Genomic DNA, 230,686 nt, shown 5'->3' on the forward strand with positions numbered 1-230,686 from the left:
GACCAGCGATTTCTTTTGCGATCCGGTACGCCATCGCGTCATATAACAACGCCGCTTTTTCGTCGCCTTCCTCAATCCGGTGCTCGATCTCGATCGCGTCAAACGTTCCCAAGTGCGCGACAAGTCCGCCTGACCCAACGACCAGACGCTTCATCTCTTCAAGTTTATACTTGGTACTATAACATAGTTCTACTAGTTGACCAACAGGTAGCGATCCGCTTCGTTCCGGCGAAAACGGTCCTTCTCCATCGAGTCCGTTGTTGACATCGATGACACGCCCCTCTTGGTGCGCACCGACCGTAATGCCGCCGCCCATGTGTGCGATGATCAGACGTAGTTCCTCATAGGGACGTCCGATTTCCTTCGCGTACCGCTTCGCGACAGCTTTTTGATTCAAGGCATGGAAAATACTCTTTCGTTCAAGTTCAGGTAAGCCTGTAATTCGCGCAATCGGCTCAAGTTCGTCAACGACGACTGGATCAACGATGAACGATGGGATATCGAGTGTCCGAGCAATCTCATCCGCGAGGAGTCCACCGAGGTTCGAGGCATGGACGCCAAAAATACCGCTGAGTAAGTCTTCTCGCATTTCCCGGTTAACGGCGTACGTACCGCTGACGAGCGGTCGGAGTAACCCACCGCGTCCTACGATTGCAGTAAGCGCTTTCAAATCAATCTGTTCTTCAGCTAACACTTCGAGTAACACATGACGACGCATCTCCAGCTGCGCTGGAAGCGGTCCTCCGACCGCCTCCGCTGGATGGCGTAACGTCTTCGTGAACACCTGATTCGTCCCTTCGAAGATACCAATCTTCGTCGACGTCGAACCGGGATTGATCGTTAAAATACGTTCGCTCATGGATATCCTCCTCTGATCAGCCGCGTGATCCTAGAATGTTTTTATCACGACGCAGGAACTGGCTGCGGGCACTACGCATCGTAGCAATGCGCTCTTCTGCCATTTTCTCAGCCGCACGGTATGTCGGTAAATGATCGCGTTTTGCGATTTCGAACACTTTCGTGACCGCATCATAGACAAGTTCAACTTTTTTCATAGCACGATCACGGTTGTATCCGTCGAGTTCATCGGCAACGTTGATGACACCACCGGCATTGATGACGAAGTCTGGTACGTATAAAATATCGCGTTCTTCAAGCATGTCACCGTGACGATCTTCTTTGAGTTGGTTATTTGCCGCACCAGCGATGATCTTGACTTTCAATTGGGGAATCGTCTCGTCGTTTAATGTCGCACCGAGGGCACATGGCGCAAAGATATCCGCTTCGACACTGTAGATGTCTTCTGGTGCGACGATCAAGGCACCGAATGCTTCTTCTGCACGTTGAAGTGCTTCTTGGTTGATGTCCGTGACGATCAGTTTCGCCCCTTCTTCATGTAAATGACGGCATAGATTGAAGGCAACGTTACCGACACCTTGGATCGCAATCGTTTTTCCACCAAGTGAATCTGTTCCGTACACTTCTTTTGCCGCTGCTTTCATCCCACGATAGACACCGTATGCCGTAACCGGTGATGGGTTACCACTTGATCCGAATGCTGGGCTGACACCAGTAACGAAATCTGTCTCCATGTGGATGTAATCCATGTCTGCAACTGTCGTATTGACATCTTCTGCTGTGATGTAACGACCGTTCAGTGACTGGACGTAACGTCCGAATGCCCGGAAGAGTGCTTCTGACTTTTGTGTCTTCGCATCGCCGATGATGACCGCTTTACCACCACCAAGGTTTAATCCAGCGGCTGCGTTCTTATATGTCATCCCTTTTGATAAACGAAGCGCATCAATCAATGCCTCTTCGTCTGATGCATAGTTCCACATGCGAAGTCCACCGAGTGCCGGTCCGAGTGTCGTGTCATGAATCGCGATGATTGCTTTTAGTCCTGATACTTTATCGTGGCAAAAAACGACTTGTTCGTAATCTTCCATCTCCATTGTTTCAAAGATGCTGAAGCGTGATTCTACGTTTGTTTCGACCATTTTAAGTTCCTCCTCAAATTGTTTGTTTTACTTTTTTCGTCTGTTGGGCATTTAATAGCGCAAAGGCTAGTGAGTACATTTTTGCTTCTGCTGTATCGGCACGGCTAGTCAAAACGACTGGCGCCCGCGCTCCGACGAGAATCGCCGCAACCGAGGCATGTGCGAAATACATGAGTGATTTGTAGATGACGTTTCCGACTTCGATTTGCGGAACGACGAGTAAATCCGCCTGACCTGCTACATCTCCCGTCAATCCTTTTTGCTGGGCAGCGACGAGATTTACGGCATTGTCGAGTGCGAGTGGTCCGTCTACAAGGCAATCCTTGATTTGACCACGTCGGTTCATCTGTGTCAAAAGTGCGGCATCAATCGTCGCCTGCATCGTCGGATTGACGACTTCGACAGCTGCTAAGACTGCGACTTTCGGTAAGCCGTATCCAAGCGCTCGTAAGGCGGAGACACCGTTTTCGATGATCTTCACTTTGTCTTCGAGTGTCGGTTGGATGTGAATCGCTGCATCGGTTAATCCGATCGCTGATTCACGCCCCGGTACTTCGAACAAGGCGACATGCGACAAGACATTCCCTGAACGCAAACCCGTTTCTTTGTTCAAGACAGCTTTCATGAACGTAGCTGTCGGAACAAGACCTTTCATCAAGACGCTCGCATCCCCCTTGCGAACGGCATGAGCAGCACGTTCTGCCGCTTCTTGCGATGTAGAAGTATGAGTGATCACGAACTGTGACTCTCGTAATGCTCGCTTTTGAATCATCTGCTGAATCCGTGTCGCATCCCCGAACAAATGAAAACGCGCTAAATCGTTCTCAATTGCTAATGCGACAGCATCCATCACTTCTTCGTCATCCGCAGCTGCAATCGCAACGACGGAATCTTCGAGTCGAGCTGCCTGCTCGACCATTTCACTGAATCTCACCGTATTCCCCCCTCACCTGTCATACATAAATAGTAATAGCAATTTTCGTGCCAATTCAAAAGAGACGGTAGGTTAAGCAAGAACGTCTTTAATTTTGCACGCTTTTGCATTTTTTGCAATATATTGCACGCAAAAATTTGCGCTTCACGAATAGATGTTAAATCGTTCCACTTTGTAATAAAGTGCCCGAAGAGAAATTCCGAGTTGTTTCGCCGCTTCTGTTTTGTTGCCATTAAAGGCAGTAAGCGCTTCCCGAATCAACCGTTCTTCGACGTGTGACATCTCGTCCGATAGATGCTTGATTTCCTTTTTCTGTCTCGTCGTGACTTTCGTTGTTTGTGGCACGACAAGCTGAAGATGACCTTTTCGCAAGACGGTTTCTGTTTTATCCGTAAAAATCAACGCGCGACCGATGACATTTTCAAGCTCGCGGACATTTCCTTTCCACGGTTGCTTCTTCATTGCTTCGAGTACATCATCTGAGATCCGTCCGACCGATCGTCCATAACTTTGATTCAATTTACGGAGTAAGTGTAAGGTCAATGGTGCGATATCATCCGGTCGCTCACGTAGTGCCGGTATGTGAATCGGTAAACGATTGATCCGGTAGTAGAGATCTTCTCGGAACTCATTCATGATGATCTTTTGCTCTAGATTCGCATTCGTCGCCGCGATAATCCGGACATCGACTGGAATCGCCTTCGTCCCACCGACGCGAACGACTTCATTTTCCTGTAACACCCGTAATAGTTTGGCCTGGACGTCGAGTGGTAGTTCGCCAATCTCATCTAAGAATAGCGAACCTCCATGTGCTTCTTCGAAATATCCCCGCTTCCCACCACGTCGCGCTCCTGAGAACGCGCCTTCCTCGTAGCCGAATAGTTCACTTTCGAGTAACGTCGGTGCGATTGCCGCACAGTTGACGCGGACGAATTGTTCATATTTACGTTCGCTCGCTGCATGGATCGCATGTGCAAACAGTTCCTTGCCGGTTCCGGATTCACCGCGAATCAAGACGTTGACGGGCATCGTTGCCGCAAGCTTTGCTTGATCGACGACGAAGCGCATCGCTTCACTCTCAGCGATGATATCGTCAAAAGTATATTTGGCTTCGAGCGTCCGGATTTTTTGTCGCGCTGCCTTCAATTCTTTGGCGAGTGCCTTCATTTCTGAAATATCCCGAATGACCCCAACGGAACCACGGACTTGTCCATCGACGATGACGGGTGCCGCATTGACGATGATATCACGTTGATCTTGCCCGATCTTCATGCGAACATCCCGCACGTTCTCGCCCGTATTCAAGACTTTCAAATGAACGGATTCCTGCATTCCGATATCGGCACTTGCCGGTTTTCCGACAACGTCTCGCTCCGTGAAACCGGTCATACGCGTATATGCTGGATTGATCAGCATCGTCTGTCCGTCTTGATCGGCGACGGAAATCGCCTCGCTCGTACAATGAATGATTGCTTCGAGCATTTTCTCTTTTTCAGTCAATCGCTCAAGCAACACTCTGACGAATTCACCCGGTAAGACCGCTGCTCCCGGAAAATCATGAATCAATTGCTCAAGTACGCCAGTTTCTCCTGTAGCGTCAATGATGAAATCGACATCAGCTCCTTCAAAAGCTGACCAATTCGTTTCGATCCGAATGTCCGCACGCCGTGCAAGCGCCACCCCAGGCGCCTCCATGTTTGGATCGACGAGACCGATGACCGTTAATAATGGTGAACGTTGAAACGCATGTAGGACTTCTGTTCCCCCTTGACCAGCCCCGACGACGAGTAGATGATGCATATGAATTCCCCCTTTGAAACTGCTTACATTTCTATCGTACTCGGAATAAAATAGGGAAGCAAACCCGATTCGCAGAACGATCGATTTTTTGATACAATACGCTTGGAAAGGAGTGGCGTCCTATGCGTATCATTGGTTTGCTCTCATTATTAATCCCCGGCATCATCGGCGCGATTGGTATTAAGCTCATGCGTGATAGTGTTTTTCTAATTGCGCAAGTGCCATTTAAATACTTAGGCGATGCGGCTTACGTATATGTACTGCAAGGTCTCGTTGGTTTGGTTCTTGCGATGGGTGGCATTGGATTTGTCGCAGGATATGTCTTTTATCGCGATCGAAAACGTGGAAAAGTCTCCGACCGCTATCAAAAAAAATGAACACAGAAAAAGGTCCCCATCTCTTGAACTCATTTCAAGCGCGGGACCTTTTACTCGTATAAAATTGGTTTCACTTACGGATGAACTCCTCTCATAGTTAGAACTATTCGTGTACTCCAAAACCTTAGGTGTTCCTCTTAATGAAGAGGTAGAAAGAAATCAGATCTGGCTATCGGGCTAACGATAGAATGGTGTTTCAGTTCCATCATCTGACTGTACTCGGGACCTAGGTGGAGCGTAATGTCATCCGCTTGAAGCAGTCAAACATTCGGTTGCTAACAATCACTGCTAGACAACACTCCTTTTCACGAACTGTACTTTTCATTTTAGACGATCCGTTACCTTCCACTTTTCCCTAGCTTCGAAATCATGGAAGCTCCCATTCATTCGAGATTTCCCATCTAGAATGAACAAGATACCTTGGTACGACTTCTACCAAGAGAATGTCGTCCGGCATTCTTGAGCCATTTACAGTTGGCGTTCTGAGATGATGTTCATCAACAGGATTTCCGGAGTCCTTGTCGACTCGACGTTCATCTGACGTCTTGCCAAATCATTTGGTACCTTTATTATAACAAACATTTCAGTTTATGCAATATTTATTTGCAAGCGCTTTTATATATTTTTAGCTTTACGGTATGCTATAAGCAGATCGTAATCGAAAGGAGACCTTTCATGCGAAAAATCATCGTATTCGAACATCTATCGTTAGACGGTGTCATTCAAGCACCGAGCGGAAAGAATGAGGATGTGAGCAACGACTTCGAACAAGGGGGATGGACTGCTCCATTTCAACATCCTGAGATTGGTCAGGTCATCCGTGAATGGATGCAAGAGGATTGCTCCCTGTTACTCGGTCGCAAAACATACGAGCAATGGTCGAGTTACTGGCCACTCCACCCAGATATCTGGCCAGTTGCTGATCATGCCATGAAGTATGTTGCTACGCGTCATACACCACCTATTCTTTGGCAGCCGACGATTTATTTGAATCAACCAACTTCTGAACTAACACGCTTGAAACAACAGGACGGACCACCACTTCACGTCTGGGGGAGTAGTCAACTCGTTCATACGCTTTATCAAGCCGATCTGATCGATGAACTTCGATTGATCCTCTATCCCGTCATCATCGGTTCTGGTAAACGTCTATTTCCCGACAACGGAATGACGCCCATCACTTGGAATGTCACGAAACGACACACGTTTGATAACGGCGTATTGATCGCTTGCTATGAACGGGATAGGAACTAAAAACACACCGTCTATCATTCAGACGGTGTGTTTCCTTTAACCAGATTGTTCTTGATTCATATGACTCGAAACATACGAGATGAATTCCGAGTTCTTCGGACTTTTCTCTTGTTCGATTCGGCCATTGAAGAGCTCGTGCTGTTGCATCCCTTCGTTCCAGGCGGACTTGATGGCGTGACGCATCGCTCGTTCGACACGAGAAGCCGTCGTTTGGTGTTTCTTCGCGATCGTCGGATAGAGTTCCTTTGTGATCAATCCGAGTAAATCTTCCCGTTCAAGCACCATTAAGACAGCGTCCTTCAAATACGTGAAGCCTTTAATATGCGGAGCAATCCCCACTTCTCGAAGTGTCGTACCGACTTTTAAATCAATCGTTTCGACGATCGGTGCTTGTCCTTGATTCGTCACGAGACGAATTTTTTGAACGAGCTGATCCATGCTGAACGGTTTAAGTAAGAAGTACGATGCTCCGAGGGTGACCGCCTGTTGCGAGACCTCGTCTTTACCGAAGGCACTCAACATGATGACAGCAGGGTTCTTCTTTTTCTTCATCAATTCTTCGAGAACACCAAGCCCATCTAAATGAGGCATGATGATGTCGAGGAGCAATACATCCACTTCGTGTTCTTTCATACGTTCGAGACAACTCTCGCCATTGTAGGCGACGCAAACGACTTCCATGTCTTCTTGCGCAGAGATATGCTGGCGAATCAGTTCGACCATTTCGCGATTATCATCTGCTATCCCGACTTTAATCAATCCTTACACCCCATTTTTAAGCGATTCTTTCATCGTCTTCGCCTGATCCATCAATTCCTCGGCATGGCGTAACGTCAAATCCGTCATATGTGCACCGGAAATCATCCGTCCTAGTTCGTTTCCTCGATCTGACTGAGACAAGACGTTGACCTGTGTCGTCGTACGATCCGTCTCCTCGATTTTCCGAATATAGAGATGTTGATCGGCCATCGAAGCGACTTGCGGTAAGTGCGTAATACAAAGCACTTGTCCGTCTACCGATAAACGATAGATTTTTTCAGCCATCGCTTGTGCGACACGACCCGATACTCCTGTATCGACTTCATCGAAAATGATTGAAGCAACTCCGACCGAGCGCGAGAAGATTGACTTCAATCCGAGCATGATACGAGATAACTCCCCGCCCGATGCAACTTTTCCGAGCGACTTGAATGGCTCTCCCGCATTCGTCATGATGAAGAACTCCACTTGGTCGATTCCGTTCTTGCGTAGCATCGGTGTCTTCCCGTCTTGAAGAAAACGAATTTCAAACCGTGCTTTTTCCATGTAGAGCTCACGCAACTCCAGATGAATCGCTTCGCTTAATTGAACGGCCGCTTTTCGACGCTGTTGCGAGAGACGCCCACCTATCTCAAACAATTCGCCTTCGAGCTGTTCGACTTCGGCTTTTAAGCGTTCAATCCGTTCATCTCGATTCGTCATCGTATCGAGTTCAACTCGAATCTTCTCCCCATACGCGATGACTTCCTCGATCGTCGCCCCGTATTTTCGTTTCAGTTGTTGAAAGACGGATAAACGTTGTTCAATCTCATCGAGTCGATTGGAATCAAACTCAAGTGTTTCGAGTTGATCTCGAATCGCATACCCGACTTCTTCGAGTCCATAAAAAGCGCTTGCGATCGCGTCACTCTGCTGCGAAAACTGTTCGTCGATGCTTGATGCTTGTTGTAATTCACGCATCGCGTCTCCGACAGAGTCGATGCCGCGCATCTCATCATGCAAAGCATCGTACGCTGTCTTTAACGACGCATATAGCTTCTCGAAATTCGCGAGACGATTTCGTTCGACGAGCAACTCGTCTTCCTCATGTGCTCGAAGTTTTGCGCCTTCAATCTCTTCCGTCTGGAACGATAGTAGATCAATCCGTTGAGCGAGTTCTTGCTCACTTTGCGCGAGCGATTGCAGCGCCATCCGTTTTTCTTCATACGCTTGATAACCGGATTGATAGGCTTGAAGGAGCGGTGCAATCGTCTCTTGCGCGAAGTCATCGAGAATCGCTTGATGATACGTACTGTCCATTAAATGCTGATGTTCATGTTGCCCGTGCATGTCGACGAGGACACGCCCGAACTCCCGTAAGATCGTCAGTGTGACCAGCTTATTGTTGACGCGACAGACACTTTTCCCGGTCGCGAACAGATCACGTCGTAAGATGATCAATCCATCTTCGATATCGATACCATACTCTTCTGCGAGATCATAGACGAGATGGTCGTCTTCAATCAGAAACAATCCTTCTAGCTCCGCTCGATCTTCCCCGTATCGAACGAATTCTGCGGATCCACGTCCACCAATCAATAATCCGATCGCGTCGAGAACGATCGATTTACCGGCACCTGTTTCCCCAGTCAAGACGGTCATTCCTTTTTTAAAGTCGATCTGTAGCTCGTCAATGATCGCAAATTGTTTGATCGATAATTCAGCTAGCATCCTGTCAACTCCTTACAGCATTTCTAAAATTCGTTCCGTCACTTCTTTTGCTTGTTCCTCACTTCGTGCGATCAATAGGATCGTATCGTCCCCACACACCGTGCCAAGCAGTTCGTTCCAGCTCAAATGGTCCAGTAAGACAGCGACTGCATTCGCATTTCCCGGCAGGACATGCATGACAATCAGATTTTGAGCAGAATCAATCGAGATGAAGCTGTCCCCGAGCAGACGCCGCAATTTCCCGAGTGGGTTGAAGCGTTGGTCGGCGGGTAAGCTGTATTTATAACGTCCATCATTCAACGGAACCTTAACGAGATGAAGTTCCTTGATATCTCGTGATACCGTTGCCTGTGTCACCTTATATCCTGCATTCCGTAATTCCTCTACCAATTCATCTTGGGTTTCTACTTCCGACTGGGTGATGATCTCCCGAATCTTAATCAACCGTTGCCCCTTTGTCATTCCTGCACCTCACAGTATTCTTCGATGTTACTATTGTAATCCAATAAATCATTAAAAGTCCACGTTTGCCATTTTATTATACGGTTTTCGTCGCTCCGAACAACAATGAGGACGGACCCATGAACCGGATCCGCCCTCGTTTTCATCTGTTCGTTTAAAGACTAGCATGTGCTTGCTTGACTGTCTCCGTCGCATGGACAGATGGATCAAGTCCTGGTTGACCAAGGCGCGCATGCAATAAGAACTCGATGTTCCCCTCTCCACCGGTAATCGGCGAATAGTCGAGCTGTTTCACATAGAATCCTTGTTGAATGAAGAATTCGACCATCTCCTCGAGGACACGGACATGAATCCGTTCATCACGCACGATGCCTTTTTTACCGATATCATCACGCCCCGCTTCGAATTGCGGCTTGACGAGCGCCATGACATCTCCTCCTTCGACGAGGATCGTCTTCAGCGGCGGAAGCATCAACCGTAACGAGATGAATGACACATCGATCGTCGCAAACTGCGGCGCAACAGGGAACATGTCTGGTGTCGCATGCCGAAAGTTCGTTTTCTCCATCACCGTCACACGGTCATCCGAGCGAAGCTTCCAGTCCAGCTGATTGGAACCGACATCCAGCGCATACATATGTGCTGCTCCATTTTGTAAGGAGCAGTCGGTAAAGCCACCCGTTGACGATCCAATATCGAGACCTGTTTTACCCGTGACATCGAAATCGAATACTTGAAGTGCCTTTTCCATCTTGAAGCCTCCACGACCGACATAAGGCATCAACTGACCTTTGACGTGCAGATCGATGTCCGACTTGACCTTCTCACCGGCCTTCTCTAATCGTTCCGTACCACTAAAGACCAGTCCAGCCATGATCGATCGCTTTGCTTTTTCACGCGTTTCAAACAAACCGCGCTCGACGAGAAGAACGTCGAGGCGGATTTTTTTTACATTTTCCATGAATCGTCACACACTCTGTTTCTTTCCTTGATTGACGAAAGCGCGTACTTCTTCTGCGATTTGTCCAGGTAATAATCCGATTTCTTCCAGTAATTCGTTCACACCGCCATGCTCGATATACCAATCCGGAATACCAAAGCGTTTGACGCGCGGGAATGCTTCCTGCTCGTTCGCATGCTCAAGGACAGCTGATCCGAATCCACCTTTTAAGACGGCTTCTTCGAGCGTCACGAGTGGAATGCCTTCTGCGTAAAGGGCATTCAGCATCTTCTCATCAAGCGGTTTGATCGTCCGAGCATTGATGACACGAACCGACAGTTCGTCTGCTAGGAGATCCGCGATTTTGAGCGCATCTTGTACTTGTGGTCCAAACGCAAGGATCGCGACGTCCATTCCTTCACGTTCGACTTCCCATGTATCAAGCGAAATTTCATGCAGTGTCTCGTCCATTGGTACACCGATACCTTCTCCACGTGGGAAACGAACGGCGATTGGCCCTTCATATTTGACGGCCGAATAGAGCAAGTGTTGCAGTTCGTTCTCATCCTTCGCCATGACGATCCGGATGTTCGGTACGTGACGCATGAAGGCAATATCGAAGACGCCTTGGTGTGTTTCACCATCTGCGCCAACGAGACCTGATCGGTCAATCGTAAACGTCACATCTAGATTTTGACGCGCCACGTCGTGAACAAGCTGATCGTATGCACGTTGGAAGAAGGTCGAGTAGATCGATACGACAGGTTTCATGCCTTGCGTCGCCTGACCAGCTGCAAATGTCACAGCATGTTGTTCTGCAATCCCGACGTCAAACATCCGCTCTGGGAATTCTTTTTCAAAACAATCGAGTTTTGAACCGACGCTCATTGCTGGCGTGATCAACGTCAGCTTTTCATCATCGCGTGCCATCTTCGTCAAAGTATCCGCTACCGTAAAGGAGTAACTAGGTGCTTTTGATTTCCCTTTGATGACTTCGCCAGACTCCATCTTGTACGGTCCAAGACCATGCCACGTGCCAACGCCATCGAACTCTGCCGGACGATAGCCTTTCCCTTTTTTCGTGATGACATGAAGCAGGACAGGACCTTCTTCTTTTTTCACGTAATTGAGCTGTTCGATTAAATCATCAAGATCGTGCCCATCGACTGGACCATAATAGTTGAAGCCGAGCTCTTCAAAGAACATGCCAGGAACAAGTGCGCCTTTAACGGCTTCCTTCAACTTCTCGCTTCCTTTTTCAAGGCGTCCGCCAATGACCGGAATCTTTTTGATCAACGTTTCAAGCTCGTCTTGGGCAAAACGCACTTTACGTGATGAACGAATTCGTCCAAGCATTTGATGCATCGCCCCAACGTTTGGTGCAATCGACATCTCGTTATCGTTTAAGATGACGATGACGTTTTGTTGTTCTGCTCCAATATGATTCAATGCTTCGAGTGCCATACCACCTGTCAAAGCACCGTCACCAATGATCGCGACTGCACGATCACTCTTACCGCTCAGTTCGTTCGAAACAGCAATCCCCATTGCTGCTGACAAGGACGTCGAGCTGTGTCCTGTCTCCCAGACGTCATGCACACTCTCATTGCGTTTCGGGAACCCACAGAGTCCTTTGTGCTGACGGAGCGTATCAAACTGGCTCGCTCGTCCTGTCAAAATCTTATGCACGTATGCTTGGTGCCCGACATCCCAGACGAACTTGTCATTCGGACTGTCGAATTCACGATGCAACGCAAGCGTCAACTCGACGACACCGAGGTTCGGTGCCAAGTGTCCACCTGTCGTCGCTAATTCTTCAATCAAAAAGCGTCGAATATCGCCTGCGAGTACTTCGAGTTCGGAGACCGACATACGCTTTAAAAATGACGGATCCTGTATTTCTGTCAATTTCATACCTTACCGCCTCTTTTCCTTACAATCTTATAGGGTTTGTACCCTACATTGTACTAGAACAATCTATCGAGCGCCATTGTCAGCATAGAAAAAGACGACGCAGATGCGTCGTCCTGCTTAATGGTCGCGCTTGACCACGAAGTCGAGCAGTTCCTTAAGTGTCGTCGCTTCGACTGATAATGCATCAATCGCTTGTTCCGCTGCTTCCACCTGAGCTGTCAGTGCGCGTTTCGCTCCTTCAAGACCCAGTAATTTTGGATACGTTGCTTTTTCGTTCCCTTCGTCGCTACCAACCGGTTTGCCGATTTTTTCAGCATCTCCCGTCACGTCCAAGATGTCATCTTGGATTTGGAATGCGATTCCGAGATGGCGACCGTATTGCTTCAAGTGCTCAAGATCCGTCGAGCTGACCGAGGCAAGCAAACCACCCGCTTCGACTGCAAAGACGAGGAGTGCTCCTGTTTTCCGACGGTGAATCGACTCAAGCTCCGCTACGTCATTGATGCCGCCACGCTCACCGAGCATATCGTCGAGCTGACCACCGACCATACCCGTAGCACCAGCCGCTGCTGCTAACCGTTCGACAAGTGCAAGCTTCACTTCTGACGAAGCTGGTGTCTCAAGAAGACAGCTGAAGGCGTTCGTGAGCAAGGCATCTCCTGCTAAAATCGCTGTCGCTTCATCAAAAGCGATATGATTCGTCGGACGCCCTCGACGCAAATCATCATCGTCCATTGCGGGAAGATCATCGTGAATCAGTGAGTATGTATGAATCATCTCAAGTGCCGCAGCAGTCGCGTCACCTTTTGAACGATCGATGGAAAAAGCATCGAGTACCGCATAAATCAAGGCTGGGCGAATTCGTTTCCCACCCGCATCGAGTGAATACCGCATCGAATCGCGTAAACGATCCGGTGCGTCGAGTCGCTCCATGAACTCTTCCATTTTGTTTTCGACTTGTGTCTTCCACTCATTCAAAGCAATCATTGCGCTCCTCCTTTTTCCCGAAGCGTACCATCTTGCTCCAGGATTTGATCGAGTTTTTTCTCAGCAACGGATAACTTTCCTTGGCAAAGAGCCGTCAGTTTGACGCCTTCTTCATATAGAGCCATCGCTTGTTCAAGAGGAGCTTCGCCCTCTTCGAGTAACGTGACGATTTCTTCTAATCGTTCCAGTGCTTCTTCAAAAGATTGTTCCGTCTCCATTCTTACTCCCCATCCTCTCGTTTAGCACGAATCGTTCCATCATGGAATCGGATATCGAACGAAGACGCTGTCAATGCCTTCGCGGAACGGACGATTTGTCCATCCTGTTCGACATACGTATAGCCGCGCATCAGAACATGCGTCGGACTGACGGAGTCGAGTCGCGCGAGCACATGACGCACCTGTTGTTGCTTCGATTGTAAAAGTCGACGAACGATTTCGAGTCGACGTCGTGATTGTTCAATCGTCGCCCGTTGTTGCACGAAGCGGTCCCGCATCGGCACACGCATTAAGCGTGTGTCAAGACGCTCCACCTGTTGCTGGTGTTGCGCTACTACTTGCTTGATCTCCTTTTGGAGTGCCATCTCTGCTCGGTCCAATTGTTCCTGCTTCAGTCCGAGTAGGACGCGTGGTGATTTCAGACCGTAGCTCGCGGCAAGCCGTGTCACTTGCTCTTGTTTACTTTTGAGGAGTTGTGCATACGTTCGTTCTAAACGACGCTTCACATCCTGCACCCGTCGAGATAGTGCCTCTGCTTCCGGAGTGACGAGTTCTGCCGCTGCCGTTGGTGTAGCCGCACGAACGTCGGCGACGAAATCACTGATCGTAAAATCCGTTTCGTGCCCGACGGCAGAGACGATCGGAATGCGTGATTCAAACACGGCTGTCACGACAGACATCTCATTGAATGCCCACAGCTCCTCGATCGAACCACCACCACGACCAATGATCAACACATCACAGGCATCATGCTCATTCATCAGCTGAATGGCACGACTGATTTGTGGTGCCGCGTCCGCTCCCTGTACAAGGACCGGAGCGAAGACGATGGCCGCTTGCGGATAACGGCGCCGGAGTGTCGTTGCGATATCATGAAGCGCTGCTCCTTTTGGCGACGTGATGATTCCGATGCGCTCTGGAAAAGCTGGCAACGATTGTTTGATTGCTGGATCAAACCAACCACGCTCTTCAAGATCCACCTTCAAGCGTGAGAACGCCTCATATAACGCTCCTACACCGTCTTCCGTCATCCGTTCGACATAGAGTTGCATCTCCCCAGAAGAGACGTAAACGGATAAGCGCGCGGTGACGACGACTCGCATCCCATCGCGAACGTCTGCTTTGACTCGACTCGCATCCCGGGCAAACATGACGGCTTTCATCCGTGACTGCTCGTCCTTCAACGTAAAATAAAGGTGACCGGAAGAGTGTCGTTTAAAGTTCGACACTTCTCCCACCACCTGGACTTGTTGCAGAAGGGCGTCGCCTTCTAGTTCACGTTTGACATAGTGGACTAAATCGGAAACGTGAAGAGGTTCGCTCATCGCGCAGCCTCGATCGTGTTATGCAGTAGCATCGTGATCGTCATCGGACCAACGCCACCCGGAACAGGTGTAATCATCGATGCAACGTCTTGTACCGTATCAAACTCGACATCACCGACGAGTTTGCCATCGACACGGTTGACACCAACGTCAATGACGACAGCATCCGGTTTCACCATATCCGCCGTAATCAGCTTCGGTACGCCGACTGCGACGATCAAGATATCCGCTTGACGCGTCATCGCACCGAGATCTTTTGTCTTGGAATGACAATAGGAAACGGTAGCCGATTCATTCAAGAACAACATACCGACGGGTTTACCGACGATTTGGCTACGACCGACGACAACGACGTGTTGACCAGCAATCGGTACGTTCATCTCTTTGACGAGATGAAGAATGCCGTTTGGTGTACACGGTAAAAATGTCGGTTCACCAATCATCATTTTCCCGACAGAGACAGGATGAAAACCATCGACGTCCTTTTCAGGAGAAATCGCAAAAATGACCTTACTCTCATCAATGTGGTCAGGCAACGGCAATTGGACGAGAATCCCATGGACACTCGCATCAACGTTCAGACGGTCGATCAAGTGAAGAAGCTCTGATTCCGTTGTTTCTGCCGGAAGTCGGATCAACTCCGAATCCATGCCGATTTCCTTCGCCGCCTTTTCTTTACCACGTACATAGGACTGACTAGCAGGATCTTCGCCAATCAGGATGACAGTCAATTGCGGTTGAATCCGCTGTTCTTTCAGACGTGCGACTTCTTCTTTCAGCTTCATACGATATGAATGGGCTACCTGTTTTCCATCGATTACTACTGCCATGATTTGTCCACTCCCCCAAAAAGTTCGATTCACTCTTCTGTCTGTTTGTCTCTATTCGGTTTTACAAGTTTATGAATTTTCTTTGACGACGCCTTGTGCGACCTTACCGAGAACACCGTTCACGATTTTTGTCGCTTCTTCGTCAGCAAACGCCTTCGTCAATTCAATCGCTTCGTTGATCGTCACTCGAACTGGAATGTTCGTTTCGAATAACAATTCGTAGACGGCTAAGCGAAGAATCGTCCGCTCGATGTTTCCGAGTCGTTCGAATGACCAGTTGACCAGTGCTTCTCGGATGTGTTGGTCAATCGTTGCTTTGTTCGTTTCGACACCGTTCACCAATTGCTCGACGAATGTGTCATATTCCTTACCTTCTACCGCGAATTCAATGGCCTCTTGTGCAGTCAGATCCGAAAGCTCCATTTGGAACAAAGATTGGACTGCGAGTTCGCGTGCCATGTGTCGTTTCATCATGATTTTGCGTGCTCCTTTTTTTGTCGTTCTCAATCAGTTAGTTTAGCACATTCCTCTTTTAAAAAACATAGAGAACGCCAAAAAAAGACGGGAGTTCGTCGCACAAACTCCCGTCCTGATTCAGTTAACGATCGTACCTTTTAGCTCACGCTCTGCGAATTTCGTCGTGAACGTGCCACGCCGGAATACCGGGTGACTGAGAACACGTTCGTGGAACGGGATCGTCGTCTTGACACCTTCGATCCAAAATTCAGCTAGTGCACGTTCCATCTTCGCACATGCTTCTTCCCGTGTTTCCGCATGGACGATCAACTTCGCAACCATCGAGTCATAATATGGTGGAATCATATATCCTGGATAGACCGCGCTATCGATGCGCACACCCATTCCGCCTGGTGTCACGTATTGTGTGACGCGTCCAGCAGACGGACGGAAATCATGGTCTGGATCCTCGGCATTGATTCGGCATTCGATCGAATGACCGTGGAACTTGATATCCTTTTGTTTGACGGCAAGCGGATGATCGAGCGCCACTTGCAATTGTGCTTGAACGAGGTCGAATCCAGTGATCATCTCCGTTACCGGGTGTTCGACTTGAATGCGCGTGTTCATCTCCATGAAGAAGAACTCTTCCGTCTCTTCGACGAAGATGAATTCGATCGTTCCAGCTCCCGTGTATTGAATCGCTTTTGCGGCTTTTACGGCAGCCTCGCCCATTTTTAATCGTGTCGCTTCACTGACCGCAGGTGATGGCGCTTCCTCGATCAGTTTCTGCATCCGACGCTGGACGGTACAATCCCGTTCACCGAGGTGAATGACATTCCCGTGACGGTCAGCGAGGACCTGTACCTCGACATGGCGGAATTCTTCGATGAAACGTTCTAAATAGACATCCCCGTTTCCGAAAGCTTGTTTTGCTTCACGGCGTGTCTCACTTAGCCCGTTGATCAGCTCTTCTTCCGAACGAGCGACCCGAATCCCTTTACCTCCACCACCTGCTGTTGCTTTGATGATGACCGGATAACCAATTTCTTGCGCCAGTGCGACCGCTTCTTCGTCCGTGACCGTTCCATCTGAACCAGGTACGACAGGCACACCACACTCGATCATCGTTTTCTTCGCAACGTCCTTGATTCCCATCTGACGGATCGCATCCGACGTCGGACCAACGAACTTGATCCCGCACGCTTCACACATCTCAGCAAAATCGACGTTCTCGGCTAAGAAACCATAACCCGGATGGATCATCGTCACTTGACGGTTCGTTGCGATCGCAAGGATATTCGTAACGTTTAAGTAGGATGAAGCAGAACTCGCCTCACCGATGCAGTACGCCTCATCGGCTAAACGAACGTGTAGGGCTTCTTTATCCGCTGTCGAGTAGACAGCAACGGTTTGTATTCCAAGTTCCTTTGCCGCTCGAATGATGCGGACGGCGATTTCTCCACGGTTGGCAATCAATAATTTTTCCATGCTGTTCACCCCCGTTTACGGACGGATCCGGAAGAGTGGTTGACCAAATTCAACGAGATCTCCATCGGCGACAAGAATCTCGACGACCGTTCCAGATACTTCCGAGTTTAAGTTATTGAAGAGTTTCATTGCTTCAAGGACACAAACGATCTGACCCACTTCAATCTGATCACCGACTTTGACGTATGCCGGTTTATCTGGATTCGGACGCGAATAAAACGTTCCGACCATCAAGGCATTGATCGTGACCGTATCATCCGCAGTCGCCTCTTCCTCGACTGGTGCTGCCGCTTGCTTCACAGGAGCAGGCGCCGCCACTGGAGCAGCAGGTGCTTGATGCGAGACCGTCACTGTTTCTCCTTGTTTCTTCAACTTTAATTTATACGTATCCGTCTCGAGTGAGAGTTCATTTACACTCGACTGATCGAGCATTTCGAGTACTTGTTTCAACTGATCGATTTTCATCTGTCATTCTTCCCCCATCTATGCTGTATTCACAATTATTATACCAGGTGCTAATGCCTACTCAAATACTTATATTAACTGGTCATACCATTGGATGCAAGTCAAGCTGAATGAAAAAAGACGTCTCTCGACCTGATAGAAGGTGAGAGACGTCTTGTCGTTTCAATATTATCCGTTGTAACGACCTGTGAAATCACCTGTACGTGTATCAACCGTTACTTTTTCGCCTGCTTCGATGAAGAGTGGGACTTGAATGATATGACCTGTCTCCACTGTCGCATTTTTCTTGACGTTCGAAGCTGTATCACCCTTAACGCCAGGCTCTGCTTCAACGATCGTCATGACGACTGTGTTCGGTAATTCAAGACCGAGGATTTCGCCGTTGTAAACCGCGATTTGAACTTCCATGTTTTCAAGCAAGTATGGAAGAGCTGCTTCGACTTGCGCCGTCGTCAATTCCAATTGCTCATACGATTCTGTGTCCATGAAGACGTAAGTCTCGCCCATTGGGTAAAGGTATTGCATCTTGTTACGCTCGATGTGTGCACGCTCGACACGCTCACCACCACGGAATGTCATCTCTTGGATGTTTCCGTTACGGATGTTACGCATTTTCGTCCGAACGAAAGCTGCCCCTTTACCTGGTTTAACATGTTGGAATTCAAGTACTTGCCAAATCATACCGTCTGAAGTCTTAATCGTTAATCCTGTTTTTAAATCGTTTACTGATACCATGAATGGTTCCTCCTAAAATGTCCCGTCACTCTGAATTAGAGAGTGATCAGTTCTTTTGGTGAAGACGAAAGAATTTCTCGACCTGTTTCCGTGATCAAGACGTCATCTTCAATCCGGCATCCGCCAACTTGCGGCACGTAGATACCTGGTTCGACCGTAACGATCATGCCTGGTTCAAGTTTCGTCTCAGAGCGGAACGACAAGCCAGGTCCTTCATGTACTTCTAGACCAATACCGTGTCCCGTCGAGTGACCGAAGTACTCACCGTAACCTGCTTCTTTGATGATATCACGTGTCAACGCGTCCGCTTCGATCCCAGTGATGCCTGGTTTTAAGCCGTCGACACCCGCTAGTTGCGCTTGTAAGACCGTATCGTAGATTTTCTGCAACTCGGCATTGATCGGACCGACTGCGACAGTCCGTGTGATATCTGAAACATAACCGTTCAAGAGCGCTCCGAAATCAAGCGTGACGAGTTCACCTGTCGCAATGACCTTCGAGCTGGCAACACCGTGCGGCAAGGCAGAACGATAGCCCGATGCCACGATCGTATCGAAAGAAGAAGACGTCGCTCCATGCTTACGCATGAAGAATTCTAGTTCATTTGATACTTCAAGTTCCGTTCGTCCTGGTTGAATGTACGTCAAGATGTGTTGGAAGGTCGCGTCTGCGAGCTCCACCGCTTCCTTAATCATCTTAATCTCTGACGAATCCTTAATCAAGCGTAGGTTTTCAATGATTCCTGTCGTCGGAACAAGCTCGATTGCCGAAGCTTGATCGTATGCTTCAAAAGCACCGAGTGTCATCGCATCCTTTTCGACACCAACCGCGCGAACACGCGCTCCTGCCATCAATTCGCCCATTGTCTCTGGAATCGAACGTTCGATTTGAACGATCTCCATTCCTTTGACTTGGTCTGCCGCTTGCTCCGTGTAACGGAAATCCGTCACGAAGTACGCTTGCTCTTCTGTTACGAGACATGCACCGCTTGAGCCCGTGAAGCCGGAAATGTATCGAATGTTCTCTGCCTTCGTGACGAGTAATCCTGGAAGGTCCCGTTCCTTTAAAGCTGCTTGTAACGCCTCGATCCGTTGTTTCATGATTGATTTCCCCCTTGTTCCGATTGTTGTAAAGCTTGGAGTGCCTCCGTTGCCAGACGATATCCCGTCATGCCAAGTCCAGCGATGACTCCTTGGCAGACAGGTGCAATCATCGAGTGATGCCGGAAGGATTCACGTGCATGGACATTCGATAGATGGACCTCGATGACGGGCGCTTCGATTGCAGCAATCGCGTCACGTAACGCGATGCTCGTATGCGTGTAGGCAGCCGCATTGAAGACGATGCCGTCCGCTCCCCGTTCCTCGTGAAGAACATCAATCAGTCGTCCTTCATGGTTCGATTGTTCAAACCGAAACTGAATGTTCGGAAAATAAGTGCGAAGGTCGTGTTCTAAGTCGGCTAATGTCGCCGTTCCATATGTATCCGGTTCGCGTGTTCCGAGTAAATTCAAGTTTGGTCCGTTTAATATCAAGACACGCAAAAAAACACCTCCTCGAATTCCTTTTCATTGTATCATAACCCGATTTCCGACTCCTAAAGATTACCTCGTTTTGACGAGTCGAACATAGTTTTTTTGTCGTAAATCAAGTACACTGACGATACACCTAATTTTAATGAAGACGGGATGCGTTCTATTATGAAAACGACTAATCCGCCGGTCGGTGGTCAAGCCATCGTCGAAGGCGTCATGTTCCAAAATGCGACCCACGCGGTCTCTGCGATTCGTCGAAATGATGAGTCGATCGAGACGTTCGCCCAACAAAAGCCGGTTCGACCACGAATCGCTAAAGGTAAAAAAATCCCACTTCTGCGTGGCTTGTTTGCTTTAATGGAGTCCTCAGCGAATGGCGCCAGTCATATGAACTTCGCAAGTGACCGATACGGTGTCAAACCTGGTGAAGAAGAGCCGGAAGAAACGACTGCCAGCCCTTTGACGAAATGGCTCGGCGTAGCTGTCGTCGGGATCCTATCATTCTTCTTCGGTAAATTACTCTTTACGTTACTACCTGCTTTCCTTGCGTCACTATTCGATGTGTTCCCTGCTTTATCGGGACATGTCATTCAAAATGTCATCGAAGCAACAATCAAATTAACGCTTTTGTTCAGTTACCTCTACGTGATTTCATTGACTCCGCTCGTCAAACGACTCTTTCAATATCACGGTGCAGAGCATAAGGTCATCAACTGCGTCGAATCAGGACGCCCACTCACGGTCGAAAACGTTCGCGTCAGCAGTCGTCTTCATTACCGTTGCGGCTCGAGTTTCTTGATCTTCACCGTCATCGTCGGATTTTTCGTCTATCTGATCGTGCCAACGGATCCGCTTTGGTTGCGTCTCGTCTGCCGGATCGCCTTATTACCGGTCGTCATCGGTCTTTCATTTGAAGTGTTACAGCTGACGAATAAAGCGCAGCACATCAAAGGACTTCGCGTCATCGCCTTGCCTGGCCTATGGTTACAATACTTGACGACGAAAGAACCGGACGATGCACAGATCGAGGTTGCGATTTATGCGTTTGAAGCATTGGAAAAACAGGAACATAACCTACATGAGAATGCACTGGGTTAATCGATAACAGGGGTGATATTATGATCAGACAACGCATTGGTTCTACATTTGCACTCGTCGTGTTACTGTTCGCTTTTGTCGGCTTCGGATATAAACTCGTCAATAATCCAAGTAGTCTGTTTTCACAATTGCTGTTCTTCGGGATTACCGCTGGGATCATCTTCTTGCTCTTTAAGTTCCTGACTCGTAATCGAAGCGTCGGAACGGGCGCAAATGCTCAGTACCGAAAATCCGTCGCTCAATCAAAAAAAATGCATGGCTCTTCGAATTCTGTTCGCCGGACAGACTTTAAGAAAAAACCGGTCAAGTCCTCAAAAGCGCCGGCATCGAATAAAGTCAGACCGTTGCGCGATCGTTCAAAAGCGCCTCATCTGACAGTGATCGAAGGAAAAAAAGGCAAAAAGAAAAAACGTGCTTTTTAATTTCAGAAGTACATTAAAAAGGAGATTCGTCATGCGACGAACCTCCTTTTTTCGTGTTCAATCCGTTTCGACCCAACCGATATACGGTAGATTGCGATATTCCTCCGCACAATCGATTCCGTACCCAACAACGAAGTAATCCGGAATCTCGAAACCGACATAGTCTGCGTCGAGTTTTACTTCACGACGTGCCGGTTTATCAAGCAATGTACATACTTTGAGAACTCCGGGTTGATGCAATTTCATGTGATCACATAAGAAATGGAGCGTCCGCCCTGTGTCGATGATATCTTCGATGACGACGACATATTTCCCTTGCACATCGAGATCGAGATCTTTCTTCAACTGAACACGCCCGGAAGAGACGGTCTTTGTTCCGTAAGAAGAGCACGCGACTGTATCAATTTGAACGCTTCCTTTGATTTCGCGCATCAAATCCGCAGCAAAGACCATCGACCCTTTTAACACGACGACGAGAACGATTTGACGCCCAGCCGCATCCACTTCGATCTGTTGTGCTAATTCACGAACCTTTTCTTTCAGTTGTGACTCCGACACTAATTTTTCTTTAATCGTGATTTCCATGACAAGGTGCGAACACCCGCCACCCCCTTCGTCCATTTTCAGGCTCAGTATAGCATATCTAACTTAAAATGCGCACTTTATCATAAAAATGTAATGGATCGTTCGTGTTTGAGAACTTTTTTTAGCAAGGAACTATAAAAAAACAAGCCTCAATCCTCTGGATGGGCTTGTTGATAGCGATGCAGTTCCTCTTTCAAACCAGGACGTTCCGCAAAGAACTGAATCATTCCGTTAATCTTATCCAACGCTTCGATACTAATATGATGCTCGATTCCTTCGACATCCTTATAAATCAGTTCTTCATCCACACCAACGAGACGAAGAAAATCTTCAAGTAAGGCGTGTCGTTCCACGAGACGCTTTCCGATTTTGCGTCCTTTAGGTGTCAGCATGAGACCCCGATACTTTTCGTAAACAAGGTACGTCTCCCGGTCGAGCTTTTGAACCATCTTCGTTACCGAGGACGGGTGAACTCCTAACGACTCCGCTATATCCGATACGCGAGCGTATCCTTTATCTTCAATCAGTTTATAAATTTGTTCCAAATAATCTTCCATACTCGGAGTTGGCACGACATCACCTTCCCATTTCATTCATTAGCGTTTCCAGTTCCACTCATCACTACGGTATTTCTCGGCAAGACGCTCAATCTCCTGCCACTGCTCACTCGTGAATGTCAACGGAACGAACGACAAATCAAGCGCCTCTTCGAAGCCTTTCGTGAACGCTTCTCGTACCTCGTCAAATGCGACAGCGCGACCTGCTAGCTCATTCAAAGCGACAGCTTTTCCTGAAAAACGCGCTTTCATCCGCTCGCGCGTCGACTCATCATCATACAAGAAACAATCAAACAATTCACCTTCATCGACAGAGAGTGGGACCGAACCGTGCTGTAAGACAACGCCTTGATGGCGGACTTGTGCACTTCCTGCGACTTTCCGTTTTCCTACAGCGAGTTCATAATACGATGCTGCATCAAAACAGACGGCTGATTTCGGCTTCCGTAATTCTTCTTTTTCCTCTTCCGTCAACGGAACGGAAAATTCGACCGGAATGCCGAGGTGATGGTATCCTTTGCGAATCCCTTCCGTCAACATCCGATAACTTTCGATGACCGTGCGTGGTAAACCTTCTGTATCTTCCGGGATGACGACACTGTATGTCAACTCGTCTGCATGCAAGACAGCGCGCCCTCCTGTCATCCGACGCACGATCGGAATCCCGAGCTCTGCAATCCGCTCTCGATCGATATCACGGGTCGCCCGTTGAAAATGACCAACACTTAATCCACGTGGTTCCCATGAGTAAAAACGAAGCGTCGGTGCGATCTCCCCCCGCCCGACGAACTGAATCAATGCTTCATCGATTGCCATGTTCATTGCCGGCTCCATCGCCGGCGTCGTCAACACTTGCCACTCTCTGTTCACTTGAGCACCCCCAAAACGTTTCCGTCTTAGTGTATCAAACCCATTCTCGGTCGCGCAATCACGAGTCGATTGCCGAAATCGATTTCGTTGACTATAATGAAACAGAGGTTAAACGAACGAAGGGGTTGGAAGTCGAATATGGAAACTGGAACTATCATTACGATCGTATTATGGGTCGCGCTGATCGCCTACATCGCTTGGCGTTTCATGCCGGTCAAAGGCATCACGAAATTGTCGCAAGAAGAATTCCGTGCGAACTATCGTAAAGCACAAATCGTCGATGTTCGCGAAACACAGGAATTCAAAGGTGGACACATCGTAGGTGCCCGTAACATCCCGGTCAGCCAAATGAAGATGCGCTCGAAGGAATTACGAAAAGACATGCCGATTTACTTGTATTGTCAAGGGAGCATGCGTTCTTCACAGGCTGCAAAAGTCTTGAAAAAAGCAGGCTATACGAATCTGTATCAGTTAAAAGGCGGATTCAAGCAGTGGTCAGGAAAAATCAAACGGAGCTAATGCTTCGTTCATCGCAAAAAGAGGATCTCTCCTTCGTCGGAGAGGTCCTCTTTTTTATGAAACAGCTTATGCGTGTACTTCTTGTTTTGGTTCGTAGCGTAAGACTGGTTTTCGAGCAGCAAGTGTCTCGTCCATCCGTTTGACGACCGTCGTGTGTGGTGCGTTCAAGACGACATCCGGTGTCTCTTCGACCTCTTTTGCAATCTGGAGCATCGCATCACAGAAGGCATCGAGTGTTTCTTTCGACTCTGTTTCCGTCGGTTCGATCATGATACACTCCTCGACGTTCAACGGGAAGTAGATCGTTGGTGGATGGTATCCAAAGTCAAGCAGACGTTTAGCGATGTCAAGCGTCCGGACACCTAGTGCTTTTTGACGTTTACCCGACAAGACGAATTCGTGCTTGCAATAGACGTCGTATGGCGCGTCATACGCACCTTTGAGACGAACCAACATATAGTTCGCATTCAAGACCGCTTCTTTCGAGACGCGAGCAAGACCTGCTCCACCCATCGTCCGAATATAGCTATAGGCACGAACGTTGATGCCGAAGTTACCGTAGAATGGTTTGACACGACCGATTGCTTCCGGACGATCGTAGTCGAGGACATAACGCTCTTCCTCTTTGCGGACGATTGGTTTCGGTAAATACGGAATCAAATCTTGTTTGACCCCTACTGGACCCGATCCTGGTCCGCCGCCACCGTGCGGTCCTGTGAACGTCTTATGCAAGTTCAAGTGAACGACATCAAAGCCCATGTCCCCTGGTCGAGCGATGCCCATGATCGCATTCGAGTTCGCACCATCGTAGTACAGTTTTCCGCCTGCCTCATGAACCGCTTTGGCGATTTCGACGATATCCGACTCAAATAAACCGAGCGTGTTTGGATTCGTCAACATGAGTGCCGCTGTATCGTCACCGACTTTTTTCTTTAAGTCCGCTAAATCAACGAGACCACGTTCATCCGATAAGACCGTCACGGTATCAAATCCAGCGACAGATGCCGATGCGGGGTTCGTTCCGTGTGCCGAGTCCGGTACGAGGACTTTCGTCCGTTTAAAGTCACCACGTGCATGATGGTAGGCCTTAATCAGCATCAAGCCTGTCCATTCACCGTGTGCTCCCGCCGCCGGCTGAAGCGTCACTTCATCCATTCCTGTGATGACTGCGAGTTTTTCTTGCAGATCATACATCAAACCGAGTGCCCCTTGGACACTTTCGACTGGTTGAAGCGGGTGAATGTGTGCAAACCCAGGGAGGCGTGCCATATCTTCATTGATTTTCGGATTGTATTTCATTGTACATGACCCGAGTGGATAGAATCCAGAATCCACACCATGGTTACGGTTCGAGAGTGCCGTGTAGTGACGGACGAGATCCAGTTCAGATACTTCCGGTAGCGCCACGTCTTCCTTCCGTAACATCGAGGTCGGTAACAATTCTTCTACTGCCACCTCATCGACAGTCGGTAACGGTAAGCTATAGGCGATACGACCCGGTTTAGAAATTTCAAAGATCAATGTTTGCTCATTCATGTGTGAGTCCCCCTAACGCTGTCACGAATTGATCCAACTCTTCATTCGTCCGTAATTCCGTTGCACAAACAAGCATTTCATTTTGACGCGCTGCGTCATACGATCCTAACGGTAAACCGCCGATGATTCCGTGATCGAGCAATTGTTGACTCGCACGTGTCGCGTCGATTGGTAGCGTAACGACGAATTCATTGAAGCTCGGTCCATCGTCAACGATCGTAAAGCCAGCCTGTTTCAGCTTTTGTTTTAATGCATGTGCCGTTTGCAAGTTACGTGTCGCGAGTTCCCGGATCCCCCGTTTTCCGAGTGCACTCATCGCGATCGAAGCAGCGAGTGCATTCAACGCTTGGTTCGAACAGATGTTAGATGTCGCCTTGTCACGGCGAATGTGTTGTTCACGTGCTTGTAACGTCAGAACGAAACCGCGTTTCCCATTCTCATCGACGGTCTGTCCAACGAGACGTCCCGGAATCTTACGCATCAACGCTTTTGTCGTCGTGAAATAACCACATGTCGGTCCACCAAAGCTTTGTGGAATTCCGAACGGTTGGCAATCTCCGATCGTAATGTCAGCGCCAAGTTTACCTGGCGCTTCTAAGATACCGAGTGCCAGTGGATTCGCAGAGACGATGAACAGCGCACCACGAGCATGAGTCGCATCGGCCAATGCTTGTAGTTCTTCGACACGACCGTAGAAGTTCGGATACTGCACGATGACACAGGCGACGTCTTCGATGGCATCGAGTTGATCGATCCGTGTGACACCTTGCTCAAGCGCCAACGTCTCGACGTTTAGTCCTGGACCGTTCGCATACGTCCGAACGACATCGTGCGCTTCCGGGTGAACGCCGTCTGAAAGAACGATCGTCTTTTTCTTCGTATGGGCACAAGCAAGCATGGCCGCTTCCGCTAACGCCGTGATACCGTCATACATCGACGAGTTCGCGACATCCATCCCTGTCAATTCACAAATCATCGATTGGAATTCAAAAATCGCTTGTAGCTCACCTTGCGAAATCTCTGGCTGATATGGTGTATAGGCAGTGTAAAACTCTGAGCGCAGTAACATATGATTGACGACAGCAGGTGCATAGTGATCATAGATGCCTGCGCCAAGGAACGATGGATATTGTTTCGTATTCATGTTTTGGTCGGCAAGCTTCGATAGCGTCCGAATCAAGTCCGTTTCCGGAAGTGGCACACCGACTTCTTCCAATGTACCGTTATCACGGACGGATGCCGGGATATCAGCGAGTAAATCTTCGATCGATGCTGCACCGATCGTCTGTAACATCGCCTGCTCATCTTCTGCTGTCATTGGTAAATAACGAAAATCCATAGAAATATCCCCCTTATTTCGTGCGACGATAAAACGGTGTCGCTGTTCGTTTCGCTGCTAAACGTTTTCCGCGTACTTCCACTTCAAATTGCTCTTGTTCCGCTACTTCTGCAGGAACGAGTGCCCAAGCAATCGCTTTTCCGACTGTCGGCGGCAACGTACCTGTCGTCACCACACCAACGACTTCCCCGTCATGCCAAACCGGTGCATCTTGACGCGCAATCCCTTTATCGAGTAATTCAAGACCGATCAAGCGTCGCGGTGCTCCTTGTTCTTTCTGTTGCAACAAGACCTCTGCACCGACGAACGGTTTGACTTGTGGTTTGACCGCAAAGCCCATTCCCGCTTCGATTGGTGAAATCGTTGCTGATAATTCATGTCCGTAAAGTGGCAGACATGCCTCAAAACGTAATGTGTCACGTGCCCCGAGCCCGCATGGTACGACACCTTGCTCAAGCAGTGCTTGCCAGACAGCAGGTGCGTCACCAGCTGCCATGTAGAGTTCGAATCCATCTTCCCCTGTGTACCCACTGCGTGAGACGATCATTTCCACTCCTGCAACCGTCCCCCGTTGGAACTTGAAAAATCCGATCTCTGATAAGACAAGTGGTGTCATGCCGGAAAGGATGGCTTCCGCACGTGGTCCTTGGACCGCAATTTGACCATATTGTTCCGATTGATTCTCAAGCGTGACGTCCCCTGTTAGATAGTGACGTAAATGTTGTTCGTCTTTTTCAATGTTCGAAGCATTGACGACGAGAAGATAGTCCGTTTCTGCCAAACGATAGACGAGTAAATCATCCACTGTCCCACCGTCTTCTTGGCATAAGACGTTATATTGCGCTTGCCCCACCGCAATCTTCGAAATATCGTTCGATAATGTAGCTTGTAAAAACGTCAGAGCATCCGGTCCGCTGACGAACAGTTCTCCCATGTGCGAGACATCGAACATGCCGACGTTCTCCCTTACTGCAACGTGTTCTTCTTTAATCGAGGAAAACAAAACTGGCATTTCAAATCCCGCAAAATCCACCATCTTACCGGTTTGCGAAACCGTCTCGAATAACGGTGTTCTTTTCAATGTCGTTTGACTCATACAAATCCCCCTATTTACGAACGTTTTCGCTCTCTCTTCTCTTTAATGTTCCATTTTCAAATCCATCTTACCAATTAAAATCATAATTATCTAGTATTATTCGGAAAAAGGAACATACGAAAAAGAGAGAAAGGACCCTGTCCCTTCTCTCCTATTGTTTCATATTCTTCCCATGAAAGCCATTTCAAAATTGTTTGATTCCGGCAGTTCGTTTGATTTCCTCCTGGAGTCGACGACCTTCCGTCACCAATTGGCTCGCTCCTTGCTTCACACGATTTCCTTCTTCAGTGATTCGATTGATATTCCCTTTGATTTGATCGATTCGCTGCGTCGTATGATCAATGTTCGTCTGCAAGGTTTGCTGACGAATCGTAAAGCGCTCCATCAGTTGTTTTAACTGCCGAATATCCTGAGACAGCTTCTTTTTGTAAAGACTGAATCCGAACAACACGAGTCCTATGATAGCCAATAAAATAATACCTAACGTAATCCAAATCATGACTTCTCCTCCAATACAGTTTCAATCGCACGCGTTAATTCTTCGATTGATGCCGTTCCTTCGAGTCGGACAGTAGCTACTCCAGCATATAAGGAATAGCGACGTTCAAACAATCGTCTCACTTGTTCCCGTTCTGTCACGAGTGGACGATTCGGATCAGCGGCGATACGTTCCCAAATCAAATCAAAGGGTGTATCGATCCAGACGACTGTTCCGGACTCCTGCATGTACAGTCGGTTCTCTTCTCGTTCGACGATCCCGCCACCTGTGACGATTACTTCCGCATTGCTACTCTTCAACAATTCGCTTTCATGTGTACGAAACCCTGCTTCGCCATGCTCAGCGAAAAAAGCGGTAATCGTTTGTCCATGTTCCTGTTCGAACCGTTCATCCAGTTCGTCGATCTCGTATTGTGAACCCAATCGATGTCCGACGGCTGTTTTACCAGTTCCCATAAACCCAATCAAATAAACCTTACTCATGTGTGACGACCGCCTCGATTCTTTGACCATTCTCTAATCTCGCTTCCATTTTAAAGCCTTTATCGGTCGCTGTACAGCTGACTTGTCCGATTGGGTAGTGGAGGGTCTCGTCCTTCGTACAATCTGCTTTCGCCGCTCGGATGAGAGACTCGAGTTGAAGGGCTTCTTGCTCTAACTGATGATGCCGCATCTCTTCGTCAATTTGCTGACAAGAAATCAAGAGCACGACTCCCATTCCTAGAAGTAACAGTAACGTTTGAATCAAGATGAATCCTTCCTGACGCATCGGAAGGAACGTCTGCTGTCGTTCAACTGAATCGAGAGAATCTCGGCATCCCCTGTCACGGTATAGTGTTTGACGTCGCGGGCGTATGTCAGTTCACCTCCCTGTTCTTTCTTGAGACGTAGTTGATCTTGCACACGGACGAGACGCCACTTTTCAGCCGTCTCTCCCGGATTGACGTCCATTCCACGAATCTCGTCTCCGACGCGCTCACACATCGTACTACGCCACATCAGTCGTTCCACGGTATGAAAGAACAATTCTTCATTCATTCGGTTGACTTCCGGCGGACGAACGAGTGGGGTCAATGTCAAGATTGCCAGCAGAAGAAGTGGGCTCAGCCATAGGACGAATGAGAGTTCGAGAAGGGTCATTCCGGATTCCGCTCGCAAGACACATCGTTTCATTGCACCACGCTCCTTGTTTCAGGACATAGGACGCTGTTCGGTTTTCAACTTGATCCGTAGCCATCTGCTCAAGCTGTTCCGTCTCTTGTTCCCATTTCATTTGTTTCGTCCGTAAATCGAGATAAGGATCAATCGCTAACATCATGAAGATACCGATTGCAACGATTGAGAGCATCACTTCAAGCAAAGAGAAGCCCGCTTGGCGTTCGTTCTGCATACTTCTCACCTCACTTTACGGATTGCCATTTGATAGTTCCCAAGTAAGAATTTGATTTCATATTCGGCTGTTGCCGAACGGCAAGACCAGGTCGCTGCATAGATCGAGTGATAGCTTTTAAAATAGATGATGCGATTCGAGGGCGGAACGGTACACGTATGACCATTTTGGAATGTTCGTTGCCATAACAACCGGTCATCCGCAAGGACAAGATATCCCGTACCATCCCCTCGAAATCGAAACTGCATCAATGCTTGATCTTGCTTTGAGTACTGCATCAGTCGAAGTGTCTGAATATCTTGTTCCATCAGACGAACCTCTTGTTCAAGCGGAATCCAGTCCGGTCGTTTTTCAAACAGTGCCGGCAACAAAAAAACAAGTAAACAAGCAATGATTGTCAGCACCGCCGTCATCTCAAATAATGTAAATCCTTGTTCACTTCGTAAGTTCGCCAGTCTTCGGATCATACGTATACGTCTCCTGATCACAGACGAGAGCATTCGGTTTATCAGCTGTTCCGCGATTGATCGTCTGAAGCGATTCTGGGTACTTCTTCTCTTTGGCATAGTAAAGGTTTACTTCTGACCGAATGACTCGAATGTTCGCCTCACAACTCACACCTTTCGCCTGGTCTTTTCCACTTGTCATCGTTGGAATCAAAACGAGCAGTAATAACGAAATAATCAATAAGACGGCTGCCATCTCAAGTAAGGTGAATCCATCCTGTCTCTTTAAGAATTGTTTCATCGTATCGTCTCCTCTGTTTAGAATGGAAGCTGCTGTATCGCTAGCTGTATCGGATAATACAAGATGAGAAACAACGTTCCCGTCATGATCGTCAATCCACCGTACAAAATCGGCTCGATCCATAACAACTTTTTCTCTAGTTCCTCTTCCATCGACTCATGTAAGAGTGTCGCTTGTTCAAGCAACAACGGTCCAAGATCGCCACTTTCCCGCGCCAAATGGACGATTCCAATCGTCTCGGCTTCGATGATCTCATCTTCGCCAAGCGCTTCTGCAAGTGGTTCCCCTGCCTGTTGTTTAGCATGTAGACGAGCATAGAGATGTCCTTTTTTATTCGCTTGTCCTTGCTCTAGATGGCGAAAGGTCTCTTCGAGCGAGAAGCCAGCATCGATGAACGATCCTACTTCGATCGTGAATAAATAGCTGTAGTAGAGGCGAATCAAACGCTGTAGCGGTTTCAGTCGTAAAATACGGTTTAACGGAAAGAAGCGAAAAAAGAGGTACCCGGAGGTCAACAAAATAACGGGAATACTTGCGAGCAGATATTTCGCAGAGGGGTGAAGAAGGAGATGCAGAAATGAGGGGAGAGTCTTCGGGTCCGACATCTCGAGGAGAGACGGAAATACGTAGAGGGCGTAAAAGAAGAACAGAAGGAATAGACTGGTCGCTAGAACAAGCGGATACCGAATCATCTTCCAAAACTTCGATCGCATTTCTGTTTCGAGGTCGAGCAGTTTCACGATTTGGCGAAGAACGAGCAATGGTCGCTCTGTCCTCTCTCCAACGAAAAGAAGTCGTTTTAAGGTATTCGTTAACGCAAGCGGTTCAAGCGATGCTGCAAAGGAGTCTCCTTTCTCAAGACGTTGTTCCATTTCTCCGACTACTTCCGCGAACGGCTGACGCTCGAATCGTTTTAAAATGAGTAACGTCTCTTTCGCGGAAATGCCTTTTGATAACAAACGGTGATATCGTTTTAAGAACCGACTTTGATCGCGGCTTGTAAGTTTCTGACGGTACAGCGGACATCCTCTCCTTTTCGCTCGAGATGAATGATACGTTGACAGACAGCTAGTTCTGACTCTTCGATCCCTAAACTACGCAATCGCAATCGCGCCTCATCAATACTTCCAGCGTGTAACGTAAATAACACGACGTGACCACTAAGTGCGGCATTCATCGTCAAACGTGCTGCCTCTCTCGTCCGCACCTCACCAAAAGCAATCCAATCCGGATCCGCTCGCAATATTTCCTCAAAACATCGCGTAGCAGTGAAGCCTGCCTTTTCATTTAGTTCCAGTTGCAAGACGTTTGGTACCGTACATTCCACCGGATCTTCAATCGAGATGATTCGCTTTTCTTCCATTGCACTCATCAAGGAATATAACATCGTCGTCTTTCCTGCACCTGTCGATCCAGAAATGACGATACACCCGTGTCGTTGTTCAGCTAACCAAGCGAAGTCCAATTGATTGTGTAACGTTCGTAAAGCTGTTTCTTGAGAGACCGTTGATCGATAAAATCGCCACGACATCGCATCCCCTTGTCGACTCGGCAACAACGAGACACGCATGCCCTTTTTCCCGTGCGGATACAAACCACTTTGCGGAATCCGCTCATTCTGTTCCTTTAAGTTCGCCTCATAGCGGACATGACTGACAAGTGTCCGGTAACGCGTCAGTTCCACCTCTTCTTGTTCACACAAACCGTCACCCGTTCGACAAACGATTCGGACGCAAGCTTCATTCGGTACGAAATGAACATCTGTTGCACCAAGTGATTCGAATCGTTCCATGAGTTGTGTCGTCCATTCCTTCATTTCTCTTCACCTCCCTACCGCAAACAATACACAAAAAAAAGAAGCCGACCAAACCGGCTTCTTTACGATACGTGTGCGATTGTCCGATGTTTACGCTTCGCCAATGTCTCAAGACCTGGTTTATCGTATCCGATAACAAGTTGTTTTCCATCAGTGATGATTGGGCGGCGTAATAATTTCGGATTGTCACTCATGAGGCGTAATAACTCACTGAGTTTCATGTCTTCAATATCAATGCCGAGATCCTTGAAGGCTTGACTGCGTGTTGCGAGCAAACTTTCAATCCCATCCGTCGATAATTTCAACAGTTCCATGAGTTCATCAACTGTTGGAGCATTTCTGAACAGATGACGTTCCTCTACATCAACATGTTCCTCTTTTAACCATGATTTCGTTTTACGACATGATGTACAGCTTGGGTATGTGAAAAAGACTAACTCATTCGTCATTTTTGCTCCTCCTCTCAAAGTGTGGGGTTTCATTACAGTTACTATAGCACGTCAATTTTACTTTGTACACCTTTTGTACAACTATTGTACAACTTTTTTTGAAACTTCATCTTTTGTTCACAGTTATTCCTTAACAATCACTAGAACAGGATAGACGAATGATTGTTTGCTTGGTAAAATAAGTACGTATATTGACTATCTGTCGGATTTAGGGGGTTATAGGAATGGGGAGAATGTACCGCGTACTCGGTTTCTGGACTGGTATCATCGCAGTCATGGCATTTATCGGCGCATTGGGTGGCGATGCAAGCTCAAGTGAGCATACGGATTCATTTTTAGTCATGGGCTTCGTCTTCTTAGCACAAACTGTCTTTTTTGCAGCGCTTGGTTACTTGCGTTTAACTGAAAAAACGTATGTCTATATCTTTGGAGCTTACTTAACTGTATTTTTCATCGTCTTTACGTACTGGTCGAACTTCCAGATGTAATGAAAAAAACTCGTCATCCTTTTGGATGGCGAGTTTTTTTTAGTCATAGGAATGGATTCGATTTCATCTCTTGACGAATCGTCGTACTCGGACCGTGCCCTGGATAAACCGTCGTATCTGCCGGTAGTTCCGCGATGAGTCGATCCAGTGAACGCATCAATACGTCTTGATCCCCACCATGAAGATCCGTCCGTCCGACGCCTTGCTGGAACAGGAGATCTCCACCGAACGCGATCCGCTCTCCTTTAAAGTAGAACGTCACACTTCCTGGTGAGTGTCCTGGCGTCTCAAGTACATGCATCGAAAAGCTACCGACCGTCAATCGTCCTGGTTGCAACAAATGATCCGCTGGTTTCATTCGCATCGGTGGCATTCCGAATTTCGCTGAACCATTCCATTCTGGATTACCGAGCCATCCTGCTTCTTCCGTATGCACGTAGACAGGAGCTTCCGTGAAGCGTCGTAACATATCCACACCACCAATGTGGTCAAAATGCGCATGCGTTAATAAAATCGCTTTTAATGTTGCTCCCCGACTTTCAATTTCATCGAAAAACCGCATATCTTCTGTACCTGGATCAATGACGAGACATTCCTTGTCTTTAAATAACAAATAACCATTCTCAGATGCCATACCGGAAGTGATCATTACGATTTCCATTCTATAAAACCCCTTTACAATAGACTCTTCTCCTACTATACACGAAATTGTCGAAAGTTCCTGCAACGCCCTCTCGACTTTATCCCGCGAGTCGGATAAACTAAAAAGTGAGATTTAAGTGAAATCTTCGTGAAATTCATAACGTGATTGTTTAAGGGGGAGTACGTCATGCATTTGGATCAACCAATCGGTTGGCTTTTCTTCTTCGTCGCACTCGTCGGCGTTTGGGCCGTCGTTCGTTCACTTAAGAAACGCCAAATGTTTCCACTCGTATTCGCAGGTCTGACTGTCGTCTTATTCGGCTGGTTCGGGATTGCGACATTGATTTACGGCGGTATTCCATCGTAATCAAGATACGCTAAAAAGAGGCTGACTCAAAAGTCAGTATCTACAAAGATAAGGGAGGCAGATTGATGATCTGCCTCCCTTATCTCGTAATAAAAAGAATGACGCGTCACACGCCACTCCTACAGGAAAAAGCGCATTTATGCGCTGTCAGAGACGAACAAGACCCGCTTTCCTGCTTAAATGAAGCAGGAAAACTAGCTTGTGTCTCGCCTGAGAAAAGGGCGTGAAAAGATGCGTCATTTTTTTGGTGTCAGCCCTTTTGTCTAAAATCTGAAGAGAGATGCCTCGCGCATCTCTCTTTTTATTTGCCTTTCTACAAAAAAAAACGAATCCACTCGAAAGTAGATTCGTTTTCCTCATCTTATTTTGAAGTTTGAAGGAAACGGAGCAAGTCACCGTAGATGACTTTATCCGAAAGTCCTAACTCCTTCTCGGATTGTTTCGTAGATTGTTTACACATCTCCGCTAACTCTCCATCTTTTACTTCTTCACCTGTCTGACGATCATAACATGTTTCCTGCGTATAAACCGTTTTGTCTGTTATGACGGAACCATCGCGGAACAGCGCATAATCCTTGTGCTGCTTCGAGAAGAGATCGGTACCGAACAATACTTCATTCTTGAAGTCTTGTCCTAACAGATGTAGCAATGTCGGTTTAATGTCGATTTGGCTCGCGACGTCTTCATGTTTCACACCTTTCGTTTGACCCGGTAAATGGATCACGAATGGTACACGTTGCAATTGCGCGACATCATACGGTGTCAACTCATCTTTGTTCATGAGTTCTGCCATCGCAGCATTGTGGTTCGTCGAGATACCATAGTGGTCGCCATAGACCATGAAGATCGTGTCATCCCACGTACCATCTTTTTTCAGACCCTCGATGAATTTACCGAGTGCCATATCTTGATACGCTAGTGCCTGAACATAATGGTTCAACGTCGTAGAACTTGTCTCAAGCGGTGGTACGAGTTCATCTTCTGGTTTTGGCATCTCAAATGGATAGTGGTTCGTCAATGTGATGAACTTCGAATAGAACGGACGTGGTAAATCTTTCAACATCGGCAATGACTGTTCAAAGAATTTATCATCGAGCAAGCCCCACTCCGTCAAATCTGCTGGATCACCTAGGTCATAATCCGTCTCTGAGAAGAAACGATCGACGCCAAAGCTATTGTAGACGATGTCTCGGTTCCAGAACGATTTGTTGTTTGCATGGAAAACAGCTGAATAATAGCCGTCTTCTTTCAACATTTCAGGAGTTGCCCGGAATTCGTTTTCTCCGTTCGTAAAGAATGCTGCACCGCGTCCAAGTGGATAGATCGAGTTTTCGAGAATGAACTCAGCATCTGCCGTTTTCCCTTGTCCTGTGTTGTGATAGAAGTTATCCCATGAATGCGATTCCTTGATCAACTTATTCAGGTTCGGTGTAATCTCTTGTCCGTTTGGTGCTTTTAATCCAACTGCAAAGGATTGTGCCGACTCAAAGGAAACGACGATGACGTTCTTTCCTTTGTACTTTCCGAACATAGCTGGGTTCGGTTCGGCATGTTTTGAATCAATGAAGCTTTGAACTTCCGACAGTTCAGAACTGTCTGCGAGTGCTTTTTGCGCAGATGTCTTCGACTGAATGAGTGCGTCATACATATGGAAGTTAAATGTTCCGATGTTTTTAACGAGCAGTTCTCGGTCAAAGGCACGTGTGAGCAATTCTGGACGTTCTGTCTCAGCGAGCGTCAAGTTTCCAAGGAAAACGACAACTGCTGCAACGAATGCGAGAATCGCGCGTCCACGTGACGCAACGTTTTTTGACATGTCCATTTTCCGTAAGAAGAACGGTAAGATGATCAAGTCACCGACGATCAATAAATCGGACCAATTCAAGAGTGACCCGAGCGATGCAGAAACGGTCTCTGCATTCGATGTTTGGAACAATACCGGCAACGTCAGATAGTCATTAAAGAAGCGGAAGAAAATGATGTCCGCATATAAAATGAGTGTCGCGACGAACAATGTACCGTAGATGAACCATTTTTGAACATTTCCCCGGAAGAAGAAGCTGAACCCGAACATGAAGAGCGCTGAACTAATTGGGTTAATTAGTAGAATGAATGCTTGCGCAGAGTTTGTTACGGGAACGTTGAAGAAAAGTGTATACGCTAAATACGTTTTTAACCAAATCAATAAGGTCGCAATCCAAAAGAGCTTGTGCTCTTTATAGGTGCTGCGAACGCCTTGACCCATCTTTAGGCGCATTCGCGACCAGATGTTTGCGTCTTGCTGCATAAAAACCTGCCTCCTAATTTACATGTGCTTTCTGCTTTCAGTTCACACAACTTACATCATAATTTACATATACCCATATCACGTGAAAATTTTACGCTTAGTTTTACAAAAATGCAACTGGAATCCGGAAGATACTTAACAATCACATAATTACTGTACGTTTGTAAACAAAAAAAAGATTCGCCGAAGCGAACCTTTTACTGAAATTGAATATTATTATTTTTTGAGAAACATCTGCTTCGCAAGCCATGCACAGCCGATGACTCCGGCATCGTTTCCAAGCTCGGCAATCTTGAACGTCGTCGATCCGAAAACCCGTGGTAAAGCGAAGCGTTCGAACTGTTGACGGAGTGGTGCAAGCAATGTCTCGCCCGCTTTTGAGACACCACCACCGATGACGATGATTTCCGGGTTGATACTGTTTGCTAAGTTGGAGATGGCAAGACCGAGATGGAACGTCACTTCTTCTACGACTTCCGTTGCAATCCGATCGCCTTTCTCATACGCTTCGAATACGTCTTTCGCCGTCACTGCCTTGATATCGTTGAGTAATGTTTCCTTCCCTTTTCGCTTCTCAAGACCAAGACGGGCAATCCCTGTTGCTGACGCGATCGTCTCAAGACATCCTTTGCGACCACATCCACATAGGACGCCACCTTCAGGCAACATCGTAATATGACCGATTTCTCCAGCCATTCCGACTGTACCATGCACGATTTGTCCGTTTGTGATCAGACCACCACCGACACCCGTACCGAGTGTGACCGCAAGGAGTTCGGTTGCTCCACTACCGGCACCTTTCCACATCTCACCGATTGCCGCTGCGTTCGCATCATTTTCAATAACAGCCGGTAAACCCGTCAAACGCTCGAATTCACCGATGAGTTCAAAGTTATTCCAACCGATATTGACCGCTTTCTCAACGACACCTGTATTGAAATCAATGAATCCCGGCGCACCGATGCCTGCTCCGACGAAATCTTCTGGTCGTTTATTGCTCTCTTGACACTTCTCAAAGAAGGATTTTGCGATATCTCCAGGAATTTGTACGCCATCATTCAAAACGACCGTCTCGATTTCCCACTTTTCTACAATGATCCCTTGCAAATCCAAAATTGCCATCTTGACTGTCGTTCCGCCGATATCAATGCCGAGTAACCATTTCATTGCTTCGTCTCCCCTATACTCATATAATGTCTGCTTCCTCATTTTACCGGACATAACCCGTTTGCGCAAAGGGTTGCACGATCTTAAATGTTATCGGATTGTGAACGCTTTAATTCATGTCGCAAGATTAGTTTTGCTGAATCGTACTGTCGTTGTTCCAAAACGCCTGCTTCTTGTAATTCATCGAGTTCAAGCATCATCATCGCGATATCGGACGCCCGATCCCCAAGATAGATGAATGTCCCGTATGTCTTGAGTAATTGCTGTACATCATACAGTGTCTTCATCGACCATCGGCTCCTTTACATAGGCATGCAGCAAATCATATGTCGCTTGTAACGACGTCTCATGTGTACGTTCGTACGAATGACTCGATTCGATTCCCGGACCGAACAATCCGTGCCGGACGTCGTGGCCCGCACTTACTGCTGCTGAGGCATCCGAGCTATAGAACGGATAGATATCAACCTTATATGGAATACTATTACGTTGTGCTAAGCGCGTTAACTGGTGGCGTAAAGCCAAGTCATACGGACCTGAACCATCTTTCGCACAGATCGAGACCGTGAATTCATCCGAATGCTGACCGTCTCCTAGTGCCCCCATGTCGACCGCGATGTATTCTGCGACCTCGTCCGTGAATCCAGCATTCCCACCGAATCCAACTTCTTCGTAATTTGAAATCAGAATCTGGACCGTGTGTGGTAGTTCGATTGTTTTCCATTCCTTGATCAATTCAAGTAACAAAGCAACGGATGCTTTATCATCGAGATGGCGCGACTTCACGAATCCTGTTTCCGTATAGAGGAATCGCGGATCAAACGTTACGATGTCTCCTACTTCAATCCCCGCAACGCGCGTCTCTTCTGCCGTCGTCGAACGGATATCGAGTCGTACTTCGATATTATCAGCGGAGCGTTCCGTTTTGTTCGTCTCGCGCGACGTATGAACACTCGAATGATGAAACACGATCGTACCTGAAACCGTTTGACCGTCCATCTTATGAATGAGACAGTTCTCACCTTCGATCGCTGTCCAAGCATATCCCCCTAGTTGTGATAAACGAAGTCGTCCTGTTGGTAGAATCTCTTTCACCATCGCTCCTAGTGTGTCGACGTGTGCCGTCAGTAACCGCGTACGCGTTGAAGCACCAGGTAGTGTCGCTAAAATCGCTCCTTTTTCAAGCTTTCGATACGTGATCCCTTCTGCGATCAATCGCTTTTCTACATATGTAATCGCTTCTTTTGTCGAACCTGTTGGACTCGGAATCGAGACAAGCTCTTCAATCGTACGTATGACTTCTTTCATATTCATTCGCTCCCTTTCAATCGGACTACGACGTGACATCCGCTTTGTTCTCATGATAACAAATATTCATTCTTTGCCGATACTGATATCCTACGGATACCATGCAAAAAAGCCGTAGCACTTTTTTTGCTACAGCTTCTAATCTACATCCTCTGAAGAACTTAGACGTACTTCTTCATCCAAATATCATCACGATATGTGCCGTCTTCTAATTTTACGGAATCTGGATCTTCGGCATATACTTCAAAACCGAGCGACTCATAAAGATTTTGTGCGGCTTCGTTCCCTGATAAAACGGCAAGAATGACTTGCTCGACGTCCGGTAACTTTTTCGCTTCCTCGATTAAGGCTTCCATTAAAGCGCGACCAGTACCCCCGCGATATTCAGGTGATACGTATACTCCAGAAATCATCGCTTTATGCGATTCACGTGACAATTCATATGGTTTGACCTGACCAAACCCAAACAATGTATCACCGTCGAACATACCAAGCCAAACCTCATCGGAGTCGGGTTCTCCCTCAAGTCCTTCTTGTACTTCGCGGAGCGGGGTTTGCTGTTCATCATCAAACGAATGACCGAATGCATCTGGATGATTTTTTAATCCCTCAAGGCGTAGATTCCAGTATTGTTCTGCATCCTCTTTAGTTAGTTTTCGAAAAGTATACATGACTGTCGGTTCTCTCCTTTTTGGGTATCATGACGTACAAAAAAAATGACGTAAAAATGCTTCTATCTCTTACTTAACCCTTTTCTAGTAAAATAAAACCTAGATTTTTTTCTTTTTACTACCGGACGAATAGATGTGATTTTTTATGTATTCGTTCTCTACATCAAAAAAACTCAAGTGTGGACAATATGAAGCAAGTCCGACACTTGAGTTTTTTGCTACTTTATTTCGTAATACCTTCATCATGATGCGTACGCTTATCCTTGCAAGACGGGTTCAAGCGTCTGACGTAATACATCAGCAGAATGATGGAATTTCTTCAACTCTTCTTCCGTCAATGAGACTTCAATGATTTCACGCACACCTTGACGATTGATGATGGCGGGAACTCCAATATGGATACCGGAAATTCCGTACTGCCCATCGACATGCGCACCGACCGTCAATAGACAGTTCTCATTTCCGAGGATGGCACGAACGATCCGAACGAGTCCAAGCCCAATCGCATAGTAGGTTGCCCCTTTGCGCTCGATGATATGATAAGCAGCATCTCGGACGTTGATGTAGATTTGATCAAGATCTGCTTGAGAATAACGATCGTCTTCAGCAAGTAGTTCATCAATCGTTTTTCCATAAATGCGGCTGTTACTCCAGGCTGCGAATTCCGTGTCACCATGTTCGCCAAGAATATAGGCATGGGCATTTCGGGAATCAATGTGAAAGTATTCTCCGAGCATTTGACGCAGACGCGCTGTATCCAGCACCGTCCCTGATCCAAATACGCGGGATTTCGGAAGACCAGAATATTTCCAGGCAAGATGTGCCATGATATCAACCGGATTGGAAGCCACGACGATGATCCCATCAAAACCGGAATCCATGATTTGACGAATCATTTCTTTCATGATCAACGCATTCTTTGCGACAAGATCGAGTCTTGTCTCACCTGGTTTTTGTGGAGCGCCTGCCGTGATGACGACGACTTCCGCTTCGCGGCAGTCTGCGTAGTCGCCAGCCCATATTCGCATCGGTGAAGAGCTAAATGGTGTTCCATGGTTTAAGTCCATTGCCTCGCCCTCTGCTTTGGCTTTGTTGACATCAATGATGACAAGTTCTTCACAAAGTCCAGCTGTTGACATCTGATAGGCAAAGCTTGAACCGACTGCACCAGCTCCAATGAGGGCTACTCGTGTCACTTTCGCATGTAATTCCATATCGTTATGTCCACCCTTCCATTCGTCCTAAGAGTTTGTTAACTATCTCACAAGTAAATTGTAACATCTTTCACATTCTTTGTATCATGTGAAATTAATCACATTTGTCCATTTTGTGTCATTGATATCCTAACATAAGGAATTACATACTCACATAATTTCCAGTTACCAAAATCGAACGATGATAAACCCGATTCCGCTTGCCAAACCACTCGTTAAGACATTGACAGCATCATTCCCTAAAAATCGAATGCCTGAAACGTAAGCTGTCGGTTGACCATGGTGCTCTCGCTTTTCCGTGTATTCCCCACAAACCGTACATCGGTAAACGCGTTGCCCTACCGCTCCAAATAGTGTATCCAGTAGGCTCCCGAGTACACCGATGCTTGTTACGAGTAAGACGTGTCTTAAAGAAAGAGAAAATATCCAATGCGCTGCTACAGCGATGAACGCAGCTCCTGCGATCGTACCGATCGTTCCAATCAGCGACATCGCTCCACTCGTTCCTGCTGGTACCCGTCGTAACGTTTTGAGAGACCACGGATCACGTCTTGAGAGCGGTCCGATTTCAGATGCCCACGTATCAGCATTCGATGCTGCGATGACGAATAGAAATAACAAGAGATACGCAAAATCCATCGTCATGGCATACGCTAAGGCAGCAACGAACGCTACCCCTCCATTCGCAAGGACTTGCCATCCGTCACGCGCGCCGTCTTTCTCAACGATGGAGTCGACCGATTGTTTTCTAGATCGTCCGACCTTCGATAACAGACTCGAGCTACCAAAGAAGAGTAAGAGTACTACTAATCCTTGCCAACCGAATCCGAATGAGACACCACTACCGACGAGCAGGGTCATGATAGCACCACTTGTCGTCAATAAACGAAAAGATCGTCCGGTCCAAGCAAGCAATAGACAAAACAAAATGGTCGCGCTCAACATCGGATGACCTCTAATTCAGTGACGATCAAGTCAACGGGGATATCAAAGGCTTCCACTTCGAAATCTGGAAGAAGTTGTTCAGAAAAGGCAATCGATACTTTACATCCTGTATATGGCACGAGTGCACGATCGTAATAGCCTCCTCCCCATCCTAAACGATAGCCGTCCCGACGATAGGCGCGACCTGGAACGAGGCAAAGCTCTGCTTGATCAAGTGAGGCGCGACGCGCTGAAGCGATCGGTTCAGCAATCCCCATCTGATTTGCTTGCAGTTGATCTTCTGGTCCATGTTCATAAAAGACCATCTCGTCTCCGACTACTTTTGGTATCAAGACCGTCTTGCCCTCTTGCCACGCTTGTTCAATCAGCATTCTTGTATCACATTCATTTCGAAAAGCTAACGTGATCGCGACACAGGTCGCTTGTTGCCATTCGGGTAGTAACAAGACATGTTCGTGAATCAATCGTTCCTTTTCCGCACGGTTCTCCATCACATCTAGTCGTTCTTTGATCAGACGGCGTACTTCTTGTTTGTTCATAGTTGTCTTCCTTTCCACAAAAAAAGCCATCACACGAAGTGACGGCTTCCATCTCAATTATTTCACTTCACGGTGAAGTGTGTGCTTACGGAGACGTGGGTTGTATTTCTTCAACTCAAGACGCTCTGGGTTGTTACGCTTGTTCTTTTTAGTGATATAAGTACGGTCACCAGTTTCAGTGCAAGCTAATGTGATTTTAACGCGCATGGGATTCCCTCCTATCTAGCTCTCGATGTATCAAGTGATTTTGCTTTACATAAGGTTAAGCATACTCAAGTATCGTACCAAGAAAGGAAAGGAATTGCAACTGTTCATCCGTTCTTTTTCGGATTCGTCACGTGTTGATATGGTTTTTCAAGGTTCTCTTCAAAACGCAGCGGCTTCTTTTCGACGTGATACTCTTGTTCCACCCCATGACGTGACTCTTCTCGTTCTAGATAAACGACCGCTGATTGGCGCAACGCATCTCCTTCAAGTCGTTTTAAGGCAACGACCAGACCGCCTGAACGATCAGGTGAACGCTCACTTTCGACATCGTAGACGTTACTGACGAGTGGCAATTCTTTGATCTTAGCGATGGCTTGGGCAGCTGATGCAGTCTCCATGTTGAAGTTGTGGATGACTGCGAAATCAACGATCTTACTCAAGGCTTGCGCTTGACGTAAGAAGGCTAAGTTTAGTGCCGCCAATTGGTTATAGGTCTGAACGAGCGGTAGACCCGTCACTTGCACTCCGTAAACGTGAACACCTTCTTCAAATCGATACGCTTCCGGATGTTCCGTAACGACATAGACATTCTCACCAGCAGCAGCGAGCCGTCGAGCGAGCTCCGAAGCTGGCCGGTCTGACGCATCATATTGTCGGACGAACAATAAGATGGCGTCTGTATTCCAAGATTTCTCACGCTTCACTGCCACATAGTAATCATGTGCTGTCAAAAAGACATCTGGTTCAATATCTGAATCTTGAAGAAAAGGATATTCGCGATATCGATCATCCAACCATTCCACCGTCAGCTCCTCAGCATCCAGTCGACGCTCGGTTTCTTCAAAACGTAAGATGTGCTCACGGAAACGATTCGCAGCATATTGCGCTGTCGTCTGTCCATCGAGGATGAACGGCCAGTCGCTCGAGACAGCGAGGAGATATTCTCGAATGAGTTGACGCTTCGCTTTGACAGTCAACGTATCTTGATGACGATTTCGAGCTACGACACCTGCTAGTCTCTTCTCAAGCTGATGGAGATGACGAATCATCCAGTCATTGCGTTCGTTGATCCAGACTTCCGCGTAGCCTTTTCGTCCCCATGTTCCCATCGCGACGTGTGCCGTGTCGATGTCTTGGAAGTGACGCTCGAGGAAGATTGCCGGTGAAATCGACTCAATTCCTTGATCTTCTAAACGTTCCATCGCTTTACCGAGGAAGTCGGGACCTTCAAACCACCAGTGACCGAACAATTCGGCATCAAATGGTGCAGTGACAAGGAACGGTGGGAAGTCTTGTCCTTGATGCGCATCTAAATGTTCACCGAGTGCTTGTGCGAAGTCTGCTGCGTGCTCACTTGTCCGTTGCCATGCCCAATCACGGACGTAATAGTCTTTTTGATCCGTTTCTCCTGTTACGCGATGCAATTTCAATCCTGTATCATAACGTAAGCCCTCTGGGTGCATGAACTCAGCGATTTGATCCCACTCTCGATCGTACGCAAGGTCACGATAAAACTCGCGGTAATCCGGATGACCCGGGTATCCGATGACAGAGCTCCAAATCTTCCCGGAAATGATTTGATCACGCGGGAACAGTGCCACACCGTGCGGCGAATAGACAGGTGCTCCGATTCCGTGTTTCGGTGACGGATCCGCGTTTAAGATTGAATGTTCGTCAACGAATGTATAACGAATGCCCTCTTCATACAAAATACGATCAAGTCCGGGCGTATACGCACACTCTGGCATCCAAAGACCAGATGGACGGAATCCATAATGACGTTCGAAACAGTTCAATCCCGTCTGAATTTCAGAACGTGCCGCTTGTTCGGACAACATGTGCGGACTGAATCCGTGCGTCGCCGTACACGTAATCAAATCGAGATAACCTTGCTCCTTATAATGACGGAATGCGCGGTTCAAATCTTTTTCCCAGTGAAGGAACGTATTCAATAAATCTTGATAGCGGTCTTGATAGAATAGAAGTGCATCTCGTTCCTTTTGAGCAAGCTCTCGCTCTAGTTCCTGGCGAATCAAACGTAACGTATCCTCGATATGCTCGATATACCGTTCTTGAATCAATGGGTCGGCAAGCATCTCGATGACGGGTGGTGAAATGCTGACCGTCCAGCCGAGCGGACGTGATAAGCGATCGACCTCCCACAATAATGGGATGTAGGTTTCTGAAATCGCTTCATACATCCACCGTTCTTCTAGACGATGTGCCTCTTCATGACGGATATATGGTAAATGTGCATGTAAGACGAGTGAAAAATATCCTTTTCGCATAGCTTCTCTTCCTTTCCCTCTCTCTAATTCCATTACCGGACGCGATCGAAATAGGAATAAGGACGTAATACCTCGACCCATTCCGGTTGTTCGACCTCTCCGTATTGCCAATGATGCACGACTTCCGCGAACCGTCCATCCGTGACTGGTTCGTCACGTGGCGTTTCGACTGGTTTTGAACGTAGTACTGGAACAAAGTCCCCGTCGATCGTTTGAATGCCCCATTCGATGATGTATGTAGTATTCGGGGCGACTGGTCGAACGAACCAAGCATTCGTCATTTCTGGTAGCTCGAATTGATACGTCCGATTTGCCTGTCCTTGTTCATATTCAACAAGCGTGACATCAATAATGCGTAATTCTTTACGGAACGAATCAAACGTCGTGTGATAGTGCGTCTCTAGCAACTGTTTCGACAGTTCAGATAATTCCCAGTAGACGTACAACGCTGTCGGTGACTGAACGATGGCGTGGAGGATGTCATCCTCGTAATGTGTCGCCATTCCAAACGCGTCACGTTCTAGCGAAGGTACCACTTGCACAGACGGTACGACGTCTAATACCGGTGCAGTCGACTTTTTCGTCTGCTTGACCGTTTTTGATTTTACTTTCGGCGCTGCTACAGAAGGTTGTTCTGTTAACGATTTACGATATTTAGTCCAAGCATATTTGATTTTTCCTTCAGTCGTATCCAATTGAGCTGCGATTTGTTTTGTTGTCAGCCCTTGTTCCTTCATTTTAATGATTTGCTCAAGCATTCCCAATCACCTCTCTGTCATTATTCACTTCTTTCCTATTCTACAAACGTGTTTCGAATCCCTTTACAAAAAAAGTAGGCAGAGGAAATTCCTCCTGCCTACTTGATTCATCCGTTTAAATCATAATGTTTTCCTTTTTCGAGATAGATCAGATGCTCCCCGACGTTCGTCAAGTGATCACCCATCCGCTCGATGTAGCGGCAAATGTTCGTGAATTGCATGACTTCATCGACGACGATCGGCTGAAGTGACATATGACGCATGTACTGGCGAAGTGCCTTATATGTCGTCTCATCAATGACGTTATCGAGATCAGACAAGGCTTTTGCTTTCTCGACATCTCCGTCACGATAGGCGACGATCGCAGTTTCCGTCATATCCAGTAATGTCTCGAATGCTTCCTTCAACAAAGAGATATCGATGACATACGGGAATGTTTCGACACGAAGAACCGCTTTTGAGATATTCCCCGCGTAATCTGCAATCCGTTCGAGATCCGAAGAAATTTTCATCGCGGTGATGATTCGTCGTAAATCTGTCGCAACGGGTTGTTGCTTCGCGATTAATAAAATCGCATCATCGTTGATTTCAAGTTCAAGATCATCGAGTTCATTATCGTTTTCGATGACGCCACGCGCGATGTCTTGATCATATTTTTCGAGTGCTTCTGCCGTTGTTGCGATCTGTTGCATCGTCTTACGAGCCAGTAAAAAGACCTTTTGATCGAGTATTGCAAGATTTTCTCCAAAAATCGTACGGTTCGCTGCCATTCGTCTCGTCTCCCCTTCTTATCCGAATCGTCCTGAAATGTAATCTTCCGTCCGTTTGTCACTCGGATTTCCAAAGATCCGGTCTGTTTGATCGAACTCGACGACTTCACCATTCAAGAAGAACGCTGTTTTGTCCGAAACACGTGCAGCCTGTTGCATGTTGTGTGTCACGATGATGATCGAGTAGTCTGATTTCAACTCTTGGACAAGTTCTTCTACTTTTAATGTAGAAATCGGGTCAAGTGCCGATGTCGGCTCATCCATCAAGATGACATCTGGCTCGATTGCAAGACAACGCGCGATACAAAGACGTTGTTGCTGCCCACCAGAAAGACCATAGGCATTTTCGTTCAAACGATCTTTGACTTCATCCCAGATCGCCGCGCGGCGTAAACTGCGTTCGACGATCTCGTCGAGGATTTTTTTGTTTTTGACACCGTGGACACGGGGACCATAAGCGATGTTGTCATAAATTGATTTTGGGAATGGGTTCGGTTGCTGGAAGACCATTCCGACCGATGTCCGTAATTCTTCGACACCGTATTCTTTATCGAAGATATTACGTCCGTGATACTCGATAGCACCATTCGTCCGTACGATCGGAACGAGCTCGACCATTCGATTCAATGTTTTGATGAATGTCGATTTCCCGCAGCCAGACGGTCCAATGATTGCCGTGACTTCATTTTTCTTAATGTCGAGATTGACATCTTTCAACGCATGATCGTCACCGTACCATAAGTTTAAGTCTTTGACGTTATAGACGCTCTCGCGTGCTGCTACTGGTTGGTTCATACGCTCTGTCCCTTCTGTAACGACTGATTTCGTATTCAGCTTCGTATCCATCATCTGTCTTCCTCCTTAAAAGAAATCCCTTCTATCTATCTCGTTCGATTAGTAGCGTTTTGAGAATCGGTTCCGAATCCAGATTGCAAGTGAATTCATCGTCAAGAGGATGACCATTAAGACGATGATTCCTGCCGCTGCAAGTCCTTGGAAGTCCGCTTGTGGACGACTTGTCCAGTTGTAGATTTGAATCGGTAATGCTGTGAACTCTGAGAAAATACTTTCTGGCGCACGAGCAATGAAAATCGCAGCTCCGACCATGATGAGTGGTGCTGTCTCACCAATCGCTCGAGATACAGCCAAGATGATCCCAGTGATGACACCCGGTAGTGACGCCGGAAGAACGACTTTGAACGTCGTTTGCCATTTCGAAGCACCGAGTGCAAGTGATGCATGACGCATCGCTTGTGGAACGGCACGGATTGCCTCTTGAGACGAGACGATGACGACCGGAAGACTCATCAACGCGAGTGTCAATGCTCCTGCAATCAATGTTGAACCGAAGCCCATGTTACGTACGAAGAACGTCAAACCAAGTAAACCGAAGACGATTGACGGAACACCAGCAAGGTTTGAGATGTTGACTTCGATGAATGAAGTCATCCGACTCTTCTTCGCGTACTCTTCTAGATAAATCGCTGCCCCGACACCAATGATGAAAATCATCGGGATGATGAGGAGCATCAAGAAGATGGAGCCCATTAACGCCGGATAAATCCCGGCACGTTCCGAACGGCGTGATGGTGCATTTTGTAGAAACTCAAGTGATAACCATGATGCACCGTCACGGATGACGCCGAACAAGAGAATACCTAAGACGACGAGACCGAAGAACAGTCCAGCAAGGAAAATGACTTTTGTGACGTTGTTGACGACGAGTCGCTGGCTAATGGATTTCTTCACCGCGACCGGATCAATGAATTTCTCTGAGACAGGTTGCTTTTCTGGTAAGGCCATCTTAGTACTCCTCTCTGAAGCGGCGTGTGATCCAGTTCGCAAGTAAGTTCATCACTAATGTGAAGACGAACAAGAGTGTACCAACCGCATAGATACTGTAATATTCGACAGTTCCAAATCCAGCATCACCTAAGGCGACCTGAACGATATACGCTGTCATCGTTTGGACTGGCTCGAGTGGATCGATCGCAGCTGTCGGATTCGAACCACCAGCGATCGTTACGATCATCGTCTCACCGATTGCCCGTGACATACCGAGTACGATCGATGCAATGATCCCTGATAAGGCAGCTGGAACGACGACTTTCAATGCAACTTCAAGACGTGTCGAACCGAGTGCAAGCGCACCATCGCGAATTTTTTTCGGAACGGAGCTCATCGCATCCTCAGAAATCGAAGCGATCATCGGAATGATCATGATCCCGACGACGATCCCCGGACTGAGCGCATTGTAAATTTGAATACCTGGAATCAATTTTACGAGTAATGGTGTAACGAACGTCAACGCGAAGAATCCGAAGACGATTGTTGGAACACCTGCTAACACTTCAAGAATTGGTTTTAAGATACGGCGTGCGCGGTCTGACGCGTACTCACTTAAATAAATCGCTGATGTGAGACCGATCGGCACGGCAACTAGCATCGCAATCACGGTAATCTCAAGCGTACCGACGACAAGTGGCCAAATTCCATACTCTGGTTGTGAGTTGAGTGGATACCAGCTCGTACTGCCGAAGAATTCCTTGAACGGAACGACTTCGAAGAAGTGTTCTGTTTCAATGACTAACGTGAGAATGATGCCGATGGTCGTAACGACCGAGACGAACGCACAAAGGAATAAAACGATCGGCATGACGCGTTCCATGACGTTTTTCATACTATATTTTTGCTGTCGGTTCTGTTGAATCAGCTCGCGAACCGATTTATTTTGTGTTGAACTCATCCTTCTTCACTCCCTACTCCTTCTTGACATGAGAACGGGACCCAACCGGTACAGACTTCCCCGGTTGGGCCATCCTCATGACTCGATGATTTATTTCATTGCGTCTTCAATTGCTTTTGCGTTTTCATCGTAACGATCTTGCGGCATTTTGATGTATCCGACTTCTTCAGCAAGATCACCAGCGTTTTCGTTCGTGAACTGAACGAAATCAGCGACTTGTTTTTTGTCTTTCATTGATTTGTTATTGATGTACGTGTAGATTTCACGTGACAGTGGATAAGAAAGATCTTTGATCGTTTCTGGTGTTGGATCGACTGCATCTTTTCCTTCCGCAGCAAGTGGTACTTCCTTCAACTTATCTTTGTTCTCTGCGTAGTACGCATATCCGAAGTATCCGATTGCGCCTTTCGTTCCTTCAACACCTTTGACGAGAACGTTATCGTCTTCTGATAATTGAACATCTTTACGCATATCTTTTTTCTCAAGTACTTCCTCAGAGAAGAAGTCGAATGTTCCTGAGTCTTTACCTGGGCTGAAGAATTTCAATGGTTCAGCCGGATAAGAAGAATCGACATCTTTCCAAGTCTTGATGTTCGGATCGAGCCAGATTTTCTCGAGTTGCTCCATTGAGAGTTCTTTTACCCATGTATTTTCTTTGCTGACTGCGACAGTCAAACCGTCATATGCGAGTGCCATTTTTGTGAATTCAATGTTGTTCTTTTTCGCTTCAGCTGCTTCTTCTTCTTTAATTTCACGCGACGCGTTCGAAAGATCTGTTTCACCAACGACGAAGCGTTTGAATCCGCCACCTGTACCAGAGACACCGACTGTGACATCTACGTCAGGTTGTTCCATCGAATATTCTTCACCGACAGCTTCCATGATCGGGAAGACAGTAGAAGAACCGTCGATTGCGATTTTTCCTTTTAAATCAGATGAACTAGCAGAACCGCCTTTATCGTTACCACATGCTGCCCCCACTACTGCGATTGATGCTACCGTTGTGATGAGTGCTGTTTTTTTCATCCAAGACATGATTAATTTTCCTCCTCGAAAGTATGTCGCTGACGATGCTACGACTTTTTATCCGTTTTCCTTACAAGACTTATACTACGGATGAACTATTAAAACGAAATGAATCCAACGTAAAAGAATTGTAAAGGCGTGTTTTTTAGTGTTTACAATTCGAAATCCATTAGAAAAAAAGGTCAATGCAAACAAAAAAACGAGAGTGATTGCTCACTCTCGCTTAGTTTCTAGTTAATTTGGCTTAGTTTGCCACGGGATATCTTTGACATTAAAGTACGCTTTGACAAGATCGTGACCGATTTTCGAGTTGACGGTTTCTTGTTCCATATAAGGAAGGAACACGGCCCATGCCATCTCTGGATTATCGTACGGCGCCCAACCAACGAGGTTCGAGTTCAATGAACGAACCGGTTGACCACTTCCGTCACGCAAGGCGATTCCATCGTCACCATAGACACTGACCTGCGCTGTACCTGTTTTCGCAGCTGCATCAATACCGGTTTGCGCGATGACTTTCGCTGTACCACGCTCTCCCTTGACGACACGATGCAATCCTTCTCGGACATGATCAATGTTATCTTGACTGACTTCAATCCGATTCAGGTAATTCGTCTTGAAGCTATAATCAACTTGTTTCGTTCCTTTTTCAATCGAATTCGACGCGAGAACTTCTTTTAAGAAATGCGGCTGAACACGATAGCCACCGTTGGCAAGTGTTGAAATATACTGTGCGACTTGTAGCGGTGTAAACGCATCATACTGTCCGATGACTCGGTCCATGAGTAACGTGACACGGTCAGGTGTCCCTTGAACCCCTTTTGCTTCATAAGGCAAATCGATTCCTGTCGTCACACCTAGTCCGAATTGACTGTAATAGTTTTGCATGATTGCCGCTGCGGCATCAACGCTCGCACCCGCAATCCCGTTGCTCGGATACTTCGCCATCCGCATCGCAATGTTGAACATATACACGTTTGATGAACGCTCAAGTGCTGTCAAATCCGTGATTGCTCCCATGTTGACGTACGATGCTTTTTTCGTACCCCCGATTGTGATCGGCGCATCATTGATGACTTCGTTTTGACGAATGACACCTTCCTCGAGTCCCATCGCAACCGTTGCGCCTTTGATCGTCGAACCGATTTGAAGCGACGTCAACACGTTATTGATTGCGACATCCGAGAACTTACCGGTTGCTGGATCCAACTTTTGACCAGACATCGCAAGAATCTCACCAGTCTGTGGGTTCATGACGACGGCGTAACCTTCTTTTAGATAACGACTCCCCATGCCACGACCCATTTTAATGGCTTGTTGCATGATTTGGTCGACTTGTTTATTGTATTCCGCATCCACGGTCAGAACGAGATCTTTACCGGACTCACCTTCCTCACGTTTTGGATCACCGACCGGCTCCCCATTGAACGTCTCATACACATCGTACGCGGGTTTCCCGCGCAGAAGATCTTCATACTGTTGTTCAAGGAATGATGTTCCGACACGGTCATTCAAGCTGTAACCTTTTGCTTTGAACTCCGCTTGTTGTTCTGCTGGAATCTTCGAATACTTCCCGAAGATGTTCCGAAGTGTTCCTTCATATGGATAAGAACGCTCGTAGAACGGTTCCACCGATACACCTTTTAAATCTTCTAGATTTTCATCGATGATCGCCATCTCTTTTGCGGAAGCACCGAGTTTGACGAGTTGTGGATCAAGTGCGTATCCGACTTCCATGTTGTGTTTGATCGCAATGACTTCCATCGTTTGGTCGTCATAATCGATATCGTCTTTCGTAATCGCATCTAATCGGATTTGATCCTGTTCTGCGATTGATAGTTTACTTTGTGCTTCTGCTGAAGGATATTTCTGTTTGACGGCTTCTTGATAACGACGATCGGACTCTTCCGTGTTCGTCGCAATCCAGAAGTCCTTAATATCACGTTCTGTGACTTTCCAATCTTTTTTAGGTAGATCAATGATTGCCGCAAGACGCTGTGCAATCTCAATGCGTTCATCGACTTTCGTCGTTTGTGCGCGACGGTAGACGATGGAGTATTTAGAAATCGTATCAACCAAAAGACGACCATCCCGGTCATAAATCTTTCCGCGTGGCACTTCATATTTTGATGCGATCATTTCTGTTTTTTGAACTTCCCGCGAAATTTTCTCACCATTGACGATTTGCACAACTCCTAAACGGAAAATCAAAATCGCAAACAATAAAAAAACGACGAAGAACATTAAATTCAGACGAAGCGGCAGATGATTACGCCGTCTTCCTCGTACGGTGATTCGTTTAGCCATGGCGTACTCCCCTATCGTTCAAAAGTCATCTTGTTTCATTATATAGAAGGAAACTTTCCATAACAACCTATCCCATCATTTTCCGCATTAAAAAAAGCGTATCGTTCACAATTGAACGATACGCTCGTTTTCATATTACTTCGCGTCAGCGTAAAGCTTCGCTACGTGATCCCAATCAACGACGTTGAAGAACGCATTGATGTAATCAGGACGACGGTTTTGATAGTTGAGATAGTATGCATGTTCCCAAACATCAAGACCGAGGATTGGTGTTTTGCCTTCCATGACTGGTGTATCTTGGTTTGGTGTCGAAACGACTGCCAATTTTCCACCGTCAACGATTAACCAAGCCCAACCTGAACCAAAACGAGTTGTTGCTGCTTTCGCGAATGCATCTTTGAATGCATCGAATGATCCGAATGCTTCGTCGATTGCTGTCGCGAGTTCCCCTGTTGGAGCAGCACCGTCGTTCTTCTTCAACAGTTTCCAGAAGAATGAGTGGTTCCAGTGACCGCCACCGTTGTTACGGACTGCAGTTTGAATGTTTGCTGGGAGAGCATCCAAGTTTTGAAGAAGTTCTTCAAGTGACTTTCCTTCATGTTCTGTACCCTCAAGCGCCGCATTCACGTTCGTGACATACGTGTTGTGGTGTTTCGTGTGGTGAATCTCCATCGTACGAGCATCGATATGTGGCTCAAGCGCATCATAAGCGTAGCCGAGTTCTGGTAATTCAAATTTTGACATGTTCATGTCCCCCTTTGTGCTATTTTCGAAAACTTCAATACCCTTTAAGACTAGCAAAAGAACCTGTGTTGACGCAAGTCAAGACCCTCGGATTTACTCGACTTCTCGCGGAGCAAAAACTGAGACACCACCACCTGGAACCGGGAAGACACCAAATCCTTCATCGTCGATCACGACAGGGTGATCTTGATGGTTCGTATAGTCGAACCATTCTTGTCCCGCACGCTCAACACCTACGAACATCCGTTTTTCACACATATCGGCATTCGACAATAAGACCGCGCAGCCGGAGTTCTCGATTTCTTCAACACCTCGACGAACCCAACCGACACAATGAGGATCATCGAGATAATCTTCTTGCTCACCATACGCTTTGTGATACCGTGCATAGAGTAAAGCATCAATCATTTCTTTTTTTCCTTCTACCGGATGTGGTCCTTGCACTCCATAATAGTCACCGTAGAAGACACACGGGTAACCGTCTTTACGAAGTAAAATCGCCGCGTAAGCGTGTTGTTTGAACCAGTCATCCACCCACGACTCAAGTGATTCCCCCGGTTGAGAATCGTGATTGTCGACGAACGTGACGGCATTCGTCGGGTGTGATTCGACAAGGGTATCCGCAAACAACGTCGTCATATCAAAGTCCTGTCCCTGCTTCGAAGCTTCATGGAACTTGTAATGAAGCGGAACATCGAACAAATCGATCGTATAGTCGACGCTATCAAGGAAATGACGACAATCATCGAGATCTGATTTCCAGAACTCACCGACCATATAGAAGTCACCTTCACTTTTTTCAATCATCGATTTTGCGAATTCATGAACGAATTCATAATTGATATGTTTGATGGCGTCGAGTCGGAAACCTTGGCAATCAATTGTTTCTTGGAACCAATGTCCCCAGCGGATCATTTCTTCGCGGACTTCCGGATGATTATAATCGATGTTCGCGAACATCAAATAGTCATAGTTGCCGAATTCATCATCGACTTGATCATTCCAATCTTTATTTTTACCGGAAATTTTAAAGACACCCGTCTTTTCTTCACGGGCATCAAAATCCGTTCCATTGAAAAATTCATGTGTCCAGATGAAATCTGAATATTTTCCGTTACGTCCTGGGAATGTAAACTTCGTCCAGGCTTCGATTTCAAACTCTTCTGAAATTTCTTTCGAACGATCTTCCGGATGGACTTCGACGACATTGATCGTCTCAAGTTCATCAGCTGCTGCTTTATGGTTCATGACGACATCAGCGTAAACAGCGATATCGTTCTCACGAGCAACCTGGATTGCTTCGACGAGTTCATCTTTCGTACCGTATTTCGTACGGACCGTTCCTTTTTGATCAAATTCGCCTAAATCATAGACGTCATAGATGCCATATCCTGTATCCTCATCTGATTGACCTTTTGACGCCGGTGGAATCCACACGGACGTGATGCCGGCAGCACGTAATTCAGGCGCCCGCTCTTTCAAGCGTTGCCAGTGCTTCCCATCATTCTCTACATGCCACTCAAAAAACTGCATCATCGTATGGTTACGTTCCATCTCTCTTCGCTCTCCCTTAGTTACTATAGTATGAATATTATTACAATATCTTTACTATTCCCCGGGGGAACAAAAATAAACGCTTCCCGTTTTTCAACGAGAAGCGTTCTACTGAATGGACCCTGCAGGGCTCGAACCTGCGACCGGACGGTTATGAGCCGTCAGCTCTAACCAGCTGAGCTAAGGGTCCTTAAGTAATAGTAGCGGCGGAGGGAGTCGAACCCACGACCTCACGGGTATGAACCGTACGCTCTAGCCAGCTGAGCTACACCGCCATGATGTATGTTTCTTACTCTTACTAGATTACGAGATGTGGCGAAACTTGTCAATATGCTATTTCAAAAAAATAAACAGCTGATTTCATATTTTTGAAATCAGCTGTTATAAGAAAATCGTATTTCACTTAGTTCGTTAAAGCCGTCCGCTGTTCAAGGACGAGATCCGTGATGTTGACAGCGTGATCGCCAATTCGTTCGAGGTTCGACAAGAGATCGACGAAAATCATTCCTGCTTGTCCCGTACATTCGCCAGCGTTAACACGAAGGACATGATGCTTCCGGAATGAACGTTCGAGTGCATCAAGTTTGCCTTCGAGTTCCAGAACCTTACGAGCTCGTGTGACATCATCCTCTTCGACAGCGCGAACAGCACAATCGACGATTTCTTGCGTTAAGGCGTACATGTCATCAAGCTCTTGCTTCGCAGCTGATGTGAACTGAATTCGGTTGACGATTTGGAAATCGACCAATTCAACGATGTTTTCGACGTGGTCACCGATTCGTTCAAAATCATTGACGGCATGCATCAATAACGAATGATCATTTGATTCTCGTTCTGATAAATCATGTGCCGCTACTTTGACAAGGTAATTCGTGACTTCTGTGTTCAAGTGGTTGATTGCATATTCAATCTGCTCTGATTCTGAAACATCTTTCTTATCATGCGATTGCGTGTAACGGTGCGCTTTTGCAAGGGCGTCTTTCGAGAATTCTCCCATTCGCAATACTTCGAGTTTTGCATGATTTAATGCAAGTGCCGAAGATTGGTTCAAGATGTTCTGATCGAGATGACGCGGTTTCGAATCAATCGTCGTATCCGTACCCGGTACGATTTTTTGTACAAGCCATGCGATTTGTGCGATGAACCAACATTGAATCAACGTATTGACGACGTTGAATGTTCCGTGTGCAAAGGCAATTTGCATTTTCGGACCTAAATCAAGCGTTCCTGTGATCCACGTAATGAAGCTTGAGAAAATTGGTAATGCAATCAGGAACAATACTGTTCCGATGATGTTGAAAATGACGTGTGCTGCTGCTGTACGTCTTGCTGCAATCGACGCACCAAGTGCTGCAAGTACTGCTGTGATCGTCGTTCCGATGTTATCGCCGAACAAGACCGGAAGTGCCGCTTTGATATCGATCATGCCGCCAGCGTACAACTCTTGTAAGATGCCGATCGTTGCTGACGACGACTGGACAAGAACAGTAAAGATCGTTCCGACGAATACACCAAGCAATGGGTTATCCGACATCGATACCGTCAACTCACGGAACCAGACACTTGACTCGAGTGGAGCCATTCCGTCGCCCATCAATGTCAAACCATAGAACAATGCACCGAAGCCGAAGAAAATCTGTCCGATGTATTGAATCCGTTCTTTTTTAAAGAAGAAAATCAAGAAGGCTCCGAGCGCAATTGCCGGAAGCGCAGCTTCCTTGACGTTAAAGCCAATGATGAAGGCGGTAATCGTTGTTCCGATGTTTGCCCCCATGACGACTCCGATCGCTTGTCGTAAATTCATCAGACCCGCACTAACGAGTCCGACGACGATGACGGTCGTTCCTGACGAAGACTGAATCAGGACGGTTACGACGATACCCGCTAGGATACCTAGTAGTGGATTTGTCGTATATTTATCGAGGATATAACGTAATCGGTCTCCGGCTGTTTTTTGGAGCCCATCTCCCATATACTTAATACCGAATAGGAAAATCCCGAGTCCACCGATGAAGGTGAAAATCATTTCCTGCAAATCATAGTTCATCTTGCCAGCTCCTTTATTTCATGTGGATTGATGTGTTTGTAAAGTTTATTTTCTCAACTCCCCCATTATGTAAAGGTCTGTTGAACTTGTAAATAGTTTTTGAGACATCCGTTTGTTAAGGTTTTATTAATCTGTACCATCACACATAAACCCTTTATCACCAATCAAAATTAAACAATTAAAATCTGTTATAAAACAGTAGAAAGAGTGATTCACTTGTCATTTTTACGTCAACTAATTAATTACTTACAAACTTCCTTAATTCCAAATTATCCGTTTTTGCGCCTTCGTTTGGCAGATGTTTCCCTTTATTTTTGTGGATTAGCTTGGATTTCATTTTGGACGACGGTCATTGATTCCTTCTTTTTACAAAAAAACATCCCGATCGTCGTCTGGTTCATCCTTCATTTCATCTTTATCGCAATCGCTGTATTACTTTACGTATTGTTTATGGCGTATCTAACGAAGGGGTTTGTCCGATTGTTACTTCCCCGTCCGTGGGCGTATCGCCACACGTTTCCTTACACGGTCGCAACAAATCTCTGGTCTTTCCCACTCGGTATGCTTCTATACCAACTCGATTACCCTCGCTTCGGAATCGGGATACTCGTAATCGGACACTTCGTCTACACATTAGTACCATTATGGATTGCCCGTTCCTCAAAGCCACGCGCTTCACGTAAACCTCAATGAGTATAAAAATCAGGCGTCCGACGGATTGACGGACGCCCTTCTTTCATTAAACAATTGTAAATGTTCAATTTTCGTTCTTGTTTCTCGATTTTTAGGGAATAGTTCGATATGATAGAAAAGGTAAACATAAACAATATGGCGGTATGCCACAAAAGGAGATTTTCGATATGCCGAAAATGGTCCATCGCTCTAAGACTCGTCCCGTTCGTGTAGGGGACCTTGTCATTGGTGGAAATAATGAAGTCATCATCCAAAGTATGACGACAACTAAAACACACGACGTCGAAGCGACAGTCGCTGAAATCCTACGCCTTGAAGAAGCTGGTTGCCAAATCGTCCGCGTCGCTTGTCCAGAAGAACGTGATGCGCTCGCACTTGCAGAAATCAAAAGCCGAATTAACATTCCGCTTGTCGTAGACATCCACTTCAACTATAAACTTGCGCTTATGGCAATCGAAGCTGGCGTCGATAAAATCCGGATCAACCCGGGTAACATCGGTCGTCGCGAAAAGGTCGAAGCCGTCGTTACAGCAGCAAAAGCGAAAAACATCCCAATCCGGATCGGGGTAAACGCCGGTTCACTTGAAAAGCATATTCTTGAAAAATATGGCTACCCAACTGCTCGTGGTATGGTCGAGAGTGCTTTGCACCACATTAAGATTCTCGAAGATCTCGACTTCCATGATATCATCGTCTCGCTTAAGGCATCAGACGTACAGTTGGCGCTTGAAGCGTATCAGCTCGCTTCTGAATCATTCGACTATCCACTTCACGTCGGGATTACGGAATCTGGTCCACTTCGCTCTGGTTCATTAAAATCAGCAGCGGGACTTGGCGCGATCTTGTCACGCGGAATCGGAAATACAGTTCGTGTATCTCTTTCAGCGGACCCTGTCGAAGAAGTAAAAGTCGCAAAAGAAGTCTTGAAATCATTTGGTCTCGCAGCGAACGCAGCGACATTGATCTCATGTCCAACATGTGGTCGGATCGAAATCGATTTAATGTCAATCGCTGCAGAAATCGAAGACTATATCGAAAACATCCAAGCGAACATCAAAGTTGCGGTTCTCGGATGTGCGGTCAACGGTCCTGGTGAAGCACGTGAAGCTGATATCGGTATCGCTGGTGCACGAAACGAAGGATTGTTATTCCGTCACGGAGAAATCATCCGTAAAGTACCGGAAGCAACGATGGTCGAAGAATTGAAGAAAGAGATCGATGCGATCGTTCTCGAAAAACAGGCTGAAAAAGAAGCCGAAAAAGCGAACCATGCATAAGTTGAAGACTCCTCCCTCGCGAGGAGTCTTTTTTCGTATCTCGATTTCGACTATGTTATACTAAGTGAAGAAAAATTTTTAGAACGTGGGTGACTGTAAATGAAAATTGGAATTGACATTGATGGAACGATCACACATCCATCCTCTTGCTTCACTTACATGAATAAATATCTCGGAACGTCGATTGACTTCAATCAGGCGTCCGAGTATGAATTGCATACGTACACCGATATGAATCAAATCGAATTTTGGGACTACATGGTGAACTCCGGTCACGAGACCGGCATTTATCGTGAATCTATCCCTCAAGAACATGTTCGCCACCACTTATGGAATTTGCGGAAGCAATATGACCTCCATTACGTAACAGCACGATCGGAGCTCGTTCGTCCTGTAACAGAAGAGTGGATCAAACAACACGAACTTCCTCTTGATTCCTTGATCATGACGGGATCACACGACAAAGTACAAGTCGTTCGTGATTTATCACTCGATTTATTCATGGAAGATCGATTAGAGAATGCTGTGCAGATCGCAGAAGACACATCGATTCCTGTAATCTTGTTCGACGCACCTTATAACCGTAAAGCCGTACCGAATAATGTCATTCGTGTCGCTTCATGGAATGAGGCCGTTCAAGAGATTCAAAAATTTGCACCGATTCGTTAAAACAGCCGATTAGGCTGTTTTTTCCATTTTTATGTCATTGTATGACTTGATATCGTACAATGACGATAGATTGAAACTTTGATATAGGAAGGGCTTCGTGATGCTTGCGACAGTGAATATCTTTTTTATTAATATCTGTATTATTTTTCTCGTTTCTACGTTCACCTTTTACCTACTTCGTGATCGTTTGCCAATTCAACCTGACTCAAAAATGTCTACTCGTCTCTATTTCGGACTTTCCAATGGTATGACTGGCATTCTACTTATGCATAATGCAATCGACTTAAATGGAGCGTTGATTGATTTACGGTTATTACCTCTCGCTTTGTCCGCTTTGTTCGGTGGTAATATCAGTATTGCCGTGACAGGGCTGATGCTCTTGATTTATCGATTCGTGATTGATAGTGGCGATTCACTAGACGCTCTGTTTAGTTCTGTCATCACACTACTTGGATTTCTAGTACTTTCTTTTATTTGTCGTCGATTCATCAAACGGCAAGGGTATTTCTTTTCTGCTATCGTCACGGTCGGTTCCCTACTCGTACTCTCGCGATTGATTATGAGCAACTCCCCAGCGGATGCCTGGGGAACGATTTATATTCCATATTTCATTTTAACGATTGGTGGAGCCTTTTTGTTTTATCGTTTGTCTTAACTTCTTCAGCAGCATTTTGTTCTTTATTCTTATCAATCCTATCTTGCTTCGACCGATCAATTGACGCGGCTCGCGAACCGCCATGTCATTTTAGAAAAAGTCACGACGCTCGAAAAGAGTAAAGATTCTTGGGGAGTCATCTTGTTTGATTTGGATCACTTCAAGAATATAAACGATACACATGGCCACGCTATAGGAGACGCTGTCTTGCGCCACTTTTCAATCTTATTGAACGAGCATTGTCCGGCACCCGTTACGGTCGGTCGATATGGTGGTGAAGAATTCATCGTCATCGTTCCAGACATTGAACCGCATCCTCCTGTCGTCTTAGCTGAAACAATCGTAACAGCTGTTCAGCAAACACCGTTCGTCATGCAAGATCATGCCGTATCCATTACGGTATCCGCAGGAATTGCTTACGCTCATCAACAACCAGCTGAAACAGTATTTAAGCAAGCGGATAGCGCTTTGTACGAAGCAAAAGCACAAGGACGAAATCAGTCTCGCCTGTATCAATCGAAATGAATACTAAAAAGCCACTTCTCCTCCGAGCGATTCGGACTGAAGTGGCTTTTGTTGGTCAACGGACCGTTCCTTCATTCGTCTTTTGCAGTAGACAGATGATTTCTTCAAGTGGTACCGGTTTAGCGAAGAAATAACCTTGGAATAGATGAATACCGATTTCCTTGGCAATGCGTACTTCTTCTCCTGTCTCAACTCCTTCGACGATACATTCGACATGCATCGACTGGCTCAGTTGAAAAATCGACTCGAGGATGGATTGTCGTTTCTCCGATTCACCGATTTGTTCGATGAATTGCTTCGGAATCTTTAATTGACGTAACGGTAACAAACGCTCGAGAACATGATAGGATGCGTGACCAGTTCCGAAATCATCGAGTGACAACGGGAAATCGAGCGTTTTGATTCGTTTGAGCGCTCGATGAATCGATTGACTCTCGAAATCAAGTGACTGACTCTCTGTGATTTCAATTTTAATCTGTTGCGGTTTTAAGGCATACTTCAGTAGCGTTCGTTCGATGAACGGCATGAACGATTCACTCGTCAACTGGCGTGGTGATACGTTGACAGATAACGTAAACTCGTCTGGAACCAGATCGATCAATGCTTTGCGTGTCTTACAGCTTTCCTCAAAAATCCATTCTCCTAGACGAATGATTAAATCACTTTTTTCAGCAATCGGAATGAATACGGATGGTCGATCTGCTCCTTGTAACGAGGTCTTCCATCGAACTAAGGCCTCAAGACCGATGAATCGCTCTGATCGGACATCGTATTGTAATTGATAGACCAGATGAAAATCCGTTTCGATGTTAGCTTGGGCTAGGGATTGTGCTGCTTTGACTCGTAATTCTTGATCCTTACGCCATTCTTGGTCAATACACATCACACGTTCGTTTTGTTGCGCTGCTTCTTGTAAGGCAGTCAATAATTGCTGCACCCGACGCTTTCGATTGTTGGTCGCCCCTTCGCCATTATCAATGACGATGGATATGTTGACATAGACATGATGCCCCTCGATTTCGTATGGTACAGAGATTTCTTGGCTCAATTCTTCCATCGCTTCCTTACACGCCACCTCGTCCGGCTTTTCCATGACGATCAATAACGTCCCTGCTTCAATCCGAGCAAAAGCTTGATAAGGAGGTAGTTGTCTCTTGAGTCGCTCGATACAGGCGCGTAGTACTTGTAACTGAATATCTTCTCCAAAATAACGTGCCAGCTCATAGTAGTTTTCTAAATGAATCCCGACAAAAATGAGCTGTTGTTCGGGTCTTGGAAAATCAATTTCGTTTAATCCTTGGCGATTCAAGACACCTGTTTCTTCATCACGTCGCGCCGTATCGTGTAATTGTATCGCAAGGTCATTTAACCGATTTAAATTGCGAATATGCAAGTGATTGATGACAAGCGCAATCGATACGCCAATCACAATCATGCCAATCCGTCCATAATGGTCCGTCGGATCAATTTCTACCGTCACGGTATCGGCATTCCACATGACATACAAACTAGTTGCGATGGCAATCACGATGGCGTACCACATCATGATTCGTTGATACGAGATTAAAGCGATCATCAAAAACAAAAAGCTACTTGCCCAAACGGTAACTGCCGCATAAGGTAAAAAGCTAATCGATGTAATCGGAACGACGAGCAACATCAAAGACAATAAGTGCGTTTGCAAAACGGTTTCCATTTTGCGACGACTAATATAAAAAATAAATAGACCCATGACGATTAAAAATGAAATGATGACAGAACGACTCAAATACGCATTCTTAATTGTCTCTTCTGTCGTCGTATAAATGATCAAAGCACCAACGAACATCATGAATAAGGCAAAATTTCCAATCCACCATTGTTGTTTCCGAACGATATCCTCCATGCTTTCCCCCTCCTTTCCGTCTGATTTTCCGTATAAAGGTTTCGACATCGCTTGATGATACTCCTGTCAAATGGAATGTGTCAATTCTTTCCTAAAAAGAAAAGTCTTCCCTCATACGTATCGTGGAAGACTTTTCTTTCAAATTGATGTTTTTATAGCTCGACTCTTCCTAACTCCTCGATGACATCCGTTGCTAGCAAGCTGCTCGGATGCATGTGTCGTTCGACTTGTCGAGAAGCACGTGCATACCACTCCGCTCCTTGCGCTAGTGTTCTTTCAATATCTCCTGTTGGATGTTGTGCAAGAAGGCTGGTCAATATGCCAAACAGCGTATCCCCACTTCCTCCTTTGGCGAGACCACTTGATGCACCAGAGACGACGAATCCGCCTCCATCTGGTTTCGCGATTAAGATGACATGGGACTTCAAAACGACAGTTACTTGATGCAAGATGGCATAGTCGGTTGCCTGACCAAAAAGATCATCTTGAATACTTTCGACACTCTGATTCGTCATCCGGGCGAATTCACCGATATGCGGTGTGACGATGATTGGCGCGGTTCGTTCGGGATAACTTTCTTTTACTAAAGCTGCAGCATCTAGTACAACCGGCAAATCACTCTCAAGCAGATAGTCCACCCATGTTTCGACTGCCTCTTGCGATAATCCGGGACCGATTCCAACTGCTGAGACGGAGGGGAGCATCTCCTGAATTGCTGGTAACGTCTGATCAATGACCATCGCTTCCGGCGCTTGGACGATGATTCCATGTTTCGCAAGTGCCGTCGTTGCCACTTGTAGTTTACCGACTCCTGTTCGTAAGGCTGCCCGTGTCGCGAGTTGGATGGAACCCGGCATCGTCTCACTTCCACCAATCAATAGCGCCGTCCCGTACGTTCCTTTATGACCGTATGGTTCCCGCTTGAACAACGCGGTCACACCATTAGGTGATACGCGCCATTCACCAAATGTCGGTAATCCGATATCAATCGTTTCTGATTCGCCATAAAACGGTGCTGTCCGTATTAAAAAGGCAGATCGTTTCATTGCATGCAGTTGAAATGTCACGTCTGCGCGAACCGCTGTCTCCTTAAATTCCGTTGCGTGATCCGTCGGTACTCCGCTCGGCACATCCACTGCATAGATACGCGCCCCTTGTCGCTTTTGTTCCGATACGAATTCACATTGCGCTTCGAACACTTGATTCACCCGCTTTGGATCAAATCCCGTTCCATATAAGGCATCTAGAATGACATCATATTGACCACACGGTTGTTCGGTCACGAGTCCAAACGCTTCTGCATAATGGACATGAACGATGGATGTATCCGAACGATTCTCTCCAAATGGTGCATGTAGTGTGACATCAAATCCGTCGCGTATCAATTCGCGTCCAATAACATACCCATCCCCACCGTTATTGCCTGTCCCACATAAAATCAAGATTCGCTCCGTCTTCCTATGACGCTCTTTGATACGTGTTGCGATGTGACTTCCAGCTCGTTCCATCAGCACTTCAAGTGGCAGTCCGGATGTCCGTGCCCACTCATCGATTTGTCGCGCTTCTTGTGTATCATAAATCATCTTCTCATCACCTCTGTTCGACTATTCCCGTTTTGAACAGGACTAGTCTTTTAAAACGCAAAAAGAGGACGCCCGGCCGGGCATCCTCTTTCATTTAAGATGTCATGCGTTGACAATTCGCACAGCGTCCATAAATTTCGAACTTATGATCCTCGACTTCAAAGCCAGTCTCTTGGACCGGAGAAACCCATTCCATCGGACAGACATTCAATGTTTCCGTCTTGCCGCAGATTCGGCATATCAAATGATGATGATGGTGTCCTGAAGCACAAGCTGCTCGGTATTTCATCTCACCGTCTAATTCCGTCACTTCTAATAAGTCGATTTCCGAAAAGTCATTCAAGTTTCGATAGATTGTATCATAACTTAACGAAGGATGAGACGTTCGAAGAGCTTCTGCTACTTCCCGCGCACTGACATAACGATTCACTTCAAACAGATACGATAGCAAATCGAGACGCTTCGGTGTCATTTTAAACCCGGAAGCCTTCATGCGTTCACGCGCTTGTTCGATGTTCGTCTTCATGTGTTTTCCCTCCTATCCAAAAACGTTCCAACAGCATCACGATGATCAGCTCAAGTACCGCAAGCAAGACGATCATTCCGCCGGGTGCCAAATCGAACTGATAGGCCAGGATGAGCCCAAGTACTGTCGCAACCTCACCAAATATGATAGCTAAAAAGATCGTCGCCTTAAAACTTTTCGCAATTCGAAGTGCTGCCGCAACCGGTAACGTGATTAAGCTTGAGACAAGCAAAATCCCAACGATTCGCATACTGATCGCAATGACAAGCGCAACGACGATCATAAAGAGTATATGCACTAAGCGAAGGCGAATCCCGGAAACGCGCGCCTGCTCCTCGTCAAAGGAGAGGAACAACAATTCCTTATAAAAAGCAAAAACGAAGATGACGACGACGACCGTCACGATAAGAATCGTGTACACATCCGTCAAGGCGACAGCCGAGACCGTTCCAAACAAGAAGGAGACGAGATCCATTGAAAAGCCGTTCGCGAGACTGATGAATGTTGCTCCAAGCCCCATCCCCGTCGCCATGATGATCGGGATTGCGAGTTCTTGGAAATGCTTGTACTTCGCACGCAACCAATCGATCGTCAGTGCCGCGATGACCGACGTCACGATTCCTAAATACAGTGGATTCAAGTCCGCTAATTGTGCGACCATTCCAGAAATCAATAGACTGAGCGCAATTCCGGCAAGGGTGACGTGTGATAGTGCATCTGCGATCAAGCTCATCCGCCGGACGACGACGAACGAACCGATCAATGGTGCCGTGAATCCGATCAGAATGGCAGCCACTAAAGCGTACTGTAAAAACTTTAACGTCATGAACGCTTCAATCATTGAACACTCTTCCCTTCATGAACGAGAACACGTCCCGGAACCGGATAGAGGGAGCGGATCGTCTGTTCATCTAGTTCCCAGTATTCCTTGATGCCACAGTTACACCCTAAACGTCCATCGACCAGATGAATCACATCCGTGACAAGTTTACTGACGAAGTGAATATCATGCGTGACAAGAACGAATGTCCGGCGCTTATCTCGACGAAGTTCTTCTAAGATCTCATAAAATTCTTTCACGTATCGCTGATCGACACCAACGGTTGGTTCATCCAAGATCATTAAATCAGGATCGTTGACGAGCGCACGTGCGATGAAAACACGTTGTTGTTGACCACCGGATAGGTCGCCGACTTTTGAATCGCGTCGCTCCCACATTCCGACCGTTTCGAGGGCCGTTCGTACTTTGTCTCGATCGTCGCGAGATAAGCGACGAAAGAGTCCTTTTTTGGCGTACAGTCCCATCTCAACGACTTCTGCGACAGTCACCGGAAAACCGGAGTTGAACGCTGCCGCTTTTTGCGAAACATAGCTAATCCGCCACCATTCATTGAATTGTGATTGGGATTGTCCAAATAAACGAATCGTTCCTTTCGGTTGCAATAACCCTAATATACATTTGATCAGCGTCGATTTTCCGGATCCATTTTCCCCGACAATGGCTAAAAATTGTCCTTGCTCGACCTGAAACGAGACTTGATTCAACACCCGACGATCTGGGTAATCATAGCTGACTTGATCAATCTCGATGATTGGTGTTTCCATTTATTTTCACTCCTTCCGTTTTCGTAAAACGGAATAATTACGCCTTAATCAACTGTCTTATTATAGCGCCCGCCAATTATTGGCGCAACTCTAGCAACTTCCTATCCTCCTTAGAAAACATTCAAGGTACAATAAAGAAAGAAGCTAGCTGTTTCCGGCTTGTTCAGAGAGGGAATTCTTTTAGTGCACGCATCGCAGAGAGGAGTCGGAGTCATTTGAAACAAGAACTTGCAGTCATCGATATCGGTTCCAACTCGATTCGTTATGTTATCTTCCATCCGATCGCTTCTGGTCGCTATATCGAGAAGATTAATATTAAAGTCGTCGCCCGGTTATCTGCTCACATCAACGAGGATGGAGCACTCGATGATGAAGGCATCGCCTTACTCGAAGAAACTTTACATCGTTTTTATGAAGTTGGTGTCACCCATGAAGTCGAAGAAACGATCTGTGTCGCGACAGCAGCCATCCGTAATGCAACGAACCGAGATGCCATCGTTGAATCCGTTACAGAAAACACGCCTTTTTCCATTCAGGTTCTGACAGATGAACAAGAAGCATACTATGGCTATTTTGCCATCATCAATTCGACCTTCCTTGAAGACGGATTTTCCGTTGATATCGGTGGTGGTTCCATGGAGGTCACCTTGATTGAGAATCGTGAAATGGTCGCGTATCACAGCTTTCCATTTGGTGCCGTCACCTTGACACGGCAATTCGTTTCGGACGAGACACTAAGTGCCAGCGACAAGAAGAAATTGGTGAAATTCCTACGGGAACAATTCGAATCGATTCCATGGCTGAGTGACAAAAAGCTTCCTTTAATCGGTGTCGGTGGTTCTGCCCGAAATTTCGTTCGGATCCATCAGTCGAATCAGGACTATCCCCTTCGAAGTGTTCATCAATATCAAATCAAAGCGAAAGAACTTGCGAAGATGGTCGACGATCTCGAAGGAAAGTCGGCGAAACAACTATCGAAAATCGAAGGACTATCAAAAGATCGAATTGATATCTTCCTGCCGGCATTGATTGCGATTCAAGAGTTAGCCCATCACATCGAAGCAGAAGAATTCGTCATGAGTAATCTCGGTCTTCGCGAAGGTCTTGTTTACGAGTTCGATGTGCAATACGAAGCATACCGTCGGATTGAAAACGTACGTGAGCAAAGTCTCTATCAGCTCGAGAGCGACTATAAGGTCAATCGAGATCGTGCGTCATATATTGGAACACTCGCCAAATCGATGTACCGGCAGCTCGTCACGCTCGACTTGATTTCAGAACGCGCGTCTGATCTACGACTGCTCGATTCAGCAAGTCGCTTATTTTATTGTGGACAATACATTAATCCAGATACACGATCGGACCAGACGTTCTACTTGTTGACGAATACCGAACTGAACGGCATGACGCACAAGGATCGCGTTGCTCTCTCGCTCGTCAGTTCCTATTCTTCAGCTAAACGGATGAACCAACTTGCAAAACCTTTTAAGGACTGGTTTACGGAAAAATCGCTGGATCGCTTTGACCTACTTGGATCTCTCCTCAAATTAAGTCATGCGCTCGACGTGACGGAGCGAAAAGCTGTCGATCATTTGGAGCTATTCCTTCAAAAGGATCAACTCCAATTCGTCCTCGATACAGGGGATCATGATTATGGATTCGAAGTCGAAAAAGCGGAAAAACAAAAGAAACACCTGGAACGAATCATTGATTGTACGATTACCTTCGAAACGAAAGGAGATCTTCCTTCATGAAGCTCGACATACCGGAACATTTCAATAATCGTGAGCTTAGCTGGCTCCAATTCAACAAACGTGTACTGGATGAAGCGTTTGACACACGCAATCCGTTAATGGAACGTTTTAAGTTTCTCGGTATCTTTAGTTCCAATCTAGACGAGTTCTATATGGTACGGGTCGGTGGTTTAAAGGATGAAGTACTCGCCGGATTCAATAAACCGGAAAATAAACAACAGATGACACCCAAACAACAGTTACGTGCGATCGCAGCGAAAACAAAAGAGTTAGTCGATCGGCAATACGAAGCATTTCAAGCAATCAATCAGACGTTATCCGATGAAGGCATTACATTCTTGAAATATGACGCCCTGACTTCGGAACAAACGACCTATGTAAAATCCTTTTTCCGTGAACAAGTCTTTCCGGTACTCACGCCCGTTGCCGTCGATGCCTATCGTCCGTTCCCGATGCTCTCGTCAAAATCACTTAACATCGCAACGGTACTCGAGGCAGAAGACGGGACGAAACGAAATTTGGCGCTCGTACAAGTACCTGCTGTTTTACCGAGATTCGTCGATTTACCAGTAGAAGATGACGAGACGACGGCTGTCATCTTACTCGAAGACGTCATCATCGCCTTCATCGATAGTCTATTCAAAGGCTATCGTGTGTTGTCTGCCATGCCGTTTCGGATTACGCGTAATGCCGACCTTCCGTTTCATGAGGAAGGTACGCATGACTTATTAAAGCTGATTGAGAAAGAATTAAAAAAACGGCGTTGGGGAGTCGCAATTCGACTCGAAGTCCAAAAAGCTGCCATCAATACCGAACTGCTCAACATGTTACGCGATGTGCTTGATTTGCAGGAACGCGACATCTTTGCCGTGGACGGTCCGATTGATTTAACGTTCTCCTTTGCCTTCTACAGTCAAATCGGTATTGAATATGATCATTTGATCTATCAGACGATCATGCCGGTCGACCCACCGGCACTCGATAGTTCAAAAAATCTGTTTAATCAATTACTGGAACGCGATTACCTCTTGCATCATCCGTATCATACGTTTGATCCTATCGTCCGGTTCATCGTCCAAGCGGCGAATGATCCGAACGTCCTTGCCATCAAACAAACGCTTTATCGTGTATCTGGTGACTCACCGATCATCAAGGCCTTAAAAACGGCAGCGGAGAACGGGAAACAGGTCACCGTCCTCGTTGAACTGAAGGCTCGATTCGACGAGGCGAAGAACATCGAGTGGGCAAAGCAACTGGAGAAAGCCGGCGCTCATGTCATTTACGGATATAGTGATTTAAAGACCCACTCAAAGATCACGCTCGTCGTTCGACTCCACGAAGGCAAGATTCAGCGTTTCGTCCATCTTGGTACCGGCAACTATAATGATTCGACGGCGAAACTATACACGGACGTCGGATTATTAACCGCTCGGGAAGAGATCGCCGAAGATGCGACGAACTTCTTCAATTGGTTATCCGGATACGGGGAACAGCCGGAATGGAACGTCATCCAAACTTCACCGAACGCGATGCTTGAGAAGTTCCTGTCATTGATTGATGAAGAGATTCATCATCATAAAAAACACGGAAACGGTCGAATCGTCGCCAAGATGAATAGTCTAACGGAAAAAGACATCATTTTACGGCTTTACAAGGCATCGCGCGCTGGTGTCCAAGTCGAACTCATCGTTCGGGGCGTCTGTTGTCTGCGTCCTGGTATTCCAGATGTTTCGGAGAACATTCGCGTCATCTCGATCGTCGATCGTTACTTGGAGCATTCACGCATCTTCTACTTCCATCACAACGGTCAGGATTTGATGTATGGATCAAGCGCAGACTGGATGACACGCAACATGCGAAAACGAATTGAAATCTTGTTCCCAATCATGGACGAAGAACATAAGGAGTATTTAAAGGATTGCCTCGCCCTCGCCCTGGCTGATAATGTAAAGTCGCGTGAGCAGGCAGCCGATGGATCCTATCATTACGTGAAGGAAGGAAAACAGAGCTGTGAATCCCAGTTGCTGATTCAAGACTATACGAGCGGCAAACTCAAACAAAAACCTAGTTTTACAACACCATTAACACAAAAGTGGATCACGATCGAAAAGAAGGAGGACAAAGTCATTCTTGATCAAAATGCTACATGATTCTGGTAATGTTTTACCACGTACTCTACTTCACATGCTGATTTACAGCAGAAAGGACGAAATGTATGCTTCAGCAAATCTTATTATCCCTTCTCGCCGGCGTCATCTGCGGCGTCGTGTTTACCGCACTGAAACTGCCGATTCCTGCCCCACCCGTTTTTCCAGCCGTCGTCGGAATCTTCGGTGTCTTCCTTGGGATGAAAATCTATCTATTTTTAGTAGAACGCTTTTTCTAATCCAAACAAAAACAGTTCTCTTTGTTGCCAGCGCAGAAAAGAGAACTGTTTTTGATTCTTTTTAAGGTTTTAATGATTAAATGTCAGTCGCGGGAGCTTTGCTTGAATAGGAAAAGATTTTACTCACTCTCTTCCGTTGCCGCTGCCGTATCCACCGCATGAAGCATCTGTTGATGTAACCACCGGTGACAGGTCGGGCAAACCGTCTGATATCCTTCTGGTGTCAAATGCCATTCCAGTAACGACTGCCTAGACTCCTCACAATGCATACATTGACGCGCGACTTGTTCCAGATGATTTCGCTCCTTGAAGCGCTCGATTCGACGTTGTTTAGATTGTTCGAGTGTCAGTACATCCGTTTCGAAATACCCATACTGCCATGAATCAAGCAGACGCGTGCGAAACACGCCTTCGACCGGTCCAGTTTTAAGACCAAGTTGATCGAGTGGTCGTCCAAGTAAGGGATGACGTAAATCCACACTGATGAGATCAAGGCACACATATGACCCTTCCGAGTCGTCAGCATTCGTCAACCAAAATGGATCTTCTGGACGTGTCGTATACTCGGTGAACAAGGCTTCAGCATACGCCATGATACCGTCAGTCGTCGCAAGAAACACCTCTTCTCCCTCTACCAGTTCTGCCGGCAAATAAAACGGTTCCTTTGTTTCATAGTAGTGGACAACAGCTTTTCGTATCGCAAAACTAGTATCATCAACGACGAGTATATGACACATCACAGACACCCCTTTATGAGTTATTCGACCGGTGCTCCTAGAATCGGTAGACGCCAGTCTGCATCAAACGCACCCGAACGTAACATATCGATTTCTTGTTTATACGGTGCCACTTTTTTCTTTGGATCGAGACCGATGTATGGCGTCTCTAAGATTTTCGGTAAATGTGCCAGAGCAGGATGATGCACGACGCGATGTAAGGCATCAAATCCAATCTCACCAAAACCAATATTTTCATGACGGTCCTTTCGCGCACCACGTATATTCTTTGAGTCATTCACATGGATGACACCAAGACGATCCAGTCCAACGATCCGGTCGAATTGCTCAAGAACACCATCTAAGTCGTGCACGATATCGTATCCTGCATCATGCACGTGACATGTATCGAGACAGACGGACAGACGATCATGATGTGTGACGCCTTCGATGATTTGAGCAAGTTCCTCGAAGGTTTTTCCGATTTCCGATCCTTTTCCAGCCATCGTCTCAAGCGCGATCTTGACCTGTTCGTCACCTGTCAGTACTTCATTGAGTCCTTCGACAATCCGTTTGATTCCGATTTCTTCCCCAGCACCGACATGCGCACCAGGATGTAATACGATGTGTTGCGCCTTTTCAAGCGCTTCTGCTCGTTTAATTTCTGCTGCTAAAAACGAAACGGCGAGTTCGAATGTCTCGGGTTTCGTCGTATTCCCTAAGTTAATGATATACGGCGCATGCACGACGATTTCCTCTATTCCATTAGCACTCATATGTTGCAATGCTTCTTGAATCCGTAACTCTTCCATCGGCTTACGGCGTGTATTTTGAGGTGCTCCTGTATAGACCATCATCGTCGTTGCACCGTAAGATGCCGCTTCCTCACTTGCACCTAACAGCATTTTTTTCCCCGAAACGGAGACGTGTGAACCTATTTTCATGTTCTTTTCCACCTTTCTCTTTTTACAGTGTACCAAATCTTAAAAACAACAAGACACCCGAAAAATGTTTTTTCATTTCACGGGTGTCATCAATGGAATTATTTTGATTTGCGTGCGTTTTCTTTACGTTGCGCGCGACCGACACCACGTTGTTCTTTGATGCGTTCACGTTTTGCTGTTTCTTTCAGCTTATATTGATGCTTCTTCTTATAACCTGGTTTAACGCGTTTTTTCGCTTTTGCTGCTTCACCCGACAGACGGCTATGCGCTGTCTTCGAGACAGCAGTTTTCATATGCGGCTTCGCACGACGACGTTCTTTGACCTCGACGATTTGACTGCCTTTGACATCAACGTTCGTGAATTGAATGCCACGGTCCTCTAAGCGATTGATCATGCCGTTCTCGTGATCTTCAAACAATGTGTACGCCAATCCATCTTGATCGACTCGACCTGTCCGGCCGACACGGTGGACGTAGAAGTCTAAATCTTTTGGAATACCATGGTTGATGACGTGTGAGACACCTGAAATATCAATTCCGCGTGCTGCAAGATCCGTCACGATGACGTATTGATACTTCGCATCGTTGATTTCTTTGATGGCTTGTTTACGACGACGTGCCGGAAGATCTCCGTGAAGGGAACCAACGTTCAGTCCTGCTTCTAGGAACAAAGCTTCGACTTCGATTGCTTCTGCTTTTGTATTCGTAAAGATTAGACAAATATACGGATTCAGCGCTTTCGCGACTTTCAACGTCAATTGTGAGCGCTCACGATGCTTGACCGGAATCGTATGGTGAACGATTTTCTTCGCTGTCTGTTGTTTTGGATCCACATGCGCATAACGCGGGTTGTTCATGTATTTTTTCAAGAACGGTTGCAATTTCTCAGGAATCGTTGCTGAGAAGACCATCATCTGAAGCTGTTCTGGAAGAGCTTGCGCAATCCGGTCAACTTCTGGCAAGAAGCCCATGTCGAGCATTTGATCCGCTTCATCGATAACGTAGTGCTTCACGAAATGCGGTTTTAAAGCCTGTTCTTTGAATAGGTCTAAAATACGTCCCGGTGTTCCGATAACGATTTGAGGTGAGACTTTCACACGACCGATTTGACGTTCGCGATCCATTCCACCTGTAATAAGACTCGTCTTGATGAAGTCTGGTTCCTTCACGAGTAACGATTTCAGTTCTTCATGAATTTGCCAAGCAAGTTCGCGCGTTGGAGCAACGATGATTGCTTGTAATTCTTGAAGCTTTGGATCGACGTTTTGAACGATTGGAAGAAGGAACGATAACGTTTTTCCTGTTCCTGTTTGTGATTGACCGATGATATCGCGTCCCTTTACTGCAGCTGGGATGATCCGCGACTGAATGTCGGTCGGTTTTGTGATGCGGGCGTCATCGAGTGCTTCGATGACGAACGGGTGTAATTGATAATGGCTGAATCCATTCATGAATTGACACCGTCCTTTCCTTATTTGCTGAGGCTTCTGCCTCTCGATTAGTTCAACATGGTTATGGGTCTACTACCGTCATACAGATAGGAGTACGTATAAAAACGAGTTGGAATCTTTTTGTTTTTCGTATGAAGCTTCAATGCACTGAAGGCGACTTTCATCATCTCATCAGCACTCTGGACGACCGTCGCATCCATCGATTTCATGTCAACAGCTTCTAATATAGCACGATTCCCGTCTATGCCGACAATTATTTTTCCTTTGATCCCTGCTTTTTTCAATGCTTCGAGGACACCTAGCGCAATATCGTCATTGTGACAATAGACGGCATCAAACGGAATTCCTGACTCAATGACCTGTGTCATGACCTTTTCTGAAGTGACTGGGTCGTAATCCCCATTCACGGATTCGACGATTTCAAGTTCCGGCTCACGCTCAAGACCAGTCAAAAATCCCCTGTGTCGTTCATTCGTCGTATTGACGTTTGCCGTACCTGCGACTTCAATGATGTCGGCCGTAGCTCGTCCCGTCTGCTTGATGCGTTCGTGTTTGATGAATGAGGCAAGCTGTTCCCCGATCAATTGGTTATTCGAGGTAATCGAACTGACGACTGCATCGGAGCGAATCAATCGATCGATCGCGAAGACCGGAATCCCAGCACGAGCTGCCTCTTCTAACGTACTAGCAATATAGACATCATCAAGCGTCGTCACGAAGATTGCATCTACCTTCATTCGAATGAACTCTTGAATTTGCTCGCGTTCATTGATGCGTGAATTATGAGACGTCGCGACGACTGCTTCGTATTTATTCAGTTTGGCTTGTGTCTTAAACGCATCGACGAGCCGTTGCGCAAATTCATGTTTATCATTGACGATCGTGAAGCCGACGAGATGACGGCGTGGACTCGGATCCGGATTGACGAATAAATTGGAAATGAACAAAACGGATGAAATCCAAACAATCAGGACGAATAACCAGGCCTTATTGAATTTCATTCCGTTTGCTCCTTTCGAGGTAAGTGGACTTGAATCGTCGTACCGACACCCGGCTTACTATCAAAGATCATCTTGCCTTTATGATCACGAACGATTTGCTTCGACATGAAGAGTCCAAGTCCATTGCCATCGACTTTTGATGTCTTGAACGCTTGACCGACATGATCAATCTGATTTCCATCCATCCCTACCCCATTATCCTGAACAATGAAGACGACTTCTTCTGGATAAACGTGGACATGCAGATGACAGATTCCATCCGGTCCTTTAAACGCGACAGCTTGAAGGGCATTTCGAACACAGTTTGCTAAAATCTGCAAAATCCCCTCTTCTGATGCATAAATCTTTGGCATGAAGGAAGGTGTATAAATCTTGCAGTCCGCTTCGTAATGATGAGCTTCCGCTTCTAAGATATATGTCAGCTTCTTCATTAAATCATTCATATCAATCGTCGTTTTTTGAAGTGCGTTGTTTTCGCCTTTCGATAAATCAAGCATCGTTTGAATCATGCCATTTGCTCGATCCAGTTCCGATAAGGCGAGAATCAACATTTCTGGATCACGATCCTTTTCTGCTGCTAACAACTGTAACGTCATCTTGACTGGTGTTAGTGGATTGCGGATTTCGTGGGCAATTCCTGCTGCTAGTTGACCGAGTGATGCTAATTTTTCTTGATGTAACATCGTTTGTTGTTGACTCAACTGCTCAAGGCGCGCATTTTCCATCCGTTGAGCGTACTCGTTATAGGCAGCAACGAGTGTCTTGACTTCGTTTGATCCGGCACGCTCGAGAACAATCGGTTTGGGTGAGCTGCTTTTCTCGATCTTCTTCACAAGTTCAAGCATCGGTGCTGTCAATTGTTTTGACATCAAATAGCCGACGATCAGACTGAGGACGAGCGTCAAGGCAGCGATGATCAAATACTGTTGCCGTGTCGTGTAAACTGGTTCATAAAAGACGCTTCGTGGCGTTCGAACGAGAATCTTCCAATCCGTCACCTTCAAATCTTTCGCGAAGTAATACATGTCTTGGTTCGTACTAAAAATCTCAGAAGGTTCTACCGACTGAAACGCACGTTCAATGACACTTTTCGATAATAAGCGTTCTTCATCCGGTACTAGATTACTAGATGTGGCTAACAATTCTTTTTTACTATTGAATAGGTAGGCGATCGTCTGATCGTCAAATGATTCGAGCGAATTCCGAAAGACGATCGAGTTCATGACACTTAATCCACCACCAAAGACACCGACGCGTTTATTACCGTCTCGAACCGGAACGAACATATAGGTGACAGCATCTGACTCCATCGTATACAGCTTACTCATATGAAAGTCCGTACTCGTCAACGTTTGCAAGAATTCATCATCTTTCAGGATCGTACTGTTTTCTATACGTCGATCCTCACTTGAGAACCAAGTGACTTGCTTCGTCTGTCGATCAAAGTAGAAGAAACTCTTAAATCCTGTATCAATGTCTAATAGATTCGATTCTTCAATTTTTTGTTTCAGCTTTTCGGGGTTTTTGACATTCAACTGCAAGCTCATGATCTCTTCATGCAGATTCCCAATATTGTCGCGAATCGCATTTCCTGAGACCTCGACACTCTTCTCGCTTTGTTTCTCTGTTTGTTGCTCGACCCGGGAAATCGTGACCCGGTCCGCAGTGAAGGCAAGCGCTGAAATGACAAGACAAATCAGGATGAATAAGACAGCGGTGATTTGAAAAAAATACGACCGCATCATTTTCTTAGACTCCATCCCTTCGCCTCCCTTTTGAATAATTGACAACTTCATTAGTATAGCATGTTCTGTAGATGAAACAGACTCCTCTATTTTCATTCAGCTTCAATCAATGGTACACTCTAACTAATCATTCTTTTTCACAAAGGGAGAATCCATAACTATGCTAGTAAAAAAAATCAGCCCCCGCGGCTATTGTTACGGTGTCGTCGATGCAATGAAACTTGCACAACAAGCGGCATTGAATAAAGACTTGCCACGTCCGATCCATATTTTAGGAATGATCGTCCACAATGCTCACGTGACACGTGAGTTCGAAAATATGGGGGTCATCACTGTCGATGGTCCCGATCGCCTTGAAGCGTTAGAGACGATTCAAGAGGGCACTGTCATCTTTACTGCACACGGCATTTCACCTGCAGTTTATGCGCGTGCTGCTGAGAAGAACTTACACGTCGTCGATGCAACATGTCCTGACGTGACGCGTACGCACGATTTGATTCGACAAGTCGTCGCGGACGATTATGAAGTCATCTACGTCGGCAAACACGGACATCCGGAACCTGAAGGTGCAGTCGGTGTAGCACCAGAGCATGTGCACCTCATCGAAAAAGTCGAAGATATTGATGAACTTCCGCCTCAGCTTGCCCACAAAAAAATCATCGTCACGAATCAGACGACGATGAGCCAATGGGATGTCCAAGCTTTGATGGAACACGTTCGTAAAAAGTATCCGCATGTAGAAGTACACAATGAAATCTGTAACGCAACACAAGTCCGGCAAGAAGCGGTGGCTGATCAAGCAGGAGACTGCGATCTCGTCATCGTCGTCGGGGACCCGCGTTCGAACAACTCGAACCGTTTGGCACAAGTATCCTTCGATATCGCTGGCACTCCAGCGCATCGGATTGGTGATCTGACAGAACTTGATTTGACTTGGCTCGAAGGTGTCACGCAAGTTGGTGTCACATCAGGTGCATCAACGCCAACACCGATCACGAAAAAGGTCATCGATTTCCTACAACAATATGATCCTGCTGATATCAGTACGCATGACAAGACACCGTTCCTTGAATTACGACGCATCTTGCCTAAAGTCAAAGTACTTTAATCATTACAATCGATACAGCAAAACCGAGTCGCGATCGTCATTCGCGACTCGGTTTTTTTATTACTAAATACGACGGTAGCATCGACGTATTCCATTCGATTCATCATAAAAACTGAAACGGATTCGTATTCGCTGTTGAAATCAGCAGTTCGACGTCGATTTTTTTCTGTTCGAATCGACGCTTCAATTCGTTGACGACGCCTTCCTTCATGACCGACTCTACATGATGTCCCGGATCGACGACTGCTAGTCCAAGTGCCATCGCATCATGCGCCACATGGAAATAGAGATCGCCTGTCACAAGGACATCCGCTCCCGCAAATGCTGCAGTCGAGACGTACTTATTGCCGTCACCACCAAGGACCGCAACTTTTTGGATGTGGCGTGATTCGTCTCCTACGAAGCGTAAGTTTTGTACACCAAACGCATTGCGAACATGCTCTGCAAATTCCCGCAACGTCATTGCTTCCGGTAACCGACCAATCCGTCCAAGACCAAGTGATGTTGCCGGGCGTTCTTGACGAATGAGATCATAGGCGACTTCCTCATATGGATGAGCCTGTTTCATCGCTCGAATGACTTGTTTCTGATTCAGTTCCGTGACGATCGTCTCGATTCGGACTTCTGAAACGCGTTCGAGTCGCCCTGCTTTACCGATATACGGGGTAGCTTCCGTCAACGGTCGGAATTGACCCGTTCCATTGACGTGGAATTGACAATCACTGTAGTCCCCTTCTTTTCCTGCTCCCGCTTGTGCAAGGGCTGTTGAAACGCGCTCTACAGCCTCGTTCGGTACGAAGACACTTAGTTTATATTGTGTGTTTTCAAACGTCGGTGCTAGTACTTCACAAGACTCAAGACCAAGCGCATCTGCCATCCAGTCATTGACCCCGCCTGGTGTCACGTCAAGGTTCGTATGCGCAGCATACACCGCAATATCGTGTTTGATACATTTTGTGACGATCCGTCCTGTTGCAGAACGATCCGTCACATTTGCTAACTTACTAAAAATCGGTGGATGATGCGCAATGATGAGATCGACCTTCTTTTCAATCGCTTCATCGACGACAGACTCCAAGACATCAAGTGTCACGAGCACACGTTTGACGTCCTTGTTCAATGTTCCGATTTGTAGACCAATCGGATCACCTTCGAGTGCGAATTTTTTCGGAGCAAATGCTTCAAACTGCTCAATGACATGGTTCCCATTCGCCATTAGTTCGTCACCTCTTCCATCTTTTGAATCAATTGTTCGATGGCTTCGATTTTTTCAGATAAAACCTCCGTTGCTTGTCCTTGTTTCATCTGAGCTAGGATATACTCTCGCTTTTGTTTTTCGATCTGCCATTTTTCGATAAATTCTGGTGCACGTTCCCGCATTAACTGTGGTCCAAAGAACAATTCCCACTGACGTGTTGTTTCGTCCTCTGAGTAAAGTGTTTCATCTCCACGTTCTGCAACGAGAATTTCATAGATCTTCCCGTTCTCCTCGACGATCGCTTCAGACAATAACGCATAAGAATTCGTCAGCAACCACTTCCGAACATCGACTGCATCGACATTCGGTTGAAGAATCAAGCGTTCCTCACCTGACAACCGATCTTTTCCTTCTTCAAGGATAGAGGCAATCAGCGTTCCGCCCATTCCCGCAATCGTAATCGCTGTTGCTTCGCCCGGCTTCAAAACCGATAAGCCACTTCCTAAACGGACATCAATCTGTGATTCAAGACCGACAAGCGCCACTTGTCCTTTTGCCGCTTCCATCGGTCCTTCATTCACCTCTCCTGCAATCGCACGCTCGATTTTCTTTTGTTGTACACAAAAACAAGGTACGAATGCATGATCTGATCCAATATCTGCGAGGATCGCTCCTTGTGGAATATACGACACGACTTTTTGGAGTCGTTGATCCAATACGACGTTCATTTGCATCATCTTCATCCTTCCTATTTTCCGAAAAACTCTCTTTTAAAAATAGCGGATTTACGCTAAAAAAGATACCATACACCACAAAAAAACATCCATCTCGTAACGAGATAGATGCCCTTGTTCTTATTTCTTAGCAGCTAACCATTTGGCTAGAACAGCTGCTTCTTCGTCATTCGCAAGACCGCCAGGCATTTGCCCTTTACCGTTCATTGCGATGTTCTTAATTTCGTCTTCTTTCAGCTTCGCGCCGATCTTTGTTAAGTTCGGACCTGCTCCGCCTTCTAAGTTTCCACCGTGACATCCTGTACATCCTTTAGATGCAAACAAGTCTTCCGGCTTCATTTCTGCAGTTGACGGCCCTTTACGAGCTTCCTTCACCTGATCGACCCCAAAGTAAGACAATGAAATCATAGCGATGATGGCGATGACTGCGATCGCCGCGAACGGTACTAATGGATTACGCATTTGGATTCCCCCCATATTCTATACCCAACCAAGTTGGTGACTGAATGGTATTCCCCGTTACTATTCTACTGTAAAAAAAACAGGGAAGGAAGAAAAAAACGAAACTTTTTTCTTCCTTCCCACTAAAATTTCATATATTCTTCACACTTTGAATTAATCGAGGAAATCTTTCAGACGTTTTGAACGACTCGGGTGACGTAACTTCCGAAGTGCTTTTGCTTCGATTTGACGAATCCGCTCACGTGTAACGCCAAATACTTTCCCGACTTCTTCAAGTGTCCGTGTCCGACCATCGTCAAGACCAAAACGAAGACGAAGGACGTTTTCTTCACGATCCGTCAGTGTATCTAATACATCTTCAAGTTGCTCTTTCAAGAGTTCATATGCCGCAGCATCTTGTGGTGCCGTCGCATCTTGGTCCTCGATGAAATCTCCGAGATGTGAATCGTCCTCTTCCCCGATTGGTGTTTCAAGAGAAACCGGCTCTTGCGCAATTTTCAGGATTTCTCGGACTTTTTCCGGCGTGATTTCCATCTCTTTCGAAATCTCTTCCGGTGATGGTTCACGTCCAAGATCTTGCAAGAGTTGACGCTGGACACGAATCAATTTGTTGATCGTCTCAACCATGTGAACCGGAATTCGGATCGTCCGCGCTTGGTCAGCGATCGCGCGTGTGATTGCCTGACGAATCCACCATGTTGCATACGTCGAGAATTTATATCCCTTCGTATAGTCGAATTTCTCGACCGCCTTGATCAGACCCATGTTTCCTTCTTGGATCAAATCAAGGAACAACATACCGCGTCCGACATAACGCTTCGCAATCGAAACGACGAGACGTAAGTTTGCTTCCGCTAATCGTTTTTTTGCTTCTTCATCGTTTTGTTCGATTCGTTTAGCGAGTTCGACTTCGTCTTCTGCATTCAACAGATCAACGCGGCCGATTTCTTTTAGATACATCCGGACAGGGTCATTGATCTTGACACCAGGAGGAACAGACAAATCGTTTAGATCCGCCTCTTCTTTTTCGTCCCCTGTGCCGTCATTGTTGACCTTGATACCTTCTGTTTCAAGCAATTGAAGGAATTCCTCGAACTGCTGAGCATCCATTGATTCGAACGAACTTAGTTTGTCTTCGATCTTTTGGTGTGACAATTCACCATTTTTATGTCCGAGCGCGATGAGTTCCTCTTTCGCGAGACGGAGTAATTCAGCTTCTGATCTTGCTTTTTCTGCCATCGAACCATACACTCCTTCCACATCATGCAGCAGGTCATCGATCTTTTAAACGACGCTTCCGTTCTATGATCGCCTGCATCAGCTCCGCTTGAGCACGGATATCTGTTTGTTGATTCAATCGTGACTTTTCTTCTTCTAACAACCGACGTTGCTGTTCATTTTGGACGGCACGAATGTAGTGACTGAGTAAATCAGGATCATACTCAGGCATCAGCATGAACTCTAAATCCGCTACGATTCGTTGCAAAGAAGCGTCGTGCAACATCGTCAAAAAACGATCAGGACTTCCTTGCGTACCTGCTCCGTAAAATTCATATAGCTTGCCGGCAATCAATTGGTGTGCCGGATCATTGAATTGGACACCTAGTTGCTCTCGCACTTCAAGACATACTTCTTCTGAACGGATCATGTAGGCAAGCAAGAAGCGTTCTGCCTTTTTCCAGTTCGCGAACGTTCGGTCAGGAGGTGCTGTCGGTGGAGCAGTTGGGCGATCGGAAACGATTTGTTCTCTCTTCGGTTGTTGGACGGTTGGACGCACTTGTGCGATCAAGGAGTCTTTCGAGAGTTTAAATTCCTCAGAAAGTTTTCCTAAATAAATGTCCCGTAACAACGGATTGGATGTTCGACCAATCTCTTCAAGCATAGTTTCAATATATCGAACGCGTTCTCCTTCTAATCGCAAGTTTTTTCCTTGTCGAAAATAAAAAGATTTGAATTCAAGACTTGAAACCCGTTCTTGTTCGATCCAGTGTAAAAACGTCTCTTCGCCCTGATTCCCAATGAAGGAATCCGGGTCTTCGCCATCCGGTAAACGGATGACGGAACAGTCGACGGCAACGGCTTCAAGCAATTGTAGGGCTTTTAACGTCGCAGCGCGTCCTGCCTTGTCTCCGTCATAACAAATAATGACTTCATCGACGATACGTGCTAGGTTTTGGGCATGAACCGGTGTTAAGGCTGTTCCTAAAGAGGCTACCGTATAAGGTATACCCGCTTGAGCGACACGCACAACATCAAGATTCCCCTCAACGAGGACGACTTGTTTGATTTTGCGCATCGCCCCTCGTGCTTGAGCGAATCCGAATAACAGTTCACTTTTATTGAACAAAGGTGTTTCCGCTGTATTGACATACTTCGGATCACGACCATCAATCGAACGTCCACTAAATCCGACGATCGTGCCATCACGATCGGAGATAGGAAATACGACTCGACCGTTGAATCGATCTCGATAATCGCCATCGCGTCCGATTGAAATCAATCCCGCTTCGACCATCTCATCTAAATCAAACCCACGCCGTGCCAAGGAATCCACTGTAAAACGATCTTGATCCGGCGCATACCCGAGTCGGAACTCACGCATCGCACCCTCACGGATACCACGATTCTCTAAATAGATTCGTCCCGCGTCGCCTGCTTCCGTTTGAATCAACACCTCATGATACAACTCGGTGACGATCCGATGTGCCTCGCGCATCCGGAACTTCTTTTCCTGTTCAGGTGTCGATTCCGATTGTTCGAATCGATCCGGCTCCAGTTCTGGAAGTGTGACATCGCTGCGATCAGCTAATTTAGAGACGGCTTCCTTGAAACTCATTCCTTCTGTTTCCATGACGAAAGTGATCGCGTTTCCACCTGCACCACATCCAAAACAGTAGTACATCCCTTTATCAGGAGAAACAGAAAAGGAAGGTGATTTCTCAGAATGAAACGGGCAAAGCCCTGAATATCGATTCCCTTGTTTTTTTAATTCTACACGTTCTGAAATCAATTCGACGATGTCCGTTGCTTGGCGGACCTGATCGACGATTTCATCAGGAATTCGCTTCATTCCGTCCTCTCCCCTTTCCTTGAGAACTTATCCTTACATGACCATACCCGCAATGAAACGGAACGATGACTCGTTCCGTTTCATTAGAAAAAGGGCATTATCTCATTTATCAGCTAAACAAGTATACTATGTTCCTGACTGCTTGACTAGTCATGCGCTTTCCCAGAAATTCCGGTCAAAATCAGGTTCGCCGTTTCCTCGACTGCTTTATTCGTCACGTCGATGACTTGGCAACCGATTCGTTCGTATAAATTCCGTGCGTATTCGAGTTCCCGGTTGATTCGGTCCATCTGCGCGTATGCTGCTTCTGGTTTGAGTCCTAATGAACGCAGGCGTTCCATTCGGATGTCGATCAACTTTTCCGGTGAGATGAGTAGTCCAAAACATTTTTCTTTTGGAATATCGAATAGCTCTGTCGGCGGGATCGATTCAGGTACGAGTGGTACGTTCGCTACTTTATATCGCTTCAAGGCCAGATACTGCGAAAGTGGTGTCTTTGATGTACGCGACACCCCGATCAAGACGATATCCGCACGTTTAATTCCTTTTGGATCACGTCCATCGTCATACTTGACAGCAAATTCAACCGCTTCGATTTTTCGGAAATACTCCTCATCCAAGCGATAGATTAATCCTGGCTCTTCCTTCGGTTGCATCTGCAAGCGATCTTCCATCGTGTCAAGCAATGGACCAAGTAGATCAATCGCTTTTACACCGTGGGCGCGAGCTGTGTCTGCAAGCAAACGACGATGGGTCGCATGAACGATCGTAAAAGCAATCGTCGCTTGTTCTTCTTTCGCATGAAGAACCAAGTCATAAATGACTTGATCATCATCGACGAACGGAATGCGGACCGTTTCGATGGCTTGTTCCGGGAATTGGATTGCAGCTGCGCGGACGACGAGTTCACACGTCTCTCCGACAGAGTCACTCACGACATAAATCCGTTGACGCATCAGGAACCCTCCTTAAATTTCTTCATCACGTGCTAAAGCGACCAACACTTTCGTCATGTTCGTCTTCGTCATTCGACCCACGACTTTCAAGACGCCGTTCTCTTCTTCGACGACTGGCATTGAATCAATCTGCTTTTCGATCAGTTTCATGCCGGCACCAATCAACGTCTCCGATTTTTCACAGACCGTCAAATTCGGCATCCGTGTCATGATGATGTTGACCGGTAACGAGTCTAATTCTTGATTACCGATTGCCGCACGTAGAAAATCCTTACGTGACAACACACCGACTAACGCATGGTCCTTACTGACGACGAACAGCGAACCGACATCTTCCAGGAATAAGTGAACGATCGCATCGTATACGGTCATCCCTTCATGAATGACCTTTGCCGACGACATGAATTCGCCGACGGTCAAGGTGTCGAGTTTCTCATGAAGCATGGACGCATTTTTCTTTCCAACGTACATATAGCCGACACGTGGACGCGCTTCTAGCATGCCGGTCATCGTTAAAATCGACAAATCGGGTCGTAACGTCGCCCGTGTCAAGGAGAGTGCAGAAGCAATCTGCTCTCCCGTGATCGGACCGTTCTCTTTGACGATTTGGAGTATCTTTTTTTGCCGTTCATTTAACTTCATCGGCTCATCCGTCCTTTTTCTTTACGCTAAAGTAAGTGCATTGAACCGGGCGACTGATTCGATGGCTTGCGCAAATCGTTTCATTTCGCTAAGACGGTTCGTGCGGACTGTTTCGTCGTCCGTCATGATCATCGTACCGTCAAAGTATGCTGTGATCGACGGAACGGTTGCCTCAAGTGCCTCAAGCGCTCGTTCATAATCAAGTGACGCGATCGCTTGATCGACCTCTGGTAAGGTCTTCTCAATCGCCTCATGTAACGCGCGTTCCGCATCATTTTCAAAGAGCTCTGGATTAACAGTTGTGACGTCTTCTGCTTTTTTCGAGATGTTTAAGACACGACTGAGTTGTTCGACCGTTTTCTTGAACGATTCTTTTTTCGTCGCACTTTCAAGCATCGCAGCACGCTGCTCATTCGCTTCGACTGTCAACGTATGATCAAGAGCGGCTTCGACGACATCATGACGGAAGTTCATTTCCGATAGACGGTATTTCAAGCGTTGTGCAAAGAAGTCTTGTAATGCAGCTTGAACTTCTTCGGCATCCTTCGCGTAAAGACCTGCTGCCACCTGTTCTGAAACGACGAAGGCAATCAATTCAGTCAATGTCAGATTCAACTTGCGATCTGATAAAATCTGAACAATCCCTTGTGCTTGACGACGCAATGCATACGGATCCGCTGATCCACTCGGAATCATACCGACACCAAAGAATCCAGCGACGCTATCCATCTTATCGAGAATCGCATAGAGTGTTCCTGTCGGTGTCTCCGGACTTGCATCACCCGCGAAGCGTGGCATGTAATGTTCACGAATCGCAGCCGCGACTTCCGGATCCTCATTCTTCATGTTCGCATAACGCTCACCCATCAGACCTTGTAATTCTGTGAATTCATAGACCATTTGACTGACGAGGTCGAATTTATAGATCTGTCCTGCACGTTCGACACGTGTTTTGTCTGCACCGACACGATCTGCAAGTGTGAGTGCCATCTGACGGACGCGACGGACTTTTTCGCCTGTCGTTCCTAATTTTTCATGGAAGACGATTTTATCAAGACGTTTCGCCTGTTCATCGATATCTGCTTTTTTATCTTCTTCATAGAAGAACTGCGCATCTGCTAAACGGGCACGGATGACTTTTTCGTTTCCGCGTGCGACGTTTTCAAGATGTGTTGCGTTTCCGTTTCGTACCGTCACGAAATAATGGAGCAACGCCCCGTCACGTTTGACCGGGAAGTAACGTTGGTGTTCCTTCATCGTCGTGATCAAGACTTCTTCTGGTAACTCAAGATACGCTTCATCAAATGCACCGAACAAGGCTGTCGGATACTCGACGAGGTTCGTGACTTCTTCAAGTAAAGACGCATCGATCGGCACTTCGAATTGTTCGCGTGCCGCAAGCGCTGCAATTTGTTCTTCGATCAATTGACGACGTGCTTCGTAACTGACGATGACATTTTCTCCTGCGAGCGCTTCAACATAAGCGTTCGGACGTAGGATCGTGATGTCCTGCCCGAGGAAACGATGTCCACGCGATGTCCGACCTGTTTCGACGGATGCGACTTCAAACGGGATGACTTGATCGTCAAGCAGGGCAATCAACCAACGAATTGGACGCATATAACGTAACGATTGTGTGCTCCAACGCATGTTTTTCGGGAATGTCATCGCTTCGACGACTTGTTTTAGTCCAGGAAGTAGATCAGCTGTCGCTTGTCCGACTTCCTTACGTGTCGCATAAAGGTATTCGACTCCTTTTTCTTCTCCAAGGAAGAGATCGTCCGTCTTTAACCCTTTACCACGCGCGAACCCTTCGGCTGCTTTCGTCCAGTTCCCTGCTTCGTCCATCGCGATACGTTTTGCTGGTCCTTTTAATGTCTCTTCGAGGTCACTTTGACGTGCTGCGAGACCTTTGACGTACACTGCAAGACGGCGTGGTGTCGAGAAGGATTCGACGCTCGCGAACTCAATCCGTGCTTCTTCAAGAAAACGCGTCACGCGCTCCTTGAGTTGTGTTTCGGATTGAAGGACGAATCGAGCCGGCATCTCTTCTAAACCGATTTCAAGTAATAATTCATGCATGTGACTCACCTGCTTTCGACTTGATCAATGGGAAGCCAAGACGTTCCCGTTCTTCGATGAAACTTTGCGCACAACGACGCGACATGTTCCGGACACGATGGATGAATCCTGTGCGTTCCGTGACGGAAATCGCCCCTTTCGCGTCGAGAAGGTTAAAGGTATGTGAACATTTCAAGATGTAATCATACGCTGGGAAAACGAGGTTCTCGTCCAAGGCACGATTCGCTTCTTTTTCATATTGATCGAACAACGTGAAAAGTAATGCGACATCTGACGTTTCAAACGTATACTTCGAATGTTCGAACTCCGGTTGATAGAAGATATCACCGTATTTGAAGCCATCTGTCCAAACGAGATCAAAGACACTCTCGACGTCTTGGATGTACGACGCGAGACGCTCGATTCCGTACGTGATCTCTACTGCGATCGGATTACACTCGATTCCACCGACTTGTTGGAAGTACGTGAATTGTGTGATTTCCATCCCGTTCAGCCATACTTCCCAGCCGAGACCTGCAGCACCGAACGTCGGGTTCTCCCAGTTATCCTCTACGAAACGAATATCATGTTCGAGTGGGTTGATACCAAGCAACTCGAGACTTTGTAAGTACAATTCCTGAATGTTGTCAGGTGATGGTTTCATGATGACTTGGAATTGATGGTGTTGATACAGACGGTTCGGGTTTTCCCCGTAACGACCGTCAGCCGGACGGCGTGATGGTTCTGTATAACAAACGTTCCATGGTTCTGGTCCGAGACTCCGTAAGAACGTCATCGGATTCATCGTACCGGCTCCTTTTTCTACGTCGTATGCTTGCATCGTCAAGCAGCCTTGTTCTGCCCAAAATTTTTGTAATGTCAAGATCATGTCTTGTACTGTCATCTTCACGACTTTCACCTCCGAAATGATTAAGGAACGCAAAAAACGCCCCTATGTACAACAATCGTTGCACATAGGGACGAGACGAGCCCGCGGTTCCACCCTACTTGCATGCATCGCATGCCACTCTTTTTGACAAAGAACACTCCGAAACGCCATTCGCGCCCCTCTCACTCCCAGCTCACACCACCCTGGAATCGCTTGATTGAGAAAAAGACGGTACTCCTTTTCGTCATCGTGTTCATTTAGTTGCTTCTACCGCATTTATTCTACCGAACCCGCTTGTTGCTGTCAATCGTTGCCGAAATCAATCAACTGGTCGAGGACACGTTTTGAACGTAGACGTAACCCGCTGTAGCGTTCCATATAAGCATCCATGATTTGACGCAATAGACGCTTCGTTTCCGGCTTCACCGTCACGGTCCCGATCCGCGAGAAATCATAGACAGAAAACACATAGAGCATCTTCGCGACTGCCTCTGACATAAAGACAGCATGTTCATCCTCATGGCGATGCCGGCGACAGAGTAGACCACCGTGGTGTAACGAAAAAGCAAACGGTGCTTCAGCACTCCCGCAAATCGTACAGCCATTCAAGTGCGGCGCAATCCCTAGATGACGCAACAGGCGCAACTCGATGATGAAAGAGACGACGTCGGGATCCAGTCCTTCATCCATCGCCTCCAGTCCTTCGACGAACAAATCATAGAGTGCCGGTTGCGGCACTCGTTCATCAAGCGCTTTATCTGCCAGCTCCAGTAGATACATCGCATACGCCATCAAGACGACATCTTGCCGGATATGCGCGTGGCTCGTGATGACGTCTGCTGATTTCAACTGACCGAGACCACGTGACCGTGGATAGATATAGACGGCTCGAACGAAAGGCTGGCTTGCCGCGTTGAAACGACTACCCGGCTTCTTCGCTCCTCGCGCCATGACGGCGAGCTTGCCGTATTCACGTGTCAGTAGCGTGACGATCTTATTCGATTCACCGTATACGACCGTTCGTAGTACAAGCCCTTCCGCCTTATCGATCATCGCTTAATACTCGTCATCGCGGAAGCCAAGTTCACGCAATTGACCGGCCTTGTTACGCCAATCCTTTTGGACTTTGACCCACAAGTTCAGGTAAACTTTCGTTCCGAGTAACATCTCGATGTCCGTTCGTGCTTCAGAGCCGATTTCTTTTAGAAGTGCTCCGCGTTTACCGATGATGATTCCTTTTTGGGAATCGCGCTCGATCAAGATCGTCGCATGGACATCGACCATGTTTCCATTCTCACGCGTCTTGATTTGATCAATCGCGACTGCGATCGAGTGTGGTACTTCATCGCGTGTCTTCTGCAAGACTTTCTCACGGATCATCTCTGAGATGATGAAACGCTCCGGGTGGTCAGTGACTTGATCCGCCGGGTAATACATTGGTCCTTCCGGTAAGATCTTCGCGATTTCTTCAAGTAACGGTCCGACGTTGTTACCTTGTAACGCAGAGATCGGAACGACTGCCGCAAACTCAAGCTCATTTTTATATGACTCGATGATTGGCGGAATATCATTCGGGTGAATCAAATCGACCTTATTCATGACCAGAATGATAGGTGTATCGAGTTCCTTCAATTTTTCAATGATGAAATCGTCACCTTTTCCTTTTGGTTCCGTCACGTTGACCATGAACAAAATCGCATCAACTTCACGCAATGCGTTCGTTGCGACCTTCATCATGAAGTCGCCGAGTTTATGTTTTGGTTTGTGAATCCCTGGTGTATCGATGAAAATCGTCTGAACGTCTTCTGTCGTATAGACACCTTGGATCTTGTTTCGCGTCGTTTGTGGCTTATCAGACATGATGGCAATCTTTTGTCCGATGACACGGTTGAGGAATGTCGATTTTCCGACGTTCGGGCGTCCGATGATCGAGACAAAGCCCGATTTGAATCCTTCTTTAAACATGTAAATCCCCTTTCGTGAATGCTCCTGGTAAGAGGGCACCCACTGTTGTTTCTGTGACATCCCCTTTAAGGTTCGTCAAATAGATTGGCATATCCGCGTCACACATCTCTGATAACACTTGGCGGCATTGTCCGCACGGTGCGACCGGTCCTTCCGTGTCCGCAACGACAGCCATCGCTGCATACTCGCGCGCATCCTGTGCCCACGCAGAGAAGATTGCTGTCCGTTCTGCACAGTTACAAAGACCATATGCAGCGTTTTCAATATTGCAGCCGTGGAAGACTTGTCCGTCTTTTGTTAGTAGAGCAGCACCGACTTGGAATTTCGAATATGGAACATACGCTTTTTCGCGTGCACGTTTAGCTTGTTCGAGTAATTGTTCTGTTTTCATGTGAATATCCCCTTCTTAGGAACGGTATTGGCCAAAAAGGCCGGATTCTTATTGTACCAAATATGGGATGAAGATGCATAGTGCAATTGCAATAGATGTAAGCGCCAACACGAGAACAGCTCCACTTGCAATATCCTTGACTGCTTTTGCCAGCGGATGCCATTCCTGCGTCACGAGATCAACGACGCGCTCAAACGCTGTATTGAACATCTCGGCACTGATGACGATCCCGACCGTCAAGAAGAGGATCGCTCGCTCGACAGACGTCAATGGTAATAGAAAAGCGACAAGTAACACGATGGCACCAACTGTCACGTGAACTTTCATATGCCGTTCTTCTCGAATCGATTGGCACAATCCGTTCATGGCATGCCGAAACGGTTGCCACCAGCTTTTCACAATGTGCCCCGATATAACTCGAAGTGATGCAGGATTTCCTCCTGTCGCTTCGTCATGACTTCCTCATCTGCTTTTTCAATGTGATCGTATCCAAGTAAATGGAGAAAACCATGGACAGCGAGAAAACCGAGCTCTCGCTCAAAATGATTGCCATACTCTGCCGCTTGTTCGCGACACCGTTCTACGGAAATGATCAAATCGCCGAGGACGATTGGTTCGTCTTCGAGCAATCCAAAATCGATTTCATCTTCTCCGAGTTCTTCCATCGCAAAGGAAATGACGTCTGTCGCCTGATCCTTTCCACGCCATTCACGATTGATTTCTTGAATCTCATCGTTTGAGACGAAAGTCACGGACAACTCACTATTTGAATCGACTTCTTCTTGTTCCGCCGTGTAAATCAAAATCGATTCGACAAGCTGTCGTTGTTCTTCCGTTAGACGATTATTTTCGTCTGTCATATAAATATTCATGTCGTTGCCTCTTTCTTTAATTCTGGATACTCGATTCGTTCATGGAACAAACCGGATAAGGTATGACACGCACTTTCACCGACGCGATAAATCTCACGTGTCGTAATGTCACATTCCGCAAATTGGTCATCCATCATCTTTTCACGAATGATTTTCGAGACCAAGTCCCGAATTCCTTCTTCTGAAGGAGCTTTCATCGAACGAACTGCCGCTTCAATCGAGTCAACGATCATGATGACCGCCGCTTCACGGGTTTGTGGTTTCGGACCCGTGTAACGGAACGTCTCCTCGTCGACCTCACCTTGTTCTGCTGCCTTGACATAAAAGTATCGTAGCAGAGAGGTTCCATGATGCTGGCGGCAAATATCGATGATCGCTGCAGGCAGTTTTGCGTCTTCGAGTAATTCAACACCATCCTCAGTATGTGCCAAGATGACACGTGCCGACTCTTCCGGTGTCAATCGATCATGGGGATTGCGTCCATGCTGGTTTTCAATGAAATAAAGTGGTCGTCGCGTTTTCCCTAAATCATGATAGTAGGCTCCGACTCGTGCAAGCAATCCATCTGCTCCGATTGCTTCACAGGCTGTTTCTGCTAGGTTCGCGACCATCATACTATGATGGTACGTTCCCGGTGCTTCAACTAATAGTTTTTTGAGTAACGGATGCGTCGGGTTCAACAGTTCGAGTAGGCGGGTCGGTGCTAAAATACCGAATGTCATCTCAAGAAACGGCAATAGTCCAATTGCTAGGACGGCACTCAAGATACCACTCGCAATCGCAAAACCGATTAAAATCAGCGTTTCTCGTAGTTCGAACGTACCACTTCGTAACAGGACGAATGCTAAGAAAATCGCGATGTTTGCTCCGGCAATCGAAATACTGCTCATGAAAATACGACGACGCGACAAACTAGATTGTAGGAAAAACGTTGCAACTAACCCACCGACCAATAAATAGATCGCGATATTGAAGCTGAAGTTTTGATTTGCACTATAGAAGAACGTTCCAGCAAGCGCCGTAAAAAGAGAACTCGATAATGCAATCCGTTCGTTCAATAAATTGCGCAGGACAAGCGCAGCAAAAGCGGTCGGTGTGAGTAAGTAAAGTGCAGGATTGATGTCGTCTGCTAAGAACGCCATACCATACATGACGAGTAATTGTAGACTGACGACGAGATAGACAAGACCGAATAAACGAATCCGCCCCATTTGAGCGTATCGCAATTTCGAACGATGAATGAATCCAAATAAAAAGGCAGTCATCAACGCACTGACAAGCATCGCACCGAGTAACGGTTTCAACGACTGTCGATCAGAAATCAAACCGACCAGTTGTAGCTGACGATAGGCATCTTGTGAAATCACTTCGCCTCGTTTGACGATCACTTCACCTTCTGAAATGATAACCGGTTCGACTTTATCACTCGTCTGCTTACGAAGCTGTTCCGTCTTTTCCGGATCATAGACGTAATTCGTCACGATCAGTTGATCGGTCAGCGCTTTAGCGACTGCTTTTAATGAGAAGGAGAGCGGCGAACGTTCGATATCCGTCCGCGCATTCTCACGTGCTTCTGCTACTTCACCACCATCGGACGAGATACGTTGACGCATCGCTTCTTCAATCGCTGTAATGACGACGTCACGTGTCGTATTCCGAAGTGCTTTCGTCGACGTCACAAGCAAGCGTAACTCATCATCCTTCAACAGTGTCGCCGCCTCCGTTCCACGCAGACGCTGTTTGATTTTACCGATCTCATTTGCTTTTTTAATACCGGACAAACTAGCAAAAAGTTGTTCTACTTTATCAATTTGCTGTGCTGCATACTCTTGTTTGATCGTATACTGACTCTCGATTGCAGCAACCGAATTTTCCTTGATTTGATTTGTTGCGACCCGGTCCTCCATCGTCAAGGGTGACCGGATATCTTCTTCTGCAATTGAGAATGGTTCTGCGGACAAGGCTTCTGGTCGAACGCTGACATACATCATCGTCGATACGATGAGATAGAATATTACTGTCAAAAGACCGACCCAGACCCCAACCTTGCGCATATCATCTCCCCCTTTTTCCTCTATTTCCGTAACGGCTTAGGTCAAATCCTGACTATAAGCATCAACGATTTTTCGGACAAGTGGGTGACGTACGACATCAGCTGAGCCAAAGTGCTCAAAATGAATCCCTTTGACATTGCCGAGCAAATGTAACGCTTCTTGTAGACCAGACGTTTTTCCACGCGGAAGATCGACTTGTGTTAAATCGCCCGTAACAATCATCTTCGAATGGAATCCGAGACGCGTCAGGAACATCTTCATTTGTTCCCGTGTCGTATTTTGCGCTTCATCGAGAATGACAAAAGCATGTTCAAGCGTCCGTCCTCGCATGTAAGCAAGCGGTGCGATTTCGATGACACCACGTTCAAGCAGACGAGCCGTATGCTCGACACCAAGCACGTCATGTAGCGCATCGTACAGAGGACGTAGATAGGGATCGACCTTTTCTTTAAGATCCCCTGGAAGAAATCCTAGATTTTCTCCTGCTTCTACTGCCGGACGCGTCAGGACGAGTCGTTTGACGTGACCTTCTTTTAACGCTTTTGCTGCCATCACGACAGCAAGATACGTTTTTCCGGTTCCCGCTGGTCCAATACCGAATGTCAAATCACAGCGGTCGATTCCCCGAACGTAACGTGCTTGACCGAGTGTCTTTGCACGAAGTGGTTTTCCTTTATGATTCGTATGGATGACCGTATCGTAAAGTTCTAGCAGTTCATCCACACGATCTTGACGTGCAAGTTGAATGGCGCTCGTCGCGTCACGTTCCGTTAAAACAGCTCCGCGATTCACAAGTTGTTTCAAGACGCCTACGACCTGTCCTGCTAAGATCACAGACTGCTCCTGTTCGGATTGTGCCAACAGCTCATCTCCTCGATGGGTCAGCTGAACGTCAAGTTCTGCTTCCATCGTACGTAAGACTGCATCATTCGGACCGACGAATGCTTGAATCTGTTCTGAATTCGAAAATGCAAATGGGATTCTTTCGTTGAATATCACGTTGTGAATGGCCTCCTAGTCATGGATAACAAGTTGTCATCGCTTCATATCTAATCTCTTCCACTTTAGCACTTCCGCCGAAAAGATGGAAAGAAAAACCCGTTCCCACCTTTTAGGAAATAAAAAGAGTCGATCCTACGCGTTTCGTAGGATCGACTCACTAGACAAATATTAGCGTTTGCGCTTGGAAACAGGCGCACCAAGAACTTCACTCCAAACGATGGCACGTCGCATTTCATCTTGTGAAATCGTCGTTGCTGATGCTGAACGACTAGACGATCCAATGGCACCATCTGCTACGCTATCTTTGATTTCGCCAATCGTCGATGAGGACATCCCTTTTTTCGAATGTTGCTTTTGACGTTGGTCCAAACGTTGTTGCAATTCCGTTCGTTCATGAACGGGTCGCGCTTTCGTTTGCGTTACCCCCGGTTGTTTCTTCGTGGGTGCTTTTTTACGAACGACAGGTGGAGGTACCGTCTCTTGTCGCATCGTATCGACCTGTTCGGTCATTTGCTTCACATATTCACCGAACTCCTTTGAAGGAGTTCGGTTCGTCTGCTTCGGTTTTTTATCTGCTGCTTTTGAGATGACGGAGATGACACCGAATGCGATCATCAATCCGACCCATATGATATCCATACCGTCTCACCCTTTATTGTGAGTCATTTGGTGATGATTGCCCACCGATTGCTTGGCGCATTTTCGTATCTGCTGTCACGTTCAAGTAGTTCGCATAATCCATGACGCCAAAGTTACCGTCACGCATCGCTTCAGCGATAGCAAGCGGCACTTCCGCTTCAGCAGCGACAACCTTCGCACGCATCTCTTCAACACGTGATTTCATCTCTTGTTCACTTGCGATCGCCATTGCGCGACGTTCTTCGGCTTTCGCTTGCGCAATGTTCTTATCTGCTTCTGCTTGATCCGTCTGCAGAACCGCACCGATATTCTTACCGATATCAATATCTGCAATATCAATCGAGAGAATCTCGAACGCCGTACCCGAATCGAGTCCTTTTGCAAGAACCGTCCGTGAGATCATCTCTGGATTCTCAAGTACTTCTTTTTGGTCATTACACGAACCAATGGTTGAGATGACACCCTCACCAACACGTGCGATGACCGTTTCTTCCCCAGCACCACCGACGAGACGATCGATGTTCGCACGTACCGTGATCCGGGCTTTCGCTTTCACTTCAATCCCGTTCATCGCCACACCGGCAATGAATGGTGTTTCGATGACTTTCGGGTTAACCGACATTTGAACAGCTTCCAAAACGTTACGACCAGCAAGATCAATCGCCGCTGCGCGTTCGAAGCTCAACTCGATATTCGCACGGTGTGCTGCAATCAAGGCATTGACGACGCGGTCAACGTTACCACCAGCAAGGAAGTGACTTTCCAGTTGGTTCGTATTCAAGTTCAATCCCGCTTTAACCGCCTTGATCAACGGATTGACGATCTTAGACGGTGTTACTCGACGAAGACGCATCCCGACTAATGTAAAGATCGATACGCGTACTCCCGCTGCGAGCGAGCTAATCCAAAGTGGAATCGGAACGAGCGTGAAGAAGATGGCGAGGAAAATTAAAATTCCTCCGGATATGAGTAATACAGTCAATAATTCAGGTGTCATGTGTGGGACTCCTCCTTCGTATGTTGGACTCTAACAATGACGCGTCCATGCGTCACTTCTTTTACGACGATCGTTTCCCCCGCTTGAATGAAGGTCCCTTCCGTAACCGCATCGATTCGATTTCCGTCGATTTCAATTGTTCCTGACGGACGGAGAGGTGTCAGACTAACTCCTTCTCGTCCTAACAATTGCACTTTGTCTTGATGAGAAAGATAGCCTTTTTCAGACGATGTGGAATCTGTCAAAATCAAACCTCTCCATAATAAGGATTGATTCGATTTGATTCTGCGATATGCCCAGTATCCGGCCGCAAGTGATAGAAATACAGCAAGTCCAACCGCTATGCCTACTTGACCAACTGTAGCACCTGCCATGATCAGACTAGCAAGGACAGCGCCGATTCCGAGGACTCCAAAGATTCCGAACCCTGTGACGAATATTTCGACCAGTAACATGAGGACCCCGATCATGAAGACCGCCAAAATCATCCCTAAGCTAAACGTCATGCGTACGTTCACCCCTTTTCATTCGTGTCAGAAGCTGCTTCTTTTGCACTTTGATTCGTTACTATAATTATATACGCTTTCAAAACAAAAAGGTTTCATGACTATTCTGAATTCATCAAGAAACTTTTAATTGTGACAGGAACGACAAAAAAGGTGCCCCGAAGGACACCTTTTCCATGTATTAAGCGAGCCGTTGTTTGACGAGTCGATTAATTAATGCACCATCTGCCTTGCCTTTAAGCTGTGGCATGACGATACCCATTACTTTCCCCATATCTGAAGGAGCAGAGGCACCCGTCTGCGCAATAGCTGCGTCGACGATTTCCTGTACTTCTTCCTCGGAAAGCTGTTTTGGCATATAAGCTTCGAGCACGACAATCTCTGCTTGAATTTTCTCGACGAGATCGTGACGACCAGCGCTTTCGAATTCTCGGAGGGAGTCGTTGCGCTGCTTCATTTCACGTGAAAGAATCGTTAATTCTTCCTCGTCCGTCAATTCTTGCTTACCGAGTTTGATCGTTTCATTTTGCAGCGATGATTTCACCATCCGAATCGTCGTAAGACGATCTTTTTCACGTAGACGCATGGCTTCTTTCATATCCGCTGTCAAACGCTCCTGAAGACTCATGAGGATACACCCTCTCTAACGTTAGAACTTCTTACGCTTACGCGCAGCCTCCGATTTAAGCTTACGTTTTACACTTGGCTTTTCGTAGTGTTTACGTTTACGAACTTCTGCAAGCGTACCATCTTTTGAAACACCACGTTTGAAGCGACGAAGTGCGTCTTCAAGTGATTCATTTTTACGTACACGAGTTTCCACTAGTTTTCCCTCCCTCCGATATTACCGACTAAAGGAAACGTGTCAGACACGTCATACAACATTATAGTAGGAATATACAATTTGGTCAACAGTTGATTCTAGCGACTTTTCTATACCCTACGCTGTTCCTTTTTGTTCTTTTCTATCCTCTCATGGTTGCATCTGTTTGACAACAAAATCTAGTCATTCCTGCATCAAAATCCAGAAACTTTTTTGTAAGCGTTATCATGTATTTTTTAAAATGTTTTGTCAAAATGGGTGATGATGTGTCAAAATATAGACAATTATCAAATAAAGGAGTGTGACATCACTTATGAAAGAAGCAAAGCGCATCATCTGGGGATTGATTCTCGGGGTGATCCTCGGAATCATTCTTGCAACCTTACCGGATAAGTCGATTTATGAGGGATTGAATAAATATGCTTTACAGCCCATCGGGACAATCTTCCTGAACCTGATTAAGATGCTCGTCGTACCGATCGTCTTCTTCTCGATCACTCTCGGTGTCATGGGGCTCGGGAATCCAAAAGAGCTTGGTCGTGTCGGCGGAAAGGCAATCGGCTACTTCATGACGACGACGGCTGTCGCGATTGTCATTGCTCTCGGTTTGTCATTACTGATTAAACCGGGTACTCTCGGAAGTTTCTCTACAAATAACCTTGAATACGATAGTGGAAGTCTTCCCGATACGAGTTTGATCAACACAATCGTCGGTATGTTCCCGACGAACCCGATCACCTCGATGGCAGAAGGCAACATGTTGCAAATCATCGTCTTCAGTGTGTTCGTCGGTTTTGGAATCACATTCCTCGGTAAAAAAGTCTCGACGTTACGGACATTCGTCGAACAAGGAAACGAATTGATGACGTACCTCATCACACTCGTCATGAAGATGGCTCCGCTTGGAGCATTTGCTTTGATCGCATCAGCAGTCGGTTCACAAGGTTGGGAATCGTTAAAAGCAATGTTCTTCTATATGCTCGTCGTTGTTCTAGCGTTAGTCGTTCATTCTTTATTCACATACGGTTCGACTGTTTCGTTACTCGGGAAGATGAACCCGTTCTTCTTCTTTAAGAAGTTCGCACCTGTCATGTTGTTTGCTTTCTCGACGTCTTCGTCGAACGCAACACTTCCTGTCGCGATGCAAACGGCTCAAAAAGAGTTGAAGGTTCCGCGTTCCGTCTCAAGTTTCGTCCAACCTCTTGGTGCGACGATCAATATGGATGGAACAGCAATCATGCAAGGTGTCGCGACTGTCTTCATCGCGCAAGTCTACGCTGTAGATTTGACGCCAGGTCAACTTGCGACTGTCGTCCTGACAGCTGTTCTTGCCTCAGTCGGTACAGCCGGTGTACCGGGTGTCGGTCTCGTCATGTTGACGATGGTTCTTCAATCGGTCAATCTACCGGTCGAAGGGATCGCTTTAATCATCGGTGTCGATCGTCTTCTTGATATGATGCGGACAGCCGTCAACATCACTGGTGACGCAGCATGTGCCGTCATCGTCTCGAAATCGGAAGAAGGTAATCTGAAAGAAGAAGAGAACGAAGAAACGGATGAGCGTTACGCTTGATTGCACGTTTCTCGACTGACGAAAAGGACGTTCCGCCAACTGCGGAACGTCCTTTTTTATCTGTTCACTTATTTTGATAAGACGAATGAGCTAAGTCCTTCGACACGAACCGTACCTGATACTTTACGGATTGCTTTGGTTCCTGCTTGTTTACCGTCTACAAGCAACTTCCATTTCCCTGTCGGTAACTTCATATCGACTGCTGTCCGATTCGCATTATGAATGACGTAGAGATCATCCTTTTGTTGTGGCGCAGCATCATCTAATCGATAAGCGATGACTTGTGCCGGTGCTGTTTCAAACGTCAGGTAACGACGAATGTCTTTTGCTGTTGCTAAATGAAGTACTGGATTCTTTTTACGTAACTCGATCAATCCTGTCATATAATCAACGTCTTGTTGACGGTCCATCTTCCGTTTCCAGTCGAGCTGGTTGACAGAATCCGGTGATTTATACGAGTTATGGTCTCCGCCCTTCGTCCGCATGAAGTCCTGCCCTGCATGGATGAACGTCGTTCCTTGTGACGTCAACAAGATACTTGAAGCCAAACGATGCATCTTTGTCTTCGTTGCGTCATTGTCTTGTGGATTCGTCAGGTTCAACTTATCCCAAAGCGTATGGTTATCATGTGCTTCAACGTAAGTGATGGCTTGATCTGGTTCTTGCGTAAATCCTTGAATCTCTTTGTCATAAGCAATCTCTCCGACGATTCCGCGTTTGATGCGCGTTTCAAGACCGGTTGTTCCGTTAATGAAACCAGCATCTGAATCGATGAAGACGCTACCTTTGAGCGCATCGCGTAGATTGTCATTGAAATGTCCGATTCCTGGCATTTGTTTTGTATTCGTTTGGTTGGCCTTATCTGCATCCGGTAGCGGTGTTCCAAGGCTCCACCCTTCTCCGAATACGAGAATCGACGGATCAATTCGTTTTGTCGCCTGTTTAACAGCATTCATCGTTTTGACGTCGTGAATGCCCATTAAGTCAAAGCGGAATCCGTCCCAGTGGTATTCTTTCGCCCAGTAGGAGACAGAGTCAACGATCAATTTGTGCATCATTTGACGCTCAGACGCTGTATCGTTTCCGACACCCGTTCCGTTCGCTAAATCGCCGCCTTCTGTATAACGGTAGTAATAACCAGGGACGATTTTATCAAGGTTTGATGCCTTTGCGTCAAACATGTGGTTGTAAACGACATCCATGACAGCACGAAGTCCATTGTCATGTAGTCCTTGAATCATCTGCTTCATTTCTGTGATTCGGACTTTTGGATCATAGGCGTTTGTCGCATACGAACCTTCTGGTGCATTATAGTTCTTCGGATCATAACCCCAGTTGTACGATTTAAGCGGGTTCGTCTCATCGACGGATGCTGTGTTGAAATCATAGACTGGAATGAACTGAACGTGCGTGATGCCAAGTTCCTTCAGATGATCAAGTCCCGTCTTCGTCTTCGTTTTCTTACCATCCTTCGTCAAACGTGTACCTGGCTCGATGACGCCAAGGTACTTCCCTTTTTGTTTGATACCTGAATCGTAACCTGAGTTCGTCACATCAAACATCGATAAATCACGGACGTGTGATTCATAGATGATCGCGTCTGTCGCATGGCGAAGTGGCATTTTTCCATTCGTCCAGCGTTTTGGATCCGTCTCGCGTAAGTCGACGACGACACCTTGGTCGCCATTGACGGCGACCGCTGTCGCATACGGATCAACAGCACGCGTCGATTCTTTGGCGTGTTTGACTTCGTATGTGTATCCGACACCGTCAAGATCACCCTTGACCGTCACTTGATACACACCACGATCCGTTCGCTCCATCTTGATTTCACGCGTGATATCTTTTGTCGTAGCAGCTTCTTGTTTTGGTAAGCGATACAATTCGAGCTCGACCGCTTGTGCTGTCGGTGCCCAGACTTTAAACGTCGTCTTCGATTTTTGATAGTCGACACCGAGTTTTCCATCGTAGGCATACTTTTGGTCGAATGCTTTCGAACGGAGCACTTTACCTGCTTCAAGAATTGCTTCTCCAAAAACAGGATGAGATGCTCGGACGACTTTTGCTAAATCGATATCTGAAGTGACTTCGACTTTTACCGTTTTGGCATCGATTGCTGACACGACTGGATTCGTCACACCTTCAAACGTAAATGCCTTTAAGTCTTCTTCCGTCAACGGTGCATTCGTTTTTAATGTCATCGTCCGGAAGTCATCTGCTAAAAAGCTTGTGATTTTCGGTGTGCGATCGATTTCCGGTTTGCTGTAGTATACTGTCTGATCCCCTTCAATCAACCAGATGTCTTTCGCCCCTGCATAAAAGAAACGATCAGCTCCGTCTTTTTCCGACCATCCTTCAAGATGCGGAATGACGCCTGCAAGACGTGCTTTCGTCGGATTATCGAGTGTTACTTTGGCAACGGCACCAAACTCATCTTGCTTGTCGAACTCGAATCGCTTGCCATCTTGCTCTTCCGGCCAAGACCAGACACCATACTTGTCATAATCATTGTCATACCGGTAATAGTGGATGTTCGTATCGATATTTTCGACATCTGCTCCATTGCTTGGATTGACTGTCGAGATGTTCTTACTTCCCGACTCGATCCAGATTTCAGCAACACCATTTTTAATCATATCTTTCGTGATGAAGCGATCATTTTCAGATCCCCCATCCTTGTTCCAGTTATCATCTCGAACGATGAAGCCGATTTTTTCCGGCTGATCCACTGGGAATTCATAAGCTGCGATTTTCCCGTAAGCATCCTCGCTGTTAAAAGCGTGAGCTTTATTCGGAAAATAATCCGGACCATTTGCCCATAACCACAGATTCCAATCCTTTGTGGCATTTGGGTCTTCCTTGTAGTGAATGATGACCAATGTCGACTTCCCTTTTTCCAGTGCTTGACCGGATAAAGAGAGTCCACTAAATATCAGTGCAAACGTTAGCGCAACGATACAAACGAATCTCATGCGTTTCATACGGTAGCCATCTCCTTTTGGTATGTAATCGTTTTCATTTTGCATCCGTTTACAAGTCCTGTCAAAGCCTATTTCATCGGTTTGATCGAAAATAAGACTTTTGAACCAAGCACTTTTTTTCAAAAAGAACGATGTTACTTTAGAGAAAAACAGGAAAAAGCGTCTCCACAATCATGTGCTAGAGACGCTCATCCTGGTTTGTTTGATGGTAATACTATTTATGGCTTACGATCGTGCGAGAAGTGTAGCGATCGTCTGCTTCGTCTGTTCCATTGATTCGTCCGATGCAAAGAAATACCAGACACCATCACTTGCGATATATCCTTCTCCATCAATTTTCAGCGGCTTCAATTGTTCGAACCCACGCTGATTCTCCTGCGCTAGCTGCGCTGCGACATCAAGTCCGATATTCGTCGTAAAGTTGTTTTTCATGACGTCCGTAATCTTTTCGAGTTGCGTCAACAACTGTGGTCCAGCAAGCTTCATTCCGACGGCTTCTAGCACTTGACGCTGACGAATTTGTCGACCCATATCGCCGAGTGGATCTTGCTTTCGCATACGTGCGTAACCACTCGCTTCAAGACCCGTCAGATGAATTTTCCCTTTCTCATACTCCTTTTGAAGACGGCGGTCGTTCCAACTGAAGGCAGATGGATTGTCGACCGTGACACCCCCAACAGCATCGACCAACTCAATCAATCCATCCATGTTGATCTTCGCATAGTAAGGAATATCGGTCTCAAACGTCTGCTCCACCGTTTCGACTGTCTCTTTCACACCCCCATAGGCATAGGTATGATTGATCTTAGTCTTTTCGCCAGAAGGCACGGTTACCTGCATATCTCTTGGAATAGACAGGGAAGTCGCTTGTCTTGTTTTTGGATTGAATGAAAGAAGCATGATGGCATCGGCACGTCCCTTATCATTTTTCCGTTCATCCACACCAAGTAACAAGACATTGACCGGCTTCATCGATTCGAGTGGCTTCGGCTGCTCTCCATCTAACGGTGTTAAGAACGCGTCTGCCGTTTGTTTCACTTTTAAAAAAGCTAAACCAGCTGATGCACTAGCAATCAGAACGAAACCTAGCAGGAGCGCACTCAATACGCGCCAAACAAGACGCGGTTTTCTTTTCGCCATTCGGGATCTCATATCATGAACTCCTTCATAGTGTGTTTTCATACGTCTTCATCAATCCAGCAATGTTCGAGTTATGCAAGAACAACACGGAGTCGACTTGTTTTTGTTTAGCGAACTGCGAGACGTCGAATGATTTTGGCACATAACGAACGTCGACGACTTCCAGATTGGCACTTTTAGCAAGGAACGGTAAGACGGGATTCGCAAATGAATCCTTTAAGACGAGAATCGTTGGTCGATCATTCTTCGACTGCTCCTTCATCGACATGATGCCGTGATTCCCGCGCAAGAATACTTCATACCGATCGACGTAATCTCCCTCCTGCTGAACGAAGGATTCATCAATGATTGGACGATCACATGCCCCGTCGTAACAGACATCGATCCCTTTAAAGAATGCTGGTCCATAATAAGCTAACTGATCACCGGACGTCGCGTACGCAAGCGTCGTCTTTCGCGCTAATGAACCATAATAGGCATGCTCATCCTCTTTACGATCTGCTTTTGATGGTGTGACCGGTTGCAATCCCATCCCCTTCGTAATCGTCTGGTATGCTGACGCTGCTCCGTCGATATTCCAGTGATGGTCCGTCTTGAAGTAGTCCGTTAGTTTTAATTGATCAAGTGACAAATTCGTCATCCCCGCAGCCTTGAAGTCACGAATCATTCCTGCGTAACGTGTCCGTGCATTCGAAGCAACATACGATGGGATCAACTGATCGCGTTCAGCAATGACCGTCTTCGATGGAGCTAGCGCCATATAGACGGGTCGATCGACTTCTTGCACGAATTGCTGAAACGCGTTTGGAATCTGGACTTGAGTCGAGGCACTCGGTTCGATCATATAGCCATTTTTAGCTGTATAGATTCCATTACGAAAAGGCTGTCTGAATACATCCTTCGATAGTAGCGCCTGCATCTCAACGAACGTCCCTCGCAAAAGTAGTTGGTCCGTGAAATACGTCTCCATCTTCAGCATGTCTTTTCCAGTCGCGATTCCTTCGATCGTCGGATCGACCGATTGTGCGAGTGTACGATTTTCTAGCTGAGAACGCACACGGTCTTCTCGGACGATCGTACCAATACCAATCGTTAACAAGATGAGTAAAAAACTGATCGTCGTCACCCACATCATGATCCGTTCAAAAGAAGTCGTCCGTTTTTGTCCCTGCTTATTTTCTGTTTCAAGTGGCTGTGCCATCAGTAGACCTCCTTTTTAGAAGCGGAAATAGATGAATGGATTAAACGTACTTGCAACAAGTGCTGATGTCGCCAAAAATAGTAGCAACATCGCATATCCATACTGCATCGTCGTACCAATTCTTCCGAGTGACACAACTAATCGCTCTCCGATGATTTTCGGAATCGGTGTCGCTGCGATGCACGCGACAAGCAGTAGAACACCATTTTGGACAAGCTGGTAGCTCGCGCGTTCATCCCAGATCACATCTGGTACGAACATCGCTTGAATGTACGTAACGGCTTCTGGGAACGTCTCTGAACGGAAGAATACCCAACCGACCAACACGAGTACGAGTGTCCAAACGGTCGAGAAGACTGGCGTTTTCTCCAACCATTTCCCGAGAAATGCTTTCTCGAGCATGATCCAGATTCCGTAATACGCTCCCCACGCGACGAACGTCCAACTCGCACCATGCCAAAGACCTGTCAGCATCCAGACAATTGCTAAGTTGCGATACTGTAACCACGGTGAGACACGATTTCCACCAAGCGGGATGTAGACATAATCCCGAAACCATGATCCAAGCGAAATATGCCATCGACGCCAAAATTCAGAAACAGACTTTGAAATGTAGGGATAGTTAAAATTCTCAAGAAAATGAAATCCGAACATCAAAGCTAGTCCAATCGCCATATCACTGTATCCCGAAAAATCGAAATAGATTTGTAAGGCGTAGGCGATGATGCCGATCCAAGCAAGCCCCATCGAAAGATCTTTCATATTGAAGATGGCATCCGCGACCTGACCACATCCATTGGCAAGAATCAGTTTTTTAGCTAAGCCGATCGTAAACCGACGAACCCCTCGGGCAAAATCGGAAACCGTCTCTTCTCGTGACTCGATTTGGCTCGCAATCGTGTTATAGCGAACGATCGGACCCGCGACGAGTTGGGGAAAGAACGCGATATAAAGGGCGAGGTCAAGCGGATTCTTTTGCACCGCTTCCTTCCCTTTGTAGATGTCGATGACATAACTCATCGCATGAAACGTATAGAACGAGATTCCGAGTGGCAAGACGACTTCTGGTACGAACCATCCTAATCCGAATGTCTCGTTGACTGAACGAACAAAAAATCCGCTGTACTTGAACCAGCCGAGTAACCCCAGATTGACTGCGATCATACTGAACATGATCCATTTGACGCCGATTCGGTGTCGATACAGATCGACGAACAAGGCGAAGAAGTAGTTGATCGTGACACTCAGTAGCATCAGCAACGCAAAACGTGGTTCTCCGAATGCATAAAAGAATAGACTCGTCACTAATAACCAGCCATTTCGGAAGCTGCGTGGGAGTAGGTAATAGACGATCAATACAGTCGGTAAGAACAGAAATAAGAATATCGTCGAACTAAATAGCATACGTCGCTTCCTCCCCTGCCGTGACATGTTGCACAATCTGAATGTCCCGGAGATGGACCCGGAAGCTCCCCTCTTGCAAGAACTTCCATGCCACCTTGAAATACTTCGCTCCTGGTACTCGTTTCATCTGTACATGAACGACTGTCTCATTCGTCAATGTGACGGTTTCCGTTTCGGATCCCATCCGTTTTTTCTGTCCATACTGCATCTTGAATAACTGAACGACACATGGTGCATCGACTTCGAAATGACAGGTCACCTCGATGATGTCTCCTGTAATCGTGGCGTCTGACCGGTATAACTTTGAAGGCGGATGTTGAAATCCTTGATCAAACAACTGAATGTACAATTTGTCGTCTGCCGTCGCTTCTTGAAAATCAAAATAGACACCATCTGTAGCATCCTCAAGCAAGATCTTCTCCTGCGTTCCGAATGGAAAGAATTGATAAATCGCTGGAGGAATACGTTGACTCATACAGGTACCTCACTCATGATGGCATCGACGATTCGCTCTGCTGCCTGTCCATCGCCATAAGGATTCGCCGCTTGTGCCATCGATTGATAGAACACCTGATCCGTCAACAATTGATGACTCATCGTATAAATCATCTCTGGATTCGTCCCGACGAGCTTCAACGTTCCAGCTTCGACCCCCTCTGGACGTTCTGTCGTCTCCCGTAAGACAAGAACAGGCACGCCGAGCGAAGGTGCTTCCTCTTGAATCCCACCTGAGTCAGTCAGAATGAAGGATGCCCGAGCCGCAAGATTATGGAAGTCAAATACATCAAGTGGTTCGATCAATTGAATCCGCGGATGATGCTCCAAGCGAGCTGCCGCCTCTAGTACGACCGGATTCGGATGAACCGGATAGACGATTTCGATTTCTGGATGTTCGTTCGCTAGTCGCTCGATTGCATCAAAAATCGTTGCCAGTTGTAAATGATTCTCACGGCGATGAACCGTCAAAAGAACGAGTTTTCGTCCCGACTTCTCTAGGCGCGATAGGACAGGATGCGTATATGTCGGTGATACAGTCGTCTTCAACGCATCGATGACCGTATTACCGGTTACGATGATCGGTGTCTGCTTGTTCTCAGCACGTAAGTTCATTGCAGCCTGTTCAGTCGGTGCAAAATGATAATCCGCCAACACACCTGTCAATTGACGATTCATCTCTTCTGGGAACGGCGCATACTTTTCATATGTCCGTAGTCCTGCTTCCACATGACCGACTGGAATCTGTTGATAGAACGCCGCTAAAGAAGCAGCGAACGTCGTCGTCGTATCCCCATGGACAAGGACGAGATCCGGCTGTTCCTTTTCGAGGACGCGACGCATCGCGTTTAAAATACGCGCCGTCATTTCCTCTAACGTCTGACGCGGACGCATCAAATCCAAGTCATGGTCCGGAGTGATCTCGAACAGTTCAAGGACCTGATCGAGCATCTCTCGGTGTTGTGCTGTAACGACGACGATTGGTTCGACGTCCTGACGATTTTCAAGTGCTTTGACGACCGGCGCCATTTTGATCGCCTCTGGTCGTGTTCCGAATACAAGCATGACACGTTTCATTTACTTCATCCCCTATCTCATTTCATGACGATTGTTCAATCGTCTCACCCATCATTTGCTGATCCACGGAACCGATCCGTTCCGTTCGTTTCTTAGCTACGTAATGGGAGGCTTGCTTTTTTGATAACTGTTTGTACCAATATAGATATTTATTGTATTCAGCCAACGTTTCGTTCGTCGGACCAAATAGACGTACTTCCCCGTATTCCAACCAAAGGATTTTTGTACAGAAACTCTTTACCTGGCTGAGCGAATGACTGACGAAAAAAATCGTTTTCCCTTGATCGCGGAATTCACGCATCTTATCGAGGCACTTTTCGGTAAACGTTTGGTCTCCGACTGAGAGTGCTTCGTCGATGATCAAGATATCTGGATTAATATGAATCGAGATCGCAAAACCAATTCGAGCTCGCATGCCGCTCGAATATGTCTTGACCGGCTGATCGATGAACTCCCCAATATCAGCGAACTCTAAAATTTCTGGAGTAATCGTCTCGATTTGTCGTTTCGTCAAGCCCATCATCAGCCCTTTTAATTCAATGTTATCTCGCCCCGTCAGTTGACTATTCAATCCACTAGAGATAGCAATCAAGGCTGACTTTCCACCCAATGTGACCCGACCGTACGTCGGTGGTGTCACGTTAGCAAGCAGATGCGATAGTGTCGATTTCCCACTTCCGTTGATGCCAACGACACCGACGATTTCTCCCTCTTCCACAGAAAAGGAGACGTTCTTCAGAGCATAGAACGATTTTCCATTCACCTTACCGAACAACACTTCTTTTAGCTTGTCGATCGGTCGGGCATAGAGCATGTACCGTTTCGATACATTCTCAAACACGACATGACCCATCGTTCTCCCTCCTATACGTAATCGATGAAATAGCGTCGGAATCGAATGTGAATCGATGCTCCAACAAGTAAGATTGCGAGCGTCATACACCAGAAGTACACGCCGTACCACATATGATCGAGCAGATAACCCGTTCCGATGAGTGCGGACCGATATCCCTCAATCAAATAAACGAGTGGGTTTAACATCAACAACATCTTGAATAACGAGTGATCTGGCGGAATCCACATGATTGGTGTTAAATACATCAGCATGCGAATCGCAGATGTCACCATGTTTTGCACATCTCGAATCATCGTCGCAAGTGCGGATAACAATAAGGAAACCGCATAGAGGAATACGACGCCCGCCGGTACGATATATAGGAGTTCAAACGTATGCCATCCCGGGAAGTAACCGAAGGCACACCCTAAAATGATTGTCAAAGCAATCATCGCGAGATGACGGTAGAATTGTGCCAAAATAACATACGCCGGAATCGTACTTAGTGGAAAATGCATCTTCGAGACGAGGGCGACCCGACCATAAATCGACCGGGAACCACTTGGAATCGTACTGCCGATGAAGAACCAAGCAATCAATCCGCTGACGAGCCAAAAGACGAACGGAATTCCATCGACTGGATGACCACCACGAATCCCGAAGCCGAATACGACCCAGTAGACACCGATTTGGAGAAGTGGCGTCATGATCTCCCAAAACCAACCAAGGTATTGCATGCTATATTGACTCTTTGTTTCATAAAGCGAGAGCCGAAAGATCAGATATAGATGATCCTTCAGCTCTCCCCCAATCGTTCGTAACGCGTTCATATCGCTTTCGCATCCACTTCCGTCACGCGGTGCGTATGCAAATTACCGAAGTTCAGGACTTTGACAGCGTCGAGCTCATTGACGATCCCTTTCGTATCAAAGAGTAACGGTGTCCGCATGTAGTTTGCGAGACGACGTGAATCGAATTGTTTGAATTCATCGTGGTCGACTAAGACAAGCGCTAGGTCGGCGCCTTGAATCGCCTCCAGCTCATCGACGAGTTCGAAACGTGTCGAAATCGAGCGTTCGACGTGCGGATCACAGACAGCGACGTCAAGTCCACGGTCGAGTAATTGTTCAATGACTTCGACAGCTGGACTCTCGCGCATGTCGTCGACGTTTCCTTTATACGTGACACCAAAGACGGCGATTTTTGGTCGGACACGCGAACCGACGAGACGAGCTGCTTGTTCGGCAACGAATTGTGGCATCTGAACGTTCGTTTGTCGTGCCGTATGAATGATGCGAGCAAGCGATGGGGCTTTTGCGACGATGAAGTACGGATCCACTGCGAGACAGTGACCACCCACTCCCGGTCCCGGATGATGCAAGTTCACCCGTGGGTGCATGTTTGCCATCTCAATCACATCTAAGACGTTGATCTCTAGCTGATGACATACTTGCGTCAATTCATTTGCGAGAGCAATGTTGACATCGCGGAACGTATTCTCCATCAACTTCGACATTTCGGCTGTCTTCGCATCTGTCCGGACGATTTCACCTTGAACGAATGTTTCGTAAACGGCAGCACCTGCCTCCGCACACGCTGGCGTCAATCCACCAACGATTCGGTTATTATGGATAAGTTCATGTAAGATTTGTCCTGGCAAGACACGCTCGGGACAATGGACGACATAAATGTCCTCACCGATCGTAAATCCAGCTGCTTCGATTAAGGGACGGACATGATCATCCATCGTTCGTGGCGCAATCGTCGATTCGACGATGACGACGTTCCCTTTTTCAAGGAAGGGTAGCATGTTATTAACCGCTGAAATGACATATTTCAAATCACACGATTTATACGTATCGTTTAAGTTAGGAGTTGGAACGGCGATTAAAAAGACATCTGCTCGTTCTGGCGTAAGTGTCGCTCGGAATTTTCCGTTCGCGACGACTCGTTTGATGACATCCTCGAGTCCTGGTTCTTCAATATGAATCGTTCCCGTGTTCAGAAGATTGACGATTTGTGGATCGATGTCGACACCTACGACTTCCGTGCCATGATCCGCGAACATCGCAGAAGAAGGTAATCCAATATATCCTAGTCCGATTGTGCAAAGTTTCATTTTGTCATTCCTCCATCGAGTTAGTCATACTAGCCAACGAACGGTCTGTGGCTTGGCTGTAACTAGACCATAACGACATTTCCTTTGCTTTCCAATGCTTTTAACCATCTCTTAAACCATTCTTCACAGACCTTACATTTCCAGTGTTTTCTATCGTTTTTGTAAATCTTATGAAGCTTTCGCGAATCCTTCGTGTCTATTCGAATGAAACAAAACGACTCGTCAGGAATCCGCCTTCATTGCACGTGGATTTCCCTTCGAGTCGTTGACTATTTTTCTTATTTTGCGCCAGATTCCATGAAAATCGAGTCATAGACAGCAAGAAGTCGACCTTTTTCTTGCTCCCAGTTGTATTGTCTCCTTGCTACGCTTGCTCGTTCCTGCATCGCCCGTCGCAAGTTCTCATCCTTCACTAGACGATTGACCGCCTCGGCGATACTCTGCGGTGATTCGACATCGACGATTAATCCAACTCCTTCTGTTTCGACGACACGACGGATTTCTGGTAAGTCGGCCGCGATGACAGGAATCAACGCCGCCATGTATTCGAATAGTTTATTCGAAGAAGCGGAATAATGATTGAAGCAAACGTTCTGGAGGACTTGAAAGCCGACCGTCGCCGCTGCCGTGTAACTGGGTAGTTCAGCAAGCGGAACCTTATCAATGAAGCGGATACGAGACTTTTCCGATGATTGCGTGGCCAGTTGCATCAGTTTCCCTTTTAACTTTCCATCTCCAACGAAAATAAGTGTTCCTCGATCGATGAACGGCATCGCTTCAATGAGTCGCTCCAGTCCACGTCCTTCCTGGATCCCGCCTTGATACAACAAAATCGGCTCGTCTGGTGCGAGTGCTAACTCTTCGCGTAACGGTCGCGGTTGCGGAATAATCGGTTCGTAAAACGGATAATTGTGCAAGACGGATGGTCGGGTTCCATATAATTTTTGATGATAATCTGCACGCGTGTCATTTTCAACGATTGTCTGGTCGACGAATCGAAGCAACCAGCGTTCTAATTTCCCTTGCATGCTTCCGTATCCTGTCCGATCGGTCTGGACTTCATGCGAGTCATAGACGATTTGTGCACCACGCGCCGCCCCAATCGCTTGTGGTAACGTATTGACATCGTTCGCATGCATGACGTCATAATCATGCTTCCGGGCAGTACGTGTCATACGAAGAATGCCGAAACTGTTATATAGGGCGTAACGGATGAATCGACTTCGCATGAGTAAAAAGAGCACGAGCATCACGGGAATAAGCCATGGCGCAAGAAGCGCACCCATCAATCCGATAACAAGGGTCCGTTTTTTCCGTTTGCGAAAGAACGGGAGCCACCTCGCAAAAGGTGGCGTCCGGTCGATTCGAATGACGCGAAACCCAGACATCGGGTATTCGACTTCTGGAAGTGTTCCGTCATTTAAGCAGTATAGGTCCACGCGGTGTCCTGCTTCGACAAGTGCCGTACATTCACGTAAGACACGGGCATCATTCGTAAACGGATTCCAAACAAACATTCCAATGCGCTTCATTCTGCGACCGCCTTTCGTGACTGCGTTTGTTCGATGGCTTCAAACAAGCGCTGTTCATTTTGTTCCCAATCGAAATGGCGTTGGACGTAATCCACACCCGCCCGTCCCATCGCTGCACGTTTCTCTGGATTTCGTGATAACTCGAGAATATGATCAACGATCTCCTCTTTTTTCCGCTGGACAGACACATAACCGGCTCCTGCTTCTTCGATGACATGCGCCGCATGACCGGATACCGCACCGACGATGGCACAGCCCATCGCCATGTAGTCGATGATTTTGCCTGGTGTCACTGTATCGAACGCTGTACTCTCGACGAGTGTCGCAAAGGCGATGTCACTCTTCGCGAGTTGTTTCAACGCATCCCAGCGTGGCATCGCGTCAAGAAACTCGATATTCGTCAATCCACGTTCCTTGACGAGTCGTTCGAACGTTTGCTTGTGATAGCCGTAACCGACGACTTGAAAGCAGATATCCTGTTCTTGTTGAAGTTCCTGTGCGACGTCAAGCAACAAGAACACATCTTGTGCGAGTCCGATATTCCCTGTATACACGACGCGCACTTGTTCCGATACTTTTCGGCGTTTGATCAACCACTCATTTTCCTCGATGGAGTTCGGGATGTAATGAATTTTTTCCGGTGCAATGCCCCGCCCCTCAATATATGATCGAAACCCCTCACTGTTGATGACCAATTGATCTGCCTGACGATACATCCACTTTTCAAGCCAGTAGAGCGGAGTCAATAAGAGACGCGATTTCGTGATTCCGACGCCAATCAACGATTCCGGCCATAAATCACGTACATCGAGAATCAAAGGAGCCTTTTTGACATGTTTCGCGACGACCCCGACGAGCCCCATGAAGATGGATGGCGTCGTCGCATAGATGTAGGCATAGGATTTCGGGTCATATCGCACTTCTTTTACCGCGAGCACGAATTGTTCCACGAACAAGCGAAGACGCCGCCATAAATTATTCGTCGCCCGGACGTCACGCGGTTGGATACGGGTTACATGTGCCGTATCGAGGCTCGGTTCATCCCAGAACATCGAGTCCGTATAAAGTTCTGCCGTCGGATAGAGCGGTTCTGACGTCAACACATGGACGTCACTTCCCGCTTGTTCCATCCGCTTGAAGATATTCTTCATTCGGTTTGCCGCACTCCCGATTTCCGGATAGAAATTTTGACAAATCATCAAGACGTTCATCGACGACTCCGGCGCTGCTTGAGTTGACGTCGGAACTTCCAGTAGCGGACGACGATTTTTCCGAGCTTTGATCGCGCGAGTGAGCGGTATTTTGATTTCCATGATGCATTCGCCTCCAGCAATTCCAGATTTGTCACCAATGATCCTTCGAATCGATCAAGCAGTACGGCATATTGTTCTTCGAGCATCTTGTACTGTTCACGCTGTTCCTGTAGTTGCTGTTCATGACGTAGCAATTCGACTTGAGCGTGTTCCAATTGGTCCGTTTGTTCCCCTAACCGCTGAACTTTTCGTTCTAGATTCTGTTGCTTGCGTTTTAAATCAATGATCGTTGCGAGATGCAATCGTTCCACCTCTTCAAAGGCGTCTTCAAGCCATTCGACTTCCGCCGGTAGAATCGATCGACCGGATTGAGGTTCCGGATAGACTTGAATCGTGATCCCAAGCCACTTGTCAATCCGCTCGATCGTCTCGATCTTACCGAAGGGTGTCAACTGTTCAAGCAGTCGGTTTAAATAATACGTCCGTTTGTGATCAGCATAATCGTTCACTCCAAATGGGACTGTGATGACGAGTCGTCCTTCTGGTGCGATGAACGAGACGGCACGGGCGATAAAGCGCTCTGGCTCCCCGATATGTTCCAGTACTTCCGTCATCAAGACTGTATCGAATTGAATGTCAGGTGTGTACGTCATGACATTCGCTTCATGTAATTCCACCTTTTCTTTAACGGATGCCGGTTCTTCAAGTAACGCTTGTTTGGCCTCGATGATCGCTTCTGGTAACACATCGATCCCGATGACATGTTTCCCTTCGCGTCCGAGCAAAATCGGGACGACTCCACCCGAACAACCAATATCTAAAATGTGCTCTCCTTTTGCTTGTCGAACGATCCAGTGAACACGCGCGCGGACTTTTTTACCGAATCCACCGCCTAACTGATCGTAGTAGGCAGCTCGGATTTGATCCTTGGGGCGTGCTGTTTTCATCGATGCCGTCATTTTTGCACCTCCTCGAGTAGTAAGTGTTGAAGTCGATCCGTCTCCTGTCGATCTGCAAGCTCCATGAATCGACGAATCAACGGGTTCGTCAACGTGATTGGTTCATAGAATCCGATGATCGTGCGTAGTAATGCGACACTCGGTGCAAAGTCCTTATCACTGCAGTAGCGTAACTTGACAAGATACCAATGCTCAAAGAAATGCTCGAATCGAGTTTCCTTGTATTCCTCTAGCACTCCATAACGAGCGAATTTCTCAGCTCGTGCCCGCTCTCGGACGACACTTCGTTCAAAGAACTTCACCGTCAATGCATTCACGGTTGATCCTGCAACGGCTGCGTAATAATAATGGATGACTCGATTGACGAGTAAGACACGGTTCGCGCGAAGCATCAATTCTTGGAAGAACAAGGAGTCCTGACCGACCGCACCGACGACTTGTTCCAATTGATGTTCAAGCAGGAAGATACGATGGACGACGAGTGCTTGAATGCTTTGTACCGCAAACCGATGTTTCAATAGAAAAGCTTTCGGATCCTCACAAACCGTTCGTCCTTGTTTACGAATCGTCGGCAAGGCGATGATGCTCGTCTTCTCGGCAAGCTTTTTCATATGCCCTGCTACAAAATCAAGTGATGGATCTTTTTCTAGTTCTTGAAGCAAAAAGGCATATCGATCACTGAGTACCTCGTTATCCGGATCAAGGAACGTCACATAGTCAGCTCGTGCCATCTCGACTCCCTTGTTACGCGGACGTGAAGCACTACCGCTTCCGCCTGTCTCGAAGAAATAAGTTCTGACATTTCCATAGCGTCGCGCGAGACGCTCTACGGCTTGACGTGTCGCTATGTCCGTCGATCCATCATCTACGAGTAAAATCTCCGAATCCATGAATCGATCCATCCGCGTTAGACTGGCGAAACATTTATACGTGAGGTGTTTCCCATTGTTATAGATCGGAACGACGACCGACAGTTGCGGGGTCTGATTCGTCGGAACTACCGTCTGCTCGTTCCACTCAAATTGATCAAGCAACAGTGTTTTTCCGCTCAGCTCATCTGCCTGGAACATGTCATATCCGATAGCTGACCGCCAAACGATCGCACCGTTTCGGCTACCGCTCATCTCTTGTACATGATACGGATGCTCGCTTCCCTTTCGGACGATGCTGGCATCGCTATATTTAAAGCCATTCACGAGGTCCTCTAAATAATATTCGCCGTAGGATTCCTGTCCATCCATCCAAGCAACGAGATCCGCTTGATCATAGGTTTGCTCCGTCAACGTATCCGCTGAGACGATTTCGTCTGGTGTGAGACTTTGGCGATCGATTGCGTTACGAATGGCTTCCCCGTCTTGAGCGACAACGACTAATAAGCGATGTTCCCGTGTCTCAGGTACTCGTCCAATGAACGCTAGAATCTGATCCATCCGTTCGAAGACTGTATGTTCCGTCATGACGGCACGAAGTCCTTCTGCTCGCAATCGTTCGATTTCTTCTTGCGACGTACGTTCTACGATCGCCGTCGCCTCCTGTGCGTCATGCACGGTGAAGATATTCGGAAACTCGTTGTTGACGGCGATACTGTAATTCGACAGGATCAAATTCCCGAGTGCTTGCGATTCATAGACGCGACGAGCACACATCGTTTTACTGTATTTGATGCTATTCAGGTTCAAGACCCAGTCGTAACATTTACTGACTTGTTGTAAAGCATCATAAGGAATCGCTGGTGCGACCCGTGATTGATAGCGCTCCGGAAACTGATAGGCTGGTAAGTCGAGATGATAATTCCGGTCCACGATATCGAGTTCGTGCGAGGATTGCATCACCCCATCAAACAACATCTCCGTATCTTTCACGCGCTCCGGATATTTCGCCATCCAGCTACCGGCAAATAAAACGCCTTTCTTTCGGCTACGTGTCGCTCCGATCGGATTGTGAATCAATGGATTGACACCAAACGGCATCGCCATGATCCGATCATGACCACATAAGACGCGGTATTCAGGAATCATCGCCTCATCTGAAGTCAGGACATAATCGGCAGCTTGCGCCACGTCTTGAAACCGTTCATGATTGCTCGGATCTTCCGTCGATTGAAAGACGACTGGAATTCCTTTGGCTTTGACTTCCTGCATCATCGAAAGCAGTCGTTGGCGTTTCTTTGAATTCGGTGTGGCGACACCTTTCCAATCGTCTCCTCGTAACCCCTTCCATGAGGAAACGACTAAAAAGAGATCAATCTCACGCTCGAAGACTTCTTCGAATGTATGCGCATTGACGTAGTGGAGATGAACGGCATCTTCATAATAGGCATACATGAATTCCGAGCAGACGATTGCCATCTCGATTGGTCGCTTTTCATAGTAACGCGTCGTCGTCCGGACCGGAATCTCCGAGACATCCAATTGATTCAGCAGTGATGCTTGGCTATTTTGTCGATAACGTGTCGTCGTATTATTAGAAGTTCGAACCGTCGGCAGTCGCAAGACGTCTAACTGACGGAGTTTTTCGAGTGCATCTTTACTTGCGGTCGTCGCGCTCGTAAGCCGTTTTTTCTCTTCGCGGACCCAGTTCAGTTGTTGCATGATTTGTCGTTTCCATTTTTGATCACTCACACGTAAACACCCTTCCTCTTTTCAACTCTTTCTTAGTCTACGGAAGCAGTTCAAAGGCTACTTGAAGGACTTGCAAGGTTTTTGTAAAGACTTAGTGAAGCTTTTTTGGATTTTCCTTACATTCCAGTTCAGTCAACCTGTATTTCCTAGGAAATCGACCAGTTTCGCTTTCTTGTCCGTGGAAGTCATTCACATGTTTTCAAAAACGAATCCTATGCACTCTCATTGTTTTGGATTTAAAAAACGGGGAAACATTACTACGTACTGATAAAAGGAGATGACTGGACATGTTAAACGAAAAAAATCATGATTTACCAGATGAAAAGGCAGACTTTGGTCTTCATCCGGATCCTGATCCAGCTGAGACATCAGATCCCGGAATCAAGCCTGCGGAAACACAGCATCCGGATCCTGATCCAGAAGAGCTCGAGCGCGATCGAAAAAATTCGTGAATCTCACGCCATAGAAAAAGAGGTTGCGGAAATGATTCCGCAACCTCTTTTGGCATGTTCACTTAACTTTTACTAGTAGTTTCCCTGTGTTCGAACCCTCGAACAAGCCAAGGAACGCATCTGGTACACGATCGAATCCTTCAAAGATCGTCTCTTCGTATTGCAACTTCCCTTCACTAACCCATTGACCAAGTTGCTCAGCTGCCTCTTTAAAACGTTTTCCATAGTCGCCCACTAAGAAACCTTGCATACGCGCGCGCGCGATGATTAATTTCGATTGAACACGTGGACCAATGTCCTGTTGTGCGTTATATCCAGAAATGGCACCGCAGACTGGTACCCGCGCGAATGGATTGAGTCGATCAAGGACTGCATCACCAATCTCTCCGCCGACGTTTTCAAAATAGACATCGATCCCGTCTGGACATGTCCGGTCCAATGCCTCTCGGATGTCTTCCGTTTTATAGTTGATGACTTCGTCAAAACCAAGATCTGCTTTTAAGTGTTGTAGCTTTTCGTCACTTCCTGCGATTCCGACGACACGTGCTCCTTTGATTTTAGCGATTTGACCAACGATTGATCCAACAGCCCCTGCTGCTGCTGATACGACGACCGTTTCCCCTGGTTGTGGATTCCCGATATCAAGCAATCCGAAATACGCTGTCATCCCTGTCATTCCGAGAACACCGAGTGCTGTTGAAATAGGTGCGATCTGCTCATCGATTTTACGAACGGTTTTCGCATCGACGACTGCTTTTGTTGCCCAATCGAGCATCCCGACGACGACATCACCAGACTTGAGCCCTTCACTTTTAGACTCGATGACACGCGCTACGACACCTCCGTGAATCGGTTCATCAATCTCAAATGGTTGCGAATAAGAACGCGCATCGTTCATACGACCCCGCATATATGGATCGACCGAGATATAGAGTGACTCCAGTGCGACCTGTCCTTCCTTCAGCTCTGTTAACTCAAATGATTCATAGCGGAATGTTTCCCCTGTTGGCTTTCCGTTTGGTCGTGCTGCTAATACGATACGTTGTTCTGACATGATTCATGACCTCCTCATTCAATGTACTTCTTCACTGTAACAATTCCGTTTCTGAAAGACGAATCCTTTGCTCGTTTGGAATTTTCTAACTTTTTCTTGACGTCCTTCTGTTCTTGCCGTAAGATAAAAAACAATTCATAACTTTTATACTGTTATGCACAAAAGCGTTACATAAGGAGAGGACTTGTATGGATTCATCTATTTTGCGCCAGCCGCGTCAATTTGCCGTTCATGTTTTAAACGGACTTAGTATCGGAATTCTCGTTGCCCTTATCCCAGGAGCACTACTCGGTGAACTCGCTAAGGCATTGTTGCCATACGTATCCGGAGCCCAACATGTTTTAGATGCCACCACACTCGCGATGCGCCTTTTGCCGATGGTGATTGGTGTTGCCGTAGCCATGCAATTTAAAGTGACACCGATTGCGACCACGTCGATTGGACTCGCGACGGTCGTTGGCTCAGGTGTTGCGACCCGTGCAGATGCGACCTTCGTCTTCGTCGGTACGGGCGACGTCATCAATGCTGGTCTGACGGCAGCTGTTGCGACAGCAATCGTCTTATTGATCGGTGAGCGTTTCAAGACGTATACGGTACTTGTCATGCCAACGATTTTGATTGTCGGTGCCGGTGGGATCGGTGTGTTAACGTACCCGTTCGTGACACGGATCACGACAGCGATCGGACATGTCATTTCAGACTTTACAGCACTTCAACCTGTCTTAATGGGTATTCTAATTGCGATTACTTTTTCCGTACTTATCGTTTCTCCGCTTTCAACGGTCGGCATTGCGACAGCCATCAGTTTATCCGGTGTTGCCGCCGGAGCTGCGAATCTAGGCGTCTGTGCCGCTGGATTCGGTCTTGCGATTGCCGGGTGGCAAGCGAATTCACGCGGAACGTCGATTGCTCATTTTCTTGGTTCTCCTAAAATCCAGATGGCGAACTTCATACGTAATCCATTGATGATCCTACCTGTCATGTGTAGTGCTGCTATCCTTGGCGCACTAGCAGGAATGCTCGGCGTCCAAGGTACGCCGTTTAGTGCCGGCTTCGGGATGTCTGGTCTAATCGGTCCGATCAATGCGTTACATCTGATGTCAGGGGGCTGGACATTGTTCAACATGACATTCGTTCTCGGATTATTCATCGTCTTGCCCGTCATTCTTTGTCTATTGTTCCATCTGCTCTTCCGGAGATTCCGTCCATGGATGAGTGCAGAGCCATACCGACTGGATTTTGAGTAAGTTCATCGTTAGCGTTCTTTCATCACAAAAAAGCCAAGCCGACCGTCTAAAAAATCGACGGATTGAGCTTGGCTTTTTTGTGCATTTATTTGATCACTGTCAGTAAGTCAAGCGGTGTCTCGATGACATGGTCCGCCGAATCCCACTCGGATTGTGTCCCAAAACCATACTGGCATAAGACGACCGGCATGTTTTCCTTACGGGCCGCTTCGACATCGGAAGACCGATCCCCAATCATCCAGTATATTGCTTCCCCAAACTCCTCACGGTGAGCTCGTAAGATATCCGCTTTTTCTTTCCCGTTGACGGATTCTAAGCATTTCGGACTCGTGAAGAATGAACGAATTCTCTGGCTATCCAGCACAAGGTTTAGATAGTGGTTGCCACAATTACTCGCTGTTGAAATGGTATGTCCAGCGGAAACTAGCGCTTCTAATAAAGATCGAATTCCGTCGAACAAGACGTTCTGTTCTGCCATCGTCGCTTCTAGATGACCATGTCTTTTTTTACGAATCAACCGAATATCCTCTTCTGAAGCTTCCGGAATCGCCTTACGCCAAAAGGCACTTCCCGCCAAACCATAGCTCGCTTGTACACTCGATTGAGAAGGTTTTGGAAGATGCGGCATGTCCTCCATCGCTCGATGGATTGCTTCTGTCATCTGTTCCGTTGAATCAATCAATGTACCGTCAATATCGAATAAGATAATTGCCATGTTCCCACTCCTTTTAGATCTCTTTTTTTGCTTTTCTCTTTTTTTGAATCAAGTAGCCAACCGTAATCAACACGCCTAAACCAATCCAAACTATTGGATGATTGAGGTGGTGCAATTTTCGCCATTCATGTCCGACGGCTTTCCCGCCCCAAATGAAAATCGCTGACCAAAGGAAAAAGGAAATCGTCGTCACGACGGTAAACGTCCAGCGTGAAACACCAGTCAGACCGGCACCAATCGCAAATCCGATGCGCCACATCGGAGACAGAAGAAGGATATAGCGTCCCTTTGTCTCCATTTGTGTCTGAAACTGAAGCATTTTTGTTTCCGAAATCCGAAACCATTTGAATAAACGATTCAATAACCGTTCACTCCCGAACTGACCAATCGTAAAGAAGAGGTTCTGGCTAATGACGAAGCTCACTACAGCGAGGAACAACATGAATAAAAGATTCGCCTGTGCGGTATGCACGAGATATCCGGCATACGCGAGCGGTACTTCGCTCGGTATGAATGGAAACATGAGCGTCATCATAATCCCGATATAACCGTATGATTCCATCCACTGGTGTCCCATCTTCGCCCCCCTCTCTCTTTACCAACTATTTCTAGTGTATCGAACTTTCAAGAAGGCGTACAGGAAACGGCTCTCCGTAGACAAAGAAGAGCGACTTCTCATAGTGAAGTCGCTCGGATCATTATTTGATTAATACGCATCCTCACTTTGTAATGGTTGCGTACGACGCTTTTGTTGTTCATCTTGCCAGTCACTGAAACGTGTCAACTCTTCAAAGACTGTTTTCGTGACGAAAAGGATGACGGCGATATCGTCTGCGAAACCAAATCCGAGTACGAAATCAGGTACGAGATCAATCGGTGACACGAGGTAAATCAACGCTCCGATTACTTTTAAAATCGTCGTACGACGAATGTTGCGATATTCACCTGACTGGTACGCGCGAATCATATCGACGAACAACGTCAACGGCGAGAAGACGACGGACAAACGAGAGTTCCCGTTCACTTTAGCAGTTGCTCGTTGTAACAGCGAGTTCGTCTTTTTCGGACGATCGATATAATCTTTTGCATCTTCGGCATATTGATTTTGTTGTTTTTCTAATTGTTGATTTGAGAATTTCATTCCTGTTTTCCCCCATTCTAAAGTAACTTCAACGCTTTTCTATTTCCCTGTTCCTACGTATGATAATCCTGTCAGGTTTCAGGATATGATGGAACGGTAAAAAAGGGAGAGAAGCGTTACAGAAAGGATGATTTTTATGAATCATGTTAATCAAACCGTCATCATTACGGGAGCGGCGAATGGAATTGGTGCAGAACTCGCCCGCACCTACGCTACGCATGGCGCAAATGTCGTTCTTGCTGACATCGATCAAATGACAGGAGACGAACTAGTTCAACAAATTGAAGAAGATGGTGGGACGGCTTACTTCTATCACCTCGATATCCAACATGAAAAAGACGTTCAACTGTTGATCGAAAAAGCGATTGAACATACGGGTCGCATCGACATCGTCATCAACAACGCCGGTATCATGATCCGAAAACCCTTACTCGAATTGTCGCTTGAGGAATGGGATCGGGTTCATCATACGAACCTGCGTAGCATCTTTCTAACGACTAAGGCCGCTACACCCTATTTGAAACAAAGTAAAAGTGGTGGTCGGATCGTCAACCTCGCTTCGACCCGCGCCTTCATGTCGGAACCGCATACAGAATCTTATGCGTCGACGAAAGGTGGCATTTTTGCCCTGACCCATGCACTTGCTGTCTCACTCGGAGAAGACGGAATTCTCGTCAACGCGATTGCTCCGGGTTGGATCGAAACCGGTGACTACCAAGAATTATCACCCGAAGACCACAGTCAGCATCCAGCCGGTCGCGTCGGAAAACCAAGTGATGTCGCACGTGCTGCTCTTTATCTAACACATCCAGATAACGACTTCTTGACGGGAGAAACACTGGTCCTAGACGGCGGGATGACACGAAAGATGATTTATGAGGAATGATGCGTATAGGGTGCCTTTCGGGGCACTTTTTCATTTTACAAAAACTATATTTATACCTTTTTCAAACATTAATAAACCTTCTATTTATACGATGTTACAAAAATATATCTTCTGACATCATTCGGAAATCAATCAATTGCACAATGATTTTTCCTTTCATATCAACATTTTCTATTTATCCTTCTATTCATGCATTATTATTTTCATAAATTCTTCATACTTTTCGCTAGCTTCTCTTGCATTTTTTTAAAAGAATTGTAAAGTTGATTTTCCGATTTTCTTGTTAGAGTGGGAAAGGTAACACTTCATACAAGGGAAAGGAATGACGCTTAGTTTATGAAACAACCTTTCGGAAAGTCAATTGGGCTATCGCTCATGACACTCACTTTACTCGCAAGTCCGCTCATGACGACAACTCCCGTCGACGCGGCAAGTTCATATAAAGAAAAGCAACAACAAAACCAGCAACAACAATCGAAGCAACGTGAGGCGTTGTCTCAAAAGAATAACCAGTTATCTAAAGCACAACAACAAGTCTACGCACTGGATCAACAGATTAATGGGCTGACATTACAAGTCGTCGAGAATCAAAAGAAAATCGACGAAAACACGAAACAGATTGCTCGATTAGAAGATAAAATCGAGAAGCTACAAAAGAAAATCAAGAAACAAGAAAAAATGCTCGGTGATCGTCTGGCGGTCCGTCAGTCGAAAGCCGATAACGCTCCGCTGCTTGAGGCCGTATTCGGCGCAAAAGATGTCGGTGATATGATTAGCCGCTTCAATGCCTTCAATACAATCGCGGAAAGCGATGCTTCTTTGTTAAAAGATTACGAATCAAACAAAAAAGAACTGGCAGTTGCGAAAGAAGAACTAAAGCAGACACGCCAAGACTTGATTGAAGATCGTAATGTTTTAAAAAAGAAACAACGTGAACTGAAACAAGAAAAACAAAAGCGCACAGAACTTTTGAAGCGTCTGACGTCGCAAAAGAAAAAAATTGAATCCAATATCCTAAGCCTGAAAGAGGCATCGGCCCAACTGAAGGCACAGGAAGCAGCTGAAAAAGCAGCAGCACGAGCAGCAAAGGCAGCTGCCGCAAAAGCTGCGAAACAATCGGCAGCACCAGCATCTGTTAGTAAGGCCAGCACGAAAGTCATCTCAAAAGCAAAAGGTAAATTCATCAAACCTGCTCAAGGCTCTGTTTCGCAAGGAATGGGTGCAGCAAGCGGAAGCAATGGTTATGCGTACCACAATGGAACCGACTTCGCTGGTCCACTCAACTCGCCAATCGTTGCATCTGCAAGCGGGACAGTCATCTTAGCAAGTTCAGGTGGTCCTTACGGCAACCACGTCTATATCTCTCATAATATCGACGGGAAAACGTATACGACCGTTTATGCCCATATGAATGCCTTGAACGTTAAACAGGGACAACAAGTCAAACAAGGACAGCAAATCGGTGTTCTCGGAAGCACCGGTAACTCAACTGGTCCACACTTGCATTTTGAAATCCACGATGGTGGGTACCAGTATGATGCGAATGGACGGACGAATGAGCTCGACCCAGAAAGCTTCTTCTAAGTCGATTCAAGAAAAAGTGCACTTCTTCTCTTCCCGAGAAGGAGTGCACTTTTTGCTGTGTTCATTAAATTTTGAATTGATGTGTCTGACTGTCAAGCGACGTCGTCGTCGACTCGAGTTCTTGCATCAATTGATGAATCTGTTCAAACGAGGCCTGTTGATCACGCATCGAAGCAGCGATCTCTTCATTTCCAGCTGCAAGTTCTTCCATGACACCACTGACTGTACTGACTTGACCAACGACATGGCGGGCTTGTTGCTTCGAATGAACGAGTTGTTTCGTCACGTAATCGAGGGTTTCCGTCACACTCGCTACCTTTTGACGTGTTTCACCGAAAGCTTGTTGAACATGCGTAAAGTTCTCGACCTGATTTGTCTGCTCCCGCTCCGCTTGCACGAGTGCTTCTTGTAAAACAGCACCGTCCTGACGAATCGAACGGACAAGCGAGAAGATCGAGCGCGTCGCTTCGTGTGTCTCATCTGCTAACTTTTTAACTTCACTTGCCACGACGGCAAATCCTCGACCAGCTTCTCCAGCCCGTGCCGCTTCGATTGCCGCATTGAGTGACAATAAGTTCGTCTGCGCGGAGACTCCCGCGACAAGTTGTGCCATCTGTTCAATTTGTTGCGTCTGTTCTAAGAAACCTTCCAGTTTCTGACCGAGTTCGCGATTTTGTTCTGTTGACGCGCGAAGTGACCGTGCTTGCTGTTCCATGACGGAACTACTTTGAACCATCACGTGATCGGCCGCCTGTCCTTCTGCATAAGCCGTTTGTGCACGTTGTTCACTCTCTTCAAAGAGCTGTTGCATATCGGACATCGTACTGACTGTCGTCTGGATATCGTCCGACACTGTTTGTGTCCCACTTGCCATCTCATTGATCGCATGGGTCATGTTTCCCGATACTTCAACGATGTTCGCGTTCTCTGTCGTCGCTTCCGTACTCATCTGACGAATCGTGTTCGACGAACGACTAATCGTTCCGATGACCTCATGCAATGTTCCTTGCATCTGCGCAACCGCTGTCTCGAGTCGACCAATCTCATCTTTTCGACCAGAAACAACTAGTTCTTGCGACAAGTCTCCGTCTGAAATCTGCTCAGCAGTTCGAACGACACGGCTGATTGGTCGCGTGATACTACGTGCAAAGTACCAGTTGTATAGTGCGAGACCAACCAATAAGGCGAATGTCGCAATCAGGACGGTCCGCGTCAAATTTAATGTCTCGTCTTTTGCTTCACGTTGTAAGACATCATAAAATTCTCCGTTTTTCGTATGTAACGTGTAGAGATCACTGAGGACCCCTTCAATCTGTGCAGCGTGCGAGCGAATCTCAATCGGATTCATCGCATCCGTCAGTTCCGTTCGTTTCGCCGCAAGCGTCTTATACTTCATATCTGCCCGGTTCAACTCTTCTTGGAACGCCGGAATCAAATAAGTCTTCTGTAATTCGTTTAATGCTTGTTCGTTCTTTTTACTAAGTGCCTGTACTTGCTCCGCCTGACTCTCAGACGGTTGGCTTGCCAGTCGGTTCCAGGCTGCTTGTTCGTATAAGAGCTTCGTTTCAAGTTCTGAGATCTCAACGAGCTGTTTCCCATAATCTTCGTTGTAGGACTGAATTTGACGGAGCTGGAACAAAGTCCATCCCATCAAGATGACGACACTCAAAATCGTCACTAACGTGGAGAGTAAAAATCGTTTCCGTAACGTCATTGGATTGTCACCTTACCTTCGAGCACATCTTGCTGCAGCTGCTCTAATTTTTTTCGTTCTCCGTCCGTAAAGTTCGTATTTCGGATTGGAGCCAACTGGATCGCTCCTTCTTTGACGCCAAGGACGACTTGTCCGGACTGTAGACCTTTCGCAGCTACATCTTGTCCGATTTTCGTAATCGCAAGATCAACTTGTTTTAGCATTGACGTCATGACGGCGTCAGGTGCAATCGCGGTCTGATCGCTATCGACACCGATGGCTTTTTTCCCCTTCGTTTGTGCTGCCTCAAGGACACCACTTCCCGTCAATCCAGCAGCTGCGTATAATACGTCTGCCTTTTTCTGCATCATTTCGTTTGCGAGCGTCCGTCCCTTTTCGGGCGCTGCAAAGTCTTCAGCATATTCGACGAGTACTTTTGTTTTTGGATTGACGGCTTTTGCGCCAGCTATGTATCCTTTTTCGAATTTTTCGATCAGAGGTGACTTCATCCCACCGACGAAACCAATCGTATTCGTCTTCGTTTGGATCCCTGCCGCAGCACCGGCTAAGTAACTACCCTCATCTTCCTTGAATGTAACCGAGAGCACGTTCGGTAACGTCGAAACAGCATCAATCAAGGCGAATTGTTGTTTCGGATATTTTTTAGCAACCGTTTCAAGATCCGTCTGTCCCATAAAGCCGAGTCCGACGATAACGGTCGGCTTCTTTTTCGCTAACGCTTCGAATGCTGCTTTATAAGTCTTCGTTTCATTCAATTCTCGGTAATCGATCGACCAGCCTTCCTTCTCGCGTAACAACGCCATACCACTCATTGCCGCATCGCTGAACGACTGATCGCCAAGACCCACATCAGACAAGACGACTGCCATTTCCTTTCTTTCCTTGACTGCTCGTTCTGGATCATCAATGACACTACCGCACCCTGCGAGGCTAAGTGTCGATGCCAGGATGATTCCACTCCATCGTTTCATCTATTCCACACCCTTCCAACATTCTACATCTGATTATCGGAAGCGATGTCTGACTTCTTAATACAAAATTTAAAATCAGAATACTTTCATAACAAAAAAACATGCCCCTCTTAAAAAGAGGGACATGTCAGATATTCTTAGTAGTCGCTATCAGACGTACCGCCTGTAACGATTGCAATTCCTGCTGATGCACCAATACGCGATGCACCTGCATCGATCATTGCTTTTGCACCTTCGAAGTCGCGAACACCACCAGATGCTTTAACACCGATGTCAGGACCAACTGTCTCACGCATGAGACGGATGTCTTCAACTGTAGCACCACCAGTTGAGAAACCAGTCGATGTCTTCACGAAGTTAGCACCTGCTTTAACTGAAAGTTCAGCAGCTGTTTTGATTTCTTCTTTTGTAAGAAGGCAGTTTTCGAAAATGACTTTAACGAGTGTACCGTTTGCCGCTTCGACAACCGCACGAATGTCACGTTCAACTAACTCAAGATTGCCATCTTTTAATGCGCCGATGTTGAGAACCATATCGATTTCTGTTGCACCGTTTTGGATCGCATCTTTTGTTTCAAATGCTTTCACTTCTGGTGTGTTTGCTCCAAGTGGGAAGCCGATGACTGTACATACTTTGACGTCGTCATCTGATTTTAAGAGTTCTGCTGCTAACGCGACGTATGTTGGGTTAACACAGACGCTTGCGAATTTGTATTCTAATGCTTCTTTACAGAGTGTTTCGATCTGAGCACGTGATGTTTCTGGCTTCAGTGCCGTATGGTCGATCATTCCTGCTAAATTCATGTTTGTTGTCCTCCTTAAGGGTATCCCTTAGACTCTGTTTTTATTCTATCACGCAAGAGGTCAGACTTCTATCTTTTTACGCGACTTTTCGGAGCTGTTTTTTCCGAATCCAGACACCATTGAGCGTAAAGACGATTGCTGCTGTCCAAATACATGTAAACGCCACCATGTGTGTTTTAGTAAATGGTTCATGATAAAGCAATACACCGAGTCCGAGCGACAAGGTTGGTGCGACGAATTGGAGGAATCCGACCCACGTGAATGGAATCCGTTGTGCCCCAAATCCGAATAACAAAAGTGGAACGGCGGTGACGATCCCGGTCAAGATGAGTCCGGTCGTCGTACCAACGGATTCGGTCATCGAAGACGTCCCTTGCACCTGCCAATACCCGAGAAAAATCAAGGCAAGCGGAAGCGGCGCCATCGTCTCAAGCGTCAGACTAACCGTTGATTCGAGCGGTCGCCGCTTTTTGACGACGCCGTAAAAGCCGAAGCTTAAGGCAAGTGCGATCGAAATCCATGGAAACTCGCCGTAGCCAATCGTTAAAATCAAGACACCGATTGTCGCAAGGACAATCGATACCCACTCGATCCGTGAGAGTTTTTCACGAAAGAATACGACACCGAAGACGATGCTGACGAGCGGGTTGATATAATAGCCAAGCGATGCCTCGACAATAAATTGATGATTGACGGCCCAGATATAGATGAACCAGTTCAGACTGATGATCAGTCCGTTTAAGAAAAAGAGTCGGCGCGTGAACGGATCGCGCAGCGCCGTCTTCCACTTCCCAAGCGCTTTTTGAAATGATAATAGGATGAGCAGAAATAAGAATGACCAGATGATGCGGTGTGCCAGTATCTCTTCACTCGGTACATTGGCGAGCATCTTCCAGTAGAGCGGTAAGAGTCCCCAAATGATATACGCGACAAGTGTCGCAAAGAATCCTGGTAGATTCACGTAATCCCTTCTTTCATTATGATACCTTCTTCATTCGCATCTTTCCTGCCGATAAACCGCTGATCGTAAATAGAGCAACAGCAATCCAAATGAACAGGAAAGCGATGAAGTGAATCGTTGTAAAGACGTCATTAAATAGATAAATTCCAAGGAGCAGCGTCAGCGTCGGGGCAATGTATTGGAGAATCCCGACGTAGACAAACGGGATTTTCGGCATTCCGTATCCGAATAACATCAATTGGACTGCTGTTGCGATTCCGAGCATGATGATCGCAATCAATGCACTCGTCGGCATCGCAAGCGGTTGACTATCTGTCACACCAAGCGTCAAGAGAGCGAACGGAAGCGTGACGAGTGTCTCTAAAAATAATCCGGATAATGGTTCGGCTGCTGCCTTTTTCTTCAGCACACCGTAAAATGCGAACGAGACGGCAAGCGAAAAGGCGATAATCGGAAATTGACCATAACCGAGCGTTAAAATCATCACACCGATGATTGCTGATAAAATTGCAATCACTTGCGGACGCGTCAATCGTTCCTTAAAAAAGATCAAACCGAACAAGACGCTGACGAGCGGATTGATGTAATACCCGAGTGACGACTCAACGATATACCCTTCCCCGATGGCGTACAGATAGAGCGACCAGTTCCCGCCTAATACGAGCCCTGCCGCAAGAACGGTATAGCGCTGGCGTTTGTTTTGCCATAATTGACGAACGAATTGGAATTTCTTCGTCAGGCGTAGTAACAACGTCACGAAGATGAACGCACTCAATATCCGAATTGAAACGACCGTCCATGCTGGAATACCAGCAGCAAATACTTTGTAGATCGGCAACAGTCCACCAATCACGTAGGCGACGAATGTCGCACTCATACCCCGTTTATCCACGGTCATCCCCCTTATGTATGAAGAAAGCCGCCAGTGGCGACTTTCATTGAACCTTATTGCCCGTCAAGCGTCGTAAACAACTCGCGTAATTCCTCTTCTGTCAAATCACGCCAAGAACCGATCGGTAAATCGCCAAGCTCGATGTTCATGATCCGGACGCGTTGGAGACGCTTAACTCGGTAGCCGAACTCTTTACACATACGGCGAATCTGACGATTTAACCCTTGCGTCAAAATGATCCGGAATGTCCGTGTCTCAAGTGGTTCAACGATGCATTCCTTCGTTGTCGTACCGAGAATGTCAACACCACTCGCCATCCCTTGAATGAACGTATCCGTAATTGGTGCATCGACGGTTACGATATATTCTTTATCGTGATTGTTTTCTGCTCGTAAGATCCGGTTGACGACATCACCGTCATTTGTCAAAAGAATCAAGCCGTCTGAATCTTTATCGAGGCGACCGATTGGGAAAATCCGCTTCGGATGATTGACGAAATCGATGATGTTTCCTTCGATATCAAGCTCTGTCGTACACGTGATGCCGACTGGTTTATTTAAGACGATGTAGACAGGTTTTGGTTTTGTCTGGAGCGGCTGACCGTCGATTTCGACGACGTCCGTTTCTTCAGCTTGCGAGCCGAGTTCTGCTGTCAGACCGTTGATCGTCACACGACCTGCATCGATTAGTTTATCGGCAGCACGTCTTGAGCAAAAGCCCGTTTCGCTAATGAATTTGTTGATTCGCATGAATGATATCCTCTTTCCTTAATTGAACTGTATTCAGTGTAGCGCATTCCTGAAATGAAAACAAAAAAAAGTGGCAAAGAAAACCAGAGGTTTCCTTTGCCCTTTCGATTAGACTGCAGCGTCTTTAAGTGTCTGCATGATTCGAACGAATTGACCATCATTCATCGGATAGCCGGCTTTCGTGATTTTGACACGAACGAGTTGTCCGATCATTGACTCATCGCCTTCGATTGCAACACGCAGATAGTTATCCGTGTAACCGACGAGACGACCGCCTGCTTCTTCCGAAAATTCTTCCGGAATGATCTCAAGCAGTTCTCCTTCGTATTTCGAAGCATATTCCTTCGCGAGTTGATCTGATAAAGCAATCAAACGCGCGACGCGTTCTTCTTTGATTGATTCCTCGACTTGATCGTCCATCATCGCAGCTGGTGTACCGGTCCGTTTCGAGTACGGGAAGACATGCAACTCACTGAACTTATGATCGTTGATGAAGTTGAACGTTTCCATGAACTCTTCTTCCGTCTCACCTGGGAAACCAACGATGACATCCGACGTGATTGCACAGTCAGGCAGGACTTCCTTCAGACGCGTGATCCGTTCTCCGAATTCCGCCATCGTATACTTGCGGCGCATCCGGCGAAGGACCGTATCGGATGCAGACTGGATCGGAACGTGCAAGTGACGAACGACGATTGGTGATTCCTTCAGGACATCGAGTACCTCGTCCGTGATTTGACTCGCTTCGATCGACGAAATGCGTAAGCGTTCAAGTCCATTGACGGATTCGAGTGCTTTAAGTAATTTCGCTAAGTTGTAGTCTTTCAAGTCTTCTCCGTATCCACCTGTATGGATTCCCGTCAAGACGATTTCTTTGTAACCCGCATCAACGAGCTGTTGTGCTTGCTTCAAGACATCTTCTGGTTGACGAGACCGCATGAGACCACGCGCCCATGGGATGATACAGAACGTACAGAAGTTGTTACAGCCTTCCTGAATTTTCAGCGAAGCCCGCGTCCGGTCCGTAAAGGCCGGTACATCTAGTTCTTCATAGACTTTTGCTTTCATGATGTTTCCGACCGCATTGATTGGCATGCGTTCTTCACGGAATTGTTCAATGTATCCAATCATTTTATGCCGATCTTGCGTTCCGACGACGACATCGACGCCAGGAATCGCCATGATTTCAGCAGGAGACGTTTGGGCATAACAGCCCGTTACGCAGATGACACTATCCGGATTTTGGCGAATCGCCCGTCGGATGACTTGGCGACTTTTCTTATCTCCGGTATTCGTGACCGTACATGTATTGACGACATACACGTCCGCATGATCAGCAAAATCAACGCGTGCGTAACCAGCGTCCTTGAACAGTTGCCAGACAGCTTCTGTTTCGTAATGGTTGACTTTACAGCCAAGCGTTTGAAAGGCAACAGTTGCCATTTCGTTCACCCTTTCAATTCAAAATGATACGAGACGGCGGAAAGGACATAAAATGGTGCCGTTTCCGTCCGTAAGATGCGACGCCCTAGAGCGGCTTTTTTAAAACCGGCATCCGTCAAACGTGCGATTTCTGCTTCAGCGAACCCACCTTCAGGTCCGATGACGACAAGAAGGGAATCACCCTCTTGCAATCCAGCAAGCGTCGTAGCGAGGACGGAGGCCTCCCCTTGTTTTGCTGATTCTTCATAGGCAACCAGACAAGCCGTGTAGTTCGATGCATCCTGTAAGACTTCATCATACGCCACGAAGTCGACTGTCGGCAAGTGAGCACGGTACGATTGTTCCGCTGCTTCCTTGACGATTTTTTCGAGGCGTTCAATCTTTTTCGGAACCTTCTTCTGATCCCATTTCGAGACGGAACGGTCGGCTTCGAAAATTCGTAGATGATAGATCCCGAGTTCCGTTGCTTTTTGGGCAACGAGTTCGATCTTATCGCCTTTTGGCAATCCATGGGCGATTGTCACACGAATCGGTAATTCCGTCTCGATTGGTAGAGTCTCTTCGATCCGGGCAGAAGCCGCTTGTTTATCGAGTGCTTCCAGACGGCACCGGTAAAGACCTGTCCCGTCGAGTACGAGAATCTCTCCGCCGACTTCCATCCGCATGACGTTTTTCATATGGTGTGCGTCGTCTTTCGGGAGATGAAAGACATCTCCCTGACGCATCGAGGGCTCGACGAAATACCGTTGCATGCGTTTACTCCTCCCGTTTCGCGATGATCGCGACCCAGTCCTCAAGCTTCGTCGTCTCGACGATCGTAAAACCTGCTTCTTGCATCGCTTGTACGACCATATCCTTCTTCTGACTGATGATACCGGAAGCGATGAAATGACCGCCTGGTAACGTCAATGTATAAGCATCCTTGACGAAGAGGAGGATGACTTCCGCTAAGATGTTTGCGACGATCAACTCGACCGGCTCACTCAATTCCTTCATCAAGTCGCCTTGACGGACCGTGATCTGCTCACTGACTTCGTTCAAAGCGACGTTTTCCGTCGCCGATTTGACAGCGACTTCGTCTAAATCCAGTGCAAAGACATCTTTTGCCCCAAGCTTCGCAGCTGCAATCGCTAGGACACCGGATCCCGTTCCGACATCGACGACACGGTCTTGCTCTTGCAAGTAGTTCTCAATCGCTTGAATACAGAGGACCGTCGTCGGGTGTGTTCCCGTTCCGAACGCCATGCCTGGATCGAGCTCGATGATCTTTTCATCCGGTTGTGGTGTATAATCTTCCCACATTGGGACGACCGTCAGATGGCGACTAATTTTGACCGGCTTATAGAATTGTTTCCATGAATGTGCCCAATCTTCTTCATCTACTTGAGTCAGCGTGACAGCACCCGTGCCAATCGACAGACCGAAGTTCGTCAACTGCTGGATATCATGTTCGATGCCTTTGATCGTGTCCGTCAAATCGCTGCTTTCTGCAAGATACGCCTTCACGAGTACACCTTGAGTCGGGTACTCGTCTCGTTTCGTCTCATCCCAAATTTCACCGAAGTTATCTTCGCGGTGGGACATCATCTCGAAATCTTCGACGTCCTCGATGACGACTCCGCTTGCTCCCGCTTCATGTAAGATGTTTGAAACTGCTTCGATGGCTTCTTGTGTCGTATGGACACAGATCTCTGACCATTTCATTTCTTGTCACGCTCCTCTGTAGTGATCACCCTGTAAAGAATGTCTTGATCCGGCTGAAGACACCTTCGTGTTGCTCTTCGACACCTTTTTCATCGCTGATTTCATTGAATTCCCGTAAGAGTTCTTTTTGACGTTCCGTCAGATTCTTCGGTGTAATGACGACGACATTGACGTACTGGTCGCCATGGTGACCGGACCGAACGTTCGGCATCCCTTTTCCGCGGAGACGGAATCGTGATCCTGTCTGTGTTCCGGCTGGAATCTTCAGACTGACCTTACCGTGAACAGTTGGCACTTCGATCTCATCGCCAAGTGTTGCTTGCGCGAATGTCAGTGGCATATCCATGACGATATGATCGTCGACACGTTCGAACAGTTCATGTGCTGCGACACGAACGACGACATACAAGTCACCCGCTGGTCCACCGTTGACACCAGCTTCCCCTTTTCCTGCTAAGCGGATTTGTTGCCCATTGTCAATCCCTGCTGGAATTTTGACACGGACATCTTTGTTTTTACGAACGCGACCGGCTCCACGACATGTTTCACATGGCTCCTTGACGATTTGTCCACGGCCATGACATGTCGAACATGTCGTTTGGTTAACAACACGACCGAACATCGTGTTTTGTTCGACGTTGATGTGACCCGAACCACCGCATCGTTTACATGTTTCCGGATGTGTTCCTGGTTTAGCACCCGAACCATGACATGTCCCGCAATCTTCTTCGACTGGGATCGTGATCGTCTTCTCAACGCCTGTGACCGATTCCATGAAGTCGATTTCCTCGACGTATTGTAAATCCTGTCCTTTACGTGGTGCGTTTGGATCTTGACGACGTCCGCCACCGAAGAACATGTCGAAGATGTCGCCAAATCCTTCAGCTCCACTGAATCCACCGCCACCTTGTGATGGATCTTGGTGACCGAATTGGTCGTAACGTGCTCGTTTATTGTCATCGGATAACACTTCATACGCTTCCGATAATTCCTTGAATTTCGCATCCGCATCTGCTTCCTTGTTGACGTCCGGGTGATACGTCCGGGCAAGCTTACGGTACGCGCGTTTGATTTCCGCTGATGAGGCATCGCGCGCGACGCCTAGTACTTCATAATAATCGCGTTTTTCCACGTGCAGTCTTCCTCTCTCTATTCCGATTCATTTCATACTGTTTGATTTTACCGAACTTCGTGCGACATGGAAAGAGCCAAAGCGCGGATACGCTTTGGCTCTCTCTAGCGCCCGAAAAATCGGTCGGATGAATTACTTGTTGTCTTTCTCGTCGACTTCTTCGAACTCAGCGTCCATGACGTTGTCGTCTTGGCTACCAGCTTGTGCGCCTTCAGCGCCAGCTTGTTGCTGTGCCATGTTCTCGTAGACTTTTTGTGTCAACTCTTGGACGACTGTCGACAATTCGTCTTTTGCAGAACGGATTGCTTCGATGTCTGTTCCTTCGAGAGCTTTTGTTACTTTTTCTTTTGCAGCTTCTGCTTTTTCTTTATCAGCTTCAGCGACTTGCTCACCGAGGTCTTTGATTGCTTTATCTGTTGCGAAGACGAGTTGGTCTGCTTCGTTGCGTAATTCGACTTCTTCTTTACGCTTGTTGTCTGCGTCCGCGTTTGCTTCTGCATCTTTGACCATTTGCTCGATGTCCGCTTCAGTCAAACCGCTTGATGATTGGATCGTGATCGACTGTTCTTTGTTCGTTCCGAGATCTTTCGCAGAAACGTTAACGATACCGTTCGCGTCGATGTCGAATTTAACTTCGATTTGTGGCACACCACGTGGTGCTGGTGGAATGTCCGTCAATTGGAAGCGACCAAGTGTTTTGTTATCTGCTGCCATTGGACGTTCCCCTTGGAGGACGTGGATGTCAACAGCTGGTTGGCTGTCTGCCGCAGTCGAGAAGACTTGTGATTTCGAAGTCGGGATCGTTGTGTTGCGATCGATCAATTTCGTCATCACGCCACCCATTGTCTCGATACCGAGTGAGAGTGGAGTTACGTCGAGAAGAACGACGTCTTTGACGTCTCCTGTCAATACGCCACCTTGAACCGCTGCACCGAGTGCAACAACTTCATCCGGGTTAACCCCTTTGAACGATTCTTTACCAGTGAAGTCTTGGATTGCTTTTTGAACTGCAGGAATACGAGTCGAACCACCAACGAGGATGATTTTGTCGATTTTGTCTGGTGTCAGACCTGCATCGTTCATAGCACGGCGTGTTGGTTCCATCGTACGTTCAACGAGATCTGCTGTGAGATCGTCGAATTTCGCGCGTGAAAGTGTCATTTCCAAGTGAAGTGGACCTGATGCGCCAGCTGTGATGAACGGAAGGCTGATTTGTGTTGAAGAAACACCTGAAAGGTCTTTTTTCGCTTTTTCAGCTGCATCTTTCAAACGTTGAAGCGCCATCTTATCTTGAGCAAGATCGATGCCGTTTTCTTTTTTGAATTCTGCTACAAGATGGTCGATGATTTTTTGGTCGAAATCATCTCCACCAAGACGGCTGTCACCAGCAGTTGAAACAACTTCAAAGACGCCATCACCGAGTTCAAGGATCGACACGTCGAACGTACCGCCACCAAGGTCATAGATGAGGATCGTGTGATCTTCGCCTTTTTCGAGACCGTATGCGAGTGCTGCCGCTGTAGGCTCGTTGATGATCCGTTTTACATCAAGACCAGCAATCGTACCAGCGTCTTTTGTCGCTTGGCGTTCTGCATCGTTGAAGTAAGCAGGTACTGTGATGACAGCTTCTGTGACTTTTTCACCGAGGTAGTCTTCTGCTTGCGCTTTTAGTTTTTGAAGGATGATCGCAGAGACTTCTTGTGGTGTGTAGTCTTTGCCTTCAACTTCTACTTTATAGTCCGTACCCATATGACGCTTGATTGACATGATCGTGTTCGGGTTCGTGATCGCTTGACGTTTTGCGACTTCCCCTACTTGACGCTCGCCGTTTTTGAATGCGACGACAGATGGTGTCGTACGGTTTCCTTCTGCGTTAGCGATGACGACTGGTTCGCCACCTTCCATTACTGCAACACATGAGTTCGTTGTACCTAAGTCAATACCGATGATTTTTGCCATGATCTATTTCCTCGCTTTCAATGATTGGAATAATAAAGTGCAAGCTGATTACTCAGCTACTTTAACCATACTCGGACGAATCACACGATCGTGCAATTTGTACCCTTTTTGGAATTCAGCGATGACGACACCTGATTCGTGTTCTTCGCTCGCTTCTTGAACGACTGCTTGGTGTAAGTTCGGATCGAATGCTTCACCGACAGCTGGAATCTCGACGACGCCTTCATTTTGAAGCGTTTCGACGAGTTGACGTTTCACCATCTCAACACCCGTCAAGACGGATTTCGTCTCTTCGTTTTCCGTCTCGATTTGGAGCGCACGATCCAAGTTATCGACGAGTGGCAATAGCTTTTCGACGATCGCTTGTGAAGAATACTTCGCGCGATTCTCTGCTTCGACACGGTTGCGGCGTTTGAAGTTCTCAAAATCCGCACGGAGGCGTAATTCTGAAGCTTTTGCTTCTGCGAGTTGTGCTTCGAAGTCTGGTTTCTCGTCTTCGACGAGATCCGCTTGAATGACTTCTTCTTCTGTGACTTCGACGGTTTCAGTCGGCTCTGTCACGTTTTCTTCTTGTTGGAGGTTTTGATTCTGTTCTTTTTCTTCCACTCTGAATCGAGCCCCTTTCTATATTCAATCCAAATTGTTCTTATGCAATTCGGTTTGGAATGCTTGAAGTAGATGGATGATCGAGTTGATTCCCCGGTTGTAATCCATCCGTTTCGGTCCGATCAAGGCGAGTGTCCCGATCGAGACACCGTCGACCGAATAATGGGCCCGGATGACGCTACAATCTTTTAATGCATCCACATTGTTCTCACTCCCGATCGTGATCAGGATTTGATTATCGAGATTCGGTCGTAGGAAGTCGAGAACGGCTTCTTGCTGTTCGATCAACTCGAGAACAGGTCGTAGTTTTGCGACGTCCTGAAATTCAGGCTGATCGAACATGTTGGCTTTCCCGCCCAGATAGATGAACGGTCGCTCCTCTTGATCCGTCAAGACGAGATCAAGTGCCTTCGAAAGCAACACCGTCTGTTCAGAATGCTCTGAACGGAAGCGACGGATTTCCTCGAGCAGACGACTGCGCAAGGCTGAGAGCGGCGTACCGCGTAACGTCTGATTCAGACGTTCCATCAGTCGGCTCGCTGCTTCCTGGGACAACGCTTGACTCAATTGCAAGGTCTTGTGTTCGACATGTCCCGTCTCCGTGACGAGAACGATGACGACACGACCTTCGGCAAGAGGAATCAATTCCAGATGATGCAAGCGTTGTCCTTCTTCTTTTGGTCCAAGTACAAGCGTCGTGTAATGGGTTAAATCGCTCAACAGGTCTGCTGTGTGCCGAATCAACCGATCATTCTCATTCACGGAATGGGCAAAGAGTGATTTCAATGCCTGCGCTTCTTTTGGTGTGATGCTTTCCGGACGAATCAGATGGTCGACATAAAAACGATATCCGAGTTCGGAAGGAATCCGTCCTGCGGAAGTGTGTGGCTTTTCAATCAGACCCATCTCTTCGAGGTCCGCCATCTCGTTACGAATGGTCGCGGAACTGAACGTCACGTCGTCTCGCTTGGAGAGCGTCCGTGAGCCGACGGGTTGAGCAGTCTTGATGTAATCATCGACGATTGCACGTAAAATCAACAATTGACGATCCGTCAGCACCTTCTTCACCACCTTATTTTGTTAGCACTCACTTTTAACGAGTGCTAATTACATCTTTTACTATAAGGAATTGTCCGTCCGATGTCAACCGAATTGCGTGACCCTTTGAACAGTTTCCCATTCTGCGATACAGTGAAACAAAGAACGGAAAGGATGAATCGGATGATTGAATTATTGGCAATGGCAGGAGTCTTTGTCTGGCTGTTCATCGCGGTCATCGGAACGACTGCCTATTTTTTAAGGAAATCCAAAAAATGAAAAGAAGCGGTATTCCTTTTTTTTAAGGGAACACCGCTTCTTTTCATTTATTCAAGATTCATTGAACCTGCGCTTCACCGATGAACTCCGCAAAGACTTCGTTCGCTAACGGAATCCCAGCAGGCGTTAAACGGATATGTGTCTCCGTCTGTTCGACGAGACCGTTTGGCAATAAACGTTTCATGACTTCACCAAACACATCTTTAAACGCTACTCCATATTTCGTCTGGAAACGTTCGAGTGATACGCCATCCTTCATTCGAAGTCCAAGGAACATTTCTTCTTCCATCCGCTCTACGTTCGTCAACGGCGTCTCTTTTCGAACCGGTAACCCTTCCGCCTTGATATAGTGCGGAATTGGTGCGATGTTCGCACGACGCGTCTGATTGATGTAGCTGTGTGATCCTGCACCGAATCCGTAGTACTCATCGTTTTCCCAGTAGACGCGATTATGACGACTCTCTTTTCCTGTTTGCGCGAAGTTCGAGATCTCATACTGCGCATATCCACCTGCTTCGATCGTATCGATCATCACTTGATACATCTCTGCCTCGAGATCTTGCGTCGGTAGCGGTAACTTTCCTTTTCGCTCTTGAATCGCAAAGACCGTGTGCGGTTCTAAGATCAACGAATAGGAGGAGATATGCGTGATCGGTAATTGAAGTGCCCGCGAGACGTCGTAGCGGACCTGATCGAGCGTCTGATTCGGTAAGCCGAACATCAAGTCGACGGAGATGTTATCAAACCGTTTTGCTGCTGCGTCGAGCGTCTGCGCGACTTTCGCTTCCCGGTGCGTCCGACCGATGCGTTCGAGCAAACCGTCATCAAACGATTGGACACCGAAACTGACGCGATTGACACCGCCCGCCTTCATGATATCGAGCTTCTCTTCTGATACACCGTCCGGGTTCGACTCGACTGTATACTCTAAATCATCGCCTGTCAGGGGCAACAAGTGTTTCTGGATGATTTCCATCAACCGTTGCATCTGTGGTTCATTTAAAGCGGTTGGTGTTCCGCCACCGATGAAGATCGTCTCGAGATGATCCGTCGGGTATTGTTTCAACGTCAGTTCGATTTCGCGTTCGAGCGCATCGAGGTATTCATCGACGGGCTGATTCTTTAAAAAGACTTTATTGAAATCACAGTAATAACAAATATGTTCACAAAAAGGGATGTGGACATATGCGGCGCGTATTCCCATTTCGCCTCATCCTTTCTCTATAAAAACCAAAAAGGGGACGCAAGCGCCCCCCACCTGTTTAATCTTCGTCCATGGATAGAACGGACATGAAGGCTTCTTGCGGTACCTCTACTGAGCCTACCATCTTCATGCGTTTCTTACCTTCTTTTTGCTTCTCGAGCAACTTCCGTTTCCGAGAGATATCTCCCCCGTAACATTTCGCGAGAACGTTCTTCCGTAATGCCTTGATCGTCGAACGAGCAACGATCTTCGTTCCGACAGCGGCCTGGATCGGCACTTCGAACTGCATCCGCGGAATCAATTCTTTCAACTTATCAACGATGACTTTCCCGCGTTCGTACGCAAAGTCACGGTGAACGATGAAGCTGAGCGCATCGACGTTCTCGTTGTTGAGCAGGATGTCCATCTTGACGAGACGCGACTGTTGGTAGCCGATCAATTCATAATCAAGTGACGCATACCCTTTCGTACTCGATTTCAACTGATCGAAGAAGTCGTAGACGATCTCAGATAACGGTAACTCATACGTGATTTTGACACGTGTCGTATCGATATATTGCATGTCAACGAATGTCCCACGCTTCTTCTGGCACAACTCCATGATCGCACCGACGTAGTCATTTGGTGTCATGACAGCAGCCTTAACGAACGGCTCTTCGATGAATTCGACTTTTTGCTGATCCGGCATCTTCGATGGGTTATCGACGTGTAAGACTTCACCCGCTGTCGTAGTCACGTGATAGATAACCGATGGTGCCGTCGTGATCATATCGATGTTGAATTCACGTTCGATCCGCTCCTGGATGATTTCCATGTGGAGCATCCCGAGGAATCCACAACGGAATCCGAATCCGAGTGCTTGTGATGTCTCTGGTTCGAACTCAAGCGCCGCGTCACTAAGTTGTAGTTTTTCAAGCGCTTCTCGTAAATCGTTGTATTTCGCAGCATCGATTGGATAGAGTCCACAGTATACCATCGGATTCATCTTACGGTATCCCGGCAGTGCTTCAGTAGCTGGCTGTTTCGCAAGCGTAATCGTATCCCCGACACGTACGTCGCCGACCGTTTTGATCGAAGCAGACAACGTCCCAACATCACCGACCGTCAATTCTTGCTGACGTAATGGTTTTGGTGTCGCAACGGCAAGTTCCAGAACCTCAAAGTCCTTGCCTGTCGACATCATCCGAATCTTATCGCCGACTTTAACTGTTCCGTTGACGATTCGAATCGATGCTACGACACCACGGTAAGCGTCATAATAGGAGTCAAAGATCAATGCTTCGAGTGGTGCAGACGGATCCCCCGTCGGCGCTGGTACTTTCTCGACGATTTGCTCCAAAATTTCTTCGATCCCGATTCCGGCTTTCGCGGATGTCGGAACGGCTTCAGACGCATCGAGTCCGATGACATCTTCGATTTCTTGACGGACGCGTTCGACATCCGCAGAAGGTAAATCGATTTTGTTAATGATCGGAAGGATTTCGAGATCGTTGTCGAGTGCTAAGTAAACGTTCGCAAGCGTCTGCGCTTCGATTCCTTGCGCCGCATCGACGACGAGGACAGCCCCTTCACAAGCTGCAAGTGAACGCGAGACTTCATATGTGAAGTCGACGTGTCCAGGTGTATCAATGAGGTGAAGAATGTAATCTTCCCCATCTTTTGCTGTATACTTCAATTGAACAGCGTTGAGTTTAATCGTGATGCCACGCTCACGTTCGAGATCCATGGCATCAAGTGTCTGATCTTTCATTTCGCGCGATGTCAACGCGCCAGTTTTTTCTAAAATTCGGTCAGCGAGTGTCGACTTCCCGTGATCGATATGGGCAATGATCGAGAAGTTACGAATACTCTTCTGCCGCTTTAAACGGTCTTCATTCGTCATGTTTAGAGTCACCTTACCTTATTTTCAAACGTACATACGGTTCATTATACCAAAAAGCGCTTCACTGTACTATCTCGTTTTGTTTTACCCGAAAAACAAAATGTGAAGATTCCCTAGACGTCGTATTGCTTTTAAGAAAAACGTTTGCTACAATTGTGTTTGTTCTGTTGAACGATAACTGCAGATATGCGAATATAAATCTCGAATGAGTTTTATTGGAGGTGAATCATCCATGGCTAACATTAAATCAGCAATCAAACGCGTTAAAACAGCTGAAAAACGCCGCGTCGCTAACGTACAACGTAAATCGGCAATGCGTTCAGCGATTAAAGCAGTCGAAACTTTCGCAGCTGAAGGTAACAAAGACCAAGCGGTCCTTGCTTTCGCTACAGCTTCTAAAAAAATCGACAAAGCTGCTGCTAAAGGTCTCATCCACAGCAACAAAGCTGGTCGTGACAAATCACGTCTCGCTAAACTCGTAAACGCACTTTAATTCTTTCCGAAGAATACGGTGATGGGTCGCCACTAGGAGGGTTCTCCAGTGGCGATTTTTTATATGATCTGAAATGGCGGACGAAGGACTCGTGTAAAACGATTCCTTCGTCCGCCATTTCTTGTCTTACTTGTCGTCTAGACGATCGATCATGACATAGTGAAGACCGATCCCTTCAATGAGGAACGGTTCTCCAACACGTTCCAGTCCGAGGCGTTCATAAAAAGGAAGTGCCGTGACGCGGGCGTTACACCACCAAGCTGTCACTTGTCGTTCTTTCAATAGACGACGGGCTTCTTCGATCAGCGCCCGACCATACCCTTCACCACGCACGTCTTCACTCGACGCCATACCACGAAGCTGATACGTCGCTCCTGGCGCTTGTGCATGCGATTGTTCCGAGAAACTACCGATTGCGACGATTTGTTGTGCTTTTATCCCGCCGAGATGAAACGTCGATGCAAGCGCATCGTCTGGGTAGATACATGCTTCACGTGGTTGATGTGGACGTAACACATCATGCCGTAATGGGATGACCTCTTCTGCTGTAATGATCTGGACTTCCATCATCGTTTGCCTCCTCTTATAGCGTCGCTAAGCGAACGATCAACGCATCGAATAGAATCTTCTTATCACCGCGTCCTGTTTTCATACCTTCATCTGTCGTCGTGATGGCGATTAGTGCTTGCTCGAGCTGCGCAAACGTAAACCGTTTGGCAGACTGGAGTGCCAATTTGATCGCATACGGATGAGCTCCGACTTTTGATGCGATTTGTCGTTCTCCGTATCCTTGTTCTGCTAATCGTTTCGACAGCAACATCATCCGGTATTGGCGTGCCATCAGTCCAAGGAGAGCCAACACTTCCTGTCCTTGTTTTTCAAGGTCGCGAATCAAGCGGATCGCTGGTTCGAGTTGACGCTTCATCAAGTAGTCCGTTAATTGAAAGACGTTGTCCTCTAATGTCCGCGGAACAAGCAAATCGACATCCTCGATTTCGATTGTTGGTCGGTCCCCTGCAAACAACATCAACTTCTCAAGTTCATGGGCTAATGTCCCCCACATCTCAGCAGTCAAGAAAATGAGTCGCTCGATTGCCGGACGTTCCATTCGGTATCCTTTGTCGTTGACAGCATCCAGAACGAAGCGGAACAACTCTTCGGTCGTCGGTTTTTTTGCCTCTAGTACCGTCGCGCGCTCCTTCAATCGTTTGACGACGGTTTTTCGTTCATCGAGCTTTTCTGCTTCGACGATCAAGACAACGACCGCGTAGTCTGCCGGTTGTAGGATATAATCTGCTAACCGTTCGAGATTATGTTGTTTTTTATCTTTCGCTCCTGTCAGAAACGTTGCAGGTTTTGCAACGACGACACGGTAGTCGCTTAAAAAGGGTACCGTCTCCGCTTCATCGAGTACCGCATCAAGCGGTTGGTCGTTCAAATCGATTTTCATATAATCAAAGCGTTCTCCGTCTGGCAGAGCCGCTTTTACGATTTCACGTTCCCATTCTTCTAACAAGTGTCGTTCTGTTCCATATAATAAGTATAAATTCGCTAATTTTCCATTGACGAGCCAAGGAGTTTTCATCATTCCCACCACATTTCACAGTTTGTTCTTAACTTCATCATAGATAATCCTCTTTTATTCCGCTATACTAGAAGCGGAATCTATTAAGGGGGAATGCAGCATGGCACATTCAGTACGCCCACCAAGTGAAAACGCGTTCGAGAACGATATTCAATCAAAACGCAACGATGCGCTCGACTCTGCCGTTGGTTTTGGTGCATCATTCGGCTTCTTCGCAGTCTTGTTCATCATCGGTGTCGCAATTAAGTTCTTAAGTCTATAATCAGTAAAACAGCAACCTTGGGGGGTTGCTGTTTTTTTATTTTATCATAGGTTCACAGCCCGCTGAAGAACAAGTTACACTCCCGTCCTCATCCGTTCGAAAGACGATCCGATCTGTCCCGATCCGCTCAAGCACGTCCGGATGCGGATGCCCGTATCGATTTTTTCGTCCGACTGATAAGATGACAATCTTCGGATTTGTCTTCTGCAAGAGTTCTTCACCGGTCGACGTGTTCGAACCATGATGACCTGCTTTTAGAATATCGATTGGTCCAACGCTTAATTCGTCCTCGATTGCTAGGCCAGCGTCACCCGTCAGTAAAACACGTTGTTTGGCAATCTGTGCAAGTAATATAATAGACCGATCGTTCTCTTCTTCTTCTCGTCCAGTCGGTGCAAGTACCTGCAACCAAGGACGAATCGTTTGCCCCTTTTGAACGAACTCGACACGCGTCCCAGTTGCTTCGATCGAACGAATCAAATCGTTTCGCTTCTCATCCGTGTTGTCATACGCCCCTAAATAAATGGTTTTCACGCGAACTTGACGCAGTAATCCTAGCAGTCCACCGACGTGATCATGATCAGCGTGCGTCACGATGAGACCGTCGATTTCTGCTTCTCCTCGTGTGAATAAAAAGGGCGCGACGATATGACTACCTGGATCGAACGGACGGAGCAGTGGATGCGTCGTTTGCTGATAAACACCACCTGTGTCTACGACGAACGTCTCTCCTGCTTTCTCAAGTACGATACTATCCCCTTGCCCGACATCTAAAAACGTGATTTGTTCAGGTACGCGCCACTCCGTATACCCCCATGCCGTAAGTAAAAGAATCAGCGGGAGTGCATGCCCCCACCATCTCCGCTCAGCAATATACCAAGCGATTCCTGTTCCGACAACGACGATTGTCAAGACGATCGGAGAAAATGCTGGAACGGCAACCATCGCCAACGGCAGATTCTCCGCCAGTCGTAACGCTTGGTCCATCCATTGAATCGCGTACTGATGCGCGATCTGAAACGTTGAACGAATCGGTAAGAACGGGAGTGTCGCCAGAATGAACGATCCCGGCAGAATCACCCACTCAATCCAGCTACCAATCAATAGATTCAACAATGGCGACCAAATTGAAACCGTCGTCTGTTCAATCCCCTGTAAAAAGAGGAGGGTTCCAAACTGTGCCCAAGCACTGATAAGCAGCCAGTTCCAAGGACGACGAACCGAACCCATGAGTCGTCTCGACAGCACAAGAAACAGCGTCAGTCCGACCGTCAATTGAAATCCGATATCGTAAATGACAGTTGGTTGAATCGCTAATTGAAAAGCCGCGACCCCCGCAATGACCTCCACCGGATCTAACGGTTTGTGGAAACGACGACCGAGCAGCAGAATCATCGCGACGAGCACAGCCCGAGTGACTGGAGGACTCCACTCCGTCAACCATCCGTAAATCGGCAGTAAGATCAGAACGATATCAAGTCGTTTTTCTTTTGTCATCCTGATTTTTCGTAAGACGTACAGCAGACTAAACACTAAAAAAGCGATATGTGATCCTGAGATGACGATCGCATGTAATAAGCCGAATTTCTTAAACCGTTCGAGCGTCACTTGATCCATTAATCGATCCTCACCAAATACAAGTGCTTCGACGTAGAATGCTTGCTTTTGTGGTAACAAGTCTTCTATCCGTTTCAACCATGCTTCACGTACCCGTCTTCCTTCTGCCGCATATCCAAGTGTCGGATGACAGGAATCAAACGAACGTACTTCCCACTTTCCAGCGTAACGATTCGTATGCATGAATTGCAGTTCGTCAAAACCTCCCGCATTCGATTGTTGACGGACATCGAGCGGTTCCGTATCGACGTGACAGGAGTAACCGATTCGTTCGTATCCTGTCTCATCTTCTGCAATCGTTGCCGTCAATAGAATCGATTGACCGTTGCTCTCCGCATCATAGCGAATTCGATCCCCATTACGCTTACCTGATAAGATGTCAACAGACGAGACGTCGTGCGGTTCAGGTGACAGATGACCCATTCCGATGAATAGACAACTCAGAATAAACAAAAAGAAAAGACGACTGATTGAAAAAGACCATGACTTCATGATTGCAAAGAGCATCAGGAACACTAACCACCAGATCGATTCTTTAATGGCGACAATGAGTAAGAGAACGAACAGCGTATGAAGTGGCATCAGTAGACGATCAGGTAGGATTTAAGCGATTCTAACGTCTTTTCCCCAAAGCCCTTCACATCTCCGAGTGATTCATACGTCGCAAATCCCCCCTTCTCCTCACGGTAGGCCAAGATCGCTTCTGCTTTGGCAGGACCGATTCCCGGAACCTCCATCAACTGTTCCGCCGTTGCCGCATTGAGGTCAATCAGTCCTTTTGGTATCTCTGCTTTTGAGCGTTTCGTTGGTTTCGGCTGATCTTTCGTCTTTTTTACCGGCACGATGACTTCCTGTCCATCAATGAGACGTGCCGCGAGATTCATTTGTCGAATGTCAGCTTTCTCAGTCGTCTTTGCTTTTTCGATTGCATCCTTCACTCGATCACCGAGGTGGAATTGATAGGGTCCAGGTGCTTCTACCGCCCCTTTTATGTCGACCATGATGAGTTTGTCACGAATCGAGGTCTCCTTTTCTGCTGGCTCTGCTTTTGCCTCTTGTTGTTTATCTGTTAAGGACGGTTGATCGACCATCGCTTCATTCGAACAAGAGGGTAATGGTACGAACAATAAAATGATGAGTAGCAGGACGACGACGAGACCTGCGATTTGTTGCAAACGTGGAACGGTCAAGACGAATCCCTCCTTTTTCCACGACTCTAACAGGTCGCTACGGACTTCAGGAAACGAAGGAATACACACTAACCACTCTTTTACAACATGATACGGTGTGTTATGTCGGATAAAGGTCATACCATCCATACCGTTACTTTGAATTAGCATCTGTTTGACGAACAAAAAATCCGTCTCCTTTAAGCAACACGAATGTGTATCACTTAAAGAAGACGGATGAGATCACTTTTACATTTTTTCAGCAACGAAGAAAATCCGCTCGGCTGTCTCAGAAGGAGCATCCGGTCCAAAATCGCCTGTGACCGCGAGGACCCGGAATCCGGCGTCGCGTAACCATGTCACGTACTGTGCTGGAGGATACGTCCGCTGATGATGCGTTTCATCGACACGCTCATAGCGACCGTCCTCTTCCTCGATGAAGAAAGTCAGTTCATGGACGACAGAAAGCGGTGCTTCACCAGGATCCGCGAACCAGATATACGAACTTTGCTCCGCATGTGTCGCATATGTCTTTCCATTGAACAACGTTTCCATCTTGTATGGAGAGTGTGTATCAAATAAGAGACGTCCACCCTCTTTGAGGATTGCTGCTACATGTGTAAACGTCTGTTTGACATCCTCTTCCGTCCGGAGATAGTTCAAGGAGTCGCATAGGATCGTCACGGCATCGACAGGTGTCGGCAATTCGATTTCGCGCATGTCTTGCGCCCAGAATTGAATGCGTAATCCCTCTTCCATCGCTTTTTCCTGCGCGACTTCGAGCATCTCTTCCGATAAATCGATTCCGAGCATCTCATAGTGTGCCGCTAATGCAAGCGTCGCCGTACCCGTTCCACATCCGATATCAGCAATCGTACTGCCAGTCGGAACGTATGCTTTGACCCAGTCGACCCATTGATCGTACGGGACGTCTTGCATCAATTCATCATAGATGTAGGCGAACTGTTCGTATGCCATTAGTTGACCTCGACTTCAACCTTTGGAGCATCTGCCCAGAGTTTTTCGAGATTATAGTAATCACGATCGTCACGGTGGAAGACGTGAACGACGACGTTTTCAAGATCCGCTAACACCCAACGTGCCGCATCGAATCCTTCGAGACGTTTGATCGGCAGGTTATGTTCGTGCGCGACTTCTTTGAGTTCACGTGCGATTGCCTGTACTTGTTTTTCTGAATTCCCTTCACAGATGACGAAGTAGTCGGCAACTGGTGAGATGCTCGACATATTCAGGACGACGATATCTTCAGCGCGTTTATCGTCGATGGCATTTACGATTAATTGTAATTCTTGTTCGACTGTCATAGGACGGTCCCCTTTCGTTTGGCCGCGACGAAGGCATTATAGGTCTCAATCGTTCGCGGAAAGATGATGGCTTGTTTTTTACATAAAAAATGAATCGTCTGACTGAGTGTTGCGATGACGGCGTCCGTCAAATCCTGCTCCGCTACTTCACGAAGCGCTTCGACACCTGGATAACTGCGATTTGGTTCAATCGCATCCGCGACGAAGATGATTTGATCGAGCAACGGCATACCGGGTGCCCCCGTCGTGTGATTTGCGATCGCTTGATAAATCACGTCTGAATCAAGACCAAGTTCTCGACGGACAAGCTCCGCACCTACTGGCGCATGAAGCAGTTCGTCATCATAATCGAGTAAAACCCGTTGATTCAATTCAACGGCAATCGAACGCATCTCATTCGTATCGCGGTATTTCGCATAATCATGAAGCATAGCAGCAAGTGTTGCTTCTTCTTCGTCAACACCATATTTAAGAGCCAAGTGTCGTGCTGTCTCAACGACACCTAATGTGTGCACATAGCGTCGCTCAGGCAACGTACGCTCAATGATTTGACGTGCTTCTTCAAGGCGCATATAGATTCCACTCCTCAATCCGTTGTCGAACGGCTTCCGGTACAAGGTAGCGAATGCTCCGTCCACGCGCGACCCGTTGCCGGATATCCGTCGAAGAAATTTCTAGCAATGGCATATCGACCGCTTTCACACGGGCACCACGCGGAATCAGATACCGACTGCCCGGTCGAGCGACGGCACCAAAGACGACTTCCTCGTATAACTGTTCGGCTTGATACCACGTATCGAGACTCACGAGTGAATCTGCTCCAATGAGAAATAGAAACTCATGCTCCGGGTACCGGTGCTTGAGTGCACGAATCGTATCATACGTATAGGAAGGCTCTTCGCGCTCAAACTCGATTGCTGAGACGGAAAAAGCAGGATTCAATGCAATTGCTTCTTCTACAAGGCGTAAACGCTTGGTTGCGTCTGTGACTGTACGTTGTTTATGCGGTGGCACATTCGCTGGTACGAACCAGACCGCATCGAGTTCAAGTTGTTCCTGCGCTTGTTCGGCAATCAGGAGATGACCGATATGCGGAGGATCGAACGTTCCGCCCATCAGTCCGATTTTCATCGTGGCAATTCGAGCGTCTTGTTCTCTTTTGATTCTTTATAGAGAACGATGACTTTTCCGATGACTTGAACGAGTTCAGCATTCGTTCCTGCGACGAGTTCTTGTGCGACATCCTTCGGTGCGTCCGCACAATTTTGCAATACTTGTACTTTCAAGAGTTCCCGTTTTTCGAGCGCATCCATCAAATCAGCACACATCGCTTCTCCGACTCCATTTTTACCGACTTGGAAAATCGGGTTTAAGTCGTGAGCTGTCGCGCGTAAAAAACGTTTTTGTTTACCTGTTAACATGATTAAAATTCCTCCAATTGCTTTCGTATCACCTGCTCGCCAAGTGCAAGGTCAGGTGTTTGTCCGGTGAAGCGTTCAAATGCTTCAGCCGCTTGTAAGACGAACATCGGGACGCCGTCAAGTGTGTCGAGACCTTTTTCGGTCGCTTCACGCAATAGACGGGTCGGCGTCGGTCGATAAATAATATCACAAATCAAGGCGTGCGTCTCCGTCAATTCGATCGGACGTGCCTCGATATGTGGCGCCATCCCGACAGAAGTCGTATTGATGATGACGTCGTAACTCGTTAAATCAAATGTTTTTTTCCATGGTAGAACGGTTGCTCCGAATTCATCGGCAACTGCCTTAGAGCGTTCTTCTGTACGATTCGTGATCGTCACATCTCCGGGCAACGCAGCAATGATGCCTCGCGCCGCACCGCCCGCACCAAGAACGAGCGTCTTTTGAAATGACGGACGACGTTCTGTCAACGCGCGGACGAATCCGATTCCATCTGTATTCGCACCAATCAACTGCCCATCCTGCCGATATACCGTATTCACGGCGCCTGCTTTTTGAGCTGCCGGCTCTAGCCGATCCAGATACGGAATGATTGCTGTTTTATGTGGAATCGTCACATTGATTCCGTCTAGCTGATGTGTGCGTAATTTCGTAATGATTTGCGGCAATTGCTGCTCCGTTACATCGATGAGGTCATAACAGCCGAAAAGCCCAGCCGCTTCCAGCCAAGCTGTATGCAGCTCAGGTGAAAGTGAATGGGCAATCGGATGACCGATGACGGCAAAGCGCATCAGACGAGCGCCTCACGTAAGGATACAGCGACACCTTTCGGGGCGTAAGCAGCGACACGTCCACCTTTTCCGTGAACCGCAACCCACCCGAGTCCACTGAAGACGATATCCGTCTTCATGTTGTCGCGGAGGCTGAATTCATGACGGACAAGCGGCGGTAACATCTCACGCGTCTTTTCGTTTGGCGGAGACAACAGCTCACCGTTATGGTTCGCGTATAAATCGTCTGCCTTTTCAAGCTTCGTCCGATGAACTTTCAATTCATTCGACATGTAGATGACGAATGAACGCTTGTTCCCTTCCATATAGTCCAATCGTGCAAGACCTCCGAAGAAGAGTGTCTGTTGCGGATGGATTTGGAAGACTTGTGGCTTGATCTCTTTTTTCGGTGTGATCAGCTTCAAGTCCTTTGCATCAACATAGTGAGCCATCTGATGATGATTGATGATCCCCGGTGTATCATACAGGTTACAGTTATCGTCGAGTGGAATGTCGATCAAGTCTAGTGTCGTTCCTGGGAAGTGACTGACCGTGATGACGGCTTCATCTTCTTCACCGAAGCGTTTGATGACTTGGTTGATCAGCGTCGATTTCCCGACGTTCGTACAACCAACGACATAGACGTCGCGACCTTTTCGATAATAATCGATTTTTTCAGCGAGTTCATCGACTCCGTGCCCTTTTTTCGCACTGATCAGATGAACGTCGACTGGACGTAATCCAAGTTCTTTCGATGCTTGACGCATCCAGTTCATGAGACGGTTCGGGTTGAGTGACTTCGGTAATAAATCGGCTTTGTTCCCGACGAGTAAGACGTCGTTTTTACCGACGAACCGATGTAATCCCGGTAACCAGCTTCCATTAAAATCGAAGATATCAACGATTTTAACGACAAGTGCATCTTTTTGACCGATTCCGTCTAAGATTTTAACGAAATCATCGTCCGATAACGATACATCTTGAATTTGATTGTAGTGCTTTAATTTAAAGCAACGTTGGCAAATGACCATTTCACGATCAAGTGCAGATTTAGGTGCGTATCCTGGTGCTTTTGTGTCTTCCGTTTGAATGGCGACACCACAGCCAGCGCAGTGGATTTCTTCGATCATATTATGTTGAGCCGCATGCGGGAACGATATCCCTTCTCTTTTCACCGTAGCGCCCTGCTCGCTACTCCAAGAGCGTAACTTCCGACCTCTCGCCGTACATGTTGCGACTGCTGCCTTCCCTTTCATCTACCGATCTGACAGGGTTATTGTTGCTTATCCTGACGAAGTGTTTCGATCGGATGCTCCAGTGCAGAAGGATCTTCCTTGACGCGTTGTGTCAATTTATAGATTCCTTTGCGTTTCATCCGGCGGAAAATGACACGTTCCATCAGGCGATTGAATTTCGTGACGACACCGTCCGTCTTAACGACAGGTTGAACGTGGATGACTTCGATTCCAACGGAGTTTGCACCGAGTACATCCGTAAAGAGTTGGTCTCCTAAGAAGACAACTTCCTTCGCATGATAACCGAATTCCGTCAATGCTCGTTTAAACCCGATAGGAAGCGGTTTTCGAGCAGGCGCAATATAATGCAATCCGAGTGGATCCGCGAACTTCTTGACGCGGTCTCCGTTATTGTTCGATACGATGATGACGTCGAAACCATATTGATTATTCACCATATCCAGCCAAGCAACCAATTCGTCTGGAGCATCTGCGATATTCCATGCGACGAGCGTATTATCAAGATCGGTCAAAATCGCTTTGACACCGTTTCGTTTGAGCATTTCAAGGTCGATATCGTAGATCGAAGCCACGAAATGTTTCGGATAAAGTCGTTTGAACAAGAATAAAACCTCCAGATAATGGTCTAGCTCTATAGTTAAGTTTAAGAAACAGTTATGCTCTTATCGTTCGATTATAGCACAATCAGGTAGTAAGAGCGACGCACAAAAGAAAACGGAAGGTCCACCTTCCGTTTTCTTAATAATATCGAATCCACAGATAGAGTTGCGATAGAATCAACGTTACGATCGTGATCGGTGCTCCATAAATCAAAAAGCGCATATAGGTAAATTTTTCACCTTGTCGTGTCGCGAGACCCGCGACGATGACGTTCGCCGATGCACCGATCAATGTCCCGTTACCACCGAGACAGGCACCGAGTGCGAGGGACCACCATAACACGTCCACTTTCGCATCTGCTGATGATAATCCAATTCCAGCAGCTACATCATTGATGAGTGGAATCATCGTCGCGACGAACGGGATGTTATCAATCGTCGCACTGGCGATACCAGACAACCAAAGAACAGCAGTCGCTGTCGTCTGAATATCGCCACCTGTCAAATCAATCGTCTTTTCAGCGAGGTAGCGGATGATGCCCGCTTCTTGGATCCCGCCGACGAGCACGAACAGTCCGGCGAAGAAAAAGATTGTCGTCCACTCGATACGGGCAAAGATTCCCTCTAACTGATGATCGTTTTCAATCGTCAGCAGCATCAGAACGGTCGCTCCAAGAATCGCGATCGCTGGTGCTTCGAGATGAAGTCCGATTCGATCAAGCACCGGATGTAACACGAACAGCGCAATCGTACTGACGAGAACGATACTACTTCGCGTGACCAATTTTCGACTGACGATATAACTCTTCTCATCGATTTCCATCAGTTTTTGTCGATCTTCCGCTTCGACATGCAACTGCTTCCGGAAGATGAAATACAGGATGCCGATCGTTACGACCGTGATGACGAGGATAATTGGTGCAAGATTCACTAAAAAGGCATTGAACGTCAAATGTGGATTTGCGGCACCAATCATGATATTCGGTGGATCCCCAATCAAGGTCGCCGTCCCACCGATATTCGCAAATAGGACTTCTGCGAGCAAGAACGGAAACGGCACGATTTTAAGTATCTTCGTAATCGAAAATGTGATCGGAACGATCAATAGAACCGTCGTGACGTTATCAAGGAATGCCGATCCAAGTGCCGTCAATGCGGACAGTAAAATCAATACCTTGATCGGATCTCCTTTCGTCGTCTTCGCAGCGCGGATTGCAATGTATTCGAACAAGCCAGATTGATTGGCAATCGTGACAAGAATCATCATGCCGATCAATAAGACGATCGTTCCCCATTCAATATATTCAAACAATGCGGTCTCGAGATCCACGATACCGATGATGACCATCGCGAGCGCTCCAAGCAAGGCGACGATCGCCCGACTTACTTTTTCACTGATGATGAAGCCATAGGTCACTAAAAAAATGATGAGTGCGATATACGTTTGGACCTGTGTACTTCCGATTTCTGCTAATGCCAGTGCCGGCATGATTCATTCCTCCTAAACGTAAGGAGACGCCCAAAACGGGCGCCTCGCTTTCATGAATGCCATTGTCCGAGGCGCTGCCCCATTAAAACTGGTCCAATCGCCTGACTGTCTAACGTCAATGCGTCTTTCGGACAAATCAGGACGACCGTCGAACCGAATGAGAAGTATCCAAACTCATCCCCGCGACGAAGGTCCTTCGACTCGTTCGTCCGAACGATCGAGTTAACGTTCAGTGCGCCGACCATGACATGTTCAAGCGCATGTTTCCCTTGGACGATGCGCGTCACACGACGGTAGTTCCGCGTCAATGGACGAAGCGCATGTGTGAGACCGATCTCATTCACTGGTGCTGAATCGCGACCGAGCGTATAGCTCGTCCGGACTGTTCCATCCATCGGCACATGAACACGATGGTAGTTTTGCGGACTTAAGTAAAAGATCATCACACGTCCACCAACGTATTGCTGTGCCTCGTGATGGGAACCGAGTAACTCAGATACCGTATACGATTGTCCTTTGACAGTAAATCGGCTATCAGCCGTCAAGTCGTCAACGACGGATAGCACACCGTCACACGGACTGACGAATGCGCCATCTGATTGATCAATCGGTCGCATTTCCGGTTTGACATGACGAATGAAAACGTCATGTAAACTCGAATACGCTTCTAAATTCCGAGTCGCTTCTGTCATATTTAGATCGTATGCCTGAACGAACGGACGGATGAATGGACGACTGATACGGCTCATCGCAAAACGTTTCAGTTGTTTGGCAACAAGCGGGTGTCCATTTAATTCGAACACGCGAGAGTAAAACCATTTTTTAATCATTGAGATCACCGGATGATTCTTCTTTTGAGTCCTTTACGTCTTTTCCAGCGAAGAACTCTTTATAGCTGTCTTCCGTTTGCTCTCCTGCTACACGTCCGACTTCCTTACCATCCTTAAAATGAACAACCGTCGGTGTACCCTCGATGCCAAACGTGTCCCAAGCCGACTGTTCGACAGCAAGATCAATCTGTTCGAATGGGATGTCCTGTTTTTCACCAAGCGGGACGAGATATGGTTTTACTTTTTCACAGTGAGAACAACCTGTTTGATAGAAATACGTATAGAATTCATCACCGGATTTTACTTTATCTGCGACTTGTGTAGCCGTTAGGTTGCCGTTCTTCGATGCAGAATCTTCTCGATCCGTGAAGACGAGAAGTAATCCTCCCACCAATACGATCAAGGCGATGACTCCGGCTGTAATCCAATTCGCCTTGGATTGCGGTTTTTTCGTGTTTTTACGTTTCGACTTCTTTGACACGTCTATCCCTCCGTCATTCTGGTATTAGCCATTTTTTCTGAACCATTATAGCATGACCATTCGCAAGAATCGTATCGATTTGCAAAGCGTCATCAATCAGTAACAGATCCGCTCGTTCTCCAACCGCTATTCGCCCGCCCGGTATACCATATGCATCCGCGACATATCGCGTGATCGTCGCGATTGCCTGATCAAAAGTAACACCATGCTCCACTGCATCGCGTACGGCTTGCATCAAGGAAGAGGGTTTTCCTGTATCAATTCGCACTAATCGACCTGCCTCATCAAATGCCGGAAGACTTGCGCCAGCGTCGCTCGACATCGTGATCTGCTCGAGTGGAATTCCCGCTACTAAAGCACGGGCGACAGCCTGTCCTGCTGGAATCTCGCCTTCCGCAATGAAGCTTTCCGTCGTACACGTCGTAAAATCGATCCGTCCTCCCCGTTTCGCCCAGGCGAGTCCTGCCTCAAAAATCCGTTCACTCCGATTGATATGTGTCGGAAGGAATTGTTGAATCGGTAGATCGGTCGTGTCGATCACTTCATGTAATAGATCGAGCCCTTGTTTCCCGTCTCCGATATGGACGTTCATCGTTCCCGACACGCCTTTGACCATGCCGGCAATTCGGCCTTCTGACGCTAATCGCGCGAGTTCATGAGCCGTCGGTTGTGTCGATCGGTGATCGTTGATGGCAATCTCTCCGATACCAATCACTTCATTGATGAGGACGATATCATGTCCTGTCGATTGCGTCAGGAAGACCGGCGGAACCATATAACTTCCGCTTAATAGAAAGGGACGGATACCAGATGGAGCATATCCCCGTACGTGTGCCAGTAGGTCAATTCCTGTTCGTGTCCAACCATCCGTTCCGAGTAATCCAACGACCGTCGTGACACCGCCTTCGAATATGTCACGAACAGTCAACGGAGCCGTTCGCGTGGCAAATCCACCTTCTCCACCTCCACCAATCGGATGTAAGTGTCCGTCGATGAATCCGGGGACTAGCCGTTTGTTGCGACCATCAATCCGTTGCGTGATCAGTGCTTCATCTATGGTGTAGGAACCGATTCCGATGATCTGATTCCCTGCGATGTAGACATTTTGCGGCATCTCTTGCCACAGAACCTGTTCGATGACGATCATCGTTCATTCCTCCTTAAGACAAAAAGCGAGCCTATCGCCCAAGTGACGACATCTCGCTTTTCCTTATTCTGCCTTAGTCCCTTGACCAAGACCTAAATCTTCATTGACGGCATCGAGTGCGAAGACGACAAGTGAAGTGACGACAGACATAGCTGTCGCGAATCCGAAGCTATACGTTACTGCATCAACTGCCGATACGATGAACACAGCCGTGTTCACGAGTAAGAATGACCAAAAGAATGTAACGAGAAAACGCATGATTTCCCCTCCGTTTCCATAACGTACTATAGAGTTATCCTACGATTTGTAGTATACCATTTTTTAATCCAAGCAACAGCTTTTCTCTAATTATTTCAAGCGCTTTCTTTTCCTTGAAAAACTTAATCGTTTCATACGAAGGACAATCGCTTCATATGCTACAGTAGAATTAACGAAAAGAAAGCGGAGGATTTCATCATGACCCGTCACTTAATCGCTGTCGATCTCGACGGCACCCTTTTAAAAGATGATAAGACAATCAGCCCTGCGAACATCGCTGCGCTCCAGCGTGCGCGTGCGAATGGTCACGAAGTCGTCATCGCAACTGGACGACCATTTCGTCACGCTCGAAAATATTACGAACAGCTCGGTTTAACGACACCGATCGTTAACTTTAACGGTGGTCTCGTTCATCACCCGCAAGACATCCACTTTGAAGTTCAGCATCATCCGATTCCATTAAAAACTGTTCAACATATTTTAGAATCTGTCGCTGAGACGAAAACACAAAACATCGTCTGCGAAGTCACGGATCATGTCTATTTTCAATATGATCCGGTTGGCATTTACGAATTCTATACCGACCATGCCTTATCCGTCACGACCGGAGATTTACGAAAGGTGCTTATGCATGAACCAACATCTCTTTTGATTCACGCAAAAGGAGAACACGTCGATGAGATCCGCTCCGAACTATCTGGTATCCATGCTGAGACGGTACTCAATCGTCAATGGGTGAAACCTGAATTCATGGTCGAAGTGATGCGAAAAGGTACAAGCAAAGCGGTCGGTCTTGCCCATATCGCCGACCACCTTGGAATTGACTCTAAACAAATCATTGCTTTCGGTGATGAGGAAAACGATTTAGAGATGATCGAGTATGCTGGACATGGTGTCGCGATGGGTAATGCCATCCCCGCGCTGAAGCATCTGGCAAACGGCACGACGAAGCGAAATGAGGATGACGGGATCGCGTATTACTTGAAACACGTCCTCGGGCTCGCATGAAAACAGATAAAGAGGCTGACTTTTGAGTCAGCCTCTTTTCATTATCCTTTTCGGAAGTATCCGACGACCGAGTCCGTTGCGACGACGTTGATGAAGACTGTCTCGTCCGCTTCCCGGCAAATTCGTTCAATGTCCCGCAATTCGTGACGCTCGATGACCATCATCAACGTCGCTTTTTCAGCTCGCGAATACGTTCCAATCGAAGGAATTTGCGTGATTCCTCGGATGATATGCTGATGCAAAGCCGTCGTGATGTCATCCGCATGATTCGTGACGATGAAAATCGTTAGACGCTGATTGCTCGTATGAATCTCATCGACGACCTTAGACGTCACGTAGATGAAGACGATTGTGTATAAAGCAGTCGACCAACCGAACAACGCTCCTGCTAATAATGCGATTAAAAAATTCAAGACGAACAGATACAAGCCGACACTGCGATCGGAGAAACGAGCAAAGATGAGGGCGACGATATCAAACCCACCCGTCGAAGCACCGAACTTAATCGTGATACCGGTACCGATCGCAAGCAAAACCCCTCCAAACACTGCATTCAGTGTTTGATCACCTGGTATGACAGCATATTGAGGAATAAGACCAATAAAAATCGTCGTTGCCAAGACCGAAACCAACGTAATGATTGTAAAACTCCGACCTAACATGATCCATGCGAGCACGATCAAAGGGATGTTCAACGCCAAGAACCAGACGTTTTCACCAAACGCAAATGCTGTATTTTGAAGGACTTGCGTCAAGATTTGGGCAAGTCCTGTAAATCCAGTCGAATATACACCACTCGGAATCAAAAACCAGTTCATGGCAACGGCGATGACGAATCCCCCAATCGAAGCCACGATCACTTTTAACATACTTTCCTTTACTACTGCTGTCACACGCCGTTCTCCTCTCATTCATAACTATCTTGAAACACTTTAGCACATTCAAATGTCGTCGGATAGTCAAGATTTCCAAAGATTGATGTTCTTTTTCATGATGGCGTTTTCATTTGTGACAAAGGTGTCCTGATTCTTGTTACACACAAAAAAAGAACCGACTAAAAAATCGGTTCTGTTTAATCTCTTATACTGTCATCGAAGCAGGAACTGTAATCTGTCCTCCCGCCGGAACTTCTACAGTTGTTCCATGAACGTTTAAGCTGAATGCTTCGCCTTCTGTTTGAGCGATTTCGACGGCATTTGGCTGTACATGGACATGGATATGATGACCGCGCCATTGCATCCGGAATGTATAGCTCGTCCAGCCTTTTGGCAACATCGGCTTAAAGGATAACGTATCGTTTGCCACCCGTAATCCAGCGAACCCGTGGACGATCGACATCCATGATCCAACCATCGACGTGATGTGTAATCCGTCTTCCGTATCATTGTTGTAATTATCGAGGTCAAGTCGTGCTGAACGTTGGTACAGTTCGACCGCTTTTTCCTCATAGCCGACTTCCGCCGCAATGATTGAGTAGATACATGGTGATAATGACGATTCATGAACCGTGCGTGGTTCATAGAAATCGAAGTTCGCTTTTTTCTCTTCTACACTGAAGCGATCCGTCAAGAAGTAAAGACCTTGTAAGACATCTGCTTGTTTAATGAAGACAGAGCGAAGGATCCGGTCCCATGACCAATTCTGGTTTAGCGGGAGATGTTTTGGATCGAGGTCAGCGACCAAGATTTGTTCCTTATCCATGAAGCCATCCTGTTGCATGAAGATTCCAGGGGCTGCCTCATCTTTTGGATAATACATCTTCGAGTCGATATCTGCCCACTTCGCCAGCTCCTCATCCGTCAACGCTAATTGATGCATAAGTTCTTGCAAACGTTCTGGTTCTTCTTGTGCCAAATGACGGTGGACGGTCTGCGTATATTCGAGACACCATGCCGCAATCAGATTCGTATACCAGTTATTGTTGACGTTGTTCTCATATTCATTCGGTCCCGTCACGCCAAGAATCATATAGACATCCTTGTGCGGCACGTAATTGACACGGCTTGCCCAGTAGCGGGAAATCTCGACTAACACTTCAAATCCGTATTGTCCGAGATACGACGTGTCTCCCGTGTAGTTCGTGTAGTTATAAATCGCATGCGCGATTGCACCGTTCCGGTGAATTTCTTCATGTGTGATTTCCCACTCGTTGTGGCACTCTTCTCCGTTCATCGTTACCATCGGATAAAGTGCACCCTTCATTCCGACATTCTTATCCGCATTTTCTTTCGCTTGCGGTAATTGATTGTGACGATACTTGAGTAAATTCCAAGCAACTTCCGGTTTCGACGTCGCAAGGTAGAAGTTTAAGCAATATGCTTCTGTATCCCAATACGTCGCACCACCATACTTCTCGCCCGTGAATCCTTTTGGTCCGATATTCAGGCGTGAATCTTCACCTGTGTAGGTCTGGAACATATGGAAGATGTTGAAACGAATCCCTTGCTGTGCCTCGACATCTCCTTCAATTTTCACGTCCGCTTCTTCCCAGTGGTGCAACCAAGCTGCTTCATGTGTCGCAAGCAATGTATCAAAGCCTGATTCGAATGCGACGTGAACCCGTTTCATCGCTTGCTCCAATAGCGCATCGATTTCATGGTCGCGATTCGTTACGAGTGCGACGAATTTTTCGACTGTGACACCCTCACCTACTGCGGCTTGTTTCGTGAAACGATTCGCGACGTACTGCGTATTGCCATCGACGACCTCACATCGTGCGCCTTCGACATCCGTGATCATCGCTGCCGTCACATGCCAATCGAGCTTTTTCGTTTTTGCTGTGACATAACCGAACCGTTCTTCAATTCCGTGTTCGACAGGAAGCCAGAACTTCTCGTCATAGTTCGAGTCTTCATTTTCAACATCTGCATCGAGATACGATTCAATGACGATTTCTGCTTCAAAATTGACAGGTGTCACCGTATATTGCAAGGCAGCGATTTCTTTATCAACGATCGAGAAGAAACGCTTGGATTCGACTTTCGTTTCCTCTACCCCATTCTTCAATAGCATCGTCCGTGTCAACACACCGTGTTGCATATCAAGTTCGCGTTTGAAGTCGATGACTTCCCACGTGTTCAAATCAACAGCTTTTCCGTTGACGGATACTTTCAATCCCATGATATTGACAGCATTGAGTACTTTCGCAAAGTACTCTGGATAACCGTTTTTCCACCAGCCGACACGTGTCTTATCCGGATAGTAAACACCTGCGACATACATGCCTTGATGCGTGTCCCCTGTGTACTCTTCTTCAAACGTCCCGCGCATTCCCATATGACCGTTTCCGATCGATGTCATCGATTCTGCCAATCGATTATCTTCTGGATGAAAACCAAGCTCTGTAATTTTCCACTCATTGACCTCAAAAAGTCGTTTCATCGTCAAGTCGCTCCTTTTTATGCTACGCATGTCGGTCACCCTGATCATGTAAGCGTTTCATCTATACTATACATTCTTTATTGTACACATAAAAAGCATCAATGCAATCGTTTGCACGAAAATAAATTTCTTTTTCTGCAACCGCTTCCTTTTACTAGAAATCGATATCCATTTGAATCAAAAAAAGTCTATTTTCAAACCAATCGGCTTAAAAATAGACTGTCGTTTCATGCTTCAGATTTTCCGCCACAAGACTGACGGACGACGAGATAATGCGGCACGATGACGCGCTTCCCATAAGGGGTCGCATCTTCATTGATTTGTTCAATCAAACAATTCGTCGCTTCAAAACCAAGTCCAAAGATATTGATTTCAACAGAAGTCAACGGCGGGCTTGAGAATTCTGCGATGAACAAGTTATTGAAACTGACGACGGCCATTTGATCCGGCACACCGATCCCCATCTCATTCAGTGTACTCATGACACCAAGTGCCATCATATCGTCACTGACGACGACGGCCGTCGGCGGATGTTCAAGCGACATCAGTCGTTTGACTGCCTCAGCGCCTCCTGTCGTCATGAATGGTGCACTGACGATGTAGGATTCTTGAATCGGAATACCCTCTTCCATGAGAGCCGTCTTGTAACCCCCGACACGTTCTTGCGTCACAGCTAGGTCCTGTGCGCCTCCGACGAATGCGATACACTCATGCCCAAGTTGATGCAAGTACTTCGTCACTTCGCGACCGGCTAGATAATTATCCGTATCGACATATGTGACATGTGATGAATCACTGAATGGTTTTCCGACGACGACGAACGGAAACTTCGAATCTTGCAGAAATTGAACAACTTTGTCATCCGTACGGGAATACAGTACGACGACACCATCGACACGACGGCCCTGAACCATCGACACGACACCTTCATATACTTCTTCTTCCGAGACACCTGTCGTCATATATAACGAATATCCATTTTGATGCGCTTTTGTACTGATTCCTCGAATGACCTCCGAAAAGAACGGGTTTTGTAGCGTTTTCGTTGCAGCACTTGGCATGACGAGACCAATCGCTTGTGTCGTTCGATTCGCTAGACTGCGAGCATGAACGTTCGGATAATATCCGAGCTCATCCATCGCCTGCCGCACCCGTTCCTTCGTCTTTTGACTGATGCGTGAACTATTCGCAATGACGCGTGATACCGTCGAGGGTGCGACATTCGCTTCCCGTGCTACATCCTTGATTGTTACCTGCATCCCCTTCACCTCACATTTCCCCTAGTTAAGTATTTTATTTTGTCTGACGTTGCATGCGTTTACGGTGAACGAGAAGAAGTATGAGCGCTAAAATCGGAGCGATCGCACCAATTGCGATGATCGACCACCAGTTTACTTGTGACTTTTCGATGACATAGCTGTTCGCACTATTTGCATCAAGCGTGATCTCATAGGCGTCACCATCTTGACGCACCAAGTCTGAGAACAAAAGTCCTCTTAAACGCTGGTCATCACCGATTTCTTTCGCAGACACGCGTAAGCTCGTCTTTTTTTCTCCAAGATTGATCGCGTAAACGACTTGTTGTTGTTTCGTCTCCCGTGAGTAGACTGCCATATGATCGGTTTTTGCGATCAAGCGTTGCTTCCCTGTTGCAAACGCTGGGTAGTCCTGCCGCATCTCGTTCAACGTTTTTACGTACTGTTGCATCTTCTTGTTTTGATCAAATGTCATCATCATCCGGTTTCCAGGATCCTCGCCACCTGGCATCGCTACCTCTGTTCCTTGGTAGACGATCGGCATCCCCGGGGCAGCATAGAGTGCGAACAGCGCCAACCGAAGCTGCCGTTCCTCTTCGTCTGCTCCACCAATCTTTGCTTCCGTGATGAAGCGCTTGACATCATGATTATCAATGAAGGTTGCAAGTCCCTTGGCATTCGGATTAAACGTAGTATCTCGATTATAAACTGAATCGAGCTCTTCCGCTGAACCATTTTTGCGGGCAAACTGATCCTTGACTCCATAATAAAACGGGAAGTTCGTCACGGAATCAAAACCTAATTTTGAATAGGACGCGATTTTTCGCGGATCTCCATCGAATACTTCAGCCAACAAGAATAAGTCCGGATGCTTTTCTTTGACTGCTGGGATAAACGTTTCCCAAAATGAGGCTGGCACATGGCGAACCGTATCGAGCCGGTATCCGTCTATACCCGTTTCATCGACCCAGTAGTTCGCGACATCAACTAAATAATCGACGACTTCCGGATTTTCCGTATTGAAGTCCGGTAAATCGAACAGCCAGTTATTCTCGACTTCCGACGGGTTATTCCAGTTCATGATTGGTTGATTTTTATGGAACCACTCCGGTTTTTCTTTCACCATCGGATGATTTGGTCCTAAATGATTGACGACAAGATCAAGGACGACCTTGATATCCCGGTCATGTGCTTCTTTAACGAGACGTTTAAACTCTTCTTTTGTTCCGAAGTGCGGATCAATCTCGTAATAATCATCCGTCCAGTATCCATGATAACCATTCGGACGGTTCTTAAAGATCGGCGTTAACCAAATCGAAGTGAATCCCTTTTCCTTGATGTAATCGAGACGTTTCGTCACGCCTGCTAAATCGCCACCTTGAAACGCTTTTGGATTTTCAGGATCCGCCTCTCGGTCATTACTCGGATCACCATTCTCGAACCGGTCCACCATGATGAAATACATTCGTTCTTTTTCCCAACCTGCTGCTTCACCCGTCATCGGCTGAAGCCCGATAGACAAGAGAAGCGGCAAGAGGAGAAGCATTATGCCTCGTCTCATGCCGCTGATTTCCCCCTTATGATTATCCTTTTGTTCCACCTGCTGTCAATCCAGACACGAAGAAGCGCTGGAATGCGAAGAAGAGAAGAACGATTGGAACTGCTGATAATACGGCACCTGCCGCAAATAACGTGAAGTTATTGTCGAACTGCTCCGACACCATGTTGTACAACCCGACCGCAAGTGTCTGTTTCTCAGGAGAACGCAGAACGAGCGATGCTAAAATGAAGTCGTTGAATGGTGCCATGAAGTTGAACAACGCGATGACGGCGACCATCGGTTTTGCGAGCGGTAAGATGATTTGCCAGAAGATTCGTAAGTGACCGGCACCATCCATCCGTGCCGCCTCATCGAGTTCTTTTGGAATCGTATCGAAATATCCTTTTGCAAGATACGTATTCATTGGAATCGCGCCACCCGAGTAGAGTAGGATGAGCGCCAGATGCGTATCAAACAATTCTAACATATTAAGCAAGACATAAATCGCAATAATGGCAACGAATTGCGGTACCATCTGCAACACAAGGAACAAGATTAGTGAATTTTTCCGACCGACGAAGCGATAGCGTGAAAAAATGTATCCTGTTAACGTGATTAGAGCGACGGAGACGACCATCGTGATGACGGCAATCTTGATTGTGTTTAAATACCACATGCCATAATCCGTTTTTGATGGATCAAACAAATCGAAGTAGTGAATCAAAGTCGGATTACTTGGGAAGATATCCGATGTAATACTTTTCCCTGGGTTAAGTGAAGTCCCAACAACCCAAAGGAGTGGATAAACGATAATGATGGAGGCGATCGTCAAAATGAGATATGACAACGCCATGTTGATTCGGTTTTGTTTTCTCATATTAGATCATATCCTCATCTTTGAATGATTTTGAACGCTTGAACTGAATGACGGCAATCGTCATGATGAAGAACGACAACACAAGCGTGATCGCTGCTGCGAATCCATACTGCGGGTTCGCGCCAAGCGACAATTTGTAAATCCACGAAATCAAGATATCCGTTCCACCAGCCGATTGACCCGGTACTGCCGGTCCACCGTTGTTGAAGAGATAGATGATATTGAAGTTATTGAAGTTGAACGTATACTGCGTAATCAAGATCGGTGCTGTTGCGAAAAGAATCATCGGCAATGTGATCAAGCGGAACTTCTCTCCTGCTGTCGCTCCATCGATTGTTGCTGCCTCATAAAGATCTTCTGGTATCGACTGCAAGATCCCCGTCGTCAGTGTCATGATGTATGGGAAACCTAACCACCACTGAATCCCGATCAAGGCAAGCTTCGTATACGTCGGATCTGTCATCCAGTCGACACCGTCAGTAAGACCGATCGCTGGTAATAACGTCGTATTGAAAACACCGAATGTCTCATTGAACATCGAGCGGAAGATCAAGATTGTAATGAAGGCTGGTACTGCCCATGACAGGATCAAGATGGAACGGAAGAACCGTTTTCCTTTGAGTCCTTTTTGGTTAAGCAAGACTGCAAGTCCGATACCGATCGCGATGACACCTGTCGTCGAAGCGACGGTCCAGACAAGCGTCCAACCAAGAACGCTGACGAATGTATCGCGGAAAATATCAACCGTAAAGATATTCAAGAAGTTTTGAATCCCGATCCAGTCGACCAACTTCGCTGGAGGCGAGTTGTTGAACTTATAGTTCGTAAAAGCAATCAAGAAAGTAAAGATCAACGGTAAGACGACCGTGAACACCAAAAGCACTAATGAAGGAATCAACATCGCGTACGGGAATCCATTATCGCGGAAGTTCCGTAGTTGCATCTTCAAGGAAGGTACTTCGAGGTTCATGTCGCGCAACTTACCGATTCGATACGCATCGATAAAGTTCCAGACGTAAATGGCGATACCAAAGACAAGTAAAATCAAGGCAATGATGCCCTCGACCATTAGAAAGATCGAGTGATCCCCCCTTACGCCTGGTACCTCACCGAGTGTAATCAAGCCCCAGATCGCTCCGCGATCGCCAGGACCATTTCCGGCTCCTTTGAAGAACAGTTCAAAGTTGACGAGAAAATATGATAGTACGACGACAAAAAATGTCGCGCCTTTAAGGAATTGTTTATTGTATAGTTGTCCCACTCCTGGAATGATCGACATCAGCGCCGCAATCGTGCGGTGGTTCGTCTTTTTTTCAGGCGTTGGATTCGTCGGGTGTGGTGTTGCAATCGCAGCCATCGTCCGTTCTCCTTTCCAAAGGTCATGTCTGACCTCAGGCTTCTCTTCCAACCATAAAGATGAGGGGGAATCCAAGATCCCCCTCTCTTTATCTCTTTGTCATGGATTCACGCGTTCCATTTACGCTTATTGATTGTTAGCTTCGATTTGTTGCTTGATTTGTTTGACAGCATCATCAGCTGATTTCTGTGCGTCTTGTTTGTTTGTTGCAACAAGCTGAAGTGCTGCTGCCATTGGTTCCCAAACTTGACCCATCTCAGCGATGTTCGGCATTGGCACACCGTTTTTCGATTGTGCGAAGACTGCTGCTGCGACTTCGTTATCCTTGATTGCTGCATCTTCTTGAAGAGCAGTGACTGGTGGGATTTCATTGTATTTTTCGAACATTGCTTTAGCGTTTTCTTCACCTGTGAGTGATGCCAAGAACTTCTCAGCCCACTCTGCATTTTCCGAGTATGCTGAAATCGCGTATGTTTTTACACCAACGAATGTTTTGATCGGCTCACCGTTTGGAAGTTTCGGAAGTGCTGAAGCTCCAAGATTGATGCCTTTTTCTTTATAGCTCGCAACTGCCCATGGACCGTTCATGACAGCAACAGCTTTTTTATCGCCGAAGAGTTGATCAAGTGCTTGACCACCGCCACCACCGATGAGACCTTTCGGGAAGAGACCTTCTTTGTACCACTTGCCGATGTAATCCATACCTTCGACAGCACCTTCATTGTTCAAGCCGATATCTGCTGGATCCAATTTGCCACCGTTGTCTTTGAAGACATAACCACCGTATCCACCGATTGGACCGTGTGCGAAGTAGAAGTTATCCCAAAGCGCGAGGAATCCGTATTTGCCGTCTTTCTTTTGCTCTGTTGAGATCTTGTACAGATCATCCATTGAAGCTGGTGCTTCTTTTAATTCATCTTTATTGAAAAGGAGGATGGGTGTTTCAACTGCTTTCGGATATCCGTAGACTTTACCATCAAACGTTACTGCTGATTTCGCTGTATCGATGAATGGCTCAAGTGCTTTTTCGCCATCCTTGAGTTCCGCGATCAAGCCTTGGTCAACGACTGTACCGATTTGGTCGTGTGGAAGAAGCATGATATCCGGCCCTTTACCTGCTGGTCCGTCAAGTGCTACTTTCTTTTGCTGATCTGTCATCTTGACTTCTTTAACTTCGACTTTGACGCCTTCTTTTTCTTCGAACGCTTTAGCTGCCGCTTTAGTCGTTTCAGCTTTTTCAGTGTCTTCCCAGATGACGATCTTGCTTGGTTTTTTACTGCCTGAATCTGAAGATGATGATTCAGAATCCGATCCACCGCCACATGCTGCAAGCGCACCAATTGCCATGACAGATACAGAGAGACCTGCTACGAATTTTTTCATTTCCATGATTGAAATTTCCTCCCCAAGTTAACTTATGAATGATAAGTTTTAATGCACAACGTTTGCATAAAGGCACAACCATTTTCTCATGATAACAACCGAGTGGTTGTAAGCGTTTTATGAAAACGTTTGCATCACCTTTACATTTTTATTATACAATCTAAAATCCTTTTGACAAGTCCTTTTATTCAATTATTTTCTTACATTTCAAAAACTTTTTATTTTTGATTTCATTATTTGAATCAAATGCTAAAGAGAATAAGTGTGTAAAAAGAAAACGTTTTCATTTTTATAGTTTGCACTACATGATGCAAACGATTGCATCATACTCTCGACTTTTATCAGGAATCCTTGATTTCACGGGATTGGAATTGACTTTAAGAAAGCGCTTTACTATTCTTAGGTCGAAGACATAATCAATACGATGCAAGCGATTGCGTTAAGGAGTGACTGCCATGTTCAAAGAAGCTGTGTTTCACCGTGCGATGTCTCCATTCGTCTATAAGTACGATGAGCGAACAATCCACATCCGTTTACAAACGAAAAAAAATGACGTTGATCGCGTCGATTTGATTTGGGGCGATCCATACGATTGGCATACTGAAAATCCAGATGCTGCCGATTGGAACTTCGATCCCTCGAAATCAAACTACTGGAATACATTTGAAACACCGATGAAGCGAAGTGGATCAGATGAGTTATACGATTATTGGTTCATCGATGTTGTTCCTCCCTTCCGTCGTCTACGATATGGTTTCCGTCTCCATGACGGTGCAACGAGTCATGTATTCACGGAACGTGGATGGTTTGATGAAAAACCGCTCGATGATACAGGCTACTATTTCTGCGTTCCTTTCCTTAATGCAGTCGACGTATTCACTGCACCAGATTGGGTCCAGGATACGGTTTGGTATCAAATCTTCCCAGATCGCTTTGCAAATGGCGATGCGACGAATGATCCAGCTGGTACACTTCCATGGAATAGTACAGCACCAACGACGACGAATCTTTTCGGTGGAGATTTCCAAGGGGTCATCGATCACATCGATTATCTCGTTGAGCTTGGTATCACTGGTATTTACTTCTGCCCCATCTTCTTGGCGAAATCGAATCATAAATATGACACAATCGATTACTTAGAAATTGATCCACAATTCGGTACGAAAGAGAAATTTAAGGAAATGGTCGATCTGTTACACGCACACGGGATTCGCATCATGTTAGATGCCGTTTTCAATCATGCCGGCTTCCACCATAAAGCATTCGCTGACATCCGTGAACATGGTAGTCACTCCACCTATAAAGAGTGGTTCCACCTGCGTGATTTCCCGCTCGTGACAGAACCATTGCCGAACTACGATACGTTTGCTTTCGTTCCTGAGATGCCGAAATTCAATACCGAGAACGATGAAGTAAAGTCATACTTACTCCATGTCGCCCGCTACTGGGTCGAAGAATTCGGAATCGATGGCTGGCGACTCGACGTCGCCAACGAAGTCGATCACGCATTTTGGCGTGATTTCCGTCAAGTCGTCAAGGAAGTCAATCCTGATGCGTATATCCTTGGTGAAATTTGGCATGACTCACAGGAATGGTTGCTCGGTGACCAGTTTGACGCCGTCATGAACTATCCATTTACGAATGCCGCCTTGAACTTCTTTGCCTTAGATAAGACTAAAGCAACTTCGTATGCGAATGATATGTCACATGTATTGTTCTCAAACACGATGAATGTCAATGAAGTGACCTTTAATTTAATCGGTTCACACGATACACCACGTGCGTTGACGCGCGCTGGCAATAACAAACAGAAGCTTCGTCTTCTCTTGTTATCGATGTTGACGTTCTCGGGTAGTCCCGTCATCTATTATGGTGATGAAATCGGTCTCGATGGCGATCAAGATCCAGGCTGCCGAAAATGCATGCCATGGGATCCAGAGGAGCAGGATCAGGAGTTATTCGCCTATACGCGACACTTGTTACAGCTTCGAAAGCAGCATAAGACGCTTGCGAACAAAGGACATATCTCTTTCGTTCATGCGAATGATGAGACGAATACAATCATCATGCGTCGCATGAGCCCGGAAGGATTATATTATATCTACTTCAACAATTCAGATGCTCCCGTTTCGTTGACCGCTCCACAAGCTGGTCGGGGGCTTGATTTATTGACGAACACGCACCAGCAGACACTTGATGTCTCTCTCCCTGCGTATTCGGGAACGATCGTTCAAGTCTTATAATTATCTAAAAGCCTGTACACTCACCTTCTAAAAAGAAGTTTGTGTCCAGGCTTTTTTCTGTATCCGTTCTTCAGGAGAGAAACAAGTTAATGAATGCCATCGAATTAGGGTATAGGGTACAGAAAGGAGGACATCCTCCATGGAAATTTTTTTTTACGCCGGTCTCATCCTCATCGGCTTGTTTACGATCAGTTACTTGAGTGAACGATTCCACGTCCCGAGTATTCTGGCCTTCATCTTGATCGGAATCGTCCTTGGATTCTATTACGACCCTCCCGAAGAGCTGAAACTCGGGGGAGAAGCGGGCATCATCGTCCTGTTCTTTTTACTCGGTCTAAAATTTTCAGTGGCGGACTTGCTGATTCAGCTCCGTTCCATTTGGAAAGCGGGAGTCATTGATATTCTACTTTCGTTTGGTGGGACTATCCTATTGACCCTATCGTTTGGCTTTTCAGTCGCCGAATCGTTTTTGATTGGCTGTGTCTTATATGCGACGAGTTCTTCGATTTCTGCTCGGCTGCTCGATCGGGAACCGGATAAACATCAGGATGTGAATCGCTTCGTGCTGTCCTTACTCGTTTTCGAAGATTTGATGGCACCACTCCTACTGACGACGGCCCCGTTCGTTTTAGGGACTGAGACGTTTTCGGTTGCCAAAATCAGCATCATCTTTCTCGGGTTCGCCTTCTTATTCATTGCTTTAATCATCATGACGTTGTTCATCCGAAGACGGAAACGTCTCGTCGATTCCCTCTACCGTCATCCTGATGCCGGCATCGGAATCATCGGCTTGATCTTATTGTTTTCTGGAATTGGAATCTTATTTGGTCTATCCGAAGTACTTGGTGCCTTCATCATCGGTATTTTGTTAACCGAACTGGATGAGACGCGTTATCTTAGACGACTAGTCACTCCGTTCCAAGACTTATTATTACCATTGTTCTTTATTACATTCGGAATGTCATTCGAATTGACTGACGGATTACCGATTGATCTATTTTTCTTCGCTCTTGTCATTTGGGGAGTCGTCTCTAAATTTTTAGTCGGTTACCTCGGCGGAAGGTCCTTTGGTTTATCGAATTATCATGCGATCGAATCTGGCTTTTGTTTGGGTCCACGTGGTGAATTTTCGATACTTTTCATCACGCTCGCTAGTGGCGCATTCGTGACGTTGACCGGGATATACATTTTTGTTTCTGCTTTTCTCGGAATTCTATTATTCCGTATCTCTACAGGATTGACGAACCGTACACATGCGACTGCACGAAAAATCAAAAAGAAATTGAATTAAAAAGACGTCGGCGCATCATGCGTTTCCGACGTCTTTCTTCTATAATATGTTCTTCGACTCATCGTCCGACAAAAACAGGGCGTTTTTTTTCGATGAAGGATTCAACAGCATGACGATGATCTTCCGTTTTTCCAGCACGTGACTGATATATGATTTCTTGAGCAAGCATTTCCTCCAAGTTATTTTCATAACTCGCTGCTTGCAGCTGCTTGATGTACCCGATCACTTTTGTCGGACGATCTGCCAGCTGACGAGCAAACGCTGTGACCTCTTCTACAAATTTCTCTGATTCGATACTTCGTGTCGCAAGATTGAGCGAAACGGCTTCGTCTGCTGAAATCGTGTCACCGAGTAACGCAAGCTCCGTTGCTTTTGCCGCACCGATTAGTCGAGGTAAGAAATACGGCGCTCCTGCATCCGGGACAAGACCGATATTGATGAATCCGAGCGACAATTTCGCTTCAGCGTGGACGAGCCGGAAATCGCAGGCCAGCGTCAATGATAAACCGGCACCTGCCGCTACACCATTGATGGCAGCGATCGTCGGTTTCTTTGATTTAGCGAGTGCCCGAACGACAGGATGGTAATACTGCTGTAGATATTCACCATGATCGAGCTCAGGCGAGACGGTTTTCAAATCTTGCCCTGCACAAAATCCACGTCCTTCACCAGTCAAGACGATGACACGTACTTCCTCATCCTGATTCGCTTCTTCTAGAGCGTCTGCCAACTCCTCTAGTAAATTCGACGTTAATGCATTCAGTTGTTTGGGTCGAGCTAGCGTTAGCGTTGCAATTTGATCCTTGACGACATAATGCATTTCTCGTTTCATCGGATTCCCCTACCTTTAAAAAATGAATGATTGTTCATTATGATGTATTCGTGATATTTTATGAAAATCCTTTTAAATCTCTTTTTTTTCGATGAAAGACAAAAAACCCTCTTTCATTATGAAAATCGAAGGCGTATAGTTTCAAAAAGATAAAGAAACACTATTCGTTTTATGAAACAAAGGGGATTTATTTATGAAAACAGTCAAGCAACCAAGCTTATTCCACATTACGTGGCCATTATTCATCGAGATTGCATTGCATATGAGCCTCGGGATCATTGCAACGTTGATTTTAAGTTATTACTCAGATAGCGCCGCTGCAGCAGTCGGTGTATCCAATCAAATTTTGAACATCTTCATTATTCTCTTTAACATCACCTCGGTCGGTGCAACGATCATCATTGGTCAGTACCTCGGTGCAAGAAAGACGCAAAACGCTCGTCAAACGGCTCGTTCTGCTTTTGCGATTAACTTGTATACCGGTCTCATCGTTTCTCTGACCGTGGTGTTGTTCGGAAGACAACTCCTTGGATTTTTCTCGTTAGAAGGAGAGACACTCGTCTATGGCGAAACGTTCATTAAGATCGTTGGTCTGTTCCTTTTCTTAGAAGCCATCTCATTGACACTGGGTGCGATTCTCCGGAGTCATGGATTCACTAAAAATGCTATGTACGTCACGCTACTCATGAATTTCGTTAGTGCTTTTGGTAACGTCATCGCTGTTCTTGGACTCTTCGGCATTCCCGTTCTCGGTGTTGCTGGTGTCGCTTGGTCGATCGTCATCGCCCGGACAATCGCTGTCCTTGTGTTGTTCTTTGTCGTTTACCGCAAACTTTCTTTACGTTTTACAGTAAAAGACTTGATTCATTTTAATCGTGAGGATGTGAAACGAATCATGAACATCGGAATCCCATCTGCTGGTGAAGGGATCTCCTATCAATTCTCACAACTCATCATCACAGGATTCATCGCAACAATTGGTGAAGCAGCATTGTCTGCTCGTGTTTATGTATCAAACATCACGATGCTTTGTTTCCTATTTACGCTTGCCATCGCTCAAGGAACGCAGTTACTCGTCGCACGCCAAGTTGGTGCTCAACAATTTGAACAAGCATACGGACGTGCTGTGAAAACATTGAAGATTGCTGTTTTCGCAAGCTTCATCTCAGCTGTCGCTCTTGCTTCATTCGGTTCATCGATTCTATCAGTGTTCACATCGAGTCCTGAAATCATTGCAATCGGTATCCCACTACTCTGGGCAAGCGTCATTCTTGAACCAGGTCGCGCGATGAACATCGTGCTCATGGGAACTCTTAAATCGGCAGGAGATGTTCGTTTCCCTGTCGCCATCGGTATTCTATCGATGTGGGGAATCGCGGTCGTCCTCAGTTATACACTTGGTCTTGGTTTCGGTCTCGGTTTACTTGGAATCTGGATTGCCTTCTCTGCTGACGAATGGTTCCGTGGCATTTTCGCCATGAAACGTTGGCACGGACGGAAATGGGTCCAATACTCACTCGTCAAAGGAGAAACACATGAGCAAAACGAACGTCGAGAGGCTTCTGAAGCAGTCTAAGATTGACTTCGAATCCCTCACTTATCCTGTTGATCTTGATGATTTATCTGCTGAAGCCGTCGCTAGAAAGATTAATTACCCCCTTTCGACCATTTTTAAAACCCTTGTTTTGAAAATGGTCGAAAATAAATATGTCTTCGTCGTCATTTCGGGGGAAGAAGAACTCTCTCTAAAGGCAGCGGCTAAAGCATTGCATTCGAAAAAAGTCGCGCTTGTTCCGATGAAGGAGTTAGAAGACCTGACTGGCTATATTCGAGGTGGTGTCTCTGCCATCGGTGCTAAGAAGAATTTTCCGGTTCTCTTATCGGATCGTGCTATCCATGAACCATTCATCATCATATCCGCTGGAAAACGTGGACATCAAGTTCGGTTGAATCCTCATGATTTTTTATCTTTCACTCAGGGGATTCTCTTTACGAACGGCTGAATTCCATCTCCTAATTATGGTATGATGAGTAGTATCGATGAAGTGGCAGGAGGAATCATTTTGTGGAAAGATCGTGTTCGTAATTCAATACCCAACCTATTTACGTTCGGAAATCTGTATTGTGGTTTTTTAGCCATCGTCATGGCAGCAAAAGGTGATTTTCAAAATGCCACCTTACTAATCGTCATCGCGATGATGCTTGATAGTCTGGACGGACGTCTTGCTCGGATGCTTGGTGTAGCAGGCGACTTCGGAAAAGAACTGGACTCATTAGCAGATATCGTGACATTCGGTGTCGCACCTGCAATGATGGCCTACTATACGTATTTCTATGAATTCGGAGAAGTTGGTTTACTAATCTCTGCTCTGTTCCCGTTGTTTGGCGCATTCCGTCTTGCTCGGTTTAATTTATCGGCAACGAATGTGGCATCTGCTTATTTTTCAGGTGTACCGATTACAGCGGCAGGTGGTATTTTGGCCGTCGTCACGTTGTTTAGCGGACGAATGAACGACTTGATGGTCCCACTCGTCTTTACAGGTCTTGCCTTCTTGATGGTCAGTCGTGTCAAGATTCCAAGTTTTAAAGACATTCCCGTTCCGCGCCATACGTTCGTCATCACCTTTACGTTGCTGTACGTGACGTATGTCATGATTGCGCGTAGCAATGAGTGGTCGACGTTTTGGTTCGTTGCTGTTCCGTTGTATATCGCGTTTCTCCTTTTCTCGTTCATCAAAAAGAAGAAGCAAAAACAACATTCAAACGGATGATGATAGGAAGTGGTTCGGTTTCTCTTGCGAGAAGCCGGACCACTTTTTTTATAAGACCGCTTCTCCCTCGCTCGTTTTCAAGATATATGGGTATACTTATGACAGAAGCTATTTTGGAAATGGAGGAATGTCACGCATGGAGCAGTTTCATAAACGTCTTTGGATTTTCTTTTCGATTTGGTTCACCATCGGCTTGATCTTAGTCGGTTTTTCGTTACTTCCCCCTTGGCTCGAGTGGGCCAATGCCGTCTTTTTATTCGCTTCCGGCTTATACGCAGCTCTCTATTTTTGGCATGTCTTACCGAAGGGGCGTCTTGTCATCCCCTTTATCTTCTTTGGTTCGATCATCATTGAGTCGATTGGGGTCCATACCGGTTGGCCGTTCGGAACATATCGTTACGAGTCGGATTTCGGTGTCCAATTATTAGGTGTGCCGATTACGATCGGGGCTGCATGGCTATCGGTCATGGGGACGAGTCTCGCTTTCTCCCGTTTGTTCTCGTTTCGCTATAGTACATTGATTCTCGTTCCATTGTTTGCCGTCTGGCTCGATTTAGCAATCGATCCTGTTGCTGCTAACGTGAAATCGTATTGGCTTTGGCAAGACGGTGGCTGGTATTACGATATTCCTACACAGAATTTCTTCGGGTGGTATGGAACGGCGCTCGTCTTTTCCTTTTTCATCAATCGATATCAAGTCAAGGCGACGGATGCCGCACTCGAACAAAACAATCAGTATCTCTTTTTGATGTTGCACACTTTATTCGGTGTAACAGCAGGAGTTGCTGGTCTCTATGGCGTCACTTTGGTCAGCTTAAGTGCATTCATCGTCTATTTCATTGTGAAACGAGGGGTTATCGTTGAAAGAAGCAAACAAAAGCAAATTAGCTGAATCCGTATTTCATACGTATGTCGATCATGCTTTGATCCGACGTCATTTCCACCGTGTCTTATATCGAGCAGACGATCTACCTGTCCCTGGTCTCATGCTTGCTACACACAGCTCTTGGTGGGACGGTATGATTCTTTTTCATTTGGATCAGACCTGTTTCCATCACGACCCCTATGTCATGATTGATCAAGCAGGGCTTGCTCGTTTCCCGTTCTTCTCCCGTCTCGGAGCTTTCTCTGTTGACCGGACATCATTCGCTGATATCAAGACAAGCCTTCATTATGCAAAAGAACGACTTCAAAATGGCAGCAGCGTCTGGATGTTTCCCCAAGGCGAGGAACGTCATCAAGAGGACCGTCCGCTTCGCTTAGCAAGTGGTGCCACACATTTGACGCGTCATACGGATCACGTGTCTCTCGTCGCCTTTTATTATTCATATGGACATGAACAGCAACCGGACGTCTACATCCGGACGCGTCGCTTTCATCCATTACCTGACGAACGGTCAAATGCTCAGGCAAAACGACTGACGGCAGAACTAACTGCTTTATACGACGACATTCGAGCAGATGCGATTGCGGAACGTGTTGATTTGTATCGCTGTATCTCTACACGAAGGGAACCACTTCCTGCACGAACGGAGCGCTGGTTACGGGCCCTTCGGTCATGAGTTGGTTCTTCCTCTTCTTCGCTCTAGCTGTCTGTCTCTATACATGGATCAATTTAGCTTTTCTACCACGATTAACGGCTCCCGTTCAACCAGATAGTCTAGCAATTTGCATCCCTTTACGTAATGAGGAGCGTAATGTACGAAAATTATTAGACGCATTAGAACCTGCTCTGACACCAGGGATGCACGTTTACTTATATGAAGACCGCTCGACCGATCGGACGCGCGAGTTATTGCTCGATCGGATTGGTCAAGACGACCGTTTTACAGTGATTGATGGTCTTCCCTTACCAGCAGGCTGGGCAGGAAAGGTTCATGCATGTCATCAACTCGCGAAACGAACGACAGAGGACTATCTGTTATTTCTCGATGCTGATGTCACGCTGACACCTGATGCGATTTGTCGCTTATACGGAACGTTACGAACAGAACGAGCCGTTTTCCTTTCCGGTTTCCCGTCCTTTCCTGTACCGACGTTTCTCGGAAAGTGTTTGATTCCAATGCAACATGTTCTTATCGCGCAACATCTTCCGATTCCGTTTCGCAAAGTGAAGCATCCAGCGTTTGCTGCTGCTAACGGAATGGTCGTCCTCGTCGAACGACGTGCGTATGATCAAGTCGGTGGACATGAAAGCATCCAATCGGCTCTCGTTGACGATTTAGAACTTTGTCGCACATTTAAAAAAAACGGATGGACGACGACGCTCGTCGAAGTGGCTCCAGCAGTCTCTTGTGATATGTACGCCACGAATGAAGAGGTCTGGCAAGGTTTTCTAAAGAATGTCTTTCGTGGGATGAACGATTCTTATATCGTCGGATCATACTTTCTACTCTTTTACTTGGTTCAAGCAAGTGTCCTACCTTATCTCATCCTCCACCCATCCTGGCAGATGGGTGGCGCACTGATTCTTCTTTATTTAGCACGATTCCGGATCGATCGTGCGGCACGAATCCGACATGTTTGGTGGCTCCATCCACTGGCGGTATTCCTTTATGTCATCTTGCTAGCAAGTGCGATGATTCGAAGCTTTAGGAAACGGGAAATCACATGGAAGGGTAGGACCTATTCATAAGGAGGAATCAGTATCATGAAACATATAGCTGTCATCGGAGCCGGTCTTGGTGGACTCAGCGCTGCTATCTCATTAGCAGCAAAAGGATTTCGCGTCACGGTCATCGAGCGCAATACACATATCGGTGGCAAAATGATGCCGATCGTCACAGAAGGACATCGCTTCGATTTTGGTCCGAATACGATCACGATGCCGGAAGTTTTTCAGTCTGTCATTCTTGAATCCGGTGCGGATCCCGATGAGTACTTTACATTCACGAAACTTGAACGTCATACGGTCAATCATTTTTCCGACGGAAGAACATTAACATTTTCGTCTGGACGCGAAGCGATGCGGACAGAAGTAGATCGTTTCACGAACGGTCAGTTGGCGAAGAACGATATTACAGGTTACCAAGAAGAAGTGGCGAAGTTGCATACGATCGCAAAACAACAATTCTTTACGAATATTGATTCGTATATCCGCCCCTCCCTCTGGCGAGACATGTTGAAAGTGCATCCCTTTCAAAACCTTCATGGGTTGCATAAGCACTACTTTAAGGATAAAGGGTTAATTCAGGCACTCGATCGTTATGCGACGTATATCGGGAGTAGTCCGTATCAAACACCCGCTACCTTCAGTTTAATCGCTCATTTAGAACTAAATGACGGTGTCTACTTCACAAATGGTGGTAATACAGCAATCGCAGAAGGGTTCGCCCGACGTGCAAAAGAACTAGGTGTTGTCTTCCGTCTTGGCGATGAAGTGACACAGATCGAAGTCGTCGATGGACAAGCAACGGAAATTGAATTGAATCACTTGGAATATCTCCCGGTTGACTTCGTCGTCATGAACGGTGATTTGTTGACACAATATCCACGTCTGATCTCAGAAACGGCACGACCTGATTTTAAAAATCCGACACCTGCTCAAGTCGAACCGTCGATTTCTGCCTATGTTCGATGTATCGGTCTCTCACGTCGGATCGAAGGGCTGGCTCATCATAACGTCTTCTTCTCTTCGGATTACGAAGCTGAGTTCAAGGCACTCTTTGATGAAAAACGTTACGCTGAGGAGCCGACGATCTATATCTCGAATTCTTCCGTCACGGCACCAGAAATGGGACAAGCAGGTGACAACTTATTCGTGCTCGTCAATGCACCTGCAACGGATACTGGACATGCAATTGATTTTGATACGTATGATCAACTGATCAATCAGCGATTGCAGTCATTTGGAATTGATATTTCATCTGATGTCGTCTTCGAACAACGGGTCACACCACAGGATATCGAACAAACCTTCTTTGCCTATCACGGCTCGTTATATGGCTTGTCATCCAATGGCATCCGGTCGTCTTTCCTCCGTCCGAGCAACCGTTCAAAGAATGTTCACAATTTGTTTTTTGCCGGTGGATCAACGCATCCTGGTGGTGGTAGTCCAATGGTGACGCTTTCAGGAAAACTAGCAAGTGAACGAATCGTCTCTGCTGTCGCCGCTACCCTGTGAACGTTATGTGAATTGCATATCAATCACTTGTACGGACAACTAAGATTTGATACGATTACTTCGAGTTCAAGAGGTAGTGATTGACCCCACATCCTCAATCAAGCGCAAGGTGACTTCCCCGAGTCAAGAGCGTTGAAGAACTTACTTTTTCTAACCAGCGAAATCAAATGGGACCCACCCATTTCATCACGTGACTCATCGTGTGTCCATTCGCATGACTTACGACGTTCCCCCTTAGATCGTCTCATCCGAATGGTCCACAGATAGCTCGATAAAGAAAAGACCATCCCCGTGGTCGAAACAGACCTATCTCGTAGTCCAGATGTTCGCTCTGGTGTAGAAGTAATCTGAGACTCCCCGGTCTCAGACCATAGAAAAAAGACCTTGGTCCCCGCCAAGGTCTTTTTTCTATGGTCATGTATTAAATCGTAGCAAGTAACTTCATTTTTTGCCAACGGCTGACGTACGCTCGTTTCGTGAAGACGTCATAGTGATTATCCCGCGCTGCATCAAGAATACCGCGGTACAGGAAGGCAGCAGCCTTTAGAGCACGTCGACTCTCTCGTGGATATCGTTCAAACGATGGAATCGCTGCGTCATACAGATGCTCTGCTCGAAGTGCAACCTCTTCCCAGAGACCGATAAAGTCTCCTGAAGGACGACCAGCGAGTAACGACTCCGCTGTGACACCGTATGTCTCCATCCATGAATGAGGCAAGTAGATACGGCCGCGTTTTGCATCTTCACCAACATCTCGTAAAATATTCGTTAATTGCATCGCGATTCCAAGATCGATAGCAGACTTACGGAGATCAGGCTGTTGCGGTGCAAGGATGGGCAACAACATCAAACCGACAGTACTCGCTACGTAGTAGCTGTATTGCTCTGTCTCTTCAAGCGTCTGATAACGATTTTTCTCGATATCCCAACGCATCCCTTCCGCGAGCTCAAGAAATGGTGTCTCATCCATTTCATAACGTTCAAATACGTCTGCCAACGCAATCCATAACGGTTTATCTAATACTTCGCCATCACGGAATCGTTTGAATTCATTCAAGAAAGCTAGTAAGCTCTCTTTCGGCGTATCCGACTCATCGACGGTATCATCGAGGAACCGGCAAAATGTATAGATGGCATAAACAGCTTGTCGATCTGCTTTTGGTAAGAGTGAAAAGGCTTTATAGAACGTCTTAGATCCGGACTGAATGACTTCCTCACATTTGATATACGCGTTCTGGATCGTCACTGAATTCATGTTTCCACCCCATCTCTTGTTCCATTCGGTTTACGAGTATCGTTGCGCCCATCATGACGACTGGTACTCCTCCACACGGATGCACCGATGCACCGACGGCATATAATCGATCGATATCCGGATACGGTTTTGCCTGTGTCTTTAAGGCAGCCGATTGGCGAATCGTCGGCGCAATCCCAAAACTACCTCCCTGATATAATCCAAAGGCCTGTGCATCATTCGGTGTACGAATCTTCATTTCTTGTATCTTTTCCCGGAATCCCGGATGATGATGCTCGATTTTTTCAAGTACGGTCTCAATGAAGTCTACTTTTTCATAATCTTCTACACCATAGCCACGCGGAGAAGGAATTAATGAATAGACGACGCTATCGTCCGTTCCTGTTAAACTACGGTCAATCCGACTCGGATGGAACAGATAGACTGCCGGATGTTCAGGTAATCGTCCTTTTTTAAAGATATTCGTCATGAGCGGTTCCAAGTCGTTTGGCATCAAAAAGCGATGCACCGGTAAATCGACTTTCCCTTTCATCTTGAAATATAGCAATAGCGTACCGCCTGAAGGTGTATAGGTCTTAGGTTGTTTACCTTCTACAAGGCGTTCCATCAATGGAAACTCTCCATTTAGTACGATTTGATCGAATGCTTCCTGTGTGCCATCTTGTAAGACGATTTCCTTTGCCTGTCCTTGGTCGACGACGATTCGTTCAACGGGTGCCTCGAAGACGAATCGGACACCACGTTCGACTAATGTGTCGTACATGCGTTCAGCAAGCGAGAAATAGCCACCTTTTACATACCAGACACCTTCTGCTTGTTCCCGGTACGGAATCAAACCGTAAATCGATGGTGTCGTATAAGGGTTTCCGCCGATATAAAATGTCGGGAAACTGTATGCCATGCGCAAATATTTACTCTTGAAGTATCGCTTCAAATGGTCATGTGCAGTCTCTAGAGCATGCATCTGTAATAATGGACGCATCATGTCTGGGTGCAACAACTCTGTCTTCCGACGATAACCACGTTCTAAAAATTTCGATACACTCGTCTCATAATCCTTTTCTTTTTGATGCATGAATTCATAAAATCCACGACCTTCACCGAATTGACGTTCGATCGCGATCGCTTGATCCACGACATCGGCTACTTTCGTGACGACGGTACCATCGTCGAAGTGAAGGTCATACAATGGATCGACCCGTTCAAGTTCTACTCCCGTCACGCCGGCTTCTGCCAACTGCTCTTTTAACTTGCCTGGCATCAGAACGATCGTCGGACCTTCATCGATGCGGCCACCCGATTCAAAATCGACGGATCGTAATCGACCACCGACATGCGCTTCTTTTTCAAAAATCGTAATCTCGACTCCAGGATGTCTTGCTGTCAGCAAAAGCGCTGCATGCAGTGTACCGACACCGGCTCCTACGAATCCTATCTTCATGTCCGCACCCCTTCTTTTTTGAGCACGAGTTCTGCCGTAATACGCGCGGATTCGAAAATCGTCGGTAATCCGCTACCCGGATGTGTGCCACCTCCGACGAGATACAGATGATCGAGCTCTTCAAATTGATTATGCGGGCGGAAGTACATCATCTGTGTCAACTGATGACCGAGATTGAACGTCGCGCCTTGATGGATCCCCATCGCTTCCCAGTCGTCTGGCGTGAACATCTCTTCGACTTCGATTGCCGCCTCAATCCCTTGATACGGTGAACGCGTTTCAAGAGCGTCCAGAACACGACGACGTAGTTTCGGTCCTTCGATCGACCAATCAAGTTCAGAGTAATTGTTCGGCACTGGCACTAGGACATACATAGCAGACTTGCCTTCAGGTGCTAGCGTTGGATCAATCACGGATGGATTTTGGACATAGAACGAAAAGTCATCCGATAATTCTAAAGTCTGCGTCATCTCGCGAACGTTTTTCTCATAATCCTCTGCAAAGTAAATCGTATGGTGTGGTGCATCGAACGTCCGGTTGACACCAAGGTATAACATGAACGTCGAACACGAGAATTTTTTGCGGTCAATTTTTGGTCGGGACCATTTTTTCAAAACCCCTTCCGGCACCAGATGATTCATCGCATGTGCGAAATCGGCACCGATGATGACTTCATCGAATAACTCATGTTGACCTGACTCGAGGATGACTCCTTCGACAGCTTTTCCGTTTAAAATCAATTGTTCGACGCCCGCACCTAACTGTACGGTTCCACCTAGCTCCTCGATCGCACGTTGCATTGCAAGCGGTACTTGATGCATCCCACCAATCGGATGATGGACACCGTAAGCATGTTCCATGTAAGACAAGATCGAAAAACCACCCGGACATTCCCATGCTGACATGCCTAAGTATTTCGCTTGGAATGTAAAAGAATACTTCAATTCTTCGCTCGTGAAGTAATCGGATAAAACATCATAAAGCGATCGTCCGAGCGATAGGCGTGGCAGTGCCGTTAAGACACGCGGTGATAAGTAATCCGTCAGCCGATCGTGACGTGTCTGTAAGATTGGCATGAGTTTTCCAAGCTTAAGTGCTTGCTCTGCCATGAATCGATCGTACCCTTCCCCGTTTCCAGGAAATTGTCGTTCGATTGCCTCTTTCATCCGGTCCCTATCCGTCGTCATCGTAAACTCCTCTGTTCCGCCTTTGAAATAGAGTGTATACATCGGATCAAGTGCCTTTAAATCTAAATAATCTTCTAATCGTAAACCGGCTTCGTGAAAAACGTTTTCTAAAATATGCGGCATATTAAGGAATGTTGGTCCTCGATCGAACGTATAGTCACCTAGCTTGACGGCAGAAGTTCGTCCACCGACTTGCGTTTGTTTTTCGTAAACGGTGACGTCTACTCCTTTTCCTGCTAATAACAAGGCACATGCAAGTCCCCCAGGTCCTGCTCCAATCACTGCTACGCGTCGCTTCACCCAAATCTCTCCTTTTTATCTCTCATCGTTTCAACTATTATACTAAGCACATAGTAAAAGCAACAAATTTGAACTGTCTTCCAACTGTAAAAACGCCAGACTTCGCTTAGGAAGTGGCGTTTGCAGTGACGATATACCAGGCACCTTCTTTTAAGAATGGTGTGATCGAAATGTTTTCAAACCCAGCTTTCGTTAGATCTTCTTTCAATTCTTCCTTACTTGGTAATGGATACAGATTCTCATGCAACGTCATGAAGGCATTGAATGCTGCTGAGAATGGTGCACCGTGTGAACTGTCGCGTAATGGTGTGACGAGAATGACTGTTCCATCATCCTTGACGAAACGACGAACTCCTTCTAATAGCGCAAGGCGCTCCGGTTGCGGGAAGTAATACAAAATATTATTCATCATGACACCGTCATATGTCTCTTTCACATCAAACGTTTTGATGTCCCCGACGACAAAATCAATCTCTCCGCTCGTATCTCGTCGTTTTGCTTCGGCGATGACGGATTCTTCAATATCGATTCCGGCGAGTCGTAAGTCCGGCAATGCCTCGTGAATTTTACGGAGATATCCACCATAAGCACAACCAATATCAAGGAGTGAGGTCAGATTACGACTGCGAATGATATGGCGTACTGCCGGGAAAGCAACCGTCTCAACGAGAGCTGAAGTTTCAGCCACGATGTCTCCATGTTCCTCTCCATTAAAGGTCTTTTGTTGACCCTCTTCTAAAAACTGAGGATAAGAGAATAGTGCTGGCAAGTGCAGCTCCATCATTTCCGATAACATGAATCCGATACTGCGATCGTCTGATTGAGAGAGTTCCGGAAGAACATGGCGAGTCGCTGTATAGCGTAAATCTTTTTTCTTCAAGTGACCGACTGCGACGCCAACTTCGAACCAGCGGGATAACGCTTCCTGTGTCAGCGGACGCTGCATCCGTAGCTGTGCCTCTGCTTGTGTTGCCCCTGTTTGAAGAGCATCGAATAATCCATATTTATAACCGATATACCCATGCCAAAGTGGTAACACCGGTTCTGCGCGTTTCATCCATTTTCGTGCCCGGAAAACTTTCGTCCATTCCTTCAACTGTGCCACAAGCGTTCCCCTCTCTACTGTGTAATACATCCCTTTTCCCAAATAACAACCACTTGTAAACAAAAATTACTAACGAACATGACAAAAAGAGTCCTTTTCAACCTATGAGGTCGAAAAGGACTCTTTGATCCCGCATGAACTTAGAAGAATTTCATACCGTATGGGAGTGAATAGCCTAGGAATACTGTCACAAGGACAAGCACGATGAATCCGATGACGAAACCGGAATAAGCTTTTCCTTTTTTAAGTCGAACAAGTGTCAACTCTCCGAAGATGAGCGACAATAAGCCAAGTGTAATCTTCGCATGGTAGAGTGGGTCTGGATTTTCAGACATCCCCATGATTTTGATGTACAGATAAAGACCTGTCGCGAACGTCAATAAGAGCAACAGACGGAACGCCATATGAATTCCTTTTGCAGCTTTTTTGTTGTTCTTGTACATCGAAAAAGCGACGAAGAATGTAACCAATAAAAGTACCCAAAGTAAGACGTGTGTGTGAACGAATGCTGTGATTGGCATTTCATTTCCTCCTTTCTTTTCCTATTTCATCGTATCTGATTTCAGGACGAACACCTAGTGTTATTTTGTTGATATATGGTTTTTTCAGGAGATTGTCACATGTGTAGACTGGACAAGTGGAAATTTGACGGTAAAAAGACTACCTTCCTTCACGACTGACTCGACATGAATTTCTCCACCATGACCCGTGACGATTTCCTTACATATAGCTAGTCCTAGACCAGTCCCACCAATTTTTCGACTATCCGAGTTATCGACGCGATAGAACTTTTCGAATAGACGACTCAGCGATTGTTCTGGAATCCCGATTCCCTCATCTCGAACTTGAAGAATGACTTGATCAAGTGATGTCGTGAGTACGACATCGATCGCACCACCAGATGGTGAATATTTCACCGCATTATTCAATAAATTATTGAGCAACTGTCTGATTTTTTCTTCGTCTGCTTCAATGACAGGCAACTGATTTCCCTCGTGACGGAACGTAATCCGATGAGCCTGTGTCGAAGCCGCATAAAATTGTGTCGTTTCTTCAGCAATCGTATAGATGTTCACGGATGCTTTTTTATACGATTGTGTGCCCGACTCCATGCGCTGGACATCTAAGAAATCATTGACGAGATTCGCAAGACGTTCCGTTTCGGAATGGATCGTCCGCAAATATCGATCTTGGCGCGACTCTTCGATGTCTCGGTTGAGCATGAGTTCTGTAAATCCGTAAATCGAAGAGAGTGGCGTCCGAAGTTCATGAGAGACGGTTGAAACGAGTTCTGATTTCAAACGATCCATTTCAGTCTCTTTCGTTACATCACGCATGACGAGCATCGTTCCTTTATGTACGTGATGGATATGGATCACCTCGACATAAAATTGAATGAATACCGTTTCGTTTCGAATCGAGAACTGTAAACTATCGGTCGGTAATTCTCCACACAAAACTGAATCAACATAACGGCTAAAAACTTCTGGTTCGTCGACGACGGATTGAATGACTTCTAAGCACGTTTGCAATGTCTCCTGTTCAGTCTGAACACCATAACGTAATTCCGGGAATAAATCGTATAATGGTCGATTGACGAAGACCTCTTCTTTACCCGGTTCAAGATAGATGACGGCCTCTCGAATCGAATCGAGAATCCGCTCTGTCTTCGTTTTCTCTTTCGTCATCTCGTCAAACAACCGCATCCGTAAAAGCGATAGCGATAATTGACGGGAGAAGGACATGACATCACGCATCTGTTCGTTCGTAAACTGATCGCGATAACGGACAAGGTAGATATACGCGATGATGTCACCAGACGTCGGTTCAAGAATCGGTACAGCTGTTTCGTACATATAGTACGGGTACGGCAGTGGATGATTGCTTGCGACTTGTTTAGAAGAATGAACAGGTGACTTTAGTGACTCAGCTCGTTTTAAGAGAGACGCATCGTTTTGAAGCAGCTGTTCTGCCAATTCATCCGTCATTCCATACGTAACGACAGAATAACTATCTTCTTCATCAACAAATACTAATGCACCAATCTCAGAATCTGTGATCGTGACGAGCTTCTCAATGATTTCTGGATAAGCAGTCAACGACTCACGTGCCGCGAGCGTTTCTGTCAAATCATTCCGATACTGCAAATGTTGCTCATTCCGCATCGTCAGCTCTAATGCTTCTTCGAGTTCTTCTTGCTGTGCTTGCAATTCTTCCTGCTGTGCTTGTAATTCTTCCTGTTGCGCCTGTAATTCTTCATTTTTCGCTAATAAATGCTGCTTGTTCTCGGAAATCGAACTTGCCATCTGATTGAAGGATAACGCCAGGATTCCGATTTCATCTTTACGATTCGGTACTTTGACGCTCGAAACATCTTCACCGTTCGCAAGCCGTTGACTGTTCTTGACGAGAGATAATAATTCCATCGTGATGCGGCGAATAAACGGATAAATAAAGAAAATCAAGACGGCAAGTAAGACGACGATATTCGCTAACCAAATCAGCTGTGTCGTCCGGATTTCCCGTTCCAGTTGGTCGCTCGTCCGTTGTGCCCAATCCTCCAAAAATTCACGATAACCGCCGAGTGCTAGCTCGCTCTTATTGATTTCCGAAAGTACATCAATGTTTCCTTGAGCATCTAATTGAATCTTACCTTCAGCTAATAATTGCTGACCAAGTGGCAGTTCAGCAAGTGTTGTTCCTTTTAAGAAGGATTCCGTGACATCTCCAGATTCTTTCGCTTGGACATAGGATTGAATAAGCGGCAAAATCGCATCGAAATAATAACCATACAATTCTCTCGAGGACTGGGCGAATGCCTTTCCTTGATCATAAATCGCATTTTTTTCGAACCATTCTGTCTGCTGATCAATCTTATCTTGTTGAGCCATGACTTGATTGTATAGATCACCATTCCCCATCAAGGCATAACCGCGCATGTTGAACTGGACATCCTGCCACTCTTCCCATAAAGCACCCGCACGTGCACTCCGGTCACGGATATCTTCTAATTTCGCCCGAGTCGCCTGCAGTTTCGTATCGGTGTAGTTGTAGACGATCAATGATGAAATCATCAATGTAGCTAATACGACATAAAAGGAGGCCATGAGTTGGCGCCCGATTTTTCGATTAATCCACTTGGTGATCACTCAGTATTCCTCCCACGACATCAATCAGTTCTAACGGACTAAATGGCTTCGAGAAAAAGTAATTTGCACCAATTTCTTCTGCTCGTTCGCGGTCTGATTGTTGACTTTTAGCCGTCAACATCATGATTTTTAAGTGTTGCTTATCTGGATGTTGTCGGACTTTCTCAATAACTTCAATCCCTGTCATTCCAGGCATCATGTAATCGAGTAAAACGAGATCATATTCAGCGTTCATGATTTTTTGATACGCTTCGTCACCGTCCGTCGCTTCGTCGATCGTATATCCTTCATCTTCTAGTGTATCGAGTACTAACATTCGTAAGACATCTTCGTCTTCTGCTAATAAAATACGTGCCATCTATTAAAACCTCCCAAAATTATCCATCGTTAAAGTAACATATCTTCTTTATTTTACACAGTTCTTTCACAATAAGAAACGGAAATCCCTTTAGAAACTGATTTTGTCTCCTTATTCCTCATCCCTCTTTCGACCCATACTAAAACCTCCCTCATCTCTACCTGAAGTAGGAGGACGAGGAAGGTCTCGATCGTATCAAAATTAAATTACACTAAATCAATCGTTTCTTCTAAAGCAAACGCATAGATGACCTTGCGTGAAATTTGAATATGAAGAATCGCTTCTAACGCTTCTTGATACAGATTCAACTGAGTCGCGTACCGATCCCGTAACACATCAGCAGGTGTCTGTCCGACTTCCGTCGTAACGATTTGATCCGATTTATAATCGAGCAAGATATAGGACTCTCCATCCTGAATCAAACAGTCGACGATTCCTTGCATGACTGCGTCATCCACTGGACCTGTCCAGTCTTTCCGGAAACGCGATGCCCCGATCTTATATGTGAATGGCAACTCTCGATAGACGTGGTTCGTCCGTAATCGTTCGCTGAACAATTGTCCGATTTCAGAGTCGAGGAATCCTTGTAACTGTGTTGTCGCTTCCCGCATCGTCGTCGCTTCAATCGGCGTAATGCGTTCCGTTGCTTCCCACTGATCAATTTGTTGCGAAATCGATTCGTCCGGTTCATATAATTGCATCGCTAAGTGTAAGACCGTTCCTCGTTCCGCTCCACTTAAAACAGGTCCGAGGAATTGTGGCGTTCGGTAATACGTCGTCTGGCGATATGTCGTTTCGAATGCTGCACGTTCGAGCTGTTCCGCCCGCTTCAGTTCCGTGACGGTCTGTTTTGCTGCCGTCTCTGTCGCAAGCGCATGCGGATACTGATACGAAAATGCCGCTTCGACAATTTCTTTGACTTGTGAATTAACCGGCACATCGATTTTTTCAAGCTTCTGGACGTGTTCGAGTTGCTCCACGAGTGTTGAGATTTCTTGATACGGTGCTAACTCCTCTAACGACATCACACGAATCGACCAATCCGTCTCATCGGGACGTAGTAAACTACTGCGTAAGACTGCCGGAACGACCCATTCCGCATAACTCTTCGCTTGGCGTCGATCATTTTCAGGTAGTAAGACTTCATCTGGTGGCGTCATCTGCCAGGTCGCCATTTGATCCTCTAAATCCTTGACTGTCCCGACGAGAATCAACTTTTCCTTCGCTCGAGTCATCGCAACATACAAGACGCGCATCTCTTCTGCCTTCATCTCTCGATCCATTTCCCGGCGGATGACTTCTTTTAAGAGTGTCCCAGATCGCAAACGACGAATCGGATCAATCGCATCTAGGGCAATGCCATACGTCTTATGCAACTGAATCGCCTGCATTTGATCCTGTTTGTTGAATTGCTTCGTCAATTGGCTGACGATCGTCACGGGGAACTCGAGTCCCTTTGATTGGTGGATCGTCATGATGCGAACGACGTCCTCGTCTTCTCCAAGCGAACGGGCTTCTGCGAAGTCTTCTCCTCGTTCAATTAATCGATTGATTAGACGAAGGAAACGATAGAGACCACGATAACCGGACGTCTCATATTGCTTCGCTCGCTCATATAAAGCGTTCAAGTTGGCTTGACGACTTTTGCCTCCGGCGAGACAGCCGACGTATTCAAAATAGCCGGTCTGATCAAAGAGCGATCGAATGAAGGCAGGTAGGGCACTCCCACGTGCTTCAGTTCGCCATGATTGAATCTGACGGATGATTTCATCCATTCGAATTCCGAGTGATGATTCCTCTGCCGCCATTGCTAGCGCTGCCTCATAAAAGCTTCCTTCTTTTTGTTTTGCTCGAATCCGTCCTAAATCTCGATCCGCCACCCCAAAAATCGGCGATCGTAACAAACTCGCGAATGGAATGTCTTGAAGCGGATTATCGATCGTCTTGAGCAATGCCATCATGATTTGAATTTCCGTCGCTTGGAAGTATCCGCCTGTCGTATCCGCATAGACCGGAATCTCATACTGTTCGAGCACTTCGACAAGCGCTTGGACACGCTTACCACGCGACCGTGCTAAGACGACGATGTCGCGGTATTCACAGGTCCGGAATCGGTTGGCTTTCGCGTCATAGATTAGATGTGGATGCTTCGAATCAACGAGTTCTAAAATTCGCGTTGCAATCGCTCGTGCTTCAACCTCTTCTTTTTCACTATCAAGTGGATCAATCAAAAGTAATTCAGGTGCCACTTGCTCCGATTCGAGATAACTCAGATTCCCGAGTCGAAGGTGCGCGGCTTCATCGTAATCAATCTCCCCGACCGTCTCATCCATTACTTGGCGGAAAATTTGATTCGTTCCATCCAGCACTTCAAGACGACTACGGAAGTTTTTTGTTAAATCGATCCGTGTTCCCACATCGGTCTGTTGGAATCGTTTGAATTTCTCAAGGAACAGTCCTGGCTCTGCATGACGAAATTTATAGATGGATTGTTTGACGTCACCGACCATGAAGAGATTTCCTGTTGCCTCATCTGTTTTCGAGACCAATTGGATGATACGTTCCTGAACCTCGTTCGTATCTTGATATTCGTCGACGAGTACTTCGACGAAACGTTCCTTCAGAAGTTTTGCCACGTCTGACGGTTGTCCTTCGTCCGTCAAGATCTCTAATGCAAAATGTTCAAGATCCGAAAAATCGACGATACCACGTTGTTGTTTCGCTTCGAGATAATCGCTTGCAAATTGACGTACGAGTGTCACGATCGTCTCGACGTGTCGAAGCTGCGACCGCAAGTCCTCCAAGTAATCGACACCGGTCTTTTGGACGAACAGCTCTTTCATTTTCTTGAATTCCGCTACGAGTCGCGTCCGCTCTGCTTGAAACGGTTTGATTCCTTCATCCCCGCGTGGACTCTTCCAGCGACCGAACTCTACTGCTTGAAAAGCAAGCGCAACCATCGACCAGTGTCGTTCTGACGTTTCGAGCAAGGCAAAGGGAGAGATATCCTGTCGCATCATGTTTCCCATTTCCGCATAACCAGACTGCTCCAGCTCAAAAGCAAGTTCTCGGTAACGTCCTAATAAATTCGAGAGACTTTCCCACTCTAATTCGACTAGTCGTTGCATAAGTGGAGAATCATCCGGGTCAATTGGCTGATCGTACTGACTGATTAAATGTGCATAAAAGGCTTCCGGATCCGGTAAGGAACGGGAAAACCGATAGAGATTCGAAATCAGTGTCAGCATCGCTTGATCATCCCGATCTGACGTATAACTATCAATCAAATCATAGAATCCTGGGTCCTCGGAAGCATAAAAGGACTCAAAGACCGCTTCTAAGACATCGTCTTGCAATAACAGTAATTCGGATTCATCGGCAATTCGAAACGCAGGATCTAGACCAATCCGGTAATAGTTCTCGCGCAGAATCGACAAACAGAACGAATGAATCGTTGTAATTTGTGCCCGGTTCATTAATTGACGCTGTTTTTTCAAATACAAATCATCCGGTGCCTCTTTGATGCGCTGGTCCATCACCTCGATGACCCGCGTCTTCATCTCACGTGCTGCCGCATTCGTAAAGGTAGCGACGAGAATCCGATCAGCCGACAACTCATCTTCGGGATCAATCAATCGTTGCGTCAGCCGTTCAACGAGGACCGCTGTCTTCCCTGATCCCGCTGCCGCTGAGACGAGGATATGTCCACCTCTAGCTGAAATGGCTTGTTGTTGTTCTTCCGTCCAACGCACGCTCATTCTTCTTCCTCCTTCAACCGTTCCAGTACCTCTTTTTCAGACATCGGTTTTAATGGGCGATACTGATTCCCAAGCGATTCATCGAACTGACAGACTGAACGATACTCACAAAAACTACACGGTGTCCGTTCCTGATAATCGAATGGATTGATGGCGATATCCCCATCATAGATGTCTTGACTGCTGTCTTTTAATGCCTCCCATGCATGATCCATCAGCGCTGATAAATCTTCCTCTTGTACGACACCTTTCGTCTGCGTCTTATGCAGTCCGTTTTTTGTGAATGTCACTTTGACGAGCGGTGATTTTTTTCGTTCATCGTACGCAATATGATCCATCGCTCGTAGTACCTCGTCATTCTCGAGGATGACGCCTTGCATTTGATAGGACTCGAGTAACAGTTGGTTGCGCTCTTCTTCGTCAGCCGATAAATCGCCTCGTAGCATCGGGTTTTTGACGTGGAAATATAACGCACCAGCTGGTTTTGCCTGCTGTTGATAAAGCAGCTCCGACTGCTCCACGACCGTCTTCAAATACAACAACATCTGAATCGCAAGCCCATAATAGATTTCCGCAAAATCAAGTCCTCGAGCACTCGATTTGTAATCAATGATTCGAACGTATAGCTGATCACCAATCGTCGCCTGATCAATCCGGTCGATGCGACCCGTGAATTCAATTTCTGTTCCATCCGGTAACGTAAAGCGTAATGGCGGGAACGTCGCGTTCCCAAAACTGATTTCAAATAAGTCGGGTTCAAAGTCTGTTCGTTTTGCTTGTTCCACAAGCATTTTAGCTGTTTGTTCGACGACATCCGTCAATTTTTTCTTGATATACCCGAAGCGACTCGAACTCATCAAGATCGCATTCTGAATTTCCGGTGTCACCTTTTCGACAGCTTCCTTCGCCAGTTTTCCGCACGTCTCGCCGTCGATCTCTCGCCAGTGTCGTCCAGAAGCTTTAATACTGAGCGACAGATCATTTAATGCGCCGTGGAACAGATTCCCGATGTCCGGTGCTTCAAATTTATACAGCTTCCGCTCGCGTAAACGAAGTCCGTATCGAGCAAAATGCTTATACGAGCAGGCGTTATAGGTCTCAAAACGCGAAACGCTCGCTTGCAGTGAATCACCATATAGACGATGCGCCAACCCTTCCGGCAAGGCTTCCGCTTGATTTTGATAGAACAAGGCACTCGAGAATAACCCCATCCGTTCACGTCCCTGTCCGTTTTCGAGAAGCGTATTGTACACTTCGAACCAAATCGGCTGAATCGGATAACGTCGTTGCAAACGGCGCAGCTCGATCGCCGTCGCTGCTGCCGCGCGATCTGGACTCGTTACGAAATCAAGTTGTTCTTGCGGTGCGTGTTCCCCAGCTTCCGCAAAGTGTGTTTTGATCGGACGATCGAGCAACAGTTGTCGCTTTAATTGTTTTGTGATCGCTGCCGGCTGAAGCGCCTTACCTTCTTCATCGACAAGTGCGTAACTGACATACAAGGCTTCACTTGGAGCCATCATCCCTTGATACAGGTAAAACAGCTCATCATCAAACATATCAAGAGACGCTTTTCCAACCGGAATACCATGCTCATGTAAAAAGTCATGATCATTTTCGGACAGTAACTTTGATTGATCTTGAACGAACGGAATCAGACCATCATTCGCTCCGAGTAAAAAGACGACTTTTACTCGTTGTAATCGTCCACGGACATAGTCCGTCGCGATGACTTGATCGAGCGATGGCGGAACAAGTGCAAAACGAAGGCTCTCAAGTCCTGTCTCGACCATCTGGACGAACAAATCCGTTGATAAGGTATGCTCAGGCGCAGCAGCTTCTAGCTGCTCGAATAGATGAAGTATCGCTTCATATACTTGATCATGCTCGCGCGCAACAAGTAACTGATCCTGCTCTAGTGCCTGCTTACGCCATTCCATTAAACGTTCTGCAATTTTTTGTTCTTCAAGGAATTGATAAAGACCTTTCGTATACGCGCTCATCGTCTTTGCCTGCTTCAACCGACGGTGCAACGGTTCAATCAAGTCGACGACGAAGGTTCGTAAATGGTTCAGTTCTTCTTCTTGCGCAAGCTCTTCTTCCGTTAAGCGAACTTCCTCTGCTAGGCGTCGCTTTAATTGCCACGGTTGTTGCCACATCGATCCTTTGATGCCGCGTTCGAGCACGAACGTCTCGAAACGATCGAGCGCTAGACGCGCATCTTCTGCTGGAATCGGCAAGAGCTCCGTCTTCAGTAAACGAAAGACCGTTTCTTCCCGATAACCCGACGTTACGATGTCTAAAGCAGATTGAATCAAGTCAACGAGCGGATGGTGAACCATCGACTCACGTTGATCCAAGAAATACGGAACATCATACATGTGGAAGGCTCGTTCCAAGTGATCCGCATACGGCTCAAGATGCCGCACGACGAATGCCATTTCATGAAACCGATACCCTTTTTGTCGAACGAGTTGAATCGCTTTCCGCACGGCTGATTCTGCTTCGACTTGACGGTTAACTGCAGCTGTCATCTGAAAGCCGTCAATATCATGATCGACAGGAGGATATCCCGGCTTCAACAAGGCCTGCTCCAAATGTCGTAGCCCTTCTGATTGAAACTTGATTGGTTGATCATACAAGATTTCTTCGTATGGAATCGACAGCTCCTGCATCTGACCGATCAATTGCATGTAGCATCGCTGAGACACACCAAAAGAAGTTTGTTTCGCATAAGGATCCGTTGCGTCCATCGTAAAACTAATATGCATTTCAGCCACTTGTTGCATCAAGGCGAGTAAAACTTGTTGTTCCTGGAGCGAAAATTCATAAAATCCGTCGACGATGATCGTCGCTTGATCCAGTCGCGCTTTTGGAAGTAATTCGAGCAACGTCGTATAGTAATCGTCTGCATGGAGTGCTTTATCGACAATTCGTTCCGTAAAGCGCTCATAAATCAACGCAAGGTCGTTTAATTTCGGTGACCGTTCGAGAGAGCGATCACTCACTTGACGCAACATGTCTGGCTCAATCAACGAACGTTTAAACGACGCAATGAGCTCATCAAGTCCTTGGAAAAATCCAGGCATGTTTTTAGTTCGTTTAAAAATCTTCAGTTCGTCTTCTGATTCCTCAACGACCTGTCGCAGTAATAGCTGCGTCCCCGTCTCATCAAGAAATGGAATCGCTTGATTCCCGTAATCGCGTAAAATATGAAACGCAAAGCGCCGTAGACTCATGACCTCAAGACGAACAAGACCTGCTATCCGTTCATCTGTCGCAATCCGCCGCTCCATTTCAAATGACATCTGATCTGGAACGATGAAATACATCTTCTCTCCTAGTGGTCGTTGCTCGAGTTCTTGTACGACGCGCTCGATCAATTGTGTCGTTTTCCCACTACCGGCACGACCAATATGCATATGGTTCATCAAGAAAACCTCCTTCTCGTTTTTCTTTACTCTTAGTATCTCACAAACAAGAACAAATGTACTGTTTTTGGCGCATGTCTTCTACGTATAAATTTGCTATAATCAGGACACATCCTATGTAAGGCAGGTGATGCTTCTTGTCACTTTACGAAACCGTCGGAGGCGAGCATATACTCACATCCTTGGTTCGCTCATTCTATCATCAAGTCTACCATGATTCACTGTTGCGACCGTTATTCCCTGAAGATCGGCAACGTGTCGAACAGGCACAACTCGTCTTCTTGACCCAATTGACAGGGGGACCGCGCGACCCGGATCAACCGCCGGCGAGTTTAGCGATGATTCACCGGTTATTACCGATTCAAAAAGAACATGCCATCCGTTGGTTGGAACTGATGGAAGTAGCTGCTCTTGATACGATTCCAAATGAAGAAGCACGACTTCAACTACTCGAGCGATTACGAATTGGCGCGATGAATGTACTACGCGTTTGTGAAGCACACCAGATGGACTGAGGGATTTTTCTTTCTCATCTGTCCATTTCCATGTAAAATAATAAATGGAGGCGATAAAACATGACGGAAGAACAAGAACAACGACCTGAACTCGTAAAGAATGCGATCGAGCAAGCCGAAGCATCGACGAACGAGGATGACACGCTCGAGGAAGAGCAAACCGAAGAACAAAAAAAATTGGATCACATCAAAGGTCTCGTAACCCTTGAACGCGGATCTGATTACTATCGTGTCGTTTTTTATGACGACCATAAACACTTGATTTTCAAGGAACTCGATTACGACCGTGTCGACTTCGTAGGTCGTTTCTACAATGATAGCTTTGATCCGACAAACTTGACGGAACTAGAAGAAATCGCAGAAAAAGCACTCTCGACTTCTTTACGAAAACGATTCTTGTAATGCATGAAATAAGCCGTCCTCCGATTGGAGAACGGCTTATTTTTTATTGATCAGACTGTTTTTTCTTCCGACGAAGGACGTAAGCAAGAACGCCACCTGCGACAGCGATCCCTGTTGCCGCCAAGATCGGTAATAAGACCTTTTTGTTGGATGCTAGTTTTTGTTTGACTTGCTCAAGGCGGGACTCATTCGTCTCTTTCAAGGCGATGGATGTCCGACGGTTCATCGTGACGTGTTTCGCAGCATCCGTCACGACGATGCGTTTCGTGACCCAACGGCGATTTCCAGCATCATCGACGACCAATTGTCGCGCCCGTTTAATTCCTTTGATTCGTTTACCCGGTGTATTTTCCGGACGCACGATGCGGGAACTGATAAAGCGTCTGCCTCCAGTCGCACCAAATCCAGGCTGTAATTTTCGGCGATTTAACCATTCGTATGATTCATTCATCGTGTCGCGGTAAAAGTTACCGCTTCACCTCCCTATGAGTTCTCTCTCTACTGTTTCTCCTTACGTAAGTAAGATTCCTGTTATGTGTTTCCACTTTTCACCGATTCTTAAACTCCGGCAACTGAAAACGACGCTGCATTTCATACGCCAGTTCCAGTGTTTTAATCCGTTGTCGTTCGATGCTGTATGCGGATGCATCCGTATCGATACATTGACCTGTCTGAAATTCGACTTGTACTTTACCGGATTTTTTCTGAACAGTCTTCATCTGTTTAAAATTAATCCAAATACATTCCGCCTTTTCTTTTGCGGTCGTTGGAAAGAAAATCGTCTGTGCTTGCCAATCCACTAAAACAGGGGTCTTTCGGTTCGGACCAAGAATATGCCGCGCTGCTTCGATTCTTCCACGCATGGACGAACCAAAATACAAACAGGATTCTTCAATCAACTTAATGGGATGACCATCTAAAATACTTTCAGAATGTTCCTTGATGACGAGTGTCTGCGGTTCACCGTATTGACCGTATCGCGGGATCAAGGCTAACGTTTCTTCCGTGATTGGGTATGACATCTCCTTCGCTCCCTTCCTGGATTATATTGGTTATATCAAACTTCCTTTTGCCTTGCATGAACGGAACGATTATTTCCTAACGAAAAAAACGAGATCCAAAGATCCCGTTTTTAAAATTCTTTTGGTTTTTTTTCCTCTTGCTCAATAAAATGACGTGGGAAATTAAAAATCACACAAACTTTTCCAACTCCATTTCCCGCAGAACGGTTTTCGATTGCGACCGTTCCATCATGACGCTCAACGATCCGTTTGACGATATAGAGACCAAGCCCAAACTTTCCTTCCTTGCCACGTGAGAATTGATGGAACAGTGGCGAGGAGGCTTCAAGCGGTGGTCCGTCATTTTCGATTTCGATATGCACCTGATCCGCTGTTCCGGACAATCGGATATCGATTCGTGTTTCGGCATAACGAATCGCATTGTCCATGACATTTTCGAGCGCAACACGTAACTGCTCTCCTTCACCAAGAACGATTCCCGCTTCTCCACTAACATGCCATTCAAGTGATTTCGTCCCAGAAAAGCGATTTTTCAACAGATGCACCATCCGGTCGATGTCAACATTGTCCCACGTTGAACGATTGAGCTCGAAATAGTCGAGCTTCGTGACATAAAGTAGAGCTGCGACTTTTTTCTCCAACCGCTCCGCTTCTTCATCAATGACGGATACGGATCCGGTCAAATCACCATCCGGATAAATCCCGTCTGAGATGGATTGAGCATAACTTCGGATGACCATGATCGGTGTCTTCAAATCATGGGAGATGTTTTGAAGTAATGATTTTTGTGCCTTATCTTGTTTTTCAAGATCCATCCGCATCGCATCGACTGATCGTGCGAGTCGTCCGATTTCATCCCCGCGATCAAGTGGAAGTGGTGTATCCCATTTCTGAGCCGCGATCTTCCCGACCGCTCCCTCGATTTCGACGAGTGGTTGTGTCAACCGTCGCGCTAACCAAAAGGCAATGAATAGCGTAAAGATACTTCCAATGATGACGACGAATCCGATTTTCGAGAATAACTGCGTAATCAGTTCTTGTCGATACGCATCCCAAACATAGGAGACACGATAGTACGTTTCACCACTATCCTCGATTTTTCGAATACTGTAGTATACATCTTCTTTATCAAGACGCGTTGTATACTTTGCCGTAACTGTTTTTTGATCAATCGCATCACGGTACATCTGATTGATCAGCTGTTGTGGTGCTCCACCGTAATAGAGCTTTCCGTTTTTAGAAAGGAGTAAGATATTAACAGAACGGGACTCCTGTTTTCGGCGGTCAAATTCAATCGGATTATCCTGAAGCATCTCGATGACGGAGGCGTCCTTCGAGAAGAAGACTTCGCTATTCTCAAGTGTCGCATAGACCTGTTCATCGATGAAATTTCCGATCGATGACCGAATGACCAGGAGAATGACCGCAGAAAGCGTGACGATGACGAGCAGAAACATCGCCCAAATCTGGAATCCGAGACTGCGGTTTTTCATGCAGACACCAAGCGATAACCGATGCCGTAAATCGTTTCGAGCTCGAGTTTCGATAATTTTTTACGGACGCGACGAACGAGATCATCTACGACTCGGTCCGAACCGAAATAATCGTCACCCCAGACGCTGACGAGAATCTGCTCGCGTGACATCGGCGTCCCGATTTGTGTGGCGAATAAAATCAACAAATCGTACTCTTTCGACGTCAAATCGATTTCTTGACCATTCTCTTCGATGATTCGTTTCTCTGGATAAATCATATAATCACCGTATTGGATGACACCACTCTTTGGTGTCGCATACGTTCGTGCCAAAATCTTTTTGACGCGGATGACGAGTTCTCGCGGAAGGAACGGTTTTGCGATGTAATCGTCTGATCCCATCTCAAGACCAATGATTTTATCGATGTCCTCATCACGAGCCGAGATGAAGATGACAGGTGTCGTCTCATCATGTGCCTTGATCCGCTTAATCAATTGAAAACCATCCATATCCGGTAGCATGATGTCTAAAATCCATAAGTCAGGCTTTTCAACGATGGCAGAGGCCGCTGCCTCACCAGACGTAAACGACTTCACCTGCCATCCCTCTTGCTCCAAATATTTCACGAGTACACGATTCAAGTTCACTTCATCATCAACTAAATAGATTGTATGCATGGCTCTCACTCCTCGACTAATGTGCTTTGTTTCAGTGTATCAAAGGAATTCCGCAAAATTATGGGAGAGTGGATAATAATTCAAAAAAACCTTTCTTTTCAAAAGAAAAGAAAGGCGAAGTCATAAATTTTCTATTATTTGACGAGACGGAGCGCTGGATACGCTACTTGCTCGTTCTTTGAAGTCACAGGTGTTACCTGTTGACGACGTTCCATTTTTACGACGTGCGTCAAAAATCCAACGCCGCCTCCTAACAATACCGTTACACCCGTCATTAATAGAATCTCCATTTTCTTCGCCACCTTTTCCATCGCAATTGATAATCAGTATCATCCTCAAACTGACTATATCACGCTCAAACGAAAATGAGAAGCGTTCTCATGAAATTAATCGTCTAAAAACTTTTGTTGTTCCAGTTCATGGCGTTTTCGAATGATTTCCTTCCAATCAAATTGTCCTTGTTCGAGTCCATTGATTAAAATTTCAGCAGTTCCGACATTCGTCGCAAGCGGTAAATCGTACACATCACATAATCGAATAAGTGCGGAGACGTCCGGCTCATGCGGTTGGGCCGTTAGTGGATCCCGTAAAAAAATCACGATATCGATTTTTCCTTGTGCTACAAGCGCTCCGATTTCCTGATCCCCACCGAGTGGACCTGACTTACAGCGATGGACGTGTAGATCGGTTGCTTCCATGATCCGTTGTCCGGTCGTTCCTGTCGCATATAATGTATTTTTCCTAAAGAATGCGGCGTAAGCCCGTGTAAAGCCCATCATCTCATCCTTTTTCTCATCATGTGCAATCAAAGCGATATTCATTCGTATCCCCTCCTTCTTGTCTATGCACAGAAAAAGAACTTCAGAAACCTGAAGTTCTTGAGACACTCATGAATTCGTCGGTTGTTTCTTCAACACGGTCCGTAAAATCTTCCCGGTCGTATTACGAGGTAATTGATCGATGAACTCAATCTGCGTCGGACATTTATATTTCGCGAGTGATGTAGCACAGAATGCCTGCGTTTCCTCTTCCGTCATCGTCTCACGAGCAACAACGAATGCTTTGACGGCTTCGCCCATCTCCTCATCCGGTATGCCGATGACGGCGGCTTCAATGACGTTCGGATGTTGGTAGAGGACTTCTTCGACTTCACGCGGGTAGACGTTGTAACCACCGACGATGATCATATCTTTTTTACGATCGACGATATAGAAATAACCGTCTTCATCTCGACGAGCCAAATCACCCGTATATAACCAGCCATCGCGTAACGTCGCTTGCGACTCTTCCGGCATCTTGTAGTAACCCGTCATGACGTTTGGTCCTCGAACGATCAATTCTCCGACTTGACCATTTGGTAATTCTTGTCCGAGTTCATCGACAACTTTGTTTTCGACATCGACGATCGATGTACCAATCGAGCCTGGTTTCTGAACACCATTGACCGGATTGAAACAGGTAACGGGTGATGCTTCCGATAAACCATATCCTTCGAGGATACGACATTGGAATGTCCGATCAAATGCTTCAAGAAGCGGCACTGGGAGACTCGCTCCTCCTGAGACGAACAAACGTGTTGATTCAAAATAGGTCGCATATTCCGGATGGGCCTTCACAGTTTGAAGTAAGAAATTATACATCGTCGGAACTCCCGCAAAGATCGTCACCTGTTCTTTTTTCGCCAACTCAAACGTTTCTTGTGGTGAAAAACGTGAAGCAATGATGATTGACGCTCCATGTGCGAGTGAAGCATTGACGACGACCGTCAAACAAAAAACATGAAACATCGGTAATACGGCAAGTGTCCGGTCGCTACTGGATACATGTAGATAATCCCCAATCGAGCGCGCATTCGACGTCAGATTACGATGGGACAACATCGCACCTTTTGGTTTTCCTGTCGTTCCACTCGTATAGAGAATGACAGCAATGTCGTCCAATTCATTCGTCACTTCTGTCAATGGATGTTCGATTTCGAGCCAGCGATCGAGCGTGATGAACTTAACTTGTTGATGCGTTTCGTTTGGTCCTTCCTGATCCGCGTAGGGAACAGAGACGACAATCTTGAGGTTCGGTAAATGAACGAGACGATCTTTTGCTGCTTCGACGAGCGGTGCAATACCTAAAATCCCCTTCACATCACCGTTCATCAGAATATACCCGATTTCATCCGGTGTATATGTAGGGTTGATCGGAATCGCGATTGCCCCTTGTTTCATGATGGCGTAATACGCCACTAGGAACGCCGGGCTATTTCCTAAAATCAGCGCGACATGATCACCCTTTTGAATCCCGTTCGCTTCGAGTGCGCCGGCTGCCCGGTGAAACTTCTCGACAAACTCACGATAGCTGACTTGCGTGTCCTCAAACACATACGCCGTTGAATCTGGATGTGTTCGAGCTGTTTCTTCGACGGATTGAATCAATCCAAGCATGAGCAAAATTCCCCTTTCGAATGAATGACTATTCATTTTTTACGTAAAAAAAATCCATACGTAGTCAAAAGCGACCGTATGGATAGTGTAACACTTTTTGGAAACGTTTTCACCGAGTTTCTTTTTAACCGTTGACGATGACGCCACCGTTTAAGTGAAGGACTTGTCCTGTCATATAACTTGAATCGTTACACGCTAAGAATACATACGCAGATGCCATCTCAGCCGGTTGCCCTGGGCGATCCATCGGTGTATTTTTCCCGAATGTCTTGACCGACTCATGCGGGAACGTTTCCGTGATGAGCGGCGTCCAGATCGGACCCGGTGCGACGGCATTGACACGAATTCCTTCCTTCGCTAAGTTCATCGAAAGACTTCGTGTGAAGCTGACGATTGCTCCCTTAGTAGCAGAATAATCGATCAGTAACGCATTTCCTTCGTATGCCGTTGAAGATGTCGTATTGATGATGGCAGAACCGAGTGAAAGATGCGGTAAGGCAGCACGGGCAAGACGCATCATTCCGAAGATATTCGTCTTGAACGTCTTTTCCATCGACTCGTCTGTAATATCCTTCAGACTATCTTCTGGTTTTTGCATACTCGCATTGTTGACGATGATATCTAAGCGACCGAAACGATCGATTGTTTTTTGGACCAGTGTTTCACAGTAATCCGCATCTCCGATATCTCCTTTAGAAAGTAGGACTTCGCCTCCTAATTCCTCAAGGCGTGCCTTTGTTTCTTCTGCCCCTTCTTGATCACCGTAGAAGGCGATGACAACTTTCGCTCCTTCTCGGACATAAGCAATTGAGACAGCACGCCCGATTCCAGAGTTGCCGCCCGTGACGATCGCGACTTTCCCCTCTAATTTTCCTGCTGCCTTATAATCATCACGCTCATAATATGGTAACGGCTGTTCATCCTCCGTTTTTGGTAACTGTTCTGAAATCCGTTCGAAATCAATAAAGTCCGTCAACGAACCTTCTAAAAAATTATCTTTATTATAGCCCATGAAAAAAACTCCCCCTATGCAGTTGATAGAAGGAGTTTTCCCATAAAGACTTACGCTAAAACGTCTAGCACCTCATCTAGTTCGACGGCACCGAAATATTTTTTCAATTCGTACCGACCGAGCACTTCGCGAAGTGACGCGCGATCATAGCGCGAACCTTCGAGCGCCCGTGCGATTTCTTCTGCATCCTCGACGCCAAAGAAGTCGCCATAAATCTTCGCTTCTTCGATGATGCCTTTTTTGACGTTCAGCCGGAAATCAATCGTACCGATTGGGAAACGTTTTTTATGAATGACGTCGAATTTCGGCGATTTCCCGAAATTCCACTCCCAGTTGCCATAACGTTCTGCCGAGATGGCACGTACTTTATCCCAGTCCTCTTCGGTTAAGATATACCGTTCAATCTCTTTCCCTTCATAGATCGAAGCAAGGAGATGATCGACGAATTGTTCCATCGTCAATGGTTCTGACAGGAATTCCGAGATATTCGCGACACGACTCCGGACTGATTTAATGCCTTTAGAGCGCATCTTCTCTTCACTGACGACAAGCGCATTGACGACTTCTTCGATGTTCGAATCGAGCATCAGTGTACCGTGACTAAACATCCGCCCTTTAGTCGTGAACTGAGCATTCCCACTGATTTTCCGACTTCCGACATGAATATCGTTTCGTCCAGATAACTCCGCTTCGACACCGAGTTTATGCAGCGCTTGTACGACTGGCTCCGTGAACTTTTTATAGTTGTTGAACGAATCACCGTCATCTTTTGTCAAGAAACTGAAGTTCAAGTTTCCTTCGTCATGATACACAGCGCCACCACCTGAAAGACGACGGACGACGTGGATGCCGTTTTCTTCGACATATTTCAAATTGACTTCTTCATTCGTGTTCTGGTTTTTTCCGACGATGATCGACGGACCATTGATATAAAACAAGAAATAGTCTTCTTCATTAACGTTCAGGTTGTTCAAGATGAATTCTTCGACAGCGAGATTGATTCGCGCATCGCGAATCTCAGGATGGAAGATGAATTTCATAAGGGTTTCGTGCTCCTTTGTGATGGAATCATAATGTGATCAGTTACAGCCGTCAACACCACACGCGTCACCTTCAGCGATGACTTCAAGTGTTTGTTCTTGGCGCATCTTCGCGAAGACTTGTTCGAAGGCTTCCACTGGTTGTGCGCCAGAAATGGCATATTTCCGGTCAAAGACGAAGAACGGTACACCACGGACACCCAGTTGTTGTGCCATCGCTTCTTCTTCTCGAACATCTGTCGCCAGTTCTTCTGACGCAAGAAACGCTTTGACATCTGCCTCAGCAAGTCCAGCATCTACTGCGATCCTTGTCAGAATAGCTCGGTCATTTAGATCTTCTCCATTCATGAAGTACGCTGTGAACAAGGCTTCTGATACTGCATTCATCTTACCATGTTTTTTAGCGAATTGAGTCAGACGATGAGCCTCAAATGTATTGGCTGGGATGACACGATCCATCTCGTAGTGCAAGCCTTCCTGACGTGCCGTATCAACGACACCTTGCGACATATTCCGTGCTTGCTCGAGAGTCGTTCCATATTTTGAAGCAAGAATTTCGTATAATCCTTGCGTCGGTACTGCTGGTGCATCTGGATCGAGTTCAAAGCTCTTGAATTCGACCTCGACATCTAACTTTTCGTTCGCAATTGCTTGTTCTAAACGACGCTTCCCAATATAACAAAACGGACATGCGTAATCCGACCATACTTCTACTTTCATCTGTGTTCTCTCCTTTTGTGCAATTTCATACATTAAGCATAGTCGCCTCTAGAAAGAGTTGCAATCTTTCCGCCCGCGTCAATACGAATATGTAAAAAAAGAAATCAAGATCATATTGATCTTGATTCCTTGATGAGTTAGAGAGCTTATTCTGTCACGAGTGCATGTGCTGCATCTTCGATCTCGATATCGAGTTCTTTCGTATAAGCATCTGTTTGTTCTGCTGTCCAGTTCAAGACAGATTTCATCTCTTCGATGACGGCATCTTTATGAGCACGAGCCCAAGCGATATCGAAGAAGACAGCACCTGTACGGCGGATGAAGAAGTCGATCGGACGAGCGACCATTTCATGTTCGATGCTGTAGTGGAGTTGTGCATAGACAGAACGTGGAAGAGCTGTCGTTGCTGCATCGAATGCTGCTGCGTATTCCAGTACTTTCGGTAAGTTCGAACCGTAGCGTTTTGCTAGGAATTGAACTTCTTCTGTCGTTAAACCGTTTGTTGCTGTTTGAGCTTTTAAGAATTCAGCAAATCCTTTTGCTCCGCCAACGTGTCCACCAGACATTGGCATGTTTTTCGTCGAGCAACGTGCATACGCGACGTTTTCTTCTTTTTTCAAGAGTTTAGCGACGAGATCAACGACGTGCTCACCCATTTTACGGTATCCAGTCAATTTCCCACCCGCAATCGTGATGAGACCTGACTCAGACTGCCATACTTCATCTTTACGAGAGATTTCAGAAGGATCTTTTCCTTCTTCATAAATCAATGGACGTACACCAGCCCAGCTTGATTCCACGTCTTCCGCTGTCACTTTAACCTCTGGGAACATATAGTGAATCGCGTCTAGGACGTAGTCTTGGTCTTCGACTGTGAACTTCGGATGTGCAGTATCTTTATCGAAGAACGTATCTGTCGTACCAACGTACGCTTTTCCATCACGTGGAATCGCGAAAATCATCCGACCGTCTGGTGTATCGAAGTAGACCGCTTGTTTGAGTGGGAATTTCGATTGATCGATGACGACGTGGACCCCTTTTGTCAAACGAAGTTGTTTCCCGACTTTAGAGCCATCTTTTTCACGTAATTCATCGACCCATGGACCTGTCGCGTTGACGACTTTTTTCGCACGGATTTCATGTACGTCACCTGTCAAGAGATCCGTCACACGCATGCCGACGACTTTTCCAGCATCGTAGATGATTTCTTCCGCTTTTGTATAGTTGACGACGCGTGCACCGTGTTCAACCGCTTCTTTCATGACTTCGATTGTTAGACGGGCGTCATCTGTGCGGTACTCAACGTAGTAACCGCCACCTTTGAGACCTTGTTGTTTGACGAGTGGTTCTTTCGCTAATGTTTCTTTCGCAGATAACATCGTCCGCCATTCCGAACGTTTAACACCTGCTAAGAAGTCATAAACACGAAGACCGATTGACGTACTGAACGGTCCGAACGTACCGCCTTTATGCATCGGAAGCAACATCCACTCTGGTGTCGTGACGTGTGGTCCGTTTTCGTAAACGATCGCACGTTCTTTACCGACTTCAGCGACCATCTGAACTTCGAATTGTTTTAAATAACGTAGACCACCATGGACTAATTTCGTTGAACGACTAGACGTACCGGACGCGAAATCCTGCATTTCGACGAGGCCAATCTTCATACCGCGTGACGCTGCATCGAGGGCGATCCCCGCACCTGTGATACCGCCACCTACGACGAGTAGATCGAGTTCTTCACGTGTTAATCGATTATAGACATCTGCACGGTTTTTGCTTGAAAATGGTTGGTTAGCCATGAATAGTTCCTCCTGTTTAGGTTCGAAAAAAAAAGAGACCACAACAAACACGCTGACTATGTCAACTGCTGCTGTGGTCTCTCCATATTCTCCGACCGATTTATTAACTTGACCTTACTATAACATACCTCACATCATTTGAACAACATCGTAGCTTGAACAGCTTTTTGCCATCCACCGTAGAGCGCATCCGTCTCTTCTTTCGCCATACTCGGCTCGAAACGACGTTCTTTTTTCCATTGCGTCGCAATCTGTTCACGGTTCTCAAAGAATCCAACAGCAAGACCTGCGAGGTACGCTGCACCTAACGCCGTCGTTTCATTGATTTCCGGACGCTCAACTGGCGCTTGGATGATGTCACCTTGGAACTGCATCAAGAAGTCGTTTTTAACTGCTCCACCATCGACACGGAGCGTTTTCATCTCGATGCCTGAATCTTGCTCCATCGCAGATAGGACGTCGCGTGTCTGATAAGCGAGTGATTCAAGTGTCGCGCGGATGAAATGTTCTTTTTCCGTACCACGTGTCAAACCGAAGACGGCACCACGAACGTCTGAATCCCAGTAAGGTGTACCAAGACCAACGAATGCTGGTACGACGTAGACACCGTCTGAAGACGTGACGCGTGTTGCGTATCCTTCTGATTCTTTGGCATCATCAATGAGACGTAAGCCGTCACGTAACCACTGAATCGCAGATCCTGCGACGAAGATACTTCCTTCTAAGGCATACTCCACTTTTCCATCGACGCCCCACGCGATCGTCGTCAGCAATCCGTGATCTGATTTCACAGCCTCTTCCCCTGTGTTCATCAGCATGAAGCAACCCGTACCGTATGTGTTTTTCGCCATTCCTGTATCAAAACATGCTTGGCCAAACAATGCGGCTTGCTGATCGCCTGCTGCTCCAGCAATTGGAACTGCTTCTCCGAAGAAGTGATACCCTGCTGTCTCTGCGTACACTTCAGAAGATGGTCGTACTTCCGGAAGCATGGCTTTCGGGACATCTAAGATGCCGAGTAACTCGTCATCCCATTTTAATTCATGAATGTTATACATCAACGTACGACTTGCATTCGAATAGTCGGTCACATGTGCTTTTCCGCCGGATAATTTCCAGATGAGCCACGTATCGATCGTACCGAACAGTAGTTCACCACGTTCAGCACGTTCCCGTGCTCCTTCGACATGATCTAAAATCCATTTGACTTTCGTACCAGAGAAATAAGCGTCAATCAATAGACCTGTCTTCTCACGGAAGAGCTCGGCATGACCGGCTGCTCGAAGCGCTTCACAGATTTCAGCCGTTTGTCTCGATTGCCACACGACTGCATTGTGAATCGGTTTCCCTGTTTCTTTTTCCCAAACGACAGCTGTTTCACGTTGATTCGTGATTCCAATACCAGCAATCTGCGACGGCTTTACGTTCGCCTCCGTCAGACAAGTCGCCACGACAGCAAGGACACTTCCCCAAATCTCGTTTGCGTTGTGTTCGACCCAACCTGGTTTCGGAAAATACTGCGTGAATTCCTGTTGCGCTGAATGGACGATCTCGCCGGCACGATTAAACAGGATCGCACGTGTACTCGTCGTTCCCTGATCCAATGACAAAATGTAGTTCTCCATCTCTTCCCCATCCTTTTGTATCTAAATAAGTTAAGCTGACTTTGACTCCACTGACGTTGTTTTGTTCGGACGAACACCGAATCTATAGCATAAGCCTAATATGACGATTGTCACAAGTCCTACAATCCAAAAAGCCGGTGTATCTTTTCCTGTGAAGACCGAACGATAAAACAATCCGCCAAGACTTCCACCGAGAACTGGTCCGAGAACCGGAATCCATGAGTATCCCCAGTTCGATGATCCTTTTCCATGAATCGGTAAGATGAAGTGAGCGATACGTGGACCAAGGTCCCGCGCCGGATTCATCGCATATCCTGTCGTGCCTCCGAATGACATACCGAGGCTGACGATCAAGAAACCGACGATCAATGGATTCAGACCATCTGAGAACTTATTCGCTCCGATCGACAACAACCCGATGACAAGTAAGAATGTCGCAATCATTTCACTCATTAGATTGGCAAATGTATGTGGAATCGCTGGTGACGTCGCAAAGACGCCGAGTTTCGCTGCTGGGTCTTTCGTCTCTGCCCAATGTGGTAAGTAATGGACGAAAACAAGACTTGCACCAAGTATCCCGCCGGCAATTTGAGCGACGATATAGCCTGGTACGTCCGTCCATGCAAATGAACCGTCAAAGGCTAAACCAAGCGTTACTGCTGGGTTAAGGTGTGCTCCACTGAATTGACCGACGGCATACGCTGCAATCGCCACGGCAAAACCCCACGCAAACGTGATGACGATCCAGCCTGCATCCTTTGCAAACGATTTCGTCAAACTAACGCCTGCACCTACACCGTTCCCAAGCGCGACAAGCAAAGCTGTGCCTAAAAATTCCGCTAAAATGGGTGACATATGTGTTCCTCCTTTTGGTTATGTGAAAAAAGCAACATAAAAAGGAGATCCACGTCAGTTCACACTTGAATGTTCTTCAAGCAGGACTCACACGTGAATCTCCCTTTTCTCCGTCACTTTGTATCAACTTGATATCACTATAACAATCAGTGAAAACGCTGTCAAACAATCCGAATGATTTTCATCACAATCCGGTTAGGAGCGTGGTTCAAAATGACGCCACAAGTCCTTATTCGATGTTGTGATACTTGAGGCACCTGCTTCAATTGCTTGTTCCACTTCCTCGACCGTATCGATGAGTCCACCGGCGAATACGAGACGCCCCGTCTTTTCTTTCACTTCTTGAATGTACTTTGGCATTAATCCAGGTAACACCTCGATGTAATCAGGTTGCGTCCGTTCCATGAGTTGATAACTTTTTTCGAGTGAACTGGAATCGAGTAAGAACATGCGTTGCATCGTCTTGACCTTTTTTTGACGTGCTTTCAAGATGACGCTCGCCTTCGTCGAAATGACACCATACGGCTTTAATTCTTGGCAGACGTATTCCGTTGCGTATTCATCATTTTTTAATCCTTGAACGAGATCCATGTGCAAAAACATTTTTTTGTCGTAACGATGCGCCATCTCATAGACTGCTTTTAAGCGCGATACGTGCATTTCGAGTAAGACCCCATATTCATATGGACTCTTCAGCATCTTTTCAAAGTCTTCTAATTTTCTAACGGAAGGCAGGATCTTCTGTCCAAAATATGTCATATGTTCTCCCCCTGATTCGTAATGTGTCCTAAGTATGTCGTGAAATAGGAGGAATAGGCAATGCTCTTTTCATGAAAATAAGTGAAAAGAGCGCTACGATTAGGGTATAGCTTAACGAAACGATTTCTTTTCAGGAGGTGAACGCGCAGTCCTACCGTCTGTGCACGTCAATGAGTCAGCAAAAACGGATTGTCATCTATTTATTCTCTATTTTAATTAACGCCTTAGGAAACAGCTTCATGGTGACCGCCTCGATCGGGAGTGCACCTTGGACTTCAGCGAGTGAGGCCGTCGCGGCCATCTCACCGTTAACTGTCGGACTAGCGATCATCGTCTTACATGTGCTTGCTTTGATTGCAGCACTTTCTCTCGGGAGTCGATTTAGTTGGTGGACGATTGTTCTCAGTTTTGCACTCGTCGTCCTTTTCGGCGCTGCGATTGATTTCTTCTTATCGATCCATCAATTGATTTACACACCACAGGGACTTTGGATGCGCGCCGTGTACATGTTGATCGGTATGCCATTGATTTCACTTGGACTCGCCCTCTATCTCCAAATCGGATTCGTATTGATGCCACCGGATTACTTGATGAAGTCACTGATCAGCCGCTTTAAAAGTACATCGCTCGGAGCAACGATCAGCCTCGGTATTCCTTTTTTGATTGCTTGCCTCTTTTCACTGATTGAACGCGAACTGATCGGCATCGGAGTCGGAACTTTCATTTTCCTCTTATTGAACGGTCCACTGATCGAATGGTTTCAGCGATTGTTCCCGATTACGGCACGTCCACCTAAACGGACAAGTTCTTGAATACTGTAAAAGAGCTGCTATTGATAGACAAATTCATCTATCAATAGCAGCTCTTTCATTTACGTATATGATTTTCTTTGGAAGACAAGAATCGATGCACCTAACAAGACGATGATATGAGCCAATACGAACAAGGCGGAGAACGTCAAAGTTGTTCCCATCGCTTCACTCGTACCATAGGTCATAGAATCCTTGAAATACATTGACCAGTCTAAATGCATGAATACGATCCACTTAGCGATTGCTGGTTTGAAACCAACCAGTAAGTTACCCGCAATGCTCGTAAAGAACTGTGCTAGTACGGTGAAGCCGATAATCATTCCAACAGAACGGAACAACAATGAGAAGAATAACGTCATGAATATTGTAAAAATCGGACTGACAACTTCGACGAGCGTATCGCGGAACAGAATTGGATCTCCTGCCTCTGAAAACGCAAATGAGCCTGCGTAGACGATCGCAGCGATGAACACGAATTGGAGCAACATGATCAAGATCGAAAAAATAAGTTTCGAGAAATAAATCGTCATTCGTGAATACGGACTCATTAATAAGTGTTTCATCGTGTCATAACGTACTTCATTCCCGATGGCTTCTGCCGTGAAGACAATCGTGATGATTCCTAATAGAGATGTCAGTAAAAGGAACGTTAATGAATAATAATCATAACGTGTGAACTCAAAATCATTCGTCTTTGCAATGATGATAATACCAACTGCAATAACGACATATAGTGCTAAGACAATCTTCGCTTTTTTAGTCGTCCACCATTTCATCCATTCATTTTGTATGAGCGAAAGCATGTGAATCCCCCTCTTTTTTCGTTACTTGCAGGAATTGTTCCTCAAGCGTCAAACGTTTAACGGTCAGTTCATGTAAATCGGCAATCGGCACGACGAGTCGAGCGATAGCTGGACATTCACTTTCCGGTGCGGTGATAATGATTTTATTCTCGAGTACTTCTGATGGGTAGTTTGCGACGCGAAGGGCATCGAGTACATCTGTCATCGCTTCCGCATTGACACGAAGAGCGATTTTCGCTCCGGTTTCATTACGAACGGACTCGACCGACTTGATGACACCCTGATCGATGATCGCGTAACGATCACTGATTTGTTCCATCTCACTCAACATATGGCTTGAAATTAAAATCGCGATGTCTTGCTCACGCGCCATTTGGCGTAAATATTCACGAAGCTCCGCAATCCCGGATGGATCCAGACCATTCGTTGGTTCATCTAAAATCAAGACGCGCGGGTTATGTAGCAAGGCACGAGCAATTCCGAGTCGTTGCTTCATTCCGAGTGAGTACTCTCCGACTTTTTTTGAAAGCTTTCCTTCAAGACCAACGAGTCGTGCTAGTGCATCATAATCAACTTGACCGAGTCCCGGAATGAGGTTTTTTGCATGAACCAAGTTTTGTTTTCCTGTCAGATAAGGATAAAACGCTGGATTCTCCACGATTGCTCCAATTTGCGTCAACGCTTTCGAACGCTCTTCTACGACATCAAATCCATTGACCGTGACTTTCCCTGCATCCTGCTCGAGTAGTCCCGTGATGATGCGAATCGTCGTCGTCTTCCCTGCTCCGTTCGGTCCGAGGAAGCCGAACACTTCTCCTGGGGATACCTCAAAACTGACGTCTTTTAAAATTTGCTCTTTCCCGAGACGCTTTGAGATATTTTCAATCTTTAACATCTGCTCTTCCTCCTCATTCATATTTTGTCTATGCTATTAGTGTACGTGATTTTAAAGGATAAGTTTCATTTCTTACAAATATGTAATCCGATTCCAATTAAAAAGGCGTAACAGCAGAAATTTTATACTAAAAATAAAGAATGGAGTCGCTAGATGATTCTTTTTGAACAAGTAACACATGATCACTTTCCGATCATCCAATCGTTGTACGCGAGCGTTCCTGAATATGCGCTCTTAGAAGAACGAATGCTTCCGCTCTCTGATTCGACCTTACAGGAAGAGTTTTTAAATCCCGATACCGTATCGCTGATTGGATATGTGGACGGAGAACCCGTCTTACTGATTGACTACCTACCGAAGCATCCAAAAGACGGTACACCTTGGATCGGTTTATTCTTAATGGATGTTTCTCAACACGGTACGGGAATTAGTAGTCGGTTACTATCCGCTTTTTGTGATCGATTCCTAAGTCAGGAACCTCACATTCATCTCGCGGTCTTACCTGATAATTTAAGAGCCCGTCGTTTTTGGGAAAAACACGATTTCCGATACGCGCGAACGAGTTTCTCGAACCGCGAACAACTCGTAGATGTCTACGTGTATGATGTAAGTAAAAACAAATGAAAACGTATGAATGGAGTATCACACAATGTCCAAACCCTCACTTCGCTTTGATGTTTTGTTAGCGGGATTGATTTCCCTGCTATTTTTTAGCATGACGCTCGGATTAACTTTCTTCATTAGTCAACATGCAACAAACCGACTCCAATCGGAAGTCGGGATGAATCTGTCAACGACCGCTCACCAACTATCTGATAAGCTTGATCATTACATGTGGTCACGTTATGCCGAAGTAAAATTGCTGGGTTCCTTATCAACGATTCAACAAACAGAACAAAAAACAGAAACGCGACGGACACTCGAAGAGTTACAACGGCAGATTCCTGACTTTTCTTGGATTGGTCGATTAGATACGGAAGGTAACGTCGTTGCGTCAACGAATCAGATTCTGGAAGGAACGTCGATCAAGGAACGTCCCGTCTTCCAACAAGCCTTATCACAACCATTCATCGGAGATGTCCATGAAGCTGTCCTACTCGCAAAATTATTGCCGAACCCAAGCGGTGAACCGTTACAGTTCGTCGATATTAGTACACCTTTGTATGATAAGGGTCGATTTTCTGGTGTCCTTGCGACACATCTCAGCTTCGAATGGGCAAAAGCAATCGAACAAAGTTTTCAGAGCGCCACGTCCTCTCTCCAACAAGTCGATGTCTTCATCATTAGTCAAGATCGAAAAACGATTTTACTTGGACCAAGCGGATGGAGCGGTAAAACATTACCCGATAGCGTAACGCTGACTTCGAATGCTTCTGCGACCGCTTCCTGGCAAGGGAAAGAATTTGTCTCTGGTCAAAGCACAAGCCGAGGTTACAAGGATTACGATGGCTTAGGTTGGACGGTTCTCGTACGTCAACCGACTTCGATTGCGTTCGCTGATGCCGATGCTTTACGTCAAACGATTTTCATCGCTGGTTTGATTGCCTCTTTCGTTACAGCCGTACTTGGCTGGATGTTAGCGAAGCTATTGACACGACCATTATTAAAAATCACACATGCCGCACAACAGATGCAGGATGATCCATCAAAATCACTCCCGAATCATCGTGGAATCCGAGAAATCGAGACACTGACGGATGCCTTACAACGACTGATTCATCGCTTGCTACATACCGAACAAGAGAAATTAACGTTTGAACGCTTGTCACAACGCGATAGCCTGACTGGTCTCGCGAACCGCAACGGTCTTGCTCAATACATCGAACAATTGCCTGCAGAAACGCATTCTATCTATCTTTGCCTTGATTTAGACGGCTTTAAAGCAGTCAATGATACGTATGGTCACGCGCTAGGTGATCTCCTGCTGATCGAGGTCAGTCAACGTCTCGAACAGTTGCTTCCACCTGGTGGATTCGTGGCTCGTCTGGGCGGCGATGAGTTCATCATCGTCTTGACCACTCAATCCTTAACAGAAGCACGATACTTAGGTGAACAATGGATCGCTCACGTCTCGATGCCGTATCACTTAGAAGAACAAACCGTCCACATCGGGATGAGTATCGGAGTCGCCGAACAGGTGACAGGAGAATCACTTGAACAAGTCATGCATCGCGCTGATTTAGCGCTCTATCGTTCGAAGCAAAACGGCAGAGGATGTATGTCCGTTCAATGACCATTCAGGACGGAGGATTGACAAGCGCAGCTCTCCTCCGTAAGGTGAACGAGAAGCGTATAATTTTTCAACGAGGAGCTGTCAACATGAATCAATGGACACGTGAAGCACGATACCGTCCCCTCTCGGATGTCGATCCGAGCGTTTACCAAGCGATGAAGGAAGAAGTTCGAACATCTCCTTGGCGATTTTCTTACCATATTCAACCTCCGACCGGACTTTTGAATGATCCGAACGGCTTCGTCTATCATGATGGTCTCTATCATTTGTTTTATCAATGGTTTCCACTCGGACCCGTACACGGGCTGAAGTACTGGTATCACATGACATCAAAAGATCTTGTACATTGGTTCGATGAAGGAGCCGCCTTGATCCCAAATGACGATCCTGATTCGCACGGTGCTTATTCCGGTAGTGGCTTCATTAAAGATGATCAAGTGCACATCATGTACACCGGTAATAAACGGGATGCGGATTGGAATCGCCATACGAGCCAAATCGTCGGTCATCTCCGCTCGGATGGACGAATCGAAAAACATTTACCACCTGCTATCCCAAACGTTCCTGAAGGATATACGGAACATTTCCGTGATCCGAAAGTCTTCCAAGATGCATCGGGCACCTGGTACTGCATCATTGGTGCACAGCGCATTGACTTGACGGGTTGTACTGTCATCTATCAGTCTCAAGATGCAGAGCACTGGACATTCCTCGGTGAGTTACAGACGAACTACCCGACATTCGGTTATATGTGGGAATGTCCTGATTATTTCGAGCTTGATGGAAAAGGAATCCTCCTCTTTAGCCCTCAAGGGATTGAACCAGATGGTCCGAACTATCAAAATATTTTCCAGTCCGGTTATTTCATCGGCGAACCGTTAGCTTTACCCGACTTAACATTCACACACGAATCGTTCCAAGAACTCGATTTCGGATTTGACTTCTACGCGCCACAAACAACTGAGGCGGCAGATGGTCGACGGATTCTTGTTGGTTGGATGGGGTTACCGGATATCAGTTATCCTTCTGACATCTATAACTGGGCACATGCTTTGACATTGCCACGTGAATTAACGATCGAACAGGGGCAACTTTGTCAACGACCTGTCCGTGAACTGACACAGCTACGAAAAGAGACGCTGTTTGACGAAACGATTCTTTTCGAACAAGACGTGACAATTGCGGAAGCCGAGATTTTCGAGCTCGTGATGACAGACTTAAAACTGTCGTCGGACTCGTTCCGCTTCTCGATTCGTCAAGACGCTACAGAAGAGACGGTATTCCACTACGATGCTGTATCACGTCAATTTACAATCGATCGAAGCCGTTCAGGTGCGGAAGTCCCTGCCGAATCATTCGGTACTTCGCGATCGACGATTCTTGCGAAGGACTTGCATACATTACGTTTGTTCGTGGATCGTTCTTCGTTTGAACTTTTCCTGAATGACGGAGAAGCCGTTGCATCTGGACGGATTTTCCCGAAAACATCCAGTCGAGGGATTGTCTTCTCTGGTGAAGCAGGTGCGCATCTATCACTCTACGATTTATCTTAAGTAAAAAAAGCATTTTCCTGAATAGAATCAGGAAAATGCTTTTTTTAATTCAATGCTTCAATCGTAGTTCTTTTTCTAAATCAAAGGCAAGGATGTGTTGCTCCCCAATCGGACCCATGACGGACTGTAACGTATCGACGTATCCCGTCTTGAAGTACAGTGATTTTGCAGCAATATTCTTTTTATTGACCGCTAGTGTAATCGCTGTGACTTCTGGAAAATGATGATGCACGAACTCTGGCAACTGCATCATTGCCTCTTTCGCATATCCTTGCTGTTGATGGCGTGCATCAATGGAAAAGGCACGTAATAGGACACTTTGTTCATGTGTTCGATGTGTTTTAGGGGGGTTAAGATGAAGAATAAAAAATCCGACGACGAGCTCGTCTTTTTTGATGACAACCGGGAATTTATCTGGATGGGCAACTGCATCTGTGACGACATCCGTCGGAAAAGAAGTAAACTGGACTTGTTCTTCCGGAAGAATGAACGCATCACATTGTTCATAATGTTCATTCGTATACATGTGTAATTTCACTACAGACATTCTCATTCCGCCTTCCCTCTTTGTACAGGACAAGAGAGTACTCTCTTACATCTATTCCCATTTTAATGTTTTTGTATCCATTTGCCTAGTCTTTTAGGGTACTCGTCTTACATAACATCCAATAGGCTCTTGTCTCTTTATTCCACGGTTCTTCTTTCCGTAATCCAATCCTGACACTAAAAATGATACACTAGGGAAAGTTCGATTATTGGACGAGAAATAAATACGCTCGAGGTGAACTGTATCATGCATGAAGATTTTTTCGAACAGATGGAGCGATTGACCGGCATTCAACTGAATCCTGTCCAACAACAGGCAATCGAACATGACCATGGTCCGTTGCTGTTACTCGCCTCACCCGGCTCTGGAAAAACAACGACGCTTAATTTTAAGATTGCCTATTTGATTTTACAAAAAAAGATCGAACCACATCGTATTTTAGGGCTGACCTTCAGTAAGGCAGCAGCTCGCGAGATGGCGGATCGTTTTTATCATCTATTTCACGAATTAATTGGAACGACAGCGGCATTCTCGACGATTCATAGCTTTGCTTTTCAAGTCGTTCGGGATCATACGTCCCAGCAACGTCTCTCCTATACGATCATTGAGGGACCAATGGATCAACAACATCCGAATGCGCCACATAAACGCATGTTACTCCGGCGTATTTTCCAGGAAATTAATCGGAGTGTCATTACCGACGACCAGATGGATGAGTTATTACGGATGATTTCCTTCGTCAAGAACCGTCTTCTTTCTTTAAAGGAAATCAAGGCAGTACCGACGACGATCAAACATTTCCCTGATATCTATGTGGCGTATGAACAATTCAAGTCGCGTGATCCCTTACATCCGTTACTCGACTTTGATGATATGTTGACGTATGCGAATACGATTTTGGAGCAAGACCGTCGTCTGTTGCAACATTATCAGCGTCGCTTTGACTATATCCTAACGGATGAGAGCCAGGATACGTCACTCGTTCAACATCAATTGGTCGAAAAGTTAGCCTTACCGCATAACCGACTTTGTGTCGTTGCAGACGATGATCAGACGCTATACAGCTGGCGTGGCGCGGACGCTTCTAAAATTTTGCACTTCAAAGATACGTATCCGAATGCGACGATTCTTTACATGGAACAAAATTATCGTTCGTCTCAAGACATCGTATCCGTCGCGAACCAATTCATTCAGCGCAATAAAGCACGCTATCCGAAACAGATGTTCACGGAGAACGCTGCTGTTCGTCCGATCATCTTAGAGACGTTATCAACTTACGAGGATCAGACCCGCTATCTGTTGAATCAACTACGGACAGAGACGAATTACCGCGAAGTGGCCATCTTATATCGTAACAATGCTTCTTCGATCAACGTCATGAATGCGTTGGATCAAGCAAATATTCCGTTTTATATTAAGGATGTCGATCATAAATTCTTCAGTCATTGGATTTTGAAGGATATCTTAAACTTCATGACATTCGCACAAGATCCGACAGATATCGATGTGTTAGCAACTATTCATACAAAATTCGCCGGGTACATTTCAAAAGCGCAACTTTCTCAATTGCAACAGTTCGGTACGGGTGAATCTGTATTTGATCTACTCATAAACAAAATCGAGATGAAGTTTTATCAAAAGAAACAACTTCAACAAATGAAGCGCACGTTCGCTTCCATCCAAACCGTTCGACCCTCTGCTGCCCTCTCTCTGATTCGTCATGAACTGGGTTACGAAAAGAATTTGCGGAAAATGAGTGAGAGTCTCGGTTTTAGTCTCGATCACCTGCTTGAAACACTGAATACGATTGATAACATCGCAAGTGATGTACCAACGCTACTCGCTTTTCGTGAACGGATCACGCATCTCGAACAATTGATGCGTGATGCGAAACAAAATAAAAATCAAAATGCGGTCACCCTTTCGACCTTTCACAGTGCAAAAGGACTTGAATTCGATCGCGTTTTCATGATTGATCTCGTTTCTGGTATTCTTCCATCGGCTGATACGATCAAGGCGTACAAGAATGGACAACTCGATGATATGGAAGAAGCTGCACGTTTGTTTTACGTCGGCATGACACGGGCGCGACACGAACTACATCTTCTGTCCTATCGTTTTAAATCGAAATCATTTGATGTCTCGCCATTCGTCGAAGACGTCCATCGCCTCGTCACGCCTGACGCTGCAAAACGAAAAGCAGAACGCCAGCGCCCTGCTGTTGCAGCGCGAGCTAGCGTTCCTCCACTTCCGATCACTGAGAACATGCGTGTCTCGCATACAGCATTTGGTCCCGGAACCGTTTTGCACCTGGTTGACGACGTGCTAGAAATTTCATTTGATCAAGGAATGAAAAAACAGCTTTCGTTACAAGTCTGCTCTGAAAATGCATTACTCAAAATTTTATGATTTAAAAAAGGAGCTGACTCAAAAAAAGAATGACTCGTCTTTTCACGCCCTTTCCTCAGGCGAGACACAAGCCAGTTTTCCTGCTTCATTCAAGCAGGAAAGCGGGTCTTGTTTGTCTCTGACAGCGCATAATGCGCTTTTTCCTGTAGGAGTGGCGTGTGACGCGTCATTCTTTTTTTACAAGATAAGGGTGGCAGATCATCATTCTGCCACCCTTATCTTTGTAGATGCTGACTTTTGAGTCAGCTTTGTTGTATCCGTCAATTTTTCGTCGATGACTCATTTTGATGAATCAAGGCATCTCTGATTTCTGTCAATAATTTTTCTTCTGTCGTTGGTACCGCTTCTTCTTCGACGACCTCTTCCTTCTTTCGGAATGAAGTGATGCCTTTGACGAAGATAAACAGCGCAAAGGCGATCAACAAGAATTCGATGCTCGCTTGAAGAAATTGACCGTACTGCAACTCTGCATTTCCGACCATGACCGATAATCCTTTGACATCAATGCCCCCGATGATGATACCGATCAACGGCATGAAGACGCTGTCGACGAGGGATTTGATGATCCCGCTAAACGCAGCACCAAGAATAACTCCGACCGCTAAGTCGATCACATTTCCTCGAAATGCGAATTCCTTGAATGCCTTAAACATGAAACGTCCCCCTTACCAAGCACGGGACGCCAACTGCTGAATCGCATATCCGACGCCGTGCTCATCATTTGTTTTCGTCACGTGATGGGCAATCGCTTTTGCCTCATCATGACCATTCCCCATCGCGATCGCCTTGCCGGCAACTTTGAACATTGGAAGATCATTCAGGTTATCACCGATGACAGCGACCTGTTCGATTGGCACACCGAGGTGGTCTGCGAGGATTTTAACTGCCGTTCCTTTATCGGCACCGACTGCCATGACTTCAATGTTATCGTGTCCTGACGACGTGACATAGACACCGTCGACCTTCTGCTCGATTTCCTGCCAGATTTTTTTCATTAATTCTTGATCAAACGAGAATGAGATGAATTTAAATACTTTTCCTGCTTGGTTACGAATGTACGACCGGAATCCATCAATCATCTTGACGTCTTCGTGGACATAATAACGATCGTGGAAGAAATCAAGCACTTGTTTTGCCCGATCACTTTCTTCACTCAACTCTTTCAGGGAATCATAGGCTGCGTCGATCGTCGCTCCTTGTGCTGTCACGAGTCCTCGATCACAGAACATCTCGAAGAAAACTTCATATTGACTGATGATACCGTAAATTTGCTGTGCTTGTTCCGTCGTCAACGTCGTCGCACTCAACTCTTCTCCATCGACGGTCATCACACGTGCCCCGTTTGAAGCAATGATCGGACAGTGGATTCCTGCTGCATCTGTTAATTCTTTTGCATTTAAGTAGTTACGTCCTGTCGCGATTGCAAATTCGACACCTTGTTCGCGTGCCGCTTCAATTGCCTGAATCGTCTCCGGTTCAATTCGTTGTTTACCTGAAAGAACGGTACCATCCATGTCTGATACGAGTAGTTTGATTGGATTTGCCATCGTCTTCACTCTCCTCTTTTTCTATTTCCATACCACTATACCATTTTTCACATTTTGACTGGTCGTAAACACGGTTTACAAGATCGGTGACAACAAACGCGAAATACTTTCCTTGAATTTAATCGTTCTTGAACGCGCGGCATACGACTCGACCGTCATGAGCTTTGATACCTCACAATCGGCGAGGAAGAGCCGTTCTAGTTCAATCGCTACTGCCTGGTCATAGACGATCGTATTCATTTCGAAGTTCAAACGAAAACTTCGCGCATCGATATTCGTTGTTCCGACCGAAGCAATTTCTCCATCGACGACGATCGTCTTCGCATGCAAAAATCCAGGTTCATACGTGTAGATTTTAGCTCCGTAAGATAGCAGTTCCCCTACAGCAGCAGTCGTTGCCCAGTAAACGAATGGATGGTCCGGTTTGTTCGGAATCATGATGCGTACTTCCACTCCGGATAACAGGGCTGCCTTACATGCATCTAAATAACTCGTGTCTGGAATGAAATAAGGCGATTGGATATAAATCGTCCGTTTTGCTTCGTTGATCATTTTAATCAAGGCAAGCTTCAAATACTCTGAACGAGAATCCGGACCCGATGTGACGATTTGCATCGGTAATATATCCTGAATCCTATGCGTTCCATAGTAAAACAAAGATTTTTCCGTATAGACGTCACTTGCTTGGTTCCAGTCGAGAATAAAGCGATCGAGTTGATCGTGAACGACGTCACCTTCCAAGCGAAAATGTGTATCCCGCCAGTAGCCGAACTTTTCATCGATACCGAGATATTCCGTACCAACGTTGAACCCACCAATGTAGCCGATTCGACCGTCGATGATACAGGATTTACGGTGATTGCGGTTGTTCAATCGAAAATTAACGAATCCAATCGTCGGCGGGAAAAAGGCAAACACTTCTCCTTCATGTGCGAGTAAATCCTTGAAATCCGTCCGTTTGAGACTACGTGATCCGACAGCATCATACAATAGACGGACTTTGATCCCACGACGGGCACAATCGGTCAATGTATCGATCAATGCTAACCCGAGGCGATCTTTCTGAATGATGTAATATTGGATATTCACTTCATGCTCAGCCTGGCGGATATCTTGAATCATCCGATTGAACTTCTGCTCGCCATCCGAAAGAATCTGTAGTTGATTCGAGAGACTGAGTAACGAACCGTTCGACATCAGGTTCATCCGAATCATATCCCGGTGCTTTTGAATCATCGGGTGCCGTCCCATCGTTACAAGTTCTTTTTTCTGTAAGGCGATCCGTCTATCCTGTTCCAGTTGTTCTTCATCCGTGACACGATAAAAATTCGTTTTTTTCAACAGTCTTCCGAAAAACAGATAGACGAGAAATCCAACGAGCGGAACGAAATACAAGATGAATACCCATGCCCACGTCGCACCAATATCGCGCCGCTCGAGAAAAATAACCGTCAGGACAGCCAAGATATTCATGATAAGCAATCCGTAGACGATGATGATCGTGAACGTACTCCATACTTCCACCATACGATTCCCTCCCGCTTCAACGGTATTCTTCGATTTTGATTCCTCTGTCTCTTATTCCCGTTTCCTTCCGTGTCATTCTTCTGAAGACAAAAAAACCTTTTTGAAGCACTGCTAGCTTCAAAAAGGTTTAGGCGTGTCATGATTCTGGACATGGTTCCGGTTGTTGTAACGCCATTTGTTCAAGCGTCGCTTTGACACCTGCTACACAGTCTGGCAAACCAACACCATCATAGGCGAGTCCGGCTAAATGAATGTGTGGATAGTGAGAAGCGACGATTTCTCGCACTTCTTGAATCCGCTGTGCATGTCCTACCGTATAGGCCGGTAAGCCGTCTAAGAGACGACTGATGACGACACGTTCCGGTTGCAATGGACGACCACAGATGTTTTCAAGATCTTCTAAGACGACGCGTTCAATCATTTCGTCTGATTCACGAACGAGTGCATCTTTTCCGGGGCGTCCGATGAAGGCACGGAGCACGGTATGATTCGGTGCTGCATGATTCCACTTTTGATCAATCGCCGTGCATGCTGTAATTGAATACGGCGCCCGACGGTTGACGATGAATCCCGTTCCATCAATCGGTAACGCTGTTTCCTTATCGAAAATCAACGTGACCGTCGCCGTCGAGTGTGTTGAAAGGTTCGCAAGCCCTGGAAGCGTCGCATCTGGTAACAGGGACACGACTTGGCGATGCGGAATCGTCAACAAAATATCATCGGCATATTCTGGACCGTGATCCGTTTCGAGACGATACCGCCCGTCTTCTTCCCGTTCAATTGAACGAAGTGGTGTCTCCAGACGAATCTCTGTCCGTTCAAGCACCTCTTCTAAACGCTCGACGAGAGACTCGAGTCCAGTAGCAAGTGATAAGAATTGACCTGTCGCTTTAAGCGTCGGACCTTGTTGTTGATCAAGCGGACGCATGAGGCGCATTCCTTCGAACAAGCTTCCCGCCTTTTGCTCATTCGCAACGAATTGCGGGTAGGTCGCGAACGTACTCATCCGGTCGATATCACCCGCATAGATGCCTGAAAGAAGCGGTTCGATTAACTTCTCGACGAGTGCATCTCCAAGACGCGGACGCAGGTATTCCCCTAATGGGATGTCTGTTTCCGGAATCGTCAAATCAGGAGCAGGGTGAAGCAATCGTTCTGTCACCTCTGCTTTTTCTTCTTCCGTCAGTAGAGATGTCTCTGCGAATAACTCTAAATCGGTCGGGATCCCCATGACGGCACCTTTTGGAATCGGGTGGAGACCGCGCGCATCCAAGATATACGCTTGCGACGTGTTATTGCGAACGAGTTGCTCCCCTAATCCGATCTCTTCGATGAGATCCGTCAACACGTGTTTCCGTGCGACATACGAATCTGGTCCCCGCTCGATCGTCAATCCTTCGTCCCGATATGTCGCCACCTTACCACCGAGACGACCCTCTGCCTCGAGTAACGTGATGTTCATCTCCGGAAACTGCTTCTCTGCATAATAGGCGGCTGCAAGTCCTGATATACCACCGCCCACGATGACGAGACGTTTACTGGACATAACTACCCACCTGTTTCGCGACGGCTTCCGTGACAGCTTTCATGAAAGCTGGATCCGCGTTTGGCATGACAGGTCGCGCATAATGAATTCCGAGTTCGTCGCAGACGACTTTACACTCGTAATCATTATCGAACAATACTTCTAGGTGATCGGCAACGAAACCAACGGGTACGTAGACGAATGCTTCGTATCCTTTTTCTTCGTAGACGTCACGTGTCAAATCCTGAACATCTGGTCCAAGCCATGGTTCTGGCGTTTGTCCAGCCGATTGCCAGCCTGTGATCATATGCGGTACACCAGCACGTTGCGCGATCAATTCAGCTGTTTCCTTCAATTGCTCTGGGTATGGATCACCGTTTGCAATGATTTTTTCAGGTAGACTGTGTGCTGAAACGACGAGAACGGCTTTCTCTTCAGATACTGGTAAAGCGTCGAACGTCTTGCGAATTTCTTTACCCCACCAATCGAGAAACGCTTCTTCTTTGTACCACGATTCGACGGATGCGAGACGAATACCGTGTTGGTCCGCGACTTCCTTCGCACGACCATTGTATGAACGGATACTGAACGTCGAATAGTGAGGTGCTAAAACGACCGTGACCGCTTCCGTAATGCCGTCTTTTGCCATTTGCTCGACAGCATCCTCAACGAATGGCTCGATGTGTTTCAGACCAAGATAGAGTTTGAACTCGATTTCACCAGCATATTTCTCAGACAGTTGACGGTGTAGCTCTTCAGCCTGATCAATCGTGACTTGTGCGAGTGGTGAGACACCACCGATGGCTTCGTAACGTTCCGTTAACTCTGCCAATGCTTCTGGAGACGGTTTGCGCCCGCGACGAATGTGCGTATAATAACGCTCGATATCTTCTGGTTTATATGGCGTACCGTACGCCATAACAAGTAGTCCTAACGTCTTCATTTTCCTACCTCCATTTTTTCTTTCGAATAATCATGGATAAATGCAGTCAAACGTTTCAATACTTCTGGATCGACTTCCGGGAAGATGCCGTGACCGAGGTTAAAGATAAATCCTGGTTGCTTCATTCCCATATCGAGAATTTCCTTCGTTTTTGCTTCAAGGATATCCCATGGTGCTAACAGATAAGACGGGTCGAGGTTTCCTTGGACAGGTTTCGTCAGTCCACGCTCACGTGCTTCGTCAATCGACAAACGCCAATCAAGTCCGACGACGTCTAACGGTAAACTGTGCCATTCCTCTGCCAAGTGACTCGCTCCTACACCGAACATGATCATCGGCACGCCTGTATCTTTTAATTCTGTGAAAATGCGTTCCATCGTTGGCTTGATGTAACGGACATAATCTTTCCGGCTCGTCGTTCCGACCCATGAATCAAAGATTTGGAACGCTTGGATTCCTGCATCCACTTGTGATTTGATGTAATCGATGACCATGTCACCTAGTTTCTCCATTAAGGCATGCCATACCTCAGGTTGTCCATACATCAATGCTTTCGTTTTATGGTATCCCTTCGAAGGACCACCTTCAATCATATAGCTCGCAAGCGTGAATGGTGCCCCGGAAAAACCAATCAACGGTACTTCGAGTCGTTCCCGTAACAAACGAATCGTTTCATAGATATATGGAATATCTTCACGGTTAAATGGTTGTAATGCTTCGACATCTGCCATCGTGCGAATCGGGTTCGCGATGACTGGACCGATACCACTCTTGATTTCGACGTCAACGCCCATCGATGGAAGTGGCGTCATGATGTCTTTATACAGAATCGCTGCATCGACCCCTAATTGTTTTACAGGTAGTTCTGTCACATATGCGCCTAGTTCCGAGTCATGTGTGATCTCGAAAAGCGTCCGTGTCTTCTTGATTTCACGATATTCCGCTTGATAACGACCTGCTTGTCGCATGTACCAGACGGGAACGTGATCAATCTGCTCGCCACGGATCGCCCGCAAAAACGTATCATTGAATTTCTTCATCATAACTACCCCTTTATACTCGTTCTAACGCCCCCAAAAAACGTACGATAAGTTTGTGAACACAGAAACATTATATCTGAAATTAAGAAGTCTGTGCCAATAAATCGTTTACAAAATGACAGTTCTGTTACCAGTTCATGAAATGTTCACTGTTTCTTGTAAAGACCGAATGCAGCGTTTAATTGACCACGGATCAAGTCAGAACGTTGCTGTTCCGTTACCTTCCGTTCTTTTTCACGTATTTCATGTGTCCGCCAGCCATCTTCAATTTTTTCCGCGACTTCGACAAGTCGCTCGACATCCGTAAATGAATATTTTCGTGTCTTTCCGTTCGTCCGTTCTGGAAAGATTAATTTTCGTTCTTCATAGTAACGAATCTGACGTTCCGATAATCCGGTCAATTCACAGACGATTCCGATCGACATCACCTTTTTTTCACGGTAGTTCATCTTCGTCACTCCTTTCCACAAAAATACCATGTCAGATTTTCTGACACAACACGTTTCTTTGAAAGTATTTCCGTCTAAAGTAAACACATACTTTAAATGGATAAAGGAGGAACGATAATGAAACTGGAACAACTCGCTATCTCAGTCGATACGTTTTATGTCTTATTCGCAGCACTGCTCGTCTTTACGATGCAAATCGGATTCTTACTTCTAGAAACAGGGATGTTACGGGCGAAGAACGCGGGGCACGTCGCCGTCAAACAGATCATCAGCTTCTCGGTTGCCGCTCTCGCCTTTTGGGCCATCGGATTCGGATTGACGTTCGGTGATGGCAATTCTATCATCGGAAAGGAAGGATTCTTTTTACAAGGAGGATTCAGCAGTCTTGATTGGTCGAACATCACGATTGATGTGAAGTTCCTCTTCCAACTCTCATTCGTCGCTGTCTCCCTCGCGATCGCTTGGGGTGGATTCGCAGAACGTGCTAAATTATCCGTCTACCTGTTGTTCGGAACGTTTTTCGTTGCTATCATCTATCCGATCATCGCACGTTCCGTTTGGGCAGGTGGATTCCTTGGTTCGCTCGGGATGCAAGACTTCGCTGGATCAACGGTCGTTCACTTACAAGGTGGGATTGCCGCACTCGTTGCCGCTTTACTGCTCAAGAAACGAATCGGTGCTGAAAAAACACCGTTACTTGGACACAATGTCATCTACTCTGTCGTTGGTGCCTTCATCCTCTGGTTATGTTGGTTCGGCTTCAACGCTGGTTCGACACTAACGATTGCCGATGGATTCTTTAGTTACGTTGCCTTGACGACGTTACTTGCGACTGCAGCAGGTGCCCTCGGTGCTCTTGCCATCTCATTCTGGCACCGTCGTGTCGCAGATATCCCTTCGATCATCAACGGCGTGTTAGCTGCACTCGTTGCCATCACAGCAGCCTGTGCCTTCGTCGAACCGTGGGCAGCTGTCGTCATCGGTTTCCTCGCTGGTGTCATCACATATGGAACGAGCATTCTTCTCGCAAGCCGTGTGGATGATCCATTATGTGCCTTCTCCGTTCATGGCGTCGCTGGTATCTGGGGTACACTCGCAACTGGATTCTTCGCTTCACCACGACTCGTTGAAATCACAGGGATCGGACAAGCTGGTCTCTTCTATGGTGGCGGTTTTACGCAACTCGGCGTTCAAGCACTTGGTGTCGTCTTTGCCGTCGTCATCGTCAGCGTCTTAAGTTACGCATTCTTAAAAGTTCTCGACCTTACGATTGGTCTTCGGATCACACGCGAAGATGAACTCCGTGGACTCGACGTCGCGGAACATGGTCAAGCTTCTTACGACCTCCCTGCTCCTGTCAGCAAAGAATTACGTATGGTCGAAGAAGAAGACCTCTCAAACGAACGTGTCAATTAATAATTAGTAAAGACCAAGAGCCTACACGATGGATTCATCGCGTAGGCTCTTTCTAATTGTCTATCATTTTCGTGCATAATACTCACCGATCACAAGTGCCAACGCTGCTCCACCAACGACATAGATGGATCCGCTTAAAAAGAATCCAATAAGTGTCAGTACGATACATTGACTGATTGCTGCGAAGCGGATGATTTTCCGTTTCGCCAGTACGGCATTTCCAAATGGTAATAGACGAGTCAAAAGATGCTGATCGACTGCTTTCGTGAATGGCGCCAACTGAAAACTAGTTAGTCCTCCGAACGCTGGAATCGCTAAGGCGACGAACCAAACATTTCCACTTGCCAACCACATGAAAACAGCTCCAATTAACGTCAAACGAACAATCAATCCGATCCCGTCTCCACTCCGGATGAACTGTTTGACATACAAGTAATCGAATGTCGTTTGCGCTCGATATGGAATCCGCTCGACCATGTTACTTAAGAGACGACGGCGTTTATACGTTGCCGATAGATGCGGCACATCGACGAACCAATTCGCTAATCGATAAAATCGATCGCGCGATTCCTGCTCAAGTGAAATCCATTCGCGTAGAGGAAGATGATCCTGACGCTTCAGATGAAGGACGACCATTAAGAGAAGTGCGACGACGATCGCCATCCACGCCATATCGATGATGACGAGAAGTGCCGCTCCGAACGCATATAACAGCACCGTCCGATGTGCAATTCCTTCAAGTTTTGATAAGTTCGCTGCTGCTCCGAACAGTCCAAGTGCTACCCCAAGTAAAACAAGTTCAAGTGGTGTCGTCTGTTCCGTTCGAACATAGAGAACAACGACAGCTAAAAATGGAATCACGGCACGGATGATACCAAAGACCGCATTGTACGCTCGTACTTGTTGCATAAACCCTGATAACTTCGCTAATACCGGTAACAAAAACACTTGGTCCGCCTCAACGAGAAACGTCCGACTCGTCCGGTAGAGCGGTAAAATCAGAAACAAGGCTGCCATGACGAACCGACCAGGAAACGATGGATCGAGTTGGTCGAGGAAACGACCGTATACGACTAAACCGTACAAAATAACGAAGTACACGGTGAATAATAGTCCACCATTCGCCATATACCTTGTGTATTTCACCGTCTCGGTCATCGCCGCCTGATACCGTTCCCTCCATAAGGACTGGCTGCTCATCGTTCCGCCTCCTCGATTGCAGCGACGTACAAATCATCTAGTGTTCCATCTTGTAATCCATATCGTGCGCGTAAAGCAGCTGTCGTCCCTTCCGCTGCAATGTGACCCTCATGTAAGAGTACGAAACGATTACAATGCCGTTCTGCTGTCTCAAGGATATGCGTCGACATTAAAATACCTTTACCGTCTTGCTTGAGTTCACTAAAAATCTGTAATAACTCGCGAATCGCGAGCGGATCTAGTCCAACAAACGGTTCATCGACGATCAACAGCTCACTCCCTGTGACGAGTGCGCACAAGATCATCGCTTTTTGTTTCATTCCTTTTGAGAAGACACTTGGAAACCATTCGAGTTGCTTCGTCATCCGAAGTCGTTCAGCGTAATGTTGCGCGCGTTCTGTCGCGATCGCTTCTTCGACATCATATCCTTGCGCCATCAGACGAAGGTGCTCCCGTAATGTCAGTTGTTCATATAACATCGGTTGTTCTGGAATGTATGCAACTTGACGACGATACTCGGTTTCGTTCGTTGCTAAATCCATTCCATTGATTCGAACTGATCCCGTCTTGACTGGCAAAAGACCGAGTATGTGCTTGATCGTCGTCGATTTCCCAGCACCGTTTAAACCAATTAAACCAACGAGTTCACCCCGATCCACTTCGATACTAATGTCATGAAGGACGGTTTTCGATCCATATCCACCTGATAAACCTTTGATATCTAATAACATGTTCGCCACTCCCTTTAGGCTCATCGTAAAGTAGATTTGCTTCGTTTTTCTAGCTTAACGCCTAGTTTTTTAAAATATAATGTTTTAATACTTGTTTTTTCGGCAATTACTCTAAGTGTAATCGTTACATCAATATATGAAAACGATTTACATGTAAATTGAAAGTGAAATCAATGAATCGTCCATTCATTCTCTATCAAGTGGTCTAATTGTCTAGTCATTTAAAGAATGAACGATTTCAGATTTTTTCATTTTCGCACGTGTTTATAACTGCCTGAAAACAGGTAAAACTAATATGTAGAGGAGATGTTTTAAAATGGGTTTCTTATGGGCACTCATCATTGGTGGTCTCATCGGTTGGATCGCAAGTTTAATTATCGGGAAAGATGTGCCGGGTGGCATCATCGGTAACATTATCGCTGGTTTCATCGGTTCGATGATCGGTCAAGCCATCTTTGGTTCAATGGGACCAAAAATCGCTGGTTTCGCAGTCATTCCGGCTATTCTCGGAGCAGTCATCTTGATCTTCATCGTCTCACTTATTCTCCGGGCAGTACGTAAGTAATCATATATCTTAAATTGAAAAGGAGTGTTTTAAATGGGATTCTTATGGGCATTAATCGTCGGTGGTATTATTGGTTGGTTAGCAAGCTTGATTTTAGGTAAAGATGTTCCAGGTGGTATTATCGGTAACATCATCGCTGGTTTCGTTGGTGCATTGATTGGTCAAGCATTATTCGGAGATTGGGGTCCAATGGTTGCTGGATTCGCAATCGTACCTGCTTTACTCGGAGCTATCATTCTTATCCTCATCGTATCGTTCATTCTCCGTGCGGTGAATAAACGATAACCAAAAATCCTCGGACGTTCTGTCCGAGGATTTTTTTAGTCTTTTAATTGTAACCACATGCCGTCTTCTCGCTCGACGACACGTTTTTCTGCTCGCAGATTCAACCATTCGAACACACCTTCGAGAAAACTAGACGGATATTCCCAAACCGTACCGACTTGCTCTCGCTTCTTTCGTTCTGGTTTTCCAGCGATGGCTTCAAGTTCATCCGGAGTCTTATTCAATCGGATTAACAATTCTTCCACCTGCCCCGACTGATAGGTTACTTCATATCCATCGTACCGCGCTCGATTGGCAACGGTCGAATCAGGCGTGCCGAACGTATTCTCAAACGAGTCACGCGAACGTCCAAGATAGCCAGTCATCGTATCGATACTTTTTCCAGTCCGGGCTTTCACTTCCGTCTCAAGTAACGTTTTGATATCGACTGCATATTCGTTCGAAACGGTCGTATTGAACCGATCAGCTAATTTAAAGTCGACTGTCGCGTTCGGTTCATCTCCGAGTTGTACAGTCTTTGATTCCTGGACGGTCTGTCCTGATTGTTCCGCACTTACTTGAACATCGTACTCTCCAGGAGAACGCTTGACTTCAAGAGATTTCTGATCGATCGTCCCTACTTCTTCTCCATCTAGTGAAACCTTTGTTCCCGGTAGATCACTCGAAACGGTTAACCGTTGAGGATTCACATCGAGAGAGTACCGGTCATACCAAAGCCATCCATCCTCTTCTTGTAACGAAAACAGATGTGTCTTCACTTGCTTACCTGCGTCTTGATCCTGTTTGACTTGTGCGATGACCCGGTCCGTCCGCTCTGCATCAGCCGTCAACCAGTTAACGAGTCGCGTCGCCTCACTCATCGGTAGTGACTTATCGTTCATCGTGACTAGCTTTTGGAATCCACGCTGATCCTTTTCCTTTAACAAGGTAGCAAGACGCTCGTCTGTTTTCTCCATTTTCGCCGCTTCTTGCATGTTACGCCCAAACCAAAAGGCAACGAATAAGAAAAGACCGACGACGATAACGCTACCGACGAGCAGACGCCGTTTTCGTTTTTTTTGTGCCGTCGAGGCTACTCGTGATGCCATGCAGTTCGCTCCTTCCCTTCAGTAGCTGTATGTTTCTAAGTGTATCGGGTTCAATTTGACTGTCAATCGTGCGGAAGTCGGAAACTTTCCGTATACTAATGTTATCTTACCCAAAGGAGTGAACGTTCCATGCAAAAAGAGTCATGTATCTTCTGTAAAATTGCTCGCAAAGAAGTCCCTGGTCATATCGTATTCGAGAACGAACAAGTTCTCGCCTTCCTCGATTTGTCACAAGTGACGAAAGGACATACGCTCATCATCCCAAAACAACATGCCGATAATTTGTATGATCTTTCTCCTGAACAAGCACAAGACGTATTTGCGACGATCCCGCAAATCAGTAGTGCTCTTCAACAAGAGACAGAGGCAGCTGGCATGAATCTCTTATCGAATACAGGAAAAGTAGCGGGTCAATCGGTCTCCCACTTCCACCTGCACCTCATTCCGCGTCACGATAAACAAGACGGTTTCGGTGCGAAATGGGAAGTTCATAATGACGATTATACGGCAGAGGAATTGGCTGAACTCGCTAACTCGATCGCTTCTCGCATCTAAGTCTGCTCTTTTTCTTCTATTCTTAGAAAAATATTGCCGAAATAGGTTTCTTTCATTCGATTTTCGGTAAAATAATATGAAACAAATATTTTAATATTAAAAAGGAGGTTCAATATGTCGAAGCGTCCCGCCCGTAACTGGGTCGCTTTTGGTGCTACGCTAACACTTGTGACTTTTTACGGTCTGAAGGCGCTTCGCCAAGGTACGAAAAGCGACTCTTCGAACGGTCATCAACGTCGAAATTCTTATTCTACAATCGTAACGAATGTGCAGGATTTGACCCAGGAGGGCAAGAACTTAGTAGAGACAGCAAAAGCGTCTGGTATGCACTTCAAAGAAGAAGTCATGCAGAGCGTCTCGGAATACCAAACGGAAGTCCAAGCATCGCTCACGAAGATCCAGTCTCTCGCTGATGAAGCGAAACAGGAAGCAGACCAGCTTTCTCCACAAAAGTAAGATCCGTTGCTTCGATTTGTTTTTGTATAGTTTGCATTTTGCGCGTTTGAGCCATTGTCACCTTTCGAAAGGATGAGTCAGATATGGAACACGAAAAGTTATATCCTGGACAAGAGGCTTTGTTGTATAGCCACAAGATTGTCCAGTTAAGCAAAGCACTATGGAAAACGGTAGAAAAAGATTGGCAAAATTGGATCAAGCCTTTTGATCTGAACATCAATGAACATCATATCTTGTGGATTTCGCACGCGCTAGGCGGTGCCTCGATTTCAGAGATTGCGAAGTATGGTGTCATGCACGTCTCGACGGCGTTCAACTTCTCGAAGAAGTTAGAAGACCGCGGACTGTTGACGTTCTCAAAAAAGGAAACAGATAAACGAAATACCTACGTCCAGTTGACACCAGAGGGCGAATCACTCTTGCTTGAGACGATTCAAGCGTTCCG

At 46.6% G+C, this 230,686-nt stretch carries 223 protein-coding genes, 2 tRNA genes and 3 pseudogenes (2 of these 228 running past the window's edge); 46 read left to right on the forward strand and 182 right to left on the reverse strand.

The features are described 5' to 3' along the window. The 4 genes from buk to AYO36_RS09680 form a co-directional block, all read right to left on the reverse strand. On the reverse strand, positions 1 to 859 hold the 5' portion of the coding sequence (buk, locus tag AYO36_RS09665) for a butyrate kinase (protein WP_064300280.1). It extends 245 nt beyond the left edge of the window; 859 of the gene's 1,104 nt are visible here — the first part of the coding sequence; it begins with the start codon at positions 857 to 859; its stop codon lies beyond the left edge, outside the window. A gap of 16 nt (positions 860 to 875) precedes the next feature. Next, on the reverse strand, positions 876 to 2,000 hold the full coding sequence (locus tag AYO36_RS09670) for a Leu/Phe/Val dehydrogenase (RefSeq protein ID WP_023467593.1): 1,125 nt from the start codon (positions 1,998 to 2,000) through the stop codon (positions 876 to 878). A 13-nt stretch (positions 2,001 to 2,013) separates the two neighbouring features. Continuing rightward, positions 2,014 to 2,934 carry a phosphate butyryltransferase gene (gene yqiS / locus AYO36_RS09675; protein ID WP_041255026.1) on the reverse strand — a complete coding sequence of 307 codons (921 nt, stop codon included), beginning with the start codon at positions 2,932 to 2,934 and terminating at the stop codon, positions 2,014 to 2,016. Between the two features lie 144 nt (positions 2,935 to 3,078). Next, positions 3,079 to 4,734 (reverse strand): sigma 54-interacting transcriptional regulator, encoded by a 1,656-nt coding sequence (locus AYO36_RS09680; RefSeq protein WP_058704307.1) that lies wholly within the window; start codon positions 4,732 to 4,734, stop codon positions 3,079 to 3,081. 122 nt (positions 4,735 to 4,856) lie between these two features. Between AYO36_RS09680 and AYO36_RS09685 the strand changes: the two genes are divergently transcribed. Further along, a complete protein-coding gene (locus AYO36_RS09685; protein ID WP_058265115.1) occupies positions 4,857 to 5,111 on the forward strand; it encodes a DUF2627 family protein in 255 nt (84 codons plus the stop codon). A gap of 675 nt (positions 5,112 to 5,786) precedes the next feature. After that, positions 5,787 to 6,365 (forward strand): dihydrofolate reductase family protein, encoded by a 579-nt coding sequence (locus AYO36_RS09690; RefSeq protein ID WP_064300281.1) that lies wholly within the window; start codon positions 5,787 to 5,789, stop codon positions 6,363 to 6,365. 36 nt (positions 6,366 to 6,401) lie between these two features. On the opposite strand, the gene spo0A is transcribed toward AYO36_RS09690, so the two are convergent. From spo0A to aroQ, 15 genes are all read right to left on the reverse strand, one after another. Then, the gene (gene spo0A / locus AYO36_RS09695; RefSeq protein WP_035398295.1) at positions 6,402 to 7,124 is read right to left on the reverse strand and encodes a sporulation transcription factor Spo0A; all 723 of its coding nucleotides are present in this window, start codon (positions 7,122 to 7,124) and stop codon (positions 6,402 to 6,404) included. Positions 7,125 to 7,127: 3 nt separating this feature from the next. Then, positions 7,128 to 8,834 (reverse strand): DNA repair protein RecN, encoded by a 1,707-nt coding sequence (gene recN, locus AYO36_RS09700; protein WP_064300282.1) that lies wholly within the window; start codon positions 8,832 to 8,834, stop codon positions 7,128 to 7,130. A 12-nt stretch (positions 8,835 to 8,846) separates the two neighbouring features. Continuing rightward, complete coding sequence (ahrC, locus tag AYO36_RS09705) at positions 8,847 to 9,296, reverse strand: transcriptional regulator AhrC/ArgR (protein WP_023467586.1); 450 nt, start codon at positions 9,294 to 9,296, stop codon at positions 8,847 to 8,849. A gap of 154 nt (positions 9,297 to 9,450) precedes the next feature. Beyond that, on the reverse strand, positions 9,451 to 10,257 hold the full coding sequence (locus AYO36_RS09710; RefSeq protein ID WP_064300283.1) for a TlyA family RNA methyltransferase: 807 nt from the start codon (positions 10,255 to 10,257) through the stop codon (positions 9,451 to 9,453). A gap of 6 nt (positions 10,258 to 10,263) precedes the next feature. Next, positions 10,264 to 12,150: a 1-deoxy-D-xylulose-5-phosphate synthase gene (dxs, locus tag AYO36_RS09715; RefSeq protein WP_064300284.1), complete on the reverse strand. Its 1,887-nt coding sequence runs from the start codon at positions 12,148 to 12,150 to the stop codon at positions 10,264 to 10,266. A 117-nt stretch (positions 12,151 to 12,267) separates the two neighbouring features. Further along, positions 12,268 to 13,137, reverse strand: a complete 870-nt coding sequence (locus AYO36_RS09720; protein ID WP_064300285.1) for a polyprenyl synthetase family protein — start codon at positions 13,135 to 13,137, stop codon at positions 12,268 to 12,270. Then, the gene (gene xseB, locus AYO36_RS09725; protein ID WP_023467583.1) at positions 13,134 to 13,355 is read right to left on the reverse strand and encodes an exodeoxyribonuclease VII small subunit; all 222 of its coding nucleotides are present in this window, start codon (positions 13,353 to 13,355) and stop codon (positions 13,134 to 13,136) included. The genes AYO36_RS09720 and xseB overlap by 4 nt, the downstream gene beginning before the upstream one ends. A 2-nt stretch (positions 13,356 to 13,357) precedes the next feature. Continuing rightward, positions 13,358 to 14,680, reverse strand: a complete 1,323-nt coding sequence (gene xseA / locus AYO36_RS09730; RefSeq protein ID WP_058265110.1) for an exodeoxyribonuclease VII large subunit — start codon at positions 14,678 to 14,680, stop codon at positions 13,358 to 13,360. Then, positions 14,677 to 15,510: a bifunctional methylenetetrahydrofolate dehydrogenase/methenyltetrahydrofolate cyclohydrolase FolD gene (folD, locus tag AYO36_RS09735; protein ID WP_082627410.1), complete on the reverse strand. Its 834-nt coding sequence runs from the start codon at positions 15,508 to 15,510 to the stop codon at positions 14,677 to 14,679. Before folD ends, xseA begins: the two co-directional genes overlap by 4 nt. Positions 15,511 to 15,579: 69 nt before the next feature. Beyond that, positions 15,580 to 15,984, reverse strand: a complete 405-nt coding sequence (nusB, locus tag AYO36_RS09740; RefSeq protein ID WP_023467580.1) for a transcription antitermination factor NusB — start codon at positions 15,982 to 15,984, stop codon at positions 15,580 to 15,582. Between the two features lie 120 nt (positions 15,985 to 16,104). Further along, the gene (gene accC / locus AYO36_RS09745; RefSeq protein ID WP_035409099.1) at positions 16,105 to 17,457 is read right to left on the reverse strand and encodes an acetyl-CoA carboxylase biotin carboxylase subunit; all 1,353 of its coding nucleotides are present in this window, start codon (positions 17,455 to 17,457) and stop codon (positions 16,105 to 16,107) included. A gap of 15 nt (positions 17,458 to 17,472) precedes the next feature. Then, complete coding sequence (gene accB / locus AYO36_RS09750) at positions 17,473 to 17,922, reverse strand: acetyl-CoA carboxylase biotin carboxyl carrier protein (RefSeq protein WP_029341092.1); 450 nt, start codon at positions 17,920 to 17,922, stop codon at positions 17,473 to 17,475. A gap of 168 nt (positions 17,923 to 18,090) precedes the next feature. Next, a complete protein-coding gene (efp, locus tag AYO36_RS09755) occupies positions 18,091 to 18,657 on the reverse strand; it encodes an elongation factor P (RefSeq protein WP_023467577.1) in 567 nt (188 codons plus the stop codon). Positions 18,658 to 18,692: 35 nt separating this feature from the next. Beyond that, positions 18,693 to 19,757 (reverse strand): M24 family metallopeptidase, encoded by a 1,065-nt coding sequence (locus tag AYO36_RS09760; protein WP_023467576.1) that lies wholly within the window; start codon positions 19,755 to 19,757, stop codon positions 18,693 to 18,695. Then, the gene (aroQ, locus tag AYO36_RS09765) at positions 19,754 to 20,200 is read right to left on the reverse strand and encodes a type II 3-dehydroquinate dehydratase (RefSeq protein WP_023467575.1); all 447 of its coding nucleotides are present in this window, start codon (positions 20,198 to 20,200) and stop codon (positions 19,754 to 19,756) included. Before aroQ ends, AYO36_RS09760 begins: the two co-directional genes overlap by 4 nt. 156 nt (positions 20,201 to 20,356) lie before the next feature. Between aroQ and AYO36_RS09770 the strand changes: the two genes are divergently transcribed. Beyond that, complete coding sequence (locus AYO36_RS09770; protein ID WP_064300286.1) at positions 20,357 to 21,289, forward strand: DUF1385 domain-containing protein; 933 nt, start codon at positions 20,357 to 20,359, stop codon at positions 21,287 to 21,289. Positions 21,290 to 21,309: 20 nt separating this feature from the next. After that, positions 21,310 to 21,711: an SA1362 family protein gene (locus AYO36_RS09775; RefSeq protein ID WP_023467573.1), complete on the forward strand. Its 402-nt coding sequence runs from the start codon at positions 21,310 to 21,312 to the stop codon at positions 21,709 to 21,711. 57 nt (positions 21,712 to 21,768) lie between these two features. On the opposite strand, the gene hpt is transcribed toward AYO36_RS09775, so the two are convergent. From hpt to AYO36_RS09790, 3 genes are all read right to left on the reverse strand, one after another. Next, the gene (hpt, locus tag AYO36_RS09780; protein WP_064300287.1) at positions 21,769 to 22,296 is read right to left on the reverse strand and encodes a hypoxanthine phosphoribosyltransferase; all 528 of its coding nucleotides are present in this window, start codon (positions 22,294 to 22,296) and stop codon (positions 21,769 to 21,771) included. A gap of 149 nt (positions 22,297 to 22,445) precedes the next feature. Next, positions 22,446 to 22,868, reverse strand: a complete 423-nt coding sequence (gene mntR / locus AYO36_RS09785; protein ID WP_035398709.1) for a transcriptional regulator MntR — start codon at positions 22,866 to 22,868, stop codon at positions 22,446 to 22,448. A gap of 24 nt (positions 22,869 to 22,892) precedes the next feature. Further along, on the reverse strand, positions 22,893 to 23,723 hold the full coding sequence (locus tag AYO36_RS09790; RefSeq protein ID WP_023467570.1) for a lipoate--protein ligase family protein: 831 nt from the start codon (positions 23,721 to 23,723) through the stop codon (positions 22,893 to 22,895). A 138-nt stretch (positions 23,724 to 23,861) separates the two neighbouring features. Between AYO36_RS09790 and AYO36_RS09795 the strand changes: the two genes are divergently transcribed. After that, complete coding sequence (locus AYO36_RS09795) at positions 23,862 to 24,242, forward strand: rhodanese-like domain-containing protein (protein WP_023467569.1); 381 nt, start codon at positions 23,862 to 23,864, stop codon at positions 24,240 to 24,242. A 66-nt stretch (positions 24,243 to 24,308) separates the two neighbouring features. Here the strand turns inward: AYO36_RS09795 and gcvPB are convergent, their stop codons facing one another. From gcvPB to AYO36_RS09860, 13 genes are all read right to left on the reverse strand, one after another. Then, on the reverse strand, positions 24,309 to 25,778 hold the full coding sequence (gene gcvPB / locus AYO36_RS09800) for an aminomethyl-transferring glycine dehydrogenase subunit GcvPB (RefSeq protein ID WP_064300288.1): 1,470 nt from the start codon (positions 25,776 to 25,778) through the stop codon (positions 24,309 to 24,311). After that, positions 25,771 to 27,117: an aminomethyl-transferring glycine dehydrogenase subunit GcvPA gene (gcvPA, locus tag AYO36_RS09805; RefSeq protein ID WP_056060214.1), complete on the reverse strand. Its 1,347-nt coding sequence runs from the start codon at positions 27,115 to 27,117 to the stop codon at positions 25,771 to 25,773. The genes gcvPB and gcvPA overlap by 8 nt, the downstream gene beginning before the upstream one ends. Positions 27,118 to 27,130: 13 nt before the next feature. Next, positions 27,131 to 28,213, reverse strand: a complete 1,083-nt coding sequence (gene gcvT / locus AYO36_RS09810; protein ID WP_064300289.1) for a glycine cleavage system aminomethyltransferase GcvT — start codon at positions 28,211 to 28,213, stop codon at positions 27,131 to 27,133. A gap of 184 nt (positions 28,214 to 28,397) precedes the next feature. After that, positions 28,398 to 28,712: a hypothetical protein gene (locus AYO36_RS09815; protein WP_023467565.1), complete on the reverse strand. Its 315-nt coding sequence runs from the start codon at positions 28,710 to 28,712 to the stop codon at positions 28,398 to 28,400. Further along, complete coding sequence (locus tag AYO36_RS09820; protein ID WP_064300290.1) at positions 28,709 to 29,194, reverse strand: shikimate kinase; 486 nt, start codon at positions 29,192 to 29,194, stop codon at positions 28,709 to 28,711. Before AYO36_RS09820 ends, AYO36_RS09815 begins: the two co-directional genes overlap by 4 nt. Beyond that, entirely contained in the window at positions 29,187 to 29,459 is a 273-nt protein-coding gene (locus AYO36_RS09825; RefSeq protein ID WP_231884698.1) for a hypothetical protein, read from the reverse strand. Before AYO36_RS09825 ends, AYO36_RS09820 begins: the two co-directional genes overlap by 8 nt. Beyond that, positions 29,456 to 29,749 carry a hypothetical protein gene (locus AYO36_RS09830; protein WP_058704323.1) on the reverse strand — a complete coding sequence of 98 codons (294 nt, stop codon included), beginning with the start codon at positions 29,747 to 29,749 and terminating at the stop codon, positions 29,456 to 29,458. Before AYO36_RS09830 ends, AYO36_RS09825 begins: the two co-directional genes overlap by 4 nt. After that, positions 29,742 to 30,101 (reverse strand): type II secretion system protein, encoded by a 360-nt coding sequence (locus AYO36_RS09835; protein ID WP_064300292.1) that lies wholly within the window; start codon positions 30,099 to 30,101, stop codon positions 29,742 to 29,744. Before AYO36_RS09835 ends, AYO36_RS09830 begins: the two co-directional genes overlap by 8 nt. Before the next feature lie 5 nt (positions 30,102 to 30,106). Further along, the gene (locus AYO36_RS09840) at positions 30,107 to 30,568 is read right to left on the reverse strand and encodes a prepilin-type N-terminal cleavage/methylation domain-containing protein (protein ID WP_035398319.1); all 462 of its coding nucleotides are present in this window, start codon (positions 30,566 to 30,568) and stop codon (positions 30,107 to 30,109) included. After that, positions 30,537 to 30,848 (reverse strand): competence type IV pilus major pilin ComGC, encoded by a 312-nt coding sequence (locus AYO36_RS09845; protein WP_023467559.1) that lies wholly within the window; start codon positions 30,846 to 30,848, stop codon positions 30,537 to 30,539. Before AYO36_RS09845 ends, AYO36_RS09840 begins: the two co-directional genes overlap by 32 nt. Positions 30,849 to 30,865: 17 nt before the next feature. Further along, positions 30,866 to 31,807, reverse strand: a complete 942-nt coding sequence (locus AYO36_RS09850; RefSeq protein ID WP_058265105.1) for a type II secretion system F family protein — start codon at positions 31,805 to 31,807, stop codon at positions 30,866 to 30,868. A 14-nt stretch (positions 31,808 to 31,821) separates the two neighbouring features. Beyond that, positions 31,822 to 32,664 carry an ATPase, T2SS/T4P/T4SS family gene (locus AYO36_RS09855; RefSeq protein ID WP_023467557.1) on the reverse strand — a complete coding sequence of 281 codons (843 nt, stop codon included), beginning with the start codon at positions 32,662 to 32,664 and terminating at the stop codon, positions 31,822 to 31,824. 62 nt (positions 32,665 to 32,726) lie between these two features. Beyond that, positions 32,727 to 33,113, reverse strand: coding sequence for a Spx/MgsR family RNA polymerase-binding regulatory protein (locus AYO36_RS09860; RefSeq protein ID WP_023467556.1), 387 nt, complete (start codon positions 33,111 to 33,113; stop codon positions 32,727 to 32,729). Between the two features lie 224 nt (positions 33,114 to 33,337). Between AYO36_RS09860 and AYO36_RS09865 the strand changes: the two genes are divergently transcribed. Continuing rightward, positions 33,338 to 33,601 (forward strand): DUF2626 family protein, encoded by a 264-nt coding sequence (locus AYO36_RS09865; protein WP_023467555.1) that lies wholly within the window; start codon positions 33,338 to 33,340, stop codon positions 33,599 to 33,601. 43 nt (positions 33,602 to 33,644) lie between these two features. Here AYO36_RS09865 and AYO36_RS09870 read toward each other — a convergent pair whose 3' ends face one another. Continuing rightward, on the reverse strand, positions 33,645 to 34,262 hold the full coding sequence (locus AYO36_RS09870; protein ID WP_064300293.1) for an MBL fold metallo-hydrolase: 618 nt from the start codon (positions 34,260 to 34,262) through the stop codon (positions 33,645 to 33,647). Between the two features lie 168 nt (positions 34,263 to 34,430). On the opposite strand from AYO36_RS09870, the gene AYO36_RS09875 reads away from it, so the two are divergent. Continuing rightward, complete coding sequence (locus AYO36_RS09875) at positions 34,431 to 34,610, forward strand: DUF2759 domain-containing protein (protein WP_023467553.1); 180 nt, start codon at positions 34,431 to 34,433, stop codon at positions 34,608 to 34,610. 361 nt (positions 34,611 to 34,971) lie between these two features. Here AYO36_RS09875 and AYO36_RS09880 read toward each other — a convergent pair whose 3' ends face one another. The 22 genes from AYO36_RS09880 to AYO36_RS09985 form a co-directional block, all read right to left on the reverse strand. After that, a complete protein-coding gene (locus AYO36_RS09880) occupies positions 34,972 to 36,897 on the reverse strand; it encodes an LTA synthase family protein (protein ID WP_023467552.1) in 1,926 nt (641 codons plus the stop codon). A gap of 216 nt (positions 36,898 to 37,113) precedes the next feature. After that, the gene (locus AYO36_RS09885) at positions 37,114 to 38,064 is read right to left on the reverse strand and encodes an ROK family glucokinase (protein ID WP_064300294.1); all 951 of its coding nucleotides are present in this window, start codon (positions 38,062 to 38,064) and stop codon (positions 37,114 to 37,116) included. 83 nt (positions 38,065 to 38,147) lie between these two features. After that, the gene (locus AYO36_RS09890; RefSeq protein ID WP_023467550.1) at positions 38,148 to 38,351 is read right to left on the reverse strand and encodes a YqgQ family protein; all 204 of its coding nucleotides are present in this window, start codon (positions 38,349 to 38,351) and stop codon (positions 38,148 to 38,150) included. Then, on the reverse strand, positions 38,335 to 39,372 hold the full coding sequence (locus AYO36_RS09895) for a M42 family metallopeptidase (protein WP_082874221.1): 1,038 nt from the start codon (positions 39,370 to 39,372) through the stop codon (positions 38,335 to 38,337). The genes AYO36_RS09890 and AYO36_RS09895 overlap by 17 nt, the downstream gene beginning before the upstream one ends. 161 nt (positions 39,373 to 39,533) lie before the next feature. Beyond that, a complete protein-coding gene (locus AYO36_RS09900; RefSeq protein WP_023467548.1) occupies positions 39,534 to 40,043 on the reverse strand; it encodes a GNAT family N-acetyltransferase in 510 nt (169 codons plus the stop codon). A gap of 257 nt (positions 40,044 to 40,300) precedes the next feature. Beyond that, a complete protein-coding gene (locus tag AYO36_RS09905) occupies positions 40,301 to 41,257 on the reverse strand; it encodes an L-lactate dehydrogenase (protein WP_023467547.1) in 957 nt (318 codons plus the stop codon). Between the two features lie 165 nt (positions 41,258 to 41,422). Beyond that, positions 41,423 to 42,202 (reverse strand): DUF92 domain-containing protein, encoded by a 780-nt coding sequence (locus tag AYO36_RS09910; protein WP_029341068.1) that lies wholly within the window; start codon positions 42,200 to 42,202, stop codon positions 41,423 to 41,425. Continuing rightward, positions 42,196 to 42,741: a 5-formyltetrahydrofolate cyclo-ligase gene (locus AYO36_RS09915; protein WP_029341067.1), complete on the reverse strand. Its 546-nt coding sequence runs from the start codon at positions 42,739 to 42,741 to the stop codon at positions 42,196 to 42,198. The genes AYO36_RS09910 and AYO36_RS09915 overlap by 7 nt, the downstream gene beginning before the upstream one ends. Positions 42,742 to 42,798: 57 nt before the next feature. Continuing rightward, positions 42,799 to 42,948, reverse strand: coding sequence for a 50S ribosomal protein L33 (rpmG, locus tag AYO36_RS09920; RefSeq protein ID WP_012369771.1), 150 nt, complete (start codon positions 42,946 to 42,948; stop codon positions 42,799 to 42,801). A 104-nt stretch (positions 42,949 to 43,052) separates the two neighbouring features. Then, a complete protein-coding gene (locus tag AYO36_RS09925; RefSeq protein WP_064300296.1) occupies positions 43,053 to 45,236 on the reverse strand; it encodes a 1,4-alpha-glucan branching protein domain-containing protein in 2,184 nt (727 codons plus the stop codon). Positions 45,237 to 45,268: 32 nt separating this feature from the next. Further along, a complete protein-coding gene (locus AYO36_RS09930) occupies positions 45,269 to 45,994 on the reverse strand; it encodes a DUF4912 domain-containing protein (protein ID WP_064300297.1) in 726 nt (241 codons plus the stop codon). 107 nt (positions 45,995 to 46,101) lie between these two features. Then, positions 46,102 to 46,764, reverse strand: a complete 663-nt coding sequence (gene phoU, locus AYO36_RS09935) for a phosphate signaling complex protein PhoU (protein WP_050678392.1) — start codon at positions 46,762 to 46,764, stop codon at positions 46,102 to 46,104. Positions 46,765 to 46,782: 18 nt separating this feature from the next. Then, positions 46,783 to 47,559 (reverse strand): phosphate ABC transporter ATP-binding protein PstB, encoded by a 777-nt coding sequence (gene pstB / locus AYO36_RS09940; protein WP_053454494.1) that lies wholly within the window; start codon positions 47,557 to 47,559, stop codon positions 46,783 to 46,785. A 99-nt stretch (positions 47,560 to 47,658) separates the two neighbouring features. After that, a complete protein-coding gene (pstA, locus tag AYO36_RS09945; RefSeq protein WP_064300298.1) occupies positions 47,659 to 48,567 on the reverse strand; it encodes a phosphate ABC transporter permease PstA in 909 nt (302 codons plus the stop codon). 1 nt (position 48,568) lies between these two features. Further along, entirely contained in the window at positions 48,569 to 49,510 is a 942-nt protein-coding gene (gene pstC, locus AYO36_RS09950) for a phosphate ABC transporter permease subunit PstC (RefSeq protein WP_047396437.1), read from the reverse strand. 90 nt (positions 49,511 to 49,600) lie between these two features. Beyond that, positions 49,601 to 50,545, reverse strand: coding sequence for a PstS family phosphate ABC transporter substrate-binding protein (locus tag AYO36_RS09955; RefSeq protein ID WP_064300299.1), 945 nt, complete (start codon positions 50,543 to 50,545; stop codon positions 49,601 to 49,603). Positions 50,546 to 50,770: 225 nt separating this feature from the next. Continuing rightward, positions 50,771 to 52,843 carry a peptidoglycan D,D-transpeptidase FtsI family protein gene (locus AYO36_RS09960; RefSeq protein WP_064300300.1) on the reverse strand — a complete coding sequence of 691 codons (2,073 nt, stop codon included), beginning with the start codon at positions 52,841 to 52,843 and terminating at the stop codon, positions 50,771 to 50,773. A gap of 135 nt (positions 52,844 to 52,978) precedes the next feature. Next, entirely contained in the window at positions 52,979 to 53,587 is a 609-nt protein-coding gene (locus tag AYO36_RS09965) for a superoxide dismutase (RefSeq protein ID WP_064300301.1), read from the reverse strand. A gap of 93 nt (positions 53,588 to 53,680) precedes the next feature. Beyond that, positions 53,681 to 55,141, reverse strand: a complete 1,461-nt coding sequence (locus AYO36_RS09970) for an alpha-amylase (RefSeq protein ID WP_064300302.1) — start codon at positions 55,139 to 55,141, stop codon at positions 53,681 to 53,683. Positions 55,142 to 55,257: 116 nt separating this feature from the next. After that, a tRNA-Ile gene (locus tag AYO36_RS09975) sits at positions 55,258 to 55,331 on the reverse strand. Between the two features lie 11 nt (positions 55,332 to 55,342). Next, positions 55,343 to 55,416: transfer RNA gene (locus AYO36_RS09980), tRNA-Met, on the reverse strand. A 128-nt stretch (positions 55,417 to 55,544) separates the two neighbouring features. Further along, entirely contained in the window at positions 55,545 to 57,188 is a 1,644-nt protein-coding gene (locus AYO36_RS09985) for a Na/Pi cotransporter family protein (protein WP_064300303.1), read from the reverse strand. Between the two features lie 207 nt (positions 57,189 to 57,395). Between AYO36_RS09985 and AYO36_RS09990 the strand changes: the two genes are divergently transcribed. From AYO36_RS09990 to AYO36_RS10010, 5 genes and pseudogenes are all read left to right on the forward strand, one after another. Beyond that, complete coding sequence (locus tag AYO36_RS09990) at positions 57,396 to 57,881, forward strand: hypothetical protein (RefSeq protein WP_064300304.1); 486 nt, start codon at positions 57,396 to 57,398, stop codon at positions 57,879 to 57,881. Positions 57,882 to 58,048: 167 nt separating this feature from the next. Continuing rightward, on the forward strand, positions 58,049 to 59,158 hold the full coding sequence (gene ispG / locus AYO36_RS09995) for a flavodoxin-dependent (E)-4-hydroxy-3-methylbut-2-enyl-diphosphate synthase (protein ID WP_023467533.1): 1,110 nt from the start codon (positions 58,049 to 58,051) through the stop codon (positions 59,156 to 59,158). Positions 59,159 to 59,257: 99 nt separating this feature from the next. Then, positions 59,258 to 59,827, forward strand: a complete 570-nt coding sequence (locus tag AYO36_RS10000) for a 5' nucleotidase, NT5C type (protein WP_231884699.1) — start codon at positions 59,258 to 59,260, stop codon at positions 59,825 to 59,827. A gap of 211 nt (positions 59,828 to 60,038) precedes the next feature. Next, positions 60,039 to 60,482, forward strand: coding sequence for a LytS/YhcK type 5TM receptor domain-containing protein (locus tag AYO36_RS10005; RefSeq protein ID WP_369815322.1), 444 nt, complete (start codon positions 60,039 to 60,041; stop codon positions 60,480 to 60,482). Positions 60,483 to 60,536: 54 nt separating this feature from the next. Continuing rightward, a pseudogene (locus AYO36_RS10010) lies at positions 60,537 to 61,007 on the forward strand (GGDEF domain-containing protein); the annotation flags it as partial. A gap of 55 nt (positions 61,008 to 61,062) precedes the next feature. Here the strand turns inward: AYO36_RS10010 and AYO36_RS10015 are convergent. The 5 genes from AYO36_RS10015 to AYO36_RS10035 all read right to left on the reverse strand — a co-directional run bounded on the left by AYO36_RS10015 (position 61,063) and on the right by AYO36_RS10035 (position 66,606). Next, the gene (locus AYO36_RS10015) at positions 61,063 to 62,892 is read right to left on the reverse strand and encodes a GGDEF domain-containing phosphodiesterase (protein WP_064300307.1); all 1,830 of its coding nucleotides are present in this window, start codon (positions 62,890 to 62,892) and stop codon (positions 61,063 to 61,065) included. 152 nt (positions 62,893 to 63,044) lie between these two features. After that, positions 63,045 to 64,475: a bifunctional ADP-dependent NAD(P)H-hydrate dehydratase/NAD(P)H-hydrate epimerase gene (locus tag AYO36_RS10020; protein ID WP_064300308.1), complete on the reverse strand. Its 1,431-nt coding sequence runs from the start codon at positions 64,473 to 64,475 to the stop codon at positions 63,045 to 63,047. 94 nt (positions 64,476 to 64,569) lie between these two features. Further along, complete coding sequence (locus AYO36_RS10025; RefSeq protein WP_023467528.1) at positions 64,570 to 65,001, reverse strand: Fur family transcriptional regulator; 432 nt, start codon at positions 64,999 to 65,001, stop codon at positions 64,570 to 64,572. Then, complete coding sequence (locus AYO36_RS10030; protein ID WP_064300309.1) at positions 64,973 to 65,842, reverse strand: metal ABC transporter permease; 870 nt, start codon at positions 65,840 to 65,842, stop codon at positions 64,973 to 64,975. Before AYO36_RS10030 ends, AYO36_RS10025 begins: the two co-directional genes overlap by 29 nt. After that, complete coding sequence (locus AYO36_RS10035; RefSeq protein ID WP_023467526.1) at positions 65,839 to 66,606, reverse strand: metal ABC transporter ATP-binding protein; 768 nt, start codon at positions 66,604 to 66,606, stop codon at positions 65,839 to 65,841. The genes AYO36_RS10030 and AYO36_RS10035 overlap by 4 nt, the downstream gene beginning before the upstream one ends. Positions 66,607 to 66,821: 215 nt before the next feature. Between AYO36_RS10035 and AYO36_RS10040 the strand changes: the two genes are divergently transcribed. The 3 genes from AYO36_RS10040 (at position 66,822) to AYO36_RS10050 (ending at position 70,746) form a co-directional block, all read left to right on the forward strand. Beyond that, positions 66,822 to 68,360 (forward strand): Ppx/GppA family phosphatase, encoded by a 1,539-nt coding sequence (locus AYO36_RS10040; protein ID WP_064300310.1) that lies wholly within the window; start codon positions 66,822 to 66,824, stop codon positions 68,358 to 68,360. Further along, positions 68,357 to 70,510, forward strand: coding sequence for an RNA degradosome polyphosphate kinase (locus AYO36_RS10045; protein WP_064300311.1), 2,154 nt, complete (start codon positions 68,357 to 68,359; stop codon positions 70,508 to 70,510). The genes AYO36_RS10040 and AYO36_RS10045 overlap by 4 nt, the downstream gene beginning before the upstream one ends. A gap of 65 nt (positions 70,511 to 70,575) precedes the next feature. After that, positions 70,576 to 70,746, forward strand: a complete 171-nt coding sequence (locus tag AYO36_RS10050) for a XapX domain-containing protein (RefSeq protein ID WP_023467523.1) — start codon at positions 70,576 to 70,578, stop codon at positions 70,744 to 70,746. A gap of 119 nt (positions 70,747 to 70,865) precedes the next feature. Here AYO36_RS10050 and AYO36_RS10055 read toward each other — a convergent pair whose 3' ends face one another. The 5 genes from AYO36_RS10055 to AYO36_RS10075 all read right to left on the reverse strand — a co-directional run bounded on the left by AYO36_RS10055 (position 70,866) and on the right by AYO36_RS10075 (position 76,618). Next, positions 70,866 to 71,483 (reverse strand): hypothetical protein, encoded by a 618-nt coding sequence (locus AYO36_RS10055; protein ID WP_064300312.1) that lies wholly within the window; start codon positions 71,481 to 71,483, stop codon positions 70,866 to 70,868. A gap of 20 nt (positions 71,484 to 71,503) precedes the next feature. Beyond that, on the reverse strand, positions 71,504 to 72,406 hold the full coding sequence (locus tag AYO36_RS10060) for a deoxyribonuclease IV (RefSeq protein ID WP_058712880.1): 903 nt from the start codon (positions 72,404 to 72,406) through the stop codon (positions 71,504 to 71,506). Between the two features lie 98 nt (positions 72,407 to 72,504). Then, entirely contained in the window at positions 72,505 to 73,857 is a 1,353-nt protein-coding gene (locus tag AYO36_RS10065; RefSeq protein WP_064300313.1) for a DEAD/DEAH box helicase, read from the reverse strand. 47 nt (positions 73,858 to 73,904) lie between these two features. Beyond that, positions 73,905 to 74,858, reverse strand: coding sequence for a sugar ABC transporter substrate-binding protein (locus AYO36_RS10070; protein ID WP_064300314.1), 954 nt, complete (start codon positions 74,856 to 74,858; stop codon positions 73,905 to 73,907). Then, positions 74,855 to 76,618, reverse strand: a complete 1,764-nt coding sequence (locus tag AYO36_RS10075) for a two-component system sensor histidine kinase NtrB (protein ID WP_064300315.1) — start codon at positions 76,616 to 76,618, stop codon at positions 74,855 to 74,857. Before AYO36_RS10075 ends, AYO36_RS10070 begins: the two co-directional genes overlap by 4 nt. Positions 76,619 to 76,763: 145 nt before the next feature. Here AYO36_RS10075 and AYO36_RS10080 point away from each other — a divergent pair, with 145 nt between their 5' ends. Then, positions 76,764 to 77,711 (forward strand): 4-hydroxy-3-methylbut-2-enyl diphosphate reductase, encoded by a 948-nt coding sequence (locus tag AYO36_RS10080; protein ID WP_029341043.1) that lies wholly within the window; start codon positions 76,764 to 76,766, stop codon positions 77,709 to 77,711. Positions 77,712 to 77,814: 103 nt separating this feature from the next. Here the strand turns inward: AYO36_RS10080 and AYO36_RS10085 are convergent, their stop codons facing one another. The 21 genes from AYO36_RS10085 to rpsU form a co-directional block, all read right to left on the reverse strand. Next, complete coding sequence (locus AYO36_RS10085) at positions 77,815 to 78,927, reverse strand: Nif3-like dinuclear metal center hexameric protein (RefSeq protein WP_064300316.1); 1,113 nt, start codon at positions 78,925 to 78,927, stop codon at positions 77,815 to 77,817. Further along, complete coding sequence (locus AYO36_RS10090) at positions 78,927 to 79,646, reverse strand: tRNA (adenine(22)-N(1))-methyltransferase (protein WP_326188407.1); 720 nt, start codon at positions 79,644 to 79,646, stop codon at positions 78,927 to 78,929. Before AYO36_RS10090 ends, AYO36_RS10085 begins: the two co-directional genes overlap by 1 nt. 117 nt (positions 79,647 to 79,763) lie before the next feature. Further along, positions 79,764 to 80,105 (reverse strand): cytochrome c550, encoded by a 342-nt coding sequence (gene cccA, locus AYO36_RS10095; RefSeq protein ID WP_035398358.1) that lies wholly within the window; start codon positions 80,103 to 80,105, stop codon positions 79,764 to 79,766. A 153-nt stretch (positions 80,106 to 80,258) separates the two neighbouring features. Continuing rightward, the gene (gene rpoD / locus AYO36_RS10100; RefSeq protein WP_023467512.1) at positions 80,259 to 81,344 is read right to left on the reverse strand and encodes an RNA polymerase sigma factor RpoD; all 1,086 of its coding nucleotides are present in this window, start codon (positions 81,342 to 81,344) and stop codon (positions 80,259 to 80,261) included. A 34-nt stretch (positions 81,345 to 81,378) separates the two neighbouring features. Next, complete coding sequence (gene dnaG / locus AYO36_RS10105) at positions 81,379 to 83,175, reverse strand: DNA primase (protein WP_064300317.1); 1,797 nt, start codon at positions 83,173 to 83,175, stop codon at positions 81,379 to 81,381. Between the two features lie 146 nt (positions 83,176 to 83,321). Further along, complete coding sequence (locus AYO36_RS10110; protein ID WP_029341037.1) at positions 83,322 to 84,131, reverse strand: pyruvate, water dikinase regulatory protein; 810 nt, start codon at positions 84,129 to 84,131, stop codon at positions 83,322 to 83,324. A gap of 12 nt (positions 84,132 to 84,143) precedes the next feature. Beyond that, complete coding sequence (gene ccpN / locus AYO36_RS10115) at positions 84,144 to 84,773, reverse strand: transcriptional regulator CcpN (RefSeq protein ID WP_035398363.1); 630 nt, start codon at positions 84,771 to 84,773, stop codon at positions 84,144 to 84,146. A 21-nt stretch (positions 84,774 to 84,794) separates the two neighbouring features. Beyond that, positions 84,795 to 86,855 (reverse strand): glycine--tRNA ligase subunit beta, encoded by a 2,061-nt coding sequence (glyS, locus tag AYO36_RS10120; protein WP_064300318.1) that lies wholly within the window; start codon positions 86,853 to 86,855, stop codon positions 84,795 to 84,797. Next, entirely contained in the window at positions 86,848 to 87,738 is an 891-nt protein-coding gene (glyQ, locus tag AYO36_RS10125; RefSeq protein WP_029341034.1) for a glycine--tRNA ligase subunit alpha, read from the reverse strand. The genes glyS and glyQ overlap by 8 nt, the downstream gene beginning before the upstream one ends. Positions 87,739 to 88,026: 288 nt before the next feature. Beyond that, entirely contained in the window at positions 88,027 to 88,776 is a 750-nt protein-coding gene (gene recO, locus AYO36_RS10130; RefSeq protein WP_023467502.1) for a DNA repair protein RecO, read from the reverse strand. Positions 88,777 to 88,779: 3 nt separating this feature from the next. Next, on the reverse strand, positions 88,780 to 89,688 hold the full coding sequence (gene era / locus AYO36_RS10135; RefSeq protein ID WP_023467500.1) for a GTPase Era: 909 nt from the start codon (positions 89,686 to 89,688) through the stop codon (positions 88,780 to 88,782). Beyond that, positions 89,681 to 90,079, reverse strand: a complete 399-nt coding sequence (locus AYO36_RS10140; protein ID WP_023467498.1) for a cytidine deaminase — start codon at positions 90,077 to 90,079, stop codon at positions 89,681 to 89,683. The genes era and AYO36_RS10140 overlap by 8 nt, the downstream gene beginning before the upstream one ends. Before the next feature lie 48 nt (positions 90,080 to 90,127). Beyond that, positions 90,128 to 90,478 carry a diacylglycerol kinase gene (locus AYO36_RS10145; protein WP_023467497.1) on the reverse strand — a complete coding sequence of 117 codons (351 nt, stop codon included), beginning with the start codon at positions 90,476 to 90,478 and terminating at the stop codon, positions 90,128 to 90,130. Then, positions 90,475 to 90,951: an rRNA maturation RNase YbeY gene (ybeY, locus tag AYO36_RS10150; protein WP_029341033.1), complete on the reverse strand. Its 477-nt coding sequence runs from the start codon at positions 90,949 to 90,951 to the stop codon at positions 90,475 to 90,477. The genes AYO36_RS10145 and ybeY overlap by 4 nt, the downstream gene beginning before the upstream one ends. Further along, complete coding sequence (locus AYO36_RS10155; protein ID WP_064300319.1) at positions 90,948 to 93,005, reverse strand: HD family phosphohydrolase; 2,058 nt, start codon at positions 93,003 to 93,005, stop codon at positions 90,948 to 90,950. The genes ybeY and AYO36_RS10155 overlap by 4 nt, the downstream gene beginning before the upstream one ends. A 36-nt stretch (positions 93,006 to 93,041) precedes the next feature. Next, the gene (locus tag AYO36_RS10160) at positions 93,042 to 94,004 is read right to left on the reverse strand and encodes a PhoH family protein (RefSeq protein ID WP_023467492.1); all 963 of its coding nucleotides are present in this window, start codon (positions 94,002 to 94,004) and stop codon (positions 93,042 to 93,044) included. A 171-nt stretch (positions 94,005 to 94,175) separates the two neighbouring features. Then, positions 94,176 to 94,646: a hypothetical protein gene (locus tag AYO36_RS10165; protein ID WP_064300320.1), complete on the reverse strand. Its 471-nt coding sequence runs from the start codon at positions 94,644 to 94,646 to the stop codon at positions 94,176 to 94,178. A gap of 13 nt (positions 94,647 to 94,659) precedes the next feature. Then, the gene (gene floA, locus AYO36_RS10170; RefSeq protein ID WP_023467489.1) at positions 94,660 to 95,643 is read right to left on the reverse strand and encodes a flotillin-like protein FloA; all 984 of its coding nucleotides are present in this window, start codon (positions 95,641 to 95,643) and stop codon (positions 94,660 to 94,662) included. Continuing rightward, a complete protein-coding gene (locus AYO36_RS10175; RefSeq protein WP_064300321.1) occupies positions 95,640 to 96,149 on the reverse strand; it encodes an NfeD family protein in 510 nt (169 codons plus the stop codon). Before AYO36_RS10175 ends, floA begins: the two co-directional genes overlap by 4 nt. 181 nt (positions 96,150 to 96,330) lie before the next feature. Beyond that, positions 96,331 to 96,777, reverse strand: a complete 447-nt coding sequence (locus tag AYO36_RS10180) for a GatB/YqeY domain-containing protein (protein ID WP_023467485.1) — start codon at positions 96,775 to 96,777, stop codon at positions 96,331 to 96,333. A 21-nt stretch (positions 96,778 to 96,798) separates the two neighbouring features. Next, positions 96,799 to 96,972, reverse strand: coding sequence for a 30S ribosomal protein S21 (gene rpsU / locus AYO36_RS10185; protein WP_012369719.1), 174 nt, complete (start codon positions 96,970 to 96,972; stop codon positions 96,799 to 96,801). A 313-nt stretch (positions 96,973 to 97,285) separates the two neighbouring features. Between rpsU and AYO36_RS10190 the strand changes: the two genes are divergently transcribed. Continuing rightward, positions 97,286 to 98,545, forward strand: a complete 1,260-nt coding sequence (locus AYO36_RS10190; protein ID WP_064300322.1) for a dicarboxylate/amino acid:cation symporter — start codon at positions 97,286 to 97,288, stop codon at positions 98,543 to 98,545. A 68-nt stretch (positions 98,546 to 98,613) separates the two neighbouring features. On the opposite strand, the gene pulA is transcribed toward AYO36_RS10190, so the two are convergent. The 13 genes and pseudogenes from pulA to AYO36_RS10255 all read right to left on the reverse strand — a co-directional run bounded on the left by pulA (position 98,614) and on the right by AYO36_RS10255 (position 116,162). Then, a complete protein-coding gene (pulA, locus tag AYO36_RS10195) occupies positions 98,614 to 101,526 on the reverse strand; it encodes a type I pullulanase (RefSeq protein WP_064300323.1) in 2,913 nt (970 codons plus the stop codon). A gap of 225 nt (positions 101,527 to 101,751) precedes the next feature. Beyond that, positions 101,752 to 102,666, reverse strand: a complete 915-nt coding sequence (locus AYO36_RS10200; RefSeq protein ID WP_231884701.1) for an LCP family protein — start codon at positions 102,664 to 102,666, stop codon at positions 101,752 to 101,754. Between the two features lie 25 nt (positions 102,667 to 102,691). Then, complete coding sequence (locus tag AYO36_RS10205; RefSeq protein WP_064300325.1) at positions 102,692 to 103,867, reverse strand: DHHW family protein; 1,176 nt, start codon at positions 103,865 to 103,867, stop codon at positions 102,692 to 102,694. Between the two features lie 15 nt (positions 103,868 to 103,882). Continuing rightward, positions 103,883 to 105,271 carry an MBOAT family O-acyltransferase gene (locus AYO36_RS10210; protein WP_064300326.1) on the reverse strand — a complete coding sequence of 463 codons (1,389 nt, stop codon included), beginning with the start codon at positions 105,269 to 105,271 and terminating at the stop codon, positions 103,883 to 103,885. Continuing rightward, entirely contained in the window at positions 105,261 to 105,746 is a 486-nt protein-coding gene (locus AYO36_RS10215; RefSeq protein ID WP_064300327.1) for a hypothetical protein, read from the reverse strand. The genes AYO36_RS10210 and AYO36_RS10215 overlap by 11 nt, the downstream gene beginning before the upstream one ends. Beyond that, positions 105,743 to 106,843 (reverse strand): non-hydrolyzing UDP-N-acetylglucosamine 2-epimerase, encoded by a 1,101-nt coding sequence (wecB, locus tag AYO36_RS10220; RefSeq protein ID WP_050678363.1) that lies wholly within the window; start codon positions 106,841 to 106,843, stop codon positions 105,743 to 105,745. Before wecB ends, AYO36_RS10215 begins: the two co-directional genes overlap by 4 nt. Positions 106,844 to 106,955: 112 nt before the next feature. Further along, positions 106,956 to 107,696: pseudogene (tagH, locus tag AYO36_RS10225) on the reverse strand (teichoic acids export ABC transporter ATP-binding subunit TagH); the annotation flags it as partial. Positions 107,697 to 107,707: 11 nt separating this feature from the next. Further along, positions 107,708 to 108,508 carry an ABC transporter permease gene (locus AYO36_RS10230; RefSeq protein ID WP_023467468.1) on the reverse strand — a complete coding sequence of 267 codons (801 nt, stop codon included), beginning with the start codon at positions 108,506 to 108,508 and terminating at the stop codon, positions 107,708 to 107,710. After that, the gene (locus tag AYO36_RS10235) at positions 108,505 to 109,797 is read right to left on the reverse strand and encodes a nucleotide sugar dehydrogenase (protein ID WP_023467466.1); all 1,293 of its coding nucleotides are present in this window, start codon (positions 109,795 to 109,797) and stop codon (positions 108,505 to 108,507) included. Before AYO36_RS10235 ends, AYO36_RS10230 begins: the two co-directional genes overlap by 4 nt. Positions 109,798 to 110,075: 278 nt before the next feature. Next, positions 110,076 to 111,329: a glycosyltransferase family 4 protein gene (locus AYO36_RS10240; protein ID WP_064300328.1), complete on the reverse strand. Its 1,254-nt coding sequence runs from the start codon at positions 111,327 to 111,329 to the stop codon at positions 110,076 to 110,078. After that, the gene (locus AYO36_RS10245; protein WP_231884702.1) at positions 111,326 to 112,642 is read right to left on the reverse strand and encodes a glycosyltransferase family 4 protein; all 1,317 of its coding nucleotides are present in this window, start codon (positions 112,640 to 112,642) and stop codon (positions 111,326 to 111,328) included. The genes AYO36_RS10240 and AYO36_RS10245 overlap by 4 nt, the downstream gene beginning before the upstream one ends. Further along, entirely contained in the window at positions 112,537 to 113,541 is a 1,005-nt protein-coding gene (locus AYO36_RS10250) for a class I SAM-dependent methyltransferase (RefSeq protein WP_064300330.1), read from the reverse strand. The genes AYO36_RS10245 and AYO36_RS10250 overlap by 106 nt, the downstream gene beginning before the upstream one ends. Then, the gene (locus tag AYO36_RS10255) at positions 113,538 to 116,162 is read right to left on the reverse strand and encodes a glycosyltransferase (protein ID WP_064300331.1); all 2,625 of its coding nucleotides are present in this window, start codon (positions 116,160 to 116,162) and stop codon (positions 113,538 to 113,540) included. The genes AYO36_RS10250 and AYO36_RS10255 overlap by 4 nt, the downstream gene beginning before the upstream one ends. A 287-nt stretch (positions 116,163 to 116,449) precedes the next feature. Between AYO36_RS10255 and AYO36_RS16905 the strand changes: the two genes are divergently transcribed. Next, on the forward strand, positions 116,450 to 116,614 hold the full coding sequence (locus AYO36_RS16905) for a hypothetical protein (protein WP_197484521.1): 165 nt from the start codon (positions 116,450 to 116,452) through the stop codon (positions 116,612 to 116,614). Positions 116,615 to 116,672: 58 nt separating this feature from the next. Here AYO36_RS16905 and AYO36_RS10260 read toward each other — a convergent pair whose 3' ends face one another. After that, on the reverse strand, positions 116,673 to 117,668 hold the full coding sequence (locus AYO36_RS10260; RefSeq protein WP_064300332.1) for an NADP-dependent oxidoreductase: 996 nt from the start codon (positions 117,666 to 117,668) through the stop codon (positions 116,673 to 116,675). A gap of 188 nt (positions 117,669 to 117,856) precedes the next feature. On the opposite strand from AYO36_RS10260, the gene AYO36_RS10265 reads away from it, so the two are divergent. Continuing rightward, positions 117,857 to 118,915: a PTS sugar transporter subunit IIC gene (locus AYO36_RS10265; RefSeq protein WP_050678355.1), complete on the forward strand. Its 1,059-nt coding sequence runs from the start codon at positions 117,857 to 117,859 to the stop codon at positions 118,913 to 118,915. A gap of 85 nt (positions 118,916 to 119,000) precedes the next feature. Here AYO36_RS10265 and AYO36_RS10270 read toward each other — a convergent pair whose 3' ends face one another. From AYO36_RS10270 to AYO36_RS10280, 3 genes are all read right to left on the reverse strand, one after another. Beyond that, a complete protein-coding gene (locus tag AYO36_RS10270; RefSeq protein ID WP_064300333.1) occupies positions 119,001 to 119,630 on the reverse strand; it encodes an HAD family hydrolase in 630 nt (209 codons plus the stop codon). A 13-nt stretch (positions 119,631 to 119,643) separates the two neighbouring features. Further along, positions 119,644 to 120,207 carry a DedA family protein gene (locus AYO36_RS10275; protein ID WP_050676927.1) on the reverse strand — a complete coding sequence of 188 codons (564 nt, stop codon included), beginning with the start codon at positions 120,205 to 120,207 and terminating at the stop codon, positions 119,644 to 119,646. A gap of 129 nt (positions 120,208 to 120,336) precedes the next feature. Continuing rightward, positions 120,337 to 120,771, reverse strand: a complete 435-nt coding sequence (locus tag AYO36_RS10280; protein WP_064300334.1) for a YkvA family protein — start codon at positions 120,769 to 120,771, stop codon at positions 120,337 to 120,339. Positions 120,772 to 120,907: 136 nt separating this feature from the next. Between AYO36_RS10280 and AYO36_RS10285 the strand changes: the two genes are divergently transcribed. Together AYO36_RS10285 and AYO36_RS10290 are read left to right on the forward strand one after the other, a co-directional pair. Then, complete coding sequence (locus AYO36_RS10285) at positions 120,908 to 121,657, forward strand: SDR family NAD(P)-dependent oxidoreductase (protein WP_050676928.1); 750 nt, start codon at positions 120,908 to 120,910, stop codon at positions 121,655 to 121,657. A gap of 336 nt (positions 121,658 to 121,993) precedes the next feature. Beyond that, positions 121,994 to 123,241, forward strand: coding sequence for a murein hydrolase activator EnvC family protein (locus tag AYO36_RS10290; protein ID WP_064300335.1), 1,248 nt, complete (start codon positions 121,994 to 121,996; stop codon positions 123,239 to 123,241). A gap of 64 nt (positions 123,242 to 123,305) precedes the next feature. Here AYO36_RS10290 and AYO36_RS10295 read toward each other — a convergent pair whose 3' ends face one another. The 15 genes from AYO36_RS10295 to lepA all read right to left on the reverse strand — a co-directional run bounded on the left by AYO36_RS10295 (position 123,306) and on the right by lepA (position 140,578). Then, complete coding sequence (locus AYO36_RS10295; protein WP_064300336.1) at positions 123,306 to 124,955, reverse strand: methyl-accepting chemotaxis protein; 1,650 nt, start codon at positions 124,953 to 124,955, stop codon at positions 123,306 to 123,308. After that, on the reverse strand, positions 124,952 to 125,926 hold the full coding sequence (locus tag AYO36_RS10300) for a BMP family lipoprotein (RefSeq protein WP_058704806.1): 975 nt from the start codon (positions 125,924 to 125,926) through the stop codon (positions 124,952 to 124,954). Before AYO36_RS10300 ends, AYO36_RS10295 begins: the two co-directional genes overlap by 4 nt. Positions 125,927 to 126,063: 137 nt before the next feature. Then, the gene (deoC, locus tag AYO36_RS10305; protein WP_064300337.1) at positions 126,064 to 126,729 is read right to left on the reverse strand and encodes a deoxyribose-phosphate aldolase; all 666 of its coding nucleotides are present in this window, start codon (positions 126,727 to 126,729) and stop codon (positions 126,064 to 126,066) included. Between the two features lie 76 nt (positions 126,730 to 126,805). Then, positions 126,806 to 127,690: an EamA family transporter RarD gene (rarD, locus tag AYO36_RS10310; RefSeq protein WP_050676932.1), complete on the reverse strand. Its 885-nt coding sequence runs from the start codon at positions 127,688 to 127,690 to the stop codon at positions 126,806 to 126,808. Between the two features lie 16 nt (positions 127,691 to 127,706). Continuing rightward, positions 127,707 to 128,582 carry an EamA family transporter RarD gene (gene rarD / locus AYO36_RS10315; RefSeq protein ID WP_050676933.1) on the reverse strand — a complete coding sequence of 292 codons (876 nt, stop codon included), beginning with the start codon at positions 128,580 to 128,582 and terminating at the stop codon, positions 127,707 to 127,709. Positions 128,583 to 128,635: 53 nt separating this feature from the next. Then, positions 128,636 to 129,331, reverse strand: coding sequence for a 23S rRNA pseudouridine(2604) synthase RluF (gene rluF, locus AYO36_RS10320; RefSeq protein WP_023467446.1), 696 nt, complete (start codon positions 129,329 to 129,331; stop codon positions 128,636 to 128,638). A 108-nt stretch (positions 129,332 to 129,439) separates the two neighbouring features. Beyond that, a complete protein-coding gene (gene mtaB, locus AYO36_RS10325) occupies positions 129,440 to 130,774 on the reverse strand; it encodes a tRNA (N(6)-L-threonylcarbamoyladenosine(37)-C(2))-methylthiotransferase MtaB (protein ID WP_064300338.1) in 1,335 nt (444 codons plus the stop codon). Between the two features lie 5 nt (positions 130,775 to 130,779). After that, positions 130,780 to 131,526 (reverse strand): 16S rRNA (uracil(1498)-N(3))-methyltransferase, encoded by a 747-nt coding sequence (locus AYO36_RS10330; protein ID WP_064300339.1) that lies wholly within the window; start codon positions 131,524 to 131,526, stop codon positions 130,780 to 130,782. A gap of 4 nt (positions 131,527 to 131,530) precedes the next feature. Further along, positions 131,531 to 132,478 (reverse strand): 50S ribosomal protein L11 methyltransferase, encoded by a 948-nt coding sequence (gene prmA, locus AYO36_RS10335; protein WP_058704803.1) that lies wholly within the window; start codon positions 132,476 to 132,478, stop codon positions 131,531 to 131,533. Positions 132,479 to 132,503: 25 nt separating this feature from the next. Further along, positions 132,504 to 133,610 (reverse strand): molecular chaperone DnaJ, encoded by a 1,107-nt coding sequence (gene dnaJ, locus AYO36_RS10340; protein WP_023467442.1) that lies wholly within the window; start codon positions 133,608 to 133,610, stop codon positions 132,504 to 132,506. 132 nt (positions 133,611 to 133,742) lie between these two features. Continuing rightward, positions 133,743 to 135,569: a molecular chaperone DnaK gene (gene dnaK / locus AYO36_RS10345; protein ID WP_064300340.1), complete on the reverse strand. Its 1,827-nt coding sequence runs from the start codon at positions 135,567 to 135,569 to the stop codon at positions 133,743 to 133,745. 48 nt (positions 135,570 to 135,617) lie between these two features. Beyond that, positions 135,618 to 136,175, reverse strand: a complete 558-nt coding sequence (gene grpE / locus AYO36_RS10350) for a nucleotide exchange factor GrpE (RefSeq protein WP_023467440.1) — start codon at positions 136,173 to 136,175, stop codon at positions 135,618 to 135,620. A 24-nt stretch (positions 136,176 to 136,199) separates the two neighbouring features. Next, a complete protein-coding gene (gene hrcA, locus AYO36_RS10355; protein ID WP_064300341.1) occupies positions 136,200 to 137,234 on the reverse strand; it encodes a heat-inducible transcriptional repressor HrcA in 1,035 nt (344 codons plus the stop codon). 316 nt (positions 137,235 to 137,550) lie between these two features. Beyond that, positions 137,551 to 138,696 carry a radical SAM family heme chaperone HemW gene (hemW, locus tag AYO36_RS10360; protein WP_064300342.1) on the reverse strand — a complete coding sequence of 382 codons (1,146 nt, stop codon included), beginning with the start codon at positions 138,694 to 138,696 and terminating at the stop codon, positions 137,551 to 137,553. Positions 138,697 to 138,754: 58 nt separating this feature from the next. Next, positions 138,755 to 140,578 (reverse strand): translation elongation factor 4, encoded by a 1,824-nt coding sequence (gene lepA, locus AYO36_RS10365; protein WP_023467435.1) that lies wholly within the window; start codon positions 140,576 to 140,578, stop codon positions 138,755 to 138,757. Between the two features lie 232 nt (positions 140,579 to 140,810). Here lepA and rpsT point away from each other — a divergent pair, with 232 nt between their 5' ends. After that, entirely contained in the window at positions 140,811 to 141,071 is a 261-nt protein-coding gene (gene rpsT, locus AYO36_RS10370; RefSeq protein WP_023467434.1) for a 30S ribosomal protein S20, read from the forward strand. A 126-nt stretch (positions 141,072 to 141,197) separates the two neighbouring features. Here rpsT and AYO36_RS10375 read toward each other — a convergent pair whose 3' ends face one another. Beyond that, positions 141,198 to 141,641, reverse strand: a complete 444-nt coding sequence (locus AYO36_RS10375) for a GNAT family N-acetyltransferase (protein WP_041255011.1) — start codon at positions 141,639 to 141,641, stop codon at positions 141,198 to 141,200. 13 nt (positions 141,642 to 141,654) lie between these two features. Beyond that, a complete protein-coding gene (holA, locus tag AYO36_RS10380; protein ID WP_023467432.1) occupies positions 141,655 to 142,656 on the reverse strand; it encodes a DNA polymerase III subunit delta in 1,002 nt (333 codons plus the stop codon). A 100-nt stretch (positions 142,657 to 142,756) separates the two neighbouring features. On the opposite strand from holA, the gene AYO36_RS16585 reads away from it, so the two are divergent. Continuing rightward, complete coding sequence (locus AYO36_RS16585; RefSeq protein WP_023467431.1) at positions 142,757 to 142,918, forward strand: YqzM family protein; 162 nt, start codon at positions 142,757 to 142,759, stop codon at positions 142,916 to 142,918. A 36-nt stretch (positions 142,919 to 142,954) separates the two neighbouring features. Here AYO36_RS16585 and AYO36_RS10385 read toward each other — a convergent pair whose 3' ends face one another. From AYO36_RS10385 to AYO36_RS10455, 15 genes are all read right to left on the reverse strand, one after another. After that, complete coding sequence (locus AYO36_RS10385) at positions 142,955 to 145,117, reverse strand: DNA internalization-related competence protein ComEC/Rec2 (protein WP_064300343.1); 2,163 nt, start codon at positions 145,115 to 145,117, stop codon at positions 142,955 to 142,957. Further along, the gene (locus tag AYO36_RS10390) at positions 145,117 to 145,725 is read right to left on the reverse strand and encodes a helix-hairpin-helix domain-containing protein (RefSeq protein ID WP_064300428.1); all 609 of its coding nucleotides are present in this window, start codon (positions 145,723 to 145,725) and stop codon (positions 145,117 to 145,119) included. The genes AYO36_RS10385 and AYO36_RS10390 overlap by 1 nt, the downstream gene beginning before the upstream one ends. A gap of 228 nt (positions 145,726 to 145,953) precedes the next feature. Further along, positions 145,954 to 146,682: a class I SAM-dependent DNA methyltransferase gene (locus tag AYO36_RS10395; protein ID WP_058704798.1), complete on the reverse strand. Its 729-nt coding sequence runs from the start codon at positions 146,680 to 146,682 to the stop codon at positions 145,954 to 145,956. After that, on the reverse strand, positions 146,682 to 147,029 hold the full coding sequence (gene rsfS / locus AYO36_RS10400) for a ribosome silencing factor (RefSeq protein ID WP_023467427.1): 348 nt from the start codon (positions 147,027 to 147,029) through the stop codon (positions 146,682 to 146,684). Before rsfS ends, AYO36_RS10395 begins: the two co-directional genes overlap by 1 nt. Beyond that, positions 147,026 to 147,601, reverse strand: coding sequence for a bis(5'-nucleosyl)-tetraphosphatase (symmetrical) YqeK (gene yqeK, locus AYO36_RS10405; protein WP_023467426.1), 576 nt, complete (start codon positions 147,599 to 147,601; stop codon positions 147,026 to 147,028). Before yqeK ends, rsfS begins: the two co-directional genes overlap by 4 nt. Then, positions 147,591 to 148,160 carry a nicotinate-nucleotide adenylyltransferase gene (gene nadD / locus AYO36_RS10410; protein WP_064300344.1) on the reverse strand — a complete coding sequence of 190 codons (570 nt, stop codon included), beginning with the start codon at positions 148,158 to 148,160 and terminating at the stop codon, positions 147,591 to 147,593. Before nadD ends, yqeK begins: the two co-directional genes overlap by 11 nt. Further along, a complete protein-coding gene (gene yhbY, locus AYO36_RS10415; RefSeq protein WP_023467424.1) occupies positions 148,157 to 148,450 on the reverse strand; it encodes a ribosome assembly RNA-binding protein YhbY in 294 nt (97 codons plus the stop codon). Before yhbY ends, nadD begins: the two co-directional genes overlap by 4 nt. 2 nt (positions 148,451 to 148,452) lie before the next feature. Next, the gene (gene aroE, locus AYO36_RS10420) at positions 148,453 to 149,241 is read right to left on the reverse strand and encodes a shikimate dehydrogenase (RefSeq protein WP_064300345.1); all 789 of its coding nucleotides are present in this window, start codon (positions 149,239 to 149,241) and stop codon (positions 148,453 to 148,455) included. After that, entirely contained in the window at positions 149,241 to 150,350 is a 1,110-nt protein-coding gene (gene yqeH, locus AYO36_RS10425) for a ribosome biogenesis GTPase YqeH (protein WP_023467421.1), read from the reverse strand. Before yqeH ends, aroE begins: the two co-directional genes overlap by 1 nt. A 143-nt stretch (positions 150,351 to 150,493) precedes the next feature. After that, entirely contained in the window at positions 150,494 to 151,078 is a 585-nt protein-coding gene (locus AYO36_RS10430; protein WP_023467420.1) for a YqeG family HAD IIIA-type phosphatase, read from the reverse strand. A gap of 136 nt (positions 151,079 to 151,214) precedes the next feature. Then, entirely contained in the window at positions 151,215 to 152,564 is a 1,350-nt protein-coding gene (locus AYO36_RS10435; RefSeq protein ID WP_064300346.1) for an ArsB/NhaD family transporter, read from the reverse strand. Between the two features lie 50 nt (positions 152,565 to 152,614). Further along, the gene (locus AYO36_RS10440; RefSeq protein ID WP_082874228.1) at positions 152,615 to 153,394 is read right to left on the reverse strand and encodes a phosphatidylserine decarboxylase; all 780 of its coding nucleotides are present in this window, start codon (positions 153,392 to 153,394) and stop codon (positions 152,615 to 152,617) included. Then, positions 153,387 to 153,875, reverse strand: coding sequence for a thioredoxin family protein (locus AYO36_RS10445; RefSeq protein WP_050677692.1), 489 nt, complete (start codon positions 153,873 to 153,875; stop codon positions 153,387 to 153,389). Before AYO36_RS10445 ends, AYO36_RS10440 begins: the two co-directional genes overlap by 8 nt. Before the next feature lie 13 nt (positions 153,876 to 153,888). Beyond that, positions 153,889 to 155,022 (reverse strand): beta-aspartyl-peptidase, encoded by a 1,134-nt coding sequence (iadA, locus tag AYO36_RS10450; protein ID WP_064300347.1) that lies wholly within the window; start codon positions 155,020 to 155,022, stop codon positions 153,889 to 153,891. 63 nt (positions 155,023 to 155,085) lie between these two features. Next, positions 155,086 to 155,280: a YjzD family protein gene (locus AYO36_RS10455; protein WP_023467415.1), complete on the reverse strand. Its 195-nt coding sequence runs from the start codon at positions 155,278 to 155,280 to the stop codon at positions 155,086 to 155,088. 198 nt (positions 155,281 to 155,478) lie between these two features. Between AYO36_RS10455 and AYO36_RS10460 the strand changes: the two genes are divergently transcribed. Next, entirely contained in the window at positions 155,479 to 156,288 is an 810-nt protein-coding gene (locus tag AYO36_RS10460; protein WP_064300348.1) for a Cof-type HAD-IIB family hydrolase, read from the forward strand. A 41-nt stretch (positions 156,289 to 156,329) separates the two neighbouring features. Here AYO36_RS10460 and AYO36_RS10465 read toward each other — a convergent pair whose 3' ends face one another. The 7 genes from AYO36_RS10465 to AYO36_RS10495 all read right to left on the reverse strand — a co-directional run bounded on the left by AYO36_RS10465 (position 156,330) and on the right by AYO36_RS10495 (position 166,082). Continuing rightward, on the reverse strand, positions 156,330 to 157,181 hold the full coding sequence (locus tag AYO36_RS10465) for a YitT family protein (protein ID WP_023467413.1): 852 nt from the start codon (positions 157,179 to 157,181) through the stop codon (positions 156,330 to 156,332). A 187-nt stretch (positions 157,182 to 157,368) separates the two neighbouring features. After that, complete coding sequence (locus AYO36_RS10470) at positions 157,369 to 159,669, reverse strand: glycoside hydrolase family 65 protein (protein WP_064300349.1); 2,301 nt, start codon at positions 159,667 to 159,669, stop codon at positions 157,369 to 157,371. 227 nt (positions 159,670 to 159,896) lie between these two features. Continuing rightward, positions 159,897 to 160,928, reverse strand: coding sequence for a LacI family DNA-binding transcriptional regulator (locus tag AYO36_RS10475; protein ID WP_035398727.1), 1,032 nt, complete (start codon positions 160,926 to 160,928; stop codon positions 159,897 to 159,899). A 34-nt stretch (positions 160,929 to 160,962) separates the two neighbouring features. Beyond that, a complete protein-coding gene (locus AYO36_RS10480) occupies positions 160,963 to 162,486 on the reverse strand; it encodes an alpha-amylase family glycosyl hydrolase (RefSeq protein WP_064300350.1) in 1,524 nt (507 codons plus the stop codon). A 22-nt stretch (positions 162,487 to 162,508) separates the two neighbouring features. After that, positions 162,509 to 163,342, reverse strand: coding sequence for a sugar ABC transporter permease (locus AYO36_RS10485; RefSeq protein ID WP_050677686.1), 834 nt, complete (start codon positions 163,340 to 163,342; stop codon positions 162,509 to 162,511). A gap of 1 nt (position 163,343) precedes the next feature. Then, a complete protein-coding gene (locus tag AYO36_RS10490; RefSeq protein ID WP_023467408.1) occupies positions 163,344 to 164,699 on the reverse strand; it encodes a carbohydrate ABC transporter permease in 1,356 nt (451 codons plus the stop codon). Positions 164,700 to 164,825: 126 nt separating this feature from the next. Continuing rightward, positions 164,826 to 166,082 carry an extracellular solute-binding protein gene (locus AYO36_RS10495; protein ID WP_197484522.1) on the reverse strand — a complete coding sequence of 419 codons (1,257 nt, stop codon included), beginning with the start codon at positions 166,080 to 166,082 and terminating at the stop codon, positions 164,826 to 164,828. Positions 166,083 to 166,537: 455 nt separating this feature from the next. On the opposite strand from AYO36_RS10495, the gene AYO36_RS10500 reads away from it, so the two are divergent. Both AYO36_RS10500 and AYO36_RS10505 read left to right on the forward strand, forming a co-directional pair. Then, positions 166,538 to 168,325, forward strand: a complete 1,788-nt coding sequence (locus AYO36_RS10500) for a glycoside hydrolase family 13 protein (RefSeq protein ID WP_064300352.1) — start codon at positions 166,538 to 166,540, stop codon at positions 168,323 to 168,325. 139 nt (positions 168,326 to 168,464) lie between these two features. Further along, the gene (locus tag AYO36_RS10505; RefSeq protein ID WP_064300353.1) at positions 168,465 to 169,616 is read left to right on the forward strand and encodes a cation:proton antiporter; all 1,152 of its coding nucleotides are present in this window, start codon (positions 168,465 to 168,467) and stop codon (positions 169,614 to 169,616) included. 58 nt (positions 169,617 to 169,674) lie between these two features. Here AYO36_RS10505 and AYO36_RS10510 read toward each other — a convergent pair whose 3' ends face one another. Further along, positions 169,675 to 170,448, reverse strand: a complete 774-nt coding sequence (locus AYO36_RS10510) for an enoyl-CoA hydratase/isomerase family protein (protein WP_064300354.1) — start codon at positions 170,446 to 170,448, stop codon at positions 169,675 to 169,677. A gap of 193 nt (positions 170,449 to 170,641) precedes the next feature. On the opposite strand from AYO36_RS10510, the gene AYO36_RS10515 reads away from it, so the two are divergent. From AYO36_RS10515 to AYO36_RS10545, 7 genes are all read left to right on the forward strand, one after another. Continuing rightward, complete coding sequence (locus AYO36_RS10515) at positions 170,642 to 172,024, forward strand: MATE family efflux transporter (RefSeq protein WP_058265055.1); 1,383 nt, start codon at positions 170,642 to 170,644, stop codon at positions 172,022 to 172,024. Continuing rightward, positions 171,984 to 172,451: a Cys-tRNA(Pro) deacylase gene (gene ybaK, locus AYO36_RS10520; RefSeq protein WP_064300355.1), complete on the forward strand. Its 468-nt coding sequence runs from the start codon at positions 171,984 to 171,986 to the stop codon at positions 172,449 to 172,451. The genes AYO36_RS10515 and ybaK overlap by 41 nt, the downstream gene beginning before the upstream one ends. A 21-nt stretch (positions 172,452 to 172,472) precedes the next feature. After that, positions 172,473 to 173,219, forward strand: coding sequence for a CDP-diacylglycerol--serine O-phosphatidyltransferase (gene pssA, locus AYO36_RS10525; RefSeq protein ID WP_174316042.1), 747 nt, complete (start codon positions 172,473 to 172,475; stop codon positions 173,217 to 173,219). A gap of 136 nt (positions 173,220 to 173,355) precedes the next feature. Then, positions 173,356 to 174,111 carry a carotenoid biosynthesis protein gene (locus AYO36_RS10530; protein ID WP_064300356.1) on the forward strand — a complete coding sequence of 252 codons (756 nt, stop codon included), beginning with the start codon at positions 173,356 to 173,358 and terminating at the stop codon, positions 174,109 to 174,111. Continuing rightward, positions 174,080 to 174,781 (forward strand): lysophospholipid acyltransferase family protein, encoded by a 702-nt coding sequence (locus AYO36_RS10535; protein WP_064300357.1) that lies wholly within the window; start codon positions 174,080 to 174,082, stop codon positions 174,779 to 174,781. Before AYO36_RS10530 ends, AYO36_RS10535 begins: the two co-directional genes overlap by 32 nt. Next, positions 174,778 to 175,854, forward strand: a complete 1,077-nt coding sequence (locus AYO36_RS10540) for a glycosyltransferase family 2 protein (protein WP_064300358.1) — start codon at positions 174,778 to 174,780, stop codon at positions 175,852 to 175,854. The genes AYO36_RS10535 and AYO36_RS10540 overlap by 4 nt, the downstream gene beginning before the upstream one ends. 15 nt (positions 175,855 to 175,869) lie before the next feature. Further along, positions 175,870 to 177,342 carry a phytoene desaturase family protein gene (locus AYO36_RS10545; RefSeq protein WP_035398446.1) on the forward strand — a complete coding sequence of 491 codons (1,473 nt, stop codon included), beginning with the start codon at positions 175,870 to 175,872 and terminating at the stop codon, positions 177,340 to 177,342. Positions 177,343 to 177,763: 421 nt separating this feature from the next. Here the strand turns inward: AYO36_RS10545 and AYO36_RS10550 are convergent, their stop codons facing one another. The 9 genes from AYO36_RS10550 to addB all read right to left on the reverse strand — a co-directional run bounded on the left by AYO36_RS10550 (position 177,764) and on the right by addB (position 193,323). After that, positions 177,764 to 178,597 carry a phytoene/squalene synthase family protein gene (locus tag AYO36_RS10550; RefSeq protein WP_055966987.1) on the reverse strand — a complete coding sequence of 278 codons (834 nt, stop codon included), beginning with the start codon at positions 178,595 to 178,597 and terminating at the stop codon, positions 177,764 to 177,766. Next, a complete protein-coding gene (locus tag AYO36_RS10555; protein ID WP_064300359.1) occupies positions 178,557 to 180,038 on the reverse strand; it encodes a phytoene desaturase family protein in 1,482 nt (493 codons plus the stop codon). The genes AYO36_RS10550 and AYO36_RS10555 overlap by 41 nt, the downstream gene beginning before the upstream one ends. Beyond that, positions 180,035 to 181,525: a phytoene desaturase family protein gene (locus tag AYO36_RS10560; RefSeq protein WP_064300360.1), complete on the reverse strand. Its 1,491-nt coding sequence runs from the start codon at positions 181,523 to 181,525 to the stop codon at positions 180,035 to 180,037. The genes AYO36_RS10555 and AYO36_RS10560 overlap by 4 nt, the downstream gene beginning before the upstream one ends. A gap of 106 nt (positions 181,526 to 181,631) precedes the next feature. Further along, positions 181,632 to 182,630: a class I SAM-dependent methyltransferase gene (locus AYO36_RS10565; protein ID WP_064300361.1), complete on the reverse strand. Its 999-nt coding sequence runs from the start codon at positions 182,628 to 182,630 to the stop codon at positions 181,632 to 181,634. 140 nt (positions 182,631 to 182,770) lie between these two features. After that, positions 182,771 to 183,151, reverse strand: coding sequence for a DUF1516 family protein (locus tag AYO36_RS10570; RefSeq protein ID WP_023467392.1), 381 nt, complete (start codon positions 183,149 to 183,151; stop codon positions 182,771 to 182,773). Positions 183,152 to 183,235: 84 nt separating this feature from the next. Next, complete coding sequence (locus AYO36_RS10575; RefSeq protein ID WP_082874224.1) at positions 183,236 to 185,779, reverse strand: HAMP domain-containing sensor histidine kinase; 2,544 nt, start codon at positions 185,777 to 185,779, stop codon at positions 183,236 to 183,238. Continuing rightward, positions 185,760 to 186,137, reverse strand: a complete 378-nt coding sequence (locus tag AYO36_RS10580) for a response regulator (protein WP_023467390.1) — start codon at positions 186,135 to 186,137, stop codon at positions 185,760 to 185,762. Before AYO36_RS10580 ends, AYO36_RS10575 begins: the two co-directional genes overlap by 20 nt. 206 nt (positions 186,138 to 186,343) lie before the next feature. Continuing rightward, positions 186,344 to 189,895 (reverse strand): helicase-exonuclease AddAB subunit AddA, encoded by a 3,552-nt coding sequence (gene addA, locus AYO36_RS10585; RefSeq protein ID WP_064300362.1) that lies wholly within the window; start codon positions 189,893 to 189,895, stop codon positions 186,344 to 186,346. Continuing rightward, positions 189,892 to 193,323 carry a helicase-exonuclease AddAB subunit AddB gene (gene addB / locus AYO36_RS10590; RefSeq protein ID WP_064300363.1) on the reverse strand — a complete coding sequence of 1,144 codons (3,432 nt, stop codon included), beginning with the start codon at positions 193,321 to 193,323 and terminating at the stop codon, positions 189,892 to 189,894. The genes addA and addB overlap by 4 nt, the downstream gene beginning before the upstream one ends. Positions 193,324 to 193,460: 137 nt before the next feature. Here addB and AYO36_RS10595 point away from each other — a divergent pair, with 137 nt between their 5' ends. Both AYO36_RS10595 and AYO36_RS10600 read left to right on the forward strand, forming a co-directional pair. Next, positions 193,461 to 193,838, forward strand: coding sequence for a truncated hemoglobin (locus tag AYO36_RS10595; protein ID WP_064300364.1), 378 nt, complete (start codon positions 193,461 to 193,463; stop codon positions 193,836 to 193,838). Between the two features lie 60 nt (positions 193,839 to 193,898). Beyond that, positions 193,899 to 194,240: a hypothetical protein gene (locus AYO36_RS10600; RefSeq protein ID WP_023467386.1), complete on the forward strand. Its 342-nt coding sequence runs from the start codon at positions 193,899 to 193,901 to the stop codon at positions 194,238 to 194,240. A gap of 43 nt (positions 194,241 to 194,283) precedes the next feature. On the opposite strand, the gene AYO36_RS10605 is transcribed toward AYO36_RS10600, so the two are convergent. The 14 genes from AYO36_RS10605 to AYO36_RS10665 all read right to left on the reverse strand — a co-directional run bounded on the left by AYO36_RS10605 (position 194,284) and on the right by AYO36_RS10665 (position 207,662). After that, positions 194,284 to 194,691 carry a hypothetical protein gene (locus AYO36_RS10605; RefSeq protein ID WP_023467385.1) on the reverse strand — a complete coding sequence of 136 codons (408 nt, stop codon included), beginning with the start codon at positions 194,689 to 194,691 and terminating at the stop codon, positions 194,284 to 194,286. 97 nt (positions 194,692 to 194,788) lie between these two features. Further along, positions 194,789 to 195,262, reverse strand: coding sequence for a competence protein ComK (locus AYO36_RS10610; RefSeq protein WP_029340962.1), 474 nt, complete (start codon positions 195,260 to 195,262; stop codon positions 194,789 to 194,791). 110 nt (positions 195,263 to 195,372) lie between these two features. Further along, complete coding sequence (locus AYO36_RS10615) at positions 195,373 to 196,755, reverse strand: HAMP domain-containing sensor histidine kinase (protein WP_064300365.1); 1,383 nt, start codon at positions 196,753 to 196,755, stop codon at positions 195,373 to 195,375. Next, positions 196,752 to 197,414 (reverse strand): response regulator transcription factor, encoded by a 663-nt coding sequence (locus AYO36_RS10620; protein WP_023467381.1) that lies wholly within the window; start codon positions 197,412 to 197,414, stop codon positions 196,752 to 196,754. The genes AYO36_RS10615 and AYO36_RS10620 overlap by 4 nt, the downstream gene beginning before the upstream one ends. Before the next feature lie 134 nt (positions 197,415 to 197,548). Then, positions 197,549 to 197,704 (reverse strand): hypothetical protein, encoded by a 156-nt coding sequence (locus tag AYO36_RS16910; RefSeq protein ID WP_174316041.1) that lies wholly within the window; start codon positions 197,702 to 197,704, stop codon positions 197,549 to 197,551. A 96-nt stretch (positions 197,705 to 197,800) separates the two neighbouring features. Further along, entirely contained in the window at positions 197,801 to 198,235 is a 435-nt protein-coding gene (gene mgsA, locus AYO36_RS10625) for a methylglyoxal synthase (protein WP_064300366.1), read from the reverse strand. Between the two features lie 66 nt (positions 198,236 to 198,301). Beyond that, the gene (locus tag AYO36_RS10630) at positions 198,302 to 199,849 is read right to left on the reverse strand and encodes a fatty acid--CoA ligase family protein (RefSeq protein ID WP_064300367.1); all 1,548 of its coding nucleotides are present in this window, start codon (positions 199,847 to 199,849) and stop codon (positions 198,302 to 198,304) included. Between the two features lie 124 nt (positions 199,850 to 199,973). Further along, the gene (locus AYO36_RS10635) at positions 199,974 to 200,861 is read right to left on the reverse strand and encodes an SDR family oxidoreductase (protein WP_064300368.1); all 888 of its coding nucleotides are present in this window, start codon (positions 200,859 to 200,861) and stop codon (positions 199,974 to 199,976) included. A 50-nt stretch (positions 200,862 to 200,911) separates the two neighbouring features. Beyond that, positions 200,912 to 201,901: a lipoate--protein ligase gene (gene lplA, locus AYO36_RS10640; protein WP_023467375.1), complete on the reverse strand. Its 990-nt coding sequence runs from the start codon at positions 201,899 to 201,901 to the stop codon at positions 200,912 to 200,914. A gap of 39 nt (positions 201,902 to 201,940) precedes the next feature. After that, a complete protein-coding gene (locus tag AYO36_RS10645) occupies positions 201,941 to 202,621 on the reverse strand; it encodes a DsbA family oxidoreductase (RefSeq protein WP_064300369.1) in 681 nt (226 codons plus the stop codon). Between the two features lie 146 nt (positions 202,622 to 202,767). Continuing rightward, positions 202,768 to 204,423 (reverse strand): glycerol-3-phosphate dehydrogenase/oxidase, encoded by a 1,656-nt coding sequence (locus AYO36_RS10650; protein WP_023467373.1) that lies wholly within the window; start codon positions 204,421 to 204,423, stop codon positions 202,768 to 202,770. A 134-nt stretch (positions 204,424 to 204,557) separates the two neighbouring features. Continuing rightward, positions 204,558 to 206,048 carry a glycerol kinase GlpK gene (glpK, locus tag AYO36_RS10655; protein ID WP_050677155.1) on the reverse strand — a complete coding sequence of 497 codons (1,491 nt, stop codon included), beginning with the start codon at positions 206,046 to 206,048 and terminating at the stop codon, positions 204,558 to 204,560. 30 nt (positions 206,049 to 206,078) lie between these two features. Beyond that, the gene (locus tag AYO36_RS10660) at positions 206,079 to 206,903 is read right to left on the reverse strand and encodes an MIP/aquaporin family protein (RefSeq protein ID WP_064300370.1); all 825 of its coding nucleotides are present in this window, start codon (positions 206,901 to 206,903) and stop codon (positions 206,079 to 206,081) included. Between the two features lie 195 nt (positions 206,904 to 207,098). Next, positions 207,099 to 207,662 carry a glycerol-3-phosphate responsive antiterminator gene (locus tag AYO36_RS10665; RefSeq protein ID WP_023467370.1) on the reverse strand — a complete coding sequence of 188 codons (564 nt, stop codon included), beginning with the start codon at positions 207,660 to 207,662 and terminating at the stop codon, positions 207,099 to 207,101. Positions 207,663 to 207,832: 170 nt separating this feature from the next. Here AYO36_RS10665 and AYO36_RS10670 point away from each other — a divergent pair, with 170 nt between their 5' ends. Further along, entirely contained in the window at positions 207,833 to 208,474 is a 642-nt protein-coding gene (locus AYO36_RS10670) for a YczE/YyaS/YitT family protein (RefSeq protein ID WP_064300371.1), read from the forward strand. 59 nt (positions 208,475 to 208,533) lie between these two features. On the opposite strand, the gene AYO36_RS10675 is transcribed toward AYO36_RS10670, so the two are convergent. Next, positions 208,534 to 209,277, reverse strand: a complete 744-nt coding sequence (locus AYO36_RS10675) for an ABC transporter permease (RefSeq protein WP_064300372.1) — start codon at positions 209,275 to 209,277, stop codon at positions 208,534 to 208,536. Then, positions 209,255 to 210,172 (reverse strand): ABC transporter ATP-binding protein, encoded by a 918-nt coding sequence (locus AYO36_RS10680; RefSeq protein WP_029340951.1) that lies wholly within the window; start codon positions 210,170 to 210,172, stop codon positions 209,255 to 209,257. Before AYO36_RS10680 ends, AYO36_RS10675 begins: the two co-directional genes overlap by 23 nt. Before the next feature lie 153 nt (positions 210,173 to 210,325). Here AYO36_RS10680 and AYO36_RS10685 point away from each other — a divergent pair, with 153 nt between their 5' ends. The 3 genes from AYO36_RS10685 (at position 210,326) to AYO36_RS10695 (ending at position 213,958) form a co-directional block, all read left to right on the forward strand. Further along, the gene (locus AYO36_RS10685; protein WP_064300373.1) at positions 210,326 to 210,796 is read left to right on the forward strand and encodes a GNAT family N-acetyltransferase; all 471 of its coding nucleotides are present in this window, start codon (positions 210,326 to 210,328) and stop codon (positions 210,794 to 210,796) included. Positions 210,797 to 210,821: 25 nt separating this feature from the next. After that, positions 210,822 to 212,405 (forward strand): diguanylate cyclase domain-containing protein, encoded by a 1,584-nt coding sequence (locus tag AYO36_RS10690; protein WP_064300374.1) that lies wholly within the window; start codon positions 210,822 to 210,824, stop codon positions 212,403 to 212,405. An 86-nt stretch (positions 212,406 to 212,491) separates the two neighbouring features. Further along, on the forward strand, positions 212,492 to 213,958 hold the full coding sequence (locus tag AYO36_RS10695; protein WP_064300375.1) for a glycoside hydrolase family 32 protein: 1,467 nt from the start codon (positions 212,492 to 212,494) through the stop codon (positions 213,956 to 213,958). A 49-nt stretch (positions 213,959 to 214,007) separates the two neighbouring features. On the opposite strand, the gene AYO36_RS10700 is transcribed toward AYO36_RS10695, so the two are convergent. Continuing rightward, a complete protein-coding gene (locus AYO36_RS10700; protein WP_064300431.1) occupies positions 214,008 to 214,505 on the reverse strand; it encodes a GNAT family N-acetyltransferase in 498 nt (165 codons plus the stop codon). Positions 214,506 to 214,751: 246 nt separating this feature from the next. On the opposite strand from AYO36_RS10700, the gene AYO36_RS10705 reads away from it, so the two are divergent. Then, positions 214,752 to 216,914: an ATP-dependent helicase gene (locus tag AYO36_RS10705; RefSeq protein ID WP_064300376.1), complete on the forward strand. Its 2,163-nt coding sequence runs from the start codon at positions 214,752 to 214,754 to the stop codon at positions 216,912 to 216,914. Positions 216,915 to 217,174: 260 nt separating this feature from the next. On the opposite strand, the gene mscL is transcribed toward AYO36_RS10705, so the two are convergent. The 7 genes from mscL to AYO36_RS10740 all read right to left on the reverse strand — a co-directional run bounded on the left by mscL (position 217,175) and on the right by AYO36_RS10740 (position 223,945). Further along, positions 217,175 to 217,567: a large-conductance mechanosensitive channel protein MscL gene (mscL, locus tag AYO36_RS10710; protein WP_023467359.1), complete on the reverse strand. Its 393-nt coding sequence runs from the start codon at positions 217,565 to 217,567 to the stop codon at positions 217,175 to 217,177. Between the two features lie 12 nt (positions 217,568 to 217,579). Next, positions 217,580 to 218,461: a Cof-type HAD-IIB family hydrolase gene (locus AYO36_RS10715; RefSeq protein WP_064300377.1), complete on the reverse strand. Its 882-nt coding sequence runs from the start codon at positions 218,459 to 218,461 to the stop codon at positions 217,580 to 217,582. Between the two features lie 75 nt (positions 218,462 to 218,536). After that, positions 218,537 to 219,988 (reverse strand): cardiolipin synthase, encoded by a 1,452-nt coding sequence (gene cls, locus AYO36_RS10720; protein ID WP_064300378.1) that lies wholly within the window; start codon positions 219,986 to 219,988, stop codon positions 218,537 to 218,539. A 136-nt stretch (positions 219,989 to 220,124) separates the two neighbouring features. Continuing rightward, complete coding sequence (hemG, locus tag AYO36_RS10725) at positions 220,125 to 221,534, reverse strand: protoporphyrinogen oxidase (RefSeq protein WP_064300379.1); 1,410 nt, start codon at positions 221,532 to 221,534, stop codon at positions 220,125 to 220,127. After that, positions 221,524 to 222,456 carry a ferrochelatase gene (gene hemH, locus AYO36_RS10730; protein ID WP_064300380.1) on the reverse strand — a complete coding sequence of 311 codons (933 nt, stop codon included), beginning with the start codon at positions 222,454 to 222,456 and terminating at the stop codon, positions 221,524 to 221,526. Before hemH ends, hemG begins: the two co-directional genes overlap by 11 nt. Further along, positions 222,453 to 223,499, reverse strand: coding sequence for a uroporphyrinogen decarboxylase (hemE, locus tag AYO36_RS10735; RefSeq protein WP_023467354.1), 1,047 nt, complete (start codon positions 223,497 to 223,499; stop codon positions 222,453 to 222,455). The genes hemH and hemE overlap by 4 nt, the downstream gene beginning before the upstream one ends. A gap of 143 nt (positions 223,500 to 223,642) precedes the next feature. Further along, a complete protein-coding gene (locus AYO36_RS10740; RefSeq protein WP_023467353.1) occupies positions 223,643 to 223,945 on the reverse strand; it encodes a MerR family transcriptional regulator in 303 nt (100 codons plus the stop codon). A 117-nt stretch (positions 223,946 to 224,062) separates the two neighbouring features. Here AYO36_RS10740 and AYO36_RS10745 point away from each other — a divergent pair, with 117 nt between their 5' ends. Next, a complete protein-coding gene (locus AYO36_RS10745) occupies positions 224,063 to 225,361 on the forward strand; it encodes an ammonium transporter (protein ID WP_064300381.1) in 1,299 nt (432 codons plus the stop codon). Between the two features lie 63 nt (positions 225,362 to 225,424). On the opposite strand, the gene AYO36_RS10750 is transcribed toward AYO36_RS10745, so the two are convergent. Together AYO36_RS10750 and AYO36_RS10755 are read right to left on the reverse strand one after the other, a co-directional pair. Then, the gene (locus AYO36_RS10750) at positions 225,425 to 226,561 is read right to left on the reverse strand and encodes an ABC transporter permease (RefSeq protein WP_064300382.1); all 1,137 of its coding nucleotides are present in this window, start codon (positions 226,559 to 226,561) and stop codon (positions 225,425 to 225,427) included. Beyond that, complete coding sequence (locus AYO36_RS10755; protein ID WP_064300383.1) at positions 226,558 to 227,292, reverse strand: ABC transporter ATP-binding protein; 735 nt, start codon at positions 227,290 to 227,292, stop codon at positions 226,558 to 226,560. Before AYO36_RS10755 ends, AYO36_RS10750 begins: the two co-directional genes overlap by 4 nt. A 316-nt stretch (positions 227,293 to 227,608) precedes the next feature. Here AYO36_RS10755 and AYO36_RS10760 point away from each other — a divergent pair, with 316 nt between their 5' ends. Both AYO36_RS10760 and AYO36_RS10765 read left to right on the forward strand, forming a co-directional pair. Next, complete coding sequence (locus AYO36_RS10760) at positions 227,609 to 227,857, forward strand: GlsB/YeaQ/YmgE family stress response membrane protein (protein ID WP_023467349.1); 249 nt, start codon at positions 227,609 to 227,611, stop codon at positions 227,855 to 227,857. 33 nt (positions 227,858 to 227,890) lie between these two features. Then, positions 227,891 to 228,142: a GlsB/YeaQ/YmgE family stress response membrane protein gene (locus AYO36_RS10765; RefSeq protein ID WP_029340936.1), complete on the forward strand. Its 252-nt coding sequence runs from the start codon at positions 227,891 to 227,893 to the stop codon at positions 228,140 to 228,142. Positions 228,143 to 228,177: 35 nt separating this feature from the next. On the opposite strand, the gene AYO36_RS10770 is transcribed toward AYO36_RS10765, so the two are convergent. Continuing rightward, positions 228,178 to 229,230 carry a TcaA second domain-containing protein gene (locus AYO36_RS10770; RefSeq protein WP_064300384.1) on the reverse strand — a complete coding sequence of 351 codons (1,053 nt, stop codon included), beginning with the start codon at positions 229,228 to 229,230 and terminating at the stop codon, positions 228,178 to 228,180. Between the two features lie 126 nt (positions 229,231 to 229,356). On the opposite strand from AYO36_RS10770, the pseudogene AYO36_RS10775 reads away from it, so the two are divergent. From AYO36_RS10775 to AYO36_RS10785, 3 genes and pseudogenes are all read left to right on the forward strand, one after another. Further along, positions 229,357 to 229,785: pseudogene (locus AYO36_RS10775) on the forward strand (HIT family protein); the annotation flags it as partial. A 114-nt stretch (positions 229,786 to 229,899) separates the two neighbouring features. Continuing rightward, on the forward strand, positions 229,900 to 230,241 hold the full coding sequence (locus AYO36_RS10780; protein WP_023467345.1) for a hypothetical protein: 342 nt from the start codon (positions 229,900 to 229,902) through the stop codon (positions 230,239 to 230,241). 83 nt (positions 230,242 to 230,324) lie between these two features. Further along, positions 230,325 to 230,686: the 5' portion of an HTH-type transcriptional regulator Hpr gene (locus tag AYO36_RS10785; RefSeq protein WP_023467344.1), read on the forward strand. The gene runs 208 nt beyond the window's last position; the window shows 362 of its 570 coding nt (coding positions 1-362); the start codon lies at positions 230,325 to 230,327; its stop codon lies off the right edge, out of view.

Source organism: Exiguobacterium sp. KKBO11, assembly GCF_001644945.1.
Taxonomy (GTDB): Bacteria; Bacillota; Bacilli; order Exiguobacteriales; family Exiguobacteriaceae; genus Exiguobacterium_A; species Exiguobacterium_A abrahamii.

Excerpts from the sequence above, each read along its gene's own strand:
- AYO36_RS09670 (WP_023467593.1), bottom strand. The coding sequence starts at position 2,000 with ATGGTCGAAACAAACGTAGAATCACGCTTCAGCATCTTTGAAACAATG.
- AYO36_RS09680 (WP_058704307.1), bottom strand. The coding sequence starts at position 4,734 with ATGCATCATCTACTCGTCGTCGGGGCTGGTCAAGGGGGAACAGAAGTC.
- AYO36_RS09685 (WP_058265115.1), top strand. The coding sequence starts at position 4,857 with ATGCGTATCATTGGTTTGCTCTCATTATTAATCCCCGGCATCATCGGC.
- AYO36_RS09690 (WP_064300281.1), top strand. The coding sequence starts at position 5,787 with ATGCGAAAAATCATCGTATTCGAACATCTATCGTTAGACGGTGTCATT.
- recN (WP_064300282.1), bottom strand. The coding sequence starts at position 8,834 with ATGCTAGCTGAATTATCGATCAAACAATTTGCGATCATTGACGAGCTA.
- ahrC (WP_023467586.1), bottom strand. The coding sequence starts at position 9,296 with ATGACAAAGGGGCAACGGTTGATTAAGATTCGGGAGATCATCACCCAG.
- AYO36_RS09710 (WP_064300283.1), bottom strand. The coding sequence starts at position 10,257 with ATGGAAAATGTAAAAAAAATCCGCCTCGACGTTCTTCTCGTCGAGCGC.
- dxs (WP_064300284.1), bottom strand. The coding sequence starts at position 12,150 with ATGAAATTGACAGAAATACAGGATCCGTCATTTTTAAAGCGTATGTCG.
- AYO36_RS09720 (WP_064300285.1), bottom strand. The coding sequence starts at position 13,137 with ATGATTGCTTTGAATGAGTGGAAGACACAAGTCGAAAACAAAATGGAA.
- xseB (WP_023467583.1), bottom strand. The coding sequence starts at position 13,355 with ATGGAGACGGAACAATCTTTTGAAGAAGCACTGGAACGATTAGAAGAA.
- xseA (WP_058265110.1), bottom strand. The coding sequence starts at position 14,680 with ATGAGCGAACCTCTTCACGTTTCCGATTTAGTCCACTATGTCAAACGT.
- folD (WP_082627410.1), bottom strand. The coding sequence starts at position 15,510 with ATGGCAGTAGTAATCGATGGAAAACAGGTAGCCCATTCATATCGTATG.
- nusB (WP_023467580.1), bottom strand. The coding sequence starts at position 15,984 with ATGATGAAACGACACATGGCACGCGAACTCGCAGTCCAATCTTTGTTC.
- accC (WP_035409099.1), bottom strand. The coding sequence starts at position 17,457 with ATGGAAAAATTATTGATTGCCAACCGTGGAGAAATCGCCGTCCGCATC.
- accB (WP_029341092.1), bottom strand. The coding sequence starts at position 17,922 with ATGAAAATCGATCAGTTGAAACAAGTACTCGAAATGCTCGATCAGTCG.
- efp (WP_023467577.1), bottom strand. The coding sequence starts at position 18,657 with ATGGTATCAGTAAACGATTTAAAAACAGGATTAACGATTAAGACTTCA.
- AYO36_RS09760 (WP_023467576.1), bottom strand. The coding sequence starts at position 19,757 with ATGAAACAACGGATCGAGGCGTTACAAGCAGCTTTAAAGGAACGGGAC.
- AYO36_RS09770 (WP_064300286.1), top strand. The coding sequence starts at position 20,357 with ATGAAAACGACTAATCCGCCGGTCGGTGGTCAAGCCATCGTCGAAGGC.
- AYO36_RS09775 (WP_023467573.1), top strand. The coding sequence starts at position 21,310 with ATGATCAGACAACGCATTGGTTCTACATTTGCACTCGTCGTGTTACTG.
- hpt (WP_064300287.1), bottom strand. The coding sequence starts at position 22,296 with ATGGAAATCACGATTAAAGAAAAATTAGTGTCGGAGTCACAACTGAAA.
- AYO36_RS09795 (WP_023467569.1), top strand. The coding sequence starts at position 23,862 with ATGGAAACTGGAACTATCATTACGATCGTATTATGGGTCGCGCTGATC.
- gcvPB (WP_064300288.1), bottom strand. The coding sequence starts at position 25,778 with ATGAATGAGCAAACATTGATCTTTGAAATTTCTAAACCGGGTCGTATC.
- gcvPA (WP_056060214.1), bottom strand. The coding sequence starts at position 27,117 with ATGGATTTTCGTTATTTACCAATGACAGCAGAAGATGAGCAGGCGATG.
- gcvT (WP_064300289.1), bottom strand. The coding sequence starts at position 28,213 with ATGAGTCAAACGACATTGAAAAGAACACCGTTATTCGAGACGGTTTCG.
- AYO36_RS09815 (WP_023467565.1), bottom strand. The coding sequence starts at position 28,712 with ATGATTTGGATTACGTTAGGTATTATTTTATTGGCTATCATAGGACTC.
- AYO36_RS09820 (WP_064300290.1), bottom strand. The coding sequence starts at position 29,194 with ATGAGTAAGGTTTATTTGATTGGGTTTATGGGAACTGGTAAAACAGCC.
- AYO36_RS09830 (WP_058704323.1), bottom strand. The coding sequence starts at position 29,749 with ATGAATGAAGAATTGTTCTTTCATACCGTGGAACGACTGATGTGGCGT.
- AYO36_RS09835 (WP_064300292.1), bottom strand. The coding sequence starts at position 30,101 with ATGCAGAACGAACGCCAAGCGGGCTTCTCTTTGCTTGAAGTGATGCTC.
- AYO36_RS09840 (WP_035398319.1), bottom strand. The coding sequence starts at position 30,568 with ATGATCCGAAGACTGGCGAACTTACGAAGTGAACAAGGATTTACATTA.
- AYO36_RS09845 (WP_023467559.1), bottom strand. The coding sequence starts at position 30,848 with ATGAAACAATTCTTAAAGAGACAGGATGGATTCACCTTACTTGAGATG.
- AYO36_RS09855 (WP_023467557.1), bottom strand. The coding sequence starts at position 32,664 with ATGAAGGAATGGACGACACAACTCATGGAACGATTCGAATCACTTGGT.
- AYO36_RS09860 (WP_023467556.1), bottom strand. The coding sequence starts at position 33,113 with ATGACGAATGAGTTAGTCTTTTTCACATACCCAAGCTGTACATCATGT.
- AYO36_RS09865 (WP_023467555.1), top strand. The coding sequence starts at position 33,338 with ATGGGGAGAATGTACCGCGTACTCGGTTTCTGGACTGGTATCATCGCA.
- AYO36_RS09870 (WP_064300293.1), bottom strand. The coding sequence starts at position 34,262 with ATGGAAATCGTAATGATCACTTCCGGTATGGCATCTGAGAATGGTTAT.
- AYO36_RS09875 (WP_023467553.1), top strand. The coding sequence starts at position 34,431 with ATGCATTTGGATCAACCAATCGGTTGGCTTTTCTTCTTCGTCGCACTC.
- AYO36_RS09880 (WP_023467552.1), bottom strand. The coding sequence starts at position 36,897 with ATGCAGCAAGACGCAAACATCTGGTCGCGAATGCGCCTAAAGATGGGT.
- AYO36_RS09885 (WP_064300294.1), bottom strand. The coding sequence starts at position 38,064 with ATGAAATGGTTACTCGGCATTGATATCGGCGGAACGACAGTCAAGATG.
- AYO36_RS09890 (WP_023467550.1), bottom strand. The coding sequence starts at position 38,351 with ATGAAGACACTGTATGATGTACAGCAATTACTCAAGACATACGGGACA.
- AYO36_RS09895 (WP_082874221.1), bottom strand. The coding sequence starts at position 39,372 with ATGAAAGAAGTCATACGTACGATTGAAGAGCTTGTCTCGATTCCGAGT.
- AYO36_RS09900 (WP_023467548.1), bottom strand. The coding sequence starts at position 40,043 with ATGTATACTTTTCGAAAACTAACTAAAGAGGATGCAGAACAATACTGG.
- AYO36_RS09905 (WP_023467547.1), bottom strand. The coding sequence starts at position 41,257 with ATGGAATTACATGCGAAAGTGACACGAGTAGCCCTCATTGGAGCTGGT.
- AYO36_RS09910 (WP_029341068.1), bottom strand. The coding sequence starts at position 42,202 with ATGTTGAGCGCGACCATTTTGTTTTGTCTATTGCTTGCTTGGACCGGA.
- AYO36_RS09915 (WP_029341067.1), bottom strand. The coding sequence starts at position 42,741 with ATGAACAAACAAGAAGTACGCCGTCTGATCAAAGAACGACTAGATGTG.
- rpmG (WP_012369771.1), bottom strand. The coding sequence starts at position 42,948 with ATGCGCGTTAAAATCACATTAGCTTGCACTGAAACTGGTGACCGTACT.
- AYO36_RS09925 (WP_064300296.1), bottom strand. The coding sequence starts at position 45,236 with ATGCGAAAAGGATATTTTTCACTCGTCTTACATGCACATTTACCATAT.
- AYO36_RS09930 (WP_064300297.1), bottom strand. The coding sequence starts at position 45,994 with ATGCTTGAGCAAATCATTAAAATGAAGGAACAAGGGCTGACAACAAAA.
- phoU (WP_050678392.1), bottom strand. The coding sequence starts at position 46,764 with ATGGCAGCGAACCGTACGATTTTTGGAGAAAATCTTGCAATACTCGAT.
- pstB (WP_053454494.1), bottom strand. The coding sequence starts at position 47,559 with ATGAACCAACCAGTAGCAGCACGCGAGAGCGTCTATAACGTCAAAGAC.
- pstA (WP_064300298.1), bottom strand. The coding sequence starts at position 48,567 with ATGGCCTTACCAGAAAAGCAACCTGTCTCAGAGAAATTCATTGATCCG.
- pstC (WP_047396437.1), bottom strand. The coding sequence starts at position 49,510 with ATGAGTTCAACACAAAATAAATCGGTTCGCGAGCTGATTCAACAGAAC.
- AYO36_RS09955 (WP_064300299.1), bottom strand. The coding sequence starts at position 50,545 with ATGTCTTGGATGAAAAAAACAGCACTCATCACAACGGTAGCATCAATC.
- AYO36_RS09960 (WP_064300300.1), bottom strand. The coding sequence starts at position 52,843 with ATGGCTAAACGAATCACCGTACGAGGAAGACGGCGTAATCATCTGCCG.
- AYO36_RS09965 (WP_064300301.1), bottom strand. The coding sequence starts at position 53,587 with ATGTCAAAATTTGAATTACCAGAACTCGGCTACGCTTATGATGCGCTT.
- AYO36_RS09970 (WP_064300302.1), bottom strand. The coding sequence starts at position 55,141 with ATGGAACGTAACCATACGATGATGCAGTTTTTTGAGTGGCATGTAGAG.
- AYO36_RS09985 (WP_064300303.1), bottom strand. The coding sequence starts at position 57,188 with ATGAACTATGATTTGCAGGAAATGATTTTCACCTTCATCGGTGGACTC.
- ispG (WP_023467533.1), top strand. The coding sequence starts at position 58,049 with ATGCCGAAAATGGTCCATCGCTCTAAGACTCGTCCCGTTCGTGTAGGG.
- AYO36_RS10000 (WP_231884699.1), top strand. The coding sequence starts at position 59,258 with ATGAAAATTGGAATTGACATTGATGGAACGATCACACATCCATCCTCT.
- AYO36_RS10005 (WP_369815322.1), top strand. The coding sequence starts at position 60,039 with ATGTCTACTCGTCTCTATTTCGGACTTTCCAATGGTATGACTGGCATT.
- AYO36_RS10015 (WP_064300307.1), bottom strand. The coding sequence starts at position 62,892 with ATGGAGGATATCGTTCGGAAACAACAATGGTGGATTGGAAATTTTGCC.
- AYO36_RS10020 (WP_064300308.1), bottom strand. The coding sequence starts at position 64,475 with ATGATTTATGATACACAAGAAGCGCGACAAATCGATGAGTGGGCACGG.
- AYO36_RS10025 (WP_023467528.1), bottom strand. The coding sequence starts at position 65,001 with ATGAAGACGAACATCGAACAAGCGCGTGAACGCATGAAGGCTTCCGGG.
- AYO36_RS10030 (WP_064300309.1), bottom strand. The coding sequence starts at position 65,842 with ATGATTGAAGCGTTCATGACGTTAAAGTTTTTACAGTACGCTTTAGTG.
- AYO36_RS10035 (WP_023467526.1), bottom strand. The coding sequence starts at position 66,606 with ATGGAAACACCAATCATCGAGATTGATCAAGTCAGCTATGATTACCCA.
- AYO36_RS10045 (WP_064300311.1), top strand. The coding sequence starts at position 68,357 with ATGAAGCTCGACATACCGGAACATTTCAATAATCGTGAGCTTAGCTGG.
- AYO36_RS10050 (WP_023467523.1), top strand. The coding sequence starts at position 70,576 with ATGCTTCAGCAAATCTTATTATCCCTTCTCGCCGGCGTCATCTGCGGC.
- AYO36_RS10055 (WP_064300312.1), bottom strand. The coding sequence starts at position 71,483 with ATGTGTCATATACTCGTCGTTGATGATACTAGTTTTGCGATACGAAAA.
- AYO36_RS10060 (WP_058712880.1), bottom strand. The coding sequence starts at position 72,406 with ATGAAAATAGGTTCACACGTCTCCGTTTCGGGGAAAAAAATGCTGTTA.
- AYO36_RS10065 (WP_064300313.1), bottom strand. The coding sequence starts at position 73,857 with ATGAATGGATTCAGCCATTATCAATTACACCCGTTCGTCATCGAAGCA.
- AYO36_RS10070 (WP_064300314.1), bottom strand. The coding sequence starts at position 74,858 with ATGAAATTCAATAAGGCCTGGTTATTCGTCCTGATTGTTTGGATTTCA.
- AYO36_RS10075 (WP_064300315.1), bottom strand. The coding sequence starts at position 76,618 with ATGGAGTCTAAGAAAATGATGCGGTCGTATTTTTTTCAAATCACCGCT.
- AYO36_RS10080 (WP_029341043.1), top strand. The coding sequence starts at position 76,764 with ATGCTAGTAAAAAAAATCAGCCCCCGCGGCTATTGTTACGGTGTCGTC.
- AYO36_RS10085 (WP_064300316.1), bottom strand. The coding sequence starts at position 78,927 with ATGGCGAATGGGAACCATGTCATTGAGCAGTTTGAAGCATTTGCTCCG.
- AYO36_RS10090 (WP_326188407.1), bottom strand. The coding sequence starts at position 79,646 with ATGATGCAAATGAACGTCGTATTGGATCAACGACTCCAAAAAGTCGTG.
- cccA (WP_035398358.1), bottom strand. The coding sequence starts at position 80,105 with ATGCGTAATCCATTAGTACCGTTCGCGGCGATCGCAGTCATCGCCATC.
- rpoD (WP_023467512.1), bottom strand. The coding sequence starts at position 81,344 with ATGGCAGAAAAAGCAAGATCAGAAGCTGAATTACTCCGTCTCGCGAAA.
- dnaG (WP_064300317.1), bottom strand. The coding sequence starts at position 83,175 with ATGAAGCGAATTCCTGATGAAATCGTCGATCAGGTCCGCCAAGCAACG.
- AYO36_RS10110 (WP_029341037.1), bottom strand. The coding sequence starts at position 84,131 with ATGCGTCAACGGATTTATGTCGTGAGTGACTCTGTCGGAGAGACGTGT.
- ccpN (WP_035398363.1), bottom strand. The coding sequence starts at position 84,773 with ATGAAGTTAAATGAACGGCAAAAAAAGATACTCCAAATCGTCAAAGAG.
- glyS (WP_064300318.1), bottom strand. The coding sequence starts at position 86,855 with ATGCATGAATTATTACTTGAAATCGGTTTAGAAGAGATGCCGGCTCGA.
- glyQ (WP_029341034.1), bottom strand. The coding sequence starts at position 87,738 with ATGACAGTACAAGACATGATCTTGACATTACAAAAATTTTGGGCAGAA.
- recO (WP_023467502.1), bottom strand. The coding sequence starts at position 88,776 with ATGATCGATAAGGCGGAAGGGCTTGTACTACGAACGGTCGTATACGGT.
- era (WP_023467500.1), bottom strand. The coding sequence starts at position 89,688 with ATGTTTAAAGAAGGATTCAAATCGGGCTTTGTCTCGATCATCGGACGC.
- AYO36_RS10140 (WP_023467498.1), bottom strand. The coding sequence starts at position 90,079 with ATGAAAACAGAACAATTACTCGAACAAGCTAAACGTGCACGCGAAAAA.
- ybeY (WP_029341033.1), bottom strand. The coding sequence starts at position 90,951 with ATGAATATTTATATGACAGACGAAAATAATCGTCTAACGGAAGAACAA.
- AYO36_RS10155 (WP_064300319.1), bottom strand. The coding sequence starts at position 93,005 with ATGCGCAAGGTTGGGGTCTGGGTCGGTCTTTTGACAGTAATATTCTAT.
- AYO36_RS10165 (WP_064300320.1), bottom strand. The coding sequence starts at position 94,646 with ATGGATATCATATGGGTCGGATTGATGATCGCATTCGGTGTCATCTCC.
- floA (WP_023467489.1), bottom strand. The coding sequence starts at position 95,643 with ATGACACCTGAATTATTGACTGTATTACTCATATCCGGAGGAATTTTA.
- AYO36_RS10175 (WP_064300321.1), bottom strand. The coding sequence starts at position 96,149 with ATGACGTTTAGCTTAGGGATGATTTTGGCGGTCTTCATGATCGGGGTC.
- AYO36_RS10180 (WP_023467485.1), bottom strand. The coding sequence starts at position 96,777 with ATGAGTCTTCAGGAGCGTTTGACAGCGGATATGAAAGAAGCCATGCGT.
- AYO36_RS10190 (WP_064300322.1), top strand. The coding sequence starts at position 97,286 with ATGAAAGAAGCAAAGCGCATCATCTGGGGATTGATTCTCGGGGTGATC.
- pulA (WP_064300323.1), bottom strand. The coding sequence starts at position 101,526 with ATGAAACGCATGAGATTCGTTTGTATCGTTGCGCTAACGTTTGCACTG.
- AYO36_RS10200 (WP_231884701.1), bottom strand. The coding sequence starts at position 102,666 with ATGGCGAAAAGAAAACCGCGTCTTGTTTGGCGCGTATTGAGTGCGCTC.
- AYO36_RS10205 (WP_064300325.1), bottom strand. The coding sequence starts at position 103,867 with ATGGCACAGCCACTTGAAACAGAAAATAAGCAGGGACAAAAACGGACG.
- AYO36_RS10210 (WP_064300326.1), bottom strand. The coding sequence starts at position 105,271 with ATGCTATTTAGTTCGACGATATTCTTATTTCTGTTCTTACCGACTGTA.
- AYO36_RS10215 (WP_064300327.1), bottom strand. The coding sequence starts at position 105,746 with ATGAGTCAACGTATTCCTCCAGCGATTTATCAATTCTTTCCATTCGGA.
- wecB (WP_050678363.1), bottom strand. The coding sequence starts at position 106,843 with ATGAAACGTGTCATGCTTGTATTCGGAACACGACCAGAGGCGATCAAA.
- AYO36_RS10230 (WP_023467468.1), bottom strand. The coding sequence starts at position 108,508 with ATGAACGCGTTACGAACGATTGGGGGAGAGCTGAAGGATCATCTATAT.
- AYO36_RS10235 (WP_023467466.1), bottom strand. The coding sequence starts at position 109,797 with ATGAAACTTTGCACAATCGGACTAGGATATATTGGATTACCTTCTTCT.
- AYO36_RS10240 (WP_064300328.1), bottom strand. The coding sequence starts at position 111,329 with ATGAAGCGCATTGGAATGTTTGTTTGGAATCCGTTTACGAATGATGCC.
- AYO36_RS10245 (WP_231884702.1), bottom strand. The coding sequence starts at position 112,642 with ATGGAAATCAAAATACCGCTCACTCGCGCGATCAAAGCTCGGAAAAAT.
- AYO36_RS10250 (WP_064300330.1), bottom strand. The coding sequence starts at position 113,541 with ATGACGGCATCGATGAAAACAGCACGCCCCAAGGATCAAATCCGAGCT.
- AYO36_RS16905 (WP_197484521.1), top strand. The coding sequence starts at position 116,450 with ATGTTAAACGAAAAAAATCATGATTTACCAGATGAAAAGGCAGACTTT.
- AYO36_RS10260 (WP_064300332.1), bottom strand. The coding sequence starts at position 117,668 with ATGTCAGAACAACGTATCGTATTAGCAGCACGACCAAACGGAAAGCCA.
- AYO36_RS10265 (WP_050678355.1), top strand. The coding sequence starts at position 117,857 with ATGGATTCATCTATTTTGCGCCAGCCGCGTCAATTTGCCGTTCATGTT.
- AYO36_RS10270 (WP_064300333.1), bottom strand. The coding sequence starts at position 119,630 with ATGGCAATTATCTTATTCGATATTGACGGTACATTGATTGATTCAACG.
- AYO36_RS10275 (WP_050676927.1), bottom strand. The coding sequence starts at position 120,207 with ATGGGACACCAGTGGATGGAATCATACGGTTATATCGGGATTATGATG.
- AYO36_RS10280 (WP_064300334.1), bottom strand. The coding sequence starts at position 120,771 with ATGAAATTCTCAAATCAACAATTAGAAAAACAACAAAATCAATATGCC.
- AYO36_RS10285 (WP_050676928.1), top strand. The coding sequence starts at position 120,908 with ATGAATCATGTTAATCAAACCGTCATCATTACGGGAGCGGCGAATGGA.
- AYO36_RS10290 (WP_064300335.1), top strand. The coding sequence starts at position 121,994 with ATGAAACAACCTTTCGGAAAGTCAATTGGGCTATCGCTCATGACACTC.
- AYO36_RS10295 (WP_064300336.1), bottom strand. The coding sequence starts at position 124,955 with ATGACGTTACGGAAACGATTTTTACTCTCCACGTTAGTGACGATTTTG.
- AYO36_RS10300 (WP_058704806.1), bottom strand. The coding sequence starts at position 125,926 with ATGAAACGATGGAGTGGAATCATCCTGGCATCGACACTTAGCCTCGCA.
- deoC (WP_064300337.1), bottom strand. The coding sequence starts at position 126,729 with ATGAATTTAGCAGGAATGATCGACCATACGGCACTGAAGCCAGAAACA.
- rluF (WP_023467446.1), bottom strand. The coding sequence starts at position 129,331 with ATGCGAATCAACAAATTCATTAGCGAAACGGGCTTTTGCTCAAGACGT.
- mtaB (WP_064300338.1), bottom strand. The coding sequence starts at position 130,774 with ATGGCAACTGTTGCCTTTCAAACGCTTGGCTGTAAAGTCAACCATTAC.
- AYO36_RS10330 (WP_064300339.1), bottom strand. The coding sequence starts at position 131,526 with ATGCAACGGTATTTCGTCGAGCCCTCGATGCGTCAGGGAGATGTCTTT.
- prmA (WP_058704803.1), bottom strand. The coding sequence starts at position 132,478 with ATGAAATGGTCAGAGATCTGTGTCCATACGACACAAGAAGCCATCGAA.
- dnaK (WP_064300340.1), bottom strand. The coding sequence starts at position 135,569 with ATGGCAAAAATCATCGGTATTGACTTAGGTACAACGAACTCATGTGTT.
- hemW (WP_064300342.1), bottom strand. The coding sequence starts at position 138,696 with ATGGGAATACGCGCCGCATATGTCCACATCCCTTTTTGTGAACATATT.
- lepA (WP_023467435.1), bottom strand. The coding sequence starts at position 140,578 with ATGACGAATGAAGACCGTTTAAAGCGGCAGAAGAGTATTCGTAACTTC.
- rpsT (WP_023467434.1), top strand. The coding sequence starts at position 140,811 with ATGGCTAACATTAAATCAGCAATCAAACGCGTTAAAACAGCTGAAAAA.
- AYO36_RS10375 (WP_041255011.1), bottom strand. The coding sequence starts at position 141,641 with ATGATGGAAGTCCAGATCATTACAGCAGAAGAGGTCATCCCATTACGG.
- holA (WP_023467432.1), bottom strand. The coding sequence starts at position 142,656 with ATGAAAACTCCTTGGCTCGTCAATGGAAAATTAGCGAATTTATACTTA.
- AYO36_RS16585 (WP_023467431.1), top strand. The coding sequence starts at position 142,757 with ATGGCACATTCAGTACGCCCACCAAGTGAAAACGCGTTCGAGAACGAT.
- AYO36_RS10385 (WP_064300343.1), bottom strand. The coding sequence starts at position 145,117 with ATGCCACTTCATACGCTGTTCGTTCTCTTACTCATTGTCGCCATTAAA.
- AYO36_RS10395 (WP_058704798.1), bottom strand. The coding sequence starts at position 146,682 with ATGGCATACGAACAGTTCGCCTACATCTATGATGAATTGATGCAAGAC.
- rsfS (WP_023467427.1), bottom strand. The coding sequence starts at position 147,029 with ATGACAGTCGAACAAGAATTACAATTAATCGTAAATGCCATCGACGAT.
- yqeK (WP_023467426.1), bottom strand. The coding sequence starts at position 147,601 with ATGCGCCTTGAAGAAGCACGTCAAATCATTGAGCGTACGTTGCCTGAG.
- nadD (WP_064300344.1), bottom strand. The coding sequence starts at position 148,160 with ATGAAAATCGGACTGATGGGCGGAACGTTCGATCCTCCGCATATCGGT.
- yhbY (WP_023467424.1), bottom strand. The coding sequence starts at position 148,450 with ATGTTAACAGGTAAACAAAAACGTTTTTTACGCGCGACAGCTCACGAC.
- aroE (WP_064300345.1), bottom strand. The coding sequence starts at position 149,241 with ATGCGCTTTGCCGTCATCGGTCATCCGATTGCCCATTCACTTTCACCT.
- yqeH (WP_023467421.1), bottom strand. The coding sequence starts at position 150,350 with ATGATCGAAGAAATCCACTGCGCTGGCTGTGGTGTCGCCATTCAAACG.
- AYO36_RS10435 (WP_064300346.1), bottom strand. The coding sequence starts at position 152,564 with ATGCCGGCACTGGCATTAGCAGAAATCGGAAGTACACAGGTCCAAACG.
- AYO36_RS10440 (WP_082874228.1), bottom strand. The coding sequence starts at position 153,394 with ATGATTAAAAAATGGTTTTACTCTCGCGTGTTCGAATTAAATGGACAC.
- iadA (WP_064300347.1), bottom strand. The coding sequence starts at position 155,022 with ATGATCGTCATCGAACAGGTTCTGTGGCAAGAGATGCCGCAAAATGTC.
- AYO36_RS10455 (WP_023467415.1), bottom strand. The coding sequence starts at position 155,280 with ATGCGTTTTCTCGTTACATTCTTTTGGTCATTCTTACTCGTGAACACG.
- AYO36_RS10460 (WP_064300348.1), top strand. The coding sequence starts at position 155,479 with ATGACCCGTCACTTAATCGCTGTCGATCTCGACGGCACCCTTTTAAAA.
- AYO36_RS10470 (WP_064300349.1), bottom strand. The coding sequence starts at position 159,669 with ATGAAACGACTTTTTGAGGTCAATGAGTGGAAAATTACAGAGCTTGGT.
- AYO36_RS10475 (WP_035398727.1), bottom strand. The coding sequence starts at position 160,928 with ATGCAGGTAACAATCAAGGATGTAGCACGGGAAGCGAATGTCGCACCC.
- AYO36_RS10480 (WP_064300350.1), bottom strand. The coding sequence starts at position 162,486 with ATGAGACGAGGCATAATGCTTCTCCTCTTGCCGCTTCTCTTGTCTATC.
- AYO36_RS10485 (WP_050677686.1), bottom strand. The coding sequence starts at position 163,342 with ATGAGAAAACAAAACCGAATCAACATGGCGTTGTCATATCTCATTTTG.
- AYO36_RS10490 (WP_023467408.1), bottom strand. The coding sequence starts at position 164,699 with ATGGCTGCGATTGCAACACCACACCCGACGAATCCAACGCCTGAAAAA.
- AYO36_RS10495 (WP_197484522.1), bottom strand. The coding sequence starts at position 166,082 with ATGAAAAAATTCGTAGCAGGTCTCTCTGTATCTGTCATGGCAATTGGT.
- AYO36_RS10500 (WP_064300352.1), top strand. The coding sequence starts at position 166,538 with ATGTTCAAAGAAGCTGTGTTTCACCGTGCGATGTCTCCATTCGTCTAT.
- AYO36_RS10505 (WP_064300353.1), top strand. The coding sequence starts at position 168,465 with ATGGAAATTTTTTTTTACGCCGGTCTCATCCTCATCGGCTTGTTTACG.
- AYO36_RS10510 (WP_064300354.1), bottom strand. The coding sequence starts at position 170,448 with ATGAAACGAGAAATGCATTATGTCGTCAAGGATCAAATTGCAACGCTA.
- AYO36_RS10515 (WP_058265055.1), top strand. The coding sequence starts at position 170,642 with ATGAAAACAGTCAAGCAACCAAGCTTATTCCACATTACGTGGCCATTA.
- ybaK (WP_064300355.1), top strand. The coding sequence starts at position 171,984 with ATGAGCAAAACGAACGTCGAGAGGCTTCTGAAGCAGTCTAAGATTGAC.
- pssA (WP_174316042.1), top strand. The coding sequence starts at position 172,473 with ATGATGAGTAGTATCGATGAAGTGGCAGGAGGAATCATTTTGTGGAAA.
- AYO36_RS10530 (WP_064300356.1), top strand. The coding sequence starts at position 173,356 with ATGGAGCAGTTTCATAAACGTCTTTGGATTTTCTTTTCGATTTGGTTC.
- AYO36_RS10540 (WP_064300358.1), top strand. The coding sequence starts at position 174,778 with ATGAGTTGGTTCTTCCTCTTCTTCGCTCTAGCTGTCTGTCTCTATACA.
- AYO36_RS10545 (WP_035398446.1), top strand. The coding sequence starts at position 175,870 with ATGAAACATATAGCTGTCATCGGAGCCGGTCTTGGTGGACTCAGCGCT.
- AYO36_RS10550 (WP_055966987.1), bottom strand. The coding sequence starts at position 178,597 with ATGAATTCAGTGACGATCCAGAACGCGTATATCAAATGTGAGGAAGTC.
- AYO36_RS10555 (WP_064300359.1), bottom strand. The coding sequence starts at position 180,038 with ATGAAGATAGGATTCGTAGGAGCCGGTGTCGGTACACTGCATGCAGCG.
- AYO36_RS10570 (WP_023467392.1), bottom strand. The coding sequence starts at position 183,151 with ATGCCAATCACAGCATTCGTTCACACACACGTCTTACTTTGGGTACTT.
- AYO36_RS10580 (WP_023467390.1), bottom strand. The coding sequence starts at position 186,137 with ATGGCACGTATTTTATTAGCAGAAGACGAAGATGTCTTACGAATGTTA.
- addA (WP_064300362.1), bottom strand. The coding sequence starts at position 189,895 with ATGAGCGTGCGTTGGACGGAAGAACAACAACAAGCCATTTCAGCTAGA.
- addB (WP_064300363.1), bottom strand. The coding sequence starts at position 193,323 with ATGAACCATATGCATATTGGTCGTGCCGGTAGTGGGAAAACGACACAA.
- AYO36_RS10600 (WP_023467386.1), top strand. The coding sequence starts at position 193,899 with ATGACGGAAGAACAAGAACAACGACCTGAACTCGTAAAGAATGCGATC.
- AYO36_RS10605 (WP_023467385.1), bottom strand. The coding sequence starts at position 194,691 with ATGAATGAATCATACGAATGGTTAAATCGCCGAAAATTACAGCCTGGA.
- AYO36_RS10610 (WP_029340962.1), bottom strand. The coding sequence starts at position 195,262 with ATGTCATACCCAATCACGGAAGAAACGTTAGCCTTGATCCCGCGATAC.
- AYO36_RS10615 (WP_064300365.1), bottom strand. The coding sequence starts at position 196,755 with ATGAAAAACCGCAGTCTCGGATTCCAGATTTGGGCGATGTTTCTGCTC.
- AYO36_RS10620 (WP_023467381.1), bottom strand. The coding sequence starts at position 197,414 with ATGCATACAATCTATTTAGTTGATGATGAAGTGAACTTGAATCGTGTA.
- AYO36_RS16910 (WP_174316041.1), bottom strand. The coding sequence starts at position 197,704 with ATGGAGATTCTATTAATGACGGGTGTAACGGTATTGTTAGGAGGCGGC.
- mgsA (WP_064300366.1), bottom strand. The coding sequence starts at position 198,235 with ATGAATATCGCTTTGATTGCACATGATGAGAAAAAGGATGAGATGATG.
- AYO36_RS10630 (WP_064300367.1), bottom strand. The coding sequence starts at position 199,849 with ATGCTTGGATTGATTCAATCCGTCGAAGAAACAGCTCGAACACATCCA.
- AYO36_RS10635 (WP_064300368.1), bottom strand. The coding sequence starts at position 200,861 with ATGGGCTATAATAAAGATAATTTTTTAGAAGGTTCGTTGACGGACTTT.
- lplA (WP_023467375.1), bottom strand. The coding sequence starts at position 201,901 with ATGAAATTCATCTTCCATCCTGAGATTCGCGATGCGCGAATCAATCTC.
- AYO36_RS10645 (WP_064300369.1), bottom strand. The coding sequence starts at position 202,621 with ATGAAAGTAGAAGTATGGTCGGATTACGCATGTCCGTTTTGTTATATT.
- AYO36_RS10650 (WP_023467373.1), bottom strand. The coding sequence starts at position 204,423 with ATGGCTAACCAACCATTTTCAAGCAAAAACCGTGCAGATGTCTATAAT.
- glpK (WP_050677155.1), bottom strand. The coding sequence starts at position 206,048 with ATGGAGAACTACATTTTGTCATTGGATCAGGGAACGACGAGTACACGT.
- AYO36_RS10660 (WP_064300370.1), bottom strand. The coding sequence starts at position 206,903 with ATGTCACCCATTTTAGCGGAATTTTTAGGCACAGCTTTGCTTGTCGCG.
- AYO36_RS10665 (WP_023467370.1), bottom strand. The coding sequence starts at position 207,662 with ATGACATATTTTGGACAGAAGATCCTGCCTTCCGTTAGAAAATTAGAA.
- AYO36_RS10670 (WP_064300371.1), top strand. The coding sequence starts at position 207,833 with ATGAGTCAGCAAAAACGGATTGTCATCTATTTATTCTCTATTTTAATT.
- AYO36_RS10675 (WP_064300372.1), bottom strand. The coding sequence starts at position 209,277 with ATGCTTTCGCTCATACAAAATGAATGGATGAAATGGTGGACGACTAAA.
- AYO36_RS10680 (WP_029340951.1), bottom strand. The coding sequence starts at position 210,172 with ATGTTAAAGATTGAAAATATCTCAAAGCGTCTCGGGAAAGAGCAAATT.
- AYO36_RS10685 (WP_064300373.1), top strand. The coding sequence starts at position 210,326 with ATGATTCTTTTTGAACAAGTAACACATGATCACTTTCCGATCATCCAA.
- AYO36_RS10690 (WP_064300374.1), top strand. The coding sequence starts at position 210,822 with ATGTCCAAACCCTCACTTCGCTTTGATGTTTTGTTAGCGGGATTGATT.
- AYO36_RS10695 (WP_064300375.1), top strand. The coding sequence starts at position 212,492 with ATGAATCAATGGACACGTGAAGCACGATACCGTCCCCTCTCGGATGTC.
- AYO36_RS10700 (WP_064300431.1), bottom strand. The coding sequence starts at position 214,505 with ATGTCTGTAGTGAAATTACACATGTATACGAATGAACATTATGAACAA.
- AYO36_RS10705 (WP_064300376.1), top strand. The coding sequence starts at position 214,752 with ATGCATGAAGATTTTTTCGAACAGATGGAGCGATTGACCGGCATTCAA.
- mscL (WP_023467359.1), bottom strand. The coding sequence starts at position 217,567 with ATGTTTAAGGCATTCAAGGAATTCGCATTTCGAGGAAATGTGATCGAC.
- AYO36_RS10715 (WP_064300377.1), bottom strand. The coding sequence starts at position 218,461 with ATGGCAAATCCAATCAAACTACTCGTATCAGACATGGATGGTACCGTT.
- cls (WP_064300378.1), bottom strand. The coding sequence starts at position 219,988 with ATGGTGGAAGTATGGAGTACGTTCACGATCATCATCGTCTACGGATTG.
- hemG (WP_064300379.1), bottom strand. The coding sequence starts at position 221,534 with ATGTCCAGTAAACGTCTCGTCATCGTGGGCGGTGGTATATCAGGACTT.
- hemH (WP_064300380.1), bottom strand. The coding sequence starts at position 222,456 with ATGAAGACGTTAGGACTACTTGTTATGGCGTACGGTACGCCATATAAA.
- hemE (WP_023467354.1), bottom strand. The coding sequence starts at position 223,499 with ATGATGAAGAAATTCAATGATACGTTTTTGCGGGCGATCCGTGGCGAG.
- AYO36_RS10740 (WP_023467353.1), bottom strand. The coding sequence starts at position 223,945 with ATGAACTACCGTGAAAAAAAGGTGATGTCGATCGGAATCGTCTGTGAA.
- AYO36_RS10745 (WP_064300381.1), top strand. The coding sequence starts at position 224,063 with ATGAAACTGGAACAACTCGCTATCTCAGTCGATACGTTTTATGTCTTA.
- AYO36_RS10750 (WP_064300382.1), bottom strand. The coding sequence starts at position 226,561 with ATGAGCAGCCAGTCCTTATGGAGGGAACGGTATCAGGCGGCGATGACC.
- AYO36_RS10755 (WP_064300383.1), bottom strand. The coding sequence starts at position 227,292 with ATGTTATTAGATATCAAAGGTTTATCAGGTGGATATGGATCGAAAACC.
- AYO36_RS10760 (WP_023467349.1), top strand. The coding sequence starts at position 227,609 with ATGGGTTTCTTATGGGCACTCATCATTGGTGGTCTCATCGGTTGGATC.
- AYO36_RS10765 (WP_029340936.1), top strand. The coding sequence starts at position 227,891 with ATGGGATTCTTATGGGCATTAATCGTCGGTGGTATTATTGGTTGGTTA.
- AYO36_RS10770 (WP_064300384.1), bottom strand. The coding sequence starts at position 229,230 with ATGGCATCACGAGTAGCCTCGACGGCACAAAAAAAACGAAAACGGCGT.
- AYO36_RS10780 (WP_023467345.1), top strand. The coding sequence starts at position 229,900 with ATGTCGAAGCGTCCCGCCCGTAACTGGGTCGCTTTTGGTGCTACGCTA.